Origin of the sequence: Microbaculum marinisediminis (assembly GCF_025397915.1) — a bacterium.
GTDB classification, from domain to species: Bacteria; Pseudomonadota; Alphaproteobacteria; order Rhizobiales; family Tepidamorphaceae; genus Microbaculum; species Microbaculum marinisediminis.
Map to the genome: position 1 here is coordinate 335,197 of NZ_JALIDZ010000001.1, position 224,775 is coordinate 559,971.

Consider the following 224,775-nt stretch of genomic DNA (forward strand, 5'->3'; position numbering starts at 1 on the left):
TGGCCACTGCGGCGAAATGCAAAGGCAGGCCTTTAGCGCCCTTCTTTCCCAGTTCCGGCCATTAGCAGACGCGGCGGCCAGCCGCCAGCCCCCGCCGAAAGCCCCCCGCGATCACCGCGTCGGTCGTGACGAGGTCGCCGGACCCAGCGCACTCGCCCCGCAGGCGGGCGGGCGGGACCAAGCGGGCTGGCGAGCCGCGTCTGGCTGGTCACTGAACTGCCCCCCGGCATTCGCAAGACCGCTGCGCCAGCGGGACCCGTGGCAGGATTTCGGCCGCCGTTAGGGGTGTTGGCACACTCCGGCCTCGACCATGCACGAAGGTACCAATCCCGCGTTCCGGACGCATTGTCCACAAATTGGCCACCGGTTATGTCCAAAGTGTTTCGCGACTACCCATTCTTAACCGATGAGCATCGCAAAATGATGAAGTGGGCGACGGCTGGCCGGCGCCCCGTTCTATTGGCAGAGAATGAAAGGCTGCGGAGTTGCGTCTCTACTGATCGGCGGCGTTTGCCGAGTGGAATTCGGGAGTAAGGCTCAAAGCCAACACAGAATGACGAACCATCCTTATACCTGGGTGCAGACGGCAAGCGGAGAGGCCTTCGACCTGCTCGCACCATCTCCCGAGCAGGTCCATCCTGAAGACCTGGCGGAACATCTCTCCAAAATCCCTCGCTTCGCCGGGGCTACACCGAACGTTGTGATTTCCGTTGCGCAGCATTCCGTTCTCGTCGCCGAGGCGCTGCCGGTCGAGGCGCGGGCCTATGGACTGCTGCACGATGGCCACGAGGCCTATCTGGGGAACGACCAGGGACCGAAACTCAATGCGCTGACTGCGCTCGCGCCGATAACGCTTGCAATCCTGACCCAACTCCGGCTGCGTGCCGCCGCCGCCATACACATGCGGTTCGGCCTGTCCTGGCCTCCTCCGGTCAAGATTGCCGCGGCCGTCGATCGGGCAAACGCCCGTGCGGTGGCTGCGGAAAAGCGCGCCTTCATGGCGCCTGAACCGCGGCCGTGGGCAGCCCTGCCGGAGCCATTGTCCGAGATTGACGAGCCTTGGACCTGGTCGGAAGCGTCCGAGCGGTTTTACGACATGCTTTTGCGCTACGCGCCGAAGTGGCCAGTGTAGCAGCCATGCTTCCGAAGACACCCGACGCGTGACGGGGTGCCGGGCCACGTAAAATCAAATAGTCGCAACGTGGAGGGCATCGGTAAATGGAAATGAAGTCAGCCGCTTGGTAAGAAATCAACACGCTAAATTCCAAATTATTCCACTCCGGCGCCCTCGCCGTCTTCGCGCTTCCTGCTTGCGTCAGCGTCACAACATAGGTCCTTGCCGTAGAGAATTTTGCCAGCCTTCAGGTAACGAAAGCTGTCATCGTACGCATAGACCTGCCTATCTGCATGATCGATGATCATGGAGTTTGTCGCCGCGACTAACAGACCCGGAGCGGGGGTAACACGGTCCGATCCTTCGAACGCCCCGAACAGCGCGGCTTTGCGTGTCAGCGGAAACAGAATCGCGGTGTTTGGCATGCCATGCCCCGGCGCCATCCACGGTGCGGGCAACGGTGCCGTATTCATCAAGCAGACCGGATGGTCGCTGGTGATGAAGTCTCCGGCGTCGGCTGTCGCGATGTTGAGTGTCCACTTCCGGCGCAGAAGCGTGCTTAGCACAGTATCCAAAGCATCGAGTTCATGTCGAACGTAGACGTTCTGGTGGGTTTCGATTTCGTATTCTCCGGAGCGTACGAATTTCCGCATTTCTTCATAAGGCACCGCCTCCCATTCGGCGAGATCCGTCCTCGATGCAACCACCTTTCGCATCGTGGATTCGTACTGGTTCTTGCTGCTGGTCAGTATCTCGGCCACGGACCGGTACACGCGCCCCATGAACTCGTTCCACGCATCGCGCATACGCGGCATTCTGATTGCCATAAGCGCTATAAGGTTCAGCACTAGAACGCGATCTTCACCTTCGAACTTCCCCTGTCTTGCAATCCGTTTGATCGCCGGAACGACCTTGTCTTCGAATTGTCCGTAGGCATCTTCCAGAGCGTTTGGATGATGTTCGTCCGTCTCGATCCTGTTGAAGTCTCTTTTTGCAGCGACGTTCCTGACGTTCGTGGCAAAGGATCGGCCGAGGTCTAAATCAGAGACGAATGTCTTCGCTTTTTTCGGATGAGCCCGTGGATATTTAGCAAATCCACGCAAGTATCCCTGAGGTACGTAGTGGTGATTTCGGGTGCCGGACATCTATGCAACCTTTCCGGAGAACGGACACGCAGCGTCTATCGCCAAGCAAGCCGGCCACTACCTCGCAAGAGTTTGGCAGAATACAACATAGAGGCGCGAAGTTTCCGTGAAAAACTTCGGGGGAAATGAGAGGCATCATTCTCTGCGCACCACTCCGGTCGCGGGTGCGGCCGGCCGGATGATCAGCTCGGCCGCCGGCTGCTTTTCGCCGGAGATCTGATAGGTCGTGACCACCTCCTCGAGTGCAAAGCCTTCGAAGATCCCACGCACCTCCGGCGCGTCGTTGATCGACAGGATGAAGGTGCCCTCGAGGCCGCCGAGGATCTCCGCCAGGCGCGCGAAGTCGGCGCGGCCGAACATGTCCTTCCCGTAGTCGGTTTCGCAGCCGAAATAGGGCGGGTCGAGATAGAACAGCATACCCGGCCGATCGTAGCGCGCGAGCAGATCCTGATAAGGCAGGTTCTCGATGACGACGCCGGCCAGGCGCTCGTGCACGGCCTCCAGCATGGCGCCGAGACGGCGCATGTCGAAGGCGCCCGGCGAGGCCGGGTCGACCCCGAACGACCGACCGGTGACCTTGCCGCCATAGGCGGTGCGCTGGAGATAGAGGAAGCGGGCCGCGCGCTCGAGGTCCGTCAGCGTCGACGGGTCGACCTTCGCCAGCCGCTCGAACTCGCGGCGGCTGGTGATCTGGTAGCGCAGCATTTCCAGGAAGGGGATGTAGTGGCGCTGCAGGATCCGGAAGAATCCCGCGACGTCGCCCGACAGATCGTTGATGATCTCGACCTTGGGGACGTGGCGCCGGCGGAAGAAGATCCCGCCCATGCCGACAAAGGCCTCGGCATAGCCGTCGTGGGTGACGGCATCGATCGCCCGCACGACGCGGCGGGCCAGGTTGCGCTTGCCACCGAGATAGGGCGCGGCCGGCGAAACGGGGTCGACGGTGCGACCGCCGAACAGAGTGTCCATGGGATGTTAACCGCTCGCATGCAGCCTCGCGCGTGGCGGGGCGGCGTTTGAGCTTGCTTGGCGTCGGCGGGTGTTGCCACAGCTTCGTGCCCGCGTTCGGGGTGTGTCAGCACCCCGGCCCCCGCCACTGACGTGGGGCACATATCGGCCGCGGAGGCGGCCAGGTACACCTCAGTCGCGCACCAGCCCAGGCCGGATGCGGATCGGGTCGTAGACAGCCGTCCTCAGCGTACCGTCGGCGAAGACGACCTCCACTTCGTGGTAGTAGATCCCAGCGAGCCCGCTCGTCTCGCCGGCGTCGAGGGTCAGGCGCAGGATGCCGTCCGTCGCCGCGCCGAGAACGACGAGCCCGCCGCCCAGCACCTTCTTGAGCGGCACCAGGTCGATCGGCGTCGTCGGGGCCGGTGCCGCCCACCAGCGCGCCTGGTCGAGCGACGTCAGGTCTGCGGGCTCGCCCGTCGTGTCGTCGACCAGTGCGAGGTCCGCGATCACCGTATCCCCTGCGACGGTGTCGATGCTGTAGCGCATTCAGATTTTCCCCTTGTGCGTGGTCCGGGATCGCAGGCGCCCGACAGGCCTGACGGGTTGCGTCGCGAGCCGACCGGTCAGCACCGCCGTGCCGGTGAGGCGTGCGGCGATGCGGACGATGGCGTAGTCGCGGCCCGTACCGGAGGGTACGAGCACGGCGGCGAGCACGGCCGGCCCGGCAAGAAGAATACCGCCGGCCGTGATTTCCGAGACCGCGTCGCCGGACATGACCGCCACGTCGGCATCGAGGACCCCTTGCACGGCAATCGCCGAGACGCCGGCACCGGCGAGGGCCGCCGGGCCGGAAACCAGGTTGCCCGGGACACCGAACCCGCCCGCGATGCCGACGGCGAGATCCGCGGGCCCGGCAACCAGCACCCCCTGCCCCCCAACAATCGGTCCGCCGGCGATATCGAGGCGCGCGACGGGCGCCGCGAGGCCTCCGGAAACCGACACGCCGGCGGCCGCGCTCGCCGCCAACAGAGCTGGCGCCGGCATCAGGACGCCCGCCCCGGCGACGGCGGACGTGGCCAGACCCGCAAGGGTGGCCGGGCCGGCGAGAAGCATGCCGGATACCCGCCATCCGCCGCCGAATGCCCCCGCGATCGCCACTGCGCCCGGGACCAGGTCGCCGGAGACAACGATGGTCGAGACCGCCGAGGCCGCGAGCAGCGCGGCGCCGGGCGCCAGGCCGCCGGACGCGGCGACGATCGACGCGGCCGAAGCCGCAACCAGTGCCGCATCCGCGACGAGATCGCCGGACGCGGCGACGATCGGCATTCCGGACGCCGTCAGCCCGGCCGGACCGGAGGTCAGCCCGCCCGACGCGGCGACAAGCACCCGCGCCCCGGCGTCGGCTGCCGCAGGGCCGACAAAGAGCGCCCCCGTCGCGCCGACCGCCGATCCGGCGACACCGGCCAGGGACGCCCCGCCCGCCGCCAGCGCGCCCAGGGCGGTCACGGACGGGCGCGCGGCGCCGGACACGACCGCCGAAGCGGACAAGAGGCCTCCGCCGACAGAGACCGCCGCGCCGATCGCGCCCGCGGTCGCCGGGCCCGCCGCCTGGAGGACCCCCGCCGTCGAGACGGCCGGCACAGCCGCGGCGGCGAGCGCCGGCGCCGCGGCGGCCAGCACCCCCTGCACGGATACGGTCGCGTCGCCGTCGGCGCTCAGCGCGGCCGAACCAGCGACGAGTGCGCCGGACACCGACAACGCGCCGGCCGATGCGACCTTGAGCGCGACGATCAGCCCCGAGCGCGACTGGACGCCGTTCGGGAAGCCCAGGTTCGAAGCGTAGGCGGTCGTTCCGTCGCCGGTGACGGACCGGTTCGCGCCGGCGACGAAGTTGGCGTAGGGCGCGGTCCCGATATGCGCCTCGTCGCCGAAGCCGTTGGTCGGCGCGGAGAAAAGCGCCCCGCTCAGGTCATTGCCGGATGACGAGGCGCCCCACATGGCCAGCAGCACGACGTCGGCGCTGGCGGGCGGCGTCACGGCCGCCGTGTCGTAATTGCCGCCGGAACTATTGACGAGTTGGCCGTTGCTCGCCTTGACGAGATCGGCCGTGTCGAAGCCGGACCATTCCTCGATGAGCCATACGCATTGGGCCGCACTGCCGATCTGGAACGAAAAGCTCGTCTGCCCGGCCGACTCCTGGAGCCAAAGATACGCGCCGTGATAGCCCTGCTGCGAACAGCCGGCCGGCTTGGCCCAGGCCGCGTTGGCGCCGCTGGCGTAGTCGTCCGAGACCGCCCGCAGCACAATGACGTTGCCGGCCGACGTCGCGGCATCGAACGTCATCGTGACGGTCGACGAGGCGCTTACCCCCGTCTTTCTCTGGACACGCGTGGCGGCCACGGCTCGGTGCTCAGTCGATCCTGACCGTGACCCTGAACCGGCCGGAGCCGGCGATCTCGACGCCGACCACCACCCCGGCGGCCGTCAGCGGCGCCCCGCCCTCGTCGACGCCTGGAACCTCGAGGTGATGCCCGAGGTTCGCGGCGCAGGCCTTCGCTGTCGCCGGCGAGGTGGTATAGACCGCGATATCGGCCATTGCCCGCGCCTCAGCTCGGCGCCGTCCAGGTCAGGCTGTCGAGACTGCATGCCTGGGCGGACGCGATCGAGACGTTGACGACCTCGATGTCGCCGCCGCCACCGGGGCCGGTCACGCTGCCGGACACCAGCAGCGTGCCGTCGCGATCGAGGATCTGGAAGTTGTCCGCGTCGCCCGATGCCACGGCCGCCGCGGCGATCGGCACGCCCTGCAGCGTGATGACGCCGGCCACCGCGGCGCCGAAGGCGGGGTTGGCCAAGTCGAAGGCGACGAGATCGACGGCCAAGTCGCGCAGCTTGAGCTGGGCCGTGCCCGCGCCGCTATTGATTGCCGCGTCGACGGCGTCCGCGATCGCGTTGCGCATCGCGGCTGCATGGGTGAGCGCCATGTCTGGAACCTCCTGACGAAGTGGGAAGGGATGTCGGTTAGTTGGAAACCTTGCCGCGCGCCTTCGCGGCGGTCGCAGCCGGGGCGTTCGCGGCCGGGGAGTCAGCCGCGCCGGCGCCGAGCACGCCGACGCTCGCCTTGCCCTGGGCGATCAGCCCGCCGACAAAGGCCCGGTTCAGGTCCGTGACGCGATAGCCCAGCTTCGGCCGGTAGCGGGCGACGAGCCGGCGGCCGTCGCGGAATTCGGCCTCCTCGGTCACCGTGAACGGCGCGCCGATCGCCGGCAAGGCGGTATCCTTCGCGGCCGCCGCGGCGGTCGCCTTTCTGGTCCTGGGCATGTGTCAGTCTCCTGCTGTGGTGAGTGATCCGGGCGGGGATCAGCCCGGCCCGTTGTTCAGAAACGCGAGCACGGCTTCGCGCAGCCAACCGAGGATCGAATCCCCGAGCGCGGCGGCCGCGACAACGACGATCGCGCCGACAATCCGGCCGGTCCACGTGGTCGCCTCCCAGGCGATCCGCAGTGCGCGCATCGCGCCGCGCCGCTCCGCAGCCTTGAGACGATCGGCGACCTCGCGTTCGCCGGCCGCGTCCATGAAATCCACGGCCCGCCGCGTGTCCCCCTCGACGTCGGCGACGCGGGCACCAAGATCGCGCACTTCCCGCTTCACCTCCTGGACGGCCTGTCGGATCTCCCGACGTGCGGTGTTGGCGCTTTCCTGTTCCCGCCGCTGCGCCTTCTGTTCGGCCTGGATTTCCCCCAGCCGCTCGAAGATTTCCGTTAGAATCCTGGTGTCGGCCGCCCCGCTCATTCCCCGTCCGCCCCCTGATCGTTTGGTTGTGGCCCGTAGTCGCGGGCGGTCCGGTCCGACCAGGCGACGGCCCTTGCCCGCCGGCGATCGCAATCCTGCAGCGCCACCTCGTAGCGCCGGTTCACCACCATCGCGTCGTCGCCGACGGCAACCGGTGGCTTCGGGCACGACCGCCTGAGATCCGCCGGCGCCACGGGGATCGGCGGCAACGCCGTCTCAGCGATCGCCGCCGCGACATTCGGGTCGATCTTCGCCGCGGAGCTCGAGCAGCCCGCAATAGTCATCATCAAGCCGATAAACGCAGCGGCCCTGATCGCGCTTGTCTTTGCGCTCTCGTTCATAGCGATCAACCTCGCGTGTCAGATCTGCGATCTCGGCGTCGTCCCGCTCGCGCAGCAGCGCGGAGGCCCTCAGCGCCGCCTCGGTGGCCTCGTGCCGCCGAAGCAATTCGTCGAAGGCGACCCGGCTCACCATGTCGGTAAAGGCAGCCTCGCACTGCGCCTTGGCATCGGCCGCCGCGTCCGCCCGCAGCCAGACGATCCCGCCCGCGAGCGCGGCGACGATCAGGATGGAGATCGCGACTTTCGCCAGCATGCCCCACGGCCCGCCGGCGCGCTCGAGAAGCATGCCGATCATCCGACCGCCTCCCGGTCTGGCCCCCGGTCCGGCCCCTCGCCCGTGCCGTCCGCCGGCGGGACAACGGACGTGGGGGCGGCCGGTGCCGGCGCGGCCGGGTTAGGCGGAGACTGCGGCGGCGCGGCGGCCTGGTCGGCCCGGCCGTGCTTCATAACGTTCAGGTCATCCCAGGCCGCGCCGAACACGTAGCCGCCGATCACCGAGGCCGCGAGCAGGATCAGGCCGTCGGCGATCGCCTCGTGCAGCCGAATGTCCTCGCCGAAGGCGATCAGGTAGGCGATCGCGCCGGCGCAGAAGATCAGGGTGCCGAAGACGACGCGCCGCCGGTGCGTCCAGCTCGGCTGATAGGTTGCCATCCGTTCGCGCTCCCGGTCAGTGGAGATCGACATAGCCGCCGTGGACCCAGCCGGCGAAACCGGCCGGCGTCGTCACGTGCAGCCAGTCACCGGCACGGTGATGCACCGTCAGGGTCACGCCCTGCGGGATCTCCCCGATCTTCGCGCCGCTCGGCGCGTTGCGCAGGTTGAGCCGGCCGGCCGTGACGGTGCCCGTCCCGCCGTCGCGGCGCTCGACCTCGACCGCCGCCGCGCGCTCGGATTCGGTTTCGGCCAGCGTTGCCGCCACGCCGGCGCGCATCCTGTCGCCACAGGCCTTCGCCCCAACGATCGACGGGTCGAACGCGAGCCGCGTGATGTCCCACTTGCCACGCTGCTTGATGCCAAGGTTCGGTTGAACCTCGGCATGGCTCAGCACCGTCTCGGGCGAGACCGGGATGTCGTAGGCCCGGCACAGATCCGCGACGGCGCGGATCATGGCGCTCCACTGCTCGGCCGTCATCGGCCAACGGCCGGCATGGAACGGGCTCTCGCGTACGTCGCGCCCGCCCATGCAGCACAGCGAGACGCCGATCGACCCGGTGTTGCAATTGCGCGTGTGCGCCGCGTAGGCACCGCGGATCGGCCGGGCGTTGTCTTCGATCGAGCGCGCGCCGCGCACCAGGTGGCCGTCGCCCTCGACCAGGACGTGATAGTGCTCGCGGTCGAACTCGCTGGCCCGATGACCGCCCGCCGTCCAATGCACGATGACGCGCTCCATGCGCGCGCGCGGCATCCAGTGTGCCGGGATCATGATGGTCTCCAATGTGTTCGGATGGCTAGTTGCGACGGCCCGTGAGGGACCGCCGCTCGAAAGCCGGCCCTCGATAGACCCGCCCGAACGGATAGGACCGCTCGCCTTTCCGCGGCACCATTGCGACCCGGACAAGCGGGCAGCAGGGGTTCGGGTGCGTCTCCAGGGCCAGTTCGATGACCATCTTTGCGAGACGGGCGGCCGCGGGGCCGACCGTTGCCAGGCCCAACTCGGGCGGCCCGAGGGAGAACCGGTCAGCCATCACGGCCTCCGAAACCCGAGGACGCGCGCAGTCGGATAGGTGCCGATGCCGACCTTGCGGCCGTGGTTGCCCGAGATCAGCCTGACCCCGCGCCCATCGAATCCCATGAAGTAGCCGACATGGCCGGAGCGGCCGCGCTGGGATCCGCGCCACAGAACTACGATGTCGCCCGGACGCGGACTCGAGACCGGCCGGCCGTAGCCGAGATAGGACCGCGCCAGGCGCGAGCCCGTGCCGGGCCGCCCCGCCTCGCGCTCGACCAGGTTCATGAAATCCGCGCACCACAGCGAGCGGCGGCCCGTCGGATTGCCGCCTAGATAGCGGCGTGCGATGGAAATGGCCGGCGCGTCATGACGCGAGGAGCGAGCGTGCGGGCGGCCGGGACACGGCGAACACCCCAGCGAAGGCAGGTATGCAGGGCGGGACGGGTCGTCCCGGTAGCCGGCGCAGGCGGGGAAGGCGAAATGGGCAAACAATGCTGCCCACACGATTGCTCGCATGGCGGAAGGTCCATTCTGTCGGTTTCCAGTCCCGGCTACGCGGGCGCGCAGCCCCCGCTGCAATCGAGCGTCAGAACTCCGCGTCGAAGATCAGCGCGCCAGCCGATGACGAAAACAAGAACCGAACCCCGTTCACGGGACCGAAGCCCACAGCGGCGTCAACGCGCACGCTGCAAATCCTGTTGTCGTCGCTGATCGCGCTCCCGACCAGGCTGGCGGTGTATGAGGCCCCGGTTGCATCAACGACCTTGATCGCACCGGCCTGGGTTACGGTCGGAGCCGCGCGCATTGCCACCGGCAAGTGGACCGGAAATCGCGTTTGTGTTGAGCTAGTCGCGAGGCCCGCCGCAAAAATCTCGGAATTGATAGGGACGCGCTGATAGTACCGAGCGCACCGCATGAACTGCGTCGTCGGATCGACCCGCTCGAAGGGCGTGACGACCGTGCCTTCCTCGAGCTGGGCTTCCATGACGTTGAAGGCGAAGGCCGCGTTGACCGGCAGCTCGAACCGCGCGATGAGACGGTGGCCCGTTCCGAATGTCTTGCCGGCGACAGAGGGAAGGGTTAGCGGGATCTCGAACCGCGTCGGCGTCGTGGTGATCGTCAGGGGATCGGACACGGTCTCGACGTTCGAAGACCCGCCGGTCCCGAAGGACTGGGTCAAACGGATCGTCACAGATTCCGTTCCGGCGTCGACCCACGCGTAGAAGGATATCCGGACGTCCTTCCCGGCGAGAGTATGCACGCCCTCGATGTTCTGCTGCAGCAGGTTGTACGTGCCGCCGCTGCCGGCGACCGACTGCACCCATCGAAGGCCGTTGCGCGTCCCGCCCGGGGCTTCGTCGCCCGGAGCGCGGGTCAGTTGCGAGATCGTCCGCGTCGCGCCTGACCCGTCGAAATTGAGCTGCCAGCGATCAAGCAGGTGGCTGTAGCTGCTGGGGCTGGCGAAGTTCGTCCCCCGCTGGGCGACGGTGAAGTCGCCGTTGATCAGCGCGTTGCGAAAGCCGCCGAGGGGCCCCACGTTGTCGGTGAGTTCGACCGATGCGAAGGCGTTGTCGCCCCGCGCGACGAAGAAGGTGACGACCCGCGTGCCGTCGGCGAGCAGCGCGGTCCCGGCTTGGGCCGCGGGGTCCACCTGGATCCGCACGCGGTCACCCTGGTCGTCGGTCGCCAGAACGGCGAACGAGGCGACCGAGGCGATCAGGCTGTTCTCGAAGGTGATGACGAACAGATCGCCCTTGATCGGGTTGTTCGGCGCCGCCATGGCGACGAGCCAGTTGCCGACATCGCCGCCGGTCGCCGTCAGTTTGGAGAAGTACAGCCATCCGGCCTGACTGAAGTCGTTGTCGCTGATGCGCATGTAGCCGTTGCCGGGATCCTCGTCCGCGGTGGCGGTCGAGTAGATGAACGGGTGCCCGCCGATCGGCCCGGAGGGGCCGGGAACCCCCTGCTGCCCCTTGAACGATACGCCGGCCGGCCACCCCGCCTCTGTCTTCGGGCCGTAGGCAATCGCCAGGCTTGAGGTCACGCGCAGCCAGACGTCGCCGACATTGCCGTCCTCGGGCTGCGGTGCCACGTCGGAACTGTGAATGCTGGTCCCCGCCGGGCCCTTGGCGCCCATTCGCGGGATCTGCGCTGTAAGATCGACCATTGCAGAGGGTTCCTGGAGTAGAGGGGGGACCGGACGAACGCACGACTGTTAAGCGGCGGCGCCGCTCAACAGTGGGAGGCGCCGGGTTTGAGATCGATATTGGCGAAGCGGCAGCGGCGGTCGATGTCACCAATGGTGAATACGATGTCGGCGCTGTAGACGCCCTTTTCGAGGATGCGCAGCACATCCGGCTTGACGAGGAAGGCGATGACGCCGTTGACCGGGTCGGGAATGAAGAACCGCCCGTTCGCGGTCGACAGTGTGAGGTCGACGCGTGGCGCGCCGGCCTGCTTGCGCCACTGCATGCAGGCCGAGACCACCTCGCTGAGGTCGAAGACGACCGGAGGATCTTCCTCGTTCGCGCCGGGCTGCAGCACGGTCAGCGTCCAGTCGAACGTATCATTGTCGTAGACGTCGACGACGTCCGGCAGTTCGATATAGGCCATGGCGTCTTTCCCCGATGCCACCGCGCGTCAGGTCAGGCCAGCAGCGACAGGCTGTAGTGCGCGTACATCGTGTTTGACCCGCTGGTGGGGTTGAACACCTGCACGCCGACTTGCACACCGTAGCGGCTCGCCGCGAAATCCGTCGCCACGTCGTCGACACCCGCGCCGATATCCATCACGCCGGCCGTCCTGTATCCCCCACGCGTGCCGAACTTCCGGATCGAAACCTGCGGCGTCCGCGCCCAGTTCACCGTCTGGAACGCGCCGAGCTGGCCTGTGCTGGCGCCGCCGGCGGCGACGGTGTTGAACGTGAGTTCTTCCGTCACGTCGGTAGCCATCCGGTGAGCGTTCACCAGTGGCGTGATCGTTGCCACGTTCGATCCGTTGGTGACGACGCGGGCGACCAGCATATCGTCGTAGTCGGAATCGAAACCGGCATGGTCCTCGGCGCGTGCCGAGGGATTGTAGCCGCCGCTGGCGAGATCCTTGAGCGAGAACCCTTCGGCAAGCGAGAACCGGAGATGGTAGGTCTTGCCGGCCGCGTGCGACAGCGTGCGCTGCGCCAGCGACCAGGACGTCGTGCTCACGGTGATCAAGCCGCGGAAGACGACATTCTGGGCGTCGGCGACAACGACCGCGCCGGTTCCCGCGCTGACCGTCAGTTTGTTGGTGCCGTTCTTGACTTCCGGGAAGATCGGCATGTTCCCCGCCGCGGCGACGATGTCGAACTGCGCCGCCTGGATCGCCTTGAGCAGCATGTCATCGTCGAGCGGATCGTCGGTAACGCCCATGCCCCGGATCGCGCGTCTCAATTGCGCGAGAAAGAAGTTCAGATCCTGAGCGGAGATCCACGTACCATCATTCGCGCCGGGCGCGGTACACGGCCGAAACCAGGTATCCTTGTCGGGATCCGTGATCTCGTGTGCCGGCCGGGACTCCACCGCATTGGGACCCTTGGGATTTCCAATACCAGCCATGTCAGGCGACCTCGTAGGTTATGTTGAGATGGGCGGGCACGATGCGCTCGAGGACGCACCGCAACGGTTGGGGGTCGGGCGCGCAGAGTTGCACGCAGTCGGCCACGGCGCAGTCGGCGATCGGCCACACCCCTCCGGCCCAGGCGGGGCTGTCGTTCAGCGACACCACTATGTCGAGGATCGCGGGCCGCGGCTCGACCAGCATGGCGCAGTCGGCGATCGCACAGTCGGCCTGCGGGCCCTCGACCTGCAGGCTGCGGCATTCGATCACCCAGCCGGCCCGCGCCGCCATCTCGACGAAGTACTCGCAGCGCGTGCCGCCGATCGCGGCGACCTTGGCGCAGACGTCGGTCCACAGGCCGCAATCGTCGGGAACGCCGAAGTCGGCGCTCCAAAGCTCGCGCGTCTCAGACATCGTTCCGCAGGTGAACTCGTCCAGCCCCGCGCATATTCGGCGATTGACGAAGTGCATCACTTCGGCAAACGCCGCCCAGAACCGCGCCAGCACCGAGCCTGAATCCGGATCCAGATCCCGTTCGCTCTGCCAGGCGCGCCCCCGAGGCAGAAGTGCGAGAAGCTGCTGCAGGATCTGGCCTTCGGTCGGGCAGATATCTGACCGATCGAAAGGCGTGCAGTCCGTCTTGTTCATGTCCCGCTCGCTCGCTTGGGCCCGCTCCTCGCCGGGTTCGGCCGCATCAGTCGAAATCCACCGACCCGAGGACGGCGATCTTCCCTATCGGCACCACGATATCGGTCACGGGCGAGATGATCCTGTGGCGCCGCTCTCCGGAGGCATTGGCAGCGGCCTGCCATATCCACGACGGCGAGAAGATCTCGGTCGTACCGTACGCCCCCGGCGTCGTCGGCCGCGCCTCGCGCCGGAACGTCTCGGCGATCTCCGAGACGACGGCGTCTCGCACCGCGCCGTTGTCGGGTGTGAGCCCGGCGATCTTGACATCGACGACATACGCGGCGGGCGCGAAGACCGAGTAGACCGCGCCGGCCGGCGCGAGCCCGTCGATATGATCGCTGACGCGGATGACGTCGGTGTTGAGCGGGATGCCGTTCTCGTAGAGGTCGTCCATCAGGAAGTAGACGGCAATGGTCCCCGGTCCGAACGCGGCCCGCACCGGCCAGACCCGCGTCACGCCCGCGATTTGTCGCGCCCACAGGACGTAGTCGGACGGCGCGCCTCCGTGCGGCGGATTCTGCTTCCTGAACAGCAGCCGCTCGCGATAGCGTTCGTCGTTCTCCTCGTCCGAGCCCCCGCCGATGCCACTCGGCGTGGTGGCGTTCTCGTCTATGCCGATCGGCGAGCCATTGATGGTCAGCGTCGCCCCCTCGCGCGTGTTCGATCCCGCGCCTTCGTCGATAGCCCGCAACGGCACGTCCACGGATCCCGACTGCGGGATGCTCGCGCCGCTCTGCACCCTGAAGCGCCGGCCGGCGCCATTCGAGACAATGAGGCCCGCGGCTACCGCGGATCCGACTGCCCCACTGAACCGACCCGTCCCCTCGGCATAGGTCGCGGGCAGACGAGGAAGGCCGTAGTCGGCTCCGTGGCGGTCGAGAAACGACCCTTCCGCCGTCGTCACGAACGCCTGATCGACGACCCAGCGGAGCCGCAGCAGGACCTCCCACGTCGCGGCCGTGATCACCTTCGCCGAGGCGTAGACGTTGTTCGGCCAGATCCATGCGTCGGTGCCTGGCAGATTGGCGCGGAACGCCCCGCGCACCCTCTCGGCCATCGCCTTGAGGCTGGGTGTATCGAAAGCCATGTGGCGCCTCGTTAGCGAATGGTTTGGGTCCAGATATCGGCGAAGCGCTGGTCATAGACCTTCGCGCCGTCGTGGCTGAACAGGTGAATGATCAGCTCCAGGCGCCCGGCGATCGGCAACGCCGTCGCTACCGCTTCGATCCGCGCAACGGCGCCCTGCTCGACGAGGGTCTGGAGCGCCTCGGACGCGAACGCTTCCGCCCGTCTCGCCGACGCGTCGTCGAGCGTACCGCGCTCCAGGGTCCACAGCAGCGACCCCATCTCGCCCTCGCCGAGATCGTCCCGCACGTCATACGTGTCGCCGTGCCAACCTCGCCGATCGACGAAAGCCGCACCTCCCGGCCAGCTGTCGCCGACCGCATCGGGATGTTCCATATCGTCCGGTAGCCGCCTGTCCGTGAACAGGCACAGGATCACCGCCGTATGCAGCGCCGCGGTTGCCCGCAGGCCTCCCCGGTTGAGTGCCTCGTCGTCGCCGGCGATCGCCCAATCGGCGACACCCAGATCCGGGTTCCAGAGCGAGTCCCAGAGCAGGTCCGGCTGCGGATCGCACCCCTCTGTGCTGCGAACGATGATGTCGGTCATCGATCAATACTCCGGCTTCGGGTCGTTGCCCGCGATCGGCATCGGCGACATCGTGGTGATACCCGTCTCCTTGTCGAGCGTGATGTGCATCAGCGTGTTGCCGCCGTCCTCCGGATCGTCCTTCTCCTTGACCTTCACCTGTGCATACCGGTTCTCGGCGAGCACGAACCGCAACGGACCGAGCGCGATATGGATGGCGTCGCGCTGGCTGTGGATGTTGATCCGGTTCGTCTTCAGAAAGACGACCTGCCCCTTAGCGTCGTAGAGGACGGCTTCCCCTGCCTCGAGGTCGCGCGGGCAGTGATCCTTGTGTTCCAGCCCGATGATCACGGGGCGGTCGCGCCGCGCGCCCCCCAAAAGGACGACCCCTTCCGACCCGACCGGAGGGTGACTGTGGAAGCCGTGCGGCTCCGCCCGCAGCGCCCGGCGGAACTCCTCGCCGGCGAGCCCGGTCGCCCGCACGAGCTGCTGCGTGCCGCTGTCGTCGGTCTCCTTGAGGGCGACCCGGTCGATGACGCCGCGCAGCGGATCCCGGTCGGCCCAGCTCATTCCGGCATCTCCGTCCACGCGTCGTCGGACTTCGACTTCTGCGGCGCCTTACCGTCGTAAGCGCGTGGGTCGACCAGCGCCAGGAGAGCCCGCGATCCCTGCCCGTCCTGAGTGAGGCGCACCGTTTCGATCAGCATGTCGCCATGAATCCGTAGCCACGGACAGTCCACGAAGACCAGGTTGTTGGGTTGCCAGACGGTGCCGGTGTCGTCACGGAACGACTGCGCCGTGATCGACGCGCGCGTCGACAGGCCGGCAAGCCTCTGCGCCTCGATCATCGCCCGCCGCGTCGCCGTCGCGACGTCGGTCGCCGTCTCGGCGATCACGACGCGCGGCCGGTATCGCCCGACTGCGGGATCCTGTGCGGTTCCTTCGACCCGCAGCGCCTCGTCGCCATGCCCGGCACGGCCCTGTCCTTTCACCATGTGGTCTGAGAACCGCTTGGCGTGACTGATATGCCCGCTCGCCGCGAGGATGTTCTTGCCCAGCAGCAGGGCGCCGGGCTGCCGACCTGCCTCCGAGGCGTTCGTCAGTTCGACCGAGCCGTCGGCAAGCCCCATCAGGCAGATACCCTGTTGCCGGCAGACCCGTTCCGCCGCCCGGAATGCAGTCTCCCCCTGGATGATCTGGAAGTCGGGCACCGGGTCTCCGGGCACTTTTGCGCCGATTCCGATGCCGAACTTGTCGAGGTCGCGCGCTATTTCCGCCGGCGTCTTGTTTTCAAAGTACCCGCCCTCGATAACCGCCGCGCTGTCGACGTAGTCGCCGGCCTTCGATCGGCCGGTGACGGTCACCTCGTGCCGGTGCGCGTCGTAGCTCGGCGAATAGTCATCGACATAGCCGGTAACCAGAAGGTCGCCGGCACCGCGATCGCCAGTGCCGCGATCGCCAGCGCCCGCGCGGATCTCGACCGCCGTCCCCGGCCTGAACACCCATGGATCCAGATCCGATTGGCCGGATGGCGCGAGCTGCCCTTCGCTGACCGTCAGCGTGAATGATCGCGCGGCCCGGTTCAGCCCGTAGGCGACCTGTACTTCCTTCCAGCCGCTGTAGACCTCGCCGCCGGCTCGGACCGTGACAAACTCCCGGGTCTCGCTCACCGCGCGAGCGCCTCGAGGGGTGACGGCATGAAGCTGGGATGTGAGGCGCCGTTGCGGGCGATCAGTTCCTCCGCGCGCGCCGCGTCGGCGTAGAGCCGGTACGCCCACCAGACCGAAGGCATCGAGCGCGAGGCCGAGACCTCTATCACCGGTGCGAGATCCGTGATCGTACGGCTGATGAATTCGATCACCGCGTTCCGCAACCCGATCAACACCTGCAGCTCCTCTTGCCTGGTCGCAACGGCGATGATCCCGTCGAACAGGTCCGCGACATCGGCGCGGGCCTGTATCGCCGCGCTCCGGGTCTCGAAGATCACGTCGACGATCGCCTCCGAGTAGGCGGTCGCGATCGCAGTGACGCCCGTGCGCCTCACAAGGTCCGCCACCCGGTGCGCCACGACACCGGTCGTCGCCGGTATCGTCAGCGTAGCCGCCGCCGGCGACTCGAGGGGCAGCGCAGCAGCGGCGTGTTTCAGGACCTTGGCGGCTGCGTTCGGGGCCGCCGCCACTCGGAACGCCGTCACTGCCGTCATGATCGCCGCAGGAATCGAGGCAATATCAACGCTGGTGCCGATCGGTACGACGTCGCCCTCCGCCAGCGCCGGCGCGGCTGCGTACAGGTCGATCAGCCCCTGCGCCGCCTCCGCTGCGCTCCTGGTCGCGAGCGACGCGGAGACCCGCTCCGCCTCGACGGCGGCCGCAATCGTTTCGATCTCGCCGGCAACGGCGGCGATGATGTGATCCGGCGGCCTGGAGAACAGCCCGCCGGCACTGGTCAGCGCCTCGTACTGGCTCGCGAACGCGGTCTCCATTGCCGCCACGAGCGCCTCGGCGGCCCGGACGACCCGGCCGGCGTAGAACGGCGCGGGATACGGCGCGGCGCCAATGCCGGGATCCTCGACGAAGATGAGGTTGACGGCGACATAGCCATGTTTGTCCTTGCGCCGCTCGGTCTTGGCCTCGAGGCAGATGGCGCGCCGCGCCCCCAACAGGGGCAGCACGAGCGTGCCGGCACCTTGCAGTGTGCAGACGTCGAGGAGCGCGCTCAGCTCGGCCTCGATCGTATCGGACGCCAGATAGGCCGTCAGCCGATGATGGCGGGCCTTCTGGCCTAGCTCCTCCGGATACCAGGCGTCGCGGTTCGGATACTCGTGTACCTGGACCCGCTTGCCGTACTCGCCGGAATCCATCTCGACCTGAAACGACACGCCGCGATACGACGCCGGCCATAGCGTCGTCAGCCAGTCCCTGCAGCTCGACATCTCAGAGCTGCCCGTCGCCTGGAATGCTGTCGGTCATGCCAACCCCGACGTCAACCTGGATATCGCCCTCGTCACGCGCGGACATGCCGATGACGCGCCCGGGCCCGTCGACCCGGATGCGGACGTCGACATCGGCACGTCCCTTCAGCTCCGCGCTGACCGGCGCCGTCACTTCAGCCTCGATCGTGCCGCCGCGGATAAGGTCCTCGAGCGTCGGCTGTCTTCGGGTGACGGACATGCCTCCGTCGATCGAAGGCGGAAGCGGTACGGATCCGAACCGTCGCGCGTCCCGCGAACCGAAATTGATCGGCGACAGACCGCCCGAAATGACCTCGACCGGCAGCGGCACCGGGAGCGGAACATCCCCGCCCGGCTTCGACCTCGGGAAGGGAACCTGACGGCCCGGCCGCGCCGGAGGAACAGGAATGAACGGATGCAGTGTATCTGCGGTCCGCCCCGGATCGAAAAGGCTTCCCCCGCCTCCCAGGGGCGTTGACCCCGGCAGGCGATCCAGCCAGATCTCCGAACGGGTGATCTCCGCCAACCGCCTCGAGTAGGCGTTTCTTGACGCCCCGTAGGCTTTGTATTTGCTGCGGGACTGCGCACCGGGCAACGGATTGCCCGCAAGATCCTTGGGCATATACATGTCGACGAGCGCCTCGGTGTCGGGAACCGTCTGGAACCTGTGGACGCCATGCCCCGGCATCGCTCCCTTGTCTTGAAACGGCATCCAGAAACCCGGCTCGCCAAGGCTTTCTCTGCGGCTTCTGTCGGCCGCGGCCTGGGTCGCCTTGTAGTCCTTCGACCATTTGTAGCCGAGTGCCGCGGCTCCAACGCCGACGCCCGCGATTCCCAGCACACGGCCGAGGAACGGGTACCGGACCAGGACGCCACCAACCACGCCCAGCGCCTTCCCGAACTTGAGGAGGCCGGATACTCCCAGGCCAAGTGTGAACAGGACGGGACCGATCGCGGCAAGCCCGCCTCCCAACGAAATCAGGAGCCCGGTCGTTTCCGGGCTCAGGTTCTCGTCCAGTGCTTTCAGGGCCCCGGAAAGCTGCTTCAGAACCTCAACCTCGTAGGGTAGCAGTTGCTCGCCGATCTTGATCTTCAGGGACGACTTGATGCCTTCGAGTTGAACCTTGAGATTCTTGGCCGATTCCGCCTGCTCGTCGTAGGCGGCGCCGAATGTTCCCAGCACCTGCTGCTCGTCGTTAAGCGCGCGCAGGATCTCCGTGTATTTCTTGAAGCCCCCCTCGGATGCCAGCGACATGGCGAGGTTCAAGCCCTCGACCGAGCCGATCATCTTGATTGCGGCACCCCGGTCGGTCTTCGCCACCTCGACGAAATCGGCGAGCCAGCCCGTCAGGCCCTTGGTTCGCAGCGCCGCCTCGCCGAACTCGATACCGTACCGCTTGGCCATCTTCGTGGCATCTGCGCCGGGCTTGATGATGTTCGACAGCAACGCCCGGACGCCGGTGTAGGCCTTGTTGGTCTGCAGGCCGGCGGTCGTCGCAGCGGCGACGGCAGCCTCGACCTCCTCGAATGATACGCCGACGCTGGCCGCTATACCGGCGACCTCGCCGAGGCCCGTCGCCAACTCCGCGACGGTCGTCTTGCCGTACTTCTGCGCAGTGAAGAATTGCGCCATCACGACATTGGACCTGTCGGCGCTCATCTGCCAGGCATTGAGCGCCGAAGTGCCACCGTCGACCGCGACGCCCAGGTCGGTCAAACCGGCAACGGCTAGCTTTCCCGCATTGCCGACGAATTCGACCGATCGACCGGCTTCGATACCCGCCGAGACCGTATCGAACAGGGCTTTCGGAAGCTCCTGAACATCGATCGGAATGTCGGCGAGAACGTCGAGTGCGTCCGCCTTCATTTTTTTGAAACCGGCTTCGAGACCGAGGTCGACGGACTCGAAGCTGGTTGAATCCAGCAGGGTCTTGACGCCCCGCATCGCGTGGTCGAAGTCCTCGGCCGCGTCGATGGACGCCTTTCCAAAGGCCAGGATCGGAGCGGTTACCGCAGCAGTCAGCAAACCGCCGCCGACCATCATCGACTTGCCGACGCGACCGAGGCGCGCTTGGGCACTGGTGATGTCGTTGACGGCCCGTTTGACCCCGCCGCCCTTGTAGGCGGTGGAAATGACGGCTTGCGCTTCGAGTATCCGCTTCGACACTGTCTGCTGATCCGGTTCTATCGGGTGCTGCGGCGCTTGACCCGCGCCAGCCAACGACGATGAAAATCAATGAGCTGACCGACGGTCAGGGATTCCACGAACTGCGGTTGCCAGCCCGCCTCGAAGAGGAGATCGTCGATCAGCTCGTTCAGTTTCCCGCGTCGTTCAGGAATTCTCCGACCGCGTTTCCGACGACGATCACATCGCGGATCGCCAGGCCTTCAAGCACCAGCTCGTCGAGGCCGCTGCACGCGGCGATGTACTTTCCGATCACACCGTGCCGGATGACCTTGCGACCGATCGGATTGTCGTTGTCGTCGTAGCCGGTGAGCTCGACATCCATCGGCGGCCCGTACTTGAAGTACAGGTCCGCTCCCGGCTCCCGCAGTTTCAGCTCCCGCACCGGGCCGCCGTGCGTGTCGAGCGGCCGAGACAGAGGCACCGTAATCGTTCCGTCCGCGTTGACCGTCCAGGGCCCCTTCCCGGCGCCGCCGCCGTCCGACGTCTTGCCTTGCGCCCCGGCCTTACCGGCCGGCGCCGTTTCGCTGCTCGTCATACTCGCCTCCTGTCGATTGCGGGATGCCCCGCGCTCAGCCCACCTGTCGGGCGATCTGCGACATCACCGTGAATCCGGTGATCTCGCCCGTATCGGATGCCAGCGACGGTCGGCCGGTCATCCGTGCGCGGGTGAACAGATAGCGCCGCCCCATGTCCGTGAGCTTGGCGGTCACGTCGATGAGGCAGCCGAGCAGCTCCTCCATGCGCAGACCGCACCGGTCGGAAAGGACGATGTCCATTTCGTAGAGCCGCGGCTCCGTCGTGAAGTACTGGCCTCCGTCCTGATTGGCTCCGCCAGTGACCTCCCGGTTCGCGAACCGAACCGTCACCGCGGCCCGGGCGCTGTATTTCACGCCGTCGATCGTCAGTTCGACGCGCCCGCCGGCATTGTCGCAACAATCCATGATAGCTCTCCTTTTGAGGTCCCGTTCGCGTAGGGAGCGGGGAACCGACGATCCCGGCCGCGCCTATACCCGCCCGACAAGAAGCGAGGAACGGAGCGACCGGGGATCCAAAGACGACCGACCGCCCTAGGCGGCCGCCGGCGAGCGGAGCTGCAGGAAGGTCGTCGCGTTGACTGCGAAGATCCTGAGCTGGTTCACCACGTCGTACGGCAGATAGACATTGACCCGGTTCGCGTCGGTGTTGTCGCGCTCGACGATCAGCTCCTGGGCGAACAGGTCCGTGTTCTCGAGAACACCGTCGGCCACCAGTTCCTGATAGCCGTGGATGATCGTCTCCTCGATGTCGCTGGGCGTGGCCACGCCCTGCAGGCCGAAGGGATTCTCGTCGGCAAGCGCCACGCGGCCGTAGGTCGACGTAATCTTCGCCTTCAGAAAGCGGAGCATGTACATCGTCTGCGCCATCGTATTGACGTCCAGCCAGGTTGCGTCGGCGCTGCTCCAGGCGTTGGTCTGATAGGTCGTGATCAGGCGATCGATCGCGACCGTGCCGTCGCGGCGCACGTGGTAGGTCGAGATCCCGTCGAACAGCGCCGTATTGCGATCGGCGATGTCGAAGCGGTCCGCGATCTTCGGCGCGACGATCCCGTGCAACTCGAGCGAATGCAGCGGGCGGGACAGCTCGGGGGCATCCTGCAGGTGATCGCAGGCGCGGCCGCCGACCGCAGCCGCCCAGGACCACGGCGGCGACGGGCTATTGTAGGCGCCCAGGATTGAGACATGCTCGTCGTTGCGCGAAAGCCCGAGCGTCGACAACGCTCCGAGCGCCCCCGCCTTGAAGGCGATATAGTGGCCGTAGAGCTGCTCCAGCGGCCCCCAGCGCCCGGTCTCGCCGTCGAGGAAAAGCCCGATCGCGCCCAGGTTGGTGGCGTCGGCATAGGGGGCGGCGAACCAGTCGTATTCCTCGTCGCCGAGCGAGGTCAGCGCCGACGTGAAATCGGGATCTCCGGCACCCGTCGCCATCGCCGTGATCGTCAGCAGGTCGGCCGCAAGCGTCGACTCGTCGCCGATCAGGTCCGTGTCGATCCGGATGTCGTTGCCCAGCGCGCCCTTGTGCCTGGCGGTGATGTCGCATTCGTTGGCGTTTACGCCGTTCACCACGGCGGTTACGGGCAGCGAGGCCTCCGCGTTGATCGCCGCGACCAGGGCCGCGGCGACGGCGTCGTCGTCGTCGGTCGTGGCGACGCGGATCCGGAGCCGAACGCCGGCAACGTAGATCGTCAGGGTGCCGGCGACCGATACCGGGGTACCGGCGACCGTGATCTTGCCGACAGCCGCGGTGCCGGCGCCGTCGTCTTCGAGCGGCAACGCCCAGATCTCGCGAAACGGCGCGTTGAGCCGAGCGATCCGACACATCTCGGCGAGCATCGAGCCCGCGCCGAACAGGCCCGCGCCGTTGTCCTGCGTCAGGACCGGCTCCCCGGCCGTCGCGGAACCGGCCGGCAGCATCTGAGCGATCAGCAGCAGCCGGGCGTTCGACTGGTACGGCGCCCCGCCGGAATTGATCTCGGCATAGAACAGCGGGACGCGGAGATTGCCTGGAATGGAGTTAAAGGCGACGGGCATGGATCAGTCCTCCTTTTTCGCCGACGTGGCCTTGGCCGGCTTCTCCGGCTTCGGCGGTTTGGCTTCGATCGCATCACCGTGCTTGATCCGCCGCAGCCAGTAGTTGGTCCGGGGCACGTGCTTTCCTGATGGCAGCACGGCCTCATAGCCGCGCTCGGGATCGCGCAAGGTGCGTCCCTCCGCCGGCTTCACGTAGAGCCTGGTCATCGTTGTCTCCTGTTCTCGGACGTCGCCTAGATGTCGAGGTTGCCGATCGGCGCGTTGACGACGCCGACCTTGCCTTCGGCCACTTCGCCGGCATGGACCTCGAGGCCGACGGTCGCCAGCACGGGAAGCAGCGCGGTGGTGGGCACCCCGGCTTCCATCAGGTACGCGACGATTTCCTGCACCGTCTTCGCCTGCCCGCCCGATGCGGCGGCGACCGCTTCGGCGACGAGGCGCAGCGGGCCTGGCAGATCGCCGATTCCTCCGCTCGGTGGCGGGTCGTTGGTCGGCGGCAAGGCAACGACATCTACCGGACAGGACGCCGGGAGCCGAACAGTCAAGGTCACCGTCCGTGCGGCGAAGCGTGTCTCGCCTTTCGAATCCATGACACGGCTCGAGGCAATCTCGGTAATCCCCCGGATCATCCTGCCCCAGAGTCGCCCCCAGGTGCTCGCCACGTTGGTCAGCGCCCGGATCGACTGGTATTCGAGCAGATCGAGGACCGCCTCGAGCTCCGCGTCGGTCTGCGGCATCTCGATGACGACGCCGTCGTCGGCCTTTCGCGTCGTCGCGCAGACCAGCTCGAGCGTCAGCTCGACCGATCTGTCGAAGGTCAGGCCGCCCCCCGCCCGCTCGACGTTGGGGCCGCCGTCGGCATCGGTGTAGACGATCCCGAGCGGGACGGTCCTATCCTCACCGAACTCGTGCACGGGCTCCATGAGCGTGTCGTACCAGTACCGGCCGGCAAGCGTCGGATGGGTCCCGGAGCCGTCACCGGCATCCGTCAACGCCAGCAGCGTGGCAAGCCGCAGCGCGGTCCGTTCGAGGCTCATCGCAGGAGGCGCGGAGCGAGCGCGCGAGCGACAGGGAACCGAAACATGGTCAGGCCTCGACTTCCTGCAGGACCAGGTGGAGATTCACCCGTGTCAGTCCGTCCGGTTCGATCTCCGTCACGCGAAAGACTTCGCCGGTCGCTTTGCGCTTCACCTCGTCCCCGCGACGGATCTCCCACGGGACCGCCGAGACGAGGACGGAGACCTGTGGCGTCGTCGTCGCAAATCCGGGCCGATCGCGCTTGCCGCCGCTTTCGTCCACGTCGAGCGGCGCGCTGTCGAAGATCGCAGCGACATCGGTAGCCAGCGGCCGACCGGGATCCGCCGACGGCCGGCCGTTGACGCTGTCCGACATCTTCGCCGGGCGGAAGTCGAACCGTTCCTCGTCCCCAAACGTCGTATCGACGATGGGCTCGACGATCCCGGCGAGAAGGTCCTCGAAAGGCGACGACATGACGGGCTACGCGTCGACGCGGGCTATTTCCGGGAAGCCGTCTTGCGGCGCCCGGCGCCCGCGCCCTTGGCCGGCGCGGCCTTCGCGCGCGTTCTCAGCGGCGGCGCGTCCTGGGTCTCGATACCCTTCGGCCGCGCGGCGGTCTTCTCCCAGACCGCACGGTCTGTGGCGACGAGATCGGCCGCCGTCACGGCTGCGATATCTTCGGGGACGACAAGCGTTTCACCGACCTTCAGCAGACGTCCCATGCGGCGGCTGCCGCGAGTGATTTTGATCGCGTTCATCAGGAACCTCCTCGTTCGTCGCTTAGCGGACGGAAGGGCCGGGCCCCGTCTAGCGGGGCCCGGCGCCGCTAGACGGCTTCGTTGGCCCGCGCCGAACCATTGAGCCGGACGGAGCCGAGCGTGTCGCCGGCGCCGCCGGCCACCACGGCGGTCGCCGCGCCGATCAACAGGTTCCCGGATGCTGTCGTGGTGCAGTACTTGTTCGTGTCGTCCCAATAGACCAGGGCACCCAGGCCCCAGGCCTGCGACGGCGCCTTGTCGAGCTCGTACGCGCCGTTCGTGTCGATATCCACGTCGTCACCGGAGAGTGCGGCCTCGGCCGCCACGCCGAAGATCTGACCGACCTGCAGGCCATCCCCTGCTTCCACGTTGTAAGGCGCGGGGACCGTCAGATAACGGCCTTCCTGAATGAAGTTCTTCATCACCATTGCTCCCGTTCGGCCGGCCCGGTCGGGGCCGGAATGTCCTCGAGTTGGAGCCGGCGGCTACGGCCGCCGGTTCAGTTGGTCATTGGAGATCAGACCGGCGCCGCTCCCGCGTTGCGGTACGCGCCGCGGTAGTCGGATGCACCCGCGCCGAAGTCGTGCTCGAGCTTTACCTTCATGCCCTGGACGTCGAATGTGTCCTCGGCCGTCAGGCGCGGACCTTCGAAGCCCTCGAGGTTGGAATAGACGAAGACCGGGGCCACCTCCGGATCCGCGAAGAGATACCAGGCATAGTCCGGAATGCTCGCGTCGCTGGCCGGCATCAGGTTCCGCATGGATTCGGGAACCGCGTTGCCCGGCGCCGACGGCGTGATCGTCGCGACGAGCTGCTCCGCCGACGTGATCGAATCCGGGCCGCACAGGATCGTCTTCGGCTTGAGGTTCAGCTTGATCCCGTCAAGGGACTTTTGCTTCGCCATCATCGCCCGCCCGATGCCGATCGACGCGACCGTGATCGCGGTACCGGTACCGGTCAGGTTGCCGTGCCCCGTGTGAAACACAGCCTTGTTGTCCGTGAGCAGGGTCGGCCCGGCTCCCGACGCCGACAACAGCACGCTGAAGACCAGATCGTTTTCCCAGTCCGCGACCCGAACGCCGTAGGAACCGAGCATCTGCTCGATGGCCCCGAGCTGATCGTTGATCAGCATCTGCCGCGTGATCCGCAACTGCACACCATACGGCTTGGTCTGAACCACCTCCTTCGACTCGCCGAAGGTTCCGCCCTTGATCTCGCCGCTTTCGGTAACCGGCTGGAGGGCCGGGAAGTCGCCCGCCCGGATGACGTTCATCGCCTTGAAGTCCGGCGTCGTCATGCGGGCGGAGAACAGCCGATAGGTGGGCGCCGCGGCCTCGTAGCGGTCGAGGAGCCGGACGTTCATGGCATCGGTGAAGATCCCCGGGAAGTCCGACGTCGTGTGGAACGCGCGCTGGAACATCTCGGTAACCTGCCGGCCGGTGCGCAACGAACCACGCCAGTTGATGCACTCCGCAGCGATCTCCGCGATATCGCGTTCGGCCCACTGCCGCGCGTGTTCGGGGACCTGGACGCTCCGATTTCCGCCGGCGCGCGCGAGGCGGGCCGCGAGCGCATCGCGCATGCCTTCGCGGCGCGACGTCGTTTCATCCAGCCCGCCAAGCTCGACATGCGGGAAGACCGGATTGCGGTCGCCGCGGGTCGCCAGCTCGTCGAGGACAGCGGTACGGACAGTGGCGATATCCGATCCGGCACTGGTGTGCTGGGCAACAAACGCTTCGCCGAGCCCGTGACGCGTGGCGAGCGACTGGATTTCAGCGACGCGCGAGCGCTCGCCGGCAAGGGCCCGCTGGACGCGCCCTTCGACGTCATCACCGGCACCTTCGGCCTGCTGTCCCGCGACCGGTGCGGGCGGATCCGTCTCCGCGGCCGCGGCCTCCTCGGCAGCGGCAATGTCGCTGCGGAGCTGCTCGATCTCCTCGACAAGGCTGCGATGCTCGGTCCGGATACTCTCAACCTGGTCGGCGGGAGTATCATCCTTGATCTCGGCTTCCTTCGCCTTGGCGCGCTGCTCGAGTTCCTTGAGATTCGCCCGCATGACAGCGACCGGAATCGCCATGTACTCGACGGCGTTGCCGGCGAGGTGCTGGAAGATGTCACCGGCCACGGCGAGCGCCGGAGAGGCAGCGGGATGCCCGGCCGCAGCGAAGGCGTGATCGGGCAGGAAAGCGACGACGGTGCACGCGGCAACGATAAGCCCGAGCGCCGCCATGAAGGTCTTGGAGATATTCATGGGTTCTAGCTCCTTGTCGAAACCGGGCAATGCACCGTCACCCTGCGGCCCGGAGAGCGCAGGCGGTGTTACGTGAAACGAAGGGTTCGCGATTTGGCGGTGACGTCCGCCCTACAGGCCGAGGCGCCGGTTGCGCATTTCGATCTGCGCACGCGCGGCCCGGGTCAGTGCACCAGCGTCTCGGGAAATAAACTCGCACGGCTGCAGCGTGACGTGTTCGTCTCCGCCCGCGCGGAAATGAGCGCCTGGATCCGCGGGGATCGGCACCGCCGAAATCTCGTAGGGCTCCCAGTCGATCGCCCGATGCAGCGGCACCTGGCCATCCCGCTCCGCGATCTCGACACGATGGGTCCGGTAACCGACGGAGATGTTGTTGATGATGCCGTCGCGGATGTCCCGGATCGTGCCCTCCGCTTCCTGGCGGCGCGTCAGCAGGATCTTGGCGGTCCCGACTCCGTTCGCAATCCGGGCCGAGTCCTTGACGACGGATCCCAGCACGGTCCGGAGGGACCAACCATCGTGCGTGTCGAGGAACGGGGCCCCGGTATTGAGCCGATCCAGGCGGACGGCATCCGGCGTGACGATGAGCTCCTCGTCGAACTCGCCCTCGCGCCAGCTCACCCGTCGAACCGTGGCCCCGGTCGTGAACACGACGTCAACGGTGTTCGATTCCTCGTCGAACGATTCCGCGCGCACCAGGGCATCCCGCAGCATCGGCGGGAGCAAGATCGTCTTTGACATGGAATGTCCTCGCTTGATTGGAAGCCGCCCGGTCAGGCGACGGTCCGGAATCGGCTTCGCGGCGCGAAGGCCTCGGCGGCCTGCTGCGACTGGCTCGGCTGCTCGTTGCCGCCCTTGGTCACTCTCCGGGGATCGGAATCCAGGATGAGTTTGGCGTCGTCGAACTTCTTGTTGCGCTCGACGATTTCGTTCATGACCTCATCCGGATCGCGGCCGGTCTTCGCGACGGCATCGTCCCAGGTCAGTGTGCCGCTGCGCATCGCGATCAGATCGGCATTGGCGTCGTCGATCGGGTTCACGCTTTCGAACGCCGGCGGACTGTATTTGCAGGGCACGTACGGCACGGGAAGCTTGCCCGCGAGAAAGGCCGCCTCGCAGAACCACGCCCGCACCGGCGCCAGGAACATCGGAACGATGTTGAGCCACTGAATCGCGTCGACCAGCCTGCGGAAATCGACCAGTCCGACGCGGCTCGATGTGAAGTTGACCTCGCTCAGGTCACCCGTCATCAGCGCCTGCGGGATAAGGTATCCCGCCGCGATGACGTGGTGGCGGACGCTTTTGTAGTCGACATAGCCGCCCGTCGCCTGCGGGCTGTTGAACTTCACGTCCTTGCCGTTGTGCGCGTAGGCGATCATGCCCGGCTCGAACTTCTCGATCGCGTTGCCGTCGGCGTCCTCGACCTTGACGGGCGCGAGCCCCTCGTCGTCCTCATCGGCGCCGGTGACGATCGCGACAACACAGGCCTCGATCTTTTTGCGGATCCGCTCCGAAAGATCATACTCGGCCTCGTCGAGCAGATCCGTGATGACCGCCGTTCCCCACGGCACTCCCCGCGTCTGCGTCCGTTCTTTTCGGTAAAGGTGCAGGAGATCGCTCGCCGGGACCGGATCGCTTCTGAGGCGAGACGAATTCATCACCCAGGCATTGCCGGGATGATCGCGGAAAAGCCAGTAAGCCGACCGGGCGCCGATACCATCGAACTCGACCCCTTGCACCACCTTGTGGCCATTCGATATCAGGCCGGACTTGGTGTGATCGAGGTGATCGCCCTCGAGAATCTGCAGTTGCAGAGGAACCGCCAGTCCGTCGCTGGCCTTACGGCCGCGCCGGCGGATCAGGGCCTCACCGCCCTCGACCATGATTCCGACGGCGAGTTCCTGGAGCCCGTAGAAGTCAAGCTGGCCGTCGGCATCGGCCTGAGCGACCCACTCGCTCCAAAGCGCGTCCGTCTGTGCGTTGAGGTCGGGATCAGGACTGCTGGACCGGGCGATGATGCCGGCGCCAACCAGGTTGTTCTTCCAGACCGTGCAGGCCTTTCGGGCGTGAGGATTGTTCCGCACGAGGTCGCGATGGCGCGCACGGAGCATCGGGAGCGCCCGACCGATCTCCGCGTCAGCGGAGGTGCTTGACCGCGCCGTTCCGTCGCGCAGGCGGCCGAGCGCGGCGCCGTCGTATTTGCGCGCGACGGCGTCGAACGCCGCCCGCGCCACGACCCGCCTGGCCGCCGTCCGCGGAGCCACCACGGCGATCGCCCGGTCGATCCAGTTCGCCTTGTTCGGCATGTCAGCGGTCTCCCCGCGAGAAGCTGGCGAATGCGCCGGTCTTGCGCTTGCCGGCCTTGCGGCGCTCGAGGAAGCGAATACGGCGTTCGAGATCTTCGGCGTTCGCATAGGTCACTTCGCGGTCCCGGAAGCGCACCTTGAGCGCCCCGGTCGCATAGGCTTTGCGGAGTTGTGCGAGTTCGGCGTCGATGTCTTCGGCCATGATCAGTCCAACCAACCCTTCCCACGGCGGCCGGAGGCGGTACCGCCCCCGCCGAGCCAGTCGCTGTCGCGCACCTTCGCCGGCGATGCGCGCTTCGGCTTCTCTTTCGCGGGCTTCGTGTCGAACGGCTCAGCCGCACCCGTCTCGAACAGATCCGGCGCTGCCTGCACACCGTGAACCGAGGTCAACAGGTCGGCCCACCGCTCGGCCGTCAGTCGCCGCTTCTTTTCAAGGTGCCATGCCAGCGCGAGGGCGTAGACGGTGCAGTCAAACCAGTCGTTGGCCCGGCCGGCGATCCGTTTCCATTCCCGCTGCGCCTTCGGGCTGATCAGCTTGCGGGCACGACGGTTCGACGACCGGATATCCTCGTCGGGATCGACCAGGCGCTCGGCCGTCAGTTCCTTCGCGAACTCCTCATCGCAGAGGTCCGGCGACAGATGGATCGTGTTGCGTGGCCAATGCCCGTTCTGATCCGGGCCGTCGACGAGATTGGCGAGCCCCGCCACAACCTCGGTTTTGACGTCGTAGTTGCCAACCGGATAGAGGAGGACTTTCGCGATCCGCCGCTTGTTGCGGTCGAGGACGTCCTTCTTCTTCGGCGATCCCAACCAGGGCAGGCCCTGCTGATGCCGACCGTCGAGGGCGTAGCAGTTCGGCCGCCCGGAACAGAATCGGTAAACCCGATCGGTGGCGAAGCCGGAGTCGACGCCCGACAGGTCGATGCCCTTCTCTTGGTCGCCGGCGGTCGGATAGGTCCGGCCGAGGGCATCGGCAAGGGCTATCCAGGGATCGTCGCTCTTGTCCGGCGCGCCTTCGAAGATCTCGCGATCGACGAGCCAGCGTTGCCCCCGCGGCCCGATGGCGTAGCACGTCCACTTGATCCCGTAGCCCTGCACGTCGGAGGTCGACACGACGAGGCCGGCTTGCGCCGGGATGCAACGGCTCGGATAGGCGTCCTTCCGGGCTGCGGCGTGGATCGTCTCCCATTCGACCGTGACGCCGCCCGGATCGTACGGTTCGGCGAGATCCTGTTGGCTGAAGGTCCGCAGCGATGTGGTATCGCTTTGAGCCTCCTCCCATCGGGCCCAGATGTCTGCGAGCCGCTCCCGAGGCGCATACGCGGCCCAGAGGTGGAAGCTCGGTTGCCAGTCCTGGCACCGTCCTTCGCACGGTGGGCACCGCCATTTCGGCAGGTCTTCCGCCGAAACCGTTTCAGGCACGGGATTCTCCCCCTCGCGTACCCGCGTGGGGATCCATTCACCCCGGGCCATCATGTCCGGCTTATGGCCGTCCAGGATGATGCCATCGCATTGCGGGCACCGCAGGTGCGCAGGCAATCCCGCCCCGGAATCGGGTCCCCGCATCTGATCGAAGCGCAGGGGATGGAAGACGGCGCAATGCGGACAGGGCACATAGAAAAGCCGGCGGTCGCCGGCTTCGTAGTCCTTGGTGATCGCACACTCTCCGACGATCCCGGGCGTTGATCCCTCCCACTCCTTGGCGAGATCGCCGTACATCTTCTGTCGTGCGCGGGCCTGATCTCGCGGGCTGCCGCGGCCGTCGACGTCGCGCGGGTAGCCGGTGACCTCGTCCATGCCGAGGTACTTTATCGAGACCATCTGCAGGCCCTTCGACGATCCTGCGTTGACGATCTGGCAGAAGCCGCCGGCAAATCGTTTGTACGACGTTGTCGATCCCTGCTCGTCGCGGCTGTTTGCCGGAGCGACCTTGTGCCGGATGCGCGTCGTTACCTCGATCGTGGGCTGCAGCTTGAGCCTGTTGAACTTGGATGCCTCCTCGAGCGTTGGCATGACGATCATCATCGATCCCGGCTCCTGATCGACGATGAAGCAAAACCAGTTCTCCAACGCGGTCGTCTTGCCGAGCTGGGCGGCCCACCGCGCTGTAACCCTCCGCGCCGGATGATCTGGATGCAGGCAATCCTGCGGCTCGCGCAGGTAGGGCACCCGGTCGGTGCGGAACTTGCCAGGCCACGGCGATCCCGATTCGTCGGACACGTAGCGATAACGGTCGGCCCATTCGCTTACGGTCAGGGTCTCGACCGGCCGGCTTGCGGCTGCCAGACCGGCGAACAGCACCTCCTCTCCGGTCCGAAGATTCGGGAACCGGCTCCGGGTGTCGTGATAGGTCATTGCAGGGCGAGCGCGTCCGCCTCGGTCGACGTCGGTCGGGTCTCGCCGGCGTCCCGGCGCCTGTGGATGGCGTCCAGGCGCTTCATCATCTCCTGATGGAACCGCTCCACACCGGCGCGCGCGAAGCTCTTGAGCGCGAGACGGACAATGCGTTCGTCCCAGCCGTACCTCACGGCCAACGAGGCCGCTTCCGTCTCGACCGCGCGCTCGAACGCCGTCCGCATCAGAACGAGCGCCTCACGACCGGCCCGATCGACCTCCGCCGTCACGGTCAGTTCGCCGCGGCGTTCGGCGACATCCATCTCGCGGAGTTCGGCGTCGGCCATTGCCTTGCGGGCCGCGCCATCCGATTGGGTTCGGCTGAAACGCTGACCGCCTTCGGCCGCCGGCGCGCCGCTGCCTCCGCCGGCCGGCTCCTCCAGTCGGACATCGACCCGTACGTTCTCCGACCGATGCCGCGCGAGTGCCCCGAACTCGACCAGGTTGCTCCGTCCTTCCCGTTTGGTATGGAGCGCTTCGCTGTGCTGCTTCAGGTACCGCGACAGCGACGAGCGGTCGATTTTGTCGCCGGCCGCGGTTAGTCGCCGCGCGGCTTCCGTGATCGAGATCCAGTCTTGCTGCATTCGTGCACCAATCCGTGCGGAACACGTGCGCCGCACGTGTATCCGTGTACCGGTTGCGAGCCGATCTACTGGTGAAAACTCAGGCGCAGCGAGCCCGTCCGGCGTTCGCCTCCAAGGAAGGACCCAAACGGGGGGCCCTCCGGGTCGCCGCCGACGCGCTCACAGCCCGTACTTCGCCTTGATCCGATCGACCTCGCGGGCCAGCTCGTGACCCAGCCGCGGCAGCAGCTCGCTGTCGACCAGCCGTTCGAACGTCGTCTTGGCGTCGTCCCTGATCATCTCCACCGGGATCGACGGCCCCCACAGCTCGCGGACCGGCAGACGCTTGGATCCGGTCCGGCGGAAGATCCCGACGTGGCCCGTGCCCATCCTGGCCACGAACGTGCCGGGAAACACCCGCCGTTTCTTCCACGGCGCCGCCGATGCGCCGCGACGGGTCTGCCGACCACCGAACTTGAAGGCGGGAAGGTGCGCCCCCCGTCCGATGATGCGATAGATCGGGGCCGACGTGCTGGCGAGTTCCTTCCGCATCGCCTTGCCGGCGTCGCCGACCTTGAGCCCGGCCTGGCGCGCCGTGGCCCGACGCACCGCGGTGAAGCCCTTGTTGCCGACGTGATTGATCGCCCGCACCGTGGCCTTGTCGCGCGAAGCGGCCGCCAGCTCCCCGACGCCGCGCGCGAGCCTGTCGATCTCGCTCGCATCGACCCTGACCTCGACGAGCGGGACGAACCGCGCCACGTTACCGCCTCAAGGTCAGCGCCTGGAGCCCCGGACCGCCAGCCTGCGGGCGGCCGCGTCGCGCGCCAGCGCCCGAACGTCCTGCACCATCGTCCGGCCGACGTAGCCGACATTGGCGCCGAGCGCCTTGCGATCGCCCTTGGCGATGGCTTCGGCCGCGCGCCGGAGGGCCTTCCGCCGTTCGCCGCACCGACAGCCCATTGCCCACTCCCCGGATGTTCGATTGTGGCCTAGAAACGCGAAACCCCGGCGCGGTTTCCCGGCCGGGGCAGAATCGTTCACGTTGACGGTTTTCAGGGGTACGGCGAGTCGGGAATTCGAGTCAAGCCCCCGGCTTCCTTGGCTTGATGCCGTCGCGAATTCGCTGGGTCGATTTCCGCGATTTCCGCTTACCTTTGGAATCGCCCTCGGGTGCCGCGTCCCAGAGCCGGCTGTCGATCCCCGGGCGCCCGCCCGCCTGCCATGTCAGAACCCGGTTCGGCTGGTTGCCCTGCCCCCGGTTGAAGTGGCTCGACAGCGCGTTGAGGCCCGCCCGCAGCGGCTCCAGCGTCTCGTCGGTCACCGGCTGCGCATCGAACAGCACGCCGCTGGTCACCTGCTGCGCCCGCACGCCGGCTTCGGCCAGTTTCCGCGACGCCCGGCCGTAGCGAGCCTTCACCGCGTCGACCTCGCCCCGCGAGAACTCCCGCCCGCTCAGGCTCGCCCCGCCGACGCCCGCCATGTCGATCGCCACGACCCGGCCAAGGCCCAGCCCCTGCACGATCCGATGGATCTGGGTCAGCGCCTCATACTGCACGCCGGCGCGATACTGCCCCTCGCTGATCATGTTCAGCAGGCGCGCCCGCCCCAGCGGCGTCTCCGCCAGCGGGCTCAGCGCGTGCTTCGCCCCCACCGCGTCGCGCCGTTTCTCCAGCGCCGGCGCGCGCACGTCGCCCGCTTCGATCAGCCGCGCCACATTAGCCCTCACGCTCGTTCCCTTCGCCAAGTCCGCCTCCTCCTCGTTCCGCCAGATGTCCATGCCATGTGTCCATGTCAGTTCCCCGCCTCATGCCGCCCCGCCTCATCCCACCCCGCGGCCCGGGTCGTGCGTCCGCCGCCACCGGTCCGGATCCTGCGTCGGGGCCGTCCGCCGCAATCCCCTGGCATCGCGGCCGACGATCACGCGGTCGTCCGCCGTCTCCACCGTCACCTCCAGCCAGCGCGGCCCGTCGCCGTCGTCGCACAGGATCTCCGCGCCATCGCCCGGCGCCAGGCCCGGCCGCGTCAGCGGCTTCAGCCCGAACGCGGCAAGGCGCTCGGCAGCGAAGGCGCTGATCTTCGGCGCCGCATCGGCGCGCGCCTTGGCGGCCAGCGCCGCCTCCCGGTCCATGCCCGGCGGCCACGCGCCCGGCAGGTGGAGCCAGAATTCGGTCTTGCCGCCGACATCGAGGCGCAACCCCCGCTCATTCAGCCAGCGCGCCCAGGCCCAGGCCTCCAGCGCGCCGGAGTGGACCGGCTGCAACGCGGCCGCCGCGTCGGCGCCGGGCAGGTCGTCGCGCGGCCAGCGCAGGCCGGCCGGTCCGTCCGCCTGTCGGCGCAGCGATCCGGCGATCGGCTCGAGCCGGTCCCCCCGGTCGGTCAGGCGGAAGATCAGCGCCCACCATTCCTTCGACCAGGTCCGCACGAAGGGGGCCGCCGGCGGGTCGCGCCGATCGGGCGCCAGCAGGCGCCAGTCGCGGGTCTTGAGGTAGGTCAGCCAGCTTGGCCATTTGGTCCGGCCCGCCTGTTTCTTGGCGTCGTCGACCACGGCCTCGATCGAGCGTTCGGCAAGCACCCGCTCGTCATGCCCGCCCAGCGCCTCCCATGCCCGGATTTCCAGCGGCAGGTTGCCGCCCATCTTGCCCGGCCACCGGGATTTGCCTCGCCAGAACAGGTCGCTGTCGACGAAGTCCCCGGTGTGGTCGCCGGTCCCGGCCGCTCGGCTCGCTACGCCCCTCGCCTCTTTCGGGTTTTCCTGATCGCGATCGCCCGCGCTTGCGCGCTCTCTCTCCGAGGAGGGGTTATTGGAGGGGTCTGGAGGGGTTGGGTGACTCCCGGTGTCACCCTTGGGCGCGCCGCCTGTCACCCTCCCGCCGTCGGCCGTGTCACCCTTGGCGTCCGGCTGCAAGGGTGACACGGTGTCACCCTTGGATTCCCCCTCCGCTTCCCCGCCGGCGCCGCCATCGGCGCCCCGGGCCAGCGCATCCCAGCCGACGTCGGAGAGCCGGCGCAGCACGTCGAGATCCATCGCATATTCCCGCGTCGAGCCGGGCCCGCGCCCGCCCTCGCGCACGATGCGCAGCAGCCCGGTATCGACGAACGCCTTCAGTTCGCGCTGCACCTGGCGCGCCGAGCACTGCGCCGCCCGGGCGATCGTCGAGACCGCCGGATAGATCCGCGTGCCGTCCTCCTCGCATGCGTCGATCAGCTTCAACAGCACCAGCTTGCGCGCGCACGTGGCCATGTCGCACTTGAAGCCCATGCCCAGCAGATAGGCGCTCATAGCCCGCAGAACCCCTCACATTCATTCAGGAAAGAGCCTTGCCCGCGCTCCTCCGCGGTCGATAAATCGACGTCCCCGAGCGGTACGCGATCGGCATGCAGGAACTCGCGATGCTTCTTGCCGGGTGTGTCGCGGATCAGCCGGTCGATCTCGACAGCGTCAGCGAAGCTGTCCGGATCGTTGTCACGCAGCCAGCGCCATTCGGCGTTCGTGCGGTACGGGCAGAAGATGCAGGCGCTCTTGGGCGGGACCGGGTAGCCATGGCGTTTCAGCCACTCGATACAGTCGCCGCGCGACATCCTCATTTCGAGCAGCGGGTAGCGGTTGACCGTCCAACGCGTGAACGCCGCGCCGGCACGGACGACCTCGTCGGTGCTGATGCCGATCCAGACTTCGGCCGAGCCCGGCGGGATGCGCTGCCGGGACTTGTAGCCCAGCAACTCACGCTGCATCCGCTCCAGCGGCTCTATCTTGTACTCGCGCGTGCATTGGCGGCGGCCCTGTCCGCCGTTCTCGGTGAAGAAGGGCGCCGACACGAACCGGTTCGGCGTGCCGTCTCGCCGGACACCGTTGCCCCCCGCAGCGCGTCGGCGGATCGAGTCGGACAGCCGCTCCCCCTTGGACACGCGCAGCACCTTGACCTGCCCGTTCGTCCTCCGGGTAATCTCCCCTTCGAGGTAGTCGAAATGGCGCAATGTCGCGGGGAGCTCGTCGCCGGTGTCGGCCATGATCACCGCGTCGGGCATCGGCCCTATCACCCGAGCAAGCATCATGTGAACGAGAGTGGATGACTGGATGCCGGCGCCAAGGGAAAGGACGCGCAGCTTCGCGCCCTTTACCGGCCCCCAAGACCAACCGCCAAGCCGTTTTCGCGCAGCCATTATCCCGCCCCCATGAAGTCCAGTTGGTCCGCCGCGCCCGGGCCGCCTGCCCCGCCGCGCCGGCCCCGCCGCGCGGGTCTGCGGGCCTTGGCCAGCAGCGCCATCGCCCGTTTCAGGCGCCGGCCCAGCTCGGTCGAGCGGCGCCGCTCGGTCGCCAGTTGCCGGTCGCGCCGGGCGATCTCGGTCTCCAGGAAGTCGGCCCGCGCCTCCAGGAAGCGGCGATAGGCGGCCGCGTCGTCCGGCCGGCGCTCGTGCGCCGCGCGCGCCCGGTCCAGCGCCTCCGATGCCTCGCGACAGCGCCGGTTGAGATCGCCTTGCGTCATGGGGCACCCGGCCCACTGTAGAGCGCGCCCATTACACCGCCGAGGCTCCACAGCGCGTATTGCCCTTCCAGCCAGCCGAAGCCGTCCGCCAGTTCTTCGACGATCACCGGTGCAGACGAATCCTCTCCATGCACGCTCGCCACCTTCAGCGGCCGCCCGGCCCAGACAAATACGGTGCCGACGGCGATAGGCGCCGGCCGCTCGAGAACCGGGCCGGCGAGAACGGATATCGCCGCCGCGCTCATTCCGCCCCCCGCTTTCGCTGGCGCACGGCATGTTCCAGTTTCGCGATAGCCAGGACCGCCGGGCGGGCCTCCGGCTCATAGGTGTCGTAGGGCCGATACCAGCGCCCACCGCTCAGGCGCGGCAGAAGCGCCTTCGGGATCGCCTCCCAGTTCGACGGGTCGCAGTTCGTCTTGTCCCCGTCGAGGCACTTGAGCGCCATGTCGTCGGGCAGCGGTCCATTCGCCTGTTCCCAAAGCCAGCGGTGCTTGTGCACGTAGCGCCGCTTGTATCCGGTGTGCGGGTTCCGCTCGTTGACGCTGATCTCGACATAGCCGTCCTTCGACACCCGTTCGTGCCCGGCATATTTCGTGTTGTGCGGTTCCTGCCCCTTCTTGAACTGATGCTTGCGACAGTTCGGGTGATTGGCCGCGATCGGGAACGGCCGGCCCTTGTTGTGCGGCGCGTGGCCGGCGGCGAAATGCCCGGTGCGGCCGGTCTTCCAGCCCTTGCGCGTACGAAGCGCCTTCAGGTTCGCGGCCGACACGTCGGTACGGCCGAACCGCGCGACGAAGCCGGCGTGGTAGTCGCCGATGACCATCGCGCGATTGTCCTCCAGCCACGCGAGCTCCTGGTCGCTGTAGCGAATGGCTTGCCCCTTCATTGACCCTCGCCCCCGATCCCCTTGCCGATCAGCGGCAGCCGCTTTTCGATGTAGGCGCCGTGCTCCGCGAAGAGCTTCGCCGCGCGCAACTGCAGGTCCGCCCCGTCCACGATCCGGTCAGCCACCTTGACGATGGCCTCCGCGCGCTTGACCTCGGTGTCGATCTGGCCCTCGTTCAGATCCTCGTCAGACAGCCGCTCCAGCTGCGCGAACAGGTGGTCGTTCAGGTCCGTAAGCTTGTTTTTCGTCATGGCTCCGCTTTCCCGGTTCCGCCCATCGGCGCCCCCGCCTTGCCCATCAAGGTGATCCCCAGACGCCAGCACGCGGCGCAGACGGCCGCGCGCGACACCGGCGCGCCGAGGCGGGCGCTGGCCAGCGGCGCGATCGCGCCGGCCGACAGGCCCGCCGCCGCCTGTGCGGTGAGCCAGTCCTCGTGATCCGCCCATTTGCCCCGCCGGTCGCCGCATCCGGGAAGCCGCACCCGCGTCATTCCGCCGCCTCCCCGGCCGCGCCGCGGCGCACCCGGACCATTCCGAACACGGCGCCCGAAATGTCGTATCCAGGCAGCGCGGCGCGCGTCATGTCGGCCCATTCGGCCGGGATCTGCCCCCGCGAGATCCAGCCGCCCAGCCGTTGCCGGGTCGCGCCGTAGAAGCGTTCGGCCGCCTTGCGCCCGCCAAGCGCGCCGACGAGGTCGCGAACGTCGCGCAGGCGCCCGGTGGGGAGCGGTGCGCCCCCGCCATTCGCCACGTCGGCCCCGGTGGCCTCGCCGATCAGCGCGCCGAACACGTCGGCAAGCGCGGCATAGGCATCGGCTTCCCGCTCTGCCCGGTCGCGCCGCTCCCAGTAGCCGTCGGCCAGCCCGACACCGCCGGGACCGGCACCGCCGGGGCCGCCCCCGCCACCGGTGGCCGCCCGGGCGATCTCCTCGCGCTGGCGCGCCCGCAGTTGCAGCGCCTCGGCCCGGCGCGTGACGGCCTTCTCGCGCGCGGCCGCGTACAGCTTTTCAGGTGTCAGCATCACGATGGATTTCCTTCTTCCCTGTCGGCGCGATCGGGATCCAGTCGGCCGGCGCGCCGACGTTCCCCGCGAATGGCTCGAAGGTGATCGCGGCTACCCACGGGTTTGCCTCCCAGCCGAAACCGCGAGGCGCGTTGAGGCGCTCCCAAAGGTCGCGGAACTCCTCGTCGGGACTCGGATCCCATTCATCGGGGAAGCAAGGATTAGGACCGAGGCAACCGGCGCAGCCCTCCGCGATCGCGTGCGCTTTGGTGATGTCCTGCACCCGCTGGACACGAACGTCGGTCACGCGGAGCGTGAGACGGGAGGCCCAGCGGGGCATGTGGATCGACGGGCGCTTCAGCCAGACCGCATCCGGATCGGGTGCGGCGAAGGCACCGTTTCTAAACGCTTCCGGATAGTGCCTGTTGGGTACGTTCGGCGGATTACCGTCGATCGCATAGTGGATCCGCCTGCCCCATAACCATGACGTAGGTTCAGGCTCGCCGGAGGGTAGCGTGCCCGGGTAACGCGCCGACTGCCAGACCGACTCCCGCACCCACAGCAGGTCGCCGGGGATATAGCGGAGCGGGATTTTGCAATCGGCATCCGGGGCGACATAGCCGAAGACGGCGGTTAGCTTGGGTGCATAGATGCCGACGAGGGCCATGTCTGCCGGAGGCTGCGGCTTCAGCACCCGCCGCGTCTGCGTCTTGCGCCCGTGGAGGATCGCGCGGACCATCGGCCCGGAGAACAGGATCGGCCGTGTTTTCGGCTCAGCCATCGACGCCTCCGGCCGTTGTCGCCGCCGGCATCTCGCGCCATTCGCGCCCGTCCAGCAGCGCGCCGGCGGCCTTCTTGCCGAGGCGGTAGACATCTGGCGCGTCGTCGCAGTGCATTTCTTCGCTCTCGCGAGGTGTAACGCGCCCAAACCGCCAGCTATTGCCGAACCACCAAGCACCAGTCTCCGTCCTGGTCGGCGGCCCCGCGGCACACTCGCCCGGCGCCCATTCGCCCCACTGTTTTAGGAAGAACGGCACGCCCGCGGCCTGACACTGATCGCGCAGGGACCGCGCCCAGGCGGGATGCATCGGCCGCGCCCCGCGCCCGCTCTCCCCGCCGACGATCACCCAGTCGAGGCGACTGCCGCTCTGAAAGTCCGGCGGACCCGAAAGAGCATCGTCGCAAAGAACGGCGTCGCCGATGCGGCCTCCCGTTGGGATCATGGTCAGATCCACCGGTCCGAGCAGCGGCTCCGCGCTCACGAACCGCACCGCCGCCGGCGTCGCCAGCAGGTCGGGGATCCGTTCGTCGGCGCGGGTCTGGTCCTCCGCGCTGACGCCGAGCCAGACGTTGGGAAGCGGCCAGGATGGCAGACATTCCAGCGGTCCGTCGTATCCCAACTTGATGACCGCTTTTCCAAGCCCATCCGCCCGTCGCAGACAGTGCGGCGCCATGTAGTCCCGCATCCGCGCCGAGCGTTTCGTCAGCACCTGGAATGTGTGCTGCGGCGCAAGCGCCATGACGGCGAAGACGCGGTCGATCCAGTCGTCGGGGACGGCTTCGTGGAACAGGTCGCCCATCGAGTTGACGAAATACATCGTCGGCTTGCGGCGCCGCAGCGGCTTCGCCAGCACAGCCTCCGGCGCCAGTGCCACCTTACCCGTCCAGACCGGACCGGCCCTCGAGTCCTGCGTCGTGCCGGCGTAGTGCAGCAGATGCGGATCGCCCGTGCCGTCCGGCCGAGGCGCCATCGCCTCCAGCCGCGCGGCCATTCGCATCGCGTAGCAGTTGGTGCAGCCCGGCGAGACGACAGAGCAGCCGGTGACGGGATTCCAGGTCGCGTCGGTCCATTCGATCGTCGAGTGCTCAGCCATGTGGACCTCCTTCATCCCTGTCGGGCGTTCCGCCTTCCGCGCCTCTTGCGTCCCCGCCCGGATCGCAATCCGCGTCGATCAGCGCCTGGCAGGCCTCGTTCAGCGAAACGGCGAAGGCCACCGCCCGGCCGAGGCAGAGCGGCGCCACGGCGACGATCCGCCCTGTACGGTCATGCAGCTCCACGAAAATCTCGCCGTCCGGCCCGTGCGAGACGACGACGGTCGAGGCCACGGGTATGGCGGTGGGGGCCGGGATGCCCATCACGACGCCCTCACCGCGGCCGCCGCAATCGCAACGATTGCCAGCCCTGCGATGACGCACAGCACCGCCAGGAGCCGCCGGGCGTCGCCGTCGCCGAACAGCGGGGCGGACCGCCGATCGCGATCCCGTCCGGACCGCGCCGCAGCCGCAGCCGCATCCGGCGCCGCGAGTTGCTGGTCGAACCGGACGCCCGGACCGGCGAGGATCGAGCGCGGCGCGGCGAGCGCACACGCCTGGATCGTCACGTTGGCGACGAAGGGCGTGTCACCGATCAGCCGGATCGCCTCGCGCTCCGCGTCCGTCGCGGGAAAGGTTCGGAAAACCGGGGTTGTCATGCGGCGCGCTCCTCGTCTTCGCCCGCAGGCTGATGGTCTTTCCAGTCGACGCGGTTGACGATACGCGCGCCCGAGTAATCCCCGTCCTCGTCGCGCTCCCATACGAACCAGGCGGTGTTCATCCGGCTCTCGGCTTCCGGCCCGGCCCAGCCATCGCGGTGCATCATCGGCAGGCGGCGCGTGAACACGTGGATCCGCGCCGGCGGACAGTCGTCCATGACGTAGTTGCGGTCTGGGTCGTCGAAGCCGCAGAGGAAGTTGAGGTTGAGCAAGAGCGCCATCTTCGGCGGCCGGTGCTCGCGCAGCGCGTGGGCGACGAAGGCGTTGAGCACCTTGCCGTAGGGCGGATTCGTGATGATCGTCGGACGCTCGCCGGTCCACAGCGCGCCGCGCCATGGTCCCCGGATGCCCTGCTCGGCGTCCGACCAGCGTGTCTCGAGGAAACTGCCGACCTCCTGCAGCTCGCCGTCGGCGTTCGCCCGGCTATAGTCCTCAAGATCGGTGAAGACGACCTCGTGCCCCGCCGCCTCCAGCACGCGACAGATCGCTCCGCGCCCGCAGGCCGGCTCCCAGATCGTGCGCACCTGCTCGAACCGCTCCACCGCGAGGAGCGCATGCATCGCCTCGGGCGGCGTCTCGTAGAGATTGTTGCCGCGCTCACTGTCCGTGGCGCTGTCGGTGCCGATGGCGGCCCGCAGGTTGATGCCCCCCTTCTCGGAAAGCGCCCGCTCGCGCCAGCGCGCGATCATCGCATCGAAGGCATCGGCCGCGATGCCCGCTGCCTTCTGCATGCGGCTCGACGTCTTCTTGTCGATGCCGAGTTCGGCGAGCGTGACCTTCTCCCCCCGCGGCAGCGGGGCGGGGCGATCGGCCTCCGAAACCGGTTCCGTGGTGGAACCGGTTTCTGCTGGGCGGGTCGGTCGCCCTCCGGCCGACAGCAATCCGGCCTCCTTGATCTCCTTCAGCAGCGCACCGCCACGCCGATCGGCGTGCAGGCGCATCTCGGCGGCGTCCACCTCGAGCTGCCGGTTGTTGGCGCGGCGGGCATATTCCTGGACGGCCGCCATCTTGTCGGAGATGCCGCGCACCTCCTCCAGCGTCTTGGCCTCGGCAAGCGCACGGCAAGCCTCATCGTAGCGGGTGAGCGCCGTCATGGGGTCTCCCCCCATCCGTCGCGGAGGACGTCGAGCCTGTCGTTCTCGACTGGCCCTTCGGCCTTCCAGCGGGCCTCGTGCGGCCGGCTTGGAAGCGGCTGGATCACGCCGCCGCGGATCCCGCGCTCGCGCATGCACCGGATCGCCAGCGCCCAGCTCTCCAGCCCGTCCGCCGCGCCGTCGTAGGGGATATCCCTGCGCCCCTGGTCGGTCATCGGCTCAACCCGGTTCGGCGGCTTTGGCCGCGCTGCGGATCTCCAGCGCGGCGCGCATCATCGTCTCGGTGCGGGCCATGACGGCGATCCGCGTCGCGATGTCCTCCTCGGTCACGGCCTCCGAGACATGACGCAGGTGCCGCATCAGGGCGGGCATGCCCGCGCCGCGGGCGATCAGCGCGATCAGCAGGACGTCGGCCTGATGGGTCCACGTCACGATCCCTCCCGTGCCCGTGCTTCACGGGCGAGCCGCGCAAGCGCTCGCTTCACGTGTGACACGTCGTGAAATGGATTGTTTTCGCAGGCTTTTCCCGGTCCCGCCTCGGGGCCCATCGCCGGCGGATTGATCCGCGCGAGGCTCTCGACGATCTCGGCGATCAGCGCCGGCGGGGCGCTGTCGGAGACGGTGAATTCGTTGGGATGCTTGCCGGTCCACGCCGCGATCCGCAGCAGCGCGCCCGCGCTCAGCGCCCGTCCCTGGCCGATCCGGCACAGCGTCGCCGCCGAGAGACCGCCGATCGCCCGCGCGGCCGCCTCCATCGACGTGATGCCCAGCGCGAGCCGGCGCCCGAGCACGGCCGCGGCGACGATCTCGTGCGACAGCCGGCCGCGATAGGCGGGCACGTCCTTCCCGGCCGGCGCGAGGCCCACCGGATCGAGATCCAGCGGATCTAGATCCAGCGCGGCGCAGACCGACAGATAGTCGCCGGCCGACAGCCCCCGCCTGGCCCGCAACGCCCGGATGCCGCTTCGGCTGACGATCCCGGCGCGCGGATCGAGCCGCGCCGACGCGACGCGCCCGAGCCGCTCCCAGTTGATGGCCCCAGCTCCCGGGCGCGTGCTCATGATCCCGCCGCCTTCCGCAGCCGGCGCTCGTGGTGACGGCGCGCGCGCCCGCGCAACCAGTCGGCGAAGGACTGCACGATCTCGGCGAGACCAATGAGCCACGCGCCGCTACGTCGCCTCGTCGCCACCGATCTGCCTCCTCAACGAGTCCAGTTCCGCCCGCGCCGCCGCCGCCCGCCGCTCCAGTTCCAGGAGCCGCGCGCCCCTCTCGACATCCGCCCACCAGTCCGGCGCGCGCCCGAACTCCGGGTCCATCAGCTCGCGGATGAATTCAAAGCCCGCATCCGAGCGGATCAGGTTCGCGAAGGTCGCCCCGCTCGGCTCGGTCCGTTCGGCCAGCGTCATCTGCGCCGAGCGCACGGTCGTGCCGGCGAATTGCGCCAGCCAGTGGGCCGTCTTGACCGGCCACAAACGCCGCGCGGCGCAGATGACCGACAGCAAGGCCATGTTTTTCTTCCTGTTTTTGGTGGGGGTGAATCGCGCTTCGTTTTTTGCGAATCGCGCTTCGCGGCCGCCGTGAGAGGCTTTGGCCATGACATCGACGATAGACATCACACCCGCCCCCGAATGCCGAGGCCCGCAACGACGTCGCCACGGAGACCGCCGCGCGGCAGGTGCGACAGACGCACCGAAGCAGCGAATGTGGCCGGAAGGCAGCTCATTCCGCCGCCTCGACGATGGGGGCGGGATAGATGTCCGGGCCACACGGGTGAGCGGGTGCCTTCATGGCAGACACCACGCGATGAATGCCGCCACGGCTTCGGCCGCGAGCAGGAACAGGACCAATCGGGTGAGGCCGGGCGTGACGGTAAGCGTGCTATGCTTGGCGCCTTCAACCGCGGAGATATCGATGGACGAAGACGTCAGCGACGACGCCCTTTTCGAAGTCCACCAGCGGATCGTCGGGCTCGAATTCTGTTTCGCCGAACTGGTGCGGCTGCTGCACGAAACGGGCGTCATCGATGGTGCCGTCCTTTCCGAGCAGATCGGCCTGATGTTCGACGACTTTCAGCGGAAGAATGAGGACGGATCGCTTCTGACGGAGATTCATCGATGCCGCGATCTCGTGGACATGGCGACGGCCCCTGAATGGAACGGGCCGACCTCCATGCCGTTCTCCACGCGCCCCCGGCGCGGGAGCCGTCGCGACGATCAGTGATGGTCGTGGCGTCGATCATTCCGCCACCTCGACGGTGGGGGCGGGATAGATGTCCGGTCGAAGCTCGTGGCGAGGAATGCCGGTCACCTCTTCAATCGGGATGACGAACTCGGCGGACACGCCCTTTTTTGAGCGCGTCAGCCAGTACCAGACCTGCGATTGCGTTGTACCGATCTTCGCCGCCAACGGCTTCTGGCCGCCCACGACCTCTACGGCTCTCTGAAGCGCTGACGTACTCATAAGGACGAAGGATCACTAAAATTTTGGTACCAGTCAACCAAAAACTCTGTGGCAACGCCACTACCGAATGATTGGTAGTGTCCCGGCTATGTCGAAGCTCGGAAAAAGAGTCGCAGCCAGGCTAAAAGACCTGGGTCATGAAAAGGACGGCCAGACTTGGCTCGCGAAGAAAATTGGCATGCGGCAGCAGGGCATACAGGCGATCATCGCCGGCCGATCGGAACGTCCCCGTAAGCTTCTTGAAATCGCCCGCGCACTACAGACGACGCCAGAATACCTTGTCGGTGACACGGACGATCCGGAGCAGCGTGAACTAACCTACGCGCCACTCCCCGAGAGTGAGCCCGATTGGCACCAGCGCCACCACCAAGCCGAAGCCGGCGATGTGGCCAACCTGTCGATTCGCGGCGGCCTCGGGCTCGGCAGCGTGGACGGCGTTAAAGCCGACGACAACGGGGAACTCTACGCAGACCAAATTGCAGGGTATTGGAGCTTCCCGGACACCGTGAAGGCCGGCCTCCGAAACCTGAAGAATATCTATGCCCTCCCGGTCATTGGCGACAGCATGGAGCCCGCTCTCAAGTCCGGCTCCTTCGTCTTCGTCGACATGTCGCATACGGTCCCGCAGCCGGAGGACATCTACGCTTGTGACTACGGCGACGGGCTGTCCATCAAGCGCCTGCAGCTCATACCGCGCTCCAAGAAGATCCGGGTCATTTCCGATAACGAACGATACCAGACGCATGAGCTGCTTCGTGATGATGTCCGGGTCTATGGTCGCGTCGTCGCCTGGTTCCAGTGGCGGGGGTGAGCGCGGGGCACGCTCGCTAGAATAGACGGGGAGTGAACGACGGAGTGGCTCGTAACTGGGCGGTGCAACCTGATTGGGATCGCGGATGTGGGAGCAATCCACGTCGCAACAGGTATCGTCTCTGCAATGCTACTCGTCGCCAGCGTCTGGATCGCTGTTTTATAGCTGCAGCGATCCTCAGCACGATCTTCAGCTGATCGGGCCCCATCTGGCCGCCCGACCCGGCCGGCGGGCGGTCGTTGCGAAGGAAGATCGATTACCCCCTTACCGGCTGACAATGGTTGCCTGCTTCCTCCGACACTGACAATCTGGAGTAGTATCGAGCGTATCTCGGCGAGTCGGTTCGGTTTGTTGGTTGTCGTTCATTGGCAAAAGGAAGATGGCGCTTAAGTTTCATCCGCGCGCGGGGCAGATTTTCGTTTGCGACTTCAAGGGCTTTAAAGAGCCCGAAATGGTCAAGCCAAGACCGGTGATTGTGATTTCACCAAGGCTGCCCTATCGATCCGAGATCGTTGCTGTGGTGCCGATCAGCCTGACTGAGCCTCGGCACCATCTGCCATTTTGCTACCGCCTCTCGAAAAACTATCACCCCGACGAACCCGACGGTCTGCCCTGCTGGGCGAAAGCAGACATGCTGATGAATCTCGGCACATACCGCTTGAACGGCTTCAAGGTAAGGCGACGCAAGTACGAATACCCGACATTGTTGCCTGATGATTTGGCCGGAGTGCGTCGGGCGGTGCTTTGCGGTCTCGGACTGGACCGGATTGAAAAGCAGGCCTGATTCTACTATATTGTCGGGCGTAACCCGGGTGTCGGGCTTTAAGACCTAGCAAGCTAGGCAGGCTTCCACTGAGCGATGACAAGCTCCGGAAAGCCTAGATATTGTCACCGTCCCAAAGCCCCGCCTTGCGCGGGGCTTTCGGCTATCTGGGGCGCGGACAGATGCGCGTCTCGGAACTGCCTGATTAAGCTCTCTGCTTGGAGCGTCCGCAGGCTGGTTTTTCCGGATTACTCGTCATAGATATGCACAAGGTGAATCTCTGACGGCTCGAAATCGAGCCCGATCCGTTTGGATAATAGCACTATATCACCCTTGATGCGATCTTTCCCCCAAAGTTGCTCCGGCGAAGCCGCGTCCATCAGCTTCATTCGCAGTCTCTTATTGTAGAGCCCGACCGGGATCGCAGCCCAGCCAACAGCATCTCTATCTTTATCCTGCGCGTGTATTTCTAATGTAACCCCATTGTGATGACGTGACTTTTCCGTCTTTGACGCCGCCTCATAAGCATAATCCATAGGCGCATCCGCAACGGTTTTGCTGTCTATTTCGGTTTCATTCACCAATATCGGAGCGTTCGCCTGCTTCTTGCTTGGCATGAAGAATTTTACCGCGCTATCCCCCAACTGTTTCATCCGAGTCTTTGTGCAGTACCTCTTATCGAGCAATTTCTTGACTTCTTCCTCTGATTTGCCGGAGCGCTTAGCTAAATCGGTTATCAATGACTTTTTGAATATTCGTATAGGGGTATCTTGCACTTTACCAAGCATGAGTTTTTGTACGAAATCAGCACCATAAACAATCGCCACCAGCGCTAGTATAACGAGTAGCGTTTCGGCATTTTCCGGTACGGCGTACCCGGTGTGATCTTCTATCAAGGCCGGGAGTCCCTCTTGCAGCTCATCCTGAAAGAGGGCAAACAGCCCTACGACTAGTATTTCCTTGAGGCTCCCGTGCGAGATTTGCCGGACTCGGACGTCGATTTTTTCGACAACAAGCCCAGGTATGAAATTCTCTAAGTTTTTTCCGGCTTCCTCCAGAATCCTCTGAAGTGCAAGCAGGCTGTTGATTATGTCGGGTATCGGAACGGGTTCCGTAGTCTGATACTCGACCTTGAATGGCACTTGAATTTCCATTGCGCCCCTCCCACACGTTCCGCGCGTATAGAAGCAGGCAACAACTGCAATGTGGAGTCAGAATCGAGAGGGGCGCGACTGGTGCATGGCATGAGCCGCACGGAAATGCCTCAATAAGCACGCCACGAACGGTTTCCGCGCTACACTCCCGTTTCGATCGGTAGGCGCGGCCGCGCGCATCGGTCTCCTGATCCGACATTCCCCCCCCCTCCTTCCACGACTATGGGCGGAGTGTACCAGGCGCGCGACCGTAATACCAATTTATCTGTTGATTTATTACCAAATTATTTGTATATCCTCTTGTCGAATGCAGACAGGAGCCCCGCGATGGCGTGCCCCATCTCCTCCCCCGAATTCCGAGATGCCCCCGCCGCATCGGGGCGCGGTGACACCCCGGTCGCCACTCAGCTGCACCCCTTCACACGTGACTGGTGGGCCACGCTCCACACCCTCGTCGTGGCGGGCCGGGTCACGGACGCGCAGGCGATGGTGCCAGCCGCGCCGCACTGTCGGTGGGTCGCGTGGACGCGGCCGGCCGGGTGCGATCCGTCACGGTTTCGCGCGGTCGCGGGCGTCAATGCGCGCCGCTGGCTTGACTGGTATGCCGCGCACGGCATCGACCTGCCGGATCTCGACCCGGAAGTGTGGATTTGGGTGCCCGCGGGACACCCCCCTAGTCGGGACGGGGGAGACACGCCATGAACGCGCTCACCCGATCCGACACCTTTGAGTACGGCAGGGTCTCCGGCCCGCGCGCGACCGACAGCTCGGCCAACAGCACCGTGCGCATGTCCGGGTCGAACCGCGAGATCGTCCGGCCTAAAGCGGCGAGGATGCGCTCCGTCGCGGCAAGCCCGATTTCCGTCTCGCTCGCCGTAGCCTCCCACTCGATCAGCCGCTCCCAGTGCTCGTCTTTATCCATCCGTCCCACCATCGGTGTCGTTCCCTCCGCCGATGGTATCCCCGCCCGGGCAGCCGGCAAGCCTGCGGGCAAGCCTGCCGCGCCCCTCCCCGCGTCGCGCCCGGGCGGTCCTGCTTTCAGAGATTGGAGGCTCCCGTGACCGACCATCTGATCCCCATCACCCTGGCCGAGCAGGGCCGGCGCAACCGTTGCGTCCCCGAGGCGATGGCCCGCTGCATCGCGCATCGCAGCCTGATCCGAAAGCGCGGCGCGGGCGGGACGCCCGACCAGAACGAGACAATCCTCCGGGTCCACCCGGAGGATCTCCTGCGCGACGGCTTCACGCACGCGGAGCTCGCGCGCTACTGGACCCGCGCGAAGGAGCTGGTCGGGGAGACCGTCACCTCCCTGCCCGAGGTGGCTGCGCTGGCCGCCTTCATCGGCTTCGTCGGCTGCATCGCCGCGAGCGTCGGGGGGGCGTGATGCCGGCACCCGCCCGCACCCGCTCCGTCCGCGCCCCCCTTGCCCGACAGGCGGCGATCGCCTGCAACAGCCAAATGTTCCGCACCTTCCTCGTCCGCGCCAAGGGCTGCAGCGAGGCGGCGACGATCGACGGCGCGGCGACGGCCGTGCGCGTCCTGTGCGGTGTCACCAGCCGTGCCGACTTCGACCGTCACACCGACGCCGGCGTCGCCTGGCGCGACCTGTGGGCGGAGTATCAGGGCTGGAGAAACCCGCGATGACCGCACCGCCGCCCCGCCTCTATACGATGGAGGAAACCGCGGCGATCCTGCGCATGTCCCGCCGCCTGCTCCAGGACTTCATAAAGCTGCACCCGTTCTATAAGATGTCCGGCCGACGCAAGGTGTTCAGGGCGGCCGATATCAACCGCCTGATAGAGGCCCTACCGGAACCCGTGTCATGCCCCTCCGGATCGTCCCGCCCCGCAAGGGCAAGTCGCCGAACTACACCATCCGCGGCACCTACCTCGGGGTCCGCGTTGATCGAACTTCGGGATCTCCTGTCCTCAAGACAGCCCGGCAGGTCAAACGGCGGATCGAAACCGAGATCGAACGTGGTGCCCTTGTCCCGCGCGGCGGGAAGACCTTCGCGATAGCGGCGCTGTCCTATATTCGCGCCGGCGGCGACCACCGGTTTGTCGACCGACTTGCCGATCACTTCGGCGAGACGCCGCTCGCGCACATCGACCAGGCCGCGATCGACGACGCCGCGCACGTCCTTTATCCGGACGCCAGCCCGGCCACGCGCAACCGGCAGGTCTACACGCCACTGTCGGCGATCCTGAAACACGCCGGCGCCGGCTTTGAGCTGAAGCGCCCCAAGGGCTCGGCAGGCCAGTCCCGATTGCGATGGCTATGGCCCGAGGATGCGGATCGCATCTTCGACGCCGCCAGCAAGGTCGACGCGGAATTCGCGACGTTCCTGCACTTCCTCTGCTACACCGGCATGCGGCTCAGCGAAGCCTTGTGGCTGCGGTGCGCCGACATGCGCCTGTCGGAGGGCTTCGCGTACCTGCCCACGTCGAAGACGGAAGATCCGCGCGCCATCTTCCTGCCGCCCGTCCTGGTCGCCGCGCTCGCCAACCACCCCCGCGGGCTCGATCGCAAGGGCGAGACCGTCTTCCGGTTCCGCAAGAACGGCTATCTCTACGGTCTCATGCGCGCCGCGCGGATGCGGGCGAGCGGCGTAACGCCGGTCCCGCGCGAACCCGGCGAGGCCGATCCGCCCTATCTGTACGATTGGGTGACCTTCCACACCTTCTGCCACACCTATGGCACGTGGATGCGCCGCTACGGCGGACTCGACACACACGGGCTCGTCGGGACGGGCCGCTGGAAAAGTGAGAAGTCGGCGGCCCGCTATGCCCATGTCGTCGTCAGCGAGGACGCCCGGCGCGCCGCGCTCTTGCCGACGCCAAAACGTGGAAAATCCGTGGAGGATTGAAAAAAGCTAATAGATTCAACGACGGAGTCTCCCCTTGGTAAGGGAGAGGTCGCGTGTTCAATCCACGCCATGGGCACCAGTTTTTCCAGAATTGCCTCTAAAGATGAAGCCAGCGGGCAACCCCAGCGAACGCCGCCCCTTGCAATCGGCAGATCGCGCCCCATATCTCACTCAATCCCGGACGGACAGGCTGCTTTGCGCGGACGTCACCGCCGCAACAGTCGGGATGTGGCCAGCACGGATGTACTGCGGCCACGTTCGTCCCGCGGCCTTTGACGTTTGAGGCCGGGATCGCCCGGGTGAAGTCGACAGCGTAGTACGCCGGAGTTAATCGGCGTAACTACCTGTCGCGACTTCCCTCCCCCATCCCACTTTCAGATAATTCCCCCTCCGGCCCCCACCGGTTCACGCATGCGCGCGGCGCGGAGCGCCCGGCACCACGGCAATCCGCCGGCACACGACCGCCCTACACCGCGTCGAGCTGAACTGCCCGGCGGGTATAGGCGAGCGGGTGGCCGAGCGTGGCGGCCGCGAGGACCTCGAAACGGGCACCGGGCTCGCGCTCGACGGCAAGGGCGACACGGTCGACGATCAGGGCGCGGCCGATGACGGGCTCGAAGAAATCCGTGAGGATATCTTCCATGTCCACCGCCCGAGCGGCATCCGTCCTGCCGGTCAGGGTGAGATGGAAGCTCGCCTCGTCGAACACGAAGGGGTAGCCCCAGCGCTCGAGATTGGCCTGCTGGCGCGCGTTCAGGCCGGCGGCCTGACGACGCGCGATCTCGGCGTGCGTGGGCGCCTTCCGGAAATCGTCGAAGGCGCGCACCGCGCGCGCCGACAGGGCCTCGACCTGCTCGTCGCGGATCGCCGGCATCAGGGCGAAGAAGCCGCGCAGGTGCTTTAGCGACAGGACGGGTATGCGGACCGGCGTGACCGTGCGGGCGAACCCGCGTAGCGCCTCGACCAGTTCGCCTTCGCCGCGCCCCTCGGCGAGCCGGAACGGCGCCTTCAGGGTCGCGTGCAGGCCATAGCGGGCCGGTTCCGACACGAGGCCGCCCCAGCTCTCCGCCTCCAGCCCGCGGACGATCGGCGCGGCGAAGGTGGTTCCGGTCTCGACGTCATAGCCAAGCCAGCGGGCACCGAACTCGGCCAGGTCGGTATCGGGATCGGGAACGAAGTAGATCGCGTAGCGCACGCACAGTCTCCTTACGCGGGTCGCGCGGTCCGCCGGATTGCGGACCGATCCTATTCGGTATCCACGGGGCATTACAGCGCGATGACGGCCCTGCGCGACCGGAGACGGGTCGCGGCGATCGGCCGTTTCCGGTAGGATCCGCCAGGGATTGATGGGGCTGTGATCGTGCCAGACCGAGCCGGGACCGACCAGTTGTTGCGTGACGCGGCGGCGGCGATCAGCGCCGGCGACTGGCGCGGCGCCGAAACGGCGCTCCTCACCTGCCTGGAGCGCCGCGCGGAAGACGTTTCCCTCGCCTACAATCTCGCCCTGGTGGAAAAGAGGCTCGGCAAGCCCGCGCAAGCCGAACAACGACTGGCGCGCCTGCTCGCGACAGCTCCGGATCACGCCAATGCACGGTTCGAGTATGCCGCGTCCCTGATGGACCGCGGCGCGGAGACCGACGCGCTCGGCGCATTCGAGACCTATCTCGCCGCCGTGCCGGACGACCCGGACGCGCGCCTGAACGCGGCGCGCCTGTGCCTGCGTCTCGGCAGGGGGAAAGCGGCGGCGGTCCATCTGGAGCTGGCCGAGTCCGTGCGGCCCGGCGATCCGGCGATCCGGCTGGGTCGTGCCGAAACGGCGCGCGATCTCGGCGAGGTCGACGAAGCGCGGAACCTGTTCGGCGCGCTCTATTGGGATGCGCCCGGACTCCGACCCGAAATCCTGAAGGCGATGAGCCAGGGCGCACGCGGCCGGCTTCCGCTCGACCGGCGACGCCTCGGATAGGTACGGGATATGTGAAAATTGATATTTGTTAATTCATAACAATACATATTTCTGACTTGGAGATCAACTACGTTTTATGCAGCCAATCTCAACCCAGTCCGCCGCCTTCGCTGAAACACTCCGACTGAACAGTATTTAGCCGAATTTATTATTCGGAATCCCTTGCTAGACGCGAGCGAAAGCCTCGCTAGAGCACCGCTTCTCTTATTGTTTCGACTATGAATACTTCCGACGTTAACCAATGCTTCAACACCCACCCCCTTTAAATCAGGAGAGAATTTTGGCTCCGCGTTGCGGCCTAACCGTTGCCGGACAGTATTCGGGGGGACTCATGAAATCGCTATCGCTCAGAAATATCCTGCTCGCGATCACCGGGCTTCTCGGGCTCGCCGTGATCGGCCTTGCGGGGCAGATGACATTCGACATGGCCGGTCAGCGCTCCAGCGCGATGCAGACCGAGGAAACCAACATGATCGGCGACCTGTTGCTCGGCAGCGCCGGCAACTGGGCGATCGAACGCGGGATCAGCATGACCGCGCTCAGCGCGAGCGAGCCCGTCAGCAGCGACCGCCGCGCGGCGATCGACAAGCAGCGCCAGCTCGCCGACACGGATCTGAAAACCGCCCTGGACCGTCTCGGCGGGACGAAGACGAACCTGGCCGCGACGGAAGAGGCCCTGGCCAGGGTGGCGGCGCTCCGGCCGGAGGTAGATCGCGCACTGCAGATGCCGCTGTCCCAGCGCGATCCGCAACTGGCCGAAAAGTGGCTGACGACCATCACCGGCGTGATCGAAGCCACCCAGACGCTGCGCCGCTCGCTGGAACTGTCTCTCGACACCGCCGAGGCGCGGATGGCGCAGTATCAGCGCATGAAGGACGCCATCTGGGTGATGAGCGAATTCGCCGGCCGCGAACGCGCCGGCATCGGCGCGGCGATCGCCAGCGGCAAGCCGATGACCAACGCGTTCCTGGAAACGGTGGCAAGCCGGCGCGGGCGCGTCGAGTACGCCTGGGAAACCGTCCAGGCGGTCGCCGACAACGTTCCGGTCTCGCCCGACGTCACCAGCGCGATCGAGACGGTCCGCCGCGATTTCTTCGGCGACCTCGGCAAGACCCGCCAGGCCATTCTGGCGGCCGGTGCCGCGGGCGATCCCTATCCGCTGACGGCAAGCGAATGGGTCGGCGCGGCCACGGCGGGCATCAATACCATCCTCACGCTCAGCAGGGCGACCGGCGCGCAGATCGAAACGCTGGCGGCCGAGACGGCGGGCAGCAGTTCGCGCGCCATGATCGTCAGCATGGTCATCCTCGGCATCGCCCTTGTCGTGGTCGCCGCGGCCTTCTGGCTGATCATCAGCCGCGTGACGCGACCGCTGGAAGCGATGCGCAGCGCCATGGCCTCGCTGGCGGACGGCAACAAGGAGATCGCGGTTCCGGGTCTCGGACGCCAGGACGAGATCGGCGCCATGGCCGAGGCCGTCGACGTGTTCCGCCAGAACGCCATTGAGATGGAACGGCTGCAGCTGGAACAGGCCGATCGCGACCGGCTTGCCCAGGAGGAGAAGCGCAAGGCCATGAACGAACTGGCCGACTCCTTCCTGGCGAGCGTCGGCGGCGTCGTCGAGATCGTCTCCTCGGCGGCGAGCGAGATGGAATCCACTGCCCAGTCGATGACGTCCACGGCGGAGGAAACCAACAGCCGGGCAATGACCGTTTCGGCGGCCGCCGAGCAAGCCTCGACCAACGTCAACACCGTCGCCTCCTCGGCGGAAGAGCTCTCCAGCTCGATCTCCGAGATCAGCCGTCAGGTACAGGAGGCGGCGCAGATCGCCCAGAACGCGGTGGCGAACGCGGAACAGACGAACGCCATGGTGGAAGGGCTTGCGGATACCGCGCAGAAGATCGGCGACGTGATCGAACTGATCAACACGATCGCCGAGCAGACCAACCTGCTCGCGCTCAACGCGACCATCGAGGCGGCGCGCGCCGGCGACGCCGGCAAGGGCTTCGCGGTCGTGGCGCAGGAAGTGAAGGCGCTCGCCGGACAGACCGCCAAGGCGACCGAGGAGATCGGCCAGCAGATCTCGAGCATCCAGACGGCCACCGGCGATGCCGTGGAGGCGATCCGCCAGATCGGCCAGACGATCACGTCGATCAACGAGATCTCGTCTACGATCGCCTCGGCGGTGGAAGAGCAAGGCGCGGCGACGCAGGAAATCGCCCGCAGTGTTCAGCAGGCTTCGGCCGGCACCGGCGACGTCAGCGCCAACATCGCCGGCGTCAGCTCGGCGGCGAGCGAGACCGGCACCTCGGCCGAGCAGGTGCTGAGCGCGGCGCGCGAGCTGGCCCAGCAGTCCGAACAGCTACGCACCGAGGTCAACGGCTTCGTCGAGCGCGTCCGCGCGGCCTAGGACCGATTGGCGGGGGGCGATCCGTCCCCCGCCCCCTCCACCTTGCGGATGGTACCGAGCGCCGTCGCGCAGAGTTTCTCCGTCTGACCATCGACGACGAACACGTCGCAGCGGACGACCGCCTGGGTGCGGCCCGCATGAAGCGCCGAGGCGCGGGCGATCAAGGCCGAGCCGATCGCCGGGCGGATATAGTTGATCTTGAGCTCGCCGGTGACGACGCCCGCTCCGAGCACCGCACCGCCGGCATAGGTCAGCGCGTTGTCGGCGGCGTAGCAGATGACGCCGCCATGGGTCATGCCGAGATGCTGCTCGGTATCCTCGCTCAACGGAACGCGCAGTTCGGTAAGATCCTCGCTCCAGCTCACGAGTTCCGCCTTCAACAGGCGGCTGAACGCCTGCGCGGCGAGGATCTGGCGGCCGAACTCCAGCATGTTTTCCATGGAGATTTCCTGGTCCGAAATTTCGAATAGAGAAGGGAGACCGGCTCAGGCCGGCCCGACGCGGAAGGACTTGCGATAGAGCCCGGGGTCTTCCGACAGACCGTCCTCAAGGGTGCGATGGGCGTCAAGACGGGCGGCGTCCATCGTCTCGGTGACGATCTCGATTGCCTCGCGCTTGACAGGGATTGCCTGGGCAACGGGCGTGCCCTTCGGCAGCACGCCTTCGAAATCCGGGTCGGCCCAGATCGCGGGGAAATGCACGAATCCGTCCGAGAACCGGTCGCAATCGACAATCCCGGCGAGTGTGCGGAACGGCAGATCCTCGCGGTTGAGCGGGTGGGTGAACAGCACCGACCAGCCTTCCGGCACCTCCAGAGCCCAGAAATTGGTGAACTTCACGACGAAGCGGTTTTCGTCCGCCTGCAGCGGCGCGCCGGCCGCCTGCTCGGGCACATGCAGGCCGATGGGCGAGCGGGTGTGGCGCAGGCCGGGCACGCGCGGCGCCTCCCAGTCCCAGCCAAGTTCGCCCTCCTTCACGGTGAGGTCGGCGGCCAGCGGCAGCAGCACACCCGTCGAGAAGGCGTCGAGCAGCGGCGGGCAGTGCTTGAGCGTGCGCACCTCGATGCCGCCGAGCGTTTCGCTGACGGTCGTCGACGGCATCGCTTTGAGCCAGTCCGGCAATCCGGTCCGGGCGGGCACCGGCCTGGGCAGGATGTCCTCGAAGCCCGGCAGGCAGCGGAAGGTCAGGCGCATTCGCGTGTCCCCTTCGTCATGCCGGACAGGAAAGCCGGGACGGCCGAAAAACGCAAACGGACCCGCGGGGGCTCCTGCCTTACCGCGCCATGCGCGCCTTGCGGTCGCGCTCCTTGAGCATGACGTAGGTTGTCGCCGCGATGACGGTAAGGACGACGAAAATGACGCCGATGACGTTGATGACCGGCGACAGGCCGAAGCGGAAGCGCGAGCCGATCTCGGTGACGAGCGTCCAGTTGCCGCCGATCGCGAACACGGTGGTGTTGTAGTTCTCGATCGACTGCAGGAAGGCGATCACGGCGGCGGTGAAGATGGTCGGCGCCAGGAACGGGATCGTGACGCGCCGGAACACCAGGAAGCTGGACGCGCCCAGGTCGAGCGCCGCTTCCTCCAGGCTCCTGTCCTGGCGCTGCAGGCGGGCCATGAACATCAGCATCGAATAGGAGGCGATGAAGGTCGCCTGGGCCATCATGGCAAGGAACAGCCCGCCGGGCACCTCGAAGTTGCGCCAGAAGATCAGCGTCGAGATGCCCAGGATGATGCCCGGGGTCAGGATCGGCGAAACGAGCACGCCGTAGAGCAGGCCGTTCCAGCGCGACTGCAGCCGCGTTAGGATGAACGCGCCGGACAGACCCAGCGGGATGGACACGGCGATGACGCCGATGCCGACCAGGATCGAATTCCACAATCCCTGCAGGATGCGTTCGTCGCCGGCGAGCTCGTCGAACCACTTCAGGGTCCAGCCGCGCCACTGCGTCACCGAGGGATAGTCGTAGGCGTTGAACGCGGCGAGCGTCATCACCAGGAGCGGCGCGAACAGGTAGATGAAGAAGACCACCATGTAGGCGGTGAGGACGATACTGGCCCAGCGCCCCTCGCGGGTCCTGCGGATCGGCGCGGGCGCTGCTGCGACGGTGGCGGTTGTCATGCTGCTGCCCCTCCACTCACCGCGCGATGTCGCGCACGCCGACGCGGAAGACCAGCATCATCAGGAAGATGAAGACGATGCAGACGACCAGCAGCGTGAAGGCGTAGGCCGCGCCCGCGTTCCAGTTGTTGGATTCGAAGAACTGCCTGTAGATCGTCTGACTGAACCAGTCGCCGGACGTGCCGCGCGTCATGATCTGCGGCACCGAATACGACCCCGCCGACAGCATGAATGTCATGATGCAGCCCACCGCGATGCCCGGCTTGGCGTGGGGGATGGCGACGCGCCAGTGGATGCGCCAGCTCGGCGCGCCCAGATCGCGCGCGGCCTCGAGCTGGTTGCGATCCAGCGTCTCCAGCGTGTTGTAGATCGGGAAGACCATGAACAGGATGTAGGTGTAGACCATCGCGACGAAGACGGCCGCGGGCGATTCCAGGAAGGGAATCCATTGCTTGGCGGCGAGATTGGTGACGCCGATCCAGTCCAGGAAGGTGTTCAGCACGCCCTGGTAGTCGAGGATCATCAGCCAGGCGTAGACCCGCAGGAGCTCGTTGATCGCATAGGGGATGATCAGCCCGAGCATCAGGAAGGCGGCAGCCTGGGGGGTCGCGACCTGGGCGACGGCGAAGGCGATCGGGTAGCAGACGACGAGCGCCAGAACCGTCACCATCGCCGCATAAACGATGGTGCGCACGAAGATCCTGAAATGCAGACCCGACATTCGGGTGTAGTTGGACAGCGTATAGACCTTCTGCGGCGCCTTCTCCTGGGCTTCCAGCTCGGCGATCCGTTCCTCGATGCCGGAGATCTTGTCCTCGATGGCCGGCTTGTCGGCGTCGGCGGCTCCCTGCGCATCGAACCGCAACAGCGAGACCTCGTTGTAGAGCCGGTCGATCTCCAGCGAGAGCTGGGTCGATTCCTGCCGCACCCACAGCGAGCGCTCGATCATGAAGAGCTGCGGGATGACGATCATGCCGAGCAACCAGGCGGCCGTCAGGAAGACGAACGTCCCGGACAGGGTGCGGCCGTAGGTGCGGGCGAGCGCCTTCATGTGGTCAATCCCTCGCCAGGTCGCCCGTGGGCAGCACCAGCGCGTCGGCCGCGGCGAAGCCGACCCGCTGTTCGCCATCCAGATCGCGGCCGGCGGCGCCCGAATTGACGATATGGACCATGATCTCGTTGGCGTCGCGCTTCAGGAACAGGTTCACGAAGGGACCTTCCAGGTCGCGGCGGTCGACCCTGGCGGTCACGACGTTGTCGAGACCGGCACCGTTCAGGAACTGCATCCGCTCGGGGCGGACGAAAACCATCGCCGCGTCGCCCTTCGACAGGCCCTCGCGGACGCGCCCGCGCAGGCGGCCGTCGGGGCCTTCGACGACGGCGAAGCCTTCGGCGACCTCGGCGACCTTGCCGCGGAAAACGTTCTGCTCGCCGACGAAGGTGGCGACGAAGGGGGTGGCCGGGTTGTCGTACAGGACGTCGGTCGTATCGACCTGCTCGACGCTGCCGTGATTCATGACGGCAATGCGGTCCGACATGGTCAGCGCCTCGCCCTGGTCGTGGGTGATGTAGACGAAGGTGACGCCGGTCTTGCGCTGGATGGACTTGAGTTCGGCGCGCATGTGCTGGCGCAACTTGAGATCGAGCGCCGACAGCGGCTCGTCCAGAAGCAGCACCGCCGGCTCGACGGCGAGCGCGCGGGCGATCGCCACGCGCTGACGCTGGCCGCCCGACAGGTCGCCCGGCAGCTTGTCCTCCTGGCCGCGCAGGGCGACGAGATCGATCAACTCCATTGCGCGCTCGCGCCGCTTCCTCTTCGGCATGCCGCGCGCCTCGAGCCCGAAGGCGACATTCTCCCAGACGGGCATCAGGGGAAACAGCGCAAGATTCTGGAATATGAGCGCGGTCGGACGGCGGTTCGGCCCTATGCCGGCCATGTCGTCGCCGCCGATCAGGACCCGCCCCGTGGTCGGCTCGAGGAAGCCGGAGATCATGCGCAGGAGGGTGGTCTTGCCGCAGCCCGACGGGCCGAGGATCGAGAAGAACTCCCCGGCGCCGATCTCCAGATCGGTTTTCCGGACGGCGGTAAACGTTCCGAAGACCATGGATACGCCGTCGAGGACGACGTTCTTGCCTTTACCCAGCATCGCAGTTCCCCCTCGACCCCACGATCGTGCCTCGCCCGGGCATGCGATGGTCAGACGTCGAATGTCCGGCGAGGGCTGCCCGCCGGATCGCCGGACCGGCAAACGGAAGGAAACCGGGGCCGCTCCTTTTCAAGACCGGTCCCGGTATTGCGTCAGGCGTTGGTGAACTTCTCGACATACTCGGTGCGCAGCGCGCCGAAGAAGTCGGTCTGCGCCGGCCACCACCACAGATTGTCGATCGCGGCGGCGTCCGGATAGGCCATCGAGAACGCGGCCTTCTGAGCGTCGTTGAGATGCTGGTCGGCGTCGACGGCGGCCGAGTTGTACCCGGTGTTGTTGGCGAACATGCCGCCGGCTTCCGGCGTCAGCATGAAGTTGACGAACGCATAGGCCTGGTCGACGTTCTCCGAGCCGGACGGGATCGCCATGGTGTCGATCCAGCCCAGGCCACCTTCCTTCGGCATGGTGTAGCGCCACTTCGGATTGGTCTCACGATTGAGCAGGATGCCGGTCGTGTCCCAGGTCTGGCCGATGCTGCAGCCGGCGTCGGTGAAGGCGGCGGTGGCCTCGGTGGCGTTGTTCCAGAAGGCGCCGATGTTGCCGCGGCGCTCGATGGCATAGTTGGTCACGGCCTCGAACACGCGCCGGCAGTCGTCTTCCGACTTGTAGAGGTCCATGGCGCGGTCGGATTTCACCTCGCCGATGTCGTCGAGGTAGATCGCCAGGCTGACCAATACCGATTTCTGGCGAACGGCGACCTTGCCCGCCATGTCGGACTTCCACATGTCGCCGTAGGAGATGGTGCCATACTTGAGGTCCGGACTGGTTTCGGAATCCCACGTCATCGCCTCGGTGCCCCAGTCGCAGGGAATGAGGTAGCGCTTGCCGCGGTTGGTGGCGCCGAGGTTGATCGAGGCGCGGTAGATGGACGGGATCACCTTGTCGACGTTGAACTTGGACTCGTCGATCGCCCCGAGCAGATCGTCCTTGTAGTAGTTCGGGCCGGTGTCGACGGAGGGGAAGATCACGTCGAAGCCCTTGCCGCCGGCGGCGCGCAGCTTGTTCTCGGCCTCGTCGTTCGACCCGTAGGTCGACAGGTTGACCTTGATGCCGGTCGCCTTTTCGAAGGCGTCCTTGATGTTGTCCTGAACGTAGTCCCCCCAGGCGAACACGTTGACGGTGCCCGAAGACGCCAACGCGTCACCGGCTTTCAGAATGGCCGGCATGGCGAGCGCCAAGCCGGTTGCGGCGGTTCCTCTCAGAACTGTACGGCGATTTATGTTGGTCATCTTTATGCCTCCCGATGAAGCGGCTGGATACGGCTTAGAAGGCGCGGACAACGTCGCCGATTGGGAGATGACCGCGCGTTCTTTGCCGCGTTAACAGCCAGCATCAACAACTGTATGACAGGTATCGCGTCGCTGTCATCTTTATGTGGACAACGCGATACAGAATCCATCGGGTTGGCGATGCGCGTATTTCTGATTACTGCCGGACGCCAACACGGCGCCCTCTCGGAAAACGGGCGTCTATCGCCCGATTCCCCGAAACAGCAATCTTTTCGAGCTGTCGAAGGCGGAACTGGCCGCAGATCAGGCCAGCGCGAAATCGTTCTTTTCGAGGGCCGCCTTCAGCGCCTCCAGCGCCTGCGATCGCACGGAAGTGATCTCGGCATACTTGGAGCCCGTCCACCAGCTCGCCTGGAGGATGACCTTGGCGGCCTGGAGATCGGTCGTGAGAACCGCTGGGGCGGGATCCTGAAGGACGCCGTCGATCTTGCCGAGGGTTGTGACGATCAGCTCGCGCGTCTTGGCGATGTCGGCGCCCGCGGGAACGGCGAGATTGCACTGGCTCTGCCGCTTCTTGAAGGCCGTCGCGACCGTCACCGCATTGGTGTAGGCATCGGAATTGGGCACCAGCACCAGACGCCCGTCATGGGTGCGGATATTGGTGGAGCGCGTCTCGATGCGCTCGACGGTCCCCTCATAGCCCGAGATGACGATCTGGTCGCCGGCGAGGAAGGGTTGGCGAAACAGGATCAGGAGACCGGCGAGCCAGTTCTGCAGGATGTCCTTGAAGGCAAAGCCGATGGCGACCGAGCCGATACCCAGGCCAGCGAGCAGGTCGACCGGCTCGACAGAGGGCAGGATGATGGTGATGGCGATGAAAAAGCCGAAGATCGTCACCGCCCAGCGCAGGAAGCCGCCGAGCACTTCGCCAAGGTTCTTGCGCTTGCGCCGGGCCGCCCATTTGACGAACGACGCCTCCACGGCCTTGGCCACGCCCCAGAAGATTCCGAAGAAGATCAGCGCGACGATGATGTTCGGCAACAGCGTGTAGGAGCCATTGATCCACTTCTCGATCTTCTCGATGATCAGCGTCGGATCGGAGTCCAGTTGCCCGAAATAGGTGACGATCACCTCCCGGGTCTTCTCCGCCACGACCGCCTGACCTTCGGCCGGCGCTGCCGCTTCGCCTGCCGCGCCCGTCGCTGCCTGAGCTACTGCCTGTGCCGTCATCGTCAAACCTGCCCTGTTGCATTCCAAACAAACGAAGGAGCGTTGCGTCATCCTGTGGACGCCACGCCCGCTGTCGGCGCAATGTCATCGGAATGAGCTAGCGATTTCGTTAAGACGCATCGCGAACGGAGGGTGAGCGGCCTTGACCAACGTACTCCTCATAACCGCCGACCAGTGGCGCGGCGACAGTCTCGGCGCCGTCGGCCATCCTGTTGTCCGGACGCCGAACATCGACCGGCTGGCCGGCGAGGGAACGCTGTTCAGGAGGCACTACGCCCAGGCCGCGCCGTGTTCGCCGGCACGGGCCTGCCTCTATACCGGCCTCTACCAGATGACCAACCGGGTCTGCCGCAACGGCACGCCGCTCGACCGGCGCCACGACACGCTGGCGCTGGCGGCTCGGCGGTCCGGCTACGATCCGACCCAGTTCGGCTATACCGACGTCGCACAGGATCCGCGTCGTCTGGATGGCCGCGATCCCTGGCGGACCACCTATGAAGGCGTGCTGCCGGGCATGAGCGTGCGCGTGCGCCTGCCCGAGGACGTCAAACCGTGGCTGTCCTGGCTCAAGGGCCGCGGCGTCGACGTGCCGCCGGGCCTCGACATCTACTTGCCGAAGGACGGCCCGGCCGACCCGCCCGCGGCCCAGGACACGCACTATTCGGCAGAGGATACCGAGACCGCCTTCCTGACCGACGAGTTCCTGCGCTGGCTCGGCGAACAGGATCGGGCCTGGTTCGCGCATGTGAGCTTCATCCGCCCGCACCCGCCGTTCATCGTGCCGCACCCCTACGCCTCGATGTATTCCCCCGACGACGGCGGCGACTTCAGCCGCGCGGCAACGCCCGAGGCGGAGGCGGCCCAGCATCCCTTCCTCGCCTACAGCCTGGACACCATCCGCAAGACCAACTTCGTGCACGGCGCCTCCGGCTCGATCAGCGACTGGGACGATGCCGCGCGGCGGCAGATCCGGGCGACCTATTGGGGCATGATCTCGGAGGTCGACGCGCAGATCGGCCGGATGATGGCGGGACTGGAGGCGGCCGGCGCGGCCGAGGACACGCTCGTCATCCTGACGAGCGACCACGGCGAGATGATGGGCGACCACTGGCTCTACGGCAAGCTCGGCTGGTTCGACCAGAGCTATCACGTGCCGTTGATCGTCCGCGACCCGAAGGCGGGGCGGCCGGGACAGGCCGTCGACCGCTTCACCGAGTCGATCGACATCGTTCCGACGATCCTGGAGCGGATCGGCGCCGACGTACCGCCCCATCTCGACGGCCGCTCGCTGATGCCCTTCCTCGAAGGCACGATACCGGCGAACTGGCGCAGCGAAGCGCATTGGGAATTCGATTTCCGCGAGGTGGCGACGGCCGAGACCGAACGCCGCTTCGGCCTGCCGCTCGATGCACTGAACCTCGCCGTCGTGCGCGGCGAGCGGTTCAAGTACGTGCATTTCGGCGGCCTGCCCCCGCTCCTGTTCGACATGCAGGCGGACCCGGGCGAGCTCACGAATCTGGCCGAGGATCCGGCCTACAGGGACGCACGGCTGGAGATGGCCGAGGCACTGCTCGCCTGGCGCGCCCGCCATCTCGACCGCAGCCTATCGGGCATCGAGTTGACCGAAGACGGACCGGTGTCGGCGACAGTCGATCGTCGCGCGGGGTGAACGGCTAGGGCCGCTCCCCGCGCAGGAGCCGGCCCTCGATTTCGTCGATCACATCCATCAGCTCGGCGACCGAGCCGATGACGAAATGCGCGCCGGCACGGGCGAGACGGCGCTCGGCGGCCGCGTAGCGATCGAGGTGGGAGTCGTCGTACGCTTCGTATTCCTCCAGCGACAGCCCCATCGCGTTGCCGGACGCGGCTACGCCGACGGTCCAGGTGCCGGCGGCAAGGCCCTCGGCTATGCCGGGCTCGGTATCGTCCACCTTGACGACGGACCAGGCCGGCCAGACCTGGAGGTCGAGGAATGTGCGGTACATCATCAGCGCGCCGGGGCGACCTTCCGGCAGATCGCCGGCGCAGACCAGATTGTCCGGGGCGAAGCCCTGCGCGGCGGCAATCGGCACGAGCCGCTCCATTATCTCGCGCGTGTAGCCGGTGGTGGAGCCGATCTTGATGCCGCAGGCGCGCAGCTCGGCGACCGTCTCGATGACGCCGGGGATCAGGTCGGCATAGTCCGTCACCACCTCGGCGTTGAGCGGCACGAACACTTCGTAGATGGCGTCGACGTCGGCATCGCCGAAATCCCTGCCCTTCGCCTCCCGCCACGCCTGGGCGATGCGCGGAATACGGCCGAGCGCCTGGATATGGTCCCATTTCGGCAGGCCCATCGGCACCCGGGCCTCGTCGATCGAGATATCGACGCCGAAGCGCCTGAACACCTCCACGAACGCGCCCATCGGCGCGCGCGAACCGAAGTCGACGACGGTGCCCGCCCAATCGAAAACCACCGCCTTCACCGTATTCCCGGTCATCCCGTTTTCCTTTCCTGTTCAGGCGCCGAACATGCCGTCTATCACCTCCTCGGCGATGCCGAAGGCGGTCGACGCCCCGGTGCCGGATGTAACGATGACAAGGCGTACCCTGTCCTCCGGCGCGTCGACCAGCATCAGACGATCGGACGCGGAGGCGTAGATGCCGGTCCAGCGTTCCGTGACCTCGTAGGCACCCATATCGAGCACGTTATCGAACTCGTCGAGGATCAGCCGGTCGACTGCTTCGGAAGCGAAGGGTTCGGGCGTCCAGCCGTAGTGATGGCTGTCGCCGACCACGAGGCTCCCATCCGACGATTGAACCACGATCAGGTGCACGCCGGCCTCGAGTGCATCGGCCCGCTCGCGCTCCAGCCGCGCCTTCAGGGCGGCGGCTTGCGGCAGTTCGGCGTAGCCGAGATAGCGGACCAGGCCGAGATCCGACATCACCGCGGTGCCGAGGGCCGCGCCTGCCGGCGGCTTCAACCGCATCATGTGCAGCTTGCAGCGGGTGAGGCCATAGGCGGCGATACGCTCGGGGTAGAGCGAGAGGAAGTCGTCGCCGGGACAGACCACGGCCGCCTCCGCGCGCACCGTCCCGGCGGACGTTTCAATCGCAGGCAAGGCGATGCCCTGCACCTGGGCCCGGCGCAGGAAAGCCACGCCGTGATCGCGTTCGAGATAGGCGGCGAGTTGCGGAATCGCGTCGCGGGATTCGACGCGCAATTCGTGCGGGCTCCGCAGGACCGCGCGGACATTGTCACGCAGACGCGGCACCGTCTTGCGGGCCTCGTCCAGGGTCTGCAGCATGCACCCCTCGCCCATTTCCGTTTCCAGGAACGCCTCCAGGACCGGCAGCGATTCCGCGTAACGGGCGGCCACGGCGAGACCGCGCTGGGCGACCTCGATGCCGGCGGGGCCCGCGATCTCCGCCCAGACGTCGCGCGAGCGCCTTGCCCGGCGCCAGCATTCGCCGTGCTGCTGCCCGGTGACGGTGACGAAGCCGAAGTTGCGCACGGACGCGCCGTTGGCGCCGGCATCCCGGTCGACGACCACCACCTTCATGCCGCGCCGGGCCGCCATCAGCGCATGGGCAAGCCCGACGATGCCGGCGCCGACGACGGCGAGGTCGTATCGTTCGTCTTTCATTGTCCGGCCTGCCCCCGTGGAATAACGAAGCGCATACAAATCCCGCCTCGATGACAGCTATGCGACGGTCCGACCAATTGCCGCAGCAAAGTCAGTTGCGAATTGGAATAAATACTGGTTCAAAGGGTTGTCCGGATCGGGTCGATGTCGCGTGCGCGCGGTGACGGCTCGGGCCCGGCTTGCACCGACCAAACGGCCGCAAGGAAAGGTACGAATCCGCCATGGCTTTTGACTACGCCAGCGTATTTCGGTCCGCCATCGAGGATATTACCGCGGAGAAGCGCTATCGCGTCTTCGCCGAGCTCGAGCGCGTCGCGGGCCGCTTTCCCCGGGCGATCTACCACGGCGCGTCCGGCAAGCGCGAGATCACCATCTGGTGTTCGAACGACTATCTAGGCATGGGCCAGCATCCGGACGTGATCGCGGCGGCAACGGATGCGATAGACCGTATGGGCGTCGGGGCCGGCGGCACGCGCAACATTTCCGGCACCAACCATCCGCTGGTCAGCCTGGAAGCGGAGCTTGCCGATCTGCACGGCAAGGAGGCGGCCCTCGCCTTCACCTCCGGTTTCATCTCCAACGAGGCCTCGATCTCGACGATCGCCCGGCTGATTCCGGAATGCCTGATCCTGTCGGACGAGCTGAACCACGCCTCGATGATCGAGGGCGTGCGGCGCTCGGGCTGCGACAAGAAGATCTTCCGGCACAACGACGTCGAACACCTGGAAGACCTGCTCCAGGCTGCCGGCAAGGAACGGCCGAAGCTGATCGTGTTCGAGTCGGTCTATTCGATGGATGGCGATATCGGCCCCGTCGGCAAGATCTGCGACCTGGCCGAGCGCTACGGCGCGATGACCTATATCGACGAGGTACACGCGGTCGGCATGTACGGCCCGCGCGGCGGCGGCATCGCCGAACGCGAGGGCGAAATGGGTCGCATCGACGTGGTCGAGGGCACGCTGGCCAAGGCGTTCGGGTGCCTGGGCGGGTACATCGCCTCGACGTCGGACATCGTCGACTCGGTGCGGTCCTTCGCGCCCGGCTTCATCTTCACCACCGCCCTGCCGCCGACGATCGCGGCGGCCGCGACGGCCTCGATCCGCATCCTCAAGGCATCGTCGGCGGAACGCGAGGCGCAGCAGCGCCAGGCGACGCGGACCAAGGACGTGCTGCTCGCGCGCGGCCTGCCGGTGATGCCGTCGGTCACGCATATCGTGCCGATTCTGGTTGGCGATCCGGAGCTGTGCAAGGCGGCAAGCGACCGGCTGATGGACAAGCACGACATCTACATCCAGCCGATCAACTACCCGACCGTTCCGCGCGGCACGGAGCGCCTGCGGATCACGCCGACGCCGTTCCACGACGACCGGTTGATCGAAGGACTGGCCGAGGCGCTCTCCGAGGTCTGGGACACGCTCGGCATCCCTTACGCCGACACCGATCGCGCCGCGGCGGCGGAATAACGCCCGACGATTTCCGAGATCTGATGCGTCGCGCCGCCTGCCAGCAGGATGGCGCGATATCCCACTATCGAAGCGGCTAGCAGCCTGTTTTTCTTACGGGAATGACAGGCCTATCCGATCTCGCCGCGATCAGGCGGATCGGCTGTCGCGCTCGTCGTCGGGCGGCAGATCGTCATCCATGATGGCGCGCCAGGCGGCGCCGTCCAGGTCCTCGAACTGATCGGACTTCATCGCCCACAGGAAGGCGGCAAGGCCGAGCAGACCCAACCCCAAAGCCACGGGAATGAGGATGAAGAGGACGTCCATCAGGACGCGCCCTCCAGCTTGCGCGCGATCAGGCGGACCCGGAGCGCATTGAGCGTCACGACCACCGAGGACGACGACATGGCAAGCGCCGCCACCAGCGGCGTGACGAAGCCGAGCACCGCGATCGGCACCGCGCAGACGTTGTAGAACGCGGCGAACCACAGGTTCTGGTCCATGGCGCGGCGGGCGCGGCGGGAAATATCAATCGCCGTGACGACCGGACCAAGCTTGTCGCCGAGGAAAACCGCGTCGGCGGCGGCTTGCGACAGATGGACGGCGGTGACCGGCGACATCGACACGTGGGCGGCGGCAAGCGCCGGCGCGTCGTTGAGGCCATCGCCGACCATGAGCACCTTATGGCCTTGATCTTTCAGCTCTTCCAGGATCGCGATCTTGTCGGCGGGCTTCAGTCCGGCGTGGCGATCGGCGACGCCGAGGGCGTCGGCTGCGGCGTCGACTGCGGCGGCGCGGTCGCCGGACAGGATCATCACCGTGATGCCACGGTCCTTGAGCCTGGCGATCACGTCGGCGGCGTCCGGGCGCAGGCCCTGGGCAACGGCGATCGGTATGGCATCCGCCTCGCCCTCACGGTACCAGACCAGCGAATGCGCGCCGCTTTCGGCCGTTTCGGCGGCCTTCTCGGCGGAAACACCGCAGAATGCGGCGCTTCCGAGCCGGCACGCGACGCCGTCGATCTCGGCACGGACGCCCTGACCGGGCTCCTCGGTGGCGTCCGGAACGGGGCTCGTCGCATAGGATTTCAGGGCCGCGGAGAGCGGATGGCGGCTCGACAGGGCGAGCCGACCGGCCCGACCCAAACGCGCCTGCGGAGTCGCCGCGGGGTCGACAAGGGTCGGCTCCGGGCTCGTCAGCGTGCCGGTCTTGTCGAAGACGACGGTATCGGCCTCGGCGAAGCGCTCGACGGCATCGCCGGCGTTGAGCAGGACGCCGGAACGGAACAAGAGGCCGCTGGCGACGACCTGGACCGCCGGCACGGCGAGGCCGAGCGCGCACGGGCAGGTGATGATCAGGACGGCGATCGCCGTCATCAGCGCCTCCTGCCAGCCGCTGCCCGCGATCATCCAGCCGACGAAGGTCAGCGCGGCGGCGGAATGGACCAGCGGGGCGTAGTAGCCGGCCGCCTTGTCGGCGAGCGCCAGGCGCGTGGAGCGCGCCGTCTGGGCCGCATCGAGCAGCGTGTTGACCTCGTCCAGCAGGGTGCCCTTGGCGGCGGCGGTGACCTGCACGGTCAGGGCGCCGGTCATGTTGAGGGTGCCGGCATAGACGCGGTCGCCGGGTCCGGCGGCGGCATAGGCGGTCTCGCCGGTGACGAGGCTGTTGTCGATCTCGGTCGAGCCGGTCTCGATGACGCCGTCGACGGACAGCCGCTCGCCGGCGGCCACCAGCACGCGGTCGCCCGGATCGATGGCGGAGACCGGAACGACGCGGGTGGAGCCGTCGGGCAGGACCTTGGTCGCCGTCTCGCCCTTCAGCGCGGCCAGGTTCTCGGCCTGGGCGCGGGTGCGGCGGCGCATGTTCATGTCGAGGAAGCGGCCGACCAGCAGGAAGAACAGCAGCATGACGGCGGCGTCGAAATAGGCGTGACGGCCGCCGTTGAAGGTCTCGACCACCGACATGCCGACCGCCAGCAGAACGCCCAGCGTGATCGGCACGTCCATGTTGACGGTGCGCTTCATCAGCGCGCCGATGGCGGATTCGAAGAACGGCCGTCCGGCATAGGCGACGGCGGGAATGGCGATCAGCGCGGAGAGCCAGTGGAACAGGTCCCGGATCTCCGGCGTGATGTCGGTGACGTTGCCCGACCACACCGAAACCGACAGCAGCATGACGTTCATCGCCGCGAAGCCGGCGACGGCCATGCATTTCATCAGACGCCGGGATTCGGCGGCCTCGGCGCCGGCGGCGGCGGCGGGATCGAACGGATGAGCCCGGTAGCCGAGCGCGGCCAGCTTCTCGACGACGTCGGCAGGGGCGAGTGCGCCGGCGCGCCACTCGACGGCGAGGCGGCGGTTGGTGAAGTTGAGCCGCGCCCGGGTGATGCCGGGCACGGTGCCGAGCCCCTTCTCGATCTTGGCCATGCAGCCGGCACAGCGCACGCCCTCGACGGCGAGGTCCATGTGCTCGATGCCGTCACCGACAGCGGTAACGAAACTCTTCAGATCGCGATCGTGGTAACCCATGGCCTGTCCCCTGGCGAAACCCTCGCCGCGGCGCCTATTTCAACATCACCCGGTTCTCGGAGCGGTAGAGCCGATCGTCGCCGCGCATGGCGTCGATGATCAGCAGCCAGTTGCCCGAGACGACCGCTTCGGCGGCGCCGCGGTAGCGGCCGATCTCGCCCTCCGCCAGCGTTACGCGGCGGTCGTCTGCCTGGCTGACGTGGCTTGCCAGCGTCGCCGAGACCTCGAGGCCGCCGACCGGGGCGCCGTCGCCATCGCGAACGCTTATGTCGAACGCCACGCCGTCCGCCGTCCGCGCGACATCGGCGCTGACCGCCCAGTTGCGCTCGGCCTGGGCCTGGGCGGCGTCGAGTTCGGCCTGATAGGCGTTGCCGGCGCGGTAGGAGGAGGCTTCGACGACGCCGGTATTGGTCGAAACGGCCAGCCAGATCATGATGATGTTGGCGACCGTGATCAGCCCGAAGAAGCCGATGAGGCTGAACAACACCAACCGCCCGGTAACGCGGAAACCACCGTCCTTGCTCATGTTCTCGACCGTCGTCATATCATACCCGACCTGTCTTCCCGATCCTATTTCGGCGCCCGGAAGAAGTCACTCATGGCCTCGCTTTCGCCGGTCGCCGGATTGGTGACCCAGAAGGTGATCGGCGTCGATTCGGCCAGCGTCTCGCCGGGCCTGGAGTTGACCAGGACGCGAACCTCCCGCGACTTGTCGGGTTCGACCGTGATCACCGGCCAGCCGTCCTGATGCTTCTCGGTTCCGACGGCCTCGATGGTGGCGCCGGGCAAGCCCTCCAGCGACAGGACGTAATCGGTCGGCTCCAGGTACTTGTTGAGGATGCGGACCGTGTAGCCGTTGCGGATGCCGCCCTCCGAGAGCTGGACGAACACCGGATTGCGGTCGTGCAGGACGCTGATGCCGAGGGTGCTGCGGGTGGCCAGGGTATAGGCCATGATGCCGGCGACCGCGGCGATGATCGCCACGTAGATGACCGTCCGCGCCCGGAAGAACCGGTAAATCGGCCCCTTGCCTTCCTCGCGGCGTTGAAGGTTGATGTCGGTATCGTAGCCGATCAGGCCGCGCGGGCGACCGATCTTGTCCATCACGGTGTTGCAGGCGTCGATGCACAGGCCGCACTGGATGCATTCGAGCTGCAGGCCGTCGCGGATGTCGATGCCGGTGGGGCAGACGGCGACGCACTGGTAACAATCGACGCAATCGCCGGCCGGCTCGCCGGCGGCGACGGCCTTCTCGGCCTGCTTGACCGACATGCGCGGCTCGCCGCGGTCGTATTTGTAGGTGACGTTCAGCGCCCATTCGTCGGTCAGCGCGGCCTGAATGCGCGGCCACGGACACATGTAGACGCAGACCTGCTCCCGCGCGAAACCGGCCAGCAGGTAGGTGGTGAAGGTGAGGATGCCGATCCACAGATAGGCCATCGGCGAGGCCTGGAAGGTCGCGAGCTCGCGCACCAGCGTCGGCGCGTCGGCGAAATAGAGCACCCAGGCGCCGCCGGTCCACCAGGCGATCAGGAGCCACAAGGCGTGCTTGGAGACCTTCTCCATGACCAGGGTCGGCGTCCAGCCGCCCTTGTCGGCCTTCATGCGGTCGCGGCGATCGCCCTCGATCAGGCGCTCGACGGCATAGAACAGATCGGTCCAGACCGTCTGCGGGCACAGATAGCCGCACCAGAGCCGCCCTGCGACCGCGTTCATCAGGAACAGGACCATCGAGGCCAGGATCAGCAGGCCGGTGATGTAGTAGACCTCCTGCGGCCAGATCTCGATGAAGAAGAAGTAGAAGCGACGCCCCGGGAAATCGATCAGGACGGCCTGATCGGGCGCGTTGGGGCCACGGTCCCAGCGAATGAAGGGGGTGAAATAGTAGACCCCGAGCGTGAGCACCATCACCGCCCATTTTATGGAACGGAACGTGCCCTCGACCTTCTGCGGATAGACCTTCTTGCGGGGGGCATAGAGCGACGTCGGGGTACCGCCGCTGCCTCCACCCGTATCAACACGCATCGTCTACTACTCCTCTACCGCCTCTCGCGTTCGGCGGCTGGAAGTTGGCGTCCGCAAGCTCCCCGGACAAGCAGACACTTGGTCGCGCGGGGCGCGGCTATTCGCCGCCGCCCAAGCTGTGCACGTACACGGCAAGCGACTTCAGCGTCACCGGATCGAGCCTGTCGACCCACGCCGGCATGACGCCGCCGCCGCCGATCTGGATGCGGTGGACGATCGCATTCAGATCGCCACCGTACAGCCAGATGTTGTCGGCGAGGTTCGGCGCACCGACCTCGGCCATGCCCTTGCCGTCGTCGCCGTGGCAGACGGCGCAGTTGTCGACATACACGGTCTCGCCATTGGCGAGATCGGCCGCGGGGTCGGTCTCCAGGCCGGACAGGGAGGCGACGTAGCTGGCCACGTCGCGCACCTGGTCGGCATCGAGAATCTCGTCGCGGCCAAAGGCCGGCATGTCGCCGATCCGTGCGTCGTCGTTATCCGTCCGGATGCCGTAGAGCAGCGTCTGATGGATATCGTCGAGGGTACCGCCCCAGAGCCAGTCGTCGTCGTTGAGGTTGGGATAGCCGATGGCGCCGCCGCCGCCCGAGCCGTGGCACGGCGCGCAGTTGTCGCCGAAGGCCGCCTTGCCGTTCGCCATGGCGAACTCGAGCAGGTTCGGCGTCGACTGGATGTCCTGAAGGGACGCGTCGGTGAGCGCCTGGCCAGTCTCGCCACGCAAGTCCTGCAGCGCAGCGACCTCCTGCATGACGATGGCGCGCTGGGAATGGCCGCGGATGCCGCGGGCATAATCGTTGATGAGCGGCCAGGACGGCATCATCACCCAGTAGAACACCGCCCAGACGATGCTGGCGTAGAAGGTCCACAGCCACCAGCGCGGCAATGGCGTGTTCAGCTCCTTGAGGCCGTCCCACTCGTGACCGGTGGTCTCCGTGCCCGTGATTTCGTCGATTTCCTTCTTAACCATGGAATCAGTCCTCCCGGAGCGGGATCTTGGAGGCTTCGTCGAAGCGCTCTTTGTTGCGGGGCCAGAGCGCGTAGACGAGCACGATGAGGAACAGGATCACGAAGTAGAGGAGACCCCAGGTTTGGGCGAAGTGCGCGAGCCGTTCGTACATAGCCCTACCTCAGATTGATGTCGGCCTGATCGTCGTAGGTGGAAAAGTCGACCAAGGTGCCGAGCATCTGCAGATAAGCGATGATGGCATCCATCTCGGTCAACCGGCGCGGATCGCCGTCGAAGGCGCGAACCTGGGCGCCGGGATAGCGCTCCAGCAGGCCGTCGGTGTCGGCGTCGGGATCGGCCTGAGCCAGCAGGTCGGCCCGGGCGCTCTCGATCATCTCGGCGCTATAGGGCACGCCGACGACCGCGTTGGCCTTCAGGTCCGCGGCGATGTCGGAAAGCCTGAGCTCGTTCGTGGCCAGCCAGCGATAGCTCGGCATGATCGACTCCGGCACGACCGACCGCGGATCCATCATGTGGTCGTAGTGCCAGGCGTCCGAGTACTTGCCCCCGACCCGGGCGAGATCCGGGCCGGTCCGCTTGGAGCCCCACTGGAAGGGGTGGTCGTACATCGACTCGGCCGCCAGCGAGTAATGGCCGTAGCGCTCCACCTCGTCGCGCAGGGTGCGGATCATCTGGCTGTGGCAGAGATAGCAGCCCTCGCGGATGTAGATGTTGCGCCCGGCCAGCTCCAGCGGCGTGTAGGGCCGCATGCCCTCGACCTTCTCGACGGTCGACTTCAGGTAGAAGTTCGGCACGAGCTCGACGAGGCCGCCGATGGCAACCACGATGAGGATGCCAACGGTGAGGATGATCGAGTTCTTCTCGAAAATAGCGTGTCTGTTCAACATTTCCCGATCCCCCTCACTCGGCCGGCTGCACTGCGGCGGGCTGACCGGCCGTTTCTTCGGCCGGCTCGCCGTAGCGCACCGTCATCCAGAGGTTGTAGGCCATGATCAGCGAGCCGATGACGAACAGCAGGCCGCCGAGCGCGCGGATGACGTAGAAGGGATGCATCGCCGCCACGGTCTCGATGAACGAGTACTCGAGGAAGCCGAGATCCGTGTAGGCGCGCCACATCAGGCCCTGCATGATGCCCGACACCCACATCGAGGTGATGTAGAGGACGATGCCGATGGTGGCGATCCAGAAGTGCCAGTTGACCAGCTTGAGCGAGTACAGGCCCTTGCGGTTCCACAGCCACGGCACCAGGCAGTAGATGGCGCCGAAGGAGACGAAGCCGACCCAGCCGAGCGCGCCGGAATGCACGTGGCCGATGGTCCAGTCGGTGTAGTGGCTGAGGCTGTTGACCGCGCGGACCGACATCAGCGGGCCCTCGAAGGTCGACATGCCGTAGAAGGCCACCGAGACGACCAGCATGCGCAGCACCGGATCGGTGCGCAGCTTGTCCCAGGCGCCCGACAGCGTCATCAGGCCGTTGATCATGCCGCCCCAGGACGGCATCCACAGCATGATCGAGAAGGTCATGCCCAGCGTCTGCGCCCACTGCGGCACCGCCGTGTAGTGCAGGTGATGGGGACCGGCCCAGATGTACAGGAAGATCAGCGACCAGAAGTGGATGATCGAGAGGCGGTAGGAATAGACCGGCCGCTCGGCCCGCTTCGGCACGAAGTAGTACATGATCGCCAGGAAGCCGGCGGTGAGGAAGAAGCCGACGGCGTTATGGCCGTACCACCACTGGGTCATCGCGTCCTGGACGCCGGACCAGACGATGTAGGACTTGGGCTCGGCGAAGGAGACGGGAACCGTGGCGTTGTTGACCACGTGCAGCATCGCGATGGTGATGATGAAGGCAAGGTAGAACCAGTTCGCCACGTAGATGTGCGATTCCTTGCGCTTCCACAGCGTGCCCAGGAAGACCAGCAGGTAGACGACCCAGACGATGGTCAGCCACAGGTCGGCGTACCATTCCGGCTCGGCGTATTCCTTGGACTGGGTGACGCCCAGCAGGTAGCCGGTGCCGGCGATGACGATGAAGAAGTTGTAGCCCCAGACGACGAACCACGGCCACATGCCGCCGGCCATGCGGGCGCGCGAGGTGCGCTGGACCACGTACATGGACGAAGCGATCAGCACGTTGCCGCCGAAGGCGAAGATCACCGCCGAGGTGTGCAGCGGCCGCAGGCGCCCGAAGCTGATCCAGGGCAGGTCGAAGTTGAACGCCGGCCAGGCGAGCTGGAGCGCGATGATGAGACCGACCAGGAACCCGGCGACGCCCCAGATCACCGACAGGACGGTCGCGACCTTGACCGGCCCCATCTGGTAGTTCGGCTTGCCGTCGATCTCCTCGGGAATGTCGGATTCCCGCTTAAAATAGGCGTTGAGGATCGCGAAGATGCCGATCACTCCGGCCGCGAGCCCGAGCCAGGCATGGAACTCCATGGCCGCGTCCTGCGTCCTCGCCGCGATCAGCAGGCTTGCCAGAACACTCAGGACGAGCAGGGCGATGACGCTTCCCTCGTCCAGCCTAAATGTTTTCGCCGTCATTGACCGTGCCATATCGGGATCCGTTCCGATTCCGTCTCTCGTTCTCAATCCCCGTGGGTTCGCACCCGCCGGGATCGTCCATGCTACCAACATTTCCGGGACTGCAAACGCATTGACATGCGTCAACGCGGACCACAACCCGCATCAAGGCGTCCTGCGAAGATACCGGACCGTACGCGGCGATTCCCATTCGGTAAATCGCGTATGACCGCTTGCGGCACCGGGTCGCGGCGGACGCCCTGATCCGGCGCCTGTACGTCGCGCCCCCCGAATCGGACGATCCCGGCGCCAGTCTAGCCGCAGCGGACGCGCTTGGCCCGCAAAAATCCCGCGCCGGCCTCGGCTTCCGGCCGCCGAGCGCCCCGTCGCGCGGGCTTGCGCAAGATCAAAGCGTGCTATCGATTTGTCGACCAAACTAATTTCCCGAAAACGCCGGCCCGCGGCCGCGTGGGCGCGAAAGCCGGCCACCGCGCATCCGTTCGGGAGGACCGCCATGAGTGACAGGGGCATGAGCGCCAGGGGCATGAGCGACACGGGCATGAGCGACACGGGCATGAGCGACAAAAAGTTGAGCGCCGGGGAGCCGATCCACGACATCGCCCATCTGGGCAGCGTCGAGCTGTTCACGCCGAAGCCCGAGGACAGCCTCTGGTACTTCCGCGACATCCTCGGCATGGAGACGGTGCACACGACGGGCAACTCCGTCTACCTGCGCGGCTACGGCGACTATGCCGCCAGCACGCTGAAGCTGACCGCCGCCGACCGGGCCGGGCCCGGCGTCATCTCGTGGCGGGCGACCAGCGAGCCGGCGCTGGAGCGGCGGGCCGCCGAGATCGAGGCGCTGGGCCTGGGCATCGGCTGGACCAACGGCGATTTCGGCCGCGGCCGCTCCTACCGCTTCCACGATCCCGACGGCCACACGATGGAGGTCTATTTCGAGGAGCAGCACTACGAAGCGCCCGACCACCTCAAGTCGTCGCTGAAGAACCTGCCGCAGAAGTATTCCGGCCGCGGGGTCGGGGTGCGCCGCATCGACCACCTGGCGCTGCTGGCCAAGGACGTCGAGGCGAACCGCACGTTCGCGCAAAAGGTCCTTGGCTTCCAGCTGCGCGAGCAGGTGCGCTTCAACAAGGGCGCGACCGAGATCGGCTCGTGGATGAGCCCCTCCCCGGTGCACCACCAGCTCGCCTACGTCGTCGACGTGAAGGGCGCGCACGGCCGCCTGCACCACTTCTCGCTGTGGGTCGACAATCGCGAGGACGTGCTGCGCGCCGCCGACATCCTTTCCGAGAACGGCGTGTTCATCGAGGCGGGACCGGCCAAGCACAACAACTCGCAGGGCTTCTACCTCTACACCTACGAGCCGGGCGGCAACCGGGTGGAGATCTACTCGGGCAGCTACCTGGTGTTCGCGCCGGACTGGGAGCCGGTGACCTGGAACGAGGAGGAGCGCGGCACCGGCGTCTACTGGGGCGGCAGCCTGCCCGACAGCTTCATCCAGTACGCCACTCCGGACGTGCCGGGCGAGGCCGAGGAGTCGGGGGAGCCGGTGGCGGATTCCAAGTCGTTCCCCGTTTTCTTCTGAGAGCCCGGTCTCAGGCCACTGCACTTTCCGGGCACTGCGCTTACAGCAGGCACGACACTTAACAGACGGAGCAAGGCCGGATGATCCCTCCCCGCATAGACAAGGACGCCGTGCGCCAGCGCATGGGCCCCTATGCCGACACGAAAGCAACCGCCGAGGAGCGGGGCAGGATATACGAGGACCTGATCGGCTTCCTGCCGCCGCGCATCGAGGCGCGCCTCACCGTCACCGGCGCCATCGACCCTGAGATCGTCGACCTGCAGGAGCGGATGCGCGAACACGCGATGTATCCGACATGCTTCGACGTGAAGACGGCGCAGCTCATGCTGTTCGGCATGCTGCTGATGGACATGAGCGATGCCGCCGCGCTACACGGGATTGCCGCGCGGCGCGCGGGGGCGACCTGGGAGGAAATGCAGGCGGTGATCAGCCTGTGCTTCCTGTTCCGGGGGCTGCCGGCGGCCAATCGCGGCGCCGAAATGCTCGCCAATATCGCCAAGCGGGAAGTACAAGCCGATGCAGAAGGTCGCTAGTTCCGTCCCCACCGCCGAAATACCGTCCATAGAAACGCCGGTCAGGGACGTCCTCAACTTCATCGACGGCGCCTATGTCTCCGCCAGCGGACGCTTCTTCGACAAGCGCTCGCCGGTCAGCGGGGCGCTGATCGCCCGCGTGGCCGAGGCCAGCCGCGACGAGGTGGATGCCGCGGTGAAGGCCGCCCGCGCCGCGCTGCACGGGCCGTGGGCATCGCTGACGCTTCCCGAGCGCACCGACCTGCTGTACGGCGTCGCCGACGAGATCAACCGGCGCTTCGACGATTTTCTCGAGGCCGAGGTCGCCGACACCGGCAAGCCTTTGAGCCTGGCCAGCCATATCGACATCCCGCGCGGGGCGGCGAACTTCAAGATCTTCGCCGACGTGGTGAAGAACGTGCCCGGCGAGGTGTTCGAGACGCCGACGCCGGACGGGCAAGGCGCGCTCAACTACGCGGTGCGCGCGCCGGTCGGCGTCGTCGCGGCGATCTGCCCGTGGAACCTGCCGCTGCTGCTGATGACCTGGAAGGTCGGCCCTGCGCTGGCCTGCGGCAACACCGTGGTGGTGAAGCCGTCGGAAGAGACCCCGCAGACGGCGGCGCTGCTGGGCGAGGTGATGAACGCGGTCGGCATCCCCAAGGGCGTCTACAACGTGGTGCACGGCTTCGGGCCGGACTCGGCCGGCGAGTTCCTGACGAAACATCCGGGCGTCGACGCCATCACCTTCACCGGCGAGACCAGGACCGGCGCGGTGATCATGAAGGCGGCCGCCGACGGAGCCCGGCCGGTATCGTTGGAGATGGGCGGCAAGAACCCTGCCCTCGTCTTCGCCGACTGCGATTTCGACAAGGCGATCGAGGGCACGCTGCGCTCCTGCTTCGCCAATTGCGGCCAGGTGTGTCTGGGCACCGAGCGCGTCTACGTGGAACGGCCGATCTTCGAGGCCTTCGTCGACGCGCTGAAAAAGGGTGCCGAAGCGATGAAGCTCGGCGCGCCGGACGATCCCGAGACCGGCATGGGCCCGCTGATCAGCGAGGAACACCGCGGCAAGGTGCTGTCCTACTACCGCAAGGCGGTGGAGGAAGGCGCGACCGTCGTCACCGGCGGCGGCGTTCCCGACATGCCCGCCGGCCTGGCGGGGGGAACGTGGGTCCAGCCGACGATCTGGACGGGCCTGCCCGACGACGCGGCGACCGTGACCGAGGAGATCTTCGGGCCGTGCTGCCATATCGCCCCGTTCGACGACGAGGCCGAGGCGATCGCCCGTGCCAACGCCACCGGCTACGGGCTGGCGGCCAGCGTGTGGACGACCAATCTCACCCGCGCCCATCGCGTCGCGGGCCGGATCGAGGCGGGCATCGTCTGGGTCAACAGCTGGTTCCTGCGCGATCTGAGGACGCCGTTCGGCGGCGCCAAGCAGTCCGGCATCGGCCGCGAGGGCGGCACCTATTCGCTGGAGTTCTATACCGAGCTCAAGAACGTCTGCATCAAGCTGTGAGGCCCGGTTCGAACCGGGCTTTTCTTCGTCATCCCGGCCGAAACAAAGTGAAGAGCCGGGATCGGGGAGCCGCCAGACGTGCGGTGGCTCCCCGATCCCGGATAGCGGCTGCGCCGCTTCCGGGATGACGAAAAAGAAGGCAAGCTGCTCCTGACCCCGCATCGCTGCAGTCGAGACCAATAATCGAGAGGGAACGCCATGCTGTCAGACGCCGACCGCCAGAAAGCCGCCGACCTGCTGCAGGAGGCCGAGCGCACCCGCACGCCGGTCGTCCAGTTGTCGACCACCTGGCCCGACATCACCATCGAGGACGCCTATGCGATCCAGAACGAGGTGGCGGCGCGGCGGATGAAGGCCGGCGCCCGGCTGATCGGCCACAAGATCGGCCTGACCTCCAAGGCGATGCAGCGCTCCTCGATGATCGACGAGCCCGACTACGGCCACCTGTTCGACGACATGATGATCGCCGACGGGGCCAAGGTGAAGCACGCCGACTACTGCGTGCCGCGGGTGGAACTCGAACTCGCCTTCGTGCTGGCGAAGCCGCTGAAGGGCCCGAATGTCGGCCTGCTCGACGTGCTGCGCGCCACGGAATACGTCGTTCCCTCGATCGAGATCATCGACGCGCGGGTGCAGAACCCACGCAAGATCTACGACACCGTCTCCGACAACGGGGCGGCGGCCGGCATCGTCATCGGCGGCAAGCCGGTCGGGCCGATGGACGTAGACCTGCGCTGGGTCGGCGGCATCATGTACCGCAACGCGGAGATCGAGGAGACCGGCATCGCCGCCGGGGTGCTCGGCCATCCGGCGCTCGGCATCGCCTGGCTCGCCAACAAGCTCGCCCCCTTCGACGTGACGCTGGAACCCGGCCACATCATGCTTTCGGGCTCCTTCATCCGGCCGGTCTGGGCGGAGAAGGGCGACACGCTGCACGCCGATTTCGGCCCGCTCGGCGACGTCGCCATCCAGTTCGTCTGAGGACCCTGTTCGCGATCACGCCCGAAAGCGGGGACGAAGACCGAAACCCGGAGCCCCAAACCCGAATTGCGCTCATTGAGACTTCCGGCCACGGGCCCGACTGACGAGCGCCGCCACTTCCATACAACGAGGATACGGAACCGATGGACCTGAACCGAAACGCCTTCAAGCACGCCATTGCCGCGGGAACGCGCCAGATCGGACTGTGGTCGAGCCTGTCCAGCAGCACGGCGGCGGAGATCGTCTCCGATTCCGGGTTCGACTGGATCCTGTTCGACATGGAGCACGCGCCGAACGACATTGCCGAGATCGTCGCGCTGCAGCAGGCCGCGCAGGCGGGCAGCGCGACACCGATCGTGCGGCCGGCCTGGAACGACGCGGTGCTGATCAAGCGCGTGCTCGACTCCGGTGCGCAGTCGATCCTGGTGCCCTTCGTGCAGACGCCGGAGGAGGCGCGGCAGGCGGTGGCGGCCGCCAAGTATCCGCCCGAGGGCATTCGCGGCGCCGCCGGGTCGGCGCGGGCGAGCCGCTACGGCCGCGTTTCGGGCTATCTCAACAAGGCGAACGCGGAAATCTGCGTGCTGGTGCAGATCGAGACCGGCGAGGCGCTGGCGCAGATCGACGAGATCGCCACCGTCGAGGGCGTCGACGGGGTGTTCATCGGCCCCAACGACCTGTCCGCCTCGATGGGCCACCTCGGCAACATGGGGCACCCGGAGGTGCAGGCGGCGATCGAGCACGCCGTCACCCGCCTGAAGGCCGTCGGCAAGCCGGCCGGCATCCTGACCTCCAACCACGACGAGGCGCGGCGCTATATCGACTGGGGCTACGGCTTCGTCGCCGTCGGCTCGGACGTCGGCCTGCTCACCAAGGGCGCGGACGCCCTGGCGAAGACGTTCAAGACGCTGTAGGGCCGCCAGCGCCGTCGCCGCTGCCGTCACCGTTACCGTTACTGTTACCGGGGCGGCGCCGGAACACCACCGGCGCCAGCAGCACCAGCGCGACGAAGCGCACGGTGTGATGGGCGCCGACATAGGCGGCGTCGATGCCGAGCAGGAAGGCGAGCACGACCATCGCCTCGAAGGCGCCGGGCGAGAACGCGAGAACGGTCTGGCCGAAGGGGAAGCCCAGCCAGACCGTGGCCACGATCGCGGTCGCCAGCGAGATGGCGAAGCCGATGGCAAACGTCATCACGGCGTCGAACAGGCCGCTGCGGAAGCGCCTCCAGCCCATGCCGGCGAAGCGCGCGCCGATCCCCGCGCCCAGCACCGCGAAGGCGCTCATCAGCAGCCAGTTGGGCATCACCGCCGTCACCACGTCGGTCGCGTGCAGGGCGGCACTGGCGACCAGCGCCCCCATCAGCCCGGCGGCGGGAAAGCGCGTCAGCCGGATCAGCGCCGTCGCGGCCAGCCCGGCGACGACCAGCAGCGCGATCTCGGAGACGCCGGGGATGGCGTGCTGCGGCAGGGCGGCCGTCAGGTCGACGCCCGACGTCAGGCTGATCATCGGCGGCACCAGGGCGACCAGGATGGCGACGCGCACCGCCTGCACCAGCGCGATGCGCGGCACGTCGGCGTCGGTCGCGTCGGCCAGGGCGAGGATCAACGACAGGGCGCCGGGCATGCTGGCCATCAGGGCGTCGTCGCGACGCCAGCCGCGCCAGCGCACCAGCGGCAGGGCACAGCCGGCGACCAGCACGGGCAGGCCGATGACCAGAACCAGCAGCGAGGCCGGCCACGTGACGACGCCGGCGAGCGCTTCCGGCGTCACCGCCGAGCCGATGTTGATGCCGAGAAAGAAGAAGACGATCTCGCGCAGCCAGCGCGGAATATCCACCGGCGCCTCGAACAGCGCGGCGATCGCCACGACGATCATCGGACCGGAGATCCACGGCACCGGCAGCCCGGCGAGCGCGAACAGCGTCCCGCCGGCGCCGGCGAGCGCAAGCGTCAGGGCGAGTCGCGGCAGGTCACGTATCAGGTCTTGCCGGGAAGGCAGCCCAGGCACCGGGAACTCCGTGTTCGGAAGGACGATCGACGCGTCCGGCGCACCGCCGCGGCGCCGGAACACGTAAGGGTTTTACACAATAGGACCGAACCGCGCGGCGCGCCATATTAGACGGCACATGGCCGCTATGCCGTTCGCGCGAACATGAGGCATATCAAGGACATAGGCGGCCCAAGCGAGCGAAGATCCGGCCATGGACCCGCACCTGATCCACTATGCCACCCGCAACGTGCCGCGCTACACCTCGTATCCGACGGCGCCGCACTTCACCGACCCGGTCGACGCGCAAGGCTACGACGACTGGCTGGCGGCGCTGCCCGCCGAGGCCCGCGTGTCGGTCTACCTGCACGTGCCCTATTGCCGGTCGATGTGCCACTACTGCGGCTGCCACACCAAGGCGGTGCGCCGGCCCGAGCCCGTGGCGGAATACGCCGAAACGTTGAAGCGCGAGATCGCGCTGGCCGCCGACCGGCTCGATGGCCAGCGGCGGCTCGTCCATCTGCACTGGGGCGGCGGCACGCCGAGCCTGCTCGATCCCAACGATTTCCAGGCACTTGCCGATCTGGTGCGGTCGCGCTTCGACGTCGCCGCCGATGCCGAGCATGCCATCGAACTCGACCCGCGCACGGTGACGCCGGAACTCGTGGCCTCGCTGGCGCGGGCCGGCGTCAACCGCGCCAGCCTCGGGGTGCAGGACTTCAACCCGACGGTCCAGGCGGCGATCGGCCGCGTCCAGAGCCACCGCCGCGTCGTCGAGGTGGTCGAGGCGCTGACGCGCGCGGGCATCGGCGCCATCAACATGGACCTGATGTACGGCCTGCCGCACCAGACGGCGAGGGAAGTGGAACGCACGGCAGACCTGGCCGCGGCGCTGGCGCCGGCGCGGATCGCGCTGTTCGGCTATGCGCACGTGCCGTGGATGAAGACGCACCAGCGGCTGATCGATGCCGCCGCCCTGCCGGGCGCCGTGGCGCGGATCGAGCAGGCCGAGGCCGCCGCCGCCCGCCTGGTGGCGCATGGCTACGTGCCGGTCGGCATCGACCATTTCGCGCGGCCGGACGACCCGCTCGCCATCGCCGCGCGAACGGGAACGCTGCGGCGCAACTTCCAGGGCTACACCACCGATCCGGCCGACGCGCTGATCGGCTTCGGCGCATCCTCGATCGGCAAGCTACCGCAGGGCTACGTCCAGAACGCGCCCGATGTCGGCGGCTGGCGGCGGGCGATCGAGGCCGGCCGCCTGCCGATCGCGCGCGGCAAGGTGCTGAGCGCTCAGGACCGCGCCCGCGCCGAGATCATCGAGCGGCTGATGTGCGACTTCGCGGTCGACGCCGAGGCGGTCTTCGCCCGTCACGGGCTGGGGGCCGAGACGCTCGCCGACGCCTACGCCACGCTTGAACCGCTGATCGGCGACGGCATCGCCGTCAGGGATGGCGCCCGCATCGCCGTGCCCGACGACAGGCACATGTTCGTGCGCCTCGTCGCCTCGGCCTTCGACGCCTATCTGCCGCATGGCGCGGCGCGGCATTCGGTGGCTGTGTAGGCTTTCTTCCGATCATCGCCCCGATCAATGGTGCGTCCGCTCGTCCCCGCGAAAGCGGGAATCGGGTTGCGTAGGGCACGGCTCCGCCAAACAGCTCCCGGATTCCCGCTTGCGCGGGAATGAGCGAGGGAAGACATTCTCCACGCCTGCAAAAAGAAAGCGCCGGACCCGGAGGTTCGGCGCAGTTGGCAAGAGGACGTGGACGCCGGGCCCGAAAGCGCGGCGAATTTCGTCAGCAGGCGATCGCCAGATCCTCCATTGCGCGCTGGTTGGCGATACGCACGCGGTCCTGCTTCTCGAGCACGATCACGCCGCGGCGGCGCAGCTCGGAGAAGGACCGGGAAACCGTTTCGATGGTGAGGCCGAGATAGTCGGCAATCTCCTGCCGGGTCATGGACAGGCGGACGACCTCGGGCTCGCTCGCCTCGCCGGCGACATGGACCGCCAGCCTGAGCAGGAAGCGCGCCACCCGTTCCATCGCCGACATGCGGCCGAGCAGCACGGCATGCTCGTGCATGGCCTCGAGCTGCACCAGCATCTGGCGGGCGATGACGCGCTGGAAGGAGCAGGACCGCTCGGCGTGGCGGCGGTCGTAGAAGCGGACCCGGGTGGCCGTCAGGGTCTCGGCGGAGGAGTCGCGGAACTCGCCCTGGGCGAAGCCGAACACGTCGCCGGGGCCGAGCAGCTCGACCACCTGGCGGCGACCGTCGGGCAGCAGCTTGTAGAGCATCACCGCGCCCTCGACGAGCTGGCAGACCGTCTCCGCCCGATCGCCCTCAAAGAAGATGGTGTCGTGCTGGCCGTAACGGGAGACGCATGCGGTGCGGAGCACGTCGTCCATGCCATCGACGCCGTCGGCGCCGAGAACGCCGCACCCGCCGAACGGGGTCGCGCCCTGCAGCAGAGACCTGTCGACGACGGTGTTCATGGTGGCCTTCTCCTCCGCTCCGGTGTCTCTCCGGATGACGGTTCATGGGTAGCAAATCGATCCGAACCGGCCAATTCGGACCGCTACTTACGTGATTACCCGTAAGGCGCGGCCCGACCGGTCGCGGTCGGAGCGGATAGTCAGAGAAGGTCGCGGATGGCGTCGGCTTCGACGGGCTTGCGGATCAGGTGGGTCACGCCCAGCCCCTCGAGCTGGCTGTCGAGCCGGGACAGGGACTGGCCGGTGATCACCACGATCCTGGTGTCGGGATTGCTCGCGCGCAGACGGCGCACGAGATCGGCCCCGCTCATGCCCGGCAGAGCGAGGTCGATGACCACGGTATCCGCCGCGCGCGGCGGCGCCGCGGACAGAAACGTCTCTGCATCGACATAGGCATGCGCCTCGTGCCCGAACGCATTCAGCATGAGCACAAGCGCATCAGCCACCGCCGGATCGTCCTCGATCACGTGGAAGGCCAACCGATCCTCCCTGCAAACCATGGGAGGACTTTCGTCGCGGACGGGCGTGTTGGCTTTGATACCGGTCAAACCGGCGGGAAATCGCTGTCGGGATAGCTGTCAGGGTCGTTGGCCAGCGTTCGCTGAGGCTGGCAACACAGGGGCCGGCCCTTACTGGCCGGCGAGCACGATGCGCATCAGGTCGGCCGTGTTGCGGGCGCCCAGCTTTTCCATGATGCGGGCGCGGTGCACCTCGATGGTGCGCGGACTGATGCCGAGGGTGCGGCCGGCTTCCTTGTTGGTGGCGCCCGCCGTGATCTCGCGCAGGACGTCGCGTTCGCGCGGCGTGAGGGTATCGGCGATGGCGGCGGTATCCGCGTCGCTGCCGGCGGGGCGACGCAGTTCGGCGGCGACCGCCTCCTCGACCCGGACCACGACCGTATCGGCGTCGAACGGCTTTTCGATGAAGTCGAAGGCGCCGTGCTTGATGGCGCGGACCGCCATCGGAATGTCGCCCTGGCCGCTGATGATGAACACGGGGGCGGGGAAATTCGCGGACTGCAACTCGTGCAGCACGTCCATTCCCGACTTGCCGGGCATGTGCACGTCGAGCAGCACGCAGTCGGGCGTCCCCGCCCGGGCAGCGGTGAGAAAATCGGCCGCGTTCGAGAAGACGCAGACCGAATAGCCCTCGAGCGTGAACACCACCGACAGCGCATCGCGGACGGACGGATCGTCATCGACGATATGGATCGTTTTCTGCCCCGCGCTCATTGCCCTCTCGTCAGCCCGCGTTCTTCCATCCGTCGGTTGCCTATCCGCCGATCGTCTATCCGTCGGCCGCGTTCGCCGGCAGCACCAGCGTGAACCGCGCGCCGCGCCCGTTGCCGCCGGGATCGACGGTCAGATCCCCACCGTGACTTTGCGCGATCGATTTCGAAATCGCCAGCCCCAAGCCGACGCCGCCCCTGGCCCCGGTGGCGAAGGCACGGAACAGCTGCGGGGCGATGTCGGGCGCGACACCCGGCCCCGAATCCTCGACCGAAAGGGCCACCGATCCGTCCTGACTGGCGGTCTCGATCCGAATCTTCTTGGTCTCGGCGCCGCCGACCGCCTCGATCGCGTTGCGCAGAAGATTGACGATGATCTGCTGGATCTGCACCGGATCGACCTCGATCGGCGGCAGAGTGTCGCCGATGGTCCGTTCGATCTCCACCTCGCGCGCCTTGTTGCCGATCACGGTGAATTCGATCGCCTCGTTGAGCAGCGCGCCGAGATCCACGGTCTGGCGCAGAGACTCGCGCTTTTCGACGAACCGGCGCATGCGGTGGATGATCTGGCCGGCGCGGCCGGCTTCCGACAGCGCCTTGTCGAGAATATCCGAGATTTCCTTCGGCAGGGCATCGGCGCCCGTGCGCTTGGAGACCGCGCGAGAGACGGCCTGCAGATAGAGCATGACGGCGGTCAGCGGCTGGTTGAGCTCGTGCGCCAGCGCCGCGCCCATCTCGTCGACGGCATTGATCCGCGCCATGCGCACGAGCTGGGCCTGCAGCGCGTCGAGCCGCTCTGCGGCTTCGAAATCCGGACGCAGGTCGCGCATGATGCCGATGAACTGGCGGCCCTCGGGCGTCGACGCCTCGCCGACGGCGAGGTGCAGCGGAAACACCGTCCCGTCCTTGTGCTGGCCCTTCACCTCGCGACCGATACCGATGATCTTCGCGGCTTTCGTCCGGACGTAGTTGTGAATGTACCTGTCGTGCCGGCTGGCGTCGTGCGGCGGCATGATGATCGTCAGGTTCTTGCCGTAGACCTCCTCGGCGGTCCACCCGAACAGCTGCTCGCAGGCCTTGTTGTAGACGAGAATGCGGCCGGCCTGATCGGCGACGATGATGCCGAACACGGCGGTTTCGAGCACGCTGGCAAGGCGGGCTTCCGAAACCGTCGGGGGAAGATCGGCGTCGGTCGTCATGACGCGTCCGCGCCACGCGGCACGGCGATCGTGCAGGGACTGTCGCTCATCATGACATGCCACCGGGACCGGTTTCGAGCGGACGAATGCCAACCTTTCCCGGCGATATATCACATCACGTGCCGCGGCGCGAAGTTCCTCGTTGCCGCAGGCAAGACACTCTATTTCTTGGCAAGGAGGTCGCGGATCTCGGTCAGCAACGCGACCTCCTCGGGCGGCGCGGCCGGCGCTTCTTCTTCCTTCTTCTCCTCGAATTGCGCCTTCAGGCGATTGATCGCCTTGATCACCAGGAACAAGGCCCAGGCGACGATCAGGAAGCTGATCAGCGAGTTGACGAACAGACCCCAGTTGATCGTGACGGCGCCGGCTTCCTGCGCGGCCTGCGGGCTCGCATAGGGGCCGTCGCCCTTGAGAACGGTCATGATGTTGGAAAAATCGACACCGCCGAGGAGCATTCCGACCGGCGGCATGATGATATCGTCGACGAGCGACTTGACGATGGTGCCGAAGGCGCCGCCGATGACGATGCCGACGGCCATGTCGACGACGTTGCCCTTGACCGCGAATTCGCGGAATTCACCCAATATCGACATTCAAATACCCCTCGCTGGCCGCCGGTGCCGGGACGCGCCCGTACCGCATTGATCCGACGGCGTGCTCCTCAATGGGCGCGCGGCACGATAATAGCCGCTTCGCCGGCGCCCGAATAAAGCGTTTTCGCGAGTCGCTACATTTTCACGAGAACAACAGGTCTCGGACCATCTGGTCGAGCGTCCCGAGGGACGAAAGCGCACGTTTCAGCGCGTCCGCGCGGACGCGGCCCAATCGCCCGATCTCGATCGCGTTGGTGGGCGGCAGGCCCTGGGCGATATCGGCGAGCTGTTGTTCGAGCACCAGGTCGACGAGCAGGGCGTGACTGCCGACGAGCCGTTCGAGATCCTCGCCGGCGCCGACGCCGAGCGCGCGCACGCCTTCCAGGCGGGCCCGGGTGGAGCGTTGCAGCACGTGGTGGCGGATCGACAGGACGCGGGCGCCGGCGACGATCGGAAACAGACCGCCCTTCTTCAGATCGACGCGGCCGTTCTCGGCCCTGAAGCCGCCGAAGAAGGTGAGCGGCGGCGAAAAACCCGCCGACGCCTCGGCCAGCAGCTTGGCGAAGGCGACGGCTCGGCCGCCCTCCTCGTAGGCAAAGGCCCAGATCTCGCGGGCGAGCGCGGCGTCGCCGTGCACGGCGCGCATGTCGAAGAAGATGTCGACGTTGAGAAGGTCCTGCGGCCGCGACCGGCGCACCCAGTCGCCGACCCGGGATTTCCACTCCGCGACCGGGGCGCGCCATTCGACGTTCATCGCCATCACGCCGCCCTTGCAGTAGGGGACGCCGGCGGCGTGCAGCGTATCGGCGACATGCCTGCCGTACTCGGCGAACCAGGCATCGACCGCCTCGGCCGCCCCCTCCGGCGGGTCGGCGTAGACGACGGCGTTATCCTGATCGGCGGCGAGCAGGCTCTCGCCGCGACCGCCCGAGCCGAGCACCAGCAGCGCGTAGTCGACCGGCGGCGGCCCCTTGCCGGCGGCGGCCATCGTCTGTTCGGCGAGGATGCCGGCGCGGCGCGTCAGCGCGCACATCTCACGGCTGATGACGCCGGCGACATCGCGCCCGCCGATGCCCTCGGCGACGAGGCCGCGCGCGACCGCCGGCAGCTTCGCCCAGGCGGCCGCGAGCGCGTTGACGGTCGCAACCGTATCGATCTCGTCGCCCAGCGACACCGCCTCGGTCGCGCGCATGCGCAGGAGATCGCGCTGGCTGAGCGCGCCGACGACGCGGCCGGTCTCGTCGATGACGCCGAGATGGCGGACCCTGAGCCGCGCCATGCGCCCGATCGCCCGATAGATGTAGGCATCCTCGAACACACACTCGAGCGGCGTCGACGCGTATCTCGAAACCGGGTCCGCCAAGGCGGCCTCGCTGTCGCCCGCCACCGCGCGCAGAACGTCGCGCTCGGTGAGGATGCCGCAGGTCGCCGCCGCCAGGTCGCTATCATCGCCCACGAAGATCGAGCTGACGCGCTTATGGGCGAGCACCTTGAGGGCGTCGCGCATCGTCATGGCGGGCGGCACGAGGATCGGCGGCGCGCTCATCACGTCGGCGATCCTGTGGCGGTAGGGATAGGCGTCGATGCGCGACAGCGCCCGCTCCGACAGGGCGGCGGCCTCGCGGCGCACCGGCTCGATCCAGCCGGCGCGGTACTGGTCCTCGAACATGTCGGTGAGCCGGGCGCAGGCGGCCTCGGCCTCGGCGAGCGTCCGGATGTTGCGCTCGCGCAGCTTCGGCACCAGGGCGATCAGGATCGCCGCGGTCACCTTCGCGTCGCCCAGCGCGGTATGGCGGCCGTCGACCGCGACGCCCAGCCATTCGGCCAGATGCTCGAGCGAATGGCCAGGCAGATGCGGGGCGGCCAGATGGGCGAGCAGGCGCGTGTCGAGCGTGCGCGGCGGCTGCCAGGCGAGGCCGGCGCGGTCGTGCTCGCGTTTGAGGACCGCCAGGTCGAAGCCGATGTTGTGGCCGACGACGATGCGGCCGCCGACATACCTGTCGAGCCCCGCGGCGACGTCGGCGAAGGGCGGGGCGTCGGCGACGGCAGCGTCGGTGATGCCGTGGATCTCGCTGGAGGCCGGCGGGATCGGCATGCCCGGATTGACCAGGGTGCCGTAGACGTCGGCCTCGTCCGGCAGGCCGGCGCGCAGCCCGACCGCGCCGATCTGCACGATCCGCGCCTCGCGGGGATCGAGGCCGGTGGTCTCGGTGTCGAGCACCACGGCGTCGATCGACAACAGCGGCGTGGCGTTGGCGGTGGCCGTGAAGGCAGATCCGGTCATGTCCCGCCCCCCTTGCCTCCCGCCTCCGCGCCGGCGCCCCGGTTCAGTCGCCGCCGAGCGCCGGCACCCGGACTGGGTGCGACGGGGCGAGGATGTCGGCGACGAGTGCCGGCACATCGGCGCGCTGCCCGAACTCCTCGGCCATGCGGCACAGGTTGGAGCGCAGATGGTTGCGCACGACGACGAAGTCCTCGCCGCGCAGGCTGTGGTGGATCGGCATCAGGTCGAACATCGCCCGCGCGGTGTCGAGCGGCATGTCCTTGACGGGCTTGGGCGGCGCGAGCTGGATGCCGGCGAGCCGGTCGCGCAGCCAGGCCGTCTTAACGACCCAGAAATCGGACTCCTCGCCCTCGGGGACGGGATAGCGGTGGATCACCGCCTCGGCGAGGCCGATCAGCCGCAGCAGCAGCTCTGCCTCGGCGCCGGCGGCGGCCGGGCGCAGCGCCGCCTCGACCATCTCGACGACATTGCCGAGCGCGATCGGGTAGCCGTTCCAGCGGGCGACGTCGACGGCGGCCTTGAAATCGGCCTCCTTGAACAGCTTTTCCCAGAAGATGCCGGCGCGGGCGCGCGAATACTCGAACACGCATTTCTGCACCAGGAACGCGGCATGGGTGTCGAGGAAGTCCTCAAGCGCACCGACATCGTCGATCGGCGGCGTACGCCGGAACATGTCGAGCAGGCCCATGACGTTCTCCGGTTGCGACGGCCCATTTCCGTGTAGAATGGCGCAACCGGGCGCGGCGCGCCAGTGGCGTCGAACGGGCGCACCGGCCACCGCGGCGACCGACAAAGCCGAAAACGGCAAGAACAAAAGAGACTGATCGGAGGAAACGGGTGCAGGGCTGGGTGGTCGTCGCCACCGCCGTTCTCTACCTCGCCTTCCTGTTCGCCGTGGCGAGCTGGGGCGACAAGCTGGCGCTGCGCGGCCGCTGGCGCGGCGGGCGGCCGTTCCTCTACGCCATGACGCTGTGCGTCTACTGCACCTCCTGGACGTTCTTCGGCTCGGTCGGCCTGTCGGCGCGCACCGGGCTCGACTTCCTGCCGGTCTATCTCGGCCCGGCGCTGATGATCGGCCTCGGCTACCCGATCCTGCTGAGGATCGTGCGGCTGGCCAAGGACCAGAACATCACGTCGATCGCCGACTTCATCGCCGCGCGCTACGGCAAGAGCCCGCAGGTGGCCGCCGTGGTGACGCTGATCCTGGTGGTCGGGGTGCTGCCCTACATCGCCCTGCAGCTCAAGGCGATCTCGGCCTCGGTCGGCACGATGGTGGGCTACCTGCAGCAGAACGGCGCCATCGAGAACGTCCCTATCCTCGCCGACTCCGCCCTGCTCGTCGCCTTCGCGCTGGCGCTGTTCGCCATCCTGTTCGGCACCCGCCATATCGACGCGACCGAGCATCAGGACGGCATGATGCTGGCGATCGCGACGGAATCGATCGTCAAGCTCGGCGCCTTCCTGGTCGTCGGCATCTTCATCACCTACTCGATGTTCGACGGCCCGCAGGCGCTGTGGGCGCAGGCGGAAGCGGCGGGAACGACGCTGCCGCCCTTCGGCGGCGAGCTGCACGGCGGCACCTGGGTGACGATCACCGCGCTCAGCCTGTTCGCCATCATCCTGCTGCCGCGCCAGTTCCACGTCACGGTGGTGGAAAACCACAGCGAGAGCGAGATCAGGCGGGCGATCTGGCTGTTCCCGGTCTACCTGGTGCTGATCAACCTGTTCGTCCTGCCGATCGCGGTCGCCGGCCTGCTGACCTTCGGCGAGGGCGCGGTCGATGCCGACATGTTCGTGCTGGCGCTGCCGATGGCCGCCGGCTCCAACTGGGTGACGCTGGTCGCCTTCATCGGCGGGCTGTCGGCGGCGACCGCGATGGTGATCGTCGAAAGCGTCGCCCTGTCGATCATGGTCTGCAACGACCTGGTGGTGCCGTTCCTGCTGCGCCACTGGGGCACCGGGGCCGGGCGCGGCGACATGGGCAAGCGCCTTTTGCAGATCCGCCGCATTGCCATCCTGGCGATCCTGCTGCTGGCCTACGCCTATTACCGCGCCGCGGGCAACACGGCCGCACTCGCCTCCATCGGGCTGTTGTCGTTCGCCGCGGTCGCGCAGCTGGCGCCCGCCTTCTTCGGCGGCATGATCTGGCGCCGCGGCACCGCCCGCGGCGCCATCGGCGGCATCGTCGCGGGGTTCGCGGTGTGGGCCTACACGCTGCTGCTGCCGACCTTCGCCGATTCCGGCCTGCTGCCGGCGGGCTTCGTCGAGAACGGACCGTTCGCCCTCGCGTTCCTGCGGCCGCACCGGCTTTTCCACCTGGAGTTCGCGCCGCTGTCGCACGGCGTGTTCTGGAGCATCATGGTCAATGTCACGACCTACGTGCTGGTGTCGCTGATGCGCCGGCCGGAGGCGATCGAGCGACTGCAGGCGAACGTCTTCGTGCAGGCCGATCTGGCCCCGATCGCGCCGGCCCGGCGGCTGTGGCGCAGCCCCGTCGCGCTCGGCGAGCTGATGGACACGGTGGCGCGCTATCTCGGCGAGGAACGCACCGAGCGGTCCTTCAGCACCTTCGCCGAGGAACGCGGGCTGACGCTCAACCGGCACGGCGAGATCGACATGCACGTGCTGCGCTACGCCGAGCACCTGCTCGCCAGCGCCATCGGCGCGTCCTCGTCGCGACTGGTGCTGTCGCTGCTGCTCGGCCGCCGCGACGTCAGCAACAAGCAGGCGCTGAAGCTGCTCGACGATGCCTCCGAGGCGATCGTCTACAATCGCGACCTGCTGCAGACCGCCCTCGATCACGTCGGCCAGGGCATCGTGGTGCTCGACCCGGACATGCGGCTGACGACCTGGAACAGGCGGTTCCGCGAACTGCTGGCGCTGCCGCCGGACCTCGGCCGCATCGGCGTGCCGCTGGTGGATATCCTGCGGTTCTGCGCCGAACGCGGCGATTTCGGCCCCGGACCCGCGCAACAGCTGGTCGAAGACCGGCTGCGGCGCATGATGATCATGCGCGAGACCTATCAGGAGCGCCTGGAGCCGACCGGCACCGTGCTGGAGGTACGCACCAACACCATGCCCGACGGCGGACTGGTGATGACCTTCACCGACATATCAGAGCGGGTCCGCACCGCCGAGGCGCTGGAACGGGCGAACGAAACGCTGGAGCGGCGGGTGCGCGAGCGCACCGACGATCTGGAACGGATCAACCACGACTACGAGCGCGCCAAGCAGCAGGCCGAGGAGGCGAACTTCGGCAAGACCCGGTTCCTGGCGGCGGCGAGCCACGACATCCTGCAACCGCTCAACGCCGCCCGCCTCTACGCGGCGAGCCTTTCGGAGCGGCGCCTGAAATCGGACGACCGCCGGCTGGCCAGCCATATCGACGCCTCGCTCGACGCGGTGGAGGACATCCTCGGCACGATCCTCGATATCTCGCGGCTGGATACCGGCGCGCTGAAGCCGGAAATCTCCACCTTCCCGATCTCCGACGTGCTGTCGCCGCTCGGCGTCGAATTCGCGCCGATCGCCCGGGACCGGGGCCTCGACCTCAGGATCATGCCCTGCTCGCTGGTCGTGCGGTCGGACCGCCGGCTGTTGCGCCGGTTGCTGCAGAACCTCGTCTCCAACGCGGTGAAATACACCGAATCCGGCCGCGTGCTGGTCGGCTGCCGGCGCCGCGACGGCCGCGTGCGCATCGAGGTGCACGATACCGGGCGCGGCATTCCGATATCGAAGCAGAAGCTGATCTTCGAGGAGTTCCATCGCCTCGAGGACGGGGCGAAGCAGGCGCGCGGCCTCGGGCTCGGCCTGTCGATCGTCGAACGCATCGGCCGGGTGCTCGATCACCCCGTCGAGCTCGTGTCGACGCCGGGGCGCGGCTCGGCGTTTCGCGTCGAGCTGCCGGTGACCGCGGAATTGCCGCCGCAACTCGCGCCGAGCCGCCAGCCGCGGCGCCGGGGCATGCGGACGGACGGCCTGACGATCCTGTGCATCGACAACGAGCGCGATATCCTGGACGGCATGGTGGCGCTGCTCAGCGGCTGGGGCTGCAAGGTCCTGTGCGCGCCATCGGCGAAGGCGGCGGTCCGCGCCCTGCGGCGCGACAAGGTGATGCCGGACGTGCTGCTGGTCGACTACCATCTCGATGACGGCAACGGCATCGACGCGGTCGTCGACCTGCGCTGGAAGCTCGCCAACAAGCTGCCGGCGATCCTGATCACGGCCGACCGCTCGCCAGCGGTGCGCGACGAGGCCCGGTCCAAGGACATCCCGGTGCTCTACAAGCCGCTCAAGGCGGCCGCGCTGCGGGCGCTGCTCGCCCAGTTCCCGGTTCGGCGCGAGGCCGCGGAGTAACCAGCGCCCCGGTGCGGGGCAGCCGAGATCCTGTCCCGGGCCGTTCCGGGCATATCCGCGTCGCAGAGGCCAAGACACGCGGAGACGGCACGGAGGCGGCTAGGCCGGCGGGTCGCCCGGCCACTGACCGGCCTCGATCCGGCTCGCCGCGATCACCGCCTGGGTGCGGCTCTCGACGCCGAGCTTCTGCAGGATCGCCGAGACATGCGCCTTCACGGTGGCCTCCGAGACGCCGAGCTCGTAGGCGATCTGCTTGTTGAGCAGCCCCTCGCTCAGCATCATCAGGACGCGCACCTGCTGCGGCGTCAGCGTGGCGAGCCGGGCGGACAGCTGCGCCTCGTCCTCGTCTGCGGGGCCGAGATCGAGATTGGGCGGCGTCCAGACGCCGCCGGCCAGGACCTCGCCGACCGCCTGGCGAATCCCCTCCACATCGGTCGACTTGGGAATGAAGCCGGAGGCGCCGAACTCGAGGCAGCGCTGAACGACCGCCGGCTCCTCGTGCGCCGACACCACCACGACCGGCACGCTGGGATACTGCGCCCGCAGGAACAGCAAGCCGGAGAAGCCGCGCACGCCGGGCATGGCGAGATCGAGCAGAACCAGATCGATCTCGGAGTCGGCCTCGATCCGCTCGGTCATCTCCTCGATGGTCCCGGCCTCGAGGATCTCGACGTCCGCGAAAGCGCCGGACAGCGCATGTTTCAGGGCATCGCGAAACAGCGGATGGTCGTCCGCGATCAGTATCCGGTAGCCGTCCGAGTGGTGCAATGTCGTTCCCGCCCCAAGGTTGCCGCACGCCCCCCAAGTGTTTCGCGCCGGAGGCCGGGGCGCAAGTCCCCGGGGACGCACCGTCCCGACGGATTTCCGGAAATTCGACAGGAAACCGACGCGCTTGCGCGCGCTCGCGGCGCCTCCAGCGACGCGCCCATGTATTCGCGCCGATTTACTCGAAAACCACAGGTATTCACCCGTAGCCAAAAGTCGAATGTAGAGCAAACCGGCGCAATGGTAACCTTTTATTAACGTGGCAGCCCGGGGACGGTGGCGGCCGCGTGGGCCGAGAGCATCCGAATGCCGGGCTCGCGGCTCCGACTAATGGGGGCCTGATCAAGCGGGATCAACAAGCGCCGCGAAAGGGCCCGTGACCCTAGAGGAAACGTGACCCATGGCAAACGGCAACGATGAAGCCTGGTGGGGCAGGACGAAAGGTCTGATGATCACGTGTCTGGTGATCTGGGCCATATTCGGCTTCGTGGTCCACTTCTTCGTAAATGCACTGAACGAAATCGTCATTCTCGGTTTCCCGCTCGGCTACTACATGGCCGCGCAGGGCTCGCTGATCGTGTTCGTGATCCTGATCTTCTGGTTCTCCGGACGGCAGGACGCCATCGACCGCGAATTCGGCGTCGCCGAAGACGACTACTGAGGGGGGCGGAACGATGGCAACCCAAACCGGTGGTGGTTCCGACTTCGTCAACAATCTCGGCAAGATCTACGGCATCTATACGGGCGGCTTCGCCGCTTTCGTGGTGCTGCTGGCGATCCTGGAGCAGGTCGGCGTTCCCGACAGGGTGATCGGCTACCTGTTCGTGTTCTTCACGCTGGCGGTCTATGCCGGCATCGGCATCCTGTCGCGTACCATGCAGGTCAGCGAGTACTACGTCGCGGGCCGCAGGGTTCCGGCGTTCTACAACGGCATGGCGACCGCGGCGGACTGGATGTCCGGCGCCTCGTTCGTCGGCATGGCCGGCACGCTCTATGCGCTGGGCTATGACGGCCTGGCGTTCGTGCTGGGCTGGACCGGCGGCTACGTGCTGGTGGCGGTGCTGGTCGCGCCGTACCTGCGCAAGTTCGGCGCCTACACGGTGCCCGACTTCCTGGCGGCCCGTTTCGGCGGACACGTCGCCCGGTTCCTCGGCATCATCGTGCTGTTCGCCTGCTCGTTCACCTACGTGACGGCGCAGGTCTACGCGACCGGCATCATCGCCTCGCGCTTTCTCGGCATTTCGTTCGAGATCGCGGTGTTCGTCGGGCTGCTCGGCATTCTGCTGTGCTCGATGCTCGGCGGCATGCGGGCGGTGACCTGGACGCAGGTGGCGCAGTACATCGTGCTGATCGTCGCCTACCTGATCCCGGTCGTCATCCTGTCGGCGCAGCGCTACGGCGTCCCGATCCCGCAGCTCATGTACGGTCAGGTGCTGCAGGAAATCTCCGGACTGGAGCAGAAACTTGTGGCGGACGGCCTGGCCAGCGCCGAGAACCTGAAGCCGTACCTGCAGCCGTTCACGACCTACAACCCGCTGAACTACTTCGGGCTCATTCTCTGCCTGATGATCGGCACGGCGTCGCTGCCGCATATCCTGATGCGGTACTTCACCACGCCGAGCGTGCGCGACGCGCGCAAGTCGGTGGGCTGGTCGATGCTGTTCATCTTCCTGCTGTACTTCACGGCCCCGGCCTATGCCGCGTTCGCGAAGCTGGAGGTGTACCAGAACGTCATCGGCACGGCGATCGCCGACCTGCCGCAGTGGATCTACACCTACGGCAATCTCGGCCTGGTGAAGATCTGCGGCGCCGACGCGACCACCGTCGACGCGATCCGCGCGGCCTGTACGGCCTCGGGGACCGGCGACGGCGTCCTGGCACTCGGCGAACTGTCGATCAACCGCGACGTTATCGTCATCTCGATGCCGGAGATCGCCGGCCTGCCCTACGTGATCGCCGGCCTGGTGGCGGCGGGCGGCCTGGCCGCGGCGCTGTCCACGGCCGACGGCCTGCTGCTGGCCATCGCCAACGCGCTCAGCCACGACATCTACTACAAGATGGTCGATCCGCACGCCTCGACGGCGCGGCGGCTCATCGTGGCCCGCGTGCTGCTGGTGCTGGTCGCCATCGGCGCGGCGTGGCTCGCGTCCACCAGACCCGCCGACATCCTGTCGATGGTGGCCTGGGCGTTCTCGCTGGCGGCCGCCGGCAACTTCCCGGCGCTCGTCCTCGGCGTGTGGTGGAAACGCTGCACATCCGCGGGCGCGGTAGCGGGCATCATCGCCGGCTTCGGCATCACGCTCTACTACCTGGTCATGACCCGCTACGGCGGCATGGGCGAGTGGTTCGGCGTCGCCAACATCTCGGCCGCGCTGTTCGGCCTGCCGATCGGCGTGATCGTCATGGTGGTCGTCAGCCTGTTCACGCCGGCACCGTCGAAGGAGGTCCAGGACCTCGTCGACGAGCTCAGGAAGCCGCGCGGGGGCACTATGATGGAAGGCGGCGACGTCAAGCCGAAGGCCGCCTGACGGCACGGGACGTCTACTTCGGAGGGCGGGGCCTCGGTCCCGCCCTTCTTTTTCCTCTCGCGATGTGGTTGAAACGATCCGGACAACCGGGTGGCTACGGATGGACGTGCAGGTTCCGCTCATCGCCCTGATCCCGAACTATGTGCTGGCGGCGCTGATGTACACGCTGCTGGGCCGGTTCATCCTGTCCTTCATGTTCCCGCCGGACTCGAAGAACTACATCTTCCGCGCCTTCGTGCGGCTGACCGATCCGGTGCTGGCGCTGGTGCGGCCGATCACGCCGGCCGCGGTGCCGCATCTGGTCCTGCTGGTCTTCGCGGCGATCTGGATCCTGGTCGCACGGATCGTGCTGACGGTCGCGGCCGCCAGCGCCCTCCAGGCCGCCTGAGGGGTCCGCGATGTCGTACCAGGGCTATCTGATCGGCATTCTCGGCTTCGGCCTGATCAGCGGCATGTTCTCGCCGATCATCCTGCCGCAGGCGACGGCGGCCATCGTCCTGCTGGCACCCGGCCTCCTGATCTCCAGCCCGAGCGTGGTGATCTTCCTCAGCTACCTGCTGGGCTCGACCCTGACCATCATGATCGCCGGTATTCCCGCCGCGCTCTACGAGCGGGTCACCGGCAGCGCCGAGTCGACCCCGACATCGCTGTGGATCTGGCTCGCCTGCACCGCGCTCATGGCCCTGCCGGCCGTCATCGCCTTCCTGCAGGTCGGTGGCTTCTGAACGAAACGGGAAAGATTTCCTTAAACGGACGGCGTTTCAATTCCGGGCAGGTCCATCGTGTCCCACGTGACCGGGAGCGCGGAAGCATGCCGGATTTCGAAGATCCCGAAGCCCAGAGCGCGGCGCTGGCGTTCGCCGTGCTGTGCGCCGCCATCGCCCTGATCGGCGGCGGCCTGTCGGACGACCCGGCCCTGACCTTGAAGGCCGACGGCCTGATGGCCGTGCTCGCCGCCCTCTATCTGGTGTTTCGCGCCGATCCCGGCGGCGGCCGCCTCGGCGACGTCCTGCCGCTGCATGCCCGCCAGGCCGGCAACCGGCGCCGCCACGGCGTCAGCCCGCGCGTGCGCGCGAACCTGTGGTTCGCGCAGTGGATGGCGGCGCTGGCGATGTTCAGCCTGGCCCTGTCGATGTTCGTGACCTGACACGCGTGTCCTGACGCGCGTATCCTGACGCTGGGCGCGGGCCTTTCCTTCACGCAGTCGTGCGGTCAGACCACTTGCCTTGGAGGCGCCGGGGCGCGCACTCTAGGCGGGCCGCCGTTCCGAGGTCCTTCCGATGGAAGACTTACGTCGCCTCGCCTTCGTGTCGATCGGCCGCGCCTGCGGTTTCGCCGGCCTCGGCATCCTGTGCGTCATGCTCGGCCTCACCTACGATCCGCTCGTCGCCGTGCGCAGCGGCGGCATCCTGATGACCATCGCCACGCTCGTCCTGCTGCTCAAGGCGCGCGTCGCGCTTACCCAGGACGTACGGCGCACCGAGATGTGGCTGATGCTGGACGAGGGCAAGCGCCCCGCCGCGGCCTATGCGCAATGGGCCGGCGCCACGGTGTTGCGCGACGCCTATCTCTGGTTCGCCCAGTACGCCGCCGGGCTGTCCGCTCTCTTGTGGGTCACCGCGCTGATCCTGTCGCTGTCGCAGCGGCTGTGAACTACCGGCGGCGCGCCTCGCCGATGAAATGCAGGGCGATCTCGCGCCTGTGCGGCCGGTCGCGGTGCTCGACCAGGTAGATCGCCTGCCAGGTGCCGAGCATCATCCGTCCCGCCTTGACCGGGACCGCCAGCGACGTCGCCGTCAGCATGGTACGGATATGGGCCGGCATGTCGTCGGGCCCCTCGCTGCTGTGCAGGTAGGGAAGGTCCCGCGGGGCGAGCCGGTCGAGCGTGTCGGCGAGGTCGCGGAGCACGTCGGGATCGGCGTTTTCCTGGATCGTCAGCGAGGCCGAGGTATGGCGCAGGAACAGCGTCACCAGGCCGTCGCCATCGGTTCTGGCGGCGAGCCAGTGGGCGATCTCGCCGGTGACGTCGACGAAGCCCTGCCCATGCGTCGTCAACGCGATCATGTCGACGTGCTGGACGATCATTCCGTTTGCCGTCAATTCGGCCCCTTTCGTTTCTCCGCCATTCATTTCTATCCCTTTCAGTCCGGCCCCTCGTTTCGCCCCCGTTGGTTCGGCCCCTTGGTTTCGGGGACACCTCTGGACGCGGCCGGTGAACTGCGGTCTGATGCCGGCGACCTGCCCCGCCGCATGCACTCAACATAACAGGACACCCATGGCACCAGCCGTCTTTCCCGATAGCACCTTGTTCGAGGACAGCGCCGTTTCCGCGGAAACCAGAGCGATCAACGACGACATCGTCAAGAGGATGGACGCCGCGCCGGATCAATGGTCGTTCCCGCCCGCCATGATCAGGTCGCGGCGGCGTCAGGGGTTGGGGCCGTTTCCAGTGGCGCCGCGATCGGACCGCGCCCGGACGATAGAGATCGACGGGCCGCACGGGGCGATCCCCCTGCGCATCATCGCCCCGGAGAACCCTAAGGGCGTCTACCTCCATTTTCACGGCGGCGGCTGGGTGATCGGCGGCGCCGACGAGCAGGACCCCCGCCTCGAGCGGATCGCCGACACGTGTGGGCTTGCGGTCGTCAGCGTCGAATACCGGCTGGCGCCCGAGCACCCCTATCCGCAGGGCCCCGACGATTGCGAGGCCGCGGCGCTGTGGCTGGTGAAGCACGGCAAGGACCAGTTCGGCACCGACCGTTTCGCCATCGGCGGGGAATCGGCCGGTGGGCATCTGTCGATGGTGACGATGCTGCGGCTTCGCGACCGGCACGGGCTGACCCCGTTCCGCGCGGCCAACCTGGTGGCGGGCTGCTACGACCTGCGGCTGACGCCGAGCGCCAGGAACTGGGGGACCGAGAAACTGATCCTGACGACGCGCGACATCACCATCTTCATCGATCGGTTCGTGCCGCGCAGCCATCGCCTCGACGATCCGGACGTCTCGCCGATCCTGGCCGACGTGTCCGGCCTGCCGCCGGCGCTGTTCTCCGTCGGCACCCGCGATGCCCTGCTCGACGATTCGCTGTTCATGGCGATGCGCTGGGCGGCGGCGGGCAACGACACCGAGCTGGCCGTCTATCCCGGCGGCGCGCATGTGTTCATGGCCTTTCCCGGCGCGCTCAGCGAGCAGAGCCTCACGCGCATCGACCAGTTCCTGACCGGCGCGTTCGCATGAGCCCGATCGAGACGCTGCGGGGTTTCGTCAACACCTGGGAGTGTGACGAGAACGACCACCTGAACGTCCAGTTCTACATCCGGTTCTTCGAGGATGCGGCCGGGCATTTCCAGGTTATGGCGGGCGTCCCGGAGGCCGACCGGCGGGAACCGGCAGTGCGGCACGTGCGCTACCACGCCGAGCTCAGGGTGAACGCCGGCGTGCGCGTCGAGAGCTTCGGGGTCGGCGACCGGCAAGCGGTGCACATGCTCTACGAGACGACCGACGGACGGCTCTCGGCGACGTGCCTGGAGACCTACGACGATCCGCCCGCCGGCCTGTCGCGGGCGCTTCGCCGGCACGGCGCCGAACTGCCCGAGGCGGCGATGCCGCGCAGCGTCGACGACAGCCCCGTCGACGCCGGCGCGCAGGGCGCCCGGCCGCCGGGCGGCTACCTCACGCTCGGCACGCGCGTGCGCGCGCAGCAATGCCGCCCGGATGGCAGCGTCTTCGACTCCGCCGTGATCGGGATCAACTCGGACGCGGCGGCGCATTTCTGGGAGTCGACCGGCATCGACCGGAAATGGCTCGAAGACCACAATTTCGGCCGCGTCGCCGTCGAGATGAAGCTGACCCGGACCGGCCCGCTGCGTTTCGGCGACCTGGTCCACGTCATCAGCCGGCCCATCGCGATCGCCCGCTCCACCATCACCTTCGAGAACCGCTTCGTCAGGTCGGAGACCGGGGACGTCGCAGCCATCATGCTGGTGACGGGCCTGACCATGAACCTGGAGACGCGCCGGGCCGCGCCCCTGCCGGAGGACAAGAGGGCGCGCACCGAGGCGCTGATCGCCAGCCAGAGCGCCAACCCGTCCTAGACAACCGGCGAATATCACCGCTTCGCTGGACAGCGCGGCGCGCCGTCGCGCCGCAGACGGCCAGGCGCCCCCGCCGACACCCGATTGGCGGGACCGGTCAGAACCGGTCCTGGCTCTCGTAGTCCTCGCGCAGGTCGCGGGCCATGTCCATGAAGCGGCGCATGACCTTCTCGAAGGTCCGGAACACCTTGTCGAGCTCCTCGTCGCTCGGCACCTCCGGCTCCGTCGACTTCGCGTCGGGTCCGGTGCCGTCCCGGTCTCCTTCGGGTTCGGTGTCGCGCCCTTCGAGCCTGGCGATCCGCTGCTTGAGCCGGCCGATCTCACGGGCGAGCTCGCCATTGTCCTCGACCAGGCGGTTGATCTCGGCCTCGAGCGCTTCGCGGTCGTCGGCGACGGCCTCGCACACCCAGGACCCGCCGCGCTTGCGGCAGAAAGAGGTATCGCCGGTCTCGCGATCGAGGCGCATCAGGCCGTCGTCCACGCGGCGCAGGACATAGCGGTCGCCTTCGGTATCCGGCCGGTCGGCGCCTTGGGCGTAGGCCCCCGGCACGGCGACCAGCAAGACAACCGCGGCGATCAGAATGCGTTTCATGGCACGGCTCCGGTTTGCGCCCCCGAGCCCTCTATCTAGTCGCGAACCCGGCCGCGCACAAATATGCCGCCGCGAACCTCAGGGCGTGTGCGGCGCCCGGCCGCTTGCAAGCGCATCGGCGAGCAGGTCGATGCGATCCTGTCCCCAGAACGGCTCGCCGCCAAGCATGTAGGTCGGCGCCCCGAAGACGGATTTCTCGATCGCGTCGCGCGTGTTGGCGTCGTAGATCGCACCGACCGCATCGGACTTGGCCTTTTCGATCAGGGCATGGGGGTCATGGCCGGCGTCGGCGAGCAGACCCTCGACGACATGCTCGTCGGCGATGTCGCGATCGAACGCCCAGACCGACCGGTAGGCACGACCCAGGAAATCGGCCGGGTCGCCGCCCTCCGTGGCGATGGCGATGACGCAGCGGTCGACGAGGGCGGGATCGGTTGGGAAATGGGCCGGCTGAAGGTTGAGCGGCAGGCCGCGCTTCTCCTTCCAGCGCTTCAGCTCGACCAGCCGGTATTTCTGCCGCGCGGGCGCGCGCTTTGCGAGCGGCAGGCCGCCGGTTTCGGGAAACACGGCATTGAGATTGACCGGCCTGTAGACGATCTCGGCGCCATGCGCGCTGGCCGTCTCGACGAACAGGTCGTGGCCGAGATAGGACCACGGCGAAATGGCCGTGAAGAAATACTCGATTTTCCGCGTCATTCCGTTCCCTTCCCCCGGTCGCCCGCCGCGCCGTCGGCACAACAATGGAACGGGCGCGGGGAATTGGCAAAGGGAATGCGCCCGCGGCGAAACACGGTTTCGTCAGCGGGCGGCAGAGCGAAAGGGGCGCCGGGCACGCACCCGGCCCGATGTCATCCCGGGCTTTCCCCGGGGGTGCAGAGGCCGGTGTATCAGGCCGCCTTCTTCTGCTCCGGCTTGCCGGGCGGGAAACGGCCGTAGAAGGTCTCGCCGTTGGCCGCCATCTCCTTCAGCAGCTTGTTCGGGCGGAAGCGGGGCCCGTGCTTGCGGGCGAGCCTGTTGCACAGGTCGACGAAGGCCTTCAGCCCCATGTTGTCGATGTAGCTCAGCGTGCCGCCGGCGAAGGGGGCGTAGCCGAAGCCGAGGATCGAGCCGACATCGGCCTCGCGCACATCGGTGAGCACCCCTTCGGCGAAGCAGCGCGCGGTCTCCAGCGCCTGGATCACCAGCAGGCGATGCTCGAGCGCCTCCTTGTCGATGGAATCGGGATCGAGGTGGACCGGCTGCAATTCTGCCAGATCGGGCCACAGGTGCTTCTTGCCCTTGTCGGGATAGTCGTAGAAGCCCTTGCCGTTCTTGCGGCCGAGGCGGCCGCGCTTGACGACCATCTCTTCCAGAAGCGTCTCCTGCGCCGGGTCGACCGCCTTGTCACCGAGATCCTTCCGGGTCGCCTGCAGGATCTTCCAGGCGAGATCCACGGCGACCTCGTCGTTCAGGGCCAAGGGACCGACCGGCATGCCGGCCATGCGGCCGAGATTCTCGATCATCGCGGCGGGCACGCCCTCCATCAGCATCAGGTGGCCTTCGCGGATGTAGGTGCCGACGACGCGCGAGGTGTAGAAGCCGCGCGAGTCGTTGACCACGATCGGCGTCTTGCGGATCGCCCGGCAATAGTCGAGCGCACGGGCCAGCGCCTCGTCGCTCGTCTTCTTGCCCATGATGATCTCGACCAGCATCATCTTGTCGACGGGCGAGAAGAAGTGGATGCCGATGAAGTTCTTCGGCCGCGCGCTCGCACGGGCCAGCTCGGTGATCGGCAAGGTCGAGGTGTTGGAGCCGAAGATCGCGGACTTGCCGATCACGGCTTCCGCCTTCTGGGTGACGTCGGCTTTGATGTCCTTGTCCTCGAATACCGCCTCGATGACGAGGTCGCAGCCCTCGAGATCGGCGTAGTCGGTGGTGGTGCGGATGCGCGACAGCAGCGCTTCCTTGGCCTCCGGCGTCGAGCGGCCGCGGCTGACGGCCTTCGACACCAGCGTGTCGGAATAGGCCTTGCCGCGCTCGGCGGCCTCGATGTCGCGGTCGATCAGAACGACGTCGATGCCCGCGCGCGCGGTGACGTAGGCGACACCCGCGCCCATGAAGCCGGCGCCGAGGATGCCGACCTTCCGGATCGGCTCGGCCGGCACGTCGGCGGGGCGGCGCGCGCCCTTGTTCAGCTCCTGCATGGAGACGAACAGGGAGCGGATCATCGAGGCCGCTTCCTTGGTCTGCAGGACGTTGGCGAAGTAGCGCGATTCCACCGTCAGCGCCTGGTCCATCGGCAGCATCAGGCCCTCGTAGACGCAGGACATGATGGCGCGGGCGGCGGGATAGTTGTCGAAGGTCTCGCGGCGATAGATGGCGTTGGCCGGCGGGAAGATCTGGAAGCCGGCCGGCGAATAGACCTTGCCGCCAGGCAGCTTGAAGCCCTCCTTGTCCCACGGCTGCACGCCCTTGCCGCCGTCGCGGATCCACGCCCTGGCGGTCTCGACCAGCGCGTCGGCGGGGACCACCTGGTCGATCAGCCGCATCGACTTGGCCTGGCCGACGCGCAGCTCGCGGCCCTGCAGCAGGAACTGCAGCGCGTCCGGCGTCGGGATCATGCGCGGCACGCGCTGGGTGCCGCCGGCGCCGGGGAACAGGCCGACCTTGACCTCGGGCAGCGCCAGCCTGGTCTTGTCGTTGTCGGCGGCGACGCGGTGGTGGCAGGACAGCGCCAGCTCGAGGGCGCCGCCCATCGCGGTGCCGTTGATGGCCGCGACCCAGGGCTTGCCGCAGGTCTCCAGCCGGCGCCAGAGCTGCGACATGCGCCGGCTCTCGTCGAACATGCGCTGCATCGCCGCCGTCTCGTCTGTCGAGCGCATCCTGTGGAACTCGCCGAGCAGGCCCTGCAGCATGGTCAGGTCGGCGCCGCCGGAGAAGGTGTCCTTGCCGGAGGTGACGACCGCGCCCTTGATGGCCGCCTCGTCGCTCACCCTGGCGATGATCGCCTCGAGGTCGTCCATCACCGAGACATCGAAGACGTTCATCGACTTGCCGGGCATGTCCCAGGTGACGAGCGCGATGCCGTCGGCGTCGATGTCGAGCGTGAAGTTCTTGTAGGTCATGACGTTTCCCCGTTGGATGGGTCCCCATAAATGGGGTCAGGCGTACGGTTCGCCGGATTTGTGGATGAACTTGAAGCCGCCGCCGTCCTTGACGGCCATGAGATCGACGTCGGGATAGTGGCCCCGTTCGGTCGGCGCCCGGGTGCCGACCTCGAGGATCACCGCCTCCCTGTCGGACCGGTTGACGAGGCAGTGGCCGTTCGGCACGCCGGCCTTGAAGCCGGCGGCGTCGCCGGCGCGCAGCACCGTCTCGCCCTCGTCCTCGATCAGCACCAGCTCGCCTTCGAGCACGTAGACGAACTCATCCTCGTTCTCGTGCCAGTGGCGCAGCGCGGTTCCCGTTCCCGGCGCCATCCGGGTCAGGTTGACGCCGAACTGGGTCAGGCCGGCGGCATCGCCGAGCGGCTGCTTGATCCGGTTCGCGTAAGCCGCCTTGAAGGGATCGGGATAGCCCGATCCCCTGCGCTCGGGAACGGCGTCCATGTCGATCTTGGGCATCTGTCTCCGTGCCTTTGCCGCTTGCCACTCCGTCGTCATCCCGGACGGCCTCAAGGCCGATCCGGGATCGGGGCGTGTGCATCACACCCGCTCGATGATCGTGGCGGTGCCCATGCCGGCGCCGATGCACAGCGTGACCAGCGCGGTCTGCTTGCCGGTGCGCTCGAGCTCGTCGATGACGGTGCCCATGATCATCGCGCCGGTAGCACCGAGCGGATGGCCCATGGCGATGGCGCCGCCGTTGACGTTCACCTTGCCGTCGTCGAGGTCGAAATACTGCAGGTAGCGCAGGACGACGGAGGCGAAGGCCTCGTTGATCTCGATGAGATCGATATCGTCCATGGTCATCTTGGCCTTCTTCAGGACCTTCTCCGTGACCGCGAGCGGGCCGGTCAGCATGATGCCGGGCTCGGAGCCGATATTGGCGAAGGCCTTGATGCGGGCGCGGGGTTCCAGGCCTGCCTTCCTGCCGGCCGCCTTGGAGCCGAGCAGCAGCGCGGCGGCGCCGTCGACGATGCCGGAGGAATTGCCGGCGTGGTGGACGTGGTTGATCGCCTCGACCTCCGGATAGCGCTGCACGGCGACCGCATCGAAGCCGCCGAGCTCGCCCATCTGCACGAAGGAGGGATTGAGGCTGGCCAGCGATTGCATCGTCGTGTCGGCGCGCATGTGCTCGTCGCGGTCGAGGATGGTCAGGCCGTTGATGTCCTTCACCGGCACGACCGACTTCGCGAAGTAGCCCTTCTCCCAGGCGTTGGCGGCGCGCTTCTGGCTCTCCACCGCGTAAGCGTCGACATCGTCGCGGGAGAAGCCGTACTTGGTGGCGATCAGGTCGGCGGAGATGCCCTGCGGCATGAAGTAGGACTTGATGGCCAGGGACGGGTCCATCGGCCAGGCGCCGCCGGACGCGCCGATGCCGACGCGGCTCATCGACTCGACGCCGCCGCCGATGGTCATCTGGTGCTGGCCGGCCATGACCTCGCCGGCGGCGAAGTTCACCGCGTCGAGACCGGAGGCGCAGAAGCGGTTGATCTGGACGCCGGGGACCTCCTGGACGTAATCGGCCTTCAGCACCGCGGCGCGGGCGATGTCGCCGCCGGCCTCGCCCACCGGATCGACGCAGCCGAGCACGACGTCGTCGACCTGCCCGGTGTCGAGGTCGTTGCGCTCGCGGACCGCGCGCAGCGCCTGGGCGGCGAGTTCGAGCGCGGTGACCTCGTGGAGGCTCCCGTCCTTCTTGCCGCGTCCGCGCGGTGTGCGCACGTGGTCGTAGATAAAGCACTCAGGCATGCGAGCCTCCCTTATGCGTGCCGCGCCGGCGAGGGCACGGCGCAGTGTTCATGACGGATAGACGTGTGGCTGGCGATGGTCGGGTCAAGCCCGGGCGCGATCCGGGCGCGACCGGGACGGCCCGACCCGACGCCGCTGTTTCGACCGTGGGGAAGCCGTTGCGCGCCATCGCTCACAGGCTCCGGGCGATCAGCAGCTTCATGATCTCGTTGGTGCCGGCGTAGATGCGCTGGACGCGGGCATCCTGGTACATGCGCGAGATCGGGTATTCGGCCATGTAGCCGTAGCCGCCGTGCAGCTGCAGGCACTGGTCGACGATCTTGCACTGCAGATCGGTGAGCCAGTACTTGGCCATCGACGCGGTCGTGGAGTCGAGCCGGCCGGCGATGAGCTGGCCGATGCAGTGGTTCATGAACACCTTGGCGATGGTCGCCTCGGTCTTGGCCTCGGCGAGCGCGAACTGGGTGTTCTGGAACTCCATGACCGCCTTGCCGAAGGCCTGGCGTTCCTTGACGTAGGCGATGGTCACCTCGAGCGCGCGCTCGATCATCGCCATCGCCTGGACGGCGACGAGCAGGCGCTCCTGCGGCAGCTCGGTCATGAGCTGGACGAAGCCCTGGCCCTCCTCCGCGCCAAGCAGCGCGTCGGCGGGCACGCGCACGTCGTCGAAAAACAGCTCGGAGGTGTCCTGCGCCTTGAGCCCGAGTTTCTTCAGGTTGCGGCCGCGACGGAAGCCCTCGACCGCGTCCGTCTCGACGACGAACAGCGAGGTGCCCCTGGCGCCGGCGGCGGGATCGGTCTTCGCCACCACGATGACCAGGTTGGCATTCTGGCCGTTGGTGATGAAGGTCTTGGAGCCGGAGATGCGGTAGTGGTTGCCGTCCTTCCGGGCCGTGGTCCTGACGCCCTGCAGGTCGGAGCCGGCGCCGGGCTCGGTCATGGCGATGGCGCCGATCATCTCGCCGGTGGCCAGCTTCGGCAGCCAGCGCTTCTTCTGATCCTCCGATCCGAAATGCAGGATGTAGGGGGCGACGATGGCGTTGTGCAACGCGATGCCGAAGGAGTCGAGGCCCGCCATGCCGAGCTGATAGGTGATCACCGCCTCGTGGGCGAAGCTGCCGCCGGCGCCGCCGTATTCTTCCGGCATCGCGGCGCAGAGCAGGCCCGCCTCGCCGGTCTTCTCCCAGGCCCAGCGCGGCACGATGCCCTCGTCAATCCACCCGTCGTAGTGCGGGGCCATCTCGGCGTCGAAGAAGCGGCGCGACTGGTCTTCGAGGAGGACGACGTCCTCGCTCATCCAGTCGGGGCGGGGTACATCGAGTGCGGTCATATCGTCTCGTCCCTCTGCTTCGTCATCCCGGCGTCATCCCGGACGGCCGGGCGGCCGATCCGGGATCAGCGAGCCACAGATGGCGCCGGGCCTCTCCGGTCCCGGATCTCCACACCGTTCCGGCCGGGATGGCGACCGATGCCGGTGTCCACCATCAAAACGCCTCCGCCGACAGCGCCATCAGGGTGTCGGCACCGGCGGAAATGCGGGCGTAGTGGGCCTTCGCCTCCGGCATGATCCGCTCCATGAAGTAGCGGCCGGTGACGAGCTTGGTCTCGTAGAAGGCCTTGTTGTCGGCACCGTCGGCGAGCCTGGCCTGCGCGACCCTGGCCATCCGCGCCCACATGTAGCCGAGGGCGACGAGGCCGAAGAGATGCATGTAGTCGGTCGAGCCGGCGCCGGCGTTGTCGGGCTTCGTCATCGCGTTCTGCATGAACCACATGGTGGCCTGCTGCAGCGTCTCCAGCCCCACCTTCAGCGGCTCGACATAGGGCGCCATCGCCTCGTCCCCGGCGTTCTCCTTGACGAAGCCCTCGACCTCGCCGAAGAACGCCATCACCGCGCGGCCGCCATTGGCGGGCAGCTTGCGGCCGACCAGATCGAGCCCCTGGATGCCGTTGGCGCCCTCGTAGATCATGGCGATGCGGGCGTCGCGGACAAACTGCTCCATGCCCCACTCGGCGATGTAGCCATGGCCGCCGTAGACCTGCTGGGCGGTGACCGCGTTCTGGAACCCGGTATCGGTGAGCACGCCCTTCACGACAGGGGTCATCAGGCCCATCAGGTCGTCGGCGGCCTGGCGCTCCGCCTCGTCGGCGCCGCCATGGGCGATGTCGCCGCGGACCGCCGTCCATAGCACGAGCGCGCGGGCGGCCTCGTTGAACGCCTTCATGCTCATCAGCACGCGGCGCACGTCCGGATGCACGATGATCGGGTCGGCCGGCTTGTCGGGGTCCTTCGGCCCGGTCAGCGCGCGGCCCTGCAGGCGCTCGCGGGCGTAGGTCACCGCGTTCTGATAGGCGACCTCGGACTGCGACAGCCCCTGGATGCCGACGCCGAGGCGCGCTTCGTTCATCATCGTGAACATGGCGCGCAGGCCCTTGTTCTCCTCGCCGACGAGCCAGCCGGTGGCGCCGTCGTAGTTCATGACGCAGGTGGCGTTGCCGTGGATGCCCATCTTCTCCTCGAGCGCGCCGCACCCCAGCGCGTTGCGCGCGCCGAGGCCGCCGTCCTCGGTCGGCAGTATCTTCGGCACGACGAACAGCGAGATGCCCTTGGTGCCGTCCGGCGCGCCCTCGATGCGGGCAATCACGAGATGGACGATGTTGTCGGAAAGATCGTGCTCGCCGGCGGAGATGAAGATCTTGGTGCCGGTGATCGCGTAGGACCCGTCGCCGTTGGGCACGGCCTTCGTCTTCAGGAGGCCGAGATCGGTGCCGCAATGGGGCTCGGTCAGGTTCATGGTGCCGAGCCATTCGCCGGACACGAGCTTGGGCAGATAGAGCGCCTTCTGGGCGTCGGAGCCGTGGATGGTCAGCGCGGCGATGGCGCCCTGAGTCAGGCCCGGATACATGCCGAACGCGACGTTGGCGGAGGATACGAACTCGTTGATCGCGGCGCCGAGCGTGTGCGGCAGGCCCTGGCCGCCATATTGCGGATCCGCGGTCAGGCCGATCCAGCCGCCCTCGGCGAACTGGCCGAAGGCATCCTTGAAGCCGGTCGGCGTGGTGACGCTGCCGTCGTCGTTGCGGGTGCAGCCCTCGGTATCGCCGACCCGGTTCAGCGGCTGCAGCACCTCCTCGCAGAGACGCGCGCCCTCCTCCAGGATCGCCTTGACCAGATCCGGGGTCGCCTCGGCGAAGCTCGGGATGTTGTTGTAGCGGTCGATGCCGATGACGTCGTTCAGAAGGAACAGCACGTCGTCGACGGGGGCCTTGTAGCTCGGCATGGTCTCACTCCCGGAATGGTCTTGTTGGCGGCCGGATCGGGGGACCGCCCCGGCCGATCGTCACATCAGCGTTCGTTGCGCTCGCGTTCCTTCAGGATGCCCTGGACCACGTCGCGGGCACGCTTGAGGTCGCCCAGCGCCTGATCGATCTCGGCGCGCTGGGCCTCCAGATACCCGATCTGTTCGTCGAATTTCGTCAGCGCCACCTTCATCTGGGTCGTCTGGCCGTCCTTCAGATCGTAGAGATCGAGCATCTCGCCGATCTCCACGAGGGAAAAGCCGACGCGCTTGCCCAGGAGGATCAATTTCAGCCGGGCGCGATCGCGGCGCGAGTAGAGCCGCGTCATGCCCTGCCGGCGCGGGTTGAGCAGCCCCTTGTCCTCGTAGAAACGGATCGCCCGGAGCGTCACGCCGAACTCGCGCGACAGGTCACCAATGGTGAAGACCGTCTTGCGATCCTGCTCGGCGGACTCGGCCTGCGCTTCGGTCTCGGACCGATCCGTCGCAGCGGCGTTATCGACCATGCAACGCTCCTCGTTATCGTGGGCGCACTATGCCTTACGCTTACGTAAAGGTCAAATCCAAAACGCCGTTCCGCCCGAACGGGCATGGCGGGCCGGCACGTGTCCCGTTTCGAGACCATCGCGCCGAGAAACCACCGTGCGCTTAACCAACTATTTACCCTGATGGGAAAACTATCCATCGGGGATCAGCTAGGCCGGACGATTCCCGACTCCGGAAATGAATGGAGCGCACGCCCGGCACGAACGGACCGGATCGATACACTAACATGGCACTTCGCGGCTCACGTAGAGAACCTGTCGCCCACGACGATCCCGCCGACCAGGCGCGGCGCGCCGCGGATCGGGCGGGAATGAGCCTCGGCGACTGGCTCGATGCGGTCCTGCACGACTCGAAGGAGGGCGCCGGTTCGCCGCACGGCGTGCCGCGGCCGCCCGCTTCCACGATGGCGTCTCTGGCGGCATCTCCGGCGACGTCTCCCGAGGATTCCCCCGCGGACTCCCCCACGGATTCCGCGCAAACCTACCGCGCCGCCCCGTCGGGTGGCCGGCGTTTCGACGACCCGCTCGACGATCCGTTCGACGCCCCGGGGGCCCCTGGCCCGTCCGGACCGACGGACCCCGTCGCGCGTCGCCTCGATCGCCTGGCAGGCGCGATCGGAACCGACAAGCCCGCAGCCGACGACGACGATCCGCACTCGCTACGCGGGATCGCGCGCCGTCTCGACAGATTGAGCAGCAAGATGCCCCAAGGACCGGAACGGCTTTCGACCCGCGAAACGATCCGCGATCTAGAGGAACGGCTTCACGACATCGCCCGGCGCGTCGAATCAAAACACCGCCCGCCCCTTTCCAGGACCGCGCCCCCGGCCGCCCCCGCGCAGCCCTCGTCGGCGCCGGCGCCGACCAACGGCCTCAGGGACGCGATCGCAGAGATCGCCTCCCGGCAGAAGACTCTCGAGGTCGAGTTCGACCGCGCCGTGTCCGGCTACGCCGACCGGGTCGACCACCGCATCGATCTCGTCTCCGAGCGGCTCGAGCGCACGCTCGGCGAGGCGCTGCCCTCCGACCAGCTCAAGCAGATCCGGGAGGGTCTGCAGAACGTCGCCGCGACCGGCGGCCTGCGGGCCAGCGACACAAAGGATTTCGCCGATCTCCGGCTGATGGTCACCGAGATGGCACGGCGCATCGAAACGATGCCCTCCCAGGTCGCGGACGACCTCGCCGAACGGCTCGAGGACACGGAACGGCGGCTCGATACCGCGACGCGCTCGGAACTGGACGCGATCCGCGGCGAACTGCGCGAAATCGCCCAGGACATCGACCGCCGGACTCGCGGCGAGTTCGAATCCCTGCGCTCCGATATCCGCAATCTGGCGGGCAAGATCGAGTCCATGCCCGGGCGGGACGCCGAATCGATCGAAGCAAAGCTCGAGGATGTCGCCGTGCGGCTGAGCGCGGCCGCCCGCGACGAGATCGGCGCGATCCGCAACGAGGTGCGCGAAATCGCCGAGCAGGTCGACCTTCGCGGCCGCGATGAAATGGCGGCCATGCGCGCCGAGATGGCGCGGCTGGCCGATCGCATCGAGTCGCTTCCGGCATCCGGCTCCGGAACCATCGAGGCGCAGCTCGAGGATATCGCGGCGCGGTTCGATACGGCGACGCGCGACGAGTTCGAGGCCATGCGCGGCGAATTGCGCGACCTCGGCGATCGTCTGCTTACCGAACGCAGCACCTATGCGGCGACCAACGCCCTCGACGAGGCCGGGCTTGCCGAACTCGACGCGATCCGCGCCGACATCCGCAATCTCGCCGAACAGATCGACGGCGTGCGTCGCGACGACTACACGGCGCTGCGCCGGGACATGCAGGCACTCGGCGATCGCGTGACGCAGGCGCCCGAGAGCCGAATGGGCGATCTGGAGAAACAGATCGCCCAGCTTTCGGAGAAACTGGCCGGCGCCGCCCAGGACGGCGACCCGGTCGCGCTGGCGCAGATCGAGCAGCAGATTTCTCGGCTGGCGGAGACCGTGGACGCCAGCTCGCGCCAGACGGCCGACGTCGGCGGGCTGGAACAGACGATCACGGACATGGTCTCCCGTATCGAGGACAGCCGGGCCGACACCCTGGATGCGGCCCGCGCAGCGGCGAACGAGGCCATCGAGCGCGCGCTCACGGCGATTGGGGCGAGCATCGGCGATGCCGACGTCTTCGGCACGCTGCGCGACGAACTCGCCAGCCAGCGCCGGGACGCCGAAGCGACCGGGCAGCGCACCCACGACGCGCTGCAGGTGGTTCACACCACGCTGATGAAAGTCGTCGACCGGCTCGAGGAACTCGAGGACGAGGTCGACGAGGTTGCCGGAGACAAGCGGCTGCCCGGCCAGGACCAATCCATGTCTCGCGACGATGCCGGGGAGCCTGCCGAGGCGCCGGCCGTCAAGCCCGAACCGAGACTAGAGGCCGAGCCGACGAAAACGCCAGCGGCATCGGCGAAAGCCGCCAAGGCCGAAGCGAAGAAGGCCGCCAAGGCGGCCGCGGCGGGGGCAAAATCGAAGACCGGTGCCGCCTCCCCGGATGCGGACTCCGCGGATGCCGGCTCCATAGAAGACGACACGCCGCTGGTACCGGGCACCGGCCGACCGGCGGCCGCGCCGCCCGCGATATCGGCGACGGATTCGCCGGCCGACTTCATCGCCGCAGCCCGGCGCGCCGCCCAGGCGGCGGTTGCCGAGCAGTCTGGCACGCAGGACAAGGCCGCCGTCGCCAAGGGCGTGTCCCTCGACGCACTGCGCAGCGCGCTGAAGAAATACCGCCGCCCGCTGGCGATCGCCGCGGCGATGCTGGTGCTCGTCTACGGGACGATGAAAATCGCCACCCTGCTGACGGCGGATCCGGCCAACACGTCCTCGCTCGACCGGCCGGCGGTCGCAGGCACGGCGCCGGAGGCCGCGCCGCGCGATGTCACAGCGAACGCGACGATGAGCGGCCTGCCGCAGGCCTCGGCCCGGACCGTGACCCAAGCCCCCGTGGCCCAGGCCCCCGCGCCCCAGGCTCCCGCGAAGGTCGCCGACAAGCCGACAGACAAGAAGAAGGTGGCTGGCGCCAAGACCGCGGACAACCCGAAGGCCAAGGGCAACGCGGCCAAGACGGGTGCCCGGAACAAGACGGGCGCCAGCACGCCGAAAGCCGCCGGTCCCAAGACGGCCGTCGCGCGGGCCGAAACCGCGCCCGCGTCCGGCGGCAATGTCACGCCGGTGACGACGCCCGCAGCCGCTTCGGCGCAGCCCGCCAGCGCCGTCTTCGACGAGCTGTCGGCCAGCACGACGCCGGAACTGCTGCGCCAGGCCGCCGCCGCGGGCGATCCGGCCGCCGAATTCGAGGTGGCGGTCCGCTACATGGACGGCCGCGGCCTGCCCCACGACGCCACCAGGGCCGTCGAATGGTATCGCAAGGCGGCGGCGCAGGGGCTTGCCCCGGCGCAGTATCGCCTCGGCAGCCTGTACGAAAAGGGCGAAGGCGTCGGCCGCGACCTCGCCATGGCCCGCATGTGGTACCAGCGCGCCGCCGAGCAGGGCAATCGCAAGGCCATGCACAATCTGGCCGTGCTCTACGCCGACGGCATCGACGGAAAGCCGGACTACGAGAAGGCGGCCATCTGGTTCCGCCAGGCCGCCGAATACGGTCTCGCCGACAGCCAGTTCAACCTCGCGGTCCTGTTCGCCCGCGGCCTCGGCGTCCAGACCAATTTCGCCGAGTCGTTCCGCTGGTTCGCGATCGCCGCCGACCAGGGCGACAACGAGGCGCTGGCGAAGCGCGACGAGGTGGCCAACCAGCTCGACCAGGAAAGCCTGCTGAAGGCCCGCGCCGTGCTGGACGCCTGGACGCCGAAGACACCCGACGCCAGCGCCAACGTCGTTCCCGAACCGCAAGGCGGCTGGGGGTCCGTGACGCAGGCGCGGCAGGTCTTCATCGATCGCGACATGATCATGTCGGCCCAGTCGATGCTGTCCAGGCTCGGTTTCACGCCCGGTCCCGCCGATGGCCAGGTCGGCCCCCGCACCCGCGACGCGGTGCGCGCCTTCCAGCGCTCGGTGGGCATGCCGGACACCGGCGACATCACCCCGGAGCTGATCGAGGAGCTCGGCAAATCGGCCGGCTGATCACCGCCAGTTAGCAATAATCACGAATTCCCCCGCCGGCAGATTGACAATGCCGGCGGGGCTGCCATTAACAAGTATGAGTTTTTTCTAATATGTAATCGGGCTCGGGCCCCGCAGGTCGTGTGATGGAGATATATCTACCCATCGCCGAAATCGCCGTTAACATGTTCATGCTGCTCGGAATGGGGGCAGCAGTCGGCTTCTTGTCGGGCATGTTCGGGGTCGGCGGCGGATTTCTGCTCACCCCTCTCCTGATTTTCACGGGCATCTCGCCGGCCGTCGCCGTGGCGACCCAGACGGGGCAGATCGTCGCGTCGTCGGTTTCGGGCGCCCTCGCCCACTGGCAGCGAAAAACCATCGACATCTCGCTCGGCGTCATCCTGATCGCGGGCGGCCTGGTCGGCGCCGCGCTCGGCGTGGTGCTGTTCAGCTGGCTGCGTAGCTTCGGCCAGCTCGACCTCATCATCGGCATTATGTACGTGCTGTTCCTCGGCGGCGTCGGCGGAATGATGCTGGTGGAAAGCGGTCGGGCGATGATCCGCCGGCGACTGGGCCGGTCGGTCGCGGCGCGGCGTCCGGGCCAACATACCTGGCTGCACCGGCTGCCGGTGCGAATGCGCTTCAAGCGCTCGAAGCTCTACATCAGCGTGTTGCCGGTCGCCATTCTCGGCGCGCTGATCGGCCTGCTGGTCGCGATCATGGGCGTCGGCGGCGGATTCATCATGGTGCCGGCGATGATCTACCTGTTGCGGGTGCCGACCAACGTCGTCATCGGCACCTCGCTGTTCCAGATCATCTTCGTGACCGCTTTCGCCGCGGTGCTGCACGCGGTGACGACGCAATCGGTGGACTCGGTCCTGGCGCTGCTGCTGATGATCGGCGGCGTCATGGGCGCGCAGTTCGGCGTGCAGGCCGGGTTGAAGCTGCGCGGCGAGCAGTTGCGGCTGTTGCTGGCGCTGCTCGTCCTGGCGGTCGGCGTGCGGATGCTCTACGGGCTCGTGACGACGCCGACGGACCTCTACTCGCTGACGATCGCCACGGGAGCACCGGAATGATGCGCAGCCTGCTCGTTCTGGCGATCGCGAGCCTGGCCGCCATCGCAGCCTCCACGGCGCGGGCGGAATCCGTCATCGCGGCGCTGTCGTCGAAGCGCATCGAGATCCGGTCCAATTTCGTCGGCACCGAACTCGTCCTGTTCGGCACCGTCGAGCGCGACGCGGCCACCGTCGGACGCCGGTCGGAGGGCTACGACGTCGCCATCGTCATCGAAGGGCCGGGCAGCAACATGGTGGTCTGGCGCAAGGAACGCGTCGGCGGCATCTGGGTCAACGGCACCGGCGTCGAGTTCAAGAACGCCCCGTCCTACTACGCCGTCCTGACCAACAGGCCGCTCGAGGAAATCTCGTCGCCGCCGGCCCTGAAACGCCAGCAGATCGGCCTCGACTTCCTCAAGATCGAAACGGCCACGGAGCAGCCGAAACGGGTCGCCACGGAATTCCGCACCGCGCTCCTGCGTCGCGAGCAGAGCAACGAGCTGTATTTCGAGAACCCGGAAGCCGTGGAAATGCTGACGCCACGCATGTTCATGGCGCAGATCCCGCTTCCCGCCAATATCCGCACCGGCGGCTACAGGGCCCGTGTCCACGTCTTCGGGGACGGCGCCCTGCTGGCAACCGAGAAGCTCGGGTTCTGGGTGGTCAAGACGGGGTTCGAGGCGGCGATCTTCAATCTCGCCCACAGGCAACCGCTCATCTACGGTCTGGGAACGGTCGCCATGGCCTTCGGCGTCGGCTGGCTGGGAAGCGTCCTGTTCCGCCGGAGCTGATCACGGCGTCGCGGGCTGCAATTCAGACAGCTTTGGGCGACAATCTCAGGCGACAATCTCGGGGGAGACAACCATGACCATCCTATCCGACCAGCCCATCGGCAACGACTCGGCGCCGCTCGCCGCCGTCGTCCTCGGCTGGGCCGGCGTTGTCCCCTTCGTGGTCGGCGCCATCGGCCCGATGGCCATCTCGGATGTCGGCGTCGCCGCCTTCATCGCGTTCGCCACCAGCGTCTACGGCGCGCTTGTGCTGTCGTTCCTGGGCGGCATCCGCTGGGGCATGGCAATGGGGCCGCTCTACGGCTCGGAGCGCACGCAGGGTTTCGTCATCAGCATCCTGCCGCCGGTGGCGGCGTGGGTCTCGCTGATCCTGTCGGGGTTCGAAGGCCAGGCATTGCTGATCGTCGCGTTCCTGCTTCAGGCCTGGCTCGACGTGCGTGCCGTCGGCGAGGGCCGGGCCCCGGTCTGGTTCGCGCCGCTGCGCATCCGCCTCACCGCCGCCGCCGTCGTCGCGCTGATCGTCACGGCGATCGCCGAAATGGTGGTGCTGTCCGGCTAGAGGCGCGCTTTCCTAGTCCGGCAACAGCCTGCGCCCGGCGATCGGATAGACGGCCTTGTCGCCGATCATCCAGGCGGCGAGCGCCTGTCTCTCGAACAGCCCGGAATAGGCCTCGTCGAGAATGTTCAGCCCGCCGGTGAAGGCTCCGAAGGCGGGCATGACCAGCCGCCGCCCGTCGCCGGCGAAACAGCGCCGCCGAACGCTGCGGCCACGCAGGCGCACCCTGGCGGAGGGGTGCAGGTGCCCGGCGATCTCGCCGTCCGGCGCGACCGCATCGGGCTCGTGGCGGAAAACCAGGCCACCGACCGCAAGCTCCTCGAACCAGTCGCCGGCAATGCCCGCCGGCGGCGTCGGGTCGTGGTTGCCGGCGATCCACAGCCAGTCGCGCCCGTGCTGAAGCGCGGCGAGGCGATCGCGGTACGGTTCGGGGAAACGGTCGCCGGCACCGACATCGTGGAACGAGTCGCCGAGCGAGATCACCGTGCGCGGTCGGCGCGCCTCGATCACGCGCGCCAGCCGCTCCAGGGTCGCGGCAGTGTCGTAGGGCGGCACCAGAGCACCGCGACCGGCGAGCGCCGAGCCCTTTTCCAGATGCAGGTCGGCGACGACCAAGATCGATTCCGAGGGCCACCACAGCGCCCCGGAGGGATCCGGCATCAGAACGGCGCCGGCGACATGGATCGCCGCTACCGGATCTTCCGCCGACCGATCGATCATCAGCGCCACCGATGTCACGTCCCGCCGCCTCCGCCGCAGAGTGATGCCACGGCGTTCTTATGCCCGATTCGAGCGGCGACCGGATATTGAGCTCATACCACGCGAAAGACCGCGTAGACGACCTTGATCGCGTCGGCGAACTCCGGGTGGCGCGGCAGATAGGGCTGCGGCTCGGTCCTTTCGAGCGTCTGCCAGAGACCGGCCTCTTCGAGGCGACGGAGAACGTCGGCGAAGTCGTCGCTCCAGTAGTCCGTGCGCTGGGTGAACAGAACGAGCCCGCCGGGCCGCGCGACGCGGCAGAATTCGCGCAGAATCTGTTCGGGCCTTTCCGCGTAGGTCATCGAGCCGATGCACACGACCGCGTCGTAGGCGCCGTCCGGCGCCTGCAACGGATCGTTCATGTCCTGCCGGAAAAGCCGGTCGTAGGCGGCCACCGTCCGCGCCTCGTCGAGCGACGCCTCAGAGATGTCGAAGCCGTCCACATGCTCGAAGCCGGCCTCGGCCAGCCGACGTCCGGTCAGCCCCGTTCCGCAACACGCGTCGAGAATACGGGCCGTCGCCGTTATCCCGTGCGCCTTGAGCAGACCGGCGGCACGCTGCGGCGCTTCGTAGCCGAGGTCTTCCAGATCCTCGTCATAGGACCGCGCCCAGCCATCGTAGTACTCCGCCAAGGATGCCGCGTCGGCGGTCTGGATGCTTCTGAGTTTGCGCGATGCGGCTCTGGCCGTCTCGTGTGCCACGTGTCCTCTCCTGTAGTTTCGCTGTCAGGCGACCATAGCGCGGCCAGCGCGAATAAGGCTATTGTCCGCCCAAGCGAGAGGAGCCGTCCATGAAACTACTGATGCCGTTGTGGCAACGCCTGCTGATCACCATCGTGGTCATGCTGGTTGCAGGATATGTCGCCGGATACCTGTGGCAGATGATCCTGGGCTTTCCGCTGCCGAGCTACGGCGCGGGGCTGATCGGCGGATTGTCAGCGCTGCCGGTGTGGGACTTGCTGAAGCGGATCCGGCCGAACCAGGGCGCCTGACGGCTTCAGCGCAGCGGCCTGACGGCGGCCTCGCCCATCGCCTCGGCGATGAGCGCGTCGGCGGCCTCGGCGAGCAGGCTTTCGTCGGCTTCGCCGTGCACCGGCTCCTTGCCGATCTCCAGAAGCACCGGCACGGCGAGCGGCGACACCCGGTCGAGCGTCTGGTGGACGATCCTGCCGCGCGTGCGCCGCAGCATGTCGCCGACGCGGGTGACATCGAGCAGGCCCGTGGCCGCGTCGGCGCGGGTCGCCTGCAGCAGGACGTGATCGGGCTCGTGGCTCATCAGGACGTCGTAGATCAGGTCGGAGGACACGGTCATCTGGCGGCCGGTCTTCTCCTTGCCGGGATGGCGCCGCTCGATCAGCCCGGAAATCGTCGCGCAGGTGCGGAAGGTGCGCTTCATCAGGCTCGATTCGGCGAGCCAGGCCTCCAGATCGTCGCCGAGCATGTCCTGATCGAACAGCTCGCCGAGCGATAGCCGGCCCATCCGGATCATGGCGGCGATATCGCCCAGGCCCCAGACGGCGAGCGCGTATTCCGAGGCGACGAAGCCGAGCGGGCGGGCGCGCATGCGCTCGAGCCGGCGCGTCAGCAGCATGCCGAGCGTCTGGTGGGCGAGCCTGCCTTCGAACGGATAGCAGACGAGATAGAAGCGCGCCCCGCGCGGAAAGGTCTCGACCAGAAGCTGGTCGCGGCGCGGGATGACCGAGCGCAGCTTCTGCACCCCGAGCCATTCGCCGACCTCGCCGGGCAGCCGGCGCCACAGCCGTTCGTCGGCCAGGATCGCGCGCACCCGGTCGGCGAGATAGGTCGACAGCGGGAACTTGCCGCCCTGATAGGAGGGCACCTTGGCGTCCTCGTTGACGGCGCGGGATACGTAGACCTCGGTCTCGCGCAGACCTTCCAGCCGCAGGATGTGACCGGCGAAGACGAAGGTGTCGCCGGGCGCGAGCTGGTCGACGAACCACTCCTCGATCTCGCCGAGCATGCGCCCGCCGACGAGCGCCCTGGAGCGGCCACCCCGGACCAGCCGGACCTTCAGCATCGGCGCCTCGACGATGGTGCCGACATTGAGCCGGTACTGCTGGGCGACCTTGGGGTTGGAGACGCGCCACCTGCCTTCCGGCGTCCTGCGGATGCGGGCGTAGCGCTCGTAGGTCTTCAGCGCGTAGCCGCCGGTGGCGACGAAATCGACGACGCGGTCGAAGGTCGCGCGATCGAGATCGGCATAGGCCGCCGCGCCGGTCACTTCCCGGTAGAGCGCGTCGGCATCGAACGGCGCGGCGACGGCGGAACCGAGCACGTGCTGGGCCAGCACGTCGAGCGCGCCGGTGCGTGGCGGCGGCGAGTCCTGGGCGTTCTCGGCAAGCGCCTCCAGCGCCGCCTCGCATTCCATCACCTCGAACCGGTTGGCGGGCACCAGTAGCGCCTTGGACGGCTCGTCGAGACGGTGGTTGGCGCGGCCGATGCGCTGGGCCAGCCGGCTCGCGCCCTTCGGCGCGCCGACATTGACGACGAGATCGATGTCGCCCCAGTCGACGCCGAGATCCAGCGTGGAGGTGCAGACCACCGCCTTGAGCGCGCCGGCGACCATCGCCGCCTCGACCTTGCGGCGCTGGCCGACGTCGAGGGAGCCGTGATGCAGCGCGATGGCGAGCCCGTCCTCGTTGATGCGCCACAGCTCCTGGAACAACATCTCGGCCTGGCTGCGGGTGTTGACGAAGACGAGCGTCGTCTGGTGCGCGCGGATCGCCTCGTAGATCGCGCCGAGCGCATAGCGGGCCGAATGCCCGGCCCAGGGCACCCGCTCCTTCGGCGCCAGGATCGAGACGTCGGGGGCGACGGCGCTCTCGGCGACGACGAGATCGGCGACGGCGGTATCCGCATTCGGGCCGTGCGACTGATCCATCGGCCAGCGGGCGAGCACCTGAGGATCGGCGACCGTCGCCGACAGGCCGACGACGCGCAGGCCCGGCGCCAGCGACCGCAGCCGGGCAATCCCCAGCGCCAGCAGGTCGCCGCGCTTGGAGGTGACCAGGGCATGCAGCTCGTCGAGCACGATCGTCTTCAGGTTGGCGAACAGCGTCGGCGCCTCGCGGCTGGCGATCAGCAGGGCGATCTGCTCCGGCGTCGTCATCAGCATCTGCGGCGGGTCGTAGCGCTGGCGCTGGCGCTTCGATTGCGGCGTGTCGCCTGTGCGGGTCTCGACGCGGATGTCGAGGCCCATCTCGGCGATCGGCGTCTCGAGGTTTCGCGCGACGTCGACGGCGAGCGCCTTCAGCGGCGAGATGTAGAGCGTGTGCAGCGGCGAGGCGCGGCTGGCCGCCGTGCCGGGCTTGTGCCGCGGCGTCGCCGCCAACTCAACGAGGCTCGGCAGGAAGCCGGCGAGCGTCTTGCCCGCCCCGGTCGGCGCGATCAGCAGGGCCGAGCGCCCGGCGCGGGCCTTGGCGAGCAGCGCGCGCTGATGCGGCCGCGGCACCCAGCCGCGCGCGGCGAACCAGCCGGCGAAGGGCTCGGGCAGGAGATCGAGGTCTGCGATCGGCTCGGTAACGCTCACGAAAGCAGAGGTAGCGCCGCAAATCCGCCACGTCTATCGCGGGATCGGCGCGGCCGCGCGAAATCCGAAGTGGGCGCCGCGGCCCGCCTGGTCATTCCGGCGCGCAGGAGCCGCCGCCGAGCACGCAGAATTTGGCGCAGTGCGGGTGGCAGAGCTTGACGGCACCGCGCGAGAACATGCCGCCGTCGGCGGCAAGCGACTCGGCCAGCGTCGCGCCCATCCCGAAGGCGTCGTCATAGGGCAGCAGCGTGCAGGGCAGGACGGTGAGCGCGGCGGCGCCCCGGCGCTTCACCACCATGCGGCTCGTCGCGCACATCATGGCGTTCGGCGACAGGTCGAGGATGCCCCAGCAGGCGGTGGTAATCTCGGGCACGTCGACGCGGGCGTCCATCTCCGGGAAGATGACGAGGGCGGTGCGGTCGTCGGCGTCGATCGGCCAGCCGCGTTCGGCGAACAGCGCCGCGTATCCCGCCCGCGCGACCGGCTCGGGCTCACCCCAGACGGAGCGGCCGGCGATCGCGACCGAGAAGCCGTTTTCCGCGAGCCAGTCGAGGCCGGCGAGCGTCTTGTCGAAGGTTTTCGCGCCGCGCTCCTGCTCGTGCAGTTCGGCGGTGTAGTGATCGAGGCTGACGCGCATCACCAGCCTGTCGCCGTAGGTCTCGCGCAGGCGCAGGAGGCCGGCCCTGACCGGCGGGCGCTGCATCGGCTGCATGGCGTTGGTCAGCACCAGCGCGCGAAAGCCGCGCGACAGGGCGTCTTCAAGCATCTCCAGCATATCGGGATTCATGAAGGGCTCGCCGCCGGTAAAGCCGATTTCGGCGGTGGGCAGGCCGAGTTCGGCGATCTCGTAGAGATAGGCGCGCGCCTCCGCCGCGGTGATGTAGGCGAGGCGGTCGTTGGTCGGGCTCGATTCGATGTAGCAGTTGACGCAGGTGATGTTGCAGAGCGTGCCGGTGTTGATCCACAGCGTGTCGAGGCGCTCCAGCGCGACAGTCGCCCGCGCCTCGCCCTTTGCGGTTATGTCGGGATCGCGGAATTTCAGCGGATCGAGGGCGACGAAGCCCTTTTCGAAGGCAAGATCGTTCATGAGCGGCCGGACGGAGCTTATCTGCGATTGTTGGCCAATACCTAGCAGAAAGAACCGGTTTCGCCATCCAGAGGCCATTCAAGCGCGTTCACGTTCGCTTGTTTCGTGAATCTATCCGCGGCCGCGCGACCAAAAGCCTTGACAGATCTCGCGCCTTGCGGATGTTCTGTGCGCGTTGCGGGCGTAGTTCAGTGGTAGAACGTCAGCTTCCCAAGCTGAATGTCGTCGGTTCGATCCCGATCGCCCGCTCCAATTTTCCTTAAAGCGAACAACGGGTTGACGCCCTACCGCTAATCTACGCGTTCCCCAACGTTCCCCATCGCGTTCCCTATTCCAGTTCACTCATCGTTCCGCGCCTTGCGATGCGCCGCGCGAAGCTCTGCGATTCGACGCGCCTTTCCGAGCGCGCCACGGCTGTAACGCGCCGTCGTGGAGGCCTGTGCATGGCCCACCGCACCGCGTATCTCGTCAAGCGCCGCGCCGGCGTCTTCGGCCTCGGTAATGGCCCCTGCCCGCGCGTCCATGTTCCATACCGTGTCCGGGATGCCGGCCGCCCGCGCGACGACGCGCCACTCGCGCCCATAGGCCCATTCCGCGTAGGGCCGGCCCGCCATCTCGTCGACGATCAGCGCCCCCACCCGCTGCTCCGCAGGGATCTGCTCCAGCAGCTCGGTTACAAGCGGACACAAGGCCAAGTCGACGGCGATCAGCGAACCGGTCTTCGTCGTCGCCTTACGAAGCACCAGGTCGTCGCCAATGTCCGACCAGGTGAGGCCGTTGACCCATCGCCGGCGACGCAGCACGACCCCGGACGCCGACCCGCCGTCCGGTATCGGTTCCCATTCGCCGATCACGTCACGCTGTCGCATGCCCGTCTCGAATTGCAGCGCCGTGCCGAGCGCAAGCGACAGGCGGCCCGCTTCGAGCGCAGCCGTGATGAACGACCGCACGTGCTTGAGCTCGAGGCGGACGCGCCGTCGCGCCGGCTGTTTGAAGCGTGCCTCGTCGAGGATCGATTTGAGCCGGGCGCATTCCGGCAGTTCGGTCATGATCCCATAGCTCATCAAGAGCCGGAGCATCTTGATCAGCCCGTGCGCCCGGCGCACGCGCTCCGGCCCGCCTGGCGTCGCCGGCTTCTTCGCCTCGTCGTACCAGCGGCGGAAATCGGGATGACGCAACGCCGACAGCGACCGCTTGCCGAACGCTCTTTCGAGGATCGCCAACGACGGGTCATAGTCGTTGCGCCGCGTGTTCCACTTCACCGCCTTGTAGGGGCTTGCCGGGTCAGTCTGGTAAAGCCGGATCAGGCTTCTGAGCGTGCCGTCGAACCGCAAATAGTCCTGCTTCTGTCCAGCCGCCCAAGAAAGCATTTCGGCTTGGTAGCGTCGGCACGCGGCGGCAATGAGCGCCCGGCCGTCCGGCGTGGTGGCGTCGTAGTGAAGGCGAACCGTCTTCGGCGTGTAGCCTTTCCGCACCAGGTCGGCACGGGCAACCCACACGTGACGGACCGTCCCGTCCTTGTTTCGCCGAGCCTTGTAGCCCGGCGCGTCGTCATCGAAGGGCATCGAGATTTTCCTCTCCATCTGGATTGAAAGCCTCGATGCTAGCGAGACCGTATCGGCGCTTCCAATAGGCCTCCACTGCCGGCCAGAACCGGCCGCCCATAATCGGGTCGATCCGCGGCAGTCCGTCGCGCTCCAAGACAGCTGCCTTGTCCGGCCATTCCGCCGGCGCCTGGCTTAACCGGCGCGCGATTTCGGCCTCGCAGGGAAAGAGGCCCTGATTGCGAACGGGATCGATTTTGCGCGACATACCGGGAGCGCCCTAGCTGCTGACAAATTGGTTGCGGTCTCGCCTCCCCACCTCGGAGCATTTCAGACAGGGGGCAGGTGAGGAGGCTTGCTCCCGAGACGGACCGCGCGCCACGTTTCGATCCCCGCGCCTGATCGTTTTTCGGCTGGCTATTCGCCCGGATTCGAGTACCAGCTCCGCCAATCGACAAAGCCGCCCCCGAAGTCGAGCCGAACGCGGAACCTGACGCCGTCGACATCGAAGCCAGCTTCGGTATCGATCTGCGGTCCGGGATCGCCCTCCAGGTAAGCGTACTCCAAGCCGTCAATCACGCCGGGATCGGCCACGACGTACCACCGGGTCGCGTCCGTGAAGCGCGGCTCCACGATCAGCTCCAGGCGGCCGCTGAACGGATTGACGTCATCGACCTTGGCGGCCGCGATCGAGGCCAGGACCTGCTCGCCGATGGTCTCCAGCTCGGCAGGGACGAGTAGATATTTGGGCGGCACCGAAATCAATTCGCCCTGCAGCCCGGTCTGCTTCCGCATCGCCTGGCGGGCCACCGTCAAGGTGGTCACCGACACGACCGCACCGGAAGCGGCGAGGTTGCCATGATCGGCGTGGAACAACGCCTTGCCGTCGCTCATCGCGGCGTTCGCCTTCACGAGATCGGCAAGGAAATTGTTTTCGAACGCGAGTGCCGCGCGGCCCATTTCGCGCGGCACGCGATCGAACGCGGCGAGATCATCGTTTACGAGCGCCTGCCGGGTGATGCCGAAGATCTTGCCGAAGGTATCGATCTTGTAGCTCTCACCGCTCTCGTTGAACGTTCCGTGCTTGAATTCCCCGTGCTCGTTGACTTTCTCAAGGCTCGGCCCACCGGAGAGTTGCAGCTTTGTTTTTTTCCGGAAATCCCGAGCGGTCGTCTGTCGCGCGACCATTCGCACACCGGAGGTCGGCACGTCGTACGCGGCTCGGAGCGTCCGGTTCACTGTGTCGGCGAGCACCAATGGAAAATCGCTTGTGGTGTGCAGACCGCGAGTGACGAGTTCAGCCGTCGAAAGACCGCGCGTGCTGTGTCCGCCGAACGCAAGGCACTGCCGAGCGAGTTCGGGGACCGTGAGCCTGGCGAACTCCCGCGCCGGATCGCTGAGCGAGTGGCTCGGCGCGATCCGCTGATAGAGCGCTTCACCCATTGCGGCGGCACGGAACTCGGGATTGTCGAAGCTTGCGCCGCCGCCGCCGACTTCGACATGCGGGAACGTCATATGCTCTTCCGAGCGCTTTGCCAGATGGTCGAGGATCGCCTCCTTGAAGGGTCCCTCGTCCTTGTCCTTGTGGCGGTTGTAGAACTTGTTGGTGAGACCGTAGCGCTGCACCAGCGCCCGCCTTTCGGTCTCGCCGAAGGTCCGCGTCTCCTGCTCGCGCGTCGGCGTCGCCGGCGGCGGGGCCTCGATGGTGGCAGTCTCGATTTCGTCGGGATCCATGGATGTCTCCTTTGACCGGACATGCGCGCCCGGATCGGCTGCCACCGACACGGCGCTGACTTCGTAAAGGTGGATTTGGCGGGCGATGCGGACTTCCCGTTCGCCTGCATTCGCCGGCGGAATGCGCTCCCACTCGCCGACCTCGTAGCCGAAGCTGATCGCGACACCGACTCCGGCGACGAGGTCGCGGACTAGCTGCTTGGCGGCCTGGCTATCGCCGAGCTTGATCTTCGCCCGGACGTTCTGCGGCCCGACCGTGACCGCGAGTACGCGGCCGAGCTTCGCGCCCGGATTGAACATGTTATGACCGGCGAGGAACGGGACGCCGGCCGGTGAACCGACCCGGGTCAGGTCCCAATTGCTGGCCTCGCGGGAAAGCCGCTCGATGTAGCCGTACCGGCGCACGTCGGCGAAGGTCGAAACCACCGCGTCCAGCGTGCGGGTTTCCTCGTCCCAACTCAGTCCGCCGGCGGGCGCGCGGCGCACCATCAGGTCGGATTGATTCGCGTCGATCGCGCGCTGCAGCATCATTGCGCCTCCGTGGGGTCGTTCAACGCTTTGAAGCCCCTTCCTTGCCGTCGCGGTCGAGCCGTGACAGCTCGACCAAGAGCGAGAGCCGAGGCCGAAGGGCTTCCGCAACCTGACGGCAATCGAGCGCGATCCAGCCTGGAACGCTGTATTGGGTCGCGTTCTCCAGCTTTTCGAACAGTTCGATTTGGAGATCTTTGCCCATTGGCCACGCAGCGATAAACGGCAGGTCGCGATATCGGCGATCGAGATCTGTAAGATCGTCATCTCCCTTGAGATGTGCCCAGACGAACTGCGTAGCGTACCGGCCGAGCTTGATGGCGAAGTCCAAGTCGGCAACCAGACGCGAGGAGGCCAACAGGTGGGCAATCGCGAGGGCGGCTATGTCTCCATAACCATATCCCCACCGCCCGTTTGGCCGGAGCTGCCCGATCTCCTCCAACAGGCCACGGAAACGCCAATCCCGTAGAGACGCGGCGCTGACGCCAGTGTGGTGAGCAACTTCTCTTGGATCGAATAGCCGCACGGTGCCTAACTCCGTTGTATTTAACGTTTATATATCATTGCACAATACAACGGTCAATAAATTTGCTGCGCGGTTGGCAATCCACGCTCACTGGAGCCGCCCCCCCCCCACATCGCAAGCGCCGCTCCGAACATCGACCCTCACATGCCGTCCTCGCGCTCGCACTGGTCGCCGACATCCTCCTCCAGGTCTCGGTCGGCGCCGATCGCCCAATGCGGCTGGAACCAGTTCCCCACGCAGCCCAGGCTCGGTTCACGGTCTGGGTCCGGCTCGTGACCGTCGTGCTCGCCTTCTCGATCGTCGTCGGTTCCGCCGGCCCAAGCCTTCAGAAACCCGTGCTCCAGGCTACCGAGACTCGGCTCCCGCTCGTCGCCGTTAGGCTCGTGGTCCTCGTCCAGCTCGCGCGGGTCGGTGTCCTCGTCGACATCGCTGTCCTCGGCGTCGGCATCGCCGTCGACCTCGTCGAGGAACAGCGTCATTGACTCGACGAAATTGAGCGCGTCTTGAACGGCCGCTTCGAGCAGCCGCCGCAGCGCCGGCGTGATCGCCAGGAACTCGGTCAGGTGATCAGAGACAAGGGTCTCCCGTTCGCGGACATGGGTATTCATGCGCGGCCTCATGTGGTATAGAATTGTTCAGACGAGCCATTCTGTACCACATGGAAGCTATATGGTCAATAAAGTACCACGCGGTATTAATTCGATCACAGGCGCACAAGTACGCGCCGCGCGTGCATTGGTCCGATGGACAGCAAACGATCTCGCAACCGCTGCGAAACTTGGTGTAATGACGATCCGGCGCGCTGAGGGCACAGACGATGCAGTTAGCATCACGCCAGCGAACGCCGACGCCATCCGCCGCGCGCTAGAATGCGCTGGCGTCGAATTCATCGAGGAAAACGGCGGCGGGCCGGGGGTAAGATTGAAGGGCTCCGCTTAAGTTACTATCCCTCGCAGTCTCACGTTGCCCGGCGTAAGAAACGGGTACTTGATCGCCACCGAGCGGCAGCGCGTGGACGCGTCGCGTTCAGGATTATTATGTTTGGATACGCACCCGCTGACGCAGCTGCTCATAGAGTTGAATTTCGGCTTCGTGGGCGATTTCCACCACAACCGCGAAGGCTTGACGACCGACGTCTGCAGCCCAACCGCCTGCGCACCTAACAACTAGATGATAGGTATCGCCGTAGTGGCTGACATCGCGCGAGAAACTCGCGGTTGCTGTTTGCAGGCTGGATTTCTCGCGTAGCGTAGGACGTGGTTCCAGCGAGCAGTTAAAGCGATTTTCCAACGCTGGGAATGGACCGTCTTCTGCTACGCGCCGGCGAAAATGCTCAAAGATGAGATCTGGCTCACAACCACGGATCAGCCTGAACCCCATCGTATTGCCCGCATAGTCGCGTCGGCTGTGACGAACCGGCGGATCGTAAGCTAGGCTAACCCTGATTGTGCGTCGCCCCCGCTCAGTCTGAAATGCCTCAGGAATCGGGATCTGATAAACAGCAAAATGATCGACTTCCAATTCATCTTCGGCATAGAGCGCTACGCGCGCATCATCGGAAAAAACAGCGCGCTCAATATCGACTAACCCATGACCGCAGATCGCTCGTTCCGCATCAGCGCCAAGGGGCTGGAGCCTTGCGCGCGCCTCTGCAGGTATGCTTGCGCTTCCCGCGAGAAGTGCGCGGATCAGATTTGCCGAAGCGTTGGGGAAACGAGCTAATATTTGGCTCGCTTTGAACGCTACGAGCGGCGCCGAATAGGAGGTACCTGATCGGCCGGCAAAAAGACGATCAACAAATACATTATGAAGTGAAAGCACCCCAGCTTCTGGTAAGTCCTCGCCGCCTCGCAAACGCGCTACGATAGGATCGTATACCAGCGTGCCACCAACATCGACTAAATCAGGCTTAATTCCCTCTCGAATTCCGGGACCCGCCCTAGAGAACGGCGAGGGTTCCAGTGCATTTGTGATCGGGCGCACACCTACACTGCCCGCAGCCAGTGGGCCCATTCCATCGCCCTGCGCCAACGAGCCTACAGTGATGACGTTTATCGCGCCGGCAGGCTCGCATAGTCGATTTGTAGGTTCCAGCAGATACCCGGGATACTCGGTGACGGCCTGCTCGATACGATTGCCTACCCTTGGATTGCGATTACCCGCAGCGACAATTATAAGCACGTCCAAGTCGCGAGCCAATTCGTCAAGCGTTGCCGCCCAGGGACCCACTTTGCCTCCGTCAAAGACCTTTTTCCGGTCCCCCAAAGCGATAACGAAAATCCGGCAATCGAACTCTTGGCTTAACTGAGTGATTGCGTCCCGCATCAATGCGGGCGTTAGGCGCCGGTCGGGAAAATTCCCAGTGTGATCAAGTACTTTAGCAGAACACAGCCGTGCAGCGCGATCAAGTGTTCCATTGTCAAGTTGAGCGCGCAGATCACCGAACGTCGAAATCCCGGAAACAAAGGTACCGTGGCCAAAGTCATCCGCCGTACCTAACGCCTCCGGCACACCAATGGCGCCCACGATTATGTCTTCGATCAACGGATGTAGATTTACGCCGCTGTCGATAACGCCAATTAGAGGGGCGTCCTCACCGACCTCACCCAGCGGTGGCAAGTCGGCCATTTCAAAATCAACGGCCTCTCCGGTTGAAACGTCCGGCTCCGGTGGAAAGTCGATTTCTGCGATTTCATCTATTCCGAGTAATGTCTGAATGATCGCACCGTCGCACCGAATGCGGACGAGTGATATGGAGGGGCCGATATATCTGTCTAGCTCTTCGCCATTTCGTCCTTGAACGTAGGCTGAAATATCTTCGATTTTCCTGGTCCGCAAATCGCGACGGCCAAGGTCCCACAGCTCGGCATCCACAGTATAAATTGTGCCAGCTTGGAAATCTGCCACCTCAGTAAAGCCGTCCTCCCGCGCCCTGATGCCAATCCGGTCGCGAGGCGCGATTGCACTGATACCCTCGATGCCGCCGATGAAGGCTGCATAAGCTGGGTTCACGCACCCCAGAGGCACGCCTTGACCATAGGCGGCCAAGCGTTCACGGAAAGCGGCCATGTCGTCGGTTGAAGCGAATAGCACCAGTGTCCGATCGTCATCGCTCGACAACAAAGTCAAGCCGACTCGGTTCCAATCCTCCTCAAGAAGCGCCCCGGACATCTGGACTTTGAGGATCAGCGAGGGATCGACGAACTCCGGCCGGCGCCGACGCTGCTGTGTTTCTATGGCGAGGTTAAGTTCAGCGTCTAGCCGCTGGCTATGCGCCGCGGGATTACGCGGTGGAGGCGGTCGTCCACCTCCAGCTTTTCTTCGTTGGAACCGCTCGGGCAAACGCAGGAGTTGCAAATGCTCATAGCGTGCCATGTCGGAGCTGCTAGCCTGACTGAGTTATTCGCGTGCGACCATGCTTGCGGCGGCGCTCGTCACTAATCGCTTTACGAAAATCACTCTCGCGGACCTCTTTTCGTTTCTCGATGATAGCAGATTTTATAGCCTGAGTACTTACGCGGTCTATCTCCGCAAAGGAATAGCCGCCCAAATTCGCCGCGTAACTAATGGGATCAAAGGCAACCGTGATATTCTTGAACTTCATTCGCAGGAAGCGCTCTGTTAAGCGCCGATCGGGCTTGTCAAACCAGATCACCTCGTCGAATCGACGCCAGATTGCTTCGTCTAAAGATTTATCTAGATTAGTTGCCGCCACCAAGAAACCCTTGGGCGTGATCCGGTCAATGAAGATCAGTAAACTATTTACGACGCGGCGCAGCTCATTGTGCTCGCCACTTTCGTCTCTGGCACGGGCTAGCGCATCGAACTCGTCAAAAAACAGGACGCTGGGTTGTTTTCGTGCAAATTCGAATATTTTACGTACGTTGGTCGCTGTCTCGCCAAGATAAGAGGAAATCAACCGGTCCAGCTTAACGATATAAAGCGGCAGGCCTAATTCACACGCAAATATCTCCGCACAGAGCGTCTTTCCACAACCGGGCGGCCCGCAGAAAAGCAACTTCGAACGAACTGGCAAGCCGCGTCGTCGAATTTCTTCGGCTCGCCGAAATTCCTTCATTAGCCCAAGGAAGACGCGTGTATTTTCAGAACTAAGCACAATGTCCTGTTTGCTGTGAGTTGGCTCGACGAGTTCGATGAAATCACCCGCCGCCTCTGGAAATGGGATAAGCGGCGCAAGTGCCTTTGGCTTAGATTGCCGAGCAGGCGCGGCATCAAGGGTATTTCGGAGCGAACGAGCGAGCACGCGGTTATTCTTCTTCTCTTCTTCGTCGATGATCTGCTCGGCTACGGCACGAAATTCATCGTCCCGGCCGTAACTCGCCAGCAGTTTTTTCATCAACTCGCCGCGTGCCATGTCTTGTCTGCCAACTCCCCAAGCGCCACCGAATCATATCCGCGTATACGCCACTTCAGCATGATTTCCGCTCGCGCAGTTTAGCCCAACTGTCAACTTCAGCATTTCGTTTTCGCGCTGCGAGGCCAAAATTCTTGTGCCTGTCCCTTCTTGGGGCAGCCTTAAATCCAGTACGGACTGAAATGCGACAGTCATACACACGCCGTCCCGACACGTGCGCTACCGCTGGGACACGTGTATCCGTGTACCGCATGCACGCTGATCTACTGGCGAACATTCAGGCGCAGTGTGCCCGTAGGAGAGGCGGCCCTTGGGAAGGACCCAACCAAGGGGCCCCACCGCGCTGGCCGTTTTGTTCACCATCGCCGCTCCCCGGCGCCAAGATGCCGTAATATTCGTCGGCACTGCCGATCGGAGAGCGAGGGTCTAGGTCGAAGGCCGGGAGCGCTCGGCTCTCTTTTCTTGAAAACCTTCTGTTTCTCCGTCCCAGGCACGCCCGTGCCCCCACCCCCCTCTGCAGCGCGGCCGAGGCGTAGCCAAGCGATCCATTCCGCCGAAACGATAGTGATGATGTTCGGTAGATTGCGGTCCCGCGCGATCCGCCGTTCCTTAACGTGGATCAAGCCAGCCGCCTTGGCGGTGCGCACGGCGCGCTTCACGACTGTTGTGCCGGACAACCCCGCGCGTTTCGCGATGTCGCTATTGGCAAGCGCGCAGAAGCCACGGCGGCGCACCTGGTCGCGGATGATGGCCATGACGGCCATCTCGCCCGGTGTGAACATCGCCCGGAGCTGCGGCGGCAAAGCCGAGCTGCCGCCCCAGACGCGGCGCCGGTCGCGCCGCATGCCGCATTCGAGCGAACTCGCCGGTGGCGGCAATCGGTGCGCCCTGCGTTTCTCGGGGAGATCCGGAATGCTGTCCGGATCAACGCCGTATTTGGCGCACAGCGCAAGAAGGTCGGCCTGGGCGTTCATCGCCCCGCCCTATCGCCGGCCGGCAATTCATGCGGATAAGCATCTTTCGAAGTGCGGTTCCTAGGGGGAAACGCGTTTAGCGTCGAGGCCGAAACCGGTTCCGTATCCGCACCGGTTATCGCTCGGCCAGAAGAAGATACCGGTTCCTCGGAGGGACTGATATCGCCCGCCCGGCTCGCCTCGATGATCGCAGCGCGCGCGTCGCCACGATTGGCGAAGCGACCGAGCTTGACGTTGCGGCCATCAATGACCGCGATAGCGTCGCATCCGCCCTCGGTTTCGTTGATATACCCTATGCAGTCCAAACCGTGCGTGACGGCAAGTTCCGGCATCCGAGGATCCTTTCCGGTCTCTCGGATGGGGAACTGGGGTTAACTGGATCAAACGGTTGCCGGCGCTTCCCAAGCTGAATGTCGTCGGTTCGATCCCGATCGCCCGCTCCAATTTTTCCATAGGCCTGCGAATCGGGCGGGACCGGCGCCATGCCGGTCAGGCCGTGCTCGGTCTTTTCCCACAAATGCGGGGCGCGGCAGAGCTGCGCGACGGCGCGGACGGCGGCGATCGACATCGTCAGCCAGTAGACCGGCAACAGCGCCAGTTCGGGCACGAGCCACCACATCGGCCGGTGCCTCAGGCCGGCAAGCGCAAGCGCGAACCCCGCCGCGTAGCCCGCAATCAGGTTCAGCATGCCAATCCAGTTGACCGCGAAGTCGACCGAACCGCCGCCATTGAGGAAGATGTCGCCGCGCAGGACCTGGACGGCGATGGCCACAAGGAAGACCGGGTGGACGAAGGCGGAGGCGACGACGCCGCCGAAGATCGCCTGAATGCCCAGGAACCGGACCGGACCCAGGCGGCGCAGCAGGTCGCCGGGCGCGCGCATGTGGACCAGATAGGTCTGGATCCAGCCCTTCATCCAGCGGGTGCGCTGGCACAGCCAGGGCCGGAAGCTGACGGGCGCCTCCTCCAGCGTCGTCGACCGCAACGTCTTGCAGCGATAGCCCGCCCGGGCCAGCCGCAGGCCGAGGTCGGCGTCCTCGGTCACGTTGTAGGCATCCCAGCCGCCGACCGCCTTCAGCGCGCGGATGCGGAAATGGTTGGAGGTTCCCCCCAGCGGAAACGGCAAGCCGAGCCGCTCCAGCGCCGGCAGGAACACCTCGAACAGCGAGGCGTATTCGAGCGCGAGCTGGCGCGTGAACCAGCTCTCCGGCCAGTTGTACCAGGCGAGCCGCGCCTGCAGGCAAACGACGTCTTCGGATTCGGCGGCGAAGCGCTCGGCGGCGAGGCGCAACTGGCGCGGATCCGGCAGATCCTCCGCGTCGAAGACGGTGACGAAAGCGCCCCGGGCGAACGCCAGGGCGAAACCGAGCGCCTTCGGCTTGGTCTTCGGCGCGGCATCGGGGACAACGACGACCTGGATCTGCGGCGGCAGCGCGGCCCGGCGCAGGACCGCCAGCGTCTCGGCATCGTCGGCCTCGGTGACGATCTTGATGTCGAGACGGTGGGCGGGATAGTCGAGGCGCGCGAGCGCGGCGATCAGGCCGGGCACGAGGGCGGCCTCGCGATAGAGCGGCACCAGCACCGTGTAGTCCGGCAGCTCGTGGTCGGATAGCGGCCGAGATCGCTCCGTCCGGGACGACTCCGGAGGGCCAGACAGCGAAGATCCTAAAGAGGACGGCATCAGCCCCAGCACCGCGGCGGCGAGACGCAGCCCGATGACGCCCAGAAAGAAAAGGCCGAACAGGCCGGTCAGCGCCAGCAGCGTCGCAACCGGGAACGCCAGCGCGGCCAGCAGGGCGACAAGCGGCATGGCGGCGAGCACCACGGCCTGCCTGCGGTCGAGCAGCCGGCGCGCGGAATTGCCGTCGTGCAGCAGCCCGCCGCCATTTCGGGCGACCGCTACGAGATGGTCCTGCGCGCACGAGACGAGGGCGTCGGTCAGCGCCTGCGGCGTGGTGATGAACAGTTGCCGGGCCGCAAAGGGACGGGCGGAAAGCGTCTCCACGAGCGCCGCGACCTGTCGTCCGCGCGGCGCGCAGGCGATCTCGGTGCCGTCGCCGTTGGCCACGACGAGCATGCCGAGCCGCGCGGCGAGCGCCGGATCGCGGCCGACGAAGGGATCGGCGGGAAAGCGCAGCCGCACGATGGATACGAACCGGGCGCCGACCGCGGCGGAGAGTGCGCGATAATAGGTGTCGATCGAGACGAGACGGCGCGACAGCAGCAGTTCATGCGCGCAGGCGCCGAGCCGGTCGGCCTCCGCGACGGCCTCCTCTAGCGCCTCAAGCGGCAGCCTGCCCGTGAGAAACGCCACGTCGGGCGGCAGGTCCGCAACCGCTTCGCGCCGAACGGCACCCTCCGCCGTCACGCGCCCCCCTGCTGACAACCACAGCCGGGGTTACTATAAGCATCGAACCCGCTCTGCAGCGAGATTTTTCTCGCAGTGGTTGAAAGGACGCCATGGGCCGCATCGGTCGCGCTATCGTGAATTGCATCGCCGCCGGCGTCGCCGTGACGCTGCTGAGCCCCGGCGCACACGCGGTCGATCTTCCCGCCCAGGTGACGGTGCCGAGCTTCTGGGACCCCGCCCACAGGATGGAGAAACCGGATCTCTCGGAAGTCCGGGCGGTGCGGATCCTGGTCGAGGCGGAGAACCCGCCGTTCGCCTTCGTCGGTGCCGACGGCTTGCCGACCGGATTCTCGATCGAGCTGGCGCGGGCGATCTGCGTGGAGCTCGACGTGCCCTGCACGGTGCAGACGCTCAGATGGGACCTGCTGCCGAGCGGCATCGAATCGGATCTCGGCGACGCGATCATCGGATCGCTGGCGGTGTCCGCCGATAGCCGGGCGCGCTTCGACTTCTCCAACCGCTTCCTCACCCGGCCGGCGCGGTTCGTCGTCCGGAACAAGGGGCCCGAGCTGGAGATGATCCCGGAGGGGCTCGCCGGCAAACGCATCGCGGTGCAGCGGGGCACGGCGCATGAAGCCTATCTGAGGGCGTTCTTCCCCGGCTCGGTGCTGCACACCTACGAGACGGCCGACGCGGCGCGGACCGCGCTCAAGAACGGCGATGTCGAGGCGCTCTTCGAGGACGGACTGAACGCGAGCCTGTGGCTCAACGGCTCGACTTCGGAAAACTGCTGCCGCTTCGCCGGCGCACCGTTCACCGAGGCGCGCTATTTCGGCGAGGGTCTGACGGTCGCGGTGGCGCCGGGCAATGACAGGCTGCGCGAGGCCTTCGACTTCGCCCTGGCCCGGATCCAGCAGAACGGCACCTTCCGGGAAATCTTCCTGCGCTATTTCCCGGTCAGCTTCTACTGACTGCCGGCCTCGTCCGCGGCGGCCTTTCGTTCTTCGAGATGGCGGCGCACCCTGTTCTGCGGGCCGAAGGGCAACAGCAGCGACCAGCCGAGGCGGGTCGGCTCGTCGGTCCGGTAGTCGTCGAGGCCGATAGTCATCCCCTCATGGCCGAGCGCGGGCTGCGGCACGTAGGTGCGGAACAGCCGGTCCCAGATCGACAGGTTGAAGCCGTAGTTGGAATCGGTTTCGGCGATATCGGTCGAGTGGTGAACGCGGTGCATGTCCGGCGTCACCACGACGGCACGCAGGATACGGTCGAGCCGGGCGGGAATGTTGAAATTGGCATGGTTGAACATCGCCATGCCGTTCAGCACCACCTCGAACAGGAAGACCGACAGCGGCGGCGCGCCCAGCGCCACGACGACGACCATCTTCCAGACCATCGACAGCACGATCTCGAAGGGGTGGAAGCGCAGGGCCGTGGTCACGTCGAAATCGACGTCGGCGTGATGGACGCGGTGGATGCGCCACAGGATCGGGATCTTGTGGACGGCGAGATGCTGCGCCCAGATGGCGAGATCGAGCGCGAGGAAGGCGAGCAGGCCGGCGACCCAGCCGGGAAGCGCAAGCATATGGAACAGGCCGATGCCGTTCGCATCGGCCCACAGCGCCACGCCGACCGCGGCCAGCGGAAAGAGCAGCCGCACGGCCAGCGTATCGATCAGCACGATCGCCATGTTGGTGATCCAGCGGCGGCCGCGGCCGAAACCGAGGTCGCGGCGCGGGGCCGAGATTTCGGCCAGCGCCATGATCAGGAACACGCCGGCGAACACGGTGAGGCGCAACGCCCCTTCCCCGATCGTGTCGACAAAATCCATCAGCCCGCGTGCTCCGGTGCGGTTGTACCCTTTCCTGGCCCGCAATATCGTGCGCGCACATCGCGGCGGCAAGCCGCCACCACCATCCAGGATCAACCGTGACAGAGCCAAATACGAGCGTCGAGACACTTCTTTGGGATCGCCCGGCCACCCGCCCCGCGCACGCGACCCTGCTGCTCGCCCACGGGGCCGGCGTCGGCATGGACAGCCCGTTCATGGCCGGGATCGCCGGGCGCCTGGCCGAACGCGGCGTCGCGGTGGCCCGGTTCGAATTCGCCTACATGGCGGCACGGCGAACCGGGGGCAAGAAAAGGCCGCCGCCGCGCGCCGAAAAGCTCGTCGACGAATATCTCGCCGCGATCGAAGCGGCGACAGCCGAGGGTATCGACGGTCCGCTGCTGATCGGCGGCAAGTCGCTGGGCGGCCGCGTCGCCGCGATGGCGGCCGGCCAGCCGACCATTGCCGCGGCCGGGGTCGTCTGCCTCGGGTATCCTTTCCACCCGCCCGGCCAGCCGGACGCGCAGCGCCTGACGCCGCTGCAAGACGCACACCTGCCGGTCCTGATCTGCCAGGGCGATCGCGATCCGTTCGGCGCCGCGGCCGAGGTCGCGGGCTACGGGCTGCCCGGCCATGTCAGGGTCGCCTATCTCGAGGACGGCGACCACGACTTCAAGCCGCGTGGCCGTTCGCCGGCCACATGGAAGGGCAATCTCGACGCGGCGGCCCAAACGGTCACGGAATTCGCCGCGGCCCTAGGATGATGGCGTTAGCCGGCGTAGACTGGTCATAATAAGACGGATCACAATAACGAAGAGACGGGACCGGAAGAGAATGGCCAGGGGAACGATATTCGAACGTTACGGCGGCTTTGCCACGGCCGGGAAGATCGTCATGGCGTTCTACGACCGGATCCTCGATTCCGACATTACCGGGCCATACTTCGACGACGTCGACATGCCGCGGCTGATGGACCACCAGACCAAGTTCGTCGCCTCGGTCATGGGCGGTCCGGCCAGCTATACGGACGAGATGCTCGAGCAGCTGCATCGCCGGCTGAACGTCACCAACGAGGCGTTCGACGAGATGGCCCGCCTGTTCCGCGAGACCCTGGAGGAATTCGCCATGGCGGAGGAAGACGTGGAGACCCTGGCCAGGGAGATCAACTCCCGGCGCGACGTGATCGTGAGCGCGGACTGATGAGCGCCGATCCGGTTCCGGCCGATCCGGACGTCGGCAGCGCACTCAATCTCGATGCGTTCAATCGCGCGCTGATCGAGTCCGTCGGGGTCGGGATCGCCATCGTCGAGTGCGACGGCCTCAAGGTCCTCTTCCAGAACAAGCGGTTCGAGCAGCTGTTCGGCTCACCGGCGAACGACATCACGCTCGACCAGCTCATGCAGGTGCCCGACCTGAGCGGCCTGGAACCCGGCGCGGTGGAGACCTGCGAGATCTCGGTGAAGCAGAAGCGGCGGCCGGTGACGCTCGCGGCGCATTTCTCGGTGCACGAGGACGACGGGCGCCACGTCTACATGGTCGAGATGCACAACATCACCAAGGTGAAGGAGCTCGAGTACATGATCGAGTCCTACGCCAAGATGGTGGAGAAGAACGAACGGGCGCTGCGGCGGGAGAAGGAGCGCGCCGAGCGGCTGCTGCTCAACATCATGCCGCGCACGGTCTACGAGGAGCTCAAGACCTTCGGCGTCACCACCCCACAGCGCTTCGAGTCGGCCTCGGTGCTGATGCTCGACTTCGTCGATTTCACCGAGATGGCGGTGTCCAAGGACCCGCTGGCGCTGATTTCCGAACTCAACGACATCTTCACCGGCTTCGACAGGATCGTCGAGCAATTCGGCTGCGAACGGCTAAAAACGATCGGCGACGCCTATGTGGCCGTATCCGGCATTCCCGAGGCGACCCCCGATCACGCCCAGAACATCGCCCGCACGGCGCTCCTGTTTCGCCGCTTCATCCGCCAGCGCAACGCCACGCGGGAGGAGAAATGGCGCTGCCGGATCGGCATCGCGTCCGGTCCGATGATCGGCTCGATCGTCGGCATCCAGAAATACGTCTACGACATCTTCGGGCCTGCAATGGACCTTGCCGCGCGCATGGAGCAGCACGCCGAGCCGATGGAGATCCTGCTGCCCGAGGCGACCGCAGACCACATCCGCGGCGAATTCCGGCTCGAGCCTGTGGCCGCGCGCGAGGTGAAGGGGTTCGGCACGCTCGACCTGTTCAAGCTGGTCGGCGGCGACGAGGAACTCGGCGTCACCCTGATCTGACCCCGCGATCGCCGGGTGCCGGCGGGATCGCGCGTCGAAACCGGCGCCGCCACGGCATCGCTGGACAGTTGGGTCTTGAGGGGTTAATTCCTATATTGTCGGAATAAATTCCAAACCCGACACCCGCCCGACGGTCCGCAGCCGGGGCGGAGGGAGCCGAACCAATGCTCTCCCATCGCCAGATATGGTCCGCGATCGACGCGCTCGCCGCGCGCTACTCGATGTCGGTGTCCGGCCTCGCGCGCCGCGCGGGTCTCGACCCGACGACCTTCAACAAATCCAAGCGCAGCGCGCCGGACGGCCGGTTGCGCTGGCCGAACACGGAATCGATCGCGAAGATCCTCGACGCAACCGGCTGCTCTATCGAGGACTTCATGGCGATGGTCGGCGACAGCTCGGCGGACGACACGCCCTATCGGCAGCACGCCGTGCCGCTGATCGGCTTCGCCCAGGCAGGCGCCGGCGGCTTCTTCGACGACGGCGGCTTTCCCGTCGGGGCGGGCTGGGACGAAGTCGCGTTTCCCGACGTGGCCGACGAACATGCCTATGCGCTGGAGGTGACCGGGGACAGCATGCTGCCGCTCTACCGCGACGGCGACGTGGTGATCGTATCGCCCGGCGCGTCGGTGCGGCGCGGCGACCGCGTCATCGTGCGCACTCGCGGCGGCGAGGTCATGGCCAAGGTGCTGGCGCGACGCACCACACGCACCATCGAATTGCACTCCGTCAATCCCGCGCACGAGCAGCGCACGCTGGCGCTGGAGGACATCGACTGGATCGCCCGCATCATCTGGGCGAGCCAGTGACCGCGGGAGAGACGACCGGAAGCCGCGCGGCAAGCGCCGATCCGGGACGCGGCCTGTCGCCGACGCTCGGCATCGTGCTCGTGCTGGTCGCCGCCACCGGCTTCGGGTTGTTGCCGATCCTGTTGCGCGGCGCCTATGCCGGCGGGCTTTCGCCGGAAGCGGCGACCTTCTACCGCTACGGCGTTCCGGCGCTGGTCTTCGTGCCGCTTATCGTCCGGTTCAACGGCGATTTCCGCGCCGCCGCGATCGCCGTGGCGACGGGCCTGGTCCTGGGGTTCGGCGTGCTCGGCTATTTCCGCGCCCTGCACGACATGCCGGTCGCCGTCGCCGCCCTGATCTTCTTCACGTTCCCGCTGTTCGCGGTGGTCGTGGGCTTTCTCGCGTTCCGGCTGCGGCCCGACCGGCGCTCGCTGGCCGGCGCGCTTATGGTTCTGATCGCCTGCACCCTGTTCCTCGACCCGACCGCCATCGCCGCCCGGCCGATGGCGGTCCTGCACGCCTTCGCCGCGCCGGCGGCCTACGCGACGGGCATTCTCGTGATGGCGCACGTCCTGTCCGGCGCCGACCGGCTGGCGACGCTCGGCGGCATCTATCTGGGCACCGCGATTTCCAGCGGCCTGCCACTTGTCGCCGGCGCGCCGGGAGGGCTGTTTCCCGATACCCCCGTCGGTTTCGCCGCCGCGCTCGGTCTGCTCACGATCGGCGGCATCGTGCCGCAGGTCGCGCTGGTGTTCGCCGCCCCGGTCATCGGCCCTGCCCGCACCTCCATCATCGCCGCCTTCGAACTGGTCGTCGCGCTCGGCTCCGGCTGGCTGGTGCTGGGCGAGCCGATCCGGCTCGTCGAGGTCGTCTCGGCGGCCCTGATCGTCACCGCCGTGGTGCTGGCGGCGACGGCGAGGCCGGCGCACGTCAAATCCGCGACCGCCTGATCCGGCGGCGGTTGCCTGCGCCCGCGCGGTAGGCGACCATGGACCCGATCCCAACGCGGCGAAACACGAAACGCATGGTCCGTACCCTCGCCTTGATTGCCATCGGCGCCATCGCGCTCACCGCCCTCCTCTACGGCGTGGTGCTGAACGGCTTCGGCCTGTTCACGCCATTGGCCGATACCGGCGCGCAGACACAGACCGCCGCGACAACCGACACGCCGAAACTGGATGCTCCGAAGGGGGATGCCCAGCCGACGGGTATCGCCGAGGGGGCGGAGGACAGCTCCGCAGACGGTGACCGGGCCGTGTCAGGCAAACAGCCGGAGGCGCCAGACGAAGCGTCCGCTGCCGCCGACGCCGCGCCTGATAAGACCGGTGAATCGCGTACCGAAACTACCGCTTCCCCGCCGCCCCGGACCGCCCGCAACGTGACGCCGCCGAACGTCCTGAGCCGGCCGACCACGCCCTATCGCGATCCCCGCGCCGCGACGACGCGCGAAGAGGCGCCGGAGGACTCTTCGCCCCGCCGCTTTCACCGGATCGTAGTCGAGGATGCGGCGACGCTCAGGTCCGGCAACACGACGATCCGGTTCGCTGGCATCGCCCCGATCGCCGCCGACCGGACATGCACCGACGCGGCGGGCCAGGCCTGGCCCTGCGGCCGGGTCGCCGCGGCGGCGCTGCGCCGGCTGATCCGCCACCGCGCGATCGACTGCACGGTCGCGGCGGTGGCGGCGGAGGGGATCGTCGCGACGTGTTCGGCCGGCCTGCAGGACATCAACGGCTGGCTGGTGGCGCAGGGCTGGGCCGAGGTGCCGCCGGACAGCGCCTATGCCGAGGACGCGGAGGCGGCCCGCGGCGAAAAGCGCGGCATCTATCTGGCCGAATGGCGCAACACGGCGCCGGGCGACAACGACGCGGAGTCGCTGTCGGCCTTCTCCGCCCCCTCGGTCCAGTCCGATCCGTTCTCAGTCCTCTCGCAGGGAACCGTCGAGGGCGCGGCCGATCAGGGCACGGGTCTCGTCGATGCCATAGAGCGCGACGAATGAGCCGAATCTCGGGCCCTGGCTCTGGCCAATCAGCACTTCATACAGTGCCTTGAACCAGTCGCGCAGGTTGTCGAAGGGATGGGTCTTGCCGATCTCGTAGACGATGTTCTGGATCGTCTCGGCATCGGTACCCGCGGGCAGCGCCGCAAGTTTCTCCGACAGCTCGGCCAGCGCGGCGCGCTCCACCTCGCTGGGCGCGCGGTAGCGCTTGGCCGGCAGCACGAAGTCGTGGAAATAGTGGATCGCATAGCCGACGAGCTGGTCGAGCCGGGGATGCGTCTGCGGGCTCGCGTCCGGCGCATAGCGGCGGATGAAGCCCCACAGCACGTCGCGATCCTCGGAATTCGAGGCCGAGACCAGGTTCAAGAGCATCGAGAACGAAATCGGCACGCCGGCATCGGGCACGGCGCCGGAATGGATGTGCCAGACCGGGTTGGCCAACAGGTCCTCCGGCTTGCTCCCCTCTCCTGAAGCCTGCGCCCGATACTTCTCCAGGAAGGTCAGGTAGTCGTCGACATTGCGCGGGATGACGTCGAAATACAGCCGCTTGGCCTTGCGCGGCGCCTGATACATGAACAGCGCCAGGCTCTCCGGGCTGGCATAGCGCAGCCACTCGTCGATGGTCAGGCCGTTGCCCTTCGACTTGGAGATCTTCTCGCCGTTCTCGTCGAGGAACAGCTCGTAGTTGAAGCCGTCCGGCGGCAGCCCGCCGAGGATCGTGCAGATCCGGCTCGACAGCTTCACCGAGTCGATCAGGTCCTTGCCGGCCATCTCGTAGTCGACGCCGAGCGCATACCAGCGCATCGCCCAGTCGGCCTTCCACTGCAGCTTGCAGGCGCCGCCGGTCACCTTCACCCGGACGAGCTTCTCCGTCTCCGGGTCCTTGTAGACGATGGCGCCGGAGGCGACGTCGCGCTCGATGATCGGAACCTGCAGCACCTTGCCCGTGCGCGGACACACCGGCAGGAACGGCGAATAGGTCGCCTGGCGCTCCTCGCGCAGCGACGGCAGCATCACCGCCATCACCTCGTCGTAGCGCTCCAGCACCGTCATCAGCGCCCGGTCAAAGCGGCCCGAGGTGTAGCAGTCGGTCGCGCTCATGAACTCGTAGTCGAAGCCGAAGGCATCGAGGAACGAGCGCAGCATCGCGTTGTTGTGCTCGCCGAACGAACGGAACTTGCCGAACGGATCGGGCACCTGCGTCAGCGGCTTGTCGAGATTGGCGCGCAACAGGTCCTGGTTCGGCACGTTGTCGGGCACCTTGCGCAGCCCGTCCATGTCGTCGGAAAAGCAGATCAGCCGGGTCGGCACCGTGTCCTCGGTCAGCACCCGGAAGGCATGGCGCACCATGGTGGTGCGCAACACCTCGCCGAAGGTGCCGATATGCGGCAGGCCCGAGGGGCCGTAGCCGGTCTCGAAGATCACCGTCTTGTCCTGGCCGACCGTGTCGCGCCGCGCGATCAGCTTGCGGGCTTCCTCGAACGGCCAGGCGCGGCTGTCGCGCGCCAGCGCCGCCAGTTGAGCCGCGGTCGCGGCGGCGCCGCCTGCGGCACCGCCCGCGGCGGCTTCGACGGGATCGGTCATCGTCTTGAATCCTGAACTACGGGTGTCCCGGCCCCTTAGGCCGGCCGGCGCGGACCCTATGGAGACGCGGGCCGCGCGTCAATTGGGGGGGGGATGGATCGCCATACAGCATATACGTGCATCCCAACGCGGATGCCTTTGATGATGCACATCATATACTTATATTCCCCGCCAAGCGTAAGCGCTGGATTATAGCGGTAATTGCAGCGATTTCATCTGGACGATAAACGTATAACTCAATACTTAGAAATCGACAGATCGCAATAGCGTGTTCCTGAGCGATTTCCTGTATGCGCCGTATTTCCTCAATACTCTCCAGAGGCCGTTTGCGGCTTTCATCGCATCGACGCCGCTCAGCAATGGCACTTGGATTGTCCGCAAGAAAAACCATGCCACTAATGCAAATCGCCTGGAACACGGCAGGGCGAACCAGGATGAGTTCATTATCCTTCTCGATCACAGTATGACCATCGAGGATGACGAGACCGGAGCTTGACTTAGTCTTTCGCTTAAACCCCTCTACTAGAAACCGCTGGTTCTCATCAATGTCGATTAGTCGCAACTGATCTTGCGTAATGGCGATACCCGTCACATTGCGCCCTTCCGCAATCAACGCACTAGCTTGCAGATGCTCCAATGGAATCGAGGCGGCAAGCGTCCTTACCAGCGTTGATTTACCTACGCCGGAAATACCTGTGAGCGCTATAACTTTGGCTGCCACGGAGAAAACCCGAGATCAATCTTCCCTATAAGATCTTCTAGATGTCTATTTCTAATCCTAAATATTGACTGCGGAGGATGCCCAGGCATCACTCCGAGAATTCGCAGCTCTTCGAGTGAAACCGCTGGCTCTATATAGGCTACTAGAAGGTAATTTATTACTTTAACAGGCCGCCCCTCCGTCGCCTTCCACATCTCCAGCTCGGCCTCGCTATATACAGATCGCCCACCCGTCAACAACATAAGATCCTTCGTCGACGATGCGACAGATGACTCTTCAAAAATTCCAATCGCTGTTAATGCCTGTGAGGGCGGGTTTCTTGATTTTCCTTTATAGAACATCAGGAGAGAACCGGGCGGCCCCAGGCTCGCACTAGCGCGGCAAAGGTAGACCTTTCGAATTGTGTTGCCTGGTCGTTTTGGCCCCAGACCTACCCCGAGCGTTTCGAATAGATCCGCCTGTTTCGGATTCCGCAAATCGGGATAAAGCGTGTCGTGATACCCTTCTTTTATAGGAATGCCGAAAGCTCGAACCCCACAGCCCGTCACGAAGCGGGGATAGTTCAGTCGACCAAGCTCGAAATTTGAAGTACCGGCCACCGGCAAAAGCGGGCCTTGCGAGAACGGCTTCTCATATATCAACTCGCCATCTCTTTTTGTCGCGGTATTCTGAAATCCATAATACTCCAGAAGATCTATCAAAGCTGACTGCGTTTTATATGTAGTTATGTAGGCAAGATTATACCTGTTAATTTGGGCGAACCAAAAAACCTTCTTCAAAAGCAATTCACCTAGCTTTACACCACGCTTCTCAGGCCGAACCTTGAAAGTGCAAATCTTAAGTATTTTTTTTGCCTTTATTGTCGCATCAGTGTCGGAAGCAGTCTCGTCTTTCCTAACGATCAACCCAGCGAGCCCTTCATCAAACACCGCCCAACATACTCTCCGTTCATGAACACATTTTTCGCGCCACCACTGGTCAAATGACGGGTAGTCTTCACGCAGGCTGCTGAATATGTCGTCCGTTAACTGTATCTCATTGGCATATACTTCTTCGACATAGCGAACTGGAGCAGCAACTGCCTCATACGTAGTCCTCAGCAATTGGACCGCATCGGCGACGTAGAGTACACGGCGGCCAAGCTCTGGAGACACGCGGCGCGCGCGCTCATGTAACCTACGATCTTCGGTGACTAAAAAGTCAGCCACGCCGCGCTCAACAGCATCCAGCAATGTGGCGTCTACAATGTCGTTGGGACGACCAAGCGGACCGAATTTTCTTTCTAACTCGGCCGTCTCGAGCCCACGCACTTTTCGAAGGAACTGAAACTTGCGTAGCTTGCTGAGCGAGATGTTGCGTCTAACTACGTCCCTGTCGCGCTGTATGTCATCTCGGGCCGCCTCGTGGACCATTACGTCCACTTTATATTTTGCTGCAGTGCTTAGTAGCGCTGCGAAAGCAGGTTGAACTTGGCGATTATCTTCTAGGCCAATAATGACATTCGTATCAATCAGATACGTCTGCGCACTCATTTTCTAAGGCCACTCGAAGAATTTGAGAAACGTATAGGAAAGATTGTGGCGGCTCAAAACCAAACCGTTGCCTCAGCTCATCAAGATTTTTAGGGCGCGAGAACGCGCGCGCATTTGAGATCTTAAGCGCAACTCCGTCTCTTACCCCCTCGAAATAGCTCTCAAACTCCACCCTATCAATCTGAGCCATCCCCCCAAATCGATCCCATATTTCTTTGACAGGCATCTTTATTACATCATCAATCTGGGCACTGCCAACCATCGCACGCACCGGTGATGTCGAGTATATGTAGGCAACCGTTCCACTCGCCGCCGAAATCGGGAACCGCCGACGCAATTCAACGGTTTTTTTTCCTTCGAGAATTTTTTCAGAGTATATCGGCCGAACACTCAATACCACATCGCGCCTCGGTTTGAATATATCACCTCCAAGTATTGGAAATACTATCTTCTCATCGCTCGCAATATAAAAATCAAATGCACGCGCACGGTTATACGCTGGCCGGGAACCCGGACCAAAGACCGCTTCTATACGAATATTAGCCCCTAGCGCCTCTACGTATTTTTTCAAGGAAGAAATCTTGACATCGCCGCGACTTTCAATCTTTGAGATCGCTGCCTGGCCCACATTCAAGCGCACCGCCAAGTCTGATTGCGTTAAGCCGGCCAATTCGCGAAGCCCCCTAAGGCACTGACCAACGAAGCGGCTAAGATCGCTCTCCTTTAAGCGTGCGGTGTTGACTACTTTCTTGTCAGACTTGGCCATGAAAAACCTTTTTTAAGAATCATACAGAAAGCCAAACATTCCATACAGGGAATATACAGGCACACCAACACTGGTCGCCACCAATCAGTGGCAGGCTCAATTCAAACACTCATGTGAGCCCATTCTGTACGATCCAATGTCTGCTATCCGCAAGACTCCCAATGTCCGCTTTTGGTTGACAGTTGACGCCACTCAATTGCCCATTTCGAGCGCAACGGCGGGACGATGCCGTTCGACGCCACCCAATCCCGTCCCTCCTCCCCCCGCCCCCACCCCGCACGGGCGCTTGACCAGCGGTGTGCGATCGCGCATCACGGCGCGCGACAGCACAGGGCGAAGCATTCCACAGGGCGAAGCGTTCCATGAAGGCCGCGCGACGAAGGATCTGACGGTCGCCCCGGCGCATGGCGCATGGCGCGCCGCGCGGGGGCCCGAAGCGCGACGCCGCGCCGGCTGACGCCGGTCCGGCCGAGGCCGGTGCGGCCGTCGCGCCGCTTTTGCCTGCGCGCGGGGTGCGCCCGCGCGCGCCAACACGGTCAGAGAGCATCTCATGGACACCATCTTCGAAAGCCCGTTCCGGGGCATCCCCCTGGACCGGCAGGTCACCAATCCGAACATCGTCGTCGGCCGCTACAGCTACTATTCGGGCTACTATCACGGCCACGGCTTCGACGACTGCGCCCGCTTCCTGCTGCCCGACGACGGGGTGGACCGGCTGATCATCGGCAGCTTCTGCTCGATCGGCTCGGGCGCGGCCTTCATCATGGCGGGCAACCAGGGCCACCGGGCCGACTGGATCAGCACCTTTCCGTTCCACTGGATGGCCGAGGTGCCGGCCTTCGCCGGGGCGGCCAACGGCTATCGGCCCGCCGGCGACACCGTGATCGGCAACGACGTGTGGATCGGCTCCGAGGCCATCGTCATGCCCGGCGTCACCATCGGCGACGGCGCGGTGATCGGAACGCGGGCGCTGGTGACGCGCGACGTGGCGCCCTACACCATCGTCGGCGGCAACCCGGCAAAGCCGATCCGCACGCGCTTCGACGACGCGGCGATCGCCCGCCTCGTGGACATGGCCTGGTGGGACTGGCCCGACGACTGGCTGGGCGAGGCGATGGCGCTGCTGACCAGCGGCGACGTCGACGGCCTGCACCGCTACTGGACGGCAAAGACAGGCGGGGCCTGATCGCAGGCTGAGCCTGATTACGAGCTGGGCCTGATCGCAGGCGCGGCCTGGTCTCACAGGATCGGGGGCGGGGCCATCGCCGCCCCCCCCATCTTGCACCCCCCGCGCGGCGCGACTACGGTGCGCTCCGCCGCGCCGGCGTTTCGACGCGCGCGGATTTCGCGGATTTTCGCCAACCGGACAGGACGAGCACGCTATGACCAAGTCGGTGAGCCCCCAGGAAGCGCTCATCTATGTGATGGTGACCATGTCGGCCGCCGACCGCACGATGACGGACAACGAACTGCTGCGCATCGGCGGGATCGTGCAGAACCTGCCGGCCTTCCGCGCGTTCGACACGGAACGGCTGGTCGCCGTCGCCGAGGATTGCGGCGCGCTCTTGAACGAGGACGACAGCCTGGACAAGGTGCTCGACCTCGTCGCCGAGACGCTGCCGCCGAAGTTCTACGACACCGCCTACGCGCTGGCCGTCGACGTGGCCGCCGCCGACCTGGACGTGGAGCAGGAGGAACTGCGCCTGCTGCAGCTCCTCAGGGACCGCTTCGATCTCGATCCGCTGGTCTGCGCGGCGATCGAACGCGGCGCGCGGGCCCGGTTCCGCACCCTCTAGTGGCCCCGGAGAAGGACGCCGCGATGGCCAATGGCGCGTTCAATCGCTTCTTCGGCGGGCCGCCCGGCTGGGTGATCGTCCGGCTGGCGGTGATCTCGCTGATCGTCGGCCTGATCTTTTCCGCGCTCGGCATCAGCCCGCTCGACATCGTGCGCAATTTCGAGCGCATCCTGCGCGGCATCTGGAACCTCGGCTTCGAGGCGCTGGCCGATCTGTTCCGCTACTTCCTGCTCGGCGCCGTTGTGGTCGTCCCGGTGTGGCTGGTGATGCGGCTGACCAAGGTCGGCAAGAACGGCGAATAGCGCCCCTTAGGCCGGATCAGACAAAGCGGGCCGCCGTGCGATGCAGGATCGCGTGGCGGCCGGCCAGCACGTCGACATCGTCCGAATAGCCGCCGCCGATGACGCAGGCGATCGGGATGCCGCGGTCGCGGCAGGCGCCGATGACGCAGGCGTCGCGTTGCCGCAGGCCGTCGTCCGACAGCGCCAGCCGGCCGAGCCGGTCGTCGCGGTGGGGATCGACCCCGGCGTTGTAGAACACCAGCTCCGGCGACACCCGGTCGAGCAGCGGCGGCAGCATCTCGCGCAGCGTGCGCAGATAGGCGTCGTCGCCGGTGGCATCGTCCAGGCCGATATCGAGATCGCCCGCCACCTTGCGGACGGGATAGTTGCGCGCCGCGTGCATCGAGACCGTAAAGGCCTGCGGCGTCCCAGCCAGGATCTCCGCCGTGCCGTCGCCCTGATGGACGTCGAGATCGACGACCAGCATCCGCCCGACCCCGTCGGCGGCGAGGACGCAGGCCGCCACCGCCACGTCGTTGAAGACGCAGAACCCCGCCCCGGCGGCGCGGCGCGCGTGATGGCTGCCGCCGGCCGTCGTGCAGGCGATGCCCTGTTCCAGCGCCAGCCGCGACGCCAGCACCGTGGCGCCGGCCGACAGCCGGGCGCGGCGGGCGATCGTCGCCTCCACCGGAAAGCCGATCTCGCGCGCGATCCGCGCCGGCACGCGGGCGCCCAGAACCTGATCGACATAGGCCGGGGCGTGGGCGAGCCGCAGCCAGCTTTCCGGCGCCTCGGAGGGAACGACGAACCCGTCGGGCGCGACGACGCCGTCGGCGACCAGGATGTCGGACAGCCTGGCGTACTTGCCCATCGGGAAGCGATGGCCGACCGGCAGGGCGGCGGCGAAGGCGGGATGATGGACGACGGCGAGCGGCATGGACGCAGGATCGGCCATCCGCGCGCCATTGTGAATACATCGGTCGTGGATACGCCGGCCGTGAATACGTCAGTCGTGGATATGCCGATGGTGACCACACCCATGGCACGAATCCCGCCGTCAGGACGCGTCAGTTGCCAGCGTCGCGCATTCGCCTATAACCCTTGGACGTTCGCGGCGTGACGGGGTGGCCTCGAGGCCCGCGTCGTCGTGCCGCCCGTCCCGTTTGCTTTCGCGCAGAACCGAATGTCGACCGTCCGCCCCTTCGAGGTCACCCATCGCGGGGTGCTCGCCATCGCCGTGCCGATGACGATCGCCTATCTGTCGACGCCGATGCTCGGCATCGTCGATACGGCGGTGATCGGCCAGCTCGGCCGCGCCGACCTGCTCGGCGGCATCGCCGTCGGCGCCATCATCTTCGACATCCTGTTCACCACCTTCAACTTCCTGCGCTCGGGCACGACGGGCCTCACCGCCCAGGCGCTGGGCGCCGACGACAGGACCGGCCAGACCGCCGCGCTCTATCGCGCCGCCCTCGTCGGCCTGATCGCCGGCGTCCTGGTGATCGTGCTGCAGGCGCCCGTCCTGGGCGCGTCGCTGCTGCTGATGGGGGCGAGCGGGCCGGTGGAGGCCGCGGTGCGCGAGTATTTCGCGATCCGCGTGATCGGCGCGCCGTTCGCGCTGTTCAACTACGCCATACTCGGCTGGTTCCTGGGCCTGGGGCGGGCGCGCACCGGACTGGCGCTCCAGCTCCTTCTCAACGGCCTGAACATGGCGCTCAACGCGCTCTTCGTGCTCTGGTTCGACTGGGGCGTGGCCGGCGTGGCCTGGGGCACGGTGATCGGCGAGACCGTCACCGCGGTCGCGGGCGGGCTCGTCGCGGCGCGGGCACTCGGCGCCGGCGCCTTCATCCCGTGGTCGGCGGTGATGGAGAAGACCGGGCTGATCCGCACCTTCGCGGTCAACCGCGACATCATGATCCGCTCGTTCTCGCTGCTGTTCGCCTTCGCGCTGTTCACCTCCGCCGGAGCGCGCGAGGGCGACGTGGTGCTGGCGGCGAATGCGATCCTGATGAACTTCTTCCTGCTCGGCGGCTACTTCCTCGACGGCTTCGCCACCGCCGCGGAGACGCTGGCGGGGCGCGCCATCGGCGCGCGCTACCGGCCGGCGTTTGCCCGCGCGGTCAACCTGACGCTCGTCTGGGGCTTCGCGCTCGCCGGGGCGCTGAGCCTGGTCCTGCTGCTGGCCGGTCCGGCGTTCGTCGACCTGATGACGACGAGCCCCGAGGTGCGCGACGCCGCGCGCGTCTTCCTGGTCTGGGCTGCGCTGACGCCGCTGTTCGGCGTCGCCGCCTTCCAGTTCGACGGCGTGTTCATCGGCGCCACGTGGTCGGACGACATGCGCAACATGATGCTGGTGTCGCTGGTCGTCTACGTCGTCGTCTGGCAGCTCGCCACGCCCTGGCTCGGCAATCACGGCCTGTGGCTGGCGCTGGCGACGTTCCTGATCACGCGGGGTGCCACGCTGGCTGCGCGGTATCCGGTGCGGCTGGCGCGGACGTTTGGGTGAAGGGGTGAGGGGTAAAGCTGTGGGTAGCCGATAAGAGCGAATTGTGCTGGTGAAAAGCACACACGTGCCGTCAGCTTTCGGCCCTTTGCTGCCAGACACGATCGGCCCGCTGCCGCGGTGCGGCTTTCCTGTATCGAAAGAGCACTCCGCCCAAAAAACCTACTACCAAGTTAAAGCGATCCTCCGGTTTCCCTAATCGCGGCGCGAACTTGATCAGCTTGAACTCCGGGAGAAAGAAATTCATCAGCTCTCTTTAGGTGGACAAATTCAGATGGTTTCCCCCCGGCGCCAAGATTCTTGATTTCCAACAAGTCCTTGCCTTCAAGAACCGCGCGCACTTTGGGCCAGTCTTCCCGATCAAGAATCCGCCTTCCTCTTTTGTCATCTCGACTGAGCCTAACCCAATGCCCACGAAGCATTAGCCTTACAAGAATTTCGAGCGTGTTCGATAGACGGGGCTTGCTCTCCAGATTTTTGACTACCTGAAGAGCTGCGATCTCACGTTGAATGTCAGCCTCGTCATGAAACCGATTCTCAACTCCGTTGGTATTCTCAACTAAAAGGGCATGGATCTTCGGTAATGTATCGCTGAAACGAGTGTCGACGCTAACGATGGCCTCTCCAACTTCACAGGTTTCGAAAACGACATGTGTAAGGTTGCAGCCCCTTGCATCAATGCGATTCAGATATACTCCTTTCATTCGCGCCGCAGGATTGTCTGGGAATACAGCATCCAGAACCTGGCAGTTCGAAATTTCAACATAATCATCACTATTAAACTCAGGCAAACATGCGATCGAGAGCGCTACCAGATTTCCACTGAGAGTAGTTCCGGAACTCTCTTCCTTTGTTCGCATTAGGAGGGAGGTTAGCAAGTCCCGTGACACTTCGGTATCGCTCGCGCGCAACAATGCTCCAAAAACCGACAAATCAGAAATTGAAAGCTGTGCTCTTCGCAAACCCAAGGGAGCCGGCGCTTCGCTCGGAATTTCATTCAGTAAATACTTGCTATAGAAGAATGCTTTAATTTTTTCATGAGGAAACCTTCTATTATCGCGATCACCCGTCCCCGGAGCGGGCTCAAGAAGCGTTAATGTTTTGGCTCTGGCTGAAAGCGCCCTAGCGAAAGCTTCATCTCCTGGCGCATGCTCTGCACACGCCAACTCGACGGCAATTTCCAACAAGGAAGAATCGACGAAGTCGAGTTCATAGTCCAACATTGTTCGCGCGGCTTCGGTCAGTATCGAGTAAACAATTGCCACCCCGTTTTCCGCTGGAAGTTCAGACGGCATGCCAAGCTTTTCAACTTCCCGCAATACCATAGAGCTACAAAGGGAGATGATAGGTTCATCCTCGCTATTGAGAAACGCATCTGGCTCCATCCGCGCGATCTGAGAAACAAAAAAGGGGCGTCTCAGCCAGCTATAACTGCTGAACCGCTCCCGCACTTCTTCCGAATGCGACAGCCATTCCGAGTTCTGTTCGCCGAGCCAAGATACGGCGTCGGACGAATTTGGAAATCCGACATTTATTGAGTGAAGAGGCGAACCGATGAGGCTAACGGACGTCCCAATAAGTTCTTTTAAGACATCTTTGCTGATGAAAGAATCACGGCCGGAGAGGATGATTAATCCCTTACCTCCAATATCACGTAGCAGCTCGCGGAGCGCCGACCACGAATTATCGTATCCCCTGCTATCCGACAATTCATCGAAACCATCTATGGCCAGAGAAATTATTCCATTTCGCATGAGGGGAGAAATCTCGGCCCTATTGAAGCTTGACCTTAGCGCGGAAAGGCTCCCATCAATTCGGTCATCAATTGCCGATAATATCTTGCCTGCGCTTGCCACCGGGATAACCAGAGGAGCGGTGCCTGATCCGCTGACTATACTTTGCGCCCTGCTTGCTGCCAGCCTCTCAATGAAATGTGTCTTACCCGCCCCAGCTGGGCCTTCCAAACCAACGACTCCTCCTACAGCCAAGTTAGAGAGAAAGCTGTCGATTTGCTGAAAGGTAGACTTCTCATTCATGCCATCGTCAATTGAAAATGGGACTTTCATAATATTTTCGGTTGCCGCACAATATTCATGCAATAAAGCTTTTGCTAGATATTTTATATTTGAAAAATACTTCCCCGCCAGCAGGCTCATGAAATTTCCGGCAACCAACTCCCCCGTTGAAGCCAAAAATATTTTCCCCTGCGCATCACGACGAAGTGATATTTTTTTACCTCGACGCTCAAACTCTGCAACCCACCCTCCATCCTCCTTTGGGATGAAGTTCGCTTCCGAAAAAGGATCATGAAACACCTTTAGATCCTCAAGTTCTTGTAATTGGTTGCTCACGCCACAATATCCTTTGGTCCGGAGATTATATCTATCAGCTGCTGGGCATGTGTATGATTTTTTTGCACTGTGTTGACCAAGCATACATCTCCCCCAAATGCCTCTCCAGCTATGAGCCCTGGAATAACATCGTCGTCGTTACTAATAATTATCACCTTTGCCTTTTCAGGATCTAATGAAAGCGTTATTGCATCTGCAACGATAGATGAGTCGACCTGCTTCTCCATGACTCGATCACATAGGAAGCCATCGGGAGCACGACGGTTTAGGTGTTGACAGAGCTGACATGTGCACTCGCTTCGAGAGGTGAAGGGAAAATGCACACCCAACTTCTTCTCCAATCTCCTCCCTGAGCTATCAGCTAGAAGCCGATCGCCACGGTGCATTCCGATAGACGCAGGCAAGAATATTGCGCTTTTCAGTTCGTAACCGTTCCGACGCCTCCTTGCGTAACCACGTAGTAGGGCCTCGTAGTCAATGAGAACTTCCGTCGAAGTCCCACCTCTCATCCACCCTGCGTAAAGTCTAAAAGTCACCTCCCAACGCGTAGGCTGCCGGTTCTCACTTATCAGTCGGCGCTCAACGAAATACTCAACGTTGCGCAATGCAACTTCGCTATTGTGCCCCTTGGATGCATGCCTGTTTTGCAGGAAATATGGCCGAACTTGTCCCCACCAATCCACAAGTACAAAGCATCTGCGAGATCTCACTTGTTATGCCTTTCCGAGAGAGGGGCCCCTTTCTTAGATCCGAGCCTAGCCATCAGCAGGACCGGATCAAGGCTTTTCCGATTTGAACCAGGTCAGCGCAGCGCATCGACAAGGATCTGGAAATGCGCAAGCACATCGCACGCTTGGGCGCTCGCGTTTACGTACAAGCCGCACCGCCGCAAGTCCGCTGTCCGCCGCCCCCCTTCGCCGTCATGCCCGGGTTCGACCCGGGCATCTCGTGCCACACGACGGAGATTGCCGGGGCAAGCCCGGCAATGACGTGCCTAGGGGGCCCAATACCACCGGCCGCGGCGGCAACCACGACCCGTGGCCGGCGCTCCCCACATTGCTGCCTCCCGCCGCGATGCTGGCCGCGCGCTATCCGGTGCGGTCGCCGCCGCGCTTTCCGCCCGCGACAGTCAGGCCGGGACAGCGGACAGCAGGATTTCGGCGGCCGACTTCGCATCGCCCGCCGGATCGGCCTCGTGGCCGATGTGCGCGGTGACGATCGCACCTTCCTTCAACAGGAGCAGAGCCCGCGCCAGAGCGGCGGGATCCGGCGCGCCGGCGTCGGCGGCGAGCTTCTCCACCTGCCGGAACAGAAGCCGTTTGTGCTCGGCCGCCTGAGCGTGGATCGGATGTCCGGGATCGGGATACTCCGACGCCGCCTTGATGAACATGCACGAGCGGAATTCGGGCTGGTCGAACCATTCCTTCAGCGCATCGAACATCGCCAGCAGCTGCGCCCGCGGCGGGCCGGCTTCCTCCATGCGGCGGAACAGCCAGTTGCGGAAGTTCTCGTCGCGCAGCCGCAGGGTCGCGAGGATCAGCTCCTCCTTGCTGCGGAAGTGCTTGAACATCGTGGTCTTCGAGATGCCGGTCTCCGCCGACAGAAGATCCATGCCTGTGGCGTGGAATCCGTCCCGATAGAAGATCTTGAGCGACTCCCGAACCAGCTCGTCGCGTTTGCTGGGGCGCATCCCGGCTCCTTTCTGAACTGACCAGTCTATAAATATAGACCTCAAATGCGAAAATCGACAAAAATATTTCGCCTTAAAATCAATAGTTTATCGGTTTCTTGTGTAAGAACATGCGCCTATTCCAAAATTTCCGCTTGCCAAAGTGAACAGATCGGTTCATTAACACCGCCGTCAAACAGCACCGATCAGTTCACTTTAAGAGAGTCGCCATGAACCGCCCACCCCTTCCGCCCTTCACCGCCGAAACGGCGACGGCCAAGGTCCGCGCCGCCGAGGATGCCTGGAACAGCCGCGACCCGGCCAGGGTCGCACTCGCCTACACGCCGGACACCGACTGGCGGAACCGCTCGGAATTTCTGCGCGGCCGCGTCGACGTCGAGGCGTTCCTGACCCGCAAGTGGCGGGCCGAACGCGACTACCGGCTGATCAAGGAGCTGTGGACCTTCGGCGACACCCGCATCGCGGTGCGCTTCGCCTACGAGGCGCGCGATCCCGACGGCGGCTGGTTCCGCGCCTACGGCAACGAGAACTGGGAGTTCGCGCCAAGCGGGCTGATGGCCGTGCGCCGGGCCTCGATCAACGACCTGCCGATCTCCGAGGACGAGCGGCTGTTCCGCTGGCCGCTCGGCCCCCGGCCCGACGGCCATCCGGGTCTCTCCGACCTCGGCCTGTGACGCCACCCGACACCCGCCACCCGACACCCAATCCCCAATCCCCAACGGGGCCGCGCGCTCGACAGGAGCAAGACCGACGATGTCCCGCAACCACCACCATCACGCCGCCCACGCCGCCGATGACGGCAAGGCGATCGCACGCCGCGGTTTCCTCGTCGCCGGCGCGGCCGGCGCCGCCGCCGTCGCTGCCGGACTGGCGACGGGCGCCGCGGAAGCCTCCGACAATCCGGCCTATGCCGCGCCGGCGGAACCGGTGCTGCCGCCGTCGACGATGACGCTCGAGAAGGGCCGGGCGGCCCTCCTCGTCGTCGATCCGCAGATCGATTTCCTCAGCCCCGACGGCGTGACCTGGGGCGTCGTCGGCGAGAGCGTCACCGAGCACAACGTCGTCGACAACATCCGTCGGCTGTTCCGCGCCGCGAAGGCCGCCGGCATGCCGGTCGTCGTCTCCCCCCACTACTACTATCCGCACGACCATCGCTGGATGTTCGAAGGGGCGCTGGAGAAGGTGATGCACGGGATCGGCATGTTCGACCGTCCCGGTCCGCTCGACATGACGGGCTTCGCGGGATCGGGCGCCGACTTCATGGAAGAGTACGAGGAGTACATCTTCGACGGCCGGACGATCATCGCCTCGCCGCACAAGCTCTACGGCCCCGAGCAGAACGACGCCGCGCTGCAGCTGCGCAAGCTCAGGGTTGACCAGATCGTCCTCGCCGGCATGTCCGCCAACCTCTGTGTCGAAAGCCATATGCGCGAGTTCATCGAGCAGGGCTTCGAGGTGGCCGTCGTCCGCGACGCCACGGCGGGCGCCAAGGTTCCCGAAGGCGACGGCTATCTGGCCGCCCTCATCAACTTCCGGATGATCGCCAACGCCGTCTGGGACACCGACGAGACCGTCGAACTCGTCCAGGCGCTCGCGACGTAGCACGCCGGACGCGCCCCACCACTCAGGCTTCGAAGACACCGCCGCGCCGCACGCCGGCGCGGCCCACCGAACCCGGCGAGAGCCGGTGACGCACCCCGCTTGCCGACCGGCCGGCGGATCCAAACCACCGCAGAGAGCCCGCGGGCTCAGCCATCACAAGGAGACCAGCCATGAAATACGCCAAGCCCCTCTTCGCCGCCGCCACCCTCGCGGCCGTCCTGTCCACCGCTCCCGCCTTCGCGGCCGACGAGTACAACGTGTCGACCGGCACCACGCTCAGCGGCGCCGGCGTCGCCTCTCGCGGCGACGACCTCATCGCGCTGGCCACCGGCCTGAAAGTGACGCCGGGCCTGGCCGAGCACACCGTCGAGCACGACGGCGTCGCCTACTATTTCTCCTCCGAGGAGACGATGAAGACCTTCGCCGCCGACCCGGGCAAGTACATGCCGCAATACGGCGGGTTCTGCGCCTTCGGCGTCGCCATCGGCAAGAAGCTCGACGCCAGCAACCGTTACGCCGACATCGTCGACGGCAAGCTCTACGTGTTCCTGAACGCCGTGGCGTTCGACAAGTACAAGGACGACAAGGCCGGCACGCTCGCCAAGGCCGAGGCAAACTGGCCGGAGATGCATCACCGTTCGGTGGCCGAGGTCAACGGCCTCTAGGATGCCGCCGGAATGGCGATCCATTGATACGCTGGCGGCGGCCCGGGTCGCCGCCAGCGAAGCACGGGGGAGCCATGCGCGCCCGCGCGGACCGTTATGCGGTTGCTCTAAACTTCGTCCATCTTCGCCGTAGAACCGACGTGCATTGATCCCCTTTGAGCCAAAGGTGGTCATTCGTGACGTGTTTTGTGATCGGTAGCTCGGGGTCGGAAGCGGACATCCGGTCCGCGCGAACGCCGCCCCGTGGCGCCCGGGTTCGCCCGCATTCTACCCCCCCCGAAAACACCCCGTTAACGATGGTGCCCTAGGACTCAAGAATCACTGTACCCTACGGAAGAGATTCTACGATGTGGGCACGCCGCGTTTCGAGTTCGCCTGCCAACCGGAACCGCGACGACCGTATGGCTCGACCACGCCCGACGTTTCCGACATCCAGATCCCTGCCATCGACGATGGTACGCGCCGGCCTCGTGCTCGGCCTCGCCGGCCTCGCCGCCGGCTGCAACGACGGCAACTGGCCGGTGCTCAATCCCGACGGGCCGATCGCCTTCGCGGAACGCGAGCTCCTGTACACCGCCGTCGGGCTGATGCTGCTCGTCATCATCCCCGTCTACGTGCTCACGGCCTGGGTCCTGCTGCGCTATCGCGCGTCCAAGGAAAACCCGGACTACCGGCCGGACTGGCAGTCGAACAAGGTCGACGTGATCGTCTGGATCGGCCCCGCCCTGATCGTCATCGCGATCGGCACCATCGTGTGGGACTACACGCACCGGCTCGATCCCTACAAGCCGATCGCCTCGCCGGAGGCGCCGGTGGAAATCCAGGCCATCGCCCAGGACTGGAAGTGGCTGTTCGTCTACCCGCAGGAGAACATCGCCGCGGTGAACGAACTGGCGATTCCCGCGGGCCGGCCCGTCTCGATCCGCATCACCTCCGACACGGTGATGAATTCCTTCTACATCCCCGGCCTCGCCGGCCAGATCTTCGCCATGGCCGGCATGCAGACGCGGCTCAACCTGCAGGCCGACACCCCGGACACCTATGTCGGCCGCAACACCCAGTACAGCGGCAGCGGCTTCTCGGACCAGCAATTCACGGTCAAGGCCGTCTCGGCGGATGAATACCAGGCCTGGCTCGGGATCGTGCGCGAGTCTTCCGACACGCTCGACACGCAGACCTACGCGGCGCTCGCCAAGCCGAGCCAGAAGGTTCCCGTGACCTACTATTCCAGCGTCGAGCCCGGCCTGTTCGACAGGATCATCGAGAAATACACGGGCGACAGGAGGCGCCGGATGGCCCAGCTCGACACGTATGCGGGCCAGTTCAATTGCGGGCCGTCCGACAGGCAGGAGGTTCACTGATGCTCGGGAAACTGTCCTTCGAGGCCCTGCCGTTCTACAGCCCCGTGGCGCTGGGCGGCGCGCTCGGCGAGGTCGGCGCCGCCGTGCTCGTCCTCGCCGTCATCACCTGGCTGGGGGCGTGGAAATACCTGTGGCGCGAGTGGCTGACCAGTGTCGACCACAAGCGCATCGGCATCATGTACATCGTGCTGGCGCTGGTGATGCTGCTGCGCGGCTTCGCCGACGCGATCCTGATGCGGACGCAGCAGGCCATCGCGCTGGGCGATGACGGCTATCTGCCGCCGGACCACTTCGACCAGATCTTCTCCGCGCACGGCACCATCATGATCTTCTTCATGGCGATGCCGTTCCTGACGGGGCTGATCAACTTCGTCGTGCCGCAGCAGATCGGCGCGCGCGACGTCTCCTTCCCGTTCCTGAACTCGGTCAGCCTGTGGCTGACGGCGTCGGGCGCCGGGTTGGTGCTGGTCTCGCTGGTCATCGGCAAGTTCTCGACCGCCGGCTGGACCGCGTACCCGCCCTATTCCGGCATCGAGTACAACCCCGGCGTCGGCGTCGACTACTGGCTATGGGCGGTGATCCTGTCCGGCGTCGGCACCACGATGACCGGCATCAACTTCGTCGTCACCATCTTCAAGCGGCGCGCGCCGGGCATGACCCTGATGCGCATGCCGCTGTTCACCTGGACGGCGCTCGTCACCAGCGTCCTGATCGTCTTCGCCTTCCCCGCCGTCACCGTCGTCGGCGCCCAGCTCGCGCTCGACCGCTATCTGGACATGCACTTCTTCACCAATGGCGACGGCGGCAACATGATGAACTACATCAACCTGATCTGGATCTGGGGCCATCCGGAGGTCTACATCCTGATCCTGCCCGCCTTCGGCATCTTCTCCGAGGTCGTCGCGACGTTCTCGCGCAAGCGCCTCTTCGGCTACGAGTCGCTGGTCTACGCCACCGCGGTGATCGGCCTGCTGTCGTTCACCGTCTGGTTGCACCACTTCTTCACCATGGGCTCGAGCGCCAACGTCAACGCCTTCTTCGGCATCACCACGATGATCATCGCGGTGCCGACCGGGGTGAAGATTTACGACTGGCTTCTGACCATGTATGGCGGCCGCATCACCGTCTCGGTGCCGATGCTGTGGACGCTCGGCTTCATCGTCACCTTCGTCATCGGCGGCATGACCGGCGTCCTGCTCGCCATCCCGCCGGTCGACTACATGATGCACAACTCGACCTTCCTGGTCGCCCACTTCCACAACATGCTGATCCCCGGCGCGCTGTTCGGCTACTTCGCGGGCTACACCTACTGGTTCCCCAAGGCGTTCGGCTTCAGGCTCGACGATACCTGGGGGCGGCGCGCCTTCTGGGCCTGGATCGTCGGCTTCTACCTCGCCTTCATGCCGCTCTACGCGCTCGGCTTCATGGGCATGCCGCGGCGCATGGAGCATTACGACATGGCCGCCTGGCAGCCCTGGCTGGTCGTCGCGGCCGCCGGCGCCTTCCTGATCCTGATCGGCATCGGCTGCCTGATCATGCAGCTCTATGTCAGCATCCGGAACCGGGCGGAGCTGGCCGACACCACCGGCGATCCGTGGGACGGGCGCACGCTGGAATGGGCCACCGCCTCGCCGCCGGCGCCCTACAACTTCGCCAGGGTCCCGGTCGTGCACGACCGCGACGAGCTGACCTGGCGCAAGGCCAATCCGGCCGAAGCGACCAGGGACGACATCGCCTCGGAAATCGAGATGCCGGACAACACCGGGGCCGGCGTCGTCATCGGCGTCGTCGCCGGCGTGTTCGGATTCGCGATGGTGTGGCACATCTGGTGGCTCGCCGCCGTGTCGGCCCTGCTGATCCTGGCGGTCCTCGTCGCGCGCAGCTTCAACGACGACGGCGAGCAGCTTCTGTCGGCCGACGACATCGCCACGGCCGAGACCCGCGGCAGCGGTCCGCTCCTGGGCTACCGCGCATGACTGTACCCACCAACCAGACCAGTCCGGATCGCCCATGAGCGCCGAAGCGACAACGATGCGACCCGAAAGCGGGAAGGACGCGGCGCTCGCCGACCGCGATTTCGGCTTCTGGGTCTATCTGATGAGCGACGCGATCATCTTCGCGTTGCTGTTTGCGACCTATCTCGTGCTGAAGTCGGGCACCGCCGGCGGACCGACCGGCCAGGACCTGTTCGACATCAACCGGACCTTCGCCGAGACCATGCTGCTGCTCGCCAGCTCGGTCACCTTCGGCATGGCCAGCGTCGCGGTCGCCGGGCGCAACCGCGCGGGCGTCGTCGCCTGGCTCGCCGTTACCTTCGTGCTCGGCGCCGCCTTCCTGGCCCTGGAGTTCGGCGAGTTCGCCGGCATGATCGCCCAGGACGCCGGACCGGGGCGCAGCGGATTCCTGTCGGCCTTCTTCACGCTGGTCGGCACGCACGGCCTGCATGTCAGCGGCGGCCTCGTCTGGATCGCGGTGATGATCGCGCAGGTGCGCCTCAAGGGCCTCACCGCCCCGGTCGTCTCGCGCCTGTTCCGGCTCGGCCTGTTCTGGCACTTCCTGGATATCGTCTGGATCGGGATCTTCTCGGTCGTCTACCTGCCGGGGGTGATGTGAGATGAACGCGACACCGAACCTTTCGGCATCCCCGCAGGCACCGGAGGGGAAATCACCGGACGAGCTGCGAAGGTCCTATCTGATCGGCTTCGGGCTGGCGCTCGTCCTGACCGCCATTGCCTTCGCGATCGTCGCCTTCGGGCTGATGCCGGCCGGCCCGGCGCTCGTCGTCATCGCGATCCTGGCGGTGATCCAGGTGCTGGTGCACCTCTATTTCTTCCTGCATCTGGATCCGCGCACGGCGCCGCGCGAGAACGTGCTGACGCTCGCCTTCGCCGTGGTGCTGATCTTCATCATGATCGGCGGGTCGCTGTGGATCATGTTCGATCTGAACCAGCGGATGATGATGTAGGCGACGGGCCGGCAAGTTCGGGCCTTCAGAGGATCTCGAGCACGTTTTCCGGCGGGCGTCCGATCGCGGCGCGGTCGCCGGTGATCACCACCGGGCGCTCGATCAGCACCGGCTCGGCGACCATGGCCGCGATGATGTCGTCGTCCGACAGGCCCGGATCGGCGAGCCCGCGCGCCTTGTAGGCAGCCTCGCCGCGGCGCAGCAGATCGCGCGGCTTCAGGCCGAGTTTCTTCAGGGCGGCCTTGATGGCGACGGCATCCGGCGGCGTCTTCAGGTATTCGACGACGGTCGGCTCGACGCCCCTGTCGCGCAGCAATTCCAGCGTCTGGCGCGACTTGGAGCACCGCGGATTGTGCCAGATGGTGACCCTCATTCGATCCTCTCCCGTGCCCAGTCCTCGGTTGCCGTGCCGACCGCGTCGCCGATCGCGCCGAAGCCATCGCGGTCGAGTTGACGGACGAGGCCGCGCTTGATGTCGCCGACGAGCCCGAGGCCTTCATAGACCAGACCGGTATAGACCTGAACGAGCGCGGCTCCGGCGCGGATCTTCTCGTAGGCCGTTTCGGCGGAATCGATGCCGCCGACGCCGACGATCGGGATCTCCGGCGCCAGGCGCCGGCGCAGACGGGCGAGCACGACCGTAGAGCGGCGGAACAGCGGTCGGCCCGACAGACCGCCGGCCTCCGAGGCATGCCGGTCCGAAATCCCGGCCCGGCACAGGCCCACCCGGGACAGGGTCGTGTTCGAAACGATGACGCCGTCGAAGCGATGGCGCGTCACCGCCCCGGCGATGCCGTCGAGATCGGTGTCCTCGAGGTCCGGGGCGATCTTCAGGAGCAGCGGGACGGGCCGGCCAATCCGGTCCACCTGCCGGTCACGCGCCGCCGACACGCGGGATAGCAGGTCCTCGAGCGCCTGCTCGTGCTGGAGATCACGCAGGCCGGGCGTGTTCGGCGAGGAGATGTTGACGGTGAAATAGTCGGCGATGCCGGCGAAGCAGTCGACCCCGGCGACATAGTCGGCGGCGCGGTCGGAGGCATCCTTGTTGGCACCGATATTGACGCCGAGGATGCCGTGTCCGCGGCGCGCCTCGAGATGCGCCCGGACCGCGTCGTGGCCCTGCGTATTGAAGCCGTAGCGATTGATCACCGCGCGGTCGCCGGCGAGCCGGAAGACGCGCGGCCTCGGATTGCCGAGCTGCGGACGCGGGGCGACGGTGCCGATCTCGGCGAAGCCGAAGCCGAGCGCCACGAGCGCGTCGGGCACCTCGCCATGCTTGTCGAACCCGGCGGCCATGCCGAGCGGGTTGGGAAAGGCGAGGTCGAACAGGCCGACGGCGAGACGCGGATCGTCGCCGCCCGCGGCACACCGGAGCACGCCGGTCGTTTGCGCGAGTTTCAGGGACGAGATCGCCAGATCGTGGGCGCGCTCGGGGTCGATCGCGCCGAATACGGGCCGGGCGAGCGCCGACAGCGCCCCGATCACGCGCCGGATCCGTCGTCCGGCGCCGCGATCGCCGCGACCTCGGTAACCGCTGCGAGCGGCAGGTCCCCGTAAAGATGCGGGAACAGGGCGCCGCCGCGCGACGGCTCCCATTTGAGGGCCTCGCCCAGCGCGCTCGCGTCGACGCTGACGATCAGCAGGTCGTCGCGGCCGGCGTAGTGCCGGGCCAGCGTGCCGGCGACCTGGTCGGCGGCGGACAGATGGATGAAGCCGTCGCGGGCATCGTCGGCGTTGCCGGAATAAGTGCCGGCGTTCTCCGCCAAACGCCACTCGTCGCGGCCGCAGATCTTGAAAACGGTTCGGGTCATGACGGCGCGACCGTATATCCGGCGCAATCGGCCGGCAAGTCGCCAGGCAGGGAATGCACATACCGGGCCGTCGACGTCGCGACGCTCGAAAACAAAGCGACGCCGGGAAAAAACCGAGCCCGTCGCCGATCGCGATCGGCGGAAAAAGCGTCCCGGCACCGCACGAGGTCCGCGCGAGCCTGCTAGAGGCTACGCGGGCCCCTCGCCGGTGCCGGGACAAGTTCGGCCTGGCGGCACCCTATCCGACCAGGCTCGGTTTTCTCCCGACACTGCGAGAAACGATTTCGGAGGTCGACGTCACCACGCCGAACTGCGCGGCGATCTCGGTGACGACGCCATGTACCTGTTCTTCGCCGTATCCCCCCCTTGCCCTGCTGTCCGACGCGTCGGCGACGAACGCGGCGCGATGATTGCGATGATAAGCATCAACCATCGTCGCCAGGCAACTCCCATCCGCCGTCAGTCCCGCGAGCAGGAAGTTGGGGCGCTCGAGGCTGTTGAGCAGAGTCGCGAAGGACTCGTTCGAATAACAGGACGGCAGGGAGCGCTCGAACACCATCTCGTGCGGCCGGGGTCGGAATTCCTCGATCCAGTCCGCGAACGGCGTGGCGCGATTGAAAAAGGGCTCGCGCTTCAGCAAACGGAAATGCGCGACGGGCAGACCGCTGTCGCGGGCATAATCGAGCAGCCGCCGGCAATTGCCCCACCACGGCTCGCGCCGCGACAGCGCGGGCGCCCGGCCCTCCGTCACGTATTCCCGTTGCAGATCGACGAACACGACGACCGACTGTGCGAAGTCGTTGTCATTACGCGGAAATCGGATCACGCTCATCTATCGGTTCCTGTCAGGCCGCTTCGTTGCCGCGCATGGGCGAGGTTACGGGGCGCGCAACCGAGCCCTCCAGAATGCCCGGTGTGTCCCAGTCGCCTTCCGGACGGATCAGCTGATACGGGTCGCTGTCGAGCGTCAGGGGCTCGGGATGCGGATCCACCTCGAGAAGCATCTCGGTGTAGGAATAGTCGGAGAAGACGAGCTTGCGGTTGCCGCCCATCGGCTTGGCGCCGAACCGGCTCCAGAACTTAACAAGCCGGTCCTGGGCGTGTCCGTAGATGGTCGTGTAGCCCTTCTTGCGCGCCAGCTCGATGCCGGCCCAGACGATGTCGAAGGATAGCCGGGTGTTGCGATATTCGTGACGCACCGCCAGGCGCTCGAGCTTGGCGAAGGAGGCAAAGAACCGGCCCCGCAGGCAGGCCGCCGGCTCGCCGTCGACATAGCCGATCAGATGCGTGGCGCAGAAGTCGTTGCCGTCGAACTCCTCGCGATAGGGGCAGCTCTGCTCGCTCATGAACACGGCGGAGCGGATCGCCACGACCTTCATCATGTCCCCCATCGAGCGGGCGACCTTGATCTCGTATCCGCGCGCGGACCGACGGTCACGCTCCCGACCACGGTCGCGAGCGCATTTCTCGAAATCCGCGTACTTTGCCATCCCCATCTTATCGTCTCCCCATTTCCAAGTTCAGGCGGCCGCCATCGAGTGCCCGACACGGTTGGCGACGCGGACGTACCGATGCAGATCGGGAAGACCGGACCGCACCCTGCCGAAACCCAGGCTGGCCATGATACGTTCGCCGCCCATGGTCGTCGGCCGCGCGAACAGGTTGGCGGTCGCGTACCGGTCGGCCTGCAGCATGCGGCTGATCGCGCAGATGCCGGCCGAAGCCATGCCGGGGGCGACGACCGCCCATTTGTAGATCGCCGACGGTGCCTCGCCGCTCGCCACCAGAGCGCGCGGGTCGGGCTGCGTGGTATCGAGTTCGCCCAGCAGCAGCCGCTCGAGGCCATCCTTCGACAGGTGGAGCATGGCGTAGATGCCGACCGGCGCGGCGCCGCGGCGGAAGACCCAGACGCTGTCACGATTGCGTTCGGCAACGCGCGAGACCGCGCCGCTGGCCGCCGCCAGGGCCGGGATCTCGCCGGCGGCAAACGCGAGAAGCGGCGGTATTTCCCGCGCTTCGACCCGTTCGACCAAAATTCGCGGCAGGGTCAATCGCGCCAGGTCGTCGAAATCCCGGCGCTGCGAAATCGCATCGCCACCGCCGACGACGCGCAGGTTCGGCCTCAAATTCGGTTGCATGACTTGCCCCAATAAACCAACGATACTTATGGTATGCGCTGGGTCGCCGCCGGGCTGCCTCAAATCCTGCAATGGGGTGCTGCAAAAATGGAACGGGCCGTGACACAGGGTCAGCTACGCAACGTATCCTGGGACGACATCCGGGTGTTCCTGGCCTGCGTGAAGGCCGGCAGCTTCCGGCGCGCGGCCACCGCCCTGCGCGTGAGCTCGTCGACGGTGGTGCGCCGCATCGACCGGCTGGAGCACGATCTCGGCATCAGCCTCTTCAACCGCCTGCCCGACGGGGTGGTGCCGACCGAAGAGGCCCGTTCGATCGTCGATCACGCCGAACGCATGGAAATGGCGATCTACGACGTGTTCCGGCGCGTCGATGCACAGGATACGGCCACGCGCGGCGTCGTGCGCGTTTCGGTGACGGAAGGGATCGGCACCTACTGGATCATGCCGCGGCTGGTCGAGTTCCAGCGGCAGTTCCCGTTCCTCATCATCGACATGCGCTGCGCCATGGAGAGCGCTGACGTGCTCAGGATGGAAGCCGACATCGCGGTTCAGTTCGAGCGGCCGACGGCGCCGGACCTGATCGTGACCAAGCTCGGGCGGATGCACATCTATCCTTTCGCGTCGCGCGGCTACGAGAAGATCTACGGCCTGCCCAAGACGGTCGAGGAGATGAAACGCCATCGCCTGGTCGACCAGGCCGCGCCGCAACTGGACAACGGCGCCTGGGCGCGGCTGCTCGGCCTTACCGACGTCGAAGGCATCGTGTCGCTGCGCACCAACGCCAGTTCGTCGCTGCTCTACGCCATCGAGAAGGGCGCCGGAATCGGCGCGCTGCCGACCTACGCGCCGGCGCTGGGGGCGCCGATCGTCCCCGTCGACATCGGCATCCACCACGCGATGGACATCTGGATGACCTACCACCCCTCGGTCAAACGCAGCCAGCGCGCCATGCTCGTCGCCAACTGGATGAAGCAGATTTTCAATCCCGACCAGTTCCCCTGGTTCCGCGATGCCTTCATCCATCCGTCCGACTTCGTCGGAACGCTGCCGCCGGAGTCGACGATCAATATCGGAACGGGGTTCGCCGCCGTGGCGCCCTCCGCCGACGAGGACCTGGAGGTCCCGCAGAAGAAGCGCGTCAAGCAACGCTAGGCCCGGCGCTTCGCCCCCGCCGGGTCCCGCTGGCCAATTCCCGGACCATTTCCCGCCGGATTGGGGAGGCGGATCCCGCGTCCTTGTCGCAGCGAGAACGACGAACCGCCGGTTTTGAACGCAACGCCTGCGAACGGCTGCATTACCGTAGGTTTCTTCTGCTGGTTTTTCGCGTCGGGAGGAGCGGATGGCCGGTGTTCCGGAAGAGGTCAGACCATCGCGGCGGCAACGCACTGGCCGGCGCGCGGGCCGACAGCGGATCGGCGTGTCGGCGCCCGCCTATCTGGTGCGCGAGATTCCCCCATACGAGATCCTGTCGGAGGACGGCCTCGCCCGCATCGAGGCGGCGACCGACAGGATCCTGGCGGAGGTCGGGATCGAGATACGCGGCGACGACGAGGCGATCCGGCTGTTCAGGGAATCCGGCGCCAGCGTCGCGGGAGACCGCCTCCGCTTCGAGCCGGGACACCTGCGCGAAATCCTGAAAACGGCGCCTCGCGAATTCACCCAGGTCGCCCGCAATCCGGCCCGCTCTGTCCAGATCGGCGGACACAACACGGCGATGGCACCCGCCTACGGCTCCCCGTTCGTCATGGACATCGACGGGGGCCGCCGCTACGGCACCATCGAGGACTTCCGCAACTTCGTGCGCCTGGCCTACATGGCACCGTGGCTGCACCATTCCGGCGGCACCGTGTGCGAGCCGGTCGACCTGCCGGTCAACAAGCGGCACCTCGACATGGTCCACGCCCACATGACGCTGTCGGACAAGGCCTATATGGGCTCGGTGACGGCACCCGAGCGGGCCGAGGACTGCATCGCGATGAGCCGCATCCTGTTCGGCGCGGATTTCCTCGAGCACAACTGCGTCATCCTCGGCAACGTCAACGTCAACTCGCCGCTGGTCTGGGACGGCATGACGACCCAGGTGCTGCGCGCCTATGCGCGGGCCAACCAGGGCACGGTCGTCGTTCCCTTCATCCTCGGCGGGGCGATGGGGCCCGTCACCAACGCCGGGGCGATCGCCCAGTCGATCGGCGAGGCGATGGTCGGCTGCGCGCTGACCCAGCTGGAGCGGCCGGGCGCCCCCTGCATCCTCGGCAACTTCCTGTCGTCGACGGCGCTGAAATCCGGTTCGCCGACCTTCGGCACGCCCGAGCCGGCCGTCGGCTCCCTCGTCGTCGGCCAGCTGGTGCGCCGGCTCGGCATCCCGCTCAGATGCTCGGGCTCGTTCACGACCTCGAAGCGCGCCGACGCGCAGGCGATGGCCGAAAGCGCCATGTCGATGCTGGCGGCGATCCAGTGCGGCGCGAACTTCCTCCTGCATTCGGCCGGCTTTCTCGACGGCCTGCTGTCGATGTCCTACGAGAAATTCGTGCTCGACGTGGATTTCTGCGGCGCGCTGCATGCCTACGCCAGGGGCGTGCCGGTCGACGACAACCAGCTGGCGCTCGACGCCTTCGCCGAGGTGGGACCGGGCCATCATTTCTTCGGCTCGGCCCACACGCTGGCGAACTACGAGACCGCCTACTGGGACTCCGACCTCGCCGACACCGATCCGTGGGAGACCTGGCGCGAGCGCGGCGCGCTCGACGCGGCGACGCGGGCCAACGCACGCTGGAAGGCGCTGCTGGCCGCATACGAGCCCCCGCCGATCGATCCCGCGACCGACGAGGCGCTGCGCACCTTCATCGACCGCCGCAAGGCAGACATGCCGGACGCGTGGCACTAGGCTTCAGGACCGATGAGAGAGACGACCGCCTCGACCGACCCGCTGCTGCAGCCCTACCGGCTCAGGCACCTGACCCTTCGCAACCGGCTGATGTCGACGGCGCACGAGCCGGCCTATTCCGAGGACGGACTGCCGAAGGACCGCTACCGGCTCTACCACGTGGAGAAGGCGAAGGGCGGCATCGCCCTGACGATGACGGCGGGGTCGGCGATCGTCTCGGCGGATTCGCCGCCCGCCTTCGGCAACCTGCATGCCTATCGCGACGAGATCGTGCCGTGGCTGAAGCGGCTCGCCGACGAGTGCCACGCGCACGGCGCCGCCGTGATGATCCAGCTCACCCATCTCGGCCGGCGGACGGGCTGGAACACGGCCGACTGGCTGCCGGTGCTGGCGCCCTCGCCGATCCGCGAGCCGGCGCACCGCGCCTTTCCCAAGACCGCCGAGGACTGGGACCTCGACCGCATCGTGGCCGACTATGCGGCGGCGGCGCAGCGCATGCAGGCCGCCGGCCTCGATGGCATCGAGCTGGAATGCTACGGGCACCTGCTCGATCAGTTCTGGTCGCCGGCCACCAACACGCGCGACGACGAGTACGGCGGCTCGCTCGACAACCGGCTGCGCTTCACCCACCGGGTGCTCGACGCGATCCGCGCCGCCGTCGGGGCCGACTTCATCATGGGCCTGCGCCTCGTCGCCGACGAGGACTGGGACAAGGGCCTGTCGCGGGAGGACGGCATCGAGATCTGCAAGCGGCTGGTGGCGACCGGCCAGGTCGACTTCCTCAACATCATCCGCGGCCATATCGAGACCGACGCGGCGCTATCGAAGGTGATCCCGGTCCAGGGCATGCGCGCCGCCCCGCATCTCGACTTCGCCGGCGACGTGCGCGCCGAGACCCGGTTCCCGGTCTTCCATGCCGCCCGGATCAACGACGTGGCGACCGCCCGCCACGCGGTCGCGGAGGGCAAGCTCGACATGGTCGGCATGACGCGGGCGCACATCGCCGACCCGCATATCGGCGCGAAGATTGCGGCGGGCCGCGAACACGAGATCCGTCCCTGCGTCGGCGCGACCTACTGCCTCGACCGCATCTACGAGGGCGGCGAGGCGCTGTGCATCCACAACCCGGCGACCGGCCGGGAAGCGACGATGCCGCACGTGATCCGGCCCACCGAGGGGGCGCGCCGGCGGGTCGTCGTGGTCGGCGCCGGACCGGCGGGGCTGGAAGCCGCGCGGGTTTCGGCCGAGCGCGGTCATTCGGTGGTGCTGTTCGAGGCGGCGGCCGAAGCCGGCGGGCAGGTGCGGCTCTCCGCGCGGACGCGACGGCGCAGCGAGCTGATCGGCATCGTCGACTGGCGGGTGGACCGCTGCGAGGCCGCCGGCGTCGAGATGCGGTTCAACACGCTTGCCGATGCTTCCGACGTACGCGCCGCCGAGCCCGACATCGTGGTCGTCGCGACCGGCGGCCTGCCGAACACGGATGTCCTCGAGGAGGGAAGCGATCTCGTCGTGTCGAGCTGGGACATCCTGTCGGGCGATGCCAGGCCGGGCAGCGACGTCCTGATCTTCGACGACAACGGCGCCCATCCGGCGATGCAGGCGGCCGAGCAGCTTGCCCTGTCCGGCGCCAAGGTCGAGATCGTCACGCCCGAACGGTTCTTCGCGCCGGAGATCGGCGGCCTGAACCACGTGCCCTATGCCGAGATCTTTCAGCGGCAGGGCGTCCGCATCACCATCGCCCGCAGGCTCACCGGCGTCCGCCGCGCGGGCAACGGCCTGCTGGCGACGATCGGAAGCGACTACGGCGCGGATATCCGCGAGACCCGAACGATCGACCAGGTCGTCGTCGAACACGGCACCCTGCCGCTCGACGACCTCTATTTCGCGCTGAAGGACGGATCGGTGAACCGGGGAGAGGTCGACTATCGCGCCCTGATCGCGGGGCGCCCCCAGACGATCCTGCGCAATCCCGAGGGCGATTACCGCCTGTACCGGATCGGCGACGCGGTCGCATCGCGCAACATCCATGCCGCCATCTACGACGCGCTGCGGCTGGCGAAGGACTTCTGAGTGTTGCGACAAAGTTACGCACCTCGACGAATCGTGATGATAAAAATTGCCTGATTCGATGCCAATATTGAGCCAGACAACAGGGATGACCGGATGACGTTTCAGACCGATACGGATGGTGAAAACAGTTTTCTACTGAGCCGGCGCGGTTTCGTCGTCGGCGGGCTGTCGGTCGCGCTCGCGGGCTGCAGCGCCGAAACGATGGACGGTCTGAGCGCCTACGCGCCGATCGACGGCAGCGTGGCGCCGCAATACCGGCGCCGGCGGGTAAGCTACGCGACGAAGGAGAAGCCGGGCACGATCATCGTCGACACCTCGGAACGCTACCTCTACGTCGTCGAAGAAAACGGCAAGGCGACCCGCTATGGCGTCGGCGTCGGCCGGGCGGGCTTTTCCTGGAGCGGGCGGGCGCGCGTCGGCCGCAAGGCGGAGTGGCCGACCTGGACGCCGCCGCCGCAGATGATCCGCCGCCAGCCGGAGCTGAAGAAATACGCAAGCGGCATGCCCGGCGGCAAGGACAACCCACTCGGCGCGCGCGCCCTGTATCTCTACGACGGCGGCCGCGACACGATGTACCGTCTGCACGGCACCAACCAGCCGTGGTCGATCGGGCGGGCGATGTCGAGCGGCTGCATCCGGATGATGAACGCCGACGTCGTGCATCTCTACGACCGCACACCGATCGGAACGCGAGTCGTGGTGAAGGCCTAGCTTGTTCTGGGTCCTGGACTCATAGACGTGCAGCCGCAGCCGGATGGCCGCGAGCTTTACGCAGACGAGGAAATTGGCGGCGTGTTTCTCATAACGCGCCGCGATGCGATGGCAGTGCCGGATCCGCGTGAAGAACCGCACGATGTGATTTCGGTGGCGGGAGAGGCAGGGGCTGATGCGGGCGGACTATCGTGCTGTCGATCATCTGACCCTAGGCATCGGTCCGATGCCAGGCGGCTGTCAGGATACGATCCCATATTCCGGCCCCATATTCCGGCCCCAGATCCCGGCCCCAGACCCCGGCGTGACGCCATTCTACGAACCGGTTGTAGCGGGCCCTGCAGGGGCAATACCGCCACGGCGGGTCACGCCACGGCGCTCCTGATCGCGGACTTCAGACGATACCGTTCAAAACCCGCCGGTCATCGACGCGCGGCACGCTTCGCGACCTGGACGGGAGGATCGGCTGGATGATGGTCCACTCCGCATCGCTGAGAGCGCATCGCATGATCGAGGCTCCTTTTTCGGCGCTTGAATCACGCGGGCGCAGTTGCCTTGAGCGTTCCGCCGATGTCCGACCGTGCTCAAGAGCGGTCGTCACAACGCCAAGTCACGAGGGCACCTTGTGACCCAAGGCGGCTGTTACCGGGTCTTTAAGATGCGGCGATAGCCATGTTTTGGGGATTGTTCTGGGTTGGAAATTGCACCCGAACGGAGGGGAGTCGCGGGATGCCGAAAATGGTCCACAGCATCTTTGGAGCCAGTCTGGTCTTCGGGGCATTGGTGTTCACCGACCCGGCGCTCAGCCAGCCAATTTCGCCGGAGGAAACGCGGGCCATTGCAAAGGAGGCCTACATCTGGGGCTTCCCGCTGGTTGACAGCTACCGCGTCCAGTATTCGTACTTCGTCGATAAGGGCGGTTCCGAATTCAAGGCACCCTGGAATACCATCTATAACAACGCCCGCGTCTACACACCTGACGATCGGGCAATCCAGACACCGAATTCCGATACGCCGTATTCCTACGTCGGCGCGGACCTTCGCGCCGAGCCAATCGTCCTTACGGTCCCGGCCGTCGACGATGGGCGCTACTATTCGCTGCAGTTCATCGATATGTACACCTTCAACTTCGCCTATGTCGGCAGTCGCGCGACCGGCAACGAGGCCCACCGCTTTCTGCTCGCGGGGCCGAACTGGAACGGCGAGACGCCTGCGGGCATCAAGGAGGTCATCCGATCCGAGACGGACCTCAATTTTATCCTCTACCGGACGCAGCTTTTCAGCCCGGACGATATCGACGACGTCAAGACGATCCAGGCGGGGTACAAGGTAGAGCCGCTCTCGGTCTTTCTCGGTGAGCCCGAGCGCCCGGCGGCACCCGCAATCGATTTTCTGAAGCCCATCGAGGCCGAAGAGGAAAAGACCTCAATCGCCTTCTTCAACCAGCTCAACTTCATCCTGCAGTTCGGCCCCACCAACCCTGCCGAAGCCGAGATCCGCGAGCGCTTTGCCAAGATTGGCATCGAGCCTGGCAAGGCATTTGATGCGGCAGCGCTGTCGCCCGAGATGCGGAAGGCGATCGAGGATGGGATGGCGGACGCCTGGGCGGAGTTCGAGAGCTACAAGAAGAACGAGATCGACACCGGGAAAGTGTCGAGCGCAGATGGTTTCGGCACCCGCGCGTTCCTGGACGGCCGTTATCTCGACCGCATGGCGAGCGCTGTACTCGGAATCTACGGCAACTCGAAGGAGGAGGCTCTTTATCCGGCCTATTTCGTCGATGCCACCGGCCAGCCACTCGCAGGCTCCGATCGCTACACGATCCGCTTCGCACCCGGCGAGCTGCCACCGGTGAACGCCTTCTGGTCGCTCACGCTCTATGAGCTTCCCGCAAGCCTACTCTACGCCAATCCGATCAACCGCTACCTTATCAACTCTTCGATGCTGCCGAGCCTCAAGAATGATGCTGACGGCGGATATACCCTCTACGTGCAACACGATTCGCCCGGCGCGAGCGAGGAATCGAACTGGCTGCCCGCGCCTGCGGGACCGTTCTTCCTGGTGATGCGCCTTTACTGGCCAAAGCACGAGGCGCTCGACGGCGCGTGGACAGCGCCGCCGCTCCAGCCGATGAACTGAAGGAGGCTGAAATGACACGGACTATAGGCATCGCCGTGCTCGGCGCCGCGCTTCTTGCGCTGCCAGTGAAGGCGGCGCAAGAGGAACCAATTCCCGTCACTGTCGATAACTTTGCCCGGGCCGAATCGGATCTCTATTTCAGCAACGTAGTGAAGGAGGGCGGCTTCGGGCAAATGACGCACCGCCGCGAGCCGGCCGACATCGACAATCAGACCGTCATCCGGCTCAATCGCGACACGCTCTATTCCTCCGCGGTGTTCGATCTCGACGCCGGGCCGGTCACCGTTACCATGCCCGATGCCGGCAGCCGCTTCATGTCGCTCATGGTCCTGACCGAAGATCACTATGTGCCGATGGTTCACTACGGCGCCGGGACGGTGACGCTCGACAGGGAAACGGTCGGCACCCGATACGCTGTCATCGCCATCCGGACGGTGGTCAATCCCTCAGACCAGGAAGACGTCAAAGCCGTCCACGCGCTTCAGGACGCGATCGCCATCGATCAGGCGAGCCGCGGTAGCTTCGATATCCCGAACTGGGATCAGGCCAGCCAGAAGAAAGTGCGCGATGCGCTGTTGGTTCTCCAGTCGACGCTTCCCGATTTTAAGACGGCCTTCGGTTCCAAGGACGAGGTCGATCCGATCCGGCATCTGCTGGGCACGGCCGCTGGATGGGGCGGCAACCCGGACAAGGATGCCTTCTATCTGAACGTCACACCCGACGGGAACGACGGAAACACCGTCTACAAGCTAAAGGTGGTGGATGTGCCCGTGGACGGGTTCTGGTCGGTGAGCCTCTACAATGGGGACGGCTACTTCGAGAAGAACCCCTACGACGCCTATTCGGTCAACAACATCACCGCCGTGAAGAACGACGACGGGACGATCGAGATCCAGTTTGGCGGCTGCGACGGAAAGATCCCCAACTGCCTTCCGATCATGAAGGGCTGGAACTACACCGTTCGCCTCTATCGGCCGCACACCGAGATTCTGGACGGCTCATGGACCTTCCCGGAGCCGCAGCCAGCCGGCTGAGATGATATCGATCCACCGGCCGCGCCAACCTTTCGCGGGTGAGCAGGCGCCCAGCCGATGGCCGTTCATGGCCCGGTCCTGCCGTGCCGACTCGAGCCGGCGATGTCCGAGGCATCACCGGACGCGGCGGTGCGGGCGACCGGATGCCACGACGCTCAATGTGCACACGGCCTAGAATTTACGATGTCCGGGCGACTCGCCTGAGGTGATTGTCCCAGGCGATGTCGTCGCCGGGCGGCCGGACCTCCTCCGGCTCCGCCGCCGGTCCGGCCTCGACGATCTCGCCGTGCCCGTTGGTCAGACGGAAATCGTCGCGCGCCCCTGGCGCGACCCCGCATCCATCGCGTAGTTCGGTGACGCCGAGCGACCGGCCCGTGGCCGCGTCCCAGTAGGCGACCGTGCCGCCGACCGGGCTCGACGTCGCAACGACCGTGCCCGAAGCGTCGACGGCGACCGAGCCGATATAGCCCGACAGGCCGCGCAGGACGTCTTGCGGACCGGTGAACATCTCGATCGCCTGGCCGCGCCGATGACGCCCGACCAGCGGCGGGCGATCGGCCTTCGGGCCGTGATACTGGCCACCGAACCAGACGGTGCCGAACGCGTCGACCGCCAGATGATGGAAGGCGAGCTTGTGCAGCGAGCGCGGCAATTCCGCGGTTTCCAGGAGGTCGCCGGTGGCGATGTCGACATAGGCGATCGACGGCGCCATCGTATCGAGATTGAGTTCCAGCTTGCCGTAGTCGGGATGGGTCAGCACGCCCCCATTGGCGATGCACAGCGTGCGGCCGTCGGGCATCAGCACCGCCTCGTGCGGGTCGAGACCACCGGTGGCGAACTCGCCGATGCGCCGCATGCCGGCGGCGACGTCATAGACGCCGGCGACCCCACGCCCGCCGTCATAGTCGTTCTCCGTGGCGATCAGCAGCCGGTCGGCGTCCGCGAACGTCCCGTGGCCGAAGAAGTGGCGGTCCGGCAGGGCGGCGAAGGGCTGCGGCGGCACGGCGCCATCGACATCGAAGGCCACCGCGAACCGGCCGGGCTGGCGCGCGAAGGCGACCGCGCGACGGCCCGACCGGTCGATCGCGAAGCTGTGGCCGCGCGCTTCGAGCGGGATCACCAGCCGCTCGTTTCCCGCCTCGTCGAGGACGACGACCTCGAAGGCGCGGATGTTCTTGCGGGCGGTGAGGAACAGGGCCTCCTCGGCGCCAGCCGCGAAGGCCGATCGCGGCGTCAGGCCGGCGGCCGCGGCGAGCGCCAGAAAGGTGCGCCGATCAATCGCCGTCAAGCGCATTGAACCCCACGCTCACGCCGACCGCCTGGGCGAGCCGGGTGTCCATGGTCGTGTGCAGGCTCTTGAGCGCGATCACCGTATAGATCAGGGCCTCGCGCCCCGGTCCCGGCCTGACCGCCTCATCGAGCGGCATGTCCAGCTTGTCGAGCGTATCGAGTATCTTGCGCATCTCCAACCGCAGCCCGCCGTCGATCCAGCGGTCGGGCGCACTCAGGGCTTCACCGATGCCGGTGGCGGCGTAGAAGTCCCGCAATCCCGCCAGGCCACCGCGTACGGCGCGGATGGTCGAGCCGCTGCGCCACAACGGCGCCTTCCGGTAATTCGCCTGTTCGGGCTCCTTTCCCAGGAAGGGAACGATGACCACTTCGGCGAGGAAAGCCGTGCCGCCGGCCAGCGCCTTGACCACCTCGGCGGCGACCTCCTGGTCGTTGCGATAGATATCGTTGTTCGGTCCCGGATGAGCGATCTCGCGGACGAACGCGCTGTCCGGTCCCCAGTCGGCGACGATGGCGGCGGCCCGCTCCGACAGCACGACGCTGGCGGAGAGTGCGTAGGCGCAGCGAAAGCGGCCTTCGTCGGTCTTGTCGAGCAGCGACGGAGAGCCGGTGCCGAACAGCAGGAACTCGAGCGCCGGCAGCCCCTGGACCGCGACGCTCTTGGCGGCGAGCTTCGCCGGATCGATCGCGTCGGCGTCCGGCCCGGCGAGGATCGCGCCGACCTGGCGCAGGACCACGCCGCGGGGATCGGGCCAGAAGAAAATCTTCTCGAACCGGTTGTCCACCACCATCGGGCCGAACCGCAGGAAGAAGATGCGGAACCAGGCCTCGACAAGGGTATCGAACCGCTGTCGGACCGTATCGAGACGTGGCTCACTCGGCTCGCGGCACAACCGGTCGATATCGCCCGACAGCACGGCCGCGGTATTGGCGAACTGAGTGACGGACGGCCGGACGAAGCCGTCCGTGATGCGCTGACCGAGATTGTCGGGCATGCCGGCGGACGCGCCGGTCGCCCACAGGCACAGCAGCACCGCGCAGAGGGCACGCCGCATCAAAGGGACTCCAGGAACCGGATAAGGTTCGCGCGTTCGCCAGGCGTCATTTCGACAACCCGGTCGCGCGCGGCCTGGGCCTCGCCACCATGCCAGAGCACCGCTTCGAGTATCGTCCGGGCACGGCCATCATGCAGGAACGTCGCCTCCTCGTTCACCGTCTTCGTGAGACCGATACCCCAAAGCGGCTGCGTGCGCCATTCGCGACCGTGGGCATCGCCCTCGGGCCGGTTGTCGGCGAGGCCCTCACCCATGTCGTGCAGCAGCATGTCGCTATAGGGCCAGATGAGCTGGAAGCGAAGGGCCTCGTGCTCGGCATCGCGGCGGGTGACGAATTTCGGCGTGTGGCAGGCGGCGCATCCGGCGGCATAGAACGCGGCCTTGCCGGCGAGCACGGCGGGATCGTCGCTATCGCGCCGCGCGGGCACCGCGAGATTGGCCGCGTAGAAGACCACGAGATCGAGCAGATCGCCGGGCACCTCGTCGGCGCCGAGCGCGGTCTGGACGCCGGTCGGCTGGGCACGGCAGTCCGCCTGGGCCTGCGTGCAGTCGCCGTGCGGATCGGGCGCCGGCGGCGAGGACAGGCCCATGTCGCCGCTGAAGGCGCTGGCGCTCTGGACGCGGATCGACGGCGTGATCGCCTTCCAGCCGAACCGGCCGAGCGCGATCTCGCCGGTCTCGGGATCGCGCACGTAATTGGGTCGTCCGGAAATGCCGTCGCCGTCGGCGTCGTCGGGATCGGCCCCGGCGAGGATGTCGGATTCGGCGATCGCCTCCAGCAGGCCGAGGCCGATCATCGGCTGGGCGATGCGCATGGAGGTCATGGTATCCGGGTGCATAGGCCCGTAGCCGGGATCGGCGATATCGAGCGTCGGCTTGCGCAGCGTCGCCGTCTCGCCGCCGTTCAACGCGACCGGCACATCCTCGTAGGTGATCGTCACCCGCCCCTCGCTGGCGAGGCCGGGCACGGCGAAGTCCTGGAGCTGCGCACCGTATACCGGCTCGCCAATCACCAGCGCCCGCCGGTCGGCGAGGGCCTGTCGCTCGGCATCGCCGGACGGCGGCACGGACAGACGCACCAGCATCGTCACCGCGTCGTCTGCGGCCGAGGCGGGCGGATGGCCGCGGCCGTCCTTCAGATGGCAGCCCTGGCAGGAGCGGGCGTTGAACAGCGGGCCGAGACCGTCGGAGGCCTGGGTCGAGGACGGCGACGTCACCCAGTCCTTGCGGAACAGGCCGTTGCCGACCGCGAAGGTCTGGCGCCCCTCGAAGGACAAGTTGGCGGAGGGATGGGAAAAAATATCGCGGTTGACGATCTTCTTGACCGTCGCCGCGCCGCCTGGCATCGCCTCGAACGTCTCCGCCTTGTCGAAGGTCTGCGCCGGCGCGGTCACCGCCCTGACGCGGGCCAGGTCTTCCAGGCTCAGGTCGTCGCGGCCCGTCGAGGCGGCAACCGCCGCCCCGGCCAGGGTCACGACAGCGATACCGGCGATCAGGCGCCGCGACGGTGACATGGCTCGTATCCGGTGGCGGGCCGCCCCCCGCGGCCCCGGGTCTTGCGTTTCTATCTTACTGGAACGCCGTGGTCCTACTGGAACACCGCGTCGGGCTCGTCGAGGCTGTCCGATCCTTCGATCGATACGCCCTGCAGGCCGAGCGAGGCGACGATGCGCTCGATCGTGCGGGTCTGGTCGACAAGGCCGTCGATCGCCGCCTGCACCACGGCGTTGCCCTCGGCATTGCCCTCACCGATCATCTGGTCGTAGGCCTCGCCGGCTTCCCCACGGGCGCGCAGGGCTTCCATGGCCGCGGTCGTGACGTCGAGCCTGGCGCGCATCTCCTCGTCCAGAGCGGCGTCGCTGGCCTTGACCAGGTCGGACATGCTCGCGCCGGTGACGGTCGAGCCATCGATGCGCTTGTAGCGGCCGAGATAGACGTTGGCGATGCCGAGCTGGTCGTAATAGTGCGCGTTGTGGGTGTTGTCGGAGAAGCAGTCCTGCTCCTCCTCGGGATCGTTCAGAAGCAGGCCGAGCTTCATGCGCTCGCCGGCGAGCTCACCGTAGGACAGACTGCCGAGTCCGGTCAGGATGGCGATCAGCCCGAGCTGCGGGTCGGCGCCGATGAGGTTGCCGCGCGCCTCGCCGTCCTCGTCCCAGTTGGCGACCATCTCCTCGAGATCGTCGACGAGCAGATCGGCGGCGGCGACGAGATAGTCGCCGCGCCGGTCACAATTGCCACCCGTGCAGCTGGCGGTGTCGAAGTCGGTATGCGGCCGGTTGCCGGCGCCGGCGTCGGTGCCGTTCAGGTCCTGCCCCCAGAGCAGGAACTCGATGGCGTGGTAGCCGGTTGCGACGTTCGCCTCGACGCCGCCGATCTCCTGCAGCGTGCCGGACAGAAGCTCCGGGGTGATCTCCCTGGCATCGATCTCCTGGCCGCCGATCCGGATCGTCGGGTTGGCGATGATGTTGGCGAGGAAGTAGCCGTTGGTATCGGACTCGGTGCCGTAGGAGGCGTCGACATAGTCGATCAGGCCTTCGTCCAGCGGCCAGGCATTCACCCGCCCTTCCCAGTCGTCGACGATGGCGTTGCCGAAGCGGAAGGCCTCCGTCTGCAGGTAGGGAACCCGGGCGGCCAGCCACGCCGTGCGGGCGGCGGCGAGCGTTTCGGCGCTCGGCTCGGCGACCAGCGTCCGGACGGCGGCGTTCAGGGATCTGGCGGTCTCCAGCGAATCCTCGTATCCGGCCAGCGCGATGTCGGCATAGCTCTCGAGCACGTCCACCGGTTCGGCGGCCGTCGCCGGCAGGGCGGTCATCAGCGCCAGGCCGCCGGCTGCAAGGGTCGTCAGTGCGTTGCGCATCATCGCGTCTTCCCCGGGTCTTTCCTTCGTTGCCGAACCGCATCGCCGCAGGTGCCGCGGTTCCCTGGAATAATTCCAGACTTTTAGAGTCAGATTTTCGACGGAAACAAAGCGCAGGCCGTTTGCGATGTCAATACGCGCCTCGACGCACCAGTACGGAAGGGGTCGGAATCAGCTAGTGTTTCCGCCCCATCGCATCCGATGGCCCCCTTTCCAGATTGATATCGAGATCAAAAAGATGACTGATGAAATCGTCCGCGACAGCAATGGCACCGAATTGAACGACGGCGATTCCGTCACTTTGATCAAAGACCTGAAAGTGAAGGGCACGTCCACGACCCTGAAACGCGGCACGCTCGTGAAAAACATTCGCCTCACCGGCAAACCAGCCGAAGTCGAGTGCAACACGAAGCAGGTGAAGGGGCTGGTCCTGAGAACGGAGTTCCTCAAAAAGGCCTGAGGCCTCCCGCTGACGCCGCATCAACGGTGGCCCCCCTTTCAGTCCCCCCTAGCCCCTGTCGTCGCTGATGGCGATGAGCGAAGCGTTGCCGCCGGCCGCGGCGGTGTTGATCGAGACGACCTGCTCTTGGGCGAAACGGGCGAGATAGTCGGGTCCGCCCGCCTTCGGCCCGGTGCCCGACAGGCCCGAGCCGCCGAACGGCTGGGTGCCGACGACGGCGCCGATCATGTTGCGGTTCACATAGACATTGCCGACCGGCAGCCGGTCGACGACCTGGCGATGGAATGCGTCGATGCGGCTGTGAACGCCGAGCGTCAGGCCGTAGCCGGAGGCGGCGACATCGTCCAGTGTCCTGCCGAGGTCCTTCGCCTTCCACCGGGCGACATGCAGCACCGGCCCGAAGATCTCCTCGGTCAGATCGCGCGGCGACTTCAGCTCGACCACGTGCGGGGCGAACCAAGTGCCGTCACCAAGATCGCCGCCGGGGACGGTTCCGGCGAAGCGGACCCGCTGTTCCTTCTCCATGCGGGCGACATGGGCGCGAAGCCTGTCGCGGGCCTCGGCATCGATCACGGGGCCGATATCGACCGCCGGGTCGGCGGGGTCGCCGAGCCGCAGCTCCTTCGCCGCGCCGACGATCATCTCGATCATCCGGTCGGCGACATCCTCCTGCAGCAGCAGCAACCGCAACGCCGAGCACCGCTGGCCCGCCGAGCGGAAAGCGGACATCACCACGTCGTCGGCCACCTGCTCGGGAAGCGCCGTGGCGTCGACGATCATGGCGTTGATGCCGCCAGTCTCGGCGATCAGCGGCACGATCGGCCCGTCCTTGGCGGCGAGCGTCCGGTTGATCCTCCACGCCGTCTCGGTGGAGCCGGTGAAGGCGACGCCGGCGACCCGGGGATGCGCGACGAGACGGGCGCCAACCGCGCCGTCGCCGGGAACGAGCTGCAGCGCGGCGCCGGGAACGCCGGCCTCGTGCATCAGGCCGACGGCCAGGGCGGCGACCAGCGGCGTCTGCTCGGCCGGCTTCGCCACGACCGCGTTTCCGGAAACGAGGGCGGCGACGATCTGGCCGGTGAAGATCGCCAGCGGGAAGTTCCACGGGCTGATGCAGACGAAGACGCCGCGGCCGCGATGGCGGTACCGGTTCTCCTCGCCGGTCGGCCCGGGCATGGTTTTGTCGAGGAACAGGGTCCGCGCCTGGGCGGCGTAGTAGCGGCAGAAATCGACCGCCTCGCGCACCTCGGCCAGCCCGTCGACCAGGGTGCGGCCACCCTCCGCCGCGATCACCGCCAGCAACGTGTCCTGCCGGGCCTCGTAGAGGTCGGCGATCCGGTCGAGGACGCGGGCGCGGTCCTCGACGGGCGTGCGCGACCAGCTCTCGAACCCCTTCGCCGCGGCCTCGATGGCCCGGTCCGCGGTTTCGGCCGACGCCTCGTGCACGTTGCCGACGACAGCCTTGCCGTCGGCCGGGCTCTTGACGTCACGCGCCGTGCCGTCGACCGCCTTGCCATCGACGAGCGGCCGGGCCTCGGGCGCGGGAAACGCGATCGCACGGACGCCCCGGGTCAGGTCTCGAAGCGTCTCGCGGTGGCCGAATTCCAGGCCCCGCGAGTTGGCGCGGTCGGGGCGGTAGAGATCGACCGGCAGCGGGATCGCCGGATGCCGGCTCGGCTGGTCCGGGCCGAGATAGGCGGCCGGGCGCACCAGCAACCGCTCGACCGGCACGGAGTGATCGCCGACCACCGAGACGAACGAGGAATTGGCGCCGTTCTCCAGGAGCCGGCGGACGAGATAGGCGAGCAGATCCTTGTGCCCGCCGACCGGGGCGTAGATCCGGCAGGCGGCCTGGGGCACGCGCTGGGCCAGGCTCTCGTAAAGCGCCTCGCCCATGCCGTGCAGGCGCTGGAACTCGAAGCCGTCCATCCCGTTGGCGGCCCCACCGTCAGTGCCCCCGGCCATTTCCAGTATGGTCGCGACGGTGAGCGCGTTGTGGGTGGCGATCTGCGGATAGAGACGCGGGCGCGCGTCGAGCAGCCGCTGGGCGCACGCCATGTAGCAAAGGTCGGTCGCCGGCTTGCGGGTGAAGACCGGGAAGCCGGCAAGGCCGCGCTCCTGCGCCCGCTTCACCTCGGTGTCCCAGTAGGCGCCCTTGACGAGGCGCACCATCAGCCGGCGATCATGGGCGTCCGCAAGCTCGCGTACCCAGTCGATCACGCGCGGCGCACGCTTCTGGTACGCCTGCACCGCGAGGCCGAACCCGTCCCAGCCCGACAGAGACGGGTCGGCCAGCGCGGCGGCGAAGACCTCGAGGGAGAGTTCGAGCCGATCCGCCTCCTCGGCGTCGACGGTCAGGTTCAGGTCGAAGTCCCTGGCCTTGCGGGCGAGGTCGACCAGCAGCGGCACGAGCTCCGTCATCACCCGGTCACGCTTGACCGCTTCATAGCGCGGATGCAGCGCCGACAGCTTCACCGAGATGCCGGGCCGGGCCGGCAGCGGCTGGTTGCCCGCAGTCTTGCCGATCGCCTCGATGGCGTTGGCGTAGGAGTCGAAATAGCGCTCGGCATCGGCGGCGGTGCGCGCGCCCTCCCCCAGCATGTCGAAGGAATGGCGCACGCCGCGGCTTGCCGCCGAGCGGGCGCGGTCGAGGGCGTCGTGGATCGTTTCGCCGAGGACGAACTGATGGCCGAGGACGCGCATCGCCCGACGCGTGGCCGTGCGGACCGCCGGCAGGCCGAGCCGCTTGACCAGTCCGGCGATGATGCCCTCCGGCGTCTCGCCGGGATGGACGATGCGGCTCGACAGCCCGAGCGCCCAGGTGGAGGCCGAGACCAGCCAAGTGTCGCCATGGCCCTCGTGCGCCGACCAGTCGGCGGCGCCAAGCTTGTCCTCGATCAGCCGGTCGGCCGTCTCCGCGTCCGGCACGCGCAGGAGCGCCTCGGCGAGCACCATCAGCGCCAGGCCCTCGCGGGTCGACAGGCCGTATTCGCGCAGGAAGTCCTCGACGCCGCCGATGCCGCCGGTCCTGGCGCGGATACCCTCGATCAGCGCGCGCGCGGTGTCGTCGACGCGGTCCTCGGCGTCGGGCGCCAGTCGGGTATCGGCAAGCAAGCGGGCGATCAGCGGACCGTCGGCGGCGGCATAGGGCGCGGAAAACGGGGCCGGATCGGCTTCGGGCGAAGGGTCCACTGGCAATTCAGCCTCCCATATTGGATTATTCACATGGTATCAGGTATCAACTAGCGAATATCACGGAATTCGAGGTACCTATTGGCGACTTCGGCACGAAAGCGGACACCGGACCGGGACATCCCCGATCTGGACCGGATCGACCGGCGCATCCTCGCCGCCCTGCAGTCGGAGGGGCGCATCACCAATCTGGAGCTCGCCGAGCGCATCGGCCTGTCGCCGACGGCGACGGCGGAACGGGTGAAGCGGCTCACCCGCGACGGCTTCATCCTCGGCTATTCGGCCCGTCTCGATCCGGCGAAGATCGCGCTCGGCCTGCTGGTCTTCGTCGAGGTGAAGCTCGACCGCACCACGCCCGAGGTGTTCGACGACTTCGCCGCCGCGGTGCGGCGGGCGCCGGAAGTGATCGAGTGCCACATGGTCGCCGGCGGCTTCGACTACCTCGTGAAGGCGCGGGTCGCCGACATGGCCGCCTACCGCCGTTTTCTGTCCGACGTGCTATTGTCGATGCCGGGCGTGCGCGAGACCCACACCTATGCGGTGATGGAGGAGGTGAAGGGCGACCCGATGCTGCCGATCTGAGGCAAATGGTCCCGCCGGCCTACCGACCCGTTGGAAAAGCGCGCGCGGCGCCCCATTTCAAGGGACAGATATCGGGAGTGAACGATGACCAAAGCGCCCGACAAGTCGAAACCGAAAGACGACCGCAAGGACAAGCTGCGGGAAGAGAAGAAGCACCTCAACGACGTGCTCGACGAGGCGCTCGAGGAAAGCTTCCCGGCCAGCGACGCGCCCGCGGTGGTCCGGCCCGGACACGGGATTCCGACGGACAGATCCAGGAGCGGCGGCGACTGAGGCCACCGCCAGAAACCGCCCGGCAAGTATCGCCGAAGGGCGGTCAGTGCTGGTTGCCGTTCTGACCGACCGGCACCGAGTGCATAAGCACGCGGCAGACGACCGGTTCCCTTACCTTGCGTCCGTCGCCCAGGACCCGAAGGGGTGTTCCGCCAGGTTCGCGTTGTAGAAGCGCCTGTCCCGGGTGATCTCGTCCCCGATCCAGTCGGGCAAGGCCGGCACGACATCCTCCGATGCCAGCTCGATCTCGGCCATCACCAGCCCGGCGTTCGCGCCCGAGAACACGTCGACGGTCAGATCGCCATCCTCGCACGGGATCGCGTAGCGGACCTTCTCGATGATCTCGCCGACGCGCATGGCCAGCATCGCCTCGGCGTCGGCGACCGGGATCTCGTACTCGAACTCGTCGCGGCTCATGCCCGGCGTCGCCGACTTGATCGTCAGAAACGCTACGGCGTCGTCGGCGATGCGCACGCGGATCGCAGCCGCATCCGTCGCCGCGAGATAGGCCTGGCGCAGGCGCTTGCCCGCCCGCGCCTGCGCGCGCCAGCCATCGTTCGCGACCAGGAACTTCCGCTCGATTTCCTTGGGCATATCCGGATTTCCCGATTTCGACAGGTCTTGCCCGCCCGGGCCGCCAGACCGTCGCGGCCATGACACGCGTCAGCCGACCGGCGGCCGGGGCGTCTCAGTCGCCGCGATCGGCCAGGAACGCCGGCGCCGGCAGGACGATCTTTGGATCGGGCGGACCGACGACCTTGACGTGCTTTTCCTTGTAGGGACACCGCGACAGCACCACGCGCAAGGCGTTCAGCCTCGTGCGCATCTTGTCGTTGGCGCGGATCACCGTCCAGGGCGCGTGTTCGGTATGGGTGCGCGACAGCAGCTCGTCCCGGGCCAGGGTATAGGAATCGAACTTCTCGATCGCCTGCAGGTCGATGGGCGACAGCTTCCACTGCTTGAGTGGATCGTGGCGGCGCTTGTGGAACCGCTTCATCTGCATCTCGCGGCCGATGTTCAGCCAGATCTTGATGAGGGTCACGCCGTCGTCGACCAGCATGCGCTCGAGCTTGGGGACTTCGCGCAGGAAGTGCTCCGTCTGGTCCGGCGTACAGAAGTCCATGACGCGTTCGACGCCGGCACGGTTGTACCAGGAGCGGTCGAACAGGGCGATGTCGCCCTGGGTCGGCAGGCGGCGGATATAGCGCTGGAAATACCACTCCCCGGCTTCCGTCGCGGTCGGCTTCGACAGCGCGACCACGTGGGCGTGGCGGGGATTGAGGTGCTGGGTGAAGCGGGAGATGGTGCCGCCCTTGCCGGCGGCGTCGCGTCCCTCGAAAAGGACCACGAGACGCGTTTCGGTATCGCGGATATGGGCCTGCAACTTCAGGAGCTCGATCTGCAGGAGACGAAGCTGGTCTTCATAGTCGTCCCGGTCCATCCGCTCCTCGTAGGGGAACCCGCCCGAAGGAAGCGCGCCGTCGTCGATCCACTCCGGCAGATCGGGATCGTCGAGATCGAATCGCCGCTTGGCGGATTTGCGCCGCGATTTTCCGTTCGCGTCCTTCTTGCCCATTCGCTGTCTCACTCCCGGTTCGATCGATGGCGCCCTTTTCCGGTGCCATCGCGGCTGCGGAGCAGACTACCATCGCCGCTACAGGAGTCGACCAATCCGGGAAATCGCGGATAAGCCGACGGTTGGCGTTCGGCCGCGCAGGCGATATGGGGATGACAGCCGGCTTCAGTGAGGCGGCGACGGTCGGCGGCGGTCGGCCGCGCCGCACATCCCATCGGGTGACGAAGGTTTGTCCGCACGCGATATGTCAGGTCCCAAGACGATGCTGCTCGCCCTCGCGCGGCGGGCCGATGCCGCGCGCGTGGCCCTCGTCGTCGCGGCCCTTGTCGTCGCGGGCTTCTGGATCATCGCCGACGTCGCTCCCGCGACTGCCGCGTTGGGCCTGGCGGCGATCTGGGTAGCGATCCTGGCCAGTCCGATGGCGAGCACGGTGCCAGCGGCATCGCCGCTGCGACGCGCCAGCGCCGGCGGCGATCCGCTGGCGGTCTACGCGGCGGTCACGGACGGCCTGCCCGACCCCTGTTTCCTGATCGACGCGAAGGGCTTGGTCCGCTTCAAGAACACGGCGGCCGACGCGCTGTTCGGCGGGGTCGAGGTCGGTCGCCCCATCAGCTTCCTGTTGCGGGCGCCCGAGATCGGCGAGGCGATCCAGCGGGCGCAGAAGACCGGCAGTCCGGCCAAGGTCACGGTCTTCGAGCGCGTCCCCGCGGACCGTTGGTTCGAGGTGCGTGTCAGCCCGCTCGGCCCGATCCGCGGCGGGAAACCGGACAAGGCCCCGGTTTTCCTGGTCCTCCTTCGCGACCTCACGGAAGCGCAGCGCGTCGAGCGCATGCGCGTCGACTTCGTCGCCAATGCCAGCCACGAACTGCGCACGCCGCTCGCCTCGGTGATCGGCTTCATCGAAACCCTGCAGGGCCCGGCCCGCAACGATGCGCAGGCGCATGACCGGTTCCTCGACATCATGGCCGAACAGGCCCGGCGCATGTCGCGGCTGATCGACGACCTGATGTCGCTCAGCCGGATCGAACTGAAGGCGCATGTGCGACCGGAAACCGTCATCGACGTCGCGCCGATCCTCGAGCACGTCGCCGACGCCATGCAGCCGCTCGCCATCGATAGCGGCGTGGCGGTGACGCTGGACATCAAGGACCGGCCGCTGATGGCGGTCGGCGACCGCGACGAGCTGGCCCAGGTCTTCCAGAACCTCGTCCACAACGCCATCAAGTACGGGCAATCGGGCGGCCGGGTCGCGGTCACGGCCACGCTCGGTCCCGGCCAGTCGGGACGGGCGCGGCGGATCGCCGTGAGCGTGCGCGACTGGGGCGCGGGCATCGCACCGGAACACCTGCCACGCCTGACGGAACGGTTCTACCGGGTCGATACCGCGTCCAGCCGCGAGAAGGGCGGCACGGGGCTGGGGCTGGCGATCGTCAAGCACATCCTCAATCGCCACCGGGCGCAGCTCAACATCGACAGCAAGCCCGGCGAAGGCGCCGCCTTCACTGTCACGCTGGACTGCGTGGAAACCGTCGCGAAACCCGCAAACCCACAGCCCGGAAAGGCGAAAAAACAATAATTTTCAGACACTTATTTTGTCATTGAGACGTCATCCGGCTGTCGTAGAAGGATCGCAACGGACTCCTAGATTGCACGCGGGATGCGGTCGCCAATCGGCTGCGGACCGCTCCATCCGCGGGCTCGCCCGCGACTCAATTCCGATCCTGACAGGGAGTGTCATCGTGAAAACCACCTCTTTCGCCAGTCTCGCCGCGGCAGCGGCGATGGCGGCCATCGTCGCCACGCCCGCTTCGGCGCGCGATCAGATCCGCATCGTCGGCTCCTCGACGGTGTTCCCCTTCACCCAGGCGGTCGCCGAGCAGTTCGCCAACATGACCGGCAAGCCGGCTCCGGTCGTCGAATCCACCGGCACCGGCGGCGGCATGAAGATCTTCTGCTCCGGCGTCGGCCCCGACAATCCGGACATCACCGGCGCCTCGCGTGCCATGAAGGAATCCGAGTACAAGGCGTGCAAGGACGCCGGCGTCGACAGCGTCACCGAGGTCCTGCTCGGCTACGACGGCATCGCGTTCGCCAATTCGCGCGAGGGTGCCTCCATCGACGTCACCCGCGCGCAGCTGTTCCAGGCGCTGGCTTCCGAGGTCGAGGTCGACGGCAAGATCGTCGCCAACCCGTACAAGAAGTGGTCGGACATCGACGCGTCGCTGCCGGACATCGAGATCACCGTGTTCGGCCCGCCGCCCACCTCGGGCACGCGCGACGCCTGGGTCGAGCTCGTGATGGAAGAGGGCTGCGAGGCGTTCCCGGCCATCGAGGCCCTGGACAAGGACAAGAAGAAGGAAGTCTGCGCGCGCATGCGTCAGGACGGTCCCTTCGTCGAGGCTGGTGAGAACGACAACCTCATCGTGCAGCGCCTGAACGCCGACGCCAACGCCTTCGGCATCTTCGGCTTCTCGTTCCTGTACGAGAACCAGGACACGCTGAAGGGCGAGAAGATCAACGGCGTCGTGCCGTCGATCGACACCATCGCCGACGGCTCCTATCCGGTTTCGCGTCCGCTGTTCTTCTACATCAAGAACGCGCATCGCGGCGTCATCGACGGCCTCGACGAGTTCATCACCGAGTACGTCTCCGAGGCCGCCATGGGCGACGGCGGCTACCTCACCGAGCGCGGCCTGATCCCGCTCTCCGAGGAGAAGCGCGAAGACGTCCGCTCGAAGGCCGAGAACGGCACGCCGATGGACCGCTTCGGCAGCTGATCGCCGAACACACCCCTCCCGCGCCGCCCATCAGCGGCGGCGCGGGACACCACCTGCCCGAAAACCCCGGCGGCAGACCGGGTCTGACGGAGAGAGCGTCGTGGCTGGTTATGCATTCCTCCTGATCCTCCTGCTGTCGATCGTCGGCTACTATGTCGGCCGGTCGGCGGGAAACCGGTTCGTCACGGCTCAGGGACGCGACGTCCATTCCCTGCCCGGCTATCACGGCGCCTTCGTCGCCGTCTGGATCGGCGTCCCCGCCTTCATCCTGGTCCTGCTCTGGCTGCTGCTGCAGGGACCGGTGATCGACGCGATGCTGCTGTCGAGCCTGCCGGCCGGGTATGTCGACTCGGATACCGGCTCGCGCGCCGCTCTCGTCCTGTCCGAGATCAAGAACGTCGCCGCCGGCCGACTTTTCGGTGAACCGAGCGACGAGGTGCGGCATGCCGCGGACCTCTACAATCGCTGGGAGGCGATCGCACGCTGGGCCATGCTGGTGTCGGCGCTCGCCGCGATGATCGTGGCCCTGGTGATCGCCCGCGCGAAGCTGGGCCCCCGGTTCCGTGCCCGCAACAATTTCGAGTTCGTCGTCTCCGCCCTGATGATCTTCTGCTCGCTGGTCGCGATCGCCACCACCGTCGGCATCATCGCCTCGCTCGTGTTCGAGGCGTGGGCATTCTTCAAGCACGTCCCCATCAACGAATTCCTGTTCGGGCTGCGCTGGGAACCGCAGATCGCCCTGCGCGCCGACCAGGTCGCCGGCAAGGGCGCCTTCGGGGCGATCCCGGTGTTCACCGGCACGCTGCTCATCGCCTTCATCGCCATGCTGGTGGCGACCCCGATCGGCATCTTCACCGCGATCTATCTGGTCGAGTACGCCAGCGACCGGGTGCGCGCCACGGTGAAGCCGATCATGGAGATCCTGGCCGGCATCCCGACCGTCGTCTACGGCTTCTTCGCCGTGCTGATCGTCGCCCCGGCCGTCCGCGACACCGGCTCGGTGCTGGGGATCGCGGTCTCGCCCAACAGCGCGCTGGCCGCCGGCGCGGTCATGGGCATCATGATCATTCCGTTCATCTCGTCGCTGTCCGACGACGCGCTGAAAGCGGTGCCGCGGACGATGAGCGACGGCTCGCTTGCGCTCGGCGCGACGCGCGCGGAGACAATGACCAAGGTGATGCTCCCGGCCGCCATCCCCGGGATCATGGGCGGCGTCCTGCTCGCCATGAGCCGCGCCATCGGCGAAACCATGATCGTGGTGATGGCCGCCGGCCTGATCGCCTCGCTGACCCTCAATCCGATCGACTCGGTGACCACCGTCACGGTTCAGATCGTCACGCTGCTGGTCGGCGACACCGAATTCGACAGTCCGAAGACACTCGCCGCCTTCGCGCTCGGCCTCGTCCTGTTCGTCGTCACGCTCTGCCTCAACATCATCGCCCTTCGGATCGTCCAGAAATACCGGGAGCAGTACGAATGAGTACCGCCGACATGACCCTGCCCGCGAAATTCGACTGGTCCAGCGAAGCCGCCACGGCGCGGCGCAAGCGGCGCCACCGAGCCGACCGCCGGCTACGCCGGCTGGGCATCGGCGCGATCGTGATCGCCATCGGCCTGCTGAGCATCCTCATCACGTCGCTGGCGGCGACGGGCTACCGCGCCTTCGTGCAGACGATGGTGACCGTGCCGGTCTATATCGACCCACAATTCGTGAAGGAGGACGATCCGGCGAAGGGCAACTATCGCGCGATCGTCAAGGGCACGCTGGCCAGCCTGTTCCCGGACGTGACCAGCCCGGGCGAGCAGCGCGCGCTCGGCCAGCTGCTGACCAACAACACGCAGTTCTTCATCCGCGACCGGGTCGTCGCCGATCCCTCGATCATCGGCAAGACGATCGAGATGACGGTGCCCGTCTCCGATCCGTTCGATCAGCTTGAGAAGGGCGTGCTGTCGCGCTCGCTGCCGGAAAACCAGCGCAAGATCAACGATATGCAGATCGGCTGGTTCGACGCGCTGGCGGCGGAAGGCCGGATCTCGACGCCGTTCAACTGGGGGCTGTTCTTCAATTCCGACAGCCGCTTCCCGGAACTCGCCGGGCTCGCCGGCGCGATCGTCGGATCGCTCTACGCCCTGCTGGTCTGCTTCCTGATCTCCTTCCCCGTCGGCATCGCCGCGGCGGTCTATCTGGAGGAGTTCGCGCCGAAGAACAAATGGACGGACCTGATCGAGGTGAACATCAACAACCTCGCCGCCGTGCCCTCCATCGTGTTCGGCCTGCTGGGCCTGGCGGTGTTCCTCAACTTCTTCGGGCTGCCCCGCTCGGCGCCGCTGGTCGGCGGCATGGTGCTGTCGCTGATGACGCTGCCGACGATCATCATCGTCACCCGTGCCTCGCTGAAGGCGGTGCCGCCGTCGATCCGCGAGGGCGCGCTCGGCATGGGCGCCTCGCGTCACCAGGTGATCGCGCATCACGTGCTGCCGCTCGCCCTGCCCGGCATCCTGACCGGCACGATCATCGGCCTAGCACAGGCACTCGGCGAAACGGCGCCGCTGCTGCTGATCGGCATGAACGCCTTCATCACCTCGCCTCCGGGCGGGCTCATGGACGCCTCCACCGCCCTGCCGACGCAGATCTTCATCTGGGCCGACAGTCCGGAACGCGGCTTCGTCGACCGAACGTCGGCCGCGATCCTGGTTCTGCTGGGCTTCCTCATCCTCATGAACATCACAGCCATCTTCCTGCGTCAGCGCCTCGAGCGGACGTGGTAGGGCAAGGAGCACGACCCATGACCGACGCTGCGATCGCAGAGACGCCGACGCCTGCCGGGACGATCGTCGTCGACGACCCGAACATGAACCCGATCCGCGTATCGGCGAAGAACACCAACGTGTTCTACGGCGCGAAACAGGCCCTGTTCGACGTCTCCATCGACATCGCCGAGCGCTCGGTGACGGCGCTGATCGGCCCGTCGGGCTGCGGCAAGTCGACCTTCCTGCGCTGCCTCAACCGCATGAACGACACCATCGAGAGCTGCCGCGTCACCGGCGACATCACGCTGGACGGCCGCGACATCTACGACCCCTCACTCGACGTGGTGGAGCTGCGCGCGCGCGTCGGCATGGTGTTCCAGAAGCCCAACCCGTTCCCGAAGTCGATTTACGAGAACATCGCCTACGGCCCGCGCATCCACGGCCTTGCGCGCGGCAAGGCGGAGATGGACGCGATCGTGGAGACCAGCCTGCGCAAGGCTGGCCTGTGGGAAGAGGTCAAGGACCGGCTCAACGAGCCGGGCACCGGCCTGTCGGGCGGCCAGCAGCAGCGCCTGTGCATCGCGCGCGCCATCGCCGTCAGCCCGGAAGTGATCCTGATGGACGAACCGTGCTCGGCGCTCGACCCGATCGCCACGGCCAAGGTCGAGGAGCTGATCGACGAGCTGAAGGAGAACTTCTGCATCGTCATCGTGACGCACTCGATGCAGCAGGCCGCCCGCGTGTCGCAGCGCACCGCCTTCTTCCATCTCGGCATCCTCGTGGAGGTCGGCCCGACCGAGCACATCTTCACGAACCCGAAAGACCAGCGCACCCACGACTACATCACCGGCCGCTTCGGCTGATCCAACGACAGGCCACGGACGACCGGCCGAGGAGAATGACATGACGGAACATATCGTTTCCTCCTACGACGAAGAGCTGAAGAACCTCGCCGTCAAACTGACGCGGATGGGCGGCCTCGCCGAGAAGCTGCTGACCGACTCGATCGTCGCGCTGCACACCAGCGACCAGGACCTGGCGCTGCGGACCATCGAGGCGGACGAGCAGATCGACGAGCTGGAGCACGAGGTCGAGGAGGCCGCGATCCTGATGATCGCCAAGCGCCAGCCGATGGCCGTCGACCTGCGCGAGATCATTGCCGCGATCAAGATCTCGTCCGAGCTCGAGCGCATCGGCGACATGGCCAAGAACATCGCCAAGCGGGCGGTGGCGATCCAGTCGGAGATCATCGCGCAGCGGGCGATCCTCGGCATCGACCACATGAGCCGGATCGCCTCGGAGCAGCTCAAGGACGTTCTCGACAGCTTCGCCCAGCGCGACGTCGACAAGGCGATGGCGGTGTGGCACCGCGATTCCGAGATCGACGCGATGTACACCTCGATCTTCCGCGAACTCCTCACCTATATGATGGAGGACCCGCGCTCGATCACCTATTCGACGCACCTGCTGTTCGCGGCGAAGAACATCGAGCGGATCGGCGATCACGCCACCAATATCGCCGAGATGGTGTTCTACCTGGTGAAGGGCGAGCCGCTGCGCGAGCAGCGCCCGAAGGGAGACACATCGAGCTTCACGCCGGCGGACTATCCGCAGAGCGACGACTGAGGAACCGAAGGGCCGGACGATGAACGCCAAAGTTCTGATCGTCGAAGACGAAGAGCCGTTGACGCTGCTGATCCGCTACAACCTCGAGTCCGAGGGATACGACGTGGAGGCGGTCGCCCGCGGCGACGAGGCGGAGACGCGCATCCGCGAGGGCGCGCCCGACCTGGTGCTGCTCGACTGGATGCTGCCGGGAATCTCCGGCATCGAACTGTGCCGGCGCATCCGCTCGCGCCCGGAGACGACGGCGCTGCCGGTGATCATGCTGACGGCGCGCGGCGAGGAGACCGAGCGCATCCGCGGGCTTGCCACCGGCGCCGACGACTACGTGGTCAAGCCGTTCTCGATCCCCGAGCTGATGGCGCGGGTGAAGGCACTGCTGCGCCGCGCCAAGCCGGAGCTAATCGCCACCGTGCTGCATGCCGGCGACATCGAGCTCAATCGCGATACCCACCGGGTGCGCCGGGCGGGGCGTGAGATCCATCTGGGACCGACCGAGTTCAGGCTGCTCGAGTTCCTGATGCAGAGCCCGGGACGGGTGTTCACCCGCGAGCAGCTGCTGGACGGCGTGTGGGGCCGCGACGTCTATGTCGACGAGCGCACCGTGGACGTCCATGTCGGCCGGCTGCGCAAGGCGATCAACCGGGGCCGCAAGGCCGACCCGATCCGCACCGTGCGCGGCGCCGGCTACGCCTTCAACGAGCAGTTCGCCACCGCCAACTGACTTGTGCGCCCGCCCCGATCGCGGTTCCCTGTCCGGGTGATGCCGGAGTGGACTGGATCGGGAGCGGGGAAATGCGCACGAGCAAGGTCGTTCACGTCGTCAGCTGCCATGCCGAGGGTGAGGTCGGCGACGTCATCGTCGGCGGCGTGGCGCCGCCGCCTGGCGACACCCTGTGGCAACAGTCGCGCTGGATCGCCCGCGACCAGGGGCTGCGCCGCTTCCTGCTCAACGAGCCGCGCGGCGGGGTGTTCCGCCATGCCAACCTGCTGGTGCCGGCGAAGGATGCGCGCGCGGCGATGGGCTTCATCATCATGGAGCCCGAGGACACGCCGCCGATGTCGGGTTCCAATGCCATATGCGTGGCGACCGTGCTGCTCGACACCGGCATCATCGCCATGCGCGAACCGACCACGACGATGACGCTGGAGGCGCCGGGCGGGCTGATCGAGATCACCGCGGCGTGCCGAAACGGCAAGGCGGAGCGGATCGTCGTCCGCAACGTGCCCGCGTTCGCCGAGCGGCTGTCGACACCGCTCGAGGTCGCGGGGCTGGGAACGCTGAACGTCGACACCGCCTATGGCGGCGACAGCTTCGTCGTCGTCGACGCCGACGCGCTCGGGTTCACCATCGAGGCGTCGGAAGCCCGCGACCTGGCGGCCGCCGGCATCGCCATCACGGATGCCGCCAACCAGCAGCTCGGGTTTCGTCATCCGGAAAACCCGGACTGGGCGCATCTGTCGTTCTGCCTGATCGCGGGATCGCTGCGCACCGAGGGCGGCGCCACCGTCTCGCGGCACGCCGTCGCGATCCAGCCGGGCAAGATCGACCGCTCGCCGACCGGCACCGCGGTTTCGGCGCGCATGGCGCTGCTACACGCCCGCGGCCTCATGGCGGCGGGCGACACGTTCATCGCGGAATCGATCATCGACTCCCGCTTCATCGGCAGGATCGTCGCCGACACCACGGTCGGCGAGCTTCAGGCGATCATTCCGGAGATTTCGGGACGGGCGTGGATCACCGGGACGCATCAGCACATGCTGGACCCGGACGATCCCTGGCCGAACGGTTATCGCCTCAGCGATACCTGGCCGGCCAGGACGGTGTAGCCGCGAAGGCCCCTGTTAGCCCGCAGACTTCGGCCTGCGCCGGTCGGTGGCCGGCTGGTAGGCGACGCGGCTATGATGCTCGCAGTAGGGCACGCCGCTCATCGAACGCCGGCCGCAGAAGTAGAAGTCCTCCTGGCCCGGATCGCCGATCGGCCATTTGCAGGTGTGCTCGTTCAGCTGCAGGATCGTGGCCCGCTCCTCCGGCGGGATGAACAGTTCCTCGACCGGCGCGAGCACGCGCATCGGAACCACCTCGGCCTCGAGCTGCTGCTCGGCGACCACGTTCAGCTTCAGCGCGGTGTTGCCGATGACACGCGTAGTGGGGCGCGGCGGCATCGAAGGACGACGCGCCTTGCGCACACGCGGCGCCGATGGCCGCGAGGTTTTGGTGCGGCCGGACAGTCCCAGCCGGTGCACCTTGCCGATAACCGCATTGCGTGTCACTCCACCGAGCTCGGCCGCGATCTGACTGGCACTCAGGCCATCGGTCCAGAGCTTCTTCAGGAGCTCGACACGTTCATCAGTCCAAGACATCCGCCGCTCCATGCTTGGGTTGCGGACAGACTCCGAGTCCTCACCGAAATCGCCTACTCGCGATCCGACTTGCCCACTAAATCTGGGTGACTAGACTGGTCCGCCGCACGAAATGTCGTACTCAATGAGTGCAAGCTACAATACCGGCGGACTCGCCGTAAACCCCGCATAAACCTTTCCTCAACGATTTCCCCAGGAAGGCGCGCAAGTGAGTCGCGAATGCAACACCTGAGCCGACGATCCACCGATCGCGCGCCATTGCGCCCGCGCCGGGATCCGGGAGAAAGTCGGGATCCGGGAGAAAACGGCCTATGTGGTTCGTGAAGATCGCCGCCTGGCTCGCCGTCGGCTATGCCGTGCTCGTCGCGGTGACCTATTTCGCGCAGACCGCCCTCCTGTTTCCGACGAGCCTCGCCGGCGGCGCGCCCGACGTGCTGCCGGATGGCGGCGCGATGGCTACAAAGCGGATGCCGGACGGCGTCGACGTCACCGTCGTGCGGATCGCGGCGCGGAAACCCGACGGCCCGCGGCCGCTTGTCCTCGGTTTCGGCGGCAATGCATGGAACGCCGCGGCCGTCGCGCGGACCCTGCACTGGCTGTATCCGGCCAACGACGTGATGGCCGTCTATTATCGCGGCTATCCGCCGAGCGGCGGACGCCCGAGCGCGAAGAAGCTGCTGGGCGACGCCGTCACGGTGTTCGACGGACTGGAGGCGCCGAGGGGCGTCGTCGCGGTCGGCTTCTCGATCGGCGCCGGCGTCGCCGCCCATCTCGCCGCCGAGCGTTCGCTGCGCGGCCTCATCCTGGTGACGCCCTTCGACAGCCTGACGGCGCTCGCCAGCCACCACTATCCGTGGGCACCGGTCAGGCTTCTGCTGCGCAACCGCATCGACACAGCCACCTATCTTCGCGATGTCGATATTCCGACCGCCATCATCACCGCCGAGACCGACACCGTGGTGCCGGCCGAACGCTCCGCGCCGCTGCGCGCGGCGGCGAAACGGCTCGTCTTCGACACGACGATATCCGGGGCCGGCCACAACGATCTCTATGATCAGCCGGCGTTCGTCGACGCCATGCGGGCGGCGCTAACCGCCGTCGAGGCGGGGGCCGGCACGGGCCGAGGCCGCAATTGACATCGCCGGCGCGGGCCCTAAAATCGTGACAGTGCCGCCTGCGCAGGCGGCATCTTTCGTTTCTGGACAGGATTTTTAGCCGTGACGTCTGCGCTGTACCCCACCTTCGCGCGGGCCGACCTCGCTTTCGAGCGGGGCGAAGGCATTCGGCTGTATACCGCGGACGGCGAGGAATATCTCGACTTCGCCAGCGGTATCGCCGTCAACTCGGTCGGCCACAGTCATCCGCATCTCGTCGAAACCCTCGCCGAGCAGGCCAAGCGCCTGTGGCACGTTTCGAACCTGTACCGCATCCCGGAGCAGGACCGACTTGGGGAACGCCTGGCGGAGGCGACCTTCGCGGACGTGAGCTTCTTCACCAATTCCGGCGCCGAAGCGCTGGAGACGGCGATCAAGACGGCGCGGCGCTATCACTATGCCAACGGCGCGCCGGAGCGCTACCGGCTGATCACCTTCGAGGGCGCCTTCCACGGCCGCACGCTGGCGACGATCGCCGCCGGCGGCCAGGCGAAGTACCTCGAGGGCTTCGGTCCGAAGGTCGACGGCTTCGACCAGGTGCCGTTCGGCGACCTCGACGCGGTCAAGGCCGCGATCGGGCCGCAGACGGCCGGCATCCTGATCGAGCCGGTGCAGGGCGAGGGCGGCATCCGCGTCGCCCCGAACGCCTTCCTGCGGGGCCTGCGCGAGCTGTGCGACGACAACGGCCTGCTGCTGATCTACGACGAGGTGCAGTCGGGCGTCGGACGCACCGGCAAGCTGTTCGCCTACGAATGGTCGGGCGTCGCGCCCGACATCATGGGGATCGCCAAGGGCATCGGCGGCGGATTCCCGATGGGCGCGTGCCTGGCCACCAACGAGGCGGTCAAGGGCATGGTGCACGGCGTGCACGGCACGACCTTCGGCGGCAATCCGCTCGCCATGGCCGTCGGCAACGCGGTGCTCGACATCGTGCTGGCGCCTGGCTTCCTCCAGCATGTCCGCGACGCGGGCCTGCGCTTCCGGCAGGGGCTCGCGCGCATCCAGGACACCTGTCCGGGTGTGATCGAGGAGATCCGCGGCGAAGGCCTGATGCTCGGCATCAAGTGCAAGGTCCCGACCAGCGCCGTTCTGTCGGCACTGCGCGACCAGCATGTGCTCAGCGTCGGCGCCGGCGACAATGTCGCGCGGCTCGTGCCGCCGCTGACCATCGAGAACGCCGATATCGACCTTGCGCTCGACCGCATCGAAGCCGCGTGTCGCGTGGTCTCGGACAACCTCGATATCGCGGAGGCCGGACAATGACCGCCATGACCGGATCCGCAACGCCCAGGCATTTCGTCGACCTGACCGAGGTTTCCGCGCAGGACCTGCGCCGGATCATCGATCACAGCCGCCAGATGAAGGCCGACAACGACGGCCGTCAGCCCATGCTCAAGGGCAAGACCCTGGCGATGATCTTCGACAAGCCGTCGACGCGGACGCGCGTGTCGTTCGACGTCGCCATGCGCCAGCTCGGCGGCGAGACGCTGTTCCTGTCGGGAAGCGAGATGCAGCTCGGCCGGGGCGAGACGATCGCCGACACCGCCCGCGTTCTGTCGCGCTTCGTCGACGCCATCATGATCCGCATCCTCGACCACAAGGCGATGCTGGAACTGGCCGAAAACGCGTCGATACCCGTCATCAACGGGCTGACGCGGCTGACCCATCCCTGCCAGGTGATGGCGGACGTGCTCACCTTCGAGGAGCATCGCGGGCCGATCGCCGGGCGCACCGTCGCCTGGACGGGCGACTCCAACAACGTCACGGCCTCGTGGATCCACGCGGCGGAGCGCTTCAATTTCGCGCTGAAGATCGCAAGCCCCGACGGGCTCAAGCCGAACGCCGATCTGCTCGACTGGAGCCGCCGCAACGACGCCGCCGTCTCCGTCTTCGACGATCCGTTCGAGGCCGTCGACGGCGCGGACTGCGTCGTCACCGACACCTGGGTGTCGATGGGCGACAGCGAGCGCGAACGCCGCCACAACCTGCTCAAGCCCTACCAGGTCAACGACGCCCTGATGGCGGCGGCCGCGCCGGACGCGATCTTCATGCACTGCCTGCCGGCCCATCGCGGCGAGGAAGTGACGGATTCCGTCATGGACGGGCCGCAGTCGGTCGTCTTCGACGAGGCGGAAAACCGCCTGCATGCCCAGAAGGGCATCCTGGCGTGGTGCTTCGGGGCGTGATGTCCTCTGCCGCACCGGCCGAAGCCGTTCTCGATACCGCGGCCGACGATTTCGTCGTTCCGTTCGCGGTCGAGGGCCTCGACGTGCGCGGGCGCGTGGTGCGGCTCGGCCCGGCGATCGACACGATCCTGGCCCGGCACGCCTATCCCGAACCGGTTTCCGCGCTGCTCGCCGAGGCGATAGCGCTCACGGTGCTGCTCGGCTCCTCGCTGAAGGTCGAGGGGCGCTTCATCCTGCAGACGCAGACGGACGGCCCGGTCGGCCTGATGGTCGTGGACTTCGAGATGCCCGACAAGATCCGCGCCTGCGCGACCTTCGACGCGGAGCGGGTCGCGGCGGTCTCGAACAACGAAGCCACCGACGGCGAGACGATCGGCGCGCTGCTGGGCAGCGGCCACCTGGCGATGACCATCGACGCCGGCCCGCACACCAACCGCTATCAGGGCGTGGTGCCGCTCGACGGGGGCTCTCTGGAAGAGGCCGCGCACGTCTATTTCCGCCAGTCCGAGCAGATCCCGACCACGGTGCGGCTCGCCGCGGCGCGGGCGTTTCGCGGCGGCACGGACCGCGCCTACCATTGGCGCGTCGGCGGCATCATCGTCCAGCACCTGCCCCCGGCGGGGCCGCGGCGCGCGCCAGACCTGCCGCCCGGCGACGTCCCCGAAGGCGCGGACATTCCCGACCTGGAGGAAGCCGACGAGTGGACCGAGGCGCGGCTGATCCTGGAGACGGTCGAGGACCACGAGCTGATCGACCCGTCGATCTCGGCCGGCAAGTTGCTGGTCCGGCTCTACCACGAGCGCGGCGTGCGGGTATTCGATCCCACCGACATCCTCGAGCGCTGCCGCTGCTCGCAGAGCCGCATCACCGAGATGCTGAAGGGGTTCCCGCCGGAAGACCGGGCGGACATGGTCAAGGACGGCGAAATCGTCGTGACCTGCGAGTTCTGCTCCTCGCGCTACCACGTCGATCCCGCGATCCTGGACGACTGATCACAAACCGAATTCCAGGTCCCGGTCTCTAGATACCGGCGCGGGCCGCCTCCGCCAGACGCTGCATGAAGCCGACGCAGGCCTCGACCTGCGTGACCTCGATATACTCGTCGGGCTGATGCGCCTGGGCGATATCGCCGGGGCCGCAGACGATACTCGGGACCCCGCGTTCCTGGAACAGCCCGGCCTCGGTCGCATACGAGACGGTCTGCGTCTTGTTGCTGCCGGCGAGCCGCATGGCCAGCGTCTCGGCGGGGGAGCCGGGATCGGGCGCGAGGCCGATGACGTCGACCGTCGTCGTCGTCTCGATATTGGTGGTCGGTGCGATCGCGCGCAGCTTCGGCAGAACGTGCTGCTCGCCGAATGTCTGCAGGCGGTGCTTGAGCGTGTCCGGATCGAAGCCCGGCAGCGAGCGTACTTCCCATTCGAAACGGCACTTGAGCGGCACGATGTTGTGCGCCGTGCCGCCGCTGATGAGGCCGGTGTGGACCGTCGTGTAGGCCGGGGTGAAGCGGCCGGTCGGATCGCCCATGGCGATCATGTCGTCGCGCATGCGGGCGAGTTCGCACAGCAGTTCGCCGGCAGCGAGGATCGCGTTGGCGCCCTTGTCAATCAGCGAGGAATGCGCCTCGTGACCGGTAACGACGGTGACGTAGTCGGTGATCGTCTTGTGGGCGTCGACCACGCCCATGCGGGTCGGCTCGCCGACGATGCAGGCGCGCGGCATCGGCAGGCGCTCGCCGAGCTCCGCGATCATAGGCCTGACGCCGGTACACGCCGTTTCCTCGTCGTAGGACAAAGCGAGATGGATCGGGGTCCTGAGCGGCTTTTCCAGGAACGCCGGCACCATGGCCAGCGCGATCGCCACGAAGCCCTTCATGTCGCAGGTGCCGCGCCCGTAGAGGCGGCCGTCCTTCTCGACCACGGCGAACGGATCGGTCGACCACGGCTGGCCGGTCACGGGCACGCAGTCGGTGTGGCCGGACAGGGCCACGCCGGCGGCATCCTTCGGGCCGATGGTGGCGAACAGGCTTGCCTTGTCGCCCTCCTCGCTGGGCACCAGCGTCGACTCGACGCCATGGCTGGCGAGATAGTCGCGAACAAAGGCGATGAGCTCCAGATTGGAGTTCTCACTCGTCGTATCGAAGGCGACGAGACGCGAAATCATCTCCTTCGGAGCGTAGATCTGACCTGTCAATTGCTTGTCCCGTCCCAATCGGTGTGTAACGAAACTGGGATAATTAGCGACAAAGATATCCTCGTCAAACCGCTTGATCTTCCGGTATATGACGGGTGGGCCTGCCTGTTGGAAGGCGTTGCGTCGGTTTCGCGGGGGCGGCGACCGACGCCGCACGGCCCCGAGAGCCGCACGGTCCGGAGAACGAACGCTCCGGAAACCCAAACGGTCCGGAGAAATGAACGTTGAAGCCGCCTGATCGACACATGGGACTGAAACCCGCCTGGACGCTCGGCCGCGTCGCCGGCCTCGCCGTCAAGGCCGCCGTGCCGCTCGCCGTGCTGGCGGCCGCGTTCGCGGGCTTCGAGTACCTGAAATCGTCCAGGCCGGAGGTGCCGCAGCGCCCGGCAGTGGAACGGGCCTGGACCGTCGAGACGCTGGCCGCCGAGCCTACCGCCCATCGGCCGCGCATCACCGCCTACGGCACCATCGTCGCCGGCCGCCAGGTGGCACTGCGCGCGCTGGTCGCCGGCGAGGTCGTCTCGGTCGGCGACGGCCTGCGCGAGGGCGGTCTGGTCCATGCCGGCGACCCGCTGGTGGAGATCGATTCCTTCAATTATCGCGGCGCCGTCGTCGAGGCGACCGCCAATCTCGACGAGGCGCGCGCCAAGCTCGACGAGGCCCAGGCGCGCCTCGGCCTGGAGACGACGGCGCTCGGGCGGGCCCGTGAACAGCTCGAGATCGCCGAGCGCGACCTGGAACGGGCCCAGACCCTTTCGCAAAGGGGCTCGATGTCGCAGCAGGCTCTCGACAGCCGCAGGATGACCGTCCTGCAGAACCGTGGAGTGGTGGAGGCCGGCCAGGCGACGCTCGAAATCCAGACGGCGCAGATCAAGCAGCTCAGGGCTCAGATCGAACGCCTCGAATGGAAGCTGCGGCAGGCCGAGCGCAATCTCGCCGACGTCACGCTGAAGGCGCCGTTCGACGCCTATGTCGGCACCGTCGCCGCCGAAGTCGGCAAGCTGCTCAACGTCAACGACGTGGTCGCCGTGCTCTATGACCGCAACCGCTTCGACGTGCGCTTCGCCCTTACCGACTCCCAGTACGGGCGCCTCCTGGAAGAAGGCCTGCTCGACCGGGCCGTCGAGGTGCGCTGGTATGTCGGCGGCGCGCCGCAGCTCTACAAGGCGCACATCGTCCGCGTCGCCCCCGAGATCGCCGCCCAGCGCGGCGGTGTCGACGTCTATGCCAGGATCGAGCCGGCGCAGGGCCAGGCGCCGCTGCGGCCGGGCGCCTTCGTCGAGATCCTGCTCGACGACCGGGTCTACGAAAACGTCGTCAGCGTGCCGGCGACCGCCGTCTACGGCACGGACCGGGTCTATGTCATCGAGAACGGCCGGCTGGCCGGGCGCACCGTCGAGATCGTCGGCTACGACGATGCCGACGTGCTGGTCCGCGGCGCGATCGCCGTCGGCGACAGGATCGTCGTCACCCGCATCACCGAAGCCGGCGACGGCCTGAAGGTGAACGAACGCGGCGCCGACGCGCCGCCTGCCCCGAAGACCGGCGCGTCGACGAAGCCGTCCGCCAGGAACGCGCAGAGCACGGGCTCGAGCGATGGCTGAGCGCGAGGCCTCCGCGCCGATCCGCTTCTTCGTCCGACACCGCAACGCCTCGAACCTGCTGATGGCGATGATGGTGCTGTTCGGCGTCATCGGCATCTTCCAGCTCAACACGCAGCTGTTCCCGTCCACCGACATTCCGCGCATCTCGGTGTCGATCGCCTGGCCGGGGGCGAGCGCGGAGGATGTCGAGAAGAACATCCTGCACGCGGTGGAGCCGGAGCTGCGCTATCTCGACGATATCGAGAAGGTCACCTCCTACGCCCGCGAGGGCGCGGCCTCGATCACGCTCGAATTTTCGGTCGGCGCCGACATGCAGAAGGCGCTGTCGGAGGTCGAGTCGGCGGTGTCCGGCGTCACGACGCTGCCGGAGGATTCCGAGACGCCGAGCGTGCGCCGGACGATCTGGTACGAAGGCGTCGCCAACATCTCCCTGTCCGGGCCCTTCAGCGAAACGGCGCTGAAGGCCTACGCCAAGGAGATCCGCGACGGATTGCTGGCGGCCGGCATCGACAAGGTCGACCTGGTCGGCTTCCGCAAGCCTGAGGTCTGGATCGACGTGCCCGAACGCGAGCTGCGCCGGCTCGGCGTGACGCTGTCCGATATCGCCACGCGCGTCTCCACCGCGACCCAGGACCGGCCCTCCGGCACGCTGGAAGGCGCAGTGGAAAAGCAGCTGCGCTCGCTCGGCGACGGCACCAGCGCGGAGGAGATCGCGGCGATCGAAACGGTCTCGCGCGAGACCGGCGAAAAGGTGCTGCTGCGCGAGATCGCCACGGTCCACGACGCCTTCGAGCAGGACCAGACGGCGGGCTACAGCGGCGGCAATCGCGCGATCGAGCTGCAGGTCGAGCGCTCCACGACGGCCGACACGCTGGAGACGGCGGCGATCCTGGAGACCTATCTCGACGAAATCCGCCCGACGCTGCCGCCGACGCTCAAGCTCGAGGTCTACGATGTTCGCGCCTCGAGCCTCGTCGATCGCATCAACCTGCTGGTCAAGAACGGCCTGTCCGGCCTGGTGCTGGTCGTCATCATCCTGTTCGTGTTCCTGAACGCGCGCATCGCCTTCTGGGTCGCCGTCGGCGTGCCGACGGCGATGATGGCGACCCTGGGCTTCATGTGGGTCACGGGCCAGTCGATCAACATGATGTCGCTGTTCGCCCTAATCATGTGCCTCGGCATCGTGGTCGACGACGCCATCGTGGTCGGCGAACATACCGCCACGCGCTACGCCATGGGCGACGATCCGGTGCTGGCCGCCGAACGGGGCACGGGCCAGATGATGTGGCCGGTGATCGCCTCGGTGCTGACCACCCAGGTCGCCTTCTTCCCGCTCACCATGATCCGCGACGTCGTCGGCCAGATCATGGGCGCGCTGCCGCTGGTGGTGATCGCCGTGCTGGTGGCGAGCCTTGTGGAGTGCCTACTCATCCTGCCCGGCCATCTGCGCCACAGCCTGACGTCGATGCGCGCCGAGCCCGGACGCTTCCGGCGCGCCTTCGACGCCGGCTTCGCGCGCCTGCGCGACGGGCCCTTCCGCAGGCTGGTCGCGCTGTCGTTCCGCTGGCGCTACACCACCGTCGCCCTGTCGCTGGCCAGCCTGATCCTGGCGGCCGGCCTCATCGCCGGCGGCCGCGTCGGCTTCCAGTTCTTCCCGACCGCGGAGCCGGAAAACATCACCGCCCGCCTCACCTTCGCCGCCGGCACGCCGGAGGACCAGGTGATCGCCGGGGTCGAGCAGGTCGAGGCGGCCTTGCGCAAGGCCGAGCTGACCCTCGCCCCCGAGGACGAGACACTCGTGGTCGCCACCTTCGCCACCGTCGGCCGGTCCGGTTTCTCGCGCGGCATGAACTTCGCCGAGGTCGACGCCCAGCTCACGGTCTCGGAAAAGCGCACGGTGCGCACGAGCGACATCACGACGGCCTGGCGTCAGGCGATGCCCAGCATTCCCGGCCTGGAGACGGCGACCATCTCGGGACGGCGCGGCGGACCGCCCGGCCGCGACATCGACATCCGGCTGACCGGCGCGCCGACCGAGGTGCTGAAACAGGCGGCGCTGGAAATCCGCGAGGTCGTCGGCGGCTTCCCGGGCGTCTCCGCCGTCGACGACGACCTGCCCTACGGGAAGCCGGAAATCGTGATGACGCTGACGCCGCGCGGCGCGGCGCTCGGCTTCACCGCCGAAAGCGTCGGCCAGCAGGTTCGCAACGCCTTCGAGGGCGCCATCGCCCGGCGCGTGCCCGCCGGCGACGAGGAGGTGACGATCCGGGTGCGCCGGGTGCAGGCGGTGCCCGGCCTCGCCGCGCTCGGCAACCTGTCGCTGCGCGCGCCCTCCGGCGAGTTCGTGCCGCTGTCGGAGATCGTCAATCTGACCGAGAAGCAGGGCTATGCGATCATCCAGCGCATCGACGGGGCGACGGCGGTCTCGGTGACCGCCGATGTCGACCAGGACGTCACGACGAATGTCGAGCTCGTCAGCGCGCTGGACGCCGGGCCCCTCGCCGCGGTCACGTCCAGGTACGGCATCAGCTACCAGTTCTCGGGCCGCGAGGAGGAACGGGCGCGGTCCTTCGAGGACCTGCGGTTCGGCGCCGTCATCTCGCTCGGCGCGATCTACCTGATCCTGGCCTGGGTGTTCGCCAGCTACGGCCGGCCGCTGGCGGTGATGATCATCATCCCGTTCGGCCTGACCGGCGCGGTGATCGGGCACATGGTGATGGGCGTGCCGCTGACCATCCTGTCGATGATGGGCCTGCTCGGCCTCTCCGGCATCCTGGTCAACGATTCGATCATCCTGGTGTCGCGCCTCGACGAACGCCTGTCGACGGGCGAACCGTTGCCCGACGCCGCCGTCAGCGCCTCCTGCGACCGCCTGCGCGCGGTGCTGCTGACCTCGCTGACGACGATCGGCGGCCTGATGCCGCTCCTGTTCGAAACGAGTCTGCAGGCCCAGTTCCTGATCCCGATGGCGGTTACGCTGGTGTTCGGCCTGGCGGTGGCGACCTGCTTCGTGCTGTTCCTGGTGCCGGCGATCATCGGCATCGGCGACGACATAGCGCGTGCCGGCGGTGCCTACATGCGGCTGGGACGGCGCCCGACCGCCACGCCGGCGGAGTGACGCGTATCCCGACCGTGGTTCGCGGCGCGCTCCCACCCCTGAGGGTTTCGGCGTTTCGGGCCCTCGGCCCTCATCCCGAGGCGGCGGCGACGCGGCCGTCTCGAAGGATGAACGCGATCACCGCCGCCAGAACGCCGGGATGAACAGCACCAGCACAGTGAAGACCTCCAGGCGGCCGATCAGCATGGCGATCGCCAGCAGCCATTTGGCTCCGTCGGGCAGCGGCGCGAAATTGCCGGACGGGCCGATGATCGGGCCGAGCCCCGGCCCGACATTGGAGATGGCGGTGGCGGCGCCGGAAATCGCCGTGATCGAATCGAGGCCCATCAGGCTCAAGGCCACGCTGATGACCGCGAAGCTGGCCAGGAACAGGAAGACGAAGCTGAGAACGGCGGCGGAGACGTTGTCGGGTAGCGGGCGGCCGTTGTAGCGCTTCACGAACACGCCGGACGGGTAGACGATCCGCCGGGCATGCTGACGGATGTCCTTGAGCAGCACGACGACGCGGAACACCTTGATGCCGCAGGACGTCGAGCCGGCACAGCCGCCGATAAACGTCGCCGACAGGAAGATGCCCGCCGCCAGCGGCCCCCAGGTGCCGTAATCGACGGAGGCGTAGCCGGTGCCGGTCATGATCGAGGTGACGTTGAAGATCGCCTCGCGGAAGCGGATGGCGCCGGCATGCACCGTCTCCTGGTCCTCGGACAGCCAGGCGAGCACGGACAACAACAGCAGGATCAGGAAAAAGGCGCGCACCTGCTCGTCGCGGATCATCACCAGCGGCCGGCCCTGAATGGCGCGCACATACAGCAGGAAGGGCAGCGATCCGGCGATCATGAAGACGACGCTGACCCATTCCACCGCCGGCGACGCGAACGCGCCGATGGAGGCGTCGCGCGAGGAGAATCCGCCGGTGGCGACCGTCGTCATGGCGTGCATGACGGCATCGGAGATCTCCATGCCGGCAAAGCCGTAGGAGATCGCGCACAGTCCCGTCAGGCCGACGAACAGCGCGGTGAGCGATCCGGAGATCTGGGCGGCGCGCGGCAGGATCTTGTCGGGGGTGTCGAAGGCCTCGGCCTTGAACAGCTGCATGCCGCCGATCTGCAGCATCGGCAGCACCGCCACCGCCATGACGACGATGCCGAGACCGCCCAGCCACTGCAGGAAGGACCGCCAGAACAGGATGCCGGGCGGGGCGTTGTCGAGCCCGACGATGACGGTCGACCCGGTGGTCGTCAGCCCGGACATCGCCTCGAAGAAAGCGTCCGTATAGCTCATGTCGAGGCGCGACCAGGTGAACGGCAGCGCCGCGAAGGCGGCGGCGACCACCCAGACCGAGGTCGTCAGCACGAACGCCTCGCGCAGGCCCAGCCGCACCTTCGCGCCCCGGCACGTCACCCACATGGCGATGCCGATGAACACGGTGATCATCGAGGAGGCGAGGAAGACGACCCAGTCGTCGCTGGCGAACAGGACGTCGACCAGGGCGGGCAGCAGCATGGCGCAGCCGAGCGTCGCCAGCAGCACGCCGATGACAAGAAAGATCGGTCGGAAATCGAGCAACGGTTACCGCTCAGTCGAGGAACAGCGATCGGGTCAGTTGATGGTCGGTATGACGCCCGGACTGTCAAGCGAGAAAGCGGGAACCTCCGCAAGGAAACGGTCGCCGGCCATGGTGCGCATTTCGTAGGTCCCCGACATCATGCCCGACGGAGTCGCGAGCGGAACGCCGCTGGTATAGCGGAAGGAGTCGCCGGGATCGAGCACCGGCTGCTCGCCGACCACGCCGGGGCCCTGCACCTCGAAGGTCTTGCCGAGCGCGTCGACGATGCGCCAGTGCCGGTTGACGAGCTGCACCGTCTCCGCGCCGGTGTTCACGATCTCGATCGTGTAGGTCCAGAAATAGGCGCCGGCCTCCAGGGCCGAGCGTTCCTCGCTGAACGCCGGCTCGACCGTCACCTCGATGCCGCGGGTCGTTGCTCGATACATGGGCACGATATTAAGGCCTGTGCGGGAATTGGCCATGGCCCGGCGGCGGACCGGGCACCGGTTTGCGCCCGGGTGTGGCATGTTGGCCAGCCCGGTGGGCTTTCTAGACGGCCGCCGCCGCCCGCGCCAGGTCGTTCTCCAGGTCGCGCGGGTGCTCCAGACCGACCGACAGGCGCAGCATGCCGTCGCCGATTCCCAGCGCCGCGCGCGCCTCCGGCGTCAGACGCTGGTGGGTGGTGGTCGCGGGATGGGTGACCAGGCTCCTGGCGTCGCCCAGATTGTTGGAGATCTTCACGATGTTCAGCGCGTTGGCGAAGCGGAAGGCGCCGGCCTTGCCGTCCTCCACCTCGAAGGCGACCATCGGACCGCCATTGGCCATCTGCCGGATCGCGACGTCGACCTGGGGATGGTCGGGCCGGCCGGGATGGATGACCTTGCGGATGCCGGGCTGGTCGGCAAGGAAGGCGGCGATCCGCACGGCGCTGGCGCAATGCCGCTCGACGCGAAGCGCCAGCGTTTCCAGGCCCTTGAGCATCACCCACGCGTTGAACGGGCTCAGCGAGGGGCCGGTGTGGCGGTAGAAGTCCTTGAGCTCGTTGGCGATGAAGTCCTCGCTCGACAGGATCACGCCGCCGAGACAACGGCCCTGCCCGTCGATGTGCTTCGTCGCCGAATACACCACCACGTCCGCGCCCAGTTTCAGCGGCCGCTGGCCGAGCGGCGTGGCGAAGACGTTGTCGACCACCAGCCGTGCCCCGGCGTCGTGGGCGATCGCGGCGATGGCCGCGATATCGAGCACGTCGAGCGTCGGATTGGTCGGCGTCTCCAGGAAGAACACCTTGGTCTCCGGGCGGACCGCCATCGCCCACTGGTCGAGATCGGTGCCGTCGACCAGGGTGCAGGACACGCCGTAGCGCGGCAGCAGGTCCTCGACGACATAGAGGCAGGAGCCGAACAGGGCGCGGGAGGCGACGACGTGGTCGCCGGCCTTGAGCTGGCACAGCAGCGCGGCGGTGACCGCGGCCATGCCGCTGGCCGTCGCCCGGGCCGCATCGGCGCCCTCGATCAGCGCCATGCGCTTTTCGAACATGGCGACGGTCGGGTTGGCGTAGCGCGAATAGACGAATCCGTCCACTTCGCCCTTGAAGCGGGCTTCCGCCGCCTCGGCGCTGTCGTAGACAAAGCCGGAATTGAGGAAAACCGCCTCCGACGTCTCGCCGAAGCCGGAGCGCACGGTCCCGCCATGGACCAGCAGGGTGTCGAGGCCGAGGGTATCCTCGGACGCGGTCAGGGGATCAAAACGTTCGTTCATTGCCGTCCTCCAACGGGAGGGCCGGGACAAAAAATCCCGATGGCCAAATGGCGCACCGGGCTCTTCGACCCGGCCTTTTAGCGATTTGTTTTACGTGGCTGCAAGCCGGCCGGCCCAAATCACCACGAATGAAGGGGACTACGTATCGCCGTGACGCCTTGGCGTCAAGCGCCGGCTCGGCTAGTACCTGACGGACGACACAACGGACAGGGGCGCCGGCGATGGGCGAAACGGGCGAGAACACCAACACGGCGGCCAGCGACCGGGCGCCCGGCATCCTGCCGGCCGAGGCGATCCGGCGGCTGGTCGACAATCGCCAGGTCATCCCCGGCGGCGACCTTGCCGCCGACCAGATCCAGCCGGCGAGCCTCGATCTCAGGCTCGGCCGCACCGCCTACCGGGTGCGCGCCAGCTTCCTGCCCGGCCCCAACCGCACGGTGCGCGACCGGCTCGACCTCCTCGGCCTGCACAAGATCGACCTGACCCAGGGCGCGGTTCTGGAGACCGGCTGCGTCTATATCGTGCCGCTTTTGGAAGAGGTGCGGCTGCCGGCCCATCTCGCCGCCGACGCCAACCCGAAGAGCTCGACGGGACGGCTTGATATCTTCACCCGGGTCATCACCGACAACGCCCGGGCCTTCGACAAGGTGGAAAGCGGCTATCACGGGCCGCTCTATCTGGAGATCAGCCCGCGCACCTTCCCGATCCTGGTGCGGACCGGTTCGCGGCTTGCCCAGATCCGCTTCCGCCGCGGCCATGCGCTGCTGTCCGACCACGAGACCCTGGAACTGCACGAGGCCGAACGGCTGGTGGATTCGGATACGCCGGATATCACCGGCGGTATCGCCGTCAGTGTCGACCTCGCCGGCAAGGTCGGCCTCGTCGGCTACCGCGCCAAGCGGCATACGGCGGTTGTCGACGTCGACAAGCGGGCGGGCTACGACGTGCTCGACTTCTGGGAGCCGGTGGAGACACGGCACGGCGGATCACTGATCCTCGACCCGAACGAGTTCTACATCCTCGCCTCCAAGGAAGCGGTGCACGTGCCGCCGACCTACGCCGCCGAGATGGTGCCGTTCGATCCGCTGGTCGGCGAGTTCCGCGTCCACTACGCCGGCTTCTTCGATCCCGGCTTCGGCCATGCCGCCGCCGGGGGCCACGGCTCCAAGGCGGTACTTGAGGTCAGGAGCCGCGACGTGCCGTTCATCATCGAGGACGGCCAGATCGTCGGCCGCCTCGTTTACGAACGCCTGACGGAACGGCCCGGGGCGCTCTACGGCACCGATATCGGCTCGCACTACCAGGCGCAGGGCCTGAAGCTGTCGAAGCACTTCCACCTGCCGACGCACTGAGGGCCGGTCAGCCGATCGGCCATGCCGGCCGGCGCTGGAATCCCGCTTTCGCGGGATTGAGCGGGAGAGGAACGGCCGCCCGCGACCGTACGCGCCCGTGACGGCCTCGCGCGCGGCATCCGCTGCTCGTTGCCACACGCAACGGGCCGCGACCGGCTCCAAGCCTAGGCGCTGTGGGCGGTGATCAGGTCTTCGGACAGCGCGACGAAACGGCAGGCCGGGCCGCCGTGGCCCTCGCTCTGGATGTTCACGCGGGCGCCCTCGAGAATCAGGAAGATCCCGTCGGCGACGAGCTGAGGATCGCGCAGGCCTGCGGCCATGCACAGGTCGAGAACATGGGCGCGCAACGCGCGCTTGTGGTTTTCGATGACGCAACGGGCGGGATGCTCGGTCTCCGGGATCTGGACACCGGCATTGGCGATCGCGCAGCCGCGCGATCCCGGATCGGAAATCTCACCGGCCATGCGCTGGACCCAGGCGCGCAGCTGCGCGAGCGGATCGCCGGGATGGGCGGCGGCGATGCACGCCCAGACGGCCTCGTCTTCCTCGGCGAAGCGGCGCAGATATTCCGCTACCAGCTCGTCCTTGGACGAAAAGTGCCGGTACAGCGTCATCTTGTTGGTCTGCGCGGCCTCCGCGATCGCCTCGACGCCGACCGCGCGGATCCCCTGCCGATAGAACAGGTCGCGCGCCGCGGCCAGGATCCGCTCGCGTGGCGGCGTATCCGGGCGCGCCTTCGCGGGCTCGGCAACGGTCGCTGCGTCGGTTCTCGGTTCGGCCATGAACGAATCCGCCTTTCTGGCAACTCCCCAGACATAGCAGTGGCCGGCCCCCTCTTGACAAGGGTGTTACCGGTCAGTACCTAAATGTCGGTACCGATCGGTAACATATAGCGATACGCCCCCTGCCAAGCAAGCGAAACAACCGGAAAACACAGCCATGACCAATATTCTATTCGTCACCACCAGCCCCCGCGGCGCGGACTCGCTGTCGACGAAGGTCGCCCAGACCCTGCTCGACGATCTCGAGGCGACCCATCCCGCCGCCCGCGTGGTTACCCGCGACCTGGGCACCGATCCCCTGCCGCACCTGGGCCCGGACCTGCTGGGCGGCTTCTTCGCTCCCGAGGACGCGCGCACGGCCGAGCAGAAGGCCGCCGCCGCGCTGTCGGACGACCTGGTGGCCGAACTCAAGGCCGCGGATATCGTCGTCCTCGCCTCCGCGATGATCAACTTCACCATCACCTCAACGCTGAAGTCGTGGCTCGATCACCTGGCCCGCGCCGGCCAGACGTTCCGCTACACCGAGGACGGCCGGCCCGAAGGCCTCGTGACCGGCAAGAAGGTCTATGTCGTGCTCGCCACCGGCGGCATCTACTCGGCCGCGCCCGGCGACGCGTTCGACTTCCAGGCGCCCTATCTCAAGCACATGCTCGGCTTCATGGGGCTGACCGACGTCGAGATCATCCGTGTGGAAGGCTCGATCTTCAGCCCGGAGGCCGCCGAGAACGCGGTTGCGGCCGCCACCGCCCAGGCCCGCACGGTCGCCCAGCAGGCCGAGGCCGCCTGACGCCCAGGCGCTCGGCAGCACCGCCCCGCGGAAAGGCGTCGCACTCGTCCTGCGGCGCCTTTCCTCCTATCTTCCCCGCATGCGCCCCGAGGACCTGCTCACCCCCACGCCGCGCGGCCTCTATTGCCCGCCCGGCGATTTCTTCATCGATCCGGTACGATCGGTCGACCGCGCGTTGATCACGCACGGCCATTCCGACCATGCCCGCTCCGGCCACGGCGCGGTGCTGGCGACGGCGCAGACGCTCGCCGTGATGGGCGCGCGCTACGGGTCGGGCTTCGCCGGGTCGACGCAGGCCGCCGGCCTCGGCGAGACGATCCGGATCGGCGACGCGACGGTGTCGTTCCATCCCGCCGGCCATGTGCTCGGCTCGGCGCAGATCGCCGTCGAGGCGGAGAATCTGCGGATCGTCGTCACCGGCGACTACAAGCGCGAGAGCGATCCGACCTGCGCACCGTTCGAGGTCGTGCCCTGCGACGTGCTGATATCCGAGGCGACCTTCGGCCTGCCGGTGTTCCGCCATCCCTCCTCACGCGGCGAGATCGCCAAGCTGCTGGCCTCCGTAAAGCTGTTCCCCGAACGCACCCATCTCGTCGGCGCCTACGCCCTGGGCAAGGCGCAACGGGTGATCGCCCTGATCCGCGAAGCAGGGTTCGACCGGCCGGTCTATATCCACGGCGCGCTGGAGGCCCTGTGCGCGCTGTACGAAGCCGAAGGAGTCGCGCTCGGGCCGCTGCTTCCGGTCCGCGAGGCGGGGGACGATCTCGCAGGCGAGATCGTGGTCGCCCCGCCCAGCGCGATGACCGACGTGTGGTCGCGCCGCTTCGCCGATCCCGTGACCGCCTTCGCCTCGGGCTGGATGCGGGTGCGGGCCCGCGCGCGCCAGCGCGGCGTCGAGCTGCCGCTGGTCATCTCCGACCATGCCGGCTGGGACGACCTCTGCGCGACCGTGATCGAGACCGGCTGTTCCGAGCTGTGGGTCACCCACGGCCAGGAGGACGCGCTGGTGCATTGGGCGGGCACGCGGGGCATCCGCGCCAGGCCGCTGCGTCTTGTCGGCTACGAGGAGGACGGCGAACCCGAATGATCCCGGCGCAGGACCAGGATCGTGTTGTTGGCCGGCATCGGCACGATTCGCGTGATCGTCAGGCCGTTTCGCGCGGCCACCTCGGCGACATCTTCGGTATCGCGCACGCCCCATTCGGGATCGCGCTCGCGGATCGCCCGGTCGAACTCGCGGTTGGAGTCGGACACGAAATCGCCGGACCGGCTGAAGCAGCCATAGACCACCAGCGCGCCATGATCGGCCAGCAGATGCCCGGCGCCGGCGAGCAGGCCGAGCGTCACCCGCCAGGGAGAGATGTGCAGCACGTTGCTGGCGAAGATCAGGTCGAAGGGCCCGTCGACACGGCGAAACCAGTCCGGATCGTCGAGGTCGATCGGGACGGGCGGCAGCAGGTTGTCGTGGCCGGTGTCCGCGCGCCAGGCGGCGATCGAGGCAAGACCCGCCGGGTCGCGGTCGCTCGGCTGCCAGGCGAGGTCGGGAAAGGCCTGCGTAATCGCGATGGCATGCTCGCCGGAGCCGCTGGCGAGTTCCAGCGCGCGGCGGGGCGGAGGATCGATCCCGGCGATCACCTCGGTCAGCACCGCGAGGATCGGCGCCGTGTTGCGCTCGACCGCGGGCGCATGGAGCTTGCCGCCCTGCCCGCCGGTGTCCGAGGGCACCCAGCCGCGCGGCGCGGTCGGTCTTTCCGGCGTGTCACTCATCTTCGGCTTGCCTTCCGGTTTGCGCCTGCCCAGCATATCTGTATCGCGAATGCCCGCTAATACGAACTTTGGGGACGATACCACCATGGAAGCGATGACGCGCCAGGAAGAGGACCAGATCACCGGCCTGTTCGAGGCCTATGCGAGCGGATTCGACGATTTCGACGCCGAGGCCATCGCCGACTGCTTCGCCTATCCGTGCACGATCTGGCAGTTCGGCAAGGGCAACGTCTTCGCCGACGCGGAGGAGCTGCTGGAGAACGTCGAGGCGCTGCTCGATGTCTACGAGCGCGAGGAGATCGTCCATTCGACCTTCGAGGTGCGGGAGAAGATCCTGACCGGATCGGCCGCGTTCGTCACTCTGGCCTGGCGCCAGGAGCGCGAGGACGGCGAGGCGGCGCTCGAATTCATCTGCCACTACGCCCTGATGGAGGGACCGGACGGCTTCGCGGTCGCCACGGTGTTCAACGAGGATACATGAACCGGTTCGCGGCGCTCCTCGACCGGCTCGCCTACGAACCGAGGCGCAACGCCAAGGTCGCGCTGATCGCCGACTACTTTCGCGACACCCCGGACCCGGCGCGCGGGCTGGCGCTCGCCGCGCTGACCGGTGACCTGGATTTCCGCCACGCCAAGCCCGGCGTCATCCGCGCGCTGATCGAGGAGCGCACCGACCCGGTGCTGTTCCGCATGGCTTACGACTATGTCGGCGACCTGTCGGAGACGGTCGCGCTGATGTGGCCGTCGAAGACGGTCGGAGAAAACCATGTTGCCGCCTCTGCCGAGGAGAGCGACGACGGCCTGCTTATTCAGGACAACGGCCCGGTGCTCGCCCTCCCCGATATCGTTGAAGCGCTCGATGCGGCCGGCAAGGCGGCGCTGCCCGGCCTCCTCGCCTCGTTCCTCGACCGGCTCGACGAGACCGGCCGCTGGGCGCTCCTGAAACTCATCACCGGGGGGCTTCGCGTCGGGGTCTCGGCCCGGCTCGCCAAGACCGCGGTCGCGGCGATGGGGACGCTGGACCCGCGCGACGTCGAGGAAATCTGGCATGGCCTGGCGCCGCCCTACGAGGCGCTGTTCGCCTGGGCCGAGGGGACGGCCGACAGGCCGGCGATCCGCGACCCCGCGCCGTTCCGTCCGCCGATGCTCAGCCATGCGGTCGAGGACGGCGACTTCGACACGCTGGACCCGGCCGCCTTCGCGGCGGAATGGAAATGGGACGGCATCCGCGTGCAGGCGGCCTCGGCGATCGAGGAAGACGGCCGGCCGGCGCGGCGGCTGTTCAGCCGCACCGGAGACGACATCTCGCAGGCCTTCCCGGACCTGCTCGAAGCCCTGGATTTTCCTGGCGCGATCGACGGCGAGCTGGTGATCGTCAGGGACGGGCGGGTGCAGTCGTTCAACGCCCTCCAGCAACGTCTCAACCGCAAGACCGTGACGGTGAAGATGCTGGCGTCCTTCCCTGCCCACCTGATTGCCTATGACCTGCTGGTGGACGGAGACGAGGACCTGCGCCCCCTCGCCTTCGCCGACCGGCGCGCGCGCCTGGAAGAACTTTTCGGTCGCCTTGAAACCGATCGGATCTCGCTCTCGCCGCTCGTCGCCTTCGCCGACTGGGACGCGCTCGGCACCGCCCGCGCCGATCCCACCGGCCACGGCGCCGGCGCGGATGCCGACGCGGTCGAGGGTGTGATGATCAAGCGCCTCGACAGCCCCTATCTGGCCGGCCGTCCGAAGGGGCACTGGTGGAAGTGGAAGCGCGATCCGTTCAACGTCGACGCGGTGCTGATGTACGCCCAGCGCGGCCACGGCAGGCGCTCGTCGTTCTATTCCGACTACACGTTCGGCGTCTGGCGCGACACCGCCGACGGCGAGGAACTGGTGCCCGTCGGCAAGGCCTATTTCGGATTCACCGACGAGGAGCTGCGAGACCTCGACCGGTTCGTCCGGCAGAACACGATCAACCGGTTCGGTCCGGTGCGCGAGGTGACGCACGCCCCGGACGAGGGACTGGTGCTGGAAATCGCCTTCGAGGGGCTCGCCCGCTCCACCCGGCACAAATCGGGGCTTGCGATGCGGTTTCCACGGGTCGGCCGCATCCGCTGGGACAAACGGCCGGCGGAGGCAGACCGAATCACGGTTCTTGAGGCATTATTGAAGGGAGATTAGCCGGACAATCGGAACCGTGTCCGGTTTCAACCGCTGGCCCGCCCTGACTCGCGGGCCCGCCTGTAGCTTGTCGGACAAGGAGACGGACATGGATCTTCCAGACATCCCAACCAGCCTCGAACCGGTCGTCATGATGGGGGTGAACATCGCCAAGGCGATCGTCTTCCTGATCGTGGGCTGGATCGCGGCTGGATGGATATCGGGGGCCGTGCGCCGCCGCCTCGCCGCCTCGAAACGCGTCGATCGCACGCTCGGCGTGTTCTTTTCGTCGATCGTCCGATACGTGCTGCTGGCCGCCGTCGGCATCGCGGTGCTGCAGACCTTCGGCTTCCAGGTGACGAGCCTCGTCGCGGTCCTCGGCGCGGCGACGCTCGCCGTCGGCCTCGCCATGCAGGGCACGCTGTCGCATCTGGCCGCCGGCGTCATGCTCGTGTTCTTCCGGCCCTACAAGATCGACGATTTCGTCGAGGTCGGCGGCAACAGCGGCACGATCACCGACCTCAACCTGTTCCTGACCGAGCTGACCACCGTCGACGGCGTCAAGATCTTCGTGCCGAACGGCGAGGCCTGGGGCAAGCCCATCACCAACTATTCGGTCAACCCGAAGCGGCGCTGCGACATCACCTTCGGCATCGACTACACCGACGACATCGACAAGGCGATCGACGTCATCCTCGGCGTGGCGAAGGCGGACGAGCGCTTCGTCAACGACCCCGCCGCACCGTGGGTGCGGGTCGTCAATCTGGGCGACTCCTCGGTCGACCTGCAGCTTCGCGCCTGGTGCAAAGCAAGCGATCTGTGGGAAGCGAAATTCGCGACGATCAAGGCCGTCAAGGAGGCCTTCGACAAGGCCGGCATCTCGATCCCCTATCCGCACCGGACCATCGAGCAGAAATCCGCCGCCTGACGATTCAGGCCGCAAAGCCCGCCGCCTGTGCGCAGGCCCGCCTGTGTGCAAGCGGTCCGGGCCGGCGGAAGGAGAGACTAAAGAAAACGGCCGCGCCCCGGCGCAGCCGTTTCGCGTTTCCTATCGCCGGCGACCACCACCGCCGCCGAATTGGCCACGCGGCACGCCGCCGCCGCCCCTGCTGACGCCGCCACGAGGAGCGGAGGGAGCACGAAACTGGGCCGGCGGGCGCGCCTGCATGCGCTGCTGATGCGCCGCCTTGTTGCCCAACTGCCGGCCGAACTGGTCGGAGCGCAAATGCGACGGGACGTTGCGGTTCTGCGGGGCGCGGATGGCGGGCTGCGAGGGCATCTTGGCCTTCGGTTGGAAGCTCGGCTTCTGCGGCATGTTGGGGCGCGCGGCCGGCTTCGCCTTCGCCGGCGCGCGAATGCCCGCCGGCGCGGATTTCGGCATGCCCGGCGCGGACCTCGACAGGCTTGGCGCCGACGGCTTCTTGACGGCTCCCCAGCTGTTGCCGGTGCGCTGCTGCCACTGGCCGTTCTGGTGCCGGTAGACCTGCCCGTTGCGGCCGGCGAAGACGTTGTCGCCCGGTCGCCGGCCGGCGTTGAAGCCGGTCGCTCCCATGGGCGTGCGCCAGCGATTGGCATTGGCTGTTGCCACCGCGCCGCTGCGCGAGCGCACCCAGGCCGTTCCGCCGGTGACGCCGGTGATGCCGGCGGCGTTCCACGAGCGGTAGACGTTGCGGCCGCCGGCGGCGAACCCGCCGCGTCCCGTGGCCGGATTGTAGGCGGCGACGAACCCGCGGCTGCCGGCCGGACCGGAGGACCAGCCCGCCCGCACGTACCGGTTGGTGTTCGCATTGTAGTAGGAGACCCGCCCCAGGCCGCGGTAGGGACCGTAGGCATAGCCGTAGCGGCCGTAGATGCCCCTGACCGGATTGTAGTAACAGGCGCAGCCGTAGGTGAACGGGCGGGGATAGTAGATCGGATAGCGCCGCGGGCCGTACCAGCCCCAATAGGGCCGATAGTACCAGCCCGTCCCGTAGACCAGGTTGTCCCAGGCCAGATAGGCGCCGAGATAGCCCATCGTGTAGCCGAACCAGACGACGCCGGGCGAGGTATCGTAAACACGCACGTAGGTGGCGTTATAGACCGGCGATGACGGCGGGATCTCGTAGATCGCATCGGGCACCGCCGTGGCGACGGCGAAGGGGCCGGTCGGGCTGTCGCCGACGAACCAGACACCGTCCTTCAGCACATAGTACTTGTCGCCGACGCGGATCACCTGGTCCTGCGTGTTCGCGGCGTAGGCGAGCTCGGTGCCCTCGATCGGCTGGAAGTCCGGGTCGCCGGTGTATTCTACCGCGGCGGTGACCGACCCGTCGGTCTCGACACGCGCCATCTGCGGGATCATCGCCTTGAGACGCGCCTCGTCGCTCTCCGAGGTGCCCGGCACCGACGCCCGCACCGTGTAGTAGGGCTGATCGTCGGGGATCCTGCGGAAGTCGTCCGGCAGGCTGGTCGTGGCGAAGGCCCACGGACCTTCGAGCGACTGCGAGGAGAACCAGCGGCCGGAAAACAGCACGTACCAGGTCTTCGTGGTCGTCAGGAAGAAGGCGTCCGTCTCGGTGTTCGAGGCCCATTCGAGGTTCGTCCCGGGCACGGCCTCGAGTGCGGGCGTGCCCTCGAACACGATCAGCTCGGCTGGCGTGTCGGTATAGATGACCCTGGGCGCCTTGCCGGCCTCGTAGGCGGCCGGCGGCATCGCCTCGCGGGCGTCCTTCCAGCTGTCGTCGTCGGGAAGCTTGGAGAAGACCTCGGGCAGGCTCGACACCGGCTGCCAGTCGCCGGTCAGCGTGCTTGCGCTCAGCCAGGACTTTTCGTCGCGCACGTAGTAGGCGCCGTCCGGATCGACCTTGAACAGGTCCCAGTTGGTGTTGACCACGAAGGACAGACCGTCGACCGCCTCGATCGGCGCGGCGACGGCTTCGCCCTCGGTCTGGATCAGGATCGCCGGCGTCTCGGAAACGTAGATCGGCGGCGGATCGGACTTGAGGCCCTCGACGTCGCCGAGCTGCTCGTACGCCGCCAGGCTGGCGGTCAGCCGCTGCAGCGACATGGTGATCGGTTCGGTGGGCAACAGCTTGCCGACCTCGAGCGCCATGTCCGAAAGCTGCTCGCGGCTGAGCACCGAGAAATTCAGCTCGGTGATCTTGAGATCGTCGATCAGCACCTCGCCGGTCTCGTGATCGGCCTGCGTCTTGCCGCTGACGCCGATGACGCCGAACACCGCGCTCGCGTCCTCGGTCGGCTTGTATTCGGCGGCGATCAGCCCGCTGACGTCGGTAAAGTTGTCCCAGGCGGTGACCTGCGGCTGGTGCAGGACGACGGTCGCGCCGCTGTCGGTGGTGTAGGCCCGCGGCCAGGCCTGCGGATCCTCGGTTTCCTCCAGGTACTGGCCGCTGACGAAGCCGGACTGGCCGTTGACCGTGACCGCGCACCAGGAGCCCGCGTCATTGCATTCGCCCATGTCGACCTGGGTGCCTTGCGGCAGGGTCCCCATGCTGGCGTAGCCGGTGCCTGGGCCCGAGCGGAAATTGACATTGGCGGTGGTCACCGCCGGCGCTGCCAGCGCAGGCGCGGCGCCTGCGAGCAACGCGAATCCAAGGGCGACGGCGATCCTCATCGTATCCTCCTCGTCCGGGCGGGCGCGCGACCGCGCCGGCCCATTGCCTTCCCCGCCCGAGCGGAATGTTCGGACAGTTCCGCGCCGCACGCAAGTTTCCCGGCTGACATCCTTCGCAGTCGTGAGGATACAGCGCCTGCGGCGTCCGCGGGGCAAAGCCCCGCGAACCGGCGTTTTCGGACGTCAGGGCAAAGCGCAGCCGGTCACCCGAACCGGCAATCGCCCACTACGGGCGCCGACTACGGGCGCCCGCTACGCCGGCAACCGGGGCGCGCCCCGGGTCAGCCGCCGCCGAGGGCCCGGTAGATCTTCATGCCCGCGCGGCCGGTCGGCGGCAGTCCATTGCGCTTCTCGGCATCCTCGATCGCGGCGCGGGTCAGCGGGCCGATCTTGCCATCCGCCTCGCCGATGTCATAGCCCTTGGCGATCAGGAGCTTCTGCAGGTGCAGGCGCTGGCTGCGGTCGAGCCCCAGATCGTCGGTCGGCCACGCCGTACGGAAGGCCGGATAGCCGGCCAGACGGTCGGCCAGATGCGAGATCGCCAGCGCGTAGGATTCGGCGTGGTTATAGGCGTAGATCGCGTCGAAATTGCGGAACACCAGGAAGCCGGGCCCGCGCGGACCGGCCGGCAACAGCAGCCCGGCCTGGGCCCCGCCCGACAGCTGCGACCCGTCGGCACGCACGACCCCGCGCTTGGCCCAGGTCGACAGCGGCGCCTTGTCCTTGCGGCCGGTCGGACCGTTGTAGCCGGCCGGCACCCTGACCTCGATCAGCCAGGATTCGCCGGACCGCCAGCCGGCCCGCTTCAGGTAGTTCGCCGTCGAGCCGAGGGCATCGGCGGTCGAGCGGACGAGGTCGCGGCGGCCATCGCCGTCGAAATCGACGGCGAGGCGCTGATAGGTCGTGGGAATGAACTGGGTCTGGCCGAAGGCGCCGGCCCAGGAGCCATAGAGCTCGTCGAGCTGCAAGTCGCCCCGGTCGACCAGCTTCAGCGCCGCGATCAGCTCTCCGCGCCAGAAATTCGCGCGCTTGCCGCTCTGGCAATACAGCGTCGACAGCGCCTGCGGCAGGTAGCTTGAGCCAACCTCGCGGCCATAGTCGGTCTCCACGCCCCAGACGGCGGCGATGACATAGCGGCTGACGCCGAAATTGCGCTCGGCCGAGCGCAAAATGGAATCGTACTTGCGCATCATCGCCTGGCCGTCGGCGATGCGCCGCTCATCGACCAGGAAGCCGAGATAGTCCCAGATCGGGGTCTTGTATTCCGGCTGCACCTTGGACAGCCGCAACACCTTCTCGTCGGGCTGCAGCCCGTCGAGCGCGCGCGAGGCGGTCGCCTGGCTGACGCCGTTCTGGATGACCGCCGCCTTCAGGTTGGCGACGCAGGAGGAAAAGCTCTGAGCCGCGGCCGGCCCGGCAAGAAACACTGACAGGCTCGAAAAAAGCGCGATCGTCCCGATGCGCGTTCGCATGATGTCCGCTCCGTCCCTTCGATCGTATGCTGGGCGAATGTTGGGCGGCAGGATAGTGAATCAAGGGTAAAGGAATTCCCACGACCGATGACGCGGGCAAGGCAGCTGCCCGCCGGCGTCAGGACGGACGCCGGGCAACGACCATCATCGCCACCAGTCTTCCCTCCCGGATCGAACGGGCACTATTGCCCGTTCTCTCGGGCATATCGTCGCCCATCGCCGGAGCGGCGCCGATCGTCCCGCGTTGCGGTCCGCCGCCCGGCAGGCTCTGCGCCTGCGCGGCGCGATCCTCGATATCCACAAAGCCGACGGCGGACAGAATCTCGAAAATCCGCTGCGGGGTTTCCAGGAAGCTCGCCTCCGGCGACAGCGCCCAGGGCAAGGGATAGACCGGCGGCCCGTTCGGCCCCTCCGCCAGGTGGCTGAAGGTGTAGAGGCCGCCTGGCTTGAGAACGCGGAACGCCTCCGAGAACATCGCCGGTTTGTCGGCGACGTTCATGGTCACGTTCTGGCATAGGACGACATCGAATCGCGCGTCGTCATAGGGAAGCGCGGTGACGCTGCCGACCGTGACCTCGATGCTGTCGCCGAGGCCGGTCATGTCGTTCAGGCGCCTGGCGACAGCGACGTAGTCCGGCGTGATGTCGATGGCCTCCACCGTGCAGCCGTGGCTTTGCGCCAGGTAGCGGCTGGGGCCTCCGATGCCACAGCCCGCGTCGAGCACATGACAGCCACGCGGAATTCCGGCCAACGCTACCTGCGCCGCCGTGGTCTTGAAGCCACCGCCGTGCAGGTGATCGAGTTCACTCAGCATCGCGACGGTCGGTTTGTCGGGATTATGTCCGGCACGCACCAGCGCGCTTCGGATCCGTTCCATCAGGTCGGTTCGCGTGTAGTGCTCGACAACCGTATTCGTCTCGATCGCCATGACCGCCTCCCCTGGCACCGGCCATTATACGCGAAGGGGCGGCACGGCTCACGGGAATTGCCGTACGCCGCCGCGCCGTCGCAGACGCACGTTCAACCTCTGAACCGACGGCGTTGGCACCTTATCTCGTTTCGAGATTTCATCTTTTGGCGGCGCGGAGGAGGCGCCCCAGGGACAGCGGGGCGGACGGAGCGGGCACTCAGCCGACAAGGTGCTCCATCAAGAAATCCGCGCGCGCCTCTATCCCGGTCAACGGAAGCTCGACAATCCGGTAGCCCAGTCGATCGTAGGTCTTGGCCATGACCTCGCAGGTCGCTTTCGCCTCCTCCCTGTCCTGCTTTCGTTCGCAATCCTGCGTGAAGATCGCGCCCCAGTAGGGTGCGAGGAAAACGCGTTCGTTATACGGAGACACCCTGGCTGCGGCCTCGACGTGGTCGGGCACGGGCAAGCCGCAGAGCGTCAGGTAACCGATGACATCGGGGATGCCGCGATCCATCACCACGGGACCCGTCATCGCCAAGGCTTCGCGATACGATCGCAGTTCCCGGCCAAGCATGAGTTCCGCAAACGCAGCCCGGTCTCCCCATGGCACGGCGTTGCCGCCAATCCTGACCTGATCGCGTATGATGGCCCGGCCCGCCTCCGGCATGCTGCGGATGCCGCGCCGCCCCAGAGCCTCGATCAAACTGGTTTTGCCAGCCCCGGGACCGCCGGTCACGACGAACATGTGATCGCCCATGCGTCATCCTCGAATTGTCGCGCAAAGGAAACGCGTCGTCTGGCGCCCGCGAGCTTGCAGGAGCCTCATCTCAGGCAAGGCCGGTGAAACGCACAACCGTCGTCCGAAATGACAGGCTGGGAGCCCGATTTCGCCAAGATCAGGGTTCGGACGCGGACTGCTGACGACATGCCTTCGAGGACCGCTATGCGGACGTTTGAGGCCGTGATCCAACGGCTGTCTTCGCTCGAAGGCAGGGTCTCACTATGCCGCGCTCGCCTCTCGACATGGCTCAAAGCGATCGAAAATATTAATCGAGTACTTCGCCGATTCCGAAAGGTGGATCTCCGTTCAGGATGACCCCGGACACCGGTATGTCATTATTTATGCCCGAACGATTCTTGAACAAACTGAGGCCTACCCTCCCTCTTCCATGAGTCGGCCCGAGTCGGGCAAGGCCCCAGCGAATACGCTCAGTTCTCCACCAGAGTATTCTTCACGATACGACCATCCTTCATAATAACCAGAAGATTCTTAGAAGGATCCGACAGCAGTTCTATGTCGGCGATCGGATCGCCATCGACCAGCAACAAGTCTGCCAGCGCTCCGACTTCGACAACACCGAGCGTGCCCGGATAGGGATTGCGCCGATCGGACAGCGCCAGCAGCGCCGCATTGTCGGCTGTCGCCATTTTGAGCACTTCCGCTGGCGTGTACCACCGCGTCATTGTCGCAAGTTGCGATCCTTGCCGGGCGGCACGCGCCGCATCGAACAGGATGTCGGTGCCGAACGCGACCTTGATGCCGTATTTGCGCGCCAGCCGGTAGGCATTGTCTGTTCCCGCGCGAACGGCAGCCGAGCTCGCCTGTCGAGCAGCATCTGGCTGCACGTTCGCGTTCCCGTCGTCGAGAAACGGCTGAAGGCTCCACCAAGTGCCTGTCTCAGCCATCAGCTTGGCGGTCTCTTCGTCGACGAGTTGACCATGATCGATGACTTTTACGCCGGCCTCGATCGCGTTGCGGACCGCTTCGGACGTGTAGGCATGCGCCGTCACATAAGTGCCCCAATTGGCGGCCGCCTCGACTGCCGCGCGGATTTCGTCGACGCTCAACTGCACCGTGTCGAGTGGCCCGTAGGGCGACGACACGCCGCCGCCGACGGTCAGCTTGATCTGACTTGCGCCTTGCAGCAGCTGCTCGCGCGTCCGTTTGCGGGCGTCGTCCGGCGAATCGACGATCGCCGCCATGCCGACGCGCTCCGGGTAGCTCAACGTATCCGGGGTCGCGGGGATCTCGGACAACATGCGGAAATCGCCGTGGCCACCGGTCTGCGAGATCATGGCCCCAGAAGGCCAGATGCGCGGCCCGGTGACGACACCTCTGTCGATCGCCGATTTGAGGCCGAATGACGGCCCGCCCAGATCGCGAACGCTGGTAAAGCCACGCATCAGCGTTGCCTCGGCTTCGGCCCCTGCCAACAACGTGATGAAGGTGAACGGCGCAGTCGACGCCAACGCCATCGAAGGTCGCACCATGAACGTATGCCAATGGGCGTCGATTAGCCCGGGCATCAGCGTTCGGCCGCCGCCGGCAATGCGTGTCGCCGCCTCTACCGTGCTGATTGGTTCGGCCGAAATCCTGATGATCTGATTACCCTGGACCAGCACATTCATGGGCGCAGTCAACGCGGTCCCGTCGAAAATACGGACGTTGTCGAAAACCGTCACTGACTGAGGAGCAGTCTGCGCCTGCGGCGAAGAAACCGCGAAGAGCGCCAGCATAACCGTCATGAATGCCGCGCCGATCAACTTCATCATGAATATTCCCCTTGCCGTCCCGCGTTCCACGCGGTGGCGATGCAACATGCTTTTCAGGCCGGTCTATACCGCATGGCGAGTGCCCGGCAAATCTCCAAGAAACAAATCCAGCTATACTCGAAAATCAGACTTCAATTCCCTTTAGGTCGACGGCCTTTGTGTAAATTCTGCCTTAAGAGATTCAATTCAAAGCACCTTCTTTAGTATTGGCGCTGATGCGCCGCTGCCCAGAGCCTCGATCAAGCTGGTTTTGCCGGACCCGGGACCGCCGGTCACGACGAACATGTGATCGCCCGTGCGTCATCCTCGAATTGTCGTGGAAAGGAAACGCGTCGTCTGGCGCCCGCGAGCTTGCAGGAGCCTCATCGCAGGCCAGGCCGGCGAAACGCACGACCGTCGTCCGAAATGACAGGATGGGAGCCCGATTTCGCCAAGATCAGGGTTCGGACGCGGACCGCTGACGATATGCCCCGAGGGCCGCTATGCGGACGGACTTGCCGTTATGGTTCGACCAGTCTGGGCCATTGTCGCAGGAAAGCGTCCCGCGTCAGATTTCCTGGCGAACCCGATAGGCGGCCGCGAGCCTGGGTCAGCCTGACGAATGTCAGCGTCCTGTCCCCGTTCTTCCCCCAGCCGACATACCAACCCCAACCGCGCGCATAGTCGAAGCTGCGATCTGCACGCCGGGGATAGGCGGTTCCGGTCTTGCCGCGGATGACCCAATCGCCGACCCGGTGGCTCTCGACGATCTCGCGAGCCTGCGCCATCGCCTGCGGACGAACGGGCAGCGTGTCCAGCACCAACGCGCGCAGAAACGCGGCCTGCTCATGGGGCGAGACCCGCAACGACGAGGCGACCCACGCTCGCTCAAGCCCGTTGTCAAAACCGGGATCACCGGTGAAGTCGGCATTCCCGTAGCCGAAGTCCTGCGCGTAGCGGGTCAGGGCCTCCGTCCCCATCGCATGGGTAATCCGCCGGGAATACCAAAGCACCGAATAGCGCATCCAGTCCGCGGGACCGGTATCCCGCGTCCATTTGGCTCCACCCCAGTCGGGATCGCCGCTCCGAAAAGACATGACCGGGGTATGCGCATCGGTCAGAATTCCGGAATCAAAGGCCATCACGGCCAGCGGCACCTTGAACGTCGATGCCGGCGTGACACGGGACCGGCAGTCGCCCTCTTCCAGCAGCACTGCACCTGTCGCGGCATCGCAGACGAGCGTGCAAACCGTGTCCGCCCGCGCCTGAGATGCCCATACCGACGAGACCATCAGGGCGAATGCGATGACCAATGCGTTCAAGACGGACCTCTGTTCCAAGCTGTTCACATTACCGGGCGTCGGCATGGTGGGAAATCGGGAAAGCCCATCTGGGCCCAAGGGCGAAATTCGCTGTGGCGCGAAGCAGCCTCCAGCGGCCGGCAAGCCGGACCTGCACGTCGCGCGCCAAGGGGCACCGCGTGGCGCAAAAGGGCAAATGCCCGGTCTATCGACAGGAGAAGAAATGGCGCACCTCGGAGGAGAAAGTTCGAACACTCTCTTTGAGGCGCTTGAGGAGTGGGAACGCCATCTCGCACAGCTAGACTCTAAGAGTCTGGGGTGCGGTCATGACGAACCTACCCCATGATTTCAACAGGTTAGCGGAACCAAAGACCGAAAAGAAACCAGCGCCCTTCTCGCTGCGGCTGAGTTTCGGGGAGCGGACTCGGCTTGAGCAAGACGCGGGTGACAAACCGCTCGGTGCCTATATCCGCGAAAGGCTGTTCGGCAAGGATGCCAAACCGCGCAAAGGAACCGGCAAACGTCCGATCAAGGATCAACAGGCTCTGGGCCGCGTTCTGGGCGCGCTTGGCAGGTCGCGACTTGCCAGCAACCTGAATCA

Annotated in this window: 224 protein-coding genes, 1 tRNA gene, 1 pseudogene and 1 riboswitch (1 of these 227 only partly in view); of the genes and pseudogenes, 80 read left to right on the top strand and 146 right to left on the bottom strand. The window is 66.6% G+C overall.

Going from position 1 to position 224,775, the window contains the following annotated elements:
* Positions 1 to 553: 553 nt before the first annotated feature.
* The gene (locus MUB46_RS01680) at positions 554 to 1,132 is read left to right on the top strand and encodes a hypothetical protein (RefSeq protein WP_261614122.1); all 579 of its coding nucleotides are present in this window, start codon (positions 554 to 556) and stop codon (positions 1,130 to 1,132) included.
* 137 nt (positions 1,133 to 1,269) lie between these two features.
* Here MUB46_RS01680 and MUB46_RS01685 read toward each other — a convergent pair whose 3' ends face one another.
* The 58 genes from MUB46_RS01685 to MUB46_RS01970 all read right to left on the bottom strand — a co-directional run bounded on the left by MUB46_RS01685 (position 1,270) and on the right by MUB46_RS01970 (position 43,544).
* Complete coding sequence (locus MUB46_RS01685; protein ID WP_261614123.1) at positions 1,270 to 2,259, bottom strand: DUF4238 domain-containing protein; 990 nt, start codon at positions 2,257 to 2,259, stop codon at positions 1,270 to 1,272.
* 135 nt (positions 2,260 to 2,394) lie between these two features.
* Complete coding sequence (locus tag MUB46_RS01690; protein WP_261614124.1) at positions 2,395 to 3,228, bottom strand: DNA adenine methylase; 834 nt, start codon at positions 3,226 to 3,228, stop codon at positions 2,395 to 2,397.
* Positions 3,229 to 3,399: 171 nt separating this feature from the next.
* A complete protein-coding gene (locus MUB46_RS01695; RefSeq protein ID WP_261614125.1) occupies positions 3,400 to 3,756 on the bottom strand; it encodes a hypothetical protein in 357 nt (118 codons plus the stop codon).
* Positions 3,757 to 5,553, bottom strand: a complete 1,797-nt coding sequence (locus MUB46_RS01700; RefSeq protein ID WP_261614126.1) for a hypothetical protein — start codon at positions 5,551 to 5,553, stop codon at positions 3,757 to 3,759. It lies immediately after the preceding gene.
* 67 nt (positions 5,554 to 5,620) lie between these two features.
* On the bottom strand, positions 5,621 to 5,806 hold the full coding sequence (locus tag MUB46_RS01705; protein WP_261614127.1) for a hypothetical protein: 186 nt from the start codon (positions 5,804 to 5,806) through the stop codon (positions 5,621 to 5,623).
* A 10-nt stretch (positions 5,807 to 5,816) separates the two neighbouring features.
* Positions 5,817 to 6,194, bottom strand: coding sequence for a hypothetical protein (locus MUB46_RS01710; protein ID WP_261614128.1), 378 nt, complete (start codon positions 6,192 to 6,194; stop codon positions 5,817 to 5,819).
* Positions 6,195 to 6,231: 37 nt separating this feature from the next.
* Positions 6,232 to 6,531: a hypothetical protein gene (locus MUB46_RS01715; protein ID WP_261614129.1), complete on the bottom strand. Its 300-nt coding sequence runs from the start codon at positions 6,529 to 6,531 to the stop codon at positions 6,232 to 6,234.
* A gap of 39 nt (positions 6,532 to 6,570) precedes the next feature.
* Positions 6,571 to 7,002: a hypothetical protein gene (locus tag MUB46_RS01720; RefSeq protein ID WP_261614130.1), complete on the bottom strand. Its 432-nt coding sequence runs from the start codon at positions 7,000 to 7,002 to the stop codon at positions 6,571 to 6,573.
* Positions 6,999 to 7,211 (bottom strand): hypothetical protein, encoded by a 213-nt coding sequence (locus MUB46_RS01725; RefSeq protein WP_261614131.1) that lies wholly within the window; start codon positions 7,209 to 7,211, stop codon positions 6,999 to 7,001. The genes MUB46_RS01720 and MUB46_RS01725 overlap by 4 nt, the downstream gene beginning before the upstream one ends.
* A gap of 7 nt (positions 7,212 to 7,218) precedes the next feature.
* On the bottom strand, positions 7,219 to 7,638 hold the full coding sequence (locus tag MUB46_RS01730; protein WP_261614132.1) for a hypothetical protein: 420 nt from the start codon (positions 7,636 to 7,638) through the stop codon (positions 7,219 to 7,221).
* A complete protein-coding gene (locus tag MUB46_RS01735; RefSeq protein ID WP_261614133.1) occupies positions 7,635 to 7,994 on the bottom strand; it encodes a hypothetical protein in 360 nt (119 codons plus the stop codon). The genes MUB46_RS01730 and MUB46_RS01735 overlap by 4 nt, the downstream gene beginning before the upstream one ends.
* 16 nt (positions 7,995 to 8,010) lie before the next feature.
* Positions 8,011 to 8,766: an amidase gene (locus MUB46_RS01740; RefSeq protein ID WP_261614134.1), complete on the bottom strand. Its 756-nt coding sequence runs from the start codon at positions 8,764 to 8,766 to the stop codon at positions 8,011 to 8,013.
* A 25-nt stretch (positions 8,767 to 8,791) separates the two neighbouring features.
* Positions 8,792 to 9,028 carry a hypothetical protein gene (locus tag MUB46_RS01745; protein WP_261614135.1) on the bottom strand — a complete coding sequence of 79 codons (237 nt, stop codon included), beginning with the start codon at positions 9,026 to 9,028 and terminating at the stop codon, positions 8,792 to 8,794.
* Positions 9,028 to 9,528: a TIGR02594 family protein gene (locus tag MUB46_RS01750; RefSeq protein ID WP_261614136.1), complete on the bottom strand. Its 501-nt coding sequence runs from the start codon at positions 9,526 to 9,528 to the stop codon at positions 9,028 to 9,030. The genes MUB46_RS01745 and MUB46_RS01750 overlap by 1 nt, the downstream gene beginning before the upstream one ends.
* A gap of 70 nt (positions 9,529 to 9,598) precedes the next feature.
* A complete protein-coding gene (locus MUB46_RS01755) occupies positions 9,599 to 11,179 on the bottom strand; it encodes a hypothetical protein (RefSeq protein WP_261614137.1) in 1,581 nt (526 codons plus the stop codon).
* A 65-nt stretch (positions 11,180 to 11,244) separates the two neighbouring features.
* Entirely contained in the window at positions 11,245 to 11,625 is a 381-nt protein-coding gene (locus MUB46_RS01760; RefSeq protein WP_261614138.1) for a hypothetical protein, read from the bottom strand.
* A 32-nt stretch (positions 11,626 to 11,657) separates the two neighbouring features.
* A complete protein-coding gene (locus tag MUB46_RS01765; protein ID WP_261614139.1) occupies positions 11,658 to 12,602 on the bottom strand; it encodes a hypothetical protein in 945 nt (314 codons plus the stop codon).
* A 1-nt stretch (position 12,603) separates the two neighbouring features.
* Positions 12,604 to 13,251: a hypothetical protein gene (locus MUB46_RS01770; RefSeq protein WP_261614140.1), complete on the bottom strand. Its 648-nt coding sequence runs from the start codon at positions 13,249 to 13,251 to the stop codon at positions 12,604 to 12,606.
* Positions 13,252 to 13,297: 46 nt separating this feature from the next.
* Entirely contained in the window at positions 13,298 to 14,380 is a 1,083-nt protein-coding gene (locus tag MUB46_RS01775) for a baseplate J/gp47 family protein (protein WP_261614141.1), read from the bottom strand.
* An 11-nt stretch (positions 14,381 to 14,391) separates the two neighbouring features.
* Positions 14,392 to 14,964, bottom strand: a complete 573-nt coding sequence (locus MUB46_RS01780; RefSeq protein ID WP_261614142.1) for a phage GP46 family protein — start codon at positions 14,962 to 14,964, stop codon at positions 14,392 to 14,394.
* Between the two features lie 3 nt (positions 14,965 to 14,967).
* Entirely contained in the window at positions 14,968 to 15,513 is a 546-nt protein-coding gene (locus MUB46_RS01785) for a phage baseplate assembly protein (protein WP_261614143.1), read from the bottom strand.
* On the bottom strand, positions 15,510 to 16,613 hold the full coding sequence (locus MUB46_RS01790) for a phage baseplate assembly protein (RefSeq protein WP_261614144.1): 1,104 nt from the start codon (positions 16,611 to 16,613) through the stop codon (positions 15,510 to 15,512). The genes MUB46_RS01785 and MUB46_RS01790 overlap by 4 nt, the downstream gene beginning before the upstream one ends.
* Positions 16,610 to 17,875 (bottom strand): DNA circularization N-terminal domain-containing protein, encoded by a 1,266-nt coding sequence (locus tag MUB46_RS01795; protein ID WP_261614145.1) that lies wholly within the window; start codon positions 17,873 to 17,875, stop codon positions 16,610 to 16,612. Before MUB46_RS01795 ends, MUB46_RS01790 begins: the two co-directional genes overlap by 4 nt.
* Before the next feature lies 1 nt (position 17,876).
* Entirely contained in the window at positions 17,877 to 20,060 is a 2,184-nt protein-coding gene (locus MUB46_RS01800) for a phage tail tape measure protein (RefSeq protein ID WP_261614146.1), read from the bottom strand.
* 148 nt (positions 20,061 to 20,208) lie between these two features.
* On the bottom strand, positions 20,209 to 20,616 hold the full coding sequence (locus MUB46_RS01805) for a phage tail assembly protein (protein WP_261614147.1): 408 nt from the start codon (positions 20,614 to 20,616) through the stop codon (positions 20,209 to 20,211).
* Between the two features lie 34 nt (positions 20,617 to 20,650).
* Positions 20,651 to 21,022: a phage tail tube protein gene (locus MUB46_RS01810; protein ID WP_261614148.1), complete on the bottom strand. Its 372-nt coding sequence runs from the start codon at positions 21,020 to 21,022 to the stop codon at positions 20,651 to 20,653.
* Between the two features lie 126 nt (positions 21,023 to 21,148).
* Entirely contained in the window at positions 21,149 to 22,645 is a 1,497-nt protein-coding gene (locus MUB46_RS01815; protein WP_261614149.1) for a phage tail sheath subtilisin-like domain-containing protein, read from the bottom strand.
* Positions 22,646 to 22,648: 3 nt separating this feature from the next.
* Entirely contained in the window at positions 22,649 to 22,852 is a 204-nt protein-coding gene (locus MUB46_RS01820) for a DUF2635 domain-containing protein (RefSeq protein ID WP_261614150.1), read from the bottom strand.
* A gap of 26 nt (positions 22,853 to 22,878) precedes the next feature.
* Positions 22,879 to 23,682 (bottom strand): hypothetical protein, encoded by an 804-nt coding sequence (locus MUB46_RS01825; protein ID WP_261614151.1) that lies wholly within the window; start codon positions 23,680 to 23,682, stop codon positions 22,879 to 22,881.
* Between the two features lie 49 nt (positions 23,683 to 23,731).
* Positions 23,732 to 24,136 carry a head-tail joining protein gene (locus tag MUB46_RS01830; protein ID WP_261614152.1) on the bottom strand — a complete coding sequence of 135 codons (405 nt, stop codon included), beginning with the start codon at positions 24,134 to 24,136 and terminating at the stop codon, positions 23,732 to 23,734.
* Between the two features lie 23 nt (positions 24,137 to 24,159).
* The gene (locus MUB46_RS01835) at positions 24,160 to 24,420 is read right to left on the bottom strand and encodes a hypothetical protein (protein WP_261614153.1); all 261 of its coding nucleotides are present in this window, start codon (positions 24,418 to 24,420) and stop codon (positions 24,160 to 24,162) included.
* A 68-nt stretch (positions 24,421 to 24,488) separates the two neighbouring features.
* Positions 24,489 to 24,842, bottom strand: a complete 354-nt coding sequence (locus tag MUB46_RS01840; protein ID WP_261614154.1) for a DUF2190 family protein — start codon at positions 24,840 to 24,842, stop codon at positions 24,489 to 24,491.
* 95 nt (positions 24,843 to 24,937) lie between these two features.
* Positions 24,938 to 26,671 (bottom strand): phage major capsid protein, encoded by a 1,734-nt coding sequence (locus MUB46_RS01845; protein ID WP_261614155.1) that lies wholly within the window; start codon positions 26,669 to 26,671, stop codon positions 24,938 to 24,940.
* Positions 26,672 to 26,782: 111 nt separating this feature from the next.
* Positions 26,783 to 27,412, bottom strand: coding sequence for an HK97 family phage prohead protease (locus MUB46_RS01850; protein WP_261614156.1), 630 nt, complete (start codon positions 27,410 to 27,412; stop codon positions 26,783 to 26,785).
* 32 nt (positions 27,413 to 27,444) lie between these two features.
* Complete coding sequence (locus MUB46_RS01855) at positions 27,445 to 28,977, bottom strand: phage portal protein (RefSeq protein WP_261614157.1); 1,533 nt, start codon at positions 28,975 to 28,977, stop codon at positions 27,445 to 27,447.
* 1 nt (position 28,978) lies between these two features.
* Positions 28,979 to 29,179 (bottom strand): phage head-tail joining protein, encoded by a 201-nt coding sequence (locus MUB46_RS01860; protein WP_261614158.1) that lies wholly within the window; start codon positions 29,177 to 29,179, stop codon positions 28,979 to 28,981.
* 2 nt (positions 29,180 to 29,181) lie between these two features.
* Positions 29,182 to 31,332, bottom strand: a complete 2,151-nt coding sequence (locus MUB46_RS01865; RefSeq protein ID WP_261614159.1) for a phage terminase large subunit family protein — start codon at positions 31,330 to 31,332, stop codon at positions 29,182 to 29,184.
* A complete protein-coding gene (locus tag MUB46_RS01870; protein WP_261614160.1) occupies positions 31,329 to 31,955 on the bottom strand; it encodes a hypothetical protein in 627 nt (208 codons plus the stop codon). Before MUB46_RS01870 ends, MUB46_RS01865 begins: the two co-directional genes overlap by 4 nt.
* A 159-nt stretch (positions 31,956 to 32,114) precedes the next feature.
* Positions 32,115 to 32,693 carry a phage tail protein gene (locus tag MUB46_RS01875; protein ID WP_261614161.1) on the bottom strand — a complete coding sequence of 193 codons (579 nt, stop codon included), beginning with the start codon at positions 32,691 to 32,693 and terminating at the stop codon, positions 32,115 to 32,117.
* 15 nt (positions 32,694 to 32,708) lie between these two features.
* Complete coding sequence (locus MUB46_RS01880) at positions 32,709 to 32,894, bottom strand: hypothetical protein (protein WP_261614162.1); 186 nt, start codon at positions 32,892 to 32,894, stop codon at positions 32,709 to 32,711.
* Between the two features lie 121 nt (positions 32,895 to 33,015).
* Positions 33,016 to 33,711 carry a hypothetical protein gene (locus MUB46_RS01885; protein ID WP_261614163.1) on the bottom strand — a complete coding sequence of 232 codons (696 nt, stop codon included), beginning with the start codon at positions 33,709 to 33,711 and terminating at the stop codon, positions 33,016 to 33,018.
* A 42-nt stretch (positions 33,712 to 33,753) separates the two neighbouring features.
* Positions 33,754 to 35,214 (bottom strand): helix-turn-helix domain-containing protein, encoded by a 1,461-nt coding sequence (locus MUB46_RS01890; RefSeq protein WP_261614164.1) that lies wholly within the window; start codon positions 35,212 to 35,214, stop codon positions 33,754 to 33,756.
* Positions 35,211 to 35,960 (bottom strand): hypothetical protein, encoded by a 750-nt coding sequence (locus tag MUB46_RS01895; protein ID WP_261614165.1) that lies wholly within the window; start codon positions 35,958 to 35,960, stop codon positions 35,211 to 35,213. The genes MUB46_RS01890 and MUB46_RS01895 overlap by 4 nt, the downstream gene beginning before the upstream one ends.
* 134 nt (positions 35,961 to 36,094) lie before the next feature.
* Positions 36,095 to 36,418 (bottom strand): hypothetical protein, encoded by a 324-nt coding sequence (locus MUB46_RS01900; RefSeq protein WP_261614166.1) that lies wholly within the window; start codon positions 36,416 to 36,418, stop codon positions 36,095 to 36,097.
* Positions 36,415 to 36,663, bottom strand: a complete 249-nt coding sequence (locus tag MUB46_RS01905; RefSeq protein WP_261614167.1) for a hypothetical protein — start codon at positions 36,661 to 36,663, stop codon at positions 36,415 to 36,417. Before MUB46_RS01905 ends, MUB46_RS01900 begins: the two co-directional genes overlap by 4 nt.
* Entirely contained in the window at positions 36,660 to 37,304 is a 645-nt protein-coding gene (locus tag MUB46_RS01910; RefSeq protein ID WP_261614168.1) for an HNH endonuclease signature motif containing protein, read from the bottom strand. Before MUB46_RS01910 ends, MUB46_RS01905 begins: the two co-directional genes overlap by 4 nt.
* A complete protein-coding gene (locus MUB46_RS01915; RefSeq protein ID WP_261614169.1) occupies positions 37,301 to 37,555 on the bottom strand; it encodes a hypothetical protein in 255 nt (84 codons plus the stop codon). The genes MUB46_RS01910 and MUB46_RS01915 overlap by 4 nt, the downstream gene beginning before the upstream one ends.
* Positions 37,552 to 37,785 carry a hypothetical protein gene (locus MUB46_RS01920; RefSeq protein ID WP_261614170.1) on the bottom strand — a complete coding sequence of 78 codons (234 nt, stop codon included), beginning with the start codon at positions 37,783 to 37,785 and terminating at the stop codon, positions 37,552 to 37,554. The genes MUB46_RS01915 and MUB46_RS01920 overlap by 4 nt, the downstream gene beginning before the upstream one ends.
* A gap of 5 nt (positions 37,786 to 37,790) precedes the next feature.
* Complete coding sequence (locus MUB46_RS01925; RefSeq protein ID WP_261614171.1) at positions 37,791 to 38,324, bottom strand: hypothetical protein; 534 nt, start codon at positions 38,322 to 38,324, stop codon at positions 37,791 to 37,793.
* Positions 38,311 to 39,087, bottom strand: a complete 777-nt coding sequence (locus MUB46_RS01930; RefSeq protein ID WP_261614172.1) for a hypothetical protein — start codon at positions 39,085 to 39,087, stop codon at positions 38,311 to 38,313. The genes MUB46_RS01925 and MUB46_RS01930 overlap by 14 nt, the downstream gene beginning before the upstream one ends.
* Positions 39,080 to 40,180, bottom strand: coding sequence for a phage Gp37/Gp68 family protein (locus tag MUB46_RS01935; RefSeq protein ID WP_261614173.1), 1,101 nt, complete (start codon positions 40,178 to 40,180; stop codon positions 39,080 to 39,082). Before MUB46_RS01935 ends, MUB46_RS01930 begins: the two co-directional genes overlap by 8 nt.
* Positions 40,173 to 40,442, bottom strand: a complete 270-nt coding sequence (locus MUB46_RS01940; RefSeq protein ID WP_261614174.1) for a hypothetical protein — start codon at positions 40,440 to 40,442, stop codon at positions 40,173 to 40,175. Before MUB46_RS01940 ends, MUB46_RS01935 begins: the two co-directional genes overlap by 8 nt.
* Complete coding sequence (locus MUB46_RS01945) at positions 40,442 to 40,777, bottom strand: hypothetical protein (protein WP_261614175.1); 336 nt, start codon at positions 40,775 to 40,777, stop codon at positions 40,442 to 40,444. Before MUB46_RS01945 ends, MUB46_RS01940 begins: the two co-directional genes overlap by 1 nt.
* Positions 40,774 to 41,931: an SAM-dependent methyltransferase gene (locus MUB46_RS01950; protein ID WP_261614176.1), complete on the bottom strand. Its 1,158-nt coding sequence runs from the start codon at positions 41,929 to 41,931 to the stop codon at positions 40,774 to 40,776. Before MUB46_RS01950 ends, MUB46_RS01945 begins: the two co-directional genes overlap by 4 nt.
* The gene (locus tag MUB46_RS01955) at positions 41,928 to 42,146 is read right to left on the bottom strand and encodes a hypothetical protein (protein WP_261614177.1); all 219 of its coding nucleotides are present in this window, start codon (positions 42,144 to 42,146) and stop codon (positions 41,928 to 41,930) included. Before MUB46_RS01955 ends, MUB46_RS01950 begins: the two co-directional genes overlap by 4 nt.
* A 4-nt stretch (positions 42,147 to 42,150) precedes the next feature.
* Positions 42,151 to 42,363: a hypothetical protein gene (locus tag MUB46_RS01960; protein ID WP_261614178.1), complete on the bottom strand. Its 213-nt coding sequence runs from the start codon at positions 42,361 to 42,363 to the stop codon at positions 42,151 to 42,153.
* Complete coding sequence (locus tag MUB46_RS01965) at positions 42,360 to 42,992, bottom strand: hypothetical protein (protein ID WP_261614179.1); 633 nt, start codon at positions 42,990 to 42,992, stop codon at positions 42,360 to 42,362. Before MUB46_RS01965 ends, MUB46_RS01960 begins: the two co-directional genes overlap by 4 nt.
* A gap of 108 nt (positions 42,993 to 43,100) precedes the next feature.
* Positions 43,101 to 43,544, bottom strand: coding sequence for a hypothetical protein (locus MUB46_RS01970; RefSeq protein ID WP_261614180.1), 444 nt, complete (start codon positions 43,542 to 43,544; stop codon positions 43,101 to 43,103).
* A gap of 298 nt (positions 43,545 to 43,842) precedes the next feature.
* On the opposite strand from MUB46_RS01970, the gene MUB46_RS01975 reads away from it, so the two are divergent.
* The gene (locus tag MUB46_RS01975) at positions 43,843 to 44,151 is read left to right on the top strand and encodes a hypothetical protein (RefSeq protein WP_261614181.1); all 309 of its coding nucleotides are present in this window, start codon (positions 43,843 to 43,845) and stop codon (positions 44,149 to 44,151) included.
* A 15-nt stretch (positions 44,152 to 44,166) separates the two neighbouring features.
* On the opposite strand, the gene MUB46_RS01980 is transcribed toward MUB46_RS01975, so the two are convergent.
* Positions 44,167 to 44,391, bottom strand: coding sequence for a transcriptional regulator (locus MUB46_RS01980; RefSeq protein ID WP_261614182.1), 225 nt, complete (start codon positions 44,389 to 44,391; stop codon positions 44,167 to 44,169).
* Between the two features lie 88 nt (positions 44,392 to 44,479).
* Between MUB46_RS01980 and MUB46_RS01985 the strand changes: the two genes are divergently transcribed.
* Positions 44,480 to 45,202, top strand: a complete 723-nt coding sequence (locus MUB46_RS01985) for an XRE family transcriptional regulator (RefSeq protein ID WP_261614183.1) — start codon at positions 44,480 to 44,482, stop codon at positions 45,200 to 45,202.
* Positions 45,203 to 45,581: 379 nt separating this feature from the next.
* Positions 45,582 to 45,986: a type II toxin-antitoxin system PemK/MazF family toxin gene (locus tag MUB46_RS01990; protein ID WP_261614184.1), complete on the top strand. Its 405-nt coding sequence runs from the start codon at positions 45,582 to 45,584 to the stop codon at positions 45,984 to 45,986.
* A 227-nt stretch (positions 45,987 to 46,213) separates the two neighbouring features.
* Here MUB46_RS01990 and MUB46_RS01995 read toward each other — a convergent pair whose 3' ends face one another.
* Together MUB46_RS01995 and MUB46_RS02000 are read right to left on the bottom strand one after the other, a co-directional pair.
* On the bottom strand, positions 46,214 to 47,119 hold the full coding sequence (locus tag MUB46_RS01995) for a hypothetical protein (RefSeq protein WP_261614185.1): 906 nt from the start codon (positions 47,117 to 47,119) through the stop codon (positions 46,214 to 46,216).
* Between the two features lie 673 nt (positions 47,120 to 47,792).
* Positions 47,793 to 48,041, bottom strand: a complete 249-nt coding sequence (locus tag MUB46_RS02000; RefSeq protein ID WP_261614186.1) for a hypothetical protein — start codon at positions 48,039 to 48,041, stop codon at positions 47,793 to 47,795.
* Between the two features lie 135 nt (positions 48,042 to 48,176).
* Between MUB46_RS02000 and MUB46_RS02005 the strand changes: the two genes are divergently transcribed.
* From MUB46_RS02005 to MUB46_RS02015, 3 genes are all read left to right on the top strand, one after another.
* Positions 48,177 to 48,503: a hypothetical protein gene (locus MUB46_RS02005; protein ID WP_261614187.1), complete on the top strand. Its 327-nt coding sequence runs from the start codon at positions 48,177 to 48,179 to the stop codon at positions 48,501 to 48,503.
* Positions 48,503 to 48,763, top strand: a complete 261-nt coding sequence (locus MUB46_RS02010; protein ID WP_261614188.1) for a hypothetical protein — start codon at positions 48,503 to 48,505, stop codon at positions 48,761 to 48,763. Before MUB46_RS02005 ends, MUB46_RS02010 begins: the two co-directional genes overlap by 1 nt.
* Positions 48,764 to 48,941: 178 nt before the next feature.
* Positions 48,942 to 49,985 (top strand): tyrosine-type recombinase/integrase, encoded by a 1,044-nt coding sequence (locus MUB46_RS02015; protein ID WP_261614189.1) that lies wholly within the window; start codon positions 48,942 to 48,944, stop codon positions 49,983 to 49,985.
* Positions 49,986 to 50,451: 466 nt separating this feature from the next.
* On the opposite strand, the gene MUB46_RS02020 is transcribed toward MUB46_RS02015, so the two are convergent.
* Complete coding sequence (locus tag MUB46_RS02020; RefSeq protein ID WP_261614190.1) at positions 50,452 to 51,180, bottom strand: DUF1045 domain-containing protein; 729 nt, start codon at positions 51,178 to 51,180, stop codon at positions 50,452 to 50,454.
* A 165-nt stretch (positions 51,181 to 51,345) separates the two neighbouring features.
* Between MUB46_RS02020 and MUB46_RS02025 the strand changes: the two genes are divergently transcribed.
* Together MUB46_RS02025 and MUB46_RS02030 are read left to right on the top strand one after the other, a co-directional pair.
* Entirely contained in the window at positions 51,346 to 51,948 is a 603-nt protein-coding gene (locus MUB46_RS02025; protein WP_261614191.1) for a tetratricopeptide repeat protein, read from the top strand.
* Positions 51,949 to 52,279: 331 nt separating this feature from the next.
* Positions 52,280 to 54,358 (top strand): methyl-accepting chemotaxis protein, encoded by a 2,079-nt coding sequence (locus MUB46_RS02030; RefSeq protein WP_261614192.1) that lies wholly within the window; start codon positions 52,280 to 52,282, stop codon positions 54,356 to 54,358.
* On the opposite strand, the gene MUB46_RS02035 is transcribed toward MUB46_RS02030, so the two are convergent.
* The 7 genes from MUB46_RS02035 to MUB46_RS02065 form a co-directional block, all read right to left on the bottom strand.
* Positions 54,355 to 54,798 (bottom strand): PaaI family thioesterase, encoded by a 444-nt coding sequence (locus tag MUB46_RS02035; RefSeq protein WP_261614193.1) that lies wholly within the window; start codon positions 54,796 to 54,798, stop codon positions 54,355 to 54,357. The two genes, MUB46_RS02030 and MUB46_RS02035, sit on opposite strands and share 4 nt — an antisense overlap.
* A gap of 45 nt (positions 54,799 to 54,843) precedes the next feature.
* A complete protein-coding gene (locus MUB46_RS02040) occupies positions 54,844 to 55,551 on the bottom strand; it encodes a hypothetical protein (RefSeq protein ID WP_261614194.1) in 708 nt (235 codons plus the stop codon).
* A 79-nt stretch (positions 55,552 to 55,630) separates the two neighbouring features.
* Positions 55,631 to 56,479 (bottom strand): ABC transporter permease, encoded by an 849-nt coding sequence (locus tag MUB46_RS02045; protein WP_261614195.1) that lies wholly within the window; start codon positions 56,477 to 56,479, stop codon positions 55,631 to 55,633.
* 16 nt (positions 56,480 to 56,495) lie between these two features.
* Positions 56,496 to 57,530 (bottom strand): ABC transporter permease, encoded by a 1,035-nt coding sequence (locus MUB46_RS02050; RefSeq protein ID WP_261614196.1) that lies wholly within the window; start codon positions 57,528 to 57,530, stop codon positions 56,496 to 56,498.
* A 4-nt stretch (positions 57,531 to 57,534) separates the two neighbouring features.
* On the bottom strand, positions 57,535 to 58,626 hold the full coding sequence (locus tag MUB46_RS02055) for an ABC transporter ATP-binding protein (RefSeq protein ID WP_261614197.1): 1,092 nt from the start codon (positions 58,624 to 58,626) through the stop codon (positions 57,535 to 57,537).
* A 152-nt stretch (positions 58,627 to 58,778) separates the two neighbouring features.
* Positions 58,779 to 59,915 carry an extracellular solute-binding protein gene (locus tag MUB46_RS02060; protein WP_261614198.1) on the bottom strand — a complete coding sequence of 379 codons (1,137 nt, stop codon included), beginning with the start codon at positions 59,913 to 59,915 and terminating at the stop codon, positions 58,779 to 58,781.
* A gap of 303 nt (positions 59,916 to 60,218) precedes the next feature.
* Positions 60,219 to 61,145, bottom strand: coding sequence for a mechanosensitive ion channel family protein (locus tag MUB46_RS02065; protein WP_261614199.1), 927 nt, complete (start codon positions 61,143 to 61,145; stop codon positions 60,219 to 60,221).
* Positions 61,146 to 61,287: 142 nt separating this feature from the next.
* Here MUB46_RS02065 and MUB46_RS02070 point away from each other — a divergent pair, with 142 nt between their 5' ends.
* Positions 61,288 to 62,814: an alkaline phosphatase family protein gene (locus MUB46_RS02070; protein ID WP_261614200.1), complete on the top strand. Its 1,527-nt coding sequence runs from the start codon at positions 61,288 to 61,290 to the stop codon at positions 62,812 to 62,814.
* A 4-nt stretch (positions 62,815 to 62,818) separates the two neighbouring features.
* Here MUB46_RS02070 and phnX read toward each other — a convergent pair whose 3' ends face one another.
* Both phnX and MUB46_RS02080 read right to left on the bottom strand, forming a co-directional pair.
* Positions 62,819 to 63,625: a phosphonoacetaldehyde hydrolase gene (gene phnX / locus MUB46_RS02075; RefSeq protein ID WP_261614201.1), complete on the bottom strand. Its 807-nt coding sequence runs from the start codon at positions 63,623 to 63,625 to the stop codon at positions 62,819 to 62,821.
* A gap of 18 nt (positions 63,626 to 63,643) precedes the next feature.
* Complete coding sequence (locus tag MUB46_RS02080) at positions 63,644 to 64,771, bottom strand: TIGR03364 family FAD-dependent oxidoreductase (RefSeq protein ID WP_261614202.1); 1,128 nt, start codon at positions 64,769 to 64,771, stop codon at positions 63,644 to 63,646.
* Between the two features lie 221 nt (positions 64,772 to 64,992).
* Here MUB46_RS02080 and hemA point away from each other — a divergent pair, with 221 nt between their 5' ends.
* Complete coding sequence (gene hemA / locus MUB46_RS02085) at positions 64,993 to 66,234, top strand: 5-aminolevulinate synthase (protein ID WP_261614203.1); 1,242 nt, start codon at positions 64,993 to 64,995, stop codon at positions 66,232 to 66,234.
* Between the two features lie 129 nt (positions 66,235 to 66,363).
* On the opposite strand, the gene ccoS is transcribed toward hemA, so the two are convergent.
* The 8 genes from ccoS to ccoN all read right to left on the bottom strand — a co-directional run bounded on the left by ccoS (position 66,364) and on the right by ccoN (position 74,289).
* Positions 66,364 to 66,540, bottom strand: coding sequence for a cbb3-type cytochrome oxidase assembly protein CcoS (gene ccoS, locus MUB46_RS02090; RefSeq protein WP_261614204.1), 177 nt, complete (start codon positions 66,538 to 66,540; stop codon positions 66,364 to 66,366).
* Positions 66,540 to 68,741, bottom strand: coding sequence for a heavy metal translocating P-type ATPase (locus MUB46_RS02095; RefSeq protein WP_261614205.1), 2,202 nt, complete (start codon positions 68,739 to 68,741; stop codon positions 66,540 to 66,542). The genes ccoS and MUB46_RS02095 overlap by 1 nt, the downstream gene beginning before the upstream one ends.
* A 34-nt stretch (positions 68,742 to 68,775) precedes the next feature.
* On the bottom strand, positions 68,776 to 69,285 hold the full coding sequence (locus MUB46_RS02100; protein WP_261614206.1) for a FixH family protein: 510 nt from the start codon (positions 69,283 to 69,285) through the stop codon (positions 68,776 to 68,778).
* 26 nt (positions 69,286 to 69,311) lie between these two features.
* Positions 69,312 to 70,766 (bottom strand): cytochrome c oxidase accessory protein CcoG, encoded by a 1,455-nt coding sequence (ccoG, locus tag MUB46_RS02105; RefSeq protein WP_261614207.1) that lies wholly within the window; start codon positions 70,764 to 70,766, stop codon positions 69,312 to 69,314.
* Positions 70,767 to 70,863: 97 nt separating this feature from the next.
* Positions 70,864 to 71,733: a cytochrome-c oxidase, cbb3-type subunit III gene (ccoP, locus tag MUB46_RS02110; RefSeq protein ID WP_261614208.1), complete on the bottom strand. Its 870-nt coding sequence runs from the start codon at positions 71,731 to 71,733 to the stop codon at positions 70,864 to 70,866.
* A gap of 4 nt (positions 71,734 to 71,737) precedes the next feature.
* Complete coding sequence (locus tag MUB46_RS02115) at positions 71,738 to 71,884, bottom strand: cbb3-type cytochrome c oxidase subunit 3 (protein ID WP_261614209.1); 147 nt, start codon at positions 71,882 to 71,884, stop codon at positions 71,738 to 71,740.
* A 4-nt stretch (positions 71,885 to 71,888) separates the two neighbouring features.
* Entirely contained in the window at positions 71,889 to 72,620 is a 732-nt protein-coding gene (gene ccoO / locus MUB46_RS02120) for a cytochrome-c oxidase, cbb3-type subunit II (RefSeq protein WP_261614210.1), read from the bottom strand.
* 13 nt (positions 72,621 to 72,633) lie between these two features.
* On the bottom strand, positions 72,634 to 74,289 hold the full coding sequence (gene ccoN, locus MUB46_RS02125) for a cytochrome-c oxidase, cbb3-type subunit I (RefSeq protein WP_425256208.1): 1,656 nt from the start codon (positions 74,287 to 74,289) through the stop codon (positions 72,634 to 72,636).
* Positions 74,290 to 74,770: 481 nt separating this feature from the next.
* Between ccoN and MUB46_RS02130 the strand changes: the two genes are divergently transcribed.
* The 5 genes from MUB46_RS02130 to MUB46_RS02150 all read left to right on the top strand — a co-directional run bounded on the left by MUB46_RS02130 (position 74,771) and on the right by MUB46_RS02150 (position 79,785).
* Complete coding sequence (locus MUB46_RS02130) at positions 74,771 to 75,862, top strand: VOC family protein (protein WP_261614212.1); 1,092 nt, start codon at positions 74,771 to 74,773, stop codon at positions 75,860 to 75,862.
* Positions 75,863 to 75,942: 80 nt separating this feature from the next.
* The gene (locus MUB46_RS02135) at positions 75,943 to 76,395 is read left to right on the top strand and encodes a carboxymuconolactone decarboxylase family protein (protein WP_261614213.1); all 453 of its coding nucleotides are present in this window, start codon (positions 75,943 to 75,945) and stop codon (positions 76,393 to 76,395) included.
* Entirely contained in the window at positions 76,379 to 77,893 is a 1,515-nt protein-coding gene (locus tag MUB46_RS02140; protein WP_261614214.1) for a 2-hydroxymuconic semialdehyde dehydrogenase, read from the top strand. Before MUB46_RS02135 ends, MUB46_RS02140 begins: the two co-directional genes overlap by 17 nt.
* 198 nt (positions 77,894 to 78,091) lie before the next feature.
* Positions 78,092 to 78,874: a 2-oxo-hept-4-ene-1,7-dioate hydratase gene (gene hpaH, locus MUB46_RS02145; RefSeq protein WP_261614215.1), complete on the top strand. Its 783-nt coding sequence runs from the start codon at positions 78,092 to 78,094 to the stop codon at positions 78,872 to 78,874.
* 143 nt (positions 78,875 to 79,017) lie between these two features.
* On the top strand, positions 79,018 to 79,785 hold the full coding sequence (locus MUB46_RS02150; RefSeq protein WP_261614216.1) for an HpcH/HpaI aldolase family protein: 768 nt from the start codon (positions 79,018 to 79,020) through the stop codon (positions 79,783 to 79,785).
* On the opposite strand, the gene MUB46_RS02155 is transcribed toward MUB46_RS02150, so the two are convergent.
* Positions 79,772 to 80,881: an AbrB family transcriptional regulator gene (locus MUB46_RS02155; RefSeq protein ID WP_261614217.1), complete on the bottom strand. Its 1,110-nt coding sequence runs from the start codon at positions 80,879 to 80,881 to the stop codon at positions 79,772 to 79,774. The genes MUB46_RS02150 and MUB46_RS02155 overlap by 14 nt on opposite strands.
* Before the next feature lie 193 nt (positions 80,882 to 81,074).
* On the opposite strand from MUB46_RS02155, the gene hemN reads away from it, so the two are divergent.
* Positions 81,075 to 82,424: an oxygen-independent coproporphyrinogen III oxidase gene (gene hemN, locus MUB46_RS02160; protein WP_261614218.1), complete on the top strand. Its 1,350-nt coding sequence runs from the start codon at positions 81,075 to 81,077 to the stop codon at positions 82,422 to 82,424.
* A gap of 232 nt (positions 82,425 to 82,656) precedes the next feature.
* Here the strand turns inward: hemN and MUB46_RS02165 are convergent, their stop codons facing one another.
* The 7 genes from MUB46_RS02165 to MUB46_RS02195 form a co-directional block, all read right to left on the bottom strand.
* The gene (locus tag MUB46_RS02165) at positions 82,657 to 83,352 is read right to left on the bottom strand and encodes a helix-turn-helix domain-containing protein (protein ID WP_261614219.1); all 696 of its coding nucleotides are present in this window, start codon (positions 83,350 to 83,352) and stop codon (positions 82,657 to 82,659) included.
* 140 nt (positions 83,353 to 83,492) lie between these two features.
* Positions 83,493 to 83,831, bottom strand: a complete 339-nt coding sequence (locus tag MUB46_RS02170; protein WP_261614220.1) for a response regulator — start codon at positions 83,829 to 83,831, stop codon at positions 83,493 to 83,495.
* Between the two features lie 150 nt (positions 83,832 to 83,981).
* Positions 83,982 to 84,584: a response regulator transcription factor gene (locus MUB46_RS02175; RefSeq protein ID WP_261614221.1), complete on the bottom strand. Its 603-nt coding sequence runs from the start codon at positions 84,582 to 84,584 to the stop codon at positions 83,982 to 83,984.
* Positions 84,585 to 84,639: 55 nt separating this feature from the next.
* A complete protein-coding gene (locus MUB46_RS02180) occupies positions 84,640 to 85,779 on the bottom strand; it encodes a PAS domain-containing sensor histidine kinase (RefSeq protein ID WP_261614222.1) in 1,140 nt (379 codons plus the stop codon).
* A gap of 161 nt (positions 85,780 to 85,940) precedes the next feature.
* Positions 85,941 to 86,366, bottom strand: coding sequence for a large conductance mechanosensitive channel protein MscL (gene mscL, locus MUB46_RS02185; protein WP_261614431.1), 426 nt, complete (start codon positions 86,364 to 86,366; stop codon positions 85,941 to 85,943).
* A 148-nt stretch (positions 86,367 to 86,514) separates the two neighbouring features.
* The gene (locus MUB46_RS02190) at positions 86,515 to 88,656 is read right to left on the bottom strand and encodes a DUF294 nucleotidyltransferase-like domain-containing protein (protein WP_261614223.1); all 2,142 of its coding nucleotides are present in this window, start codon (positions 88,654 to 88,656) and stop codon (positions 86,515 to 86,517) included.
* 43 nt (positions 88,657 to 88,699) lie between these two features.
* Positions 88,700 to 89,344, bottom strand: a complete 645-nt coding sequence (locus MUB46_RS02195; RefSeq protein ID WP_261614224.1) for a hypothetical protein — start codon at positions 89,342 to 89,344, stop codon at positions 88,700 to 88,702.
* Positions 89,345 to 89,493: 149 nt separating this feature from the next.
* Between MUB46_RS02195 and MUB46_RS02200 the strand changes: the two genes are divergently transcribed.
* Positions 89,494 to 93,012, top strand: coding sequence for a PAS domain-containing hybrid sensor histidine kinase/response regulator (locus tag MUB46_RS02200; RefSeq protein ID WP_261614225.1), 3,519 nt, complete (start codon positions 89,494 to 89,496; stop codon positions 93,010 to 93,012).
* A 99-nt stretch (positions 93,013 to 93,111) separates the two neighbouring features.
* Here the strand turns inward: MUB46_RS02200 and MUB46_RS02205 are convergent, their stop codons facing one another.
* Positions 93,112 to 93,780, bottom strand: a complete 669-nt coding sequence (locus MUB46_RS02205; protein WP_261614226.1) for a response regulator transcription factor — start codon at positions 93,778 to 93,780, stop codon at positions 93,112 to 93,114.
* Positions 93,781 to 94,177: 397 nt separating this feature from the next.
* On the opposite strand from MUB46_RS02205, the gene MUB46_RS02210 reads away from it, so the two are divergent.
* The 6 genes from MUB46_RS02210 to MUB46_RS02235 all read left to right on the top strand — a co-directional run bounded on the left by MUB46_RS02210 (position 94,178) and on the right by MUB46_RS02235 (position 97,957).
* The gene (locus MUB46_RS02210; protein ID WP_261614227.1) at positions 94,178 to 94,438 is read left to right on the top strand and encodes a DUF4212 domain-containing protein; all 261 of its coding nucleotides are present in this window, start codon (positions 94,178 to 94,180) and stop codon (positions 94,436 to 94,438) included.
* Positions 94,439 to 94,451: 13 nt separating this feature from the next.
* Positions 94,452 to 96,305 carry a sodium:solute symporter family protein gene (locus MUB46_RS02215; protein WP_261614228.1) on the top strand — a complete coding sequence of 618 codons (1,854 nt, stop codon included), beginning with the start codon at positions 94,452 to 94,454 and terminating at the stop codon, positions 96,303 to 96,305.
* 100 nt (positions 96,306 to 96,405) lie between these two features.
* Complete coding sequence (locus MUB46_RS02220; protein ID WP_261614229.1) at positions 96,406 to 96,693, top strand: YggT family protein; 288 nt, start codon at positions 96,406 to 96,408, stop codon at positions 96,691 to 96,693.
* A 10-nt stretch (positions 96,694 to 96,703) separates the two neighbouring features.
* On the top strand, positions 96,704 to 97,030 hold the full coding sequence (locus MUB46_RS02225; RefSeq protein WP_261614230.1) for a hypothetical protein: 327 nt from the start codon (positions 96,704 to 96,706) through the stop codon (positions 97,028 to 97,030).
* Positions 97,031 to 97,116: 86 nt separating this feature from the next.
* The gene (locus MUB46_RS02230; protein WP_261614231.1) at positions 97,117 to 97,452 is read left to right on the top strand and encodes a hypothetical protein; all 336 of its coding nucleotides are present in this window, start codon (positions 97,117 to 97,119) and stop codon (positions 97,450 to 97,452) included.
* Between the two features lie 133 nt (positions 97,453 to 97,585).
* A complete protein-coding gene (locus MUB46_RS02235; protein WP_261614232.1) occupies positions 97,586 to 97,957 on the top strand; it encodes a hypothetical protein in 372 nt (123 codons plus the stop codon).
* Position 97,958: 1 nt separating this feature from the next.
* Here MUB46_RS02235 and MUB46_RS02240 read toward each other — a convergent pair whose 3' ends face one another.
* Positions 97,959 to 98,390, bottom strand: a complete 432-nt coding sequence (locus MUB46_RS02240) for a secondary thiamine-phosphate synthase enzyme YjbQ (RefSeq protein ID WP_261614233.1) — start codon at positions 98,388 to 98,390, stop codon at positions 97,959 to 97,961.
* Between the two features lie 190 nt (positions 98,391 to 98,580).
* Here MUB46_RS02240 and MUB46_RS02245 point away from each other — a divergent pair, with 190 nt between their 5' ends.
* Positions 98,581 to 99,543, top strand: coding sequence for an alpha/beta hydrolase (locus MUB46_RS02245; protein ID WP_261614234.1), 963 nt, complete (start codon positions 98,581 to 98,583; stop codon positions 99,541 to 99,543).
* Positions 99,540 to 100,400, top strand: a complete 861-nt coding sequence (locus MUB46_RS02250; protein ID WP_261614235.1) for a thioesterase family protein — start codon at positions 99,540 to 99,542, stop codon at positions 100,398 to 100,400. Before MUB46_RS02245 ends, MUB46_RS02250 begins: the two co-directional genes overlap by 4 nt.
* Positions 100,401 to 100,497: 97 nt before the next feature.
* Here the strand turns inward: MUB46_RS02250 and MUB46_RS02255 are convergent, their stop codons facing one another.
* The 8 genes from MUB46_RS02255 to MUB46_RS02290 form a co-directional block, all read right to left on the bottom strand.
* On the bottom strand, positions 100,498 to 100,992 hold the full coding sequence (locus MUB46_RS02255) for a hypothetical protein (protein WP_261614236.1): 495 nt from the start codon (positions 100,990 to 100,992) through the stop codon (positions 100,498 to 100,500).
* Between the two features lie 78 nt (positions 100,993 to 101,070).
* Complete coding sequence (locus MUB46_RS02260; RefSeq protein WP_261614237.1) at positions 101,071 to 101,688, bottom strand: 2-hydroxychromene-2-carboxylate isomerase; 618 nt, start codon at positions 101,686 to 101,688, stop codon at positions 101,071 to 101,073.
* Between the two features lie 191 nt (positions 101,689 to 101,879).
* Positions 101,880 to 104,096 carry a 3-hydroxyacyl-CoA dehydrogenase NAD-binding domain-containing protein gene (locus MUB46_RS02265; RefSeq protein ID WP_261614238.1) on the bottom strand — a complete coding sequence of 739 codons (2,217 nt, stop codon included), beginning with the start codon at positions 104,094 to 104,096 and terminating at the stop codon, positions 101,880 to 101,882.
* 36 nt (positions 104,097 to 104,132) lie between these two features.
* The gene (locus MUB46_RS02270; protein WP_261614239.1) at positions 104,133 to 104,594 is read right to left on the bottom strand and encodes a cupin domain-containing protein; all 462 of its coding nucleotides are present in this window, start codon (positions 104,592 to 104,594) and stop codon (positions 104,133 to 104,135) included.
* A gap of 81 nt (positions 104,595 to 104,675) precedes the next feature.
* Positions 104,676 to 105,884, bottom strand: a complete 1,209-nt coding sequence (locus MUB46_RS02275) for an acetyl-CoA C-acetyltransferase (protein ID WP_261614240.1) — start codon at positions 105,882 to 105,884, stop codon at positions 104,676 to 104,678.
* 172 nt (positions 105,885 to 106,056) lie between these two features.
* On the bottom strand, positions 106,057 to 107,214 hold the full coding sequence (locus MUB46_RS02280; RefSeq protein ID WP_261614241.1) for an acyl-CoA dehydrogenase family protein: 1,158 nt from the start codon (positions 107,212 to 107,214) through the stop codon (positions 106,057 to 106,059).
* 154 nt (positions 107,215 to 107,368) lie between these two features.
* Positions 107,369 to 109,162, bottom strand: coding sequence for an acyl-CoA dehydrogenase C-terminal domain-containing protein (locus MUB46_RS02285; RefSeq protein ID WP_261614242.1), 1,794 nt, complete (start codon positions 109,160 to 109,162; stop codon positions 107,369 to 107,371).
* 65 nt (positions 109,163 to 109,227) lie between these two features.
* Complete coding sequence (locus MUB46_RS02290; protein WP_261614243.1) at positions 109,228 to 109,686, bottom strand: MerR family transcriptional regulator; 459 nt, start codon at positions 109,684 to 109,686, stop codon at positions 109,228 to 109,230.
* Positions 109,687 to 110,036: 350 nt separating this feature from the next.
* Between MUB46_RS02290 and MUB46_RS02295 the strand changes: the two genes are divergently transcribed.
* The 4 genes from MUB46_RS02295 (at position 110,037) to MUB46_RS02310 (ending at position 116,230) form a co-directional block, all read left to right on the top strand.
* A complete protein-coding gene (locus MUB46_RS02295; RefSeq protein ID WP_261614244.1) occupies positions 110,037 to 113,846 on the top strand; it encodes a peptidoglycan-binding protein in 3,810 nt (1,269 codons plus the stop codon).
* A gap of 125 nt (positions 113,847 to 113,971) precedes the next feature.
* Positions 113,972 to 114,901: a sulfite exporter TauE/SafE family protein gene (locus MUB46_RS02300; protein ID WP_261614245.1), complete on the top strand. Its 930-nt coding sequence runs from the start codon at positions 113,972 to 113,974 to the stop codon at positions 114,899 to 114,901.
* The gene (locus tag MUB46_RS02305; protein ID WP_261614246.1) at positions 114,898 to 115,671 is read left to right on the top strand and encodes a TIGR02186 family protein; all 774 of its coding nucleotides are present in this window, start codon (positions 114,898 to 114,900) and stop codon (positions 115,669 to 115,671) included. The genes MUB46_RS02300 and MUB46_RS02305 overlap by 4 nt, the downstream gene beginning before the upstream one ends.
* A 73-nt stretch (positions 115,672 to 115,744) precedes the next feature.
* Positions 115,745 to 116,230, top strand: coding sequence for a DUF3429 domain-containing protein (locus tag MUB46_RS02310; RefSeq protein WP_261614247.1), 486 nt, complete (start codon positions 115,745 to 115,747; stop codon positions 116,228 to 116,230).
* A 12-nt stretch (positions 116,231 to 116,242) separates the two neighbouring features.
* Here MUB46_RS02310 and pdeM read toward each other — a convergent pair whose 3' ends face one another.
* A complete protein-coding gene (gene pdeM, locus MUB46_RS02315; RefSeq protein WP_261614432.1) occupies positions 116,243 to 116,947 on the bottom strand; it encodes a ligase-associated DNA damage response endonuclease PdeM in 705 nt (234 codons plus the stop codon).
* Positions 116,948 to 117,039: 92 nt separating this feature from the next.
* The gene (locus MUB46_RS02320) at positions 117,040 to 117,687 is read right to left on the bottom strand and encodes a class I SAM-dependent DNA methyltransferase (RefSeq protein ID WP_261614248.1); all 648 of its coding nucleotides are present in this window, start codon (positions 117,685 to 117,687) and stop codon (positions 117,040 to 117,042) included.
* Between the two features lie 89 nt (positions 117,688 to 117,776).
* Here MUB46_RS02320 and MUB46_RS02325 point away from each other — a divergent pair, with 89 nt between their 5' ends.
* Positions 117,777 to 117,977, top strand: coding sequence for a hypothetical protein (locus MUB46_RS02325; RefSeq protein WP_261614249.1), 201 nt, complete (start codon positions 117,777 to 117,779; stop codon positions 117,975 to 117,977).
* A 5-nt stretch (positions 117,978 to 117,982) separates the two neighbouring features.
* Here MUB46_RS02325 and MUB46_RS02330 read toward each other — a convergent pair whose 3' ends face one another.
* Positions 117,983 to 120,535, bottom strand: coding sequence for a ligase-associated DNA damage response DEXH box helicase (locus MUB46_RS02330; protein WP_261614250.1), 2,553 nt, complete (start codon positions 120,533 to 120,535; stop codon positions 117,983 to 117,985).
* 91 nt (positions 120,536 to 120,626) lie between these two features.
* Entirely contained in the window at positions 120,627 to 121,622 is a 996-nt protein-coding gene (locus tag MUB46_RS02335) for a radical SAM protein (protein ID WP_261614251.1), read from the bottom strand.
* Between the two features lie 177 nt (positions 121,623 to 121,799).
* Between MUB46_RS02335 and MUB46_RS02340 the strand changes: the two genes are divergently transcribed.
* Positions 121,800 to 121,874 (top strand) — tRNA-Gly (locus MUB46_RS02340).
* 86 nt (positions 121,875 to 121,960) lie between these two features.
* On the opposite strand, the gene MUB46_RS02345 is transcribed toward MUB46_RS02340, so the two are convergent.
* The 9 genes from MUB46_RS02345 to MUB46_RS02390 all read right to left on the bottom strand — a co-directional run bounded on the left by MUB46_RS02345 (position 121,961) and on the right by MUB46_RS02390 (position 133,671).
* Entirely contained in the window at positions 121,961 to 123,187 is a 1,227-nt protein-coding gene (locus tag MUB46_RS02345; RefSeq protein ID WP_261614252.1) for a site-specific integrase, read from the bottom strand.
* On the bottom strand, positions 123,174 to 123,434 hold the full coding sequence (locus MUB46_RS02350) for a hypothetical protein (protein WP_261614253.1): 261 nt from the start codon (positions 123,432 to 123,434) through the stop codon (positions 123,174 to 123,176). Before MUB46_RS02350 ends, MUB46_RS02345 begins: the two co-directional genes overlap by 14 nt.
* A gap of 149 nt (positions 123,435 to 123,583) precedes the next feature.
* Entirely contained in the window at positions 123,584 to 125,797 is a 2,214-nt protein-coding gene (locus MUB46_RS02355) for a prohead protease/major capsid protein fusion protein (protein WP_261614254.1), read from the bottom strand.
* A 297-nt stretch (positions 125,798 to 126,094) separates the two neighbouring features.
* Positions 126,095 to 126,562 carry a hypothetical protein gene (locus tag MUB46_RS02360; RefSeq protein WP_261614255.1) on the bottom strand — a complete coding sequence of 156 codons (468 nt, stop codon included), beginning with the start codon at positions 126,560 to 126,562 and terminating at the stop codon, positions 126,095 to 126,097.
* Between the two features lie 427 nt (positions 126,563 to 126,989).
* On the bottom strand, positions 126,990 to 129,329 hold the full coding sequence (locus MUB46_RS02370) for a S8 family peptidase (protein WP_261614256.1): 2,340 nt from the start codon (positions 129,327 to 129,329) through the stop codon (positions 126,990 to 126,992).
* A gap of 10 nt (positions 129,330 to 129,339) precedes the next feature.
* Entirely contained in the window at positions 129,340 to 130,329 is a 990-nt protein-coding gene (locus tag MUB46_RS02375) for an AAA family ATPase (RefSeq protein WP_261614257.1), read from the bottom strand.
* 356 nt (positions 130,330 to 130,685) lie between these two features.
* A complete protein-coding gene (locus tag MUB46_RS02380) occupies positions 130,686 to 131,303 on the bottom strand; it encodes a hypothetical protein (protein WP_261614258.1) in 618 nt (205 codons plus the stop codon).
* Positions 131,300 to 131,635 carry a hypothetical protein gene (locus tag MUB46_RS02385; protein WP_261614259.1) on the bottom strand — a complete coding sequence of 112 codons (336 nt, stop codon included), beginning with the start codon at positions 131,633 to 131,635 and terminating at the stop codon, positions 131,300 to 131,302. The genes MUB46_RS02380 and MUB46_RS02385 overlap by 4 nt, the downstream gene beginning before the upstream one ends.
* Positions 131,596 to 133,671 carry a glycosyltransferase gene (locus MUB46_RS02390; protein WP_261614260.1) on the bottom strand — a complete coding sequence of 692 codons (2,076 nt, stop codon included), beginning with the start codon at positions 133,669 to 133,671 and terminating at the stop codon, positions 131,596 to 131,598. The genes MUB46_RS02385 and MUB46_RS02390 overlap by 40 nt, the downstream gene beginning before the upstream one ends.
* Before the next feature lie 92 nt (positions 133,672 to 133,763).
* Here MUB46_RS02390 and MUB46_RS02395 point away from each other — a divergent pair, with 92 nt between their 5' ends.
* Entirely contained in the window at positions 133,764 to 134,624 is an 861-nt protein-coding gene (locus MUB46_RS02395) for a transporter substrate-binding domain-containing protein (protein WP_261614261.1), read from the top strand.
* Here MUB46_RS02395 and MUB46_RS02400 read toward each other — a convergent pair.
* Positions 134,618 to 135,481 (bottom strand): sterol desaturase family protein, encoded by an 864-nt coding sequence (locus tag MUB46_RS02400; RefSeq protein ID WP_261614262.1) that lies wholly within the window; start codon positions 135,479 to 135,481, stop codon positions 134,618 to 134,620. The genes MUB46_RS02395 and MUB46_RS02400 overlap by 7 nt on opposite strands.
* A gap of 98 nt (positions 135,482 to 135,579) precedes the next feature.
* Here MUB46_RS02400 and MUB46_RS02405 point away from each other — a divergent pair, with 98 nt between their 5' ends.
* The 6 genes from MUB46_RS02405 (at position 135,580) to MUB46_RS02430 (ending at position 140,550) form a co-directional block, all read left to right on the top strand.
* Complete coding sequence (locus MUB46_RS02405; protein WP_261614263.1) at positions 135,580 to 136,242, top strand: alpha/beta family hydrolase; 663 nt, start codon at positions 135,580 to 135,582, stop codon at positions 136,240 to 136,242.
* A gap of 70 nt (positions 136,243 to 136,312) precedes the next feature.
* The gene (locus MUB46_RS02410) at positions 136,313 to 136,678 is read left to right on the top strand and encodes a group I truncated hemoglobin (RefSeq protein WP_261614264.1); all 366 of its coding nucleotides are present in this window, start codon (positions 136,313 to 136,315) and stop codon (positions 136,676 to 136,678) included.
* Positions 136,678 to 137,766 (top strand): adenylate/guanylate cyclase domain-containing protein, encoded by a 1,089-nt coding sequence (locus MUB46_RS02415; protein WP_261614265.1) that lies wholly within the window; start codon positions 136,678 to 136,680, stop codon positions 137,764 to 137,766. Before MUB46_RS02410 ends, MUB46_RS02415 begins: the two co-directional genes overlap by 1 nt.
* A gap of 164 nt (positions 137,767 to 137,930) precedes the next feature.
* The gene (locus tag MUB46_RS02420; RefSeq protein WP_261614266.1) at positions 137,931 to 138,572 is read left to right on the top strand and encodes a helix-turn-helix transcriptional regulator; all 642 of its coding nucleotides are present in this window, start codon (positions 137,931 to 137,933) and stop codon (positions 138,570 to 138,572) included.
* Positions 138,569 to 139,501: a DMT family transporter gene (locus MUB46_RS02425; protein WP_261614267.1), complete on the top strand. Its 933-nt coding sequence runs from the start codon at positions 138,569 to 138,571 to the stop codon at positions 139,499 to 139,501. Before MUB46_RS02420 ends, MUB46_RS02425 begins: the two co-directional genes overlap by 4 nt.
* Before the next feature lie 74 nt (positions 139,502 to 139,575).
* Positions 139,576 to 140,550 carry a thermonuclease family protein gene (locus MUB46_RS02430; protein WP_261614268.1) on the top strand — a complete coding sequence of 325 codons (975 nt, stop codon included), beginning with the start codon at positions 139,576 to 139,578 and terminating at the stop codon, positions 140,548 to 140,550.
* Here the strand turns inward: MUB46_RS02430 and MUB46_RS02435 are convergent.
* From MUB46_RS02435 to MUB46_RS02450, 4 genes are all read right to left on the bottom strand, one after another.
* Positions 140,470 to 142,134: a lysine--tRNA ligase gene (locus MUB46_RS02435; RefSeq protein WP_261614269.1), complete on the bottom strand. Its 1,665-nt coding sequence runs from the start codon at positions 142,132 to 142,134 to the stop codon at positions 140,470 to 140,472. The two genes, MUB46_RS02430 and MUB46_RS02435, sit on opposite strands and share 81 nt — an antisense overlap.
* 151 nt (positions 142,135 to 142,285) lie before the next feature.
* The gene (locus MUB46_RS02440) at positions 142,286 to 142,855 is read right to left on the bottom strand and encodes an ATP-binding protein (protein WP_261614270.1); all 570 of its coding nucleotides are present in this window, start codon (positions 142,853 to 142,855) and stop codon (positions 142,286 to 142,288) included.
* Positions 142,837 to 144,387: a PIN domain-containing protein gene (locus tag MUB46_RS02445; protein WP_261614271.1), complete on the bottom strand. Its 1,551-nt coding sequence runs from the start codon at positions 144,385 to 144,387 to the stop codon at positions 142,837 to 142,839. The genes MUB46_RS02440 and MUB46_RS02445 overlap by 19 nt, the downstream gene beginning before the upstream one ends.
* The gene (locus tag MUB46_RS02450) at positions 144,362 to 145,153 is read right to left on the bottom strand and encodes a helix-turn-helix domain-containing protein (RefSeq protein ID WP_261614272.1); all 792 of its coding nucleotides are present in this window, start codon (positions 145,151 to 145,153) and stop codon (positions 144,362 to 144,364) included. The genes MUB46_RS02445 and MUB46_RS02450 overlap by 26 nt, the downstream gene beginning before the upstream one ends.
* A 550-nt stretch (positions 145,154 to 145,703) precedes the next feature.
* Between MUB46_RS02450 and catB the strand changes: the two genes are divergently transcribed.
* From catB to MUB46_RS02465, 3 genes are all read left to right on the top strand, one after another.
* Positions 145,704 to 146,339, top strand: coding sequence for a type B chloramphenicol O-acetyltransferase (catB, locus tag MUB46_RS02455; protein ID WP_261614273.1), 636 nt, complete (start codon positions 145,704 to 145,706; stop codon positions 146,337 to 146,339).
* A 196-nt stretch (positions 146,340 to 146,535) separates the two neighbouring features.
* Complete coding sequence (locus MUB46_RS02460; protein ID WP_261614274.1) at positions 146,536 to 146,949, top strand: tellurite resistance TerB family protein; 414 nt, start codon at positions 146,536 to 146,538, stop codon at positions 146,947 to 146,949.
* 23 nt (positions 146,950 to 146,972) lie between these two features.
* Entirely contained in the window at positions 146,973 to 147,251 is a 279-nt protein-coding gene (locus tag MUB46_RS02465) for a DUF6460 domain-containing protein (RefSeq protein ID WP_261614275.1), read from the top strand.
* Between the two features lie 16 nt (positions 147,252 to 147,267).
* Here MUB46_RS02465 and MUB46_RS02470 read toward each other — a convergent pair whose 3' ends face one another.
* Positions 147,268 to 148,167 carry a histone deacetylase family protein gene (locus MUB46_RS02470; RefSeq protein WP_261614434.1) on the bottom strand — a complete coding sequence of 300 codons (900 nt, stop codon included), beginning with the start codon at positions 148,165 to 148,167 and terminating at the stop codon, positions 147,268 to 147,270.
* Between the two features lie 246 nt (positions 148,168 to 148,413).
* Between MUB46_RS02470 and MUB46_RS02475 the strand changes: the two genes are divergently transcribed.
* Complete coding sequence (locus tag MUB46_RS02475; protein WP_261614276.1) at positions 148,414 to 149,736, top strand: MATE family efflux transporter; 1,323 nt, start codon at positions 148,414 to 148,416, stop codon at positions 149,734 to 149,736.
* A 170-nt stretch (positions 149,737 to 149,906) separates the two neighbouring features.
* Here MUB46_RS02475 and MUB46_RS02480 read toward each other — a convergent pair whose 3' ends face one another.
* The 3 genes from MUB46_RS02480 to MUB46_RS02490 form a co-directional block, all read right to left on the bottom strand.
* On the bottom strand, positions 149,907 to 152,084 hold the full coding sequence (locus tag MUB46_RS02480) for a hypothetical protein (protein ID WP_261614277.1): 2,178 nt from the start codon (positions 152,082 to 152,084) through the stop codon (positions 149,907 to 149,909).
* Complete coding sequence (locus MUB46_RS02485; RefSeq protein ID WP_261614278.1) at positions 152,081 to 152,311, bottom strand: PIN domain-containing protein; 231 nt, start codon at positions 152,309 to 152,311, stop codon at positions 152,081 to 152,083. The genes MUB46_RS02480 and MUB46_RS02485 overlap by 4 nt, the downstream gene beginning before the upstream one ends.
* Positions 152,312 to 153,213: 902 nt before the next feature.
* On the bottom strand, positions 153,214 to 153,774 hold the full coding sequence (locus MUB46_RS02490; protein WP_261614279.1) for a TetR/AcrR family transcriptional regulator: 561 nt from the start codon (positions 153,772 to 153,774) through the stop codon (positions 153,214 to 153,216).
* Positions 153,775 to 153,983: 209 nt separating this feature from the next.
* Between MUB46_RS02490 and MUB46_RS02495 the strand changes: the two genes are divergently transcribed.
* The 7 genes from MUB46_RS02495 to cyoD all read left to right on the top strand — a co-directional run bounded on the left by MUB46_RS02495 (position 153,984) and on the right by cyoD (position 160,367).
* Entirely contained in the window at positions 153,984 to 154,448 is a 465-nt protein-coding gene (locus MUB46_RS02495) for a nuclear transport factor 2 family protein (RefSeq protein ID WP_261614280.1), read from the top strand.
* A gap of 79 nt (positions 154,449 to 154,527) precedes the next feature.
* Positions 154,528 to 155,376: a cysteine hydrolase family protein gene (locus MUB46_RS02500; protein WP_425256209.1), complete on the top strand. Its 849-nt coding sequence runs from the start codon at positions 154,528 to 154,530 to the stop codon at positions 155,374 to 155,376.
* A gap of 170 nt (positions 155,377 to 155,546) precedes the next feature.
* Positions 155,547 to 156,041 carry a YHS domain-containing (seleno)protein gene (locus MUB46_RS02505; RefSeq protein ID WP_261614281.1) on the top strand — a complete coding sequence of 165 codons (495 nt, stop codon included), beginning with the start codon at positions 155,547 to 155,549 and terminating at the stop codon, positions 156,039 to 156,041.
* Between the two features lie 401 nt (positions 156,042 to 156,442).
* Positions 156,443 to 157,402, top strand: coding sequence for a ubiquinol oxidase subunit II (cyoA, locus tag MUB46_RS02510; protein ID WP_261614282.1), 960 nt, complete (start codon positions 156,443 to 156,445; stop codon positions 157,400 to 157,402).
* The gene (gene cyoB, locus MUB46_RS02515) at positions 157,402 to 159,378 is read left to right on the top strand and encodes a cytochrome o ubiquinol oxidase subunit I (RefSeq protein WP_261614283.1); all 1,977 of its coding nucleotides are present in this window, start codon (positions 157,402 to 157,404) and stop codon (positions 159,376 to 159,378) included. Before cyoA ends, cyoB begins: the two co-directional genes overlap by 1 nt.
* Before the next feature lie 34 nt (positions 159,379 to 159,412).
* Positions 159,413 to 160,015, top strand: a complete 603-nt coding sequence (gene cyoC / locus MUB46_RS02520; protein ID WP_261614284.1) for a cytochrome o ubiquinol oxidase subunit III — start codon at positions 159,413 to 159,415, stop codon at positions 160,013 to 160,015.
* 1 nt (position 160,016) lies between these two features.
* Positions 160,017 to 160,367 (top strand): cytochrome o ubiquinol oxidase subunit IV, encoded by a 351-nt coding sequence (gene cyoD / locus MUB46_RS02525; RefSeq protein ID WP_261614285.1) that lies wholly within the window; start codon positions 160,017 to 160,019, stop codon positions 160,365 to 160,367.
* 25 nt (positions 160,368 to 160,392) lie between these two features.
* Here the strand turns inward: cyoD and arsC are convergent, their stop codons facing one another.
* From arsC to MUB46_RS02555, 6 genes are all read right to left on the bottom strand, one after another.
* Positions 160,393 to 160,740: an arsenate reductase (glutaredoxin) gene (arsC, locus tag MUB46_RS02530; RefSeq protein ID WP_261614286.1), complete on the bottom strand. Its 348-nt coding sequence runs from the start codon at positions 160,738 to 160,740 to the stop codon at positions 160,393 to 160,395.
* Complete coding sequence (locus tag MUB46_RS02535) at positions 160,737 to 161,852, bottom strand: quinone-dependent dihydroorotate dehydrogenase (protein ID WP_315902698.1); 1,116 nt, start codon at positions 161,850 to 161,852, stop codon at positions 160,737 to 160,739. The genes arsC and MUB46_RS02535 overlap by 4 nt, the downstream gene beginning before the upstream one ends.
* Positions 161,849 to 162,178 (bottom strand): DUF952 domain-containing protein, encoded by a 330-nt coding sequence (locus tag MUB46_RS02540; RefSeq protein WP_261614288.1) that lies wholly within the window; start codon positions 162,176 to 162,178, stop codon positions 161,849 to 161,851. Before MUB46_RS02540 ends, MUB46_RS02535 begins: the two co-directional genes overlap by 4 nt.
* Positions 162,179 to 162,416: 238 nt before the next feature.
* Positions 162,417 to 163,010: a cysteine hydrolase family protein gene (locus MUB46_RS02545; protein ID WP_261614289.1), complete on the bottom strand. Its 594-nt coding sequence runs from the start codon at positions 163,008 to 163,010 to the stop codon at positions 162,417 to 162,419.
* Between the two features lie 13 nt (positions 163,011 to 163,023).
* Positions 163,024 to 163,668: a GNAT family N-acetyltransferase gene (locus tag MUB46_RS02550; protein ID WP_261614436.1), complete on the bottom strand. Its 645-nt coding sequence runs from the start codon at positions 163,666 to 163,668 to the stop codon at positions 163,024 to 163,026.
* Between the two features lie 30 nt (positions 163,669 to 163,698).
* Positions 163,699 to 164,316 (bottom strand): hypothetical protein, encoded by a 618-nt coding sequence (locus MUB46_RS02555; RefSeq protein WP_261614290.1) that lies wholly within the window; start codon positions 164,314 to 164,316, stop codon positions 163,699 to 163,701.
* A 99-nt stretch (positions 164,317 to 164,415) separates the two neighbouring features.
* Here MUB46_RS02555 and MUB46_RS02560 point away from each other — a divergent pair, with 99 nt between their 5' ends.
* The 4 genes from MUB46_RS02560 to MUB46_RS02575 all read left to right on the top strand — a co-directional run bounded on the left by MUB46_RS02560 (position 164,416) and on the right by MUB46_RS02575 (position 169,981).
* Positions 164,416 to 165,468, top strand: a complete 1,053-nt coding sequence (locus MUB46_RS02560; protein WP_261614291.1) for a LysR family transcriptional regulator — start codon at positions 164,416 to 164,418, stop codon at positions 165,466 to 165,468.
* A gap of 187 nt (positions 165,469 to 165,655) precedes the next feature.
* Positions 165,656 to 167,200 carry a trimethylamine methyltransferase family protein gene (locus MUB46_RS02565; RefSeq protein WP_261614292.1) on the top strand — a complete coding sequence of 515 codons (1,545 nt, stop codon included), beginning with the start codon at positions 165,656 to 165,658 and terminating at the stop codon, positions 167,198 to 167,200.
* Between the two features lie 12 nt (positions 167,201 to 167,212).
* Positions 167,213 to 169,270, top strand: a complete 2,058-nt coding sequence (locus MUB46_RS02570) for an NADH:flavin oxidoreductase (RefSeq protein WP_261614293.1) — start codon at positions 167,213 to 167,215, stop codon at positions 169,268 to 169,270.
* Between the two features lie 93 nt (positions 169,271 to 169,363).
* Positions 169,364 to 169,981: a L,D-transpeptidase gene (locus tag MUB46_RS02575; RefSeq protein ID WP_261614294.1), complete on the top strand. Its 618-nt coding sequence runs from the start codon at positions 169,364 to 169,366 to the stop codon at positions 169,979 to 169,981.
* Positions 169,982 to 170,258: 277 nt separating this feature from the next.
* Here MUB46_RS02575 and MUB46_RS24305 read toward each other — a convergent pair.
* Positions 170,259 to 170,489: pseudogene (locus MUB46_RS24305) on the bottom strand (transposase); the annotation flags it as partial.
* Positions 170,490 to 170,719: 230 nt separating this feature from the next.
* On the opposite strand from MUB46_RS24305, the gene MUB46_RS02585 reads away from it, so the two are divergent.
* Positions 170,720 to 172,120 (top strand): DUF1254 domain-containing protein, encoded by a 1,401-nt coding sequence (locus MUB46_RS02585; protein ID WP_261614295.1) that lies wholly within the window; start codon positions 170,720 to 170,722, stop codon positions 172,118 to 172,120.
* A gap of 11 nt (positions 172,121 to 172,131) precedes the next feature.
* On the top strand, positions 172,132 to 173,154 hold the full coding sequence (locus tag MUB46_RS02590; RefSeq protein WP_261614296.1) for a DUF1254 domain-containing protein: 1,023 nt from the start codon (positions 172,132 to 172,134) through the stop codon (positions 173,152 to 173,154).
* A 178-nt stretch (positions 173,155 to 173,332) separates the two neighbouring features.
* Here MUB46_RS02590 and MUB46_RS02595 read toward each other — a convergent pair whose 3' ends face one another.
* The 4 genes from MUB46_RS02595 to MUB46_RS02610 all read right to left on the bottom strand — a co-directional run bounded on the left by MUB46_RS02595 (position 173,333) and on the right by MUB46_RS02610 (position 178,359).
* Positions 173,333 to 174,448, bottom strand: coding sequence for a DUF1513 domain-containing protein (locus tag MUB46_RS02595; RefSeq protein ID WP_261614297.1), 1,116 nt, complete (start codon positions 174,446 to 174,448; stop codon positions 173,333 to 173,335).
* The gene (locus MUB46_RS02600; protein ID WP_261614298.1) at positions 174,429 to 175,499 is read right to left on the bottom strand and encodes an imelysin family protein; all 1,071 of its coding nucleotides are present in this window, start codon (positions 175,497 to 175,499) and stop codon (positions 174,429 to 174,431) included. Before MUB46_RS02600 ends, MUB46_RS02595 begins: the two co-directional genes overlap by 20 nt.
* On the bottom strand, positions 175,499 to 177,013 hold the full coding sequence (locus tag MUB46_RS02605) for a di-heme oxidoreductase family protein (RefSeq protein ID WP_261614299.1): 1,515 nt from the start codon (positions 177,011 to 177,013) through the stop codon (positions 175,499 to 175,501). Before MUB46_RS02605 ends, MUB46_RS02600 begins: the two co-directional genes overlap by 1 nt.
* 74 nt (positions 177,014 to 177,087) lie before the next feature.
* Complete coding sequence (locus MUB46_RS02610; protein WP_261614300.1) at positions 177,088 to 178,359, bottom strand: imelysin family protein; 1,272 nt, start codon at positions 178,357 to 178,359, stop codon at positions 177,088 to 177,090.
* A gap of 235 nt (positions 178,360 to 178,594) precedes the next feature.
* Here MUB46_RS02610 and MUB46_RS02615 point away from each other — a divergent pair, with 235 nt between their 5' ends.
* The gene (locus MUB46_RS02615; protein ID WP_261614301.1) at positions 178,595 to 178,816 is read left to right on the top strand and encodes an alkylphosphonate utilization protein; all 222 of its coding nucleotides are present in this window, start codon (positions 178,595 to 178,597) and stop codon (positions 178,814 to 178,816) included.
* Between the two features lie 48 nt (positions 178,817 to 178,864).
* On the opposite strand, the gene putA is transcribed toward MUB46_RS02615, so the two are convergent.
* A complete protein-coding gene (gene putA / locus MUB46_RS02620; RefSeq protein ID WP_261614437.1) occupies positions 178,865 to 182,008 on the bottom strand; it encodes a bifunctional proline dehydrogenase/L-glutamate gamma-semialdehyde dehydrogenase PutA in 3,144 nt (1,047 codons plus the stop codon).
* Between the two features lie 120 nt (positions 182,009 to 182,128).
* Between putA and MUB46_RS02625 the strand changes: the two genes are divergently transcribed.
* Complete coding sequence (locus tag MUB46_RS02625) at positions 182,129 to 182,590, top strand: Lrp/AsnC ligand binding domain-containing protein (protein ID WP_261614438.1); 462 nt, start codon at positions 182,129 to 182,131, stop codon at positions 182,588 to 182,590.
* Positions 182,591 to 182,674: 84 nt separating this feature from the next.
* The gene (locus MUB46_RS02630; RefSeq protein WP_261614302.1) at positions 182,675 to 182,863 is read left to right on the top strand and encodes a hypothetical protein; all 189 of its coding nucleotides are present in this window, start codon (positions 182,675 to 182,677) and stop codon (positions 182,861 to 182,863) included.
* Between the two features lie 111 nt (positions 182,864 to 182,974).
* Here MUB46_RS02630 and MUB46_RS02635 read toward each other — a convergent pair whose 3' ends face one another.
* Together MUB46_RS02635 and ppk2 are read right to left on the bottom strand one after the other, a co-directional pair.
* Complete coding sequence (locus tag MUB46_RS02635; protein WP_261614303.1) at positions 182,975 to 183,457, bottom strand: CYTH domain-containing protein; 483 nt, start codon at positions 183,455 to 183,457, stop codon at positions 182,975 to 182,977.
* Between the two features lie 94 nt (positions 183,458 to 183,551).
* Positions 183,552 to 184,439 (bottom strand): polyphosphate kinase 2, encoded by an 888-nt coding sequence (ppk2, locus tag MUB46_RS02640; protein ID WP_261614304.1) that lies wholly within the window; start codon positions 184,437 to 184,439, stop codon positions 183,552 to 183,554.
* Between the two features lie 262 nt (positions 184,440 to 184,701).
* On the opposite strand from ppk2, the gene MUB46_RS02645 reads away from it, so the two are divergent.
* The 8 genes from MUB46_RS02645 (at position 184,702) to MUB46_RS02680 (ending at position 193,420) form a co-directional block, all read left to right on the top strand.
* Positions 184,702 to 186,015 carry an ATP-binding protein gene (locus MUB46_RS02645; RefSeq protein ID WP_261614305.1) on the top strand — a complete coding sequence of 438 codons (1,314 nt, stop codon included), beginning with the start codon at positions 184,702 to 184,704 and terminating at the stop codon, positions 186,013 to 186,015.
* 163 nt (positions 186,016 to 186,178) lie between these two features.
* Positions 186,179 to 187,216: a substrate-binding domain-containing protein gene (locus MUB46_RS02650; protein ID WP_315902699.1), complete on the top strand. Its 1,038-nt coding sequence runs from the start codon at positions 186,179 to 186,181 to the stop codon at positions 187,214 to 187,216.
* A 100-nt stretch (positions 187,217 to 187,316) separates the two neighbouring features.
* A complete protein-coding gene (gene pstC, locus MUB46_RS02655) occupies positions 187,317 to 188,696 on the top strand; it encodes a phosphate ABC transporter permease subunit PstC (protein ID WP_261614306.1) in 1,380 nt (459 codons plus the stop codon).
* Positions 188,693 to 189,985: a phosphate ABC transporter permease PstA gene (gene pstA / locus MUB46_RS02660; RefSeq protein WP_261614307.1), complete on the top strand. Its 1,293-nt coding sequence runs from the start codon at positions 188,693 to 188,695 to the stop codon at positions 189,983 to 189,985. The genes pstC and pstA overlap by 4 nt, the downstream gene beginning before the upstream one ends.
* An 83-nt stretch (positions 189,986 to 190,068) precedes the next feature.
* Complete coding sequence (gene pstB, locus MUB46_RS02665; RefSeq protein ID WP_261614440.1) at positions 190,069 to 190,830, top strand: phosphate ABC transporter ATP-binding protein PstB; 762 nt, start codon at positions 190,069 to 190,071, stop codon at positions 190,828 to 190,830.
* A gap of 40 nt (positions 190,831 to 190,870) precedes the next feature.
* Positions 190,871 to 191,593 carry a phosphate signaling complex protein PhoU gene (gene phoU / locus MUB46_RS02670; protein WP_261614308.1) on the top strand — a complete coding sequence of 241 codons (723 nt, stop codon included), beginning with the start codon at positions 190,871 to 190,873 and terminating at the stop codon, positions 191,591 to 191,593.
* Between the two features lie 19 nt (positions 191,594 to 191,612).
* Positions 191,613 to 192,314, top strand: coding sequence for a phosphate regulon transcriptional regulator PhoB (gene phoB / locus MUB46_RS02675; RefSeq protein ID WP_261614309.1), 702 nt, complete (start codon positions 191,613 to 191,615; stop codon positions 192,312 to 192,314).
* Between the two features lie 71 nt (positions 192,315 to 192,385).
* On the top strand, positions 192,386 to 193,420 hold the full coding sequence (locus MUB46_RS02680; protein ID WP_261614310.1) for a trans-3-hydroxy-L-proline dehydratase: 1,035 nt from the start codon (positions 192,386 to 192,388) through the stop codon (positions 193,418 to 193,420).
* Between the two features lie 15 nt (positions 193,421 to 193,435).
* Here the strand turns inward: MUB46_RS02680 and MUB46_RS02685 are convergent, their stop codons facing one another.
* Positions 193,436 to 193,954: a GcrA family cell cycle regulator gene (locus tag MUB46_RS02685; protein ID WP_261614311.1), complete on the bottom strand. Its 519-nt coding sequence runs from the start codon at positions 193,952 to 193,954 to the stop codon at positions 193,436 to 193,438.
* Between the two features lie 311 nt (positions 193,955 to 194,265).
* On the opposite strand from MUB46_RS02685, the gene MUB46_RS02690 reads away from it, so the two are divergent.
* The 4 genes from MUB46_RS02690 to MUB46_RS02705 all read left to right on the top strand — a co-directional run bounded on the left by MUB46_RS02690 (position 194,266) and on the right by MUB46_RS02705 (position 198,286).
* Complete coding sequence (locus tag MUB46_RS02690; protein WP_261614312.1) at positions 194,266 to 195,090, top strand: alpha/beta hydrolase; 825 nt, start codon at positions 194,266 to 194,268, stop codon at positions 195,088 to 195,090.
* Positions 195,091 to 195,171: 81 nt separating this feature from the next.
* Positions 195,172 to 196,371: an aspartate aminotransferase family protein gene (locus MUB46_RS02695; RefSeq protein ID WP_261614313.1), complete on the top strand. Its 1,200-nt coding sequence runs from the start codon at positions 195,172 to 195,174 to the stop codon at positions 196,369 to 196,371.
* A gap of 5 nt (positions 196,372 to 196,376) precedes the next feature.
* Positions 196,377 to 197,294: an ornithine carbamoyltransferase gene (argF, locus tag MUB46_RS02700; protein ID WP_261614314.1), complete on the top strand. Its 918-nt coding sequence runs from the start codon at positions 196,377 to 196,379 to the stop codon at positions 197,292 to 197,294.
* A complete protein-coding gene (locus MUB46_RS02705) occupies positions 197,291 to 198,286 on the top strand; it encodes an Hsp33 family molecular chaperone (protein ID WP_425256211.1) in 996 nt (331 codons plus the stop codon). Before argF ends, MUB46_RS02705 begins: the two co-directional genes overlap by 4 nt.
* Positions 198,287 to 198,314: 28 nt before the next feature.
* Here the strand turns inward: MUB46_RS02705 and argE are convergent, their stop codons facing one another.
* A complete protein-coding gene (gene argE / locus MUB46_RS02710; protein WP_261614441.1) occupies positions 198,315 to 199,454 on the bottom strand; it encodes an acetylornithine deacetylase in 1,140 nt (379 codons plus the stop codon).
* A 275-nt stretch (positions 199,455 to 199,729) separates the two neighbouring features.
* Here argE and MUB46_RS02715 point away from each other — a divergent pair, with 275 nt between their 5' ends.
* Together MUB46_RS02715 and MUB46_RS02720 are read left to right on the top strand one after the other, a co-directional pair.
* Entirely contained in the window at positions 199,730 to 201,088 is a 1,359-nt protein-coding gene (locus tag MUB46_RS02715) for an efflux RND transporter periplasmic adaptor subunit (protein WP_261614316.1), read from the top strand.
* Positions 201,081 to 204,206, top strand: a complete 3,126-nt coding sequence (locus MUB46_RS02720; protein ID WP_261614317.1) for an efflux RND transporter permease subunit — start codon at positions 201,081 to 201,083, stop codon at positions 204,204 to 204,206. Before MUB46_RS02715 ends, MUB46_RS02720 begins: the two co-directional genes overlap by 8 nt.
* Before the next feature lie 117 nt (positions 204,207 to 204,323).
* On the opposite strand, the gene MUB46_RS02725 is transcribed toward MUB46_RS02720, so the two are convergent.
* The 3 genes from MUB46_RS02725 to MUB46_RS02735 form a co-directional block, all read right to left on the bottom strand.
* A complete protein-coding gene (locus tag MUB46_RS02725; RefSeq protein ID WP_261614318.1) occupies positions 204,324 to 205,772 on the bottom strand; it encodes a TrkH family potassium uptake protein in 1,449 nt (482 codons plus the stop codon).
* Between the two features lie 33 nt (positions 205,773 to 205,805).
* Complete coding sequence (apaG, locus tag MUB46_RS02730; protein WP_261614442.1) at positions 205,806 to 206,198, bottom strand: Co2+/Mg2+ efflux protein ApaG; 393 nt, start codon at positions 206,196 to 206,198, stop codon at positions 205,806 to 205,808.
* Positions 206,199 to 206,301: 103 nt separating this feature from the next.
* Positions 206,302 to 207,510 (bottom strand): O-succinylhomoserine sulfhydrylase, encoded by a 1,209-nt coding sequence (locus MUB46_RS02735; protein ID WP_261614319.1) that lies wholly within the window; start codon positions 207,508 to 207,510, stop codon positions 206,302 to 206,304.
* A 57-nt stretch (positions 207,511 to 207,567) separates the two neighbouring features.
* A riboswitch (SAM riboswitch) is annotated at positions 207,568 to 207,646 on the bottom strand.
* Positions 207,647 to 207,731: 85 nt separating this feature from the next.
* Here MUB46_RS02735 and MUB46_RS02740 point away from each other — a divergent pair.
* Positions 207,732 to 208,862: a 2'-deoxycytidine 5'-triphosphate deaminase gene (locus tag MUB46_RS02740; protein WP_261614320.1), complete on the top strand. Its 1,131-nt coding sequence runs from the start codon at positions 207,732 to 207,734 to the stop codon at positions 208,860 to 208,862.
* A gap of 164 nt (positions 208,863 to 209,026) precedes the next feature.
* Here MUB46_RS02740 and MUB46_RS02745 read toward each other — a convergent pair whose 3' ends face one another.
* Entirely contained in the window at positions 209,027 to 209,644 is a 618-nt protein-coding gene (locus MUB46_RS02745; RefSeq protein ID WP_261614321.1) for a TetR/AcrR family transcriptional regulator, read from the bottom strand.
* A 157-nt stretch (positions 209,645 to 209,801) separates the two neighbouring features.
* On the opposite strand from MUB46_RS02745, the gene MUB46_RS02750 reads away from it, so the two are divergent.
* Positions 209,802 to 210,431 carry an FMN-dependent NADH-azoreductase gene (locus MUB46_RS02750; protein ID WP_261614322.1) on the top strand — a complete coding sequence of 210 codons (630 nt, stop codon included), beginning with the start codon at positions 209,802 to 209,804 and terminating at the stop codon, positions 210,429 to 210,431.
* 79 nt (positions 210,432 to 210,510) lie between these two features.
* Positions 210,511 to 211,518 (top strand): ligase-associated DNA damage response exonuclease, encoded by a 1,008-nt coding sequence (locus tag MUB46_RS02755; protein ID WP_261614323.1) that lies wholly within the window; start codon positions 210,511 to 210,513, stop codon positions 211,516 to 211,518.
* On the opposite strand, the gene MUB46_RS02760 is transcribed toward MUB46_RS02755, so the two are convergent.
* Positions 211,491 to 212,198, bottom strand: coding sequence for a class I SAM-dependent methyltransferase (locus MUB46_RS02760; protein WP_261614324.1), 708 nt, complete (start codon positions 212,196 to 212,198; stop codon positions 211,491 to 211,493). The genes MUB46_RS02755 and MUB46_RS02760 overlap by 28 nt on opposite strands.
* A gap of 85 nt (positions 212,199 to 212,283) precedes the next feature.
* On the opposite strand from MUB46_RS02760, the gene MUB46_RS02765 reads away from it, so the two are divergent.
* The 3 genes from MUB46_RS02765 (at position 212,284) to MUB46_RS02775 (ending at position 215,274) form a co-directional block, all read left to right on the top strand.
* Positions 212,284 to 212,679, top strand: a complete 396-nt coding sequence (locus MUB46_RS02765; RefSeq protein WP_261614325.1) for a hypothetical protein — start codon at positions 212,284 to 212,286, stop codon at positions 212,677 to 212,679.
* Complete coding sequence (locus MUB46_RS02770; protein ID WP_261614326.1) at positions 212,676 to 214,367, top strand: cisplatin damage response ATP-dependent DNA ligase; 1,692 nt, start codon at positions 212,676 to 212,678, stop codon at positions 214,365 to 214,367. The genes MUB46_RS02765 and MUB46_RS02770 overlap by 4 nt, the downstream gene beginning before the upstream one ends.
* A gap of 88 nt (positions 214,368 to 214,455) precedes the next feature.
* A complete protein-coding gene (locus MUB46_RS02775) occupies positions 214,456 to 215,274 on the top strand; it encodes a mechanosensitive ion channel family protein (protein ID WP_261614327.1) in 819 nt (272 codons plus the stop codon).
* Between the two features lie 120 nt (positions 215,275 to 215,394).
* On the opposite strand, the gene MUB46_RS02780 is transcribed toward MUB46_RS02775, so the two are convergent.
* The 6 genes from MUB46_RS02780 to blaOXA form a co-directional block, all read right to left on the bottom strand.
* Positions 215,395 to 217,959, bottom strand: coding sequence for an SH3 domain-containing protein (locus MUB46_RS02780; RefSeq protein ID WP_261614328.1), 2,565 nt, complete (start codon positions 217,957 to 217,959; stop codon positions 215,395 to 215,397).
* Between the two features lie 281 nt (positions 217,960 to 218,240).
* Positions 218,241 to 219,431 carry a lytic murein transglycosylase gene (locus MUB46_RS02785; RefSeq protein WP_261614329.1) on the bottom strand — a complete coding sequence of 397 codons (1,191 nt, stop codon included), beginning with the start codon at positions 219,429 to 219,431 and terminating at the stop codon, positions 218,241 to 218,243.
* Between the two features lie 118 nt (positions 219,432 to 219,549).
* Positions 219,550 to 220,359 (bottom strand): class I SAM-dependent methyltransferase, encoded by an 810-nt coding sequence (locus MUB46_RS02790; protein WP_261614330.1) that lies wholly within the window; start codon positions 220,357 to 220,359, stop codon positions 219,550 to 219,552.
* A gap of 199 nt (positions 220,360 to 220,558) precedes the next feature.
* A complete protein-coding gene (locus MUB46_RS02795; RefSeq protein WP_261614331.1) occupies positions 220,559 to 221,098 on the bottom strand; it encodes an AAA family ATPase in 540 nt (179 codons plus the stop codon).
* 452 nt (positions 221,099 to 221,550) lie between these two features.
* Complete coding sequence (locus MUB46_RS02800) at positions 221,551 to 222,894, bottom strand: metal-dependent hydrolase family protein (RefSeq protein WP_261614332.1); 1,344 nt, start codon at positions 222,892 to 222,894, stop codon at positions 221,551 to 221,553.
* Between the two features lie 500 nt (positions 222,895 to 223,394).
* Positions 223,395 to 224,195: a class D beta-lactamase gene (gene blaOXA, locus MUB46_RS02805; RefSeq protein ID WP_261614333.1), complete on the bottom strand. Its 801-nt coding sequence runs from the start codon at positions 224,193 to 224,195 to the stop codon at positions 223,395 to 223,397.
* A 305-nt stretch (positions 224,196 to 224,500) separates the two neighbouring features.
* Between blaOXA and MUB46_RS02810 the strand changes: the two genes are divergently transcribed.
* On the top strand, positions 224,501 to 224,775 hold the 5' portion of the coding sequence (locus tag MUB46_RS02810) for a hypothetical protein (RefSeq protein WP_261614334.1). 142 nt of this gene lie beyond the right edge of the window; only the first 275 of its 417 coding nucleotides appear in the window; the start codon lies at positions 224,501 to 224,503; its stop codon lies off the right edge, out of view.

Bases quoted from the DNA above. Each gene is read 5' to 3' on its own strand.
- MUB46_RS01680 (WP_261614122.1), top strand. From the start codon at position 554: ATGACGAACCATCCTTATACCTGGGTGCAGACGGCAAGCGGAGAGGCC.
- MUB46_RS01685 (WP_261614123.1), bottom strand. From the start codon at position 2,259: ATGTCCGGCACCCGAAATCACCACTACGTACCTCAGGGATACTTGCGT.
- MUB46_RS01690 (WP_261614124.1), bottom strand. From the start codon at position 3,228: ATGGACACTCTGTTCGGCGGTCGCACCGTCGACCCCGTTTCGCCGGCC.
- MUB46_RS01695 (WP_261614125.1), bottom strand. From the start codon at position 3,756: ATGCGCTACAGCATCGACACCGTCGCAGGGGATACGGTGATCGCGGAC.
- MUB46_RS01700 (WP_261614126.1), bottom strand. From the start codon at position 5,553: ATGACGTTCGATGCCGCGACGTCGGCCGGCAACGTCATTGTGCTGCGG.
- MUB46_RS01705 (WP_261614127.1), bottom strand. From the start codon at position 5,806: ATGGCCGATATCGCGGTCTATACCACCTCGCCGGCGACAGCGAAGGCC.
- MUB46_RS01710 (WP_261614128.1), bottom strand. From the start codon at position 6,194: ATGGCGCTCACCCATGCAGCCGCGATGCGCAACGCGATCGCGGACGCC.
- MUB46_RS01715 (WP_261614129.1), bottom strand. From the start codon at position 6,531: ATGCCCAGGACCAGAAAGGCGACCGCCGCGGCGGCCGCGAAGGATACC.
- MUB46_RS01720 (WP_261614130.1), bottom strand. From the start codon at position 7,002: ATGAGCGGGGCGGCCGACACCAGGATTCTAACGGAAATCTTCGAGCGG.
- MUB46_RS01730 (WP_261614132.1), bottom strand. From the start codon at position 7,638: ATGATCGGCATGCTTCTCGAGCGCGCCGGCGGGCCGTGGGGCATGCTG.
- MUB46_RS01735 (WP_261614133.1), bottom strand. From the start codon at position 7,994: ATGGCAACCTATCAGCCGAGCTGGACGCACCGGCGGCGCGTCGTCTTC.
- MUB46_RS01740 (WP_261614134.1), bottom strand. From the start codon at position 8,766: ATGATCCCGGCACACTGGATGCCGCGCGCGCGCATGGAGCGCGTCATC.
- MUB46_RS01745 (WP_261614135.1), bottom strand. From the start codon at position 9,028: ATGGCTGACCGGTTCTCCCTCGGGCCGCCCGAGTTGGGCCTGGCAACG.
- MUB46_RS01750 (WP_261614136.1), bottom strand. From the start codon at position 9,528: ATGCGAGCAATCGTGTGGGCAGCATTGTTTGCCCATTTCGCCTTCCCC.
- MUB46_RS01755 (WP_261614137.1), bottom strand. From the start codon at position 11,179: ATGGTCGATCTTACAGCGCAGATCCCGCGAATGGGCGCCAAGGGCCCG.
- MUB46_RS01760 (WP_261614138.1), bottom strand. From the start codon at position 11,625: ATGGCCTATATCGAACTGCCGGACGTCGTCGACGTCTACGACAATGAT.
- MUB46_RS01765 (WP_261614139.1), bottom strand. From the start codon at position 12,602: ATGGCTGGTATTGGAAATCCCAAGGGTCCCAATGCGGTGGAGTCCCGG.
- MUB46_RS01770 (WP_261614140.1), bottom strand. From the start codon at position 13,251: ATGAACAAGACGGACTGCACGCCTTTCGATCGGTCAGATATCTGCCCG.
- MUB46_RS01775 (WP_261614141.1), bottom strand. From the start codon at position 14,380: ATGGCTTTCGATACACCCAGCCTCAAGGCGATGGCCGAGAGGGTGCGC.
- MUB46_RS01780 (WP_261614142.1), bottom strand. From the start codon at position 14,964: ATGACCGACATCATCGTTCGCAGCACAGAGGGGTGCGATCCGCAGCCG.
- MUB46_RS01785 (WP_261614143.1), bottom strand. From the start codon at position 15,513: ATGAGCTGGGCCGACCGGGATCCGCTGCGCGGCGTCATCGACCGGGTC.
- MUB46_RS01795 (WP_261614145.1), bottom strand. From the start codon at position 17,875: ATGTCGAGCTGCAGGGACTGGCTGACGACGCTATGGCCGGCGTCGTAT.
- MUB46_RS01805 (WP_261614147.1), bottom strand. From the start codon at position 20,616: ATGACGAGCAGCGAAACGGCGCCGGCCGGTAAGGCCGGGGCGCAAGGC.
- MUB46_RS01810 (WP_261614148.1), bottom strand. From the start codon at position 21,022: ATGGATTGTTGCGACAATGCCGGCGGGCGCGTCGAACTGACGATCGAC.
- MUB46_RS01815 (WP_261614149.1), bottom strand. From the start codon at position 22,645: ATGCCCGTCGCCTTTAACTCCATTCCAGGCAATCTCCGCGTCCCGCTG.
- MUB46_RS01820 (WP_261614150.1), bottom strand. From the start codon at position 22,852: ATGACCAGGCTCTACGTGAAGCCGGCGGAGGGACGCACCTTGCGCGAT.
- MUB46_RS01825 (WP_261614151.1), bottom strand. From the start codon at position 23,682: ATGAGCCTCGAACGGACCGCGCTGCGGCTTGCCACGCTGCTGGCGTTG.
- MUB46_RS01830 (WP_261614152.1), bottom strand. From the start codon at position 24,136: ATGTCGTCGCCTTTCGAGGACCTTCTCGCCGGGATCGTCGAGCCCATC.
- MUB46_RS01835 (WP_261614153.1), bottom strand. From the start codon at position 24,420: ATGAACGCGATCAAAATCACTCGCGGCAGCCGCCGCATGGGACGTCTG.
- MUB46_RS01840 (WP_261614154.1), bottom strand. From the start codon at position 24,842: ATGAAGAACTTCATTCAGGAAGGCCGTTATCTGACGGTCCCCGCGCCT.
- MUB46_RS01845 (WP_261614155.1), bottom strand. From the start codon at position 26,671: ATGAATATCTCCAAGACCTTCATGGCGGCGCTCGGGCTTATCGTTGCC.
- MUB46_RS01850 (WP_261614156.1), bottom strand. From the start codon at position 27,412: ATGTCAAAGACGATCTTGCTCCCGCCGATGCTGCGGGATGCCCTGGTG.
- MUB46_RS01855 (WP_261614157.1), bottom strand. From the start codon at position 28,977: ATGCCGAACAAGGCGAACTGGATCGACCGGGCGATCGCCGTGGTGGCT.
- MUB46_RS01860 (WP_261614158.1), bottom strand. From the start codon at position 29,179: ATGGCCGAAGACATCGACGCCGAACTCGCACAACTCCGCAAAGCCTAT.
- MUB46_RS01865 (WP_261614159.1), bottom strand. From the start codon at position 31,332: ATGACCTATCACGACACCCGGAGCCGGTTCCCGAATCTTCGGACCGGA.
- MUB46_RS01870 (WP_261614160.1), bottom strand. From the start codon at position 31,955: ATGCAGCAAGACTGGATCTCGATCACGGAAGCCGCGCGGCGACTAACC.
- MUB46_RS01880 (WP_261614162.1), bottom strand. From the start codon at position 32,894: ATGGGCTGTCGGTGCGGCGAACGGCGGAAGGCCCTCCGGCGCGCGGCC.
- MUB46_RS01885 (WP_261614163.1), bottom strand. From the start codon at position 33,711: ATGGACATCTGGCGGAACGAGGAGGAGGCGGACTTGGCGAAGGGAACG.
- MUB46_RS01890 (WP_261614164.1), bottom strand. From the start codon at position 35,214: ATGAGCGCCTATCTGCTGGGCATGGGCTTCAAGTGCGACATGGCCACG.
- MUB46_RS01895 (WP_261614165.1), bottom strand. From the start codon at position 35,960: ATGCCCGACGCGGTGATCATGGCCGACACCGGCGACGAGCTCCCCGCG.
- MUB46_RS01900 (WP_261614166.1), bottom strand. From the start codon at position 36,418: ATGACGCAAGGCGATCTCAACCGGCGCTGTCGCGAGGCATCGGAGGCG.
- MUB46_RS01905 (WP_261614167.1), bottom strand. From the start codon at position 36,663: ATGAGCGCGGCGGCGATATCCGTTCTCGCCGGCCCGGTTCTCGAGCGG.
- MUB46_RS01910 (WP_261614168.1), bottom strand. From the start codon at position 37,304: ATGAAGGGGCAAGCCATTCGCTACAGCGACCAGGAGCTCGCGTGGCTG.
- MUB46_RS01915 (WP_261614169.1), bottom strand. From the start codon at position 37,555: ATGACGAAAAACAAGCTTACGGACCTGAACGACCACCTGTTCGCGCAG.
- MUB46_RS01925 (WP_261614171.1), bottom strand. From the start codon at position 38,324: ATGCTGACACCTGAAAAGCTGTACGCGGCCGCGCGCGAGAAGGCCGTC.
- MUB46_RS01930 (WP_261614172.1), bottom strand. From the start codon at position 39,087: ATGGCTGAGCCGAAAACACGGCCGATCCTGTTCTCCGGGCCGATGGTC.
- MUB46_RS01935 (WP_261614173.1), bottom strand. From the start codon at position 40,180: ATGGCTGAGCACTCGACGATCGAATGGACCGACGCGACCTGGAATCCC.
- MUB46_RS01940 (WP_261614174.1), bottom strand. From the start codon at position 40,442: ATGGGCATCCCGGCCCCCACCGCCATACCCGTGGCCTCGACCGTCGTC.
- MUB46_RS01945 (WP_261614175.1), bottom strand. From the start codon at position 40,777: ATGACAACCCCGGTTTTCCGAACCTTTCCCGCGACGGACGCGGAGCGC.
- MUB46_RS01950 (WP_261614176.1), bottom strand. From the start codon at position 41,931: ATGACGGCGCTCACCCGCTACGATGAGGCTTGCCGTGCGCTTGCCGAG.
- MUB46_RS01955 (WP_261614177.1), bottom strand. From the start codon at position 42,146: ATGACCGACCAGGGGCGCAGGGATATCCCCTACGACGGCGCGGCGGAC.
- MUB46_RS01965 (WP_261614179.1), bottom strand. From the start codon at position 42,992: ATGAGCACGCGCCCGGGAGCTGGGGCCATCAACTGGGAGCGGCTCGGG.
- MUB46_RS01970 (WP_261614180.1), bottom strand. From the start codon at position 43,544: ATGTCTATCGTCGATGTCATGGCCAAAGCCTCTCACGGCGGCCGCGAA.
- MUB46_RS01975 (WP_261614181.1), top strand. From the start codon at position 43,843: ATGGACGAAGACGTCAGCGACGACGCCCTTTTCGAAGTCCACCAGCGG.
- MUB46_RS01980 (WP_261614182.1), bottom strand. From the start codon at position 44,391: ATGAGTACGTCAGCGCTTCAGAGAGCCGTAGAGGTCGTGGGCGGCCAG.
- MUB46_RS01985 (WP_261614183.1), top strand. From the start codon at position 44,480: ATGTCGAAGCTCGGAAAAAGAGTCGCAGCCAGGCTAAAAGACCTGGGT.
- MUB46_RS01990 (WP_261614184.1), top strand. From the start codon at position 45,582: ATGGCGCTTAAGTTTCATCCGCGCGCGGGGCAGATTTTCGTTTGCGAC.
- MUB46_RS01995 (WP_261614185.1), bottom strand. From the start codon at position 47,119: ATGGAAATTCAAGTGCCATTCAAGGTCGAGTATCAGACTACGGAACCC.
- MUB46_RS02000 (WP_261614186.1), bottom strand. From the start codon at position 48,041: ATGGATAAAGACGAGCACTGGGAGCGGCTGATCGAGTGGGAGGCTACG.
- MUB46_RS02010 (WP_261614188.1), top strand. From the start codon at position 48,503: ATGCCGGCACCCGCCCGCACCCGCTCCGTCCGCGCCCCCCTTGCCCGA.
- MUB46_RS02015 (WP_261614189.1), top strand. From the start codon at position 48,942: ATGCCCCTCCGGATCGTCCCGCCCCGCAAGGGCAAGTCGCCGAACTAC.
- MUB46_RS02030 (WP_261614192.1), top strand. From the start codon at position 52,280: ATGAAATCGCTATCGCTCAGAAATATCCTGCTCGCGATCACCGGGCTT.
- MUB46_RS02035 (WP_261614193.1), bottom strand. From the start codon at position 54,798: ATGGAAAACATGCTGGAGTTCGGCCGCCAGATCCTCGCCGCGCAGGCG.
- MUB46_RS02040 (WP_261614194.1), bottom strand. From the start codon at position 55,551: ATGCGCCTGACCTTCCGCTGCCTGCCGGGCTTCGAGGACATCCTGCCC.
- MUB46_RS02045 (WP_261614195.1), bottom strand. From the start codon at position 56,479: ATGACAACCGCCACCGTCGCAGCAGCGCCCGCGCCGATCCGCAGGACC.
- MUB46_RS02050 (WP_261614196.1), bottom strand. From the start codon at position 57,530: ATGAAGGCGCTCGCCCGCACCTACGGCCGCACCCTGTCCGGGACGTTC.
- MUB46_RS02055 (WP_261614197.1), bottom strand. From the start codon at position 58,626: ATGCTGGGTAAAGGCAAGAACGTCGTCCTCGACGGCGTATCCATGGTC.
- MUB46_RS02060 (WP_261614198.1), bottom strand. From the start codon at position 59,915: ATGACCAACATAAATCGCCGTACAGTTCTGAGAGGAACCGCCGCAACC.
- MUB46_RS02065 (WP_261614199.1), bottom strand. From the start codon at position 61,145: ATGACGGCACAGGCAGTAGCTCAGGCAGCGACGGGCGCGGCAGGCGAA.
- phnX (WP_261614201.1), bottom strand. From the start codon at position 63,625: ATGACCGGGAATACGGTGAAGGCGGTGGTTTTCGATTGGGCGGGCACC.
- MUB46_RS02080 (WP_261614202.1), bottom strand. From the start codon at position 64,771: ATGAAAGACGAACGATACGACCTCGCCGTCGTCGGCGCCGGCATCGTC.
- hemA (WP_261614203.1), top strand. From the start codon at position 64,993: ATGGCTTTTGACTACGCCAGCGTATTTCGGTCCGCCATCGAGGATATT.
- ccoS (WP_261614204.1), bottom strand. From the start codon at position 66,540: ATGGACGTCCTCTTCATCCTCATTCCCGTGGCTTTGGGGTTGGGTCTG.
- MUB46_RS02095 (WP_261614205.1), bottom strand. From the start codon at position 68,741: ATGGGTTACCACGATCGCGATCTGAAGAGTTTCGTTACCGCTGTCGGT.
- MUB46_RS02100 (WP_261614206.1), bottom strand. From the start codon at position 69,285: ATGACGACGGTCGAGAACATGAGCAAGGACGGTGGTTTCCGCGTTACC.
- ccoG (WP_261614207.1), bottom strand. From the start codon at position 70,766: ATGCGTGTTGATACGGGTGGAGGCAGCGGCGGTACCCCGACGTCGCTC.
- ccoP (WP_261614208.1), bottom strand. From the start codon at position 71,733: ATGGTTAAGAAGGAAATCGACGAAATCACGGGCACGGAGACCACCGGT.
- MUB46_RS02115 (WP_261614209.1), bottom strand. From the start codon at position 71,884: ATGTACGAACGGCTCGCGCACTTCGCCCAAACCTGGGGTCTCCTCTAC.
- ccoO (WP_261614210.1), bottom strand. From the start codon at position 72,620: ATGTTGAACAGACACGCTATTTTCGAGAAGAACTCGATCATCCTCACC.
- ccoN (WP_425256208.1), bottom strand. From the start codon at position 74,289: ATGGCACGGTCAATGACGGCGAAAACATTTAGGCTGGACGAGGGAAGC.
- MUB46_RS02130 (WP_261614212.1), top strand. From the start codon at position 74,771: ATGAGTGACAGGGGCATGAGCGCCAGGGGCATGAGCGACACGGGCATG.
- MUB46_RS02135 (WP_261614213.1), top strand. From the start codon at position 75,943: ATGATCCCTCCCCGCATAGACAAGGACGCCGTGCGCCAGCGCATGGGC.
- MUB46_RS02140 (WP_261614214.1), top strand. From the start codon at position 76,379: ATGCAGAAGGTCGCTAGTTCCGTCCCCACCGCCGAAATACCGTCCATA.
- hpaH (WP_261614215.1), top strand. From the start codon at position 78,092: ATGCTGTCAGACGCCGACCGCCAGAAAGCCGCCGACCTGCTGCAGGAG.
- MUB46_RS02150 (WP_261614216.1), top strand. From the start codon at position 79,018: ATGGACCTGAACCGAAACGCCTTCAAGCACGCCATTGCCGCGGGAACG.
- hemN (WP_261614218.1), top strand. From the start codon at position 81,075: ATGGACCCGCACCTGATCCACTATGCCACCCGCAACGTGCCGCGCTAC.
- MUB46_RS02165 (WP_261614219.1), bottom strand. From the start codon at position 83,352: ATGAACACCGTCGTCGACAGGTCTCTGCTGCAGGGCGCGACCCCGTTC.
- MUB46_RS02175 (WP_261614221.1), bottom strand. From the start codon at position 84,584: ATGAGCGCGGGGCAGAAAACGATCCATATCGTCGATGACGATCCGTCC.
- MUB46_RS02180 (WP_261614222.1), bottom strand. From the start codon at position 85,779: ATGACGACCGACGCCGATCTTCCCCCGACGGTTTCGGAAGCCCGCCTT.
- MUB46_RS02190 (WP_261614223.1), bottom strand. From the start codon at position 88,656: ATGACCGGATCTGCCTTCACGGCCACCGCCAACGCCACGCCGCTGTTG.
- MUB46_RS02195 (WP_261614224.1), bottom strand. From the start codon at position 89,344: ATGGGCCTGCTCGACATGTTCCGGCGTACGCCGCCGATCGACGATGTC.
- MUB46_RS02210 (WP_261614227.1), top strand. From the start codon at position 94,178: ATGGCAAACGGCAACGATGAAGCCTGGTGGGGCAGGACGAAAGGTCTG.
- MUB46_RS02215 (WP_261614228.1), top strand. From the start codon at position 94,452: ATGGCAACCCAAACCGGTGGTGGTTCCGACTTCGTCAACAATCTCGGC.
- MUB46_RS02220 (WP_261614229.1), top strand. From the start codon at position 96,406: ATGGACGTGCAGGTTCCGCTCATCGCCCTGATCCCGAACTATGTGCTG.
- MUB46_RS02225 (WP_261614230.1), top strand. From the start codon at position 96,704: ATGTCGTACCAGGGCTATCTGATCGGCATTCTCGGCTTCGGCCTGATC.
- MUB46_RS02230 (WP_261614231.1), top strand. From the start codon at position 97,117: ATGCCGGATTTCGAAGATCCCGAAGCCCAGAGCGCGGCGCTGGCGTTC.
- MUB46_RS02235 (WP_261614232.1), top strand. From the start codon at position 97,586: ATGGAAGACTTACGTCGCCTCGCCTTCGTGTCGATCGGCCGCGCCTGC.
- MUB46_RS02240 (WP_261614233.1), bottom strand. From the start codon at position 98,390: ATGATCGTCCAGCACGTCGACATGATCGCGTTGACGACGCATGGGCAG.
- MUB46_RS02245 (WP_261614234.1), top strand. From the start codon at position 98,581: ATGGCACCAGCCGTCTTTCCCGATAGCACCTTGTTCGAGGACAGCGCC.
- MUB46_RS02250 (WP_261614235.1), top strand. From the start codon at position 99,540: ATGAGCCCGATCGAGACGCTGCGGGGTTTCGTCAACACCTGGGAGTGT.
- MUB46_RS02255 (WP_261614236.1), bottom strand. From the start codon at position 100,992: ATGAAACGCATTCTGATCGCCGCGGTTGTCTTGCTGGTCGCCGTGCCG.
- MUB46_RS02260 (WP_261614237.1), bottom strand. From the start codon at position 101,688: ATGACGCGGAAAATCGAGTATTTCTTCACGGCCATTTCGCCGTGGTCC.
- MUB46_RS02265 (WP_261614238.1), bottom strand. From the start codon at position 104,096: ATGACCTACAAGAACTTCACGCTCGACATCGACGCCGACGGCATCGCG.
- MUB46_RS02270 (WP_261614239.1), bottom strand. From the start codon at position 104,594: ATGCCCAAGATCGACATGGACGCCGTTCCCGAGCGCAGGGGATCGGGC.
- MUB46_RS02275 (WP_261614240.1), bottom strand. From the start codon at position 105,884: ATGCCTGAGTGCTTTATCTACGACCACGTGCGCACACCGCGCGGACGC.
- MUB46_RS02280 (WP_261614241.1), bottom strand. From the start codon at position 107,214: ATGACCGCACTCGATGTACCCCGCCCCGACTGGATGAGCGAGGACGTC.
- MUB46_RS02285 (WP_261614242.1), bottom strand. From the start codon at position 109,162: ATGCCGAGCTACAAGGCCCCCGTCGACGACGTGCTGTTCCTTCTGAAC.
- MUB46_RS02290 (WP_261614243.1), bottom strand. From the start codon at position 109,686: ATGGTCGATAACGCCGCTGCGACGGATCGGTCCGAGACCGAAGCGCAG.
- MUB46_RS02295 (WP_261614244.1), top strand. From the start codon at position 110,037: ATGAGCCTCGGCGACTGGCTCGATGCGGTCCTGCACGACTCGAAGGAG.
- MUB46_RS02300 (WP_261614245.1), top strand. From the start codon at position 113,972: ATGGAGATATATCTACCCATCGCCGAAATCGCCGTTAACATGTTCATG.
- MUB46_RS02305 (WP_261614246.1), top strand. From the start codon at position 114,898: ATGATGCGCAGCCTGCTCGTTCTGGCGATCGCGAGCCTGGCCGCCATC.
- MUB46_RS02310 (WP_261614247.1), top strand. From the start codon at position 115,745: ATGACCATCCTATCCGACCAGCCCATCGGCAACGACTCGGCGCCGCTC.
- pdeM (WP_261614432.1), bottom strand. From the start codon at position 116,947: ATGATCGATCGGTCGGCGGAAGATCCGGTAGCGGCGATCCATGTCGCC.
- MUB46_RS02325 (WP_261614249.1), top strand. From the start codon at position 117,777: ATGAAACTACTGATGCCGTTGTGGCAACGCCTGCTGATCACCATCGTG.
- MUB46_RS02335 (WP_261614251.1), bottom strand. From the start codon at position 121,622: ATGAACGATCTTGCCTTCGAAAAGGGCTTCGTCGCCCTCGATCCGCTG.
- MUB46_RS02345 (WP_261614252.1), bottom strand. From the start codon at position 123,187: ATGCCCTTCGATGACGACGCGCCGGGCTACAAGGCTCGGCGAAACAAG.
- MUB46_RS02350 (WP_261614253.1), bottom strand. From the start codon at position 123,434: ATGTCGCGCAAAATCGATCCCGTTCGCAATCAGGGCCTCTTTCCCTGC.
- MUB46_RS02360 (WP_261614255.1), bottom strand. From the start codon at position 126,562: ATGAATACCCATGTCCGCGAACGGGAGACCCTTGTCTCTGATCACCTG.
- MUB46_RS02370 (WP_261614256.1), bottom strand. From the start codon at position 129,329: ATGGCACGCTATGAGCATTTGCAACTCCTGCGTTTGCCCGAGCGGTTC.
- MUB46_RS02375 (WP_261614257.1), bottom strand. From the start codon at position 130,329: ATGGCACGCGGCGAGTTGATGAAAAAACTGCTGGCGAGTTACGGCCGG.
- MUB46_RS02380 (WP_261614258.1), bottom strand. From the start codon at position 131,303: ATGAACGCCCAGGCCGACCTTCTTGCGCTGTGCGCCAAATACGGCGTT.
- MUB46_RS02385 (WP_261614259.1), bottom strand. From the start codon at position 131,635: ATGCCGGAACTTGCCGTCACGCACGGTTTGGACTGCATAGGGTATATC.
- MUB46_RS02395 (WP_261614261.1), top strand. From the start codon at position 133,764: ATGGGCCGCATCGGTCGCGCTATCGTGAATTGCATCGCCGCCGGCGTC.
- MUB46_RS02400 (WP_261614262.1), bottom strand. From the start codon at position 135,481: ATGGATTTTGTCGACACGATCGGGGAAGGGGCGTTGCGCCTCACCGTG.
- MUB46_RS02410 (WP_261614264.1), top strand. From the start codon at position 136,313: ATGGCCAGGGGAACGATATTCGAACGTTACGGCGGCTTTGCCACGGCC.
- MUB46_RS02415 (WP_261614265.1), top strand. From the start codon at position 136,678: ATGAGCGCCGATCCGGTTCCGGCCGATCCGGACGTCGGCAGCGCACTC.
- MUB46_RS02420 (WP_261614266.1), top strand. From the start codon at position 137,931: ATGCTCTCCCATCGCCAGATATGGTCCGCGATCGACGCGCTCGCCGCG.
- MUB46_RS02430 (WP_261614268.1), top strand. From the start codon at position 139,576: ATGGTCCGTACCCTCGCCTTGATTGCCATCGGCGCCATCGCGCTCACC.
- MUB46_RS02435 (WP_261614269.1), bottom strand. From the start codon at position 142,134: ATGACCGATCCCGTCGAAGCCGCCGCGGGCGGTGCCGCAGGCGGCGCC.
- MUB46_RS02445 (WP_261614271.1), bottom strand. From the start codon at position 144,387: ATGAGTGCGCAGACGTATCTGATTGATACGAATGTCATTATTGGCCTA.
- MUB46_RS02450 (WP_261614272.1), bottom strand. From the start codon at position 145,153: ATGGCCAAGTCTGACAAGAAAGTAGTCAACACCGCACGCTTAAAGGAG.
- catB (WP_261614273.1), top strand. From the start codon at position 145,704: ATGGACACCATCTTCGAAAGCCCGTTCCGGGGCATCCCCCTGGACCGG.
- MUB46_RS02460 (WP_261614274.1), top strand. From the start codon at position 146,536: ATGACCAAGTCGGTGAGCCCCCAGGAAGCGCTCATCTATGTGATGGTG.
- MUB46_RS02465 (WP_261614275.1), top strand. From the start codon at position 146,973: ATGGCCAATGGCGCGTTCAATCGCTTCTTCGGCGGGCCGCCCGGCTGG.
- MUB46_RS02470 (WP_261614434.1), bottom strand. From the start codon at position 148,167: ATGCCGCTCGCCGTCGTCCATCATCCCGCCTTCGCCGCCGCCCTGCCG.
- MUB46_RS02475 (WP_261614276.1), top strand. From the start codon at position 148,414: ATGTCGACCGTCCGCCCCTTCGAGGTCACCCATCGCGGGGTGCTCGCC.
- MUB46_RS02485 (WP_261614278.1), bottom strand. From the start codon at position 152,311: ATGGAGAAGCAGGTCGACTCATCTATCGTTGCAGATGCAATAACGCTT.
- MUB46_RS02490 (WP_261614279.1), bottom strand. From the start codon at position 153,774: ATGCGCCCCAGCAAACGCGACGAGCTGGTTCGGGAGTCGCTCAAGATC.
- MUB46_RS02495 (WP_261614280.1), top strand. From the start codon at position 153,984: ATGAACCGCCCACCCCTTCCGCCCTTCACCGCCGAAACGGCGACGGCC.
- MUB46_RS02500 (WP_425256209.1), top strand. From the start codon at position 154,528: ATGTCCCGCAACCACCACCATCACGCCGCCCACGCCGCCGATGACGGC.
- MUB46_RS02505 (WP_261614281.1), top strand. From the start codon at position 155,547: ATGAAATACGCCAAGCCCCTCTTCGCCGCCGCCACCCTCGCGGCCGTC.
- cyoA (WP_261614282.1), top strand. From the start codon at position 156,443: ATGGCTCGACCACGCCCGACGTTTCCGACATCCAGATCCCTGCCATCG.
- cyoB (WP_261614283.1), top strand. From the start codon at position 157,402: ATGCTCGGGAAACTGTCCTTCGAGGCCCTGCCGTTCTACAGCCCCGTG.
- cyoC (WP_261614284.1), top strand. From the start codon at position 159,413: ATGAGCGCCGAAGCGACAACGATGCGACCCGAAAGCGGGAAGGACGCG.
- cyoD (WP_261614285.1), top strand. From the start codon at position 160,017: ATGAACGCGACACCGAACCTTTCGGCATCCCCGCAGGCACCGGAGGGG.
- arsC (WP_261614286.1), bottom strand. From the start codon at position 160,740: ATGAGGGTCACCATCTGGCACAATCCGCGGTGCTCCAAGTCGCGCCAG.
- MUB46_RS02540 (WP_261614288.1), bottom strand. From the start codon at position 162,178: ATGACCCGAACCGTTTTCAAGATCTGCGGCCGCGACGAGTGGCGTTTG.
- MUB46_RS02545 (WP_261614289.1), bottom strand. From the start codon at position 163,010: ATGAGCGTGATCCGATTTCCGCGTAATGACAACGACTTCGCACAGTCG.
- MUB46_RS02550 (WP_261614436.1), bottom strand. From the start codon at position 163,668: ATGGCAAAGTACGCGGATTTCGAGAAATGCGCTCGCGACCGTGGTCGG.
- MUB46_RS02555 (WP_261614290.1), bottom strand. From the start codon at position 164,316: ATGCAACCGAATTTGAGGCCGAACCTGCGCGTCGTCGGCGGTGGCGAT.
- MUB46_RS02565 (WP_261614292.1), top strand. From the start codon at position 165,656: ATGGCCGGTGTTCCGGAAGAGGTCAGACCATCGCGGCGGCAACGCACT.
- MUB46_RS02570 (WP_261614293.1), top strand. From the start codon at position 167,213: ATGAGAGAGACGACCGCCTCGACCGACCCGCTGCTGCAGCCCTACCGG.
- MUB46_RS02575 (WP_261614294.1), top strand. From the start codon at position 169,364: ATGACGTTTCAGACCGATACGGATGGTGAAAACAGTTTTCTACTGAGC.
- MUB46_RS02585 (WP_261614295.1), top strand. From the start codon at position 170,720: ATGGTCCACAGCATCTTTGGAGCCAGTCTGGTCTTCGGGGCATTGGTG.
- MUB46_RS02590 (WP_261614296.1), top strand. From the start codon at position 172,132: ATGACACGGACTATAGGCATCGCCGTGCTCGGCGCCGCGCTTCTTGCG.
- MUB46_RS02595 (WP_261614297.1), bottom strand. From the start codon at position 174,448: ATGCGCTTGACGGCGATTGATCGGCGCACCTTTCTGGCGCTCGCCGCG.
- MUB46_RS02600 (WP_261614298.1), bottom strand. From the start codon at position 175,499: ATGCGGCGTGCCCTCTGCGCGGTGCTGCTGTGCCTGTGGGCGACCGGC.
- MUB46_RS02605 (WP_261614299.1), bottom strand. From the start codon at position 177,013: ATGTCACCGTCGCGGCGCCTGATCGCCGGTATCGCTGTCGTGACCCTG.
- MUB46_RS02610 (WP_261614300.1), bottom strand. From the start codon at position 178,359: ATGATGCGCAACGCACTGACGACCCTTGCAGCCGGCGGCCTGGCGCTG.
- MUB46_RS02615 (WP_261614301.1), top strand. From the start codon at position 178,595: ATGACTGATGAAATCGTCCGCGACAGCAATGGCACCGAATTGAACGAC.
- MUB46_RS02630 (WP_261614302.1), top strand. From the start codon at position 182,675: ATGACCAAAGCGCCCGACAAGTCGAAACCGAAAGACGACCGCAAGGAC.
- MUB46_RS02635 (WP_261614303.1), bottom strand. From the start codon at position 183,457: ATGCCCAAGGAAATCGAGCGGAAGTTCCTGGTCGCGAACGATGGCTGG.
- ppk2 (WP_261614304.1), bottom strand. From the start codon at position 184,439: ATGGGCAAGAAGGACGCGAACGGAAAATCGCGGCGCAAATCCGCCAAG.
- MUB46_RS02645 (WP_261614305.1), top strand. From the start codon at position 184,702: ATGCTGCTCGCCCTCGCGCGGCGGGCCGATGCCGCGCGCGTGGCCCTC.
- pstA (WP_261614307.1), top strand. From the start codon at position 188,693: ATGAGTACCGCCGACATGACCCTGCCCGCGAAATTCGACTGGTCCAGC.
- pstB (WP_261614440.1), top strand. From the start codon at position 190,069: ATGAACCCGATCCGCGTATCGGCGAAGAACACCAACGTGTTCTACGGC.
- phoU (WP_261614308.1), top strand. From the start codon at position 190,871: ATGACGGAACATATCGTTTCCTCCTACGACGAAGAGCTGAAGAACCTC.
- phoB (WP_261614309.1), top strand. From the start codon at position 191,613: ATGAACGCCAAAGTTCTGATCGTCGAAGACGAAGAGCCGTTGACGCTG.
- MUB46_RS02680 (WP_261614310.1), top strand. From the start codon at position 192,386: ATGCGCACGAGCAAGGTCGTTCACGTCGTCAGCTGCCATGCCGAGGGT.
- MUB46_RS02685 (WP_261614311.1), bottom strand. From the start codon at position 193,954: ATGTCTTGGACTGATGAACGTGTCGAGCTCCTGAAGAAGCTCTGGACC.
- MUB46_RS02690 (WP_261614312.1), top strand. From the start codon at position 194,266: ATGTGGTTCGTGAAGATCGCCGCCTGGCTCGCCGTCGGCTATGCCGTG.
- argF (WP_261614314.1), top strand. From the start codon at position 196,377: ATGACCGGATCCGCAACGCCCAGGCATTTCGTCGACCTGACCGAGGTT.
- argE (WP_261614441.1), bottom strand. From the start codon at position 199,454: ATGATTTCGCGTCTCGTCGCCTTCGATACGACGAGTGAGAACTCCAAT.
- MUB46_RS02715 (WP_261614316.1), top strand. From the start codon at position 199,730: ATGGGACTGAAACCCGCCTGGACGCTCGGCCGCGTCGCCGGCCTCGCC.
- MUB46_RS02720 (WP_261614317.1), top strand. From the start codon at position 201,081: ATGGCTGAGCGCGAGGCCTCCGCGCCGATCCGCTTCTTCGTCCGACAC.
- apaG (WP_261614442.1), bottom strand. From the start codon at position 206,198: ATGTATCGAGCAACGACCCGCGGCATCGAGGTGACGGTCGAGCCGGCG.
- MUB46_RS02735 (WP_261614319.1), bottom strand. From the start codon at position 207,510: ATGAACGAACGTTTTGATCCCCTGACCGCGTCCGAGGATACCCTCGGC.
- MUB46_RS02740 (WP_261614320.1), top strand. From the start codon at position 207,732: ATGGGCGAAACGGGCGAGAACACCAACACGGCGGCCAGCGACCGGGCG.
- MUB46_RS02745 (WP_261614321.1), bottom strand. From the start codon at position 209,644: ATGGCCGAACCGAGAACCGACGCAGCGACCGTTGCCGAGCCCGCGAAG.
- MUB46_RS02750 (WP_261614322.1), top strand. From the start codon at position 209,802: ATGACCAATATTCTATTCGTCACCACCAGCCCCCGCGGCGCGGACTCG.
- MUB46_RS02755 (WP_261614323.1), top strand. From the start codon at position 210,511: ATGCGCCCCGAGGACCTGCTCACCCCCACGCCGCGCGGCCTCTATTGC.
- MUB46_RS02760 (WP_261614324.1), bottom strand. From the start codon at position 212,198: ATGAGTGACACGCCGGAAAGACCGACCGCGCCGCGCGGCTGGGTGCCC.
- MUB46_RS02765 (WP_261614325.1), top strand. From the start codon at position 212,284: ATGGAAGCGATGACGCGCCAGGAAGAGGACCAGATCACCGGCCTGTTC.
- MUB46_RS02770 (WP_261614326.1), top strand. From the start codon at position 212,676: ATGAACCGGTTCGCGGCGCTCCTCGACCGGCTCGCCTACGAACCGAGG.
- MUB46_RS02775 (WP_261614327.1), top strand. From the start codon at position 214,456: ATGGATCTTCCAGACATCCCAACCAGCCTCGAACCGGTCGTCATGATG.
- MUB46_RS02780 (WP_261614328.1), bottom strand. From the start codon at position 217,959: ATGAGGATCGCCGTCGCCCTTGGATTCGCGTTGCTCGCAGGCGCCGCG.
- MUB46_RS02785 (WP_261614329.1), bottom strand. From the start codon at position 219,431: ATGCGAACGCGCATCGGGACGATCGCGCTTTTTTCGAGCCTGTCAGTG.
- MUB46_RS02790 (WP_261614330.1), bottom strand. From the start codon at position 220,359: ATGGCGATCGAGACGAATACGGTTGTCGAGCACTACACGCGAACCGAC.
- MUB46_RS02795 (WP_261614331.1), bottom strand. From the start codon at position 221,098: ATGGGCGATCACATGTTCGTCGTGACCGGCGGTCCCGGGGCTGGCAAA.
- MUB46_RS02800 (WP_261614332.1), bottom strand. From the start codon at position 222,894: ATGATGAAGTTGATCGGCGCGGCATTCATGACGGTTATGCTGGCGCTC.